General features: G+C 46.0%; 226 protein-coding genes, 2 tRNA genes and 7 pseudogenes (2 of these 235 only partly in view). 148 read left to right on the forward strand and 87 right to left on the reverse strand.

Annotation, left to right across the window (positions count from 1 at the left end; translation table 11 throughout):
• The 12 genes in view from AR383_RS16840 to AR383_RS16895 are tightly spaced (at most 30 nt apart) and all read left to right on the forward strand, a layout consistent with a single transcriptional unit that may run on beyond the window.
• Nucleotides 1–197 carry the 3' end of an HAL/PAL/TAL family ammonia-lyase gene (locus AR383_RS16840; RefSeq protein ID WP_055734178.1) on the forward strand. Its footprint begins 1,402 nt before the window's first position, so 197 of the gene's 1,599 nt are visible here — the last part of the coding sequence; its start codon lies off the left edge, out of view; the stop codon is at nt 195–197.
• The gene (locus AR383_RS16845) at nt 194–625 is read left to right on the forward strand and encodes an acyl-CoA thioesterase (protein WP_055734179.1); all 432 of its coding nucleotides are present in this window, start codon (nt 194–196) and stop codon (nt 623–625) included. Before AR383_RS16840 ends, AR383_RS16845 begins: the two co-directional genes overlap by 4 nt.
• On the forward strand, nt 610–1,254 hold the full coding sequence (locus AR383_RS16850; protein WP_055734180.1) for a LolA family protein: 645 nt from the start codon (nt 610–612) through the stop codon (nt 1,252–1,254). Before AR383_RS16845 ends, AR383_RS16850 begins: the two co-directional genes overlap by 16 nt.
• Nucleotides 1,247–3,529: an MMPL family transporter gene (locus AR383_RS16855; RefSeq protein WP_055734181.1), complete on the forward strand. Its 2,283-nt coding sequence runs from the start codon at nt 1,247–1,249 to the stop codon at nt 3,527–3,529. Before AR383_RS16850 ends, AR383_RS16855 begins: the two co-directional genes overlap by 8 nt.
• Entirely contained in the window at nt 3,522–4,094 is a 573-nt protein-coding gene (locus AR383_RS16860; protein ID WP_055734182.1) for a DUF3261 domain-containing protein, read from the forward strand. The genes AR383_RS16855 and AR383_RS16860 overlap by 8 nt, the downstream gene beginning before the upstream one ends.
• The gene (locus AR383_RS16865; protein WP_055734183.1) at nt 4,087–5,292 is read left to right on the forward strand and encodes a beta-ketoacyl-ACP synthase; all 1,206 of its coding nucleotides are present in this window, start codon (nt 4,087–4,089) and stop codon (nt 5,290–5,292) included. Before AR383_RS16860 ends, AR383_RS16865 begins: the two co-directional genes overlap by 8 nt.
• The gene (locus tag AR383_RS16870; protein ID WP_055734184.1) at nt 5,289–5,753 is read left to right on the forward strand and encodes an ApeP family dehydratase; all 465 of its coding nucleotides are present in this window, start codon (nt 5,289–5,291) and stop codon (nt 5,751–5,753) included. The genes AR383_RS16865 and AR383_RS16870 overlap by 4 nt, the downstream gene beginning before the upstream one ends.
• A gap of 7 nt (nt 5,754–5,760) precedes the next feature.
• Nucleotides 5,761–6,486, forward strand: coding sequence for a 3-ketoacyl-ACP reductase FabG2 (locus AR383_RS16875; protein ID WP_157051843.1), 726 nt, complete (start codon nt 5,761–5,763; stop codon nt 6,484–6,486).
• Nucleotides 6,483–7,724 (forward strand): beta-ketoacyl-ACP synthase, encoded by a 1,242-nt coding sequence (locus AR383_RS16880; RefSeq protein ID WP_055734186.1) that lies wholly within the window; start codon nt 6,483–6,485, stop codon nt 7,722–7,724. The genes AR383_RS16875 and AR383_RS16880 overlap by 4 nt, the downstream gene beginning before the upstream one ends.
• 10 nt (nt 7,725–7,734) lie before the next feature.
• The gene (locus AR383_RS16885) at nt 7,735–8,802 is read left to right on the forward strand and encodes a methyltransferase (RefSeq protein ID WP_055734187.1); all 1,068 of its coding nucleotides are present in this window, start codon (nt 7,735–7,737) and stop codon (nt 8,800–8,802) included.
• Between the two features lie 30 nt (nt 8,803–8,832).
• Nucleotides 8,833–9,237 (forward strand): hypothetical protein, encoded by a 405-nt coding sequence (locus AR383_RS16890; RefSeq protein ID WP_055734188.1) that lies wholly within the window; start codon nt 8,833–8,835, stop codon nt 9,235–9,237.
• 4 nt (nt 9,238–9,241) lie between these two features.
• Nucleotides 9,242–9,784 (forward strand): acyloxyacyl hydrolase, encoded by a 543-nt coding sequence (locus AR383_RS16895; protein WP_055734189.1) that lies wholly within the window; start codon nt 9,242–9,244, stop codon nt 9,782–9,784.
• Here the strand turns inward: AR383_RS16895 and AR383_RS16900 are convergent.
• The 4 genes from AR383_RS16900 to AR383_RS16915 form a co-directional block, all read right to left on the reverse strand.
• Nucleotides 9,755–10,630, reverse strand: coding sequence for an alpha/beta hydrolase (locus tag AR383_RS16900; RefSeq protein ID WP_055734190.1), 876 nt, complete (start codon nt 10,628–10,630; stop codon nt 9,755–9,757). The two genes, AR383_RS16895 and AR383_RS16900, sit on opposite strands and share 30 nt — an antisense overlap.
• Before the next feature lie 94 nt (nt 10,631–10,724).
• The gene (locus AR383_RS16905) at nt 10,725–11,909 is read right to left on the reverse strand and encodes an amino acid aminotransferase (protein WP_055734191.1); all 1,185 of its coding nucleotides are present in this window, start codon (nt 11,907–11,909) and stop codon (nt 10,725–10,727) included.
• A 198-nt stretch (nt 11,910–12,107) separates the two neighbouring features.
• Nucleotides 12,108–13,484, reverse strand: coding sequence for a (Fe-S)-binding protein (locus AR383_RS16910; RefSeq protein WP_055734192.1), 1,377 nt, complete (start codon nt 13,482–13,484; stop codon nt 12,108–12,110).
• Between the two features lie 169 nt (nt 13,485–13,653).
• Nucleotides 13,654–14,334, reverse strand: a complete 681-nt coding sequence (locus AR383_RS16915; protein WP_055734193.1) for a hypothetical protein — start codon at nt 14,332–14,334, stop codon at nt 13,654–13,656.
• Nucleotides 14,335–14,481: 147 nt separating this feature from the next.
• Here AR383_RS16915 and AR383_RS16920 point away from each other — a divergent pair, with 147 nt between their 5' ends.
• The 8 genes from AR383_RS16920 to AR383_RS16965 all read left to right on the forward strand — a co-directional run bounded on the left by AR383_RS16920 (nt 14,482) and on the right by AR383_RS16965 (nt 22,467).
• The gene (locus tag AR383_RS16920) at nt 14,482–15,636 is read left to right on the forward strand and encodes an IS110 family RNA-guided transposase (protein ID WP_055734194.1); all 1,155 of its coding nucleotides are present in this window, start codon (nt 14,482–14,484) and stop codon (nt 15,634–15,636) included.
• Between the two features lie 411 nt (nt 15,637–16,047).
• Complete coding sequence (locus AR383_RS16925) at nt 16,048–16,977, forward strand: hypothetical protein (RefSeq protein ID WP_055734195.1); 930 nt, start codon at nt 16,048–16,050, stop codon at nt 16,975–16,977.
• 128 nt (nt 16,978–17,105) lie between these two features.
• Nucleotides 17,106–17,456 (forward strand): hypothetical protein, encoded by a 351-nt coding sequence (locus AR383_RS16930; RefSeq protein WP_157051776.1) that lies wholly within the window; start codon nt 17,106–17,108, stop codon nt 17,454–17,456.
• Between the two features lie 692 nt (nt 17,457–18,148).
• Nucleotides 18,149–18,517: a hypothetical protein gene (locus AR383_RS16940; RefSeq protein WP_055734198.1), complete on the forward strand. Its 369-nt coding sequence runs from the start codon at nt 18,149–18,151 to the stop codon at nt 18,515–18,517.
• A gap of 120 nt (nt 18,518–18,637) precedes the next feature.
• Entirely contained in the window at nt 18,638–18,985 is a 348-nt protein-coding gene (locus tag AR383_RS16945; RefSeq protein WP_055734199.1) for a hypothetical protein, read from the forward strand.
• Between the two features lie 287 nt (nt 18,986–19,272).
• A complete protein-coding gene (locus AR383_RS16955; RefSeq protein ID WP_229711276.1) occupies nt 19,273–20,106 on the forward strand; it encodes a winged helix-turn-helix domain-containing protein in 834 nt (277 codons plus the stop codon).
• A gap of 12 nt (nt 20,107–20,118) precedes the next feature.
• Entirely contained in the window at nt 20,119–21,726 is a 1,608-nt protein-coding gene (locus tag AR383_RS16960) for an ATP-binding protein (protein WP_055734202.1), read from the forward strand.
• Nucleotides 21,727–21,891: 165 nt separating this feature from the next.
• Nucleotides 21,892–22,467, forward strand: a complete 576-nt coding sequence (locus AR383_RS16965; RefSeq protein WP_055734203.1) for a porin family protein — start codon at nt 21,892–21,894, stop codon at nt 22,465–22,467.
• A gap of 339 nt (nt 22,468–22,806) precedes the next feature.
• On the opposite strand, the gene AR383_RS16970 is transcribed toward AR383_RS16965, so the two are convergent.
• Complete coding sequence (locus AR383_RS16970; RefSeq protein ID WP_055734204.1) at nt 22,807–23,724, reverse strand: IS5 family transposase; 918 nt, start codon at nt 23,722–23,724, stop codon at nt 22,807–22,809.
• 120 nt (nt 23,725–23,844) lie between these two features.
• Between AR383_RS16970 and AR383_RS16975 the strand changes: the two genes are divergently transcribed.
• Together AR383_RS16975 and AR383_RS16980 are read left to right on the forward strand one after the other, a co-directional pair.
• A complete protein-coding gene (locus tag AR383_RS16975; RefSeq protein ID WP_055734205.1) occupies nt 23,845–24,192 on the forward strand; it encodes a hypothetical protein in 348 nt (115 codons plus the stop codon).
• Nucleotides 24,182–24,685 carry a hypothetical protein gene (locus AR383_RS16980; RefSeq protein WP_157051777.1) on the forward strand — a complete coding sequence of 168 codons (504 nt, stop codon included), beginning with the start codon at nt 24,182–24,184 and terminating at the stop codon, nt 24,683–24,685. Before AR383_RS16975 ends, AR383_RS16980 begins: the two co-directional genes overlap by 11 nt.
• Nucleotides 24,686–24,967: 282 nt before the next feature.
• Here AR383_RS16980 and AR383_RS16985 read toward each other — a convergent pair whose 3' ends face one another.
• Complete coding sequence (locus AR383_RS16985; protein ID WP_188407609.1) at nt 24,968–25,756, reverse strand: alpha/beta fold hydrolase; 789 nt, start codon at nt 25,754–25,756, stop codon at nt 24,968–24,970.
• 581 nt (nt 25,757–26,337) lie between these two features.
• Entirely contained in the window at nt 26,338–26,577 is a 240-nt protein-coding gene (locus AR383_RS16990; RefSeq protein ID WP_055734208.1) for a hypothetical protein, read from the reverse strand.
• Nucleotides 26,578–26,980: 403 nt separating this feature from the next.
• On the opposite strand from AR383_RS16990, the gene AR383_RS16995 reads away from it, so the two are divergent.
• From AR383_RS16995 to AR383_RS17005, 3 genes and pseudogenes are all read left to right on the forward strand, one after another.
• Complete coding sequence (locus AR383_RS16995; RefSeq protein ID WP_055734209.1) at nt 26,981–27,448, forward strand: hypothetical protein; 468 nt, start codon at nt 26,981–26,983, stop codon at nt 27,446–27,448.
• Between the two features lie 65 nt (nt 27,449–27,513).
• A pseudogene (locus AR383_RS21400) lies at nt 27,514–28,431 on the forward strand (IS5 family transposase).
• Between the two features lie 117 nt (nt 28,432–28,548).
• Complete coding sequence (locus AR383_RS17005) at nt 28,549–29,058, forward strand: hypothetical protein (protein ID WP_055734210.1); 510 nt, start codon at nt 28,549–28,551, stop codon at nt 29,056–29,058.
• 361 nt (nt 29,059–29,419) lie between these two features.
• Here AR383_RS17005 and AR383_RS17015 read toward each other — a convergent pair whose 3' ends face one another.
• Complete coding sequence (locus tag AR383_RS17015) at nt 29,420–30,337, reverse strand: IS5 family transposase (protein ID WP_055731577.1); 918 nt, start codon at nt 30,335–30,337, stop codon at nt 29,420–29,422.
• Between the two features lie 115 nt (nt 30,338–30,452).
• Between AR383_RS17015 and AR383_RS17020 the strand changes: the two genes are divergently transcribed.
• From AR383_RS17020 to AR383_RS17035, 4 genes are all read left to right on the forward strand, one after another.
• Nucleotides 30,453–30,665, forward strand: coding sequence for a tyrosine-type recombinase/integrase (locus tag AR383_RS17020; protein ID WP_083481667.1), 213 nt, complete (start codon nt 30,453–30,455; stop codon nt 30,663–30,665).
• A gap of 105 nt (nt 30,666–30,770) precedes the next feature.
• Nucleotides 30,771–31,496: a hypothetical protein gene (locus tag AR383_RS17025; protein WP_055734213.1), complete on the forward strand. Its 726-nt coding sequence runs from the start codon at nt 30,771–30,773 to the stop codon at nt 31,494–31,496.
• 8 nt (nt 31,497–31,504) lie between these two features.
• Nucleotides 31,505–31,930 (forward strand): hypothetical protein, encoded by a 426-nt coding sequence (locus AR383_RS17030; protein WP_055734214.1) that lies wholly within the window; start codon nt 31,505–31,507, stop codon nt 31,928–31,930.
• Nucleotides 31,931–32,385: 455 nt separating this feature from the next.
• Complete coding sequence (locus AR383_RS17035; protein ID WP_055734215.1) at nt 32,386–32,976, forward strand: NERD domain-containing protein; 591 nt, start codon at nt 32,386–32,388, stop codon at nt 32,974–32,976.
• Nucleotides 32,977–33,090: 114 nt separating this feature from the next.
• On the opposite strand, the gene AR383_RS17040 is transcribed toward AR383_RS17035, so the two are convergent.
• The 5 genes and pseudogenes from AR383_RS17040 to rpsU form a co-directional block, all read right to left on the reverse strand.
• Nucleotides 33,091–33,167: transfer RNA gene (locus AR383_RS17040), tRNA-Ile, on the reverse strand.
• 113 nt (nt 33,168–33,280) lie between these two features.
• Entirely contained in the window at nt 33,281–35,107 is a 1,827-nt protein-coding gene (gene rpoD / locus AR383_RS17045) for an RNA polymerase sigma factor RpoD (protein WP_055734216.1), read from the reverse strand.
• A gap of 147 nt (nt 35,108–35,254) precedes the next feature.
• Nucleotides 35,255–37,019: pseudogene (gene dnaG, locus AR383_RS17050) on the reverse strand (DNA primase).
• 87 nt (nt 37,020–37,106) lie between these two features.
• Entirely contained in the window at nt 37,107–37,550 is a 444-nt protein-coding gene (locus AR383_RS17055) for a GatB/YqeY domain-containing protein (RefSeq protein WP_055734217.1), read from the reverse strand.
• A 15-nt stretch (nt 37,551–37,565) separates the two neighbouring features.
• Nucleotides 37,566–37,781, reverse strand: a complete 216-nt coding sequence (gene rpsU, locus AR383_RS17060) for a 30S ribosomal protein S21 (RefSeq protein ID WP_016403353.1) — start codon at nt 37,779–37,781, stop codon at nt 37,566–37,568.
• A gap of 211 nt (nt 37,782–37,992) precedes the next feature.
• On the opposite strand from rpsU, the gene tsaD reads away from it, so the two are divergent.
• Nucleotides 37,993–39,015 carry a tRNA (adenosine(37)-N6)-threonylcarbamoyltransferase complex transferase subunit TsaD gene (tsaD, locus tag AR383_RS17065; protein ID WP_055734218.1) on the forward strand — a complete coding sequence of 341 codons (1,023 nt, stop codon included), beginning with the start codon at nt 37,993–37,995 and terminating at the stop codon, nt 39,013–39,015.
• A 38-nt stretch (nt 39,016–39,053) separates the two neighbouring features.
• Here tsaD and plsY read toward each other — a convergent pair whose 3' ends face one another.
• Nucleotides 39,054–39,650, reverse strand: a complete 597-nt coding sequence (gene plsY, locus AR383_RS17070; RefSeq protein ID WP_055734219.1) for a glycerol-3-phosphate 1-O-acyltransferase PlsY — start codon at nt 39,648–39,650, stop codon at nt 39,054–39,056.
• Between the two features lie 124 nt (nt 39,651–39,774).
• Between plsY and folB the strand changes: the two genes are divergently transcribed.
• Genes folB through AR383_RS17085 form a run of 3 tightly spaced genes read left to right on the forward strand, consistent with a single transcriptional unit; the run spans nt 39,775 to nt 41,451 of the window.
• Complete coding sequence (folB, locus tag AR383_RS17075) at nt 39,775–40,140, forward strand: dihydroneopterin aldolase (protein WP_055734220.1); 366 nt, start codon at nt 39,775–39,777, stop codon at nt 40,138–40,140.
• Nucleotides 40,140–40,628 (forward strand): 2-amino-4-hydroxy-6-hydroxymethyldihydropteridine diphosphokinase, encoded by a 489-nt coding sequence (folK, locus tag AR383_RS17080; protein ID WP_055734221.1) that lies wholly within the window; start codon nt 40,140–40,142, stop codon nt 40,626–40,628. The genes folB and folK overlap by 1 nt, the downstream gene beginning before the upstream one ends.
• Before the next feature lie 22 nt (nt 40,629–40,650).
• Nucleotides 40,651–41,451, forward strand: coding sequence for an undecaprenyl-diphosphate phosphatase (locus AR383_RS17085; protein WP_055734222.1), 801 nt, complete (start codon nt 40,651–40,653; stop codon nt 41,449–41,451).
• Nucleotides 41,452–41,494: 43 nt separating this feature from the next.
• Here AR383_RS17085 and AR383_RS22345 read toward each other — a convergent pair.
• Nucleotides 41,495–42,737 (reverse strand): annotated as a pseudogene (locus AR383_RS22345) (multifunctional CCA addition/repair protein).
• Nucleotides 42,738–42,872: 135 nt separating this feature from the next.
• On the opposite strand from AR383_RS22345, the gene AR383_RS17095 reads away from it, so the two are divergent.
• Together AR383_RS17095 and AR383_RS17100 are read left to right on the forward strand one after the other, a co-directional pair.
• The gene (locus tag AR383_RS17095) at nt 42,873–44,510 is read left to right on the forward strand and encodes an ExeA family protein (RefSeq protein ID WP_055734223.1); all 1,638 of its coding nucleotides are present in this window, start codon (nt 42,873–42,875) and stop codon (nt 44,508–44,510) included.
• The gene (locus AR383_RS17100; RefSeq protein WP_055734224.1) at nt 44,510–45,301 is read left to right on the forward strand and encodes a general secretion pathway protein GspB; all 792 of its coding nucleotides are present in this window, start codon (nt 44,510–44,512) and stop codon (nt 45,299–45,301) included. Before AR383_RS17095 ends, AR383_RS17100 begins: the two co-directional genes overlap by 1 nt.
• Nucleotides 45,302–45,345: 44 nt before the next feature.
• Here AR383_RS17100 and AR383_RS17105 read toward each other — a convergent pair whose 3' ends face one another.
• The 3 genes from AR383_RS17105 to AR383_RS17115 form a co-directional block, all read right to left on the reverse strand.
• Nucleotides 45,346–45,954 (reverse strand): TIGR04211 family SH3 domain-containing protein, encoded by a 609-nt coding sequence (locus tag AR383_RS17105; protein ID WP_055734225.1) that lies wholly within the window; start codon nt 45,952–45,954, stop codon nt 45,346–45,348.
• A gap of 113 nt (nt 45,955–46,067) precedes the next feature.
• Nucleotides 46,068–47,333, reverse strand: a complete 1,266-nt coding sequence (locus AR383_RS17110) for an inorganic phosphate transporter (protein ID WP_055734226.1) — start codon at nt 47,331–47,333, stop codon at nt 46,068–46,070.
• A gap of 27 nt (nt 47,334–47,360) precedes the next feature.
• A complete protein-coding gene (locus AR383_RS17115; protein WP_055734227.1) occupies nt 47,361–48,038 on the reverse strand; it encodes a TIGR00153 family protein in 678 nt (225 codons plus the stop codon).
• Between the two features lie 184 nt (nt 48,039–48,222).
• Here AR383_RS17115 and AR383_RS17120 point away from each other — a divergent pair, with 184 nt between their 5' ends.
• Nucleotides 48,223–49,710 (forward strand): CYTH domain-containing protein, encoded by a 1,488-nt coding sequence (locus AR383_RS17120; RefSeq protein ID WP_055734228.1) that lies wholly within the window; start codon nt 48,223–48,225, stop codon nt 49,708–49,710.
• Nucleotide 49,711: 1 nt separating this feature from the next.
• A complete protein-coding gene (locus AR383_RS17125) occupies nt 49,712–50,473 on the forward strand; it encodes an ElyC/SanA/YdcF family protein (protein WP_055734229.1) in 762 nt (253 codons plus the stop codon).
• 1 nt (nt 50,474) lies between these two features.
• On the opposite strand, the gene AR383_RS17130 is transcribed toward AR383_RS17125, so the two are convergent.
• Nucleotides 50,475–51,224 carry a potassium channel family protein gene (locus tag AR383_RS17130; RefSeq protein ID WP_055734230.1) on the reverse strand — a complete coding sequence of 250 codons (750 nt, stop codon included), beginning with the start codon at nt 51,222–51,224 and terminating at the stop codon, nt 50,475–50,477.
• Between the two features lie 214 nt (nt 51,225–51,438).
• Here AR383_RS17130 and glnE point away from each other — a divergent pair, with 214 nt between their 5' ends.
• On the forward strand, nt 51,439–54,303 hold the full coding sequence (gene glnE / locus AR383_RS17135) for a bifunctional [glutamate--ammonia ligase]-adenylyl-L-tyrosine phosphorylase/[glutamate--ammonia-ligase] adenylyltransferase (protein WP_055734231.1): 2,865 nt from the start codon (nt 51,439–51,441) through the stop codon (nt 54,301–54,303).
• Nucleotides 54,304–54,369: 66 nt separating this feature from the next.
• On the opposite strand, the gene lpxL is transcribed toward glnE, so the two are convergent.
• Nucleotides 54,370–55,296 carry an LpxL/LpxP family Kdo(2)-lipid IV(A) lauroyl/palmitoleoyl acyltransferase gene (gene lpxL / locus AR383_RS17140; RefSeq protein ID WP_055734232.1) on the reverse strand — a complete coding sequence of 309 codons (927 nt, stop codon included), beginning with the start codon at nt 55,294–55,296 and terminating at the stop codon, nt 54,370–54,372.
• Nucleotides 55,297–55,413: 117 nt separating this feature from the next.
• On the opposite strand from lpxL, the gene hldE reads away from it, so the two are divergent.
• The gene (gene hldE, locus AR383_RS17145; RefSeq protein ID WP_055734233.1) at nt 55,414–56,847 is read left to right on the forward strand and encodes a bifunctional D-glycero-beta-D-manno-heptose-7-phosphate kinase/D-glycero-beta-D-manno-heptose 1-phosphate adenylyltransferase HldE; all 1,434 of its coding nucleotides are present in this window, start codon (nt 55,414–55,416) and stop codon (nt 56,845–56,847) included.
• Between the two features lie 67 nt (nt 56,848–56,914).
• Here the strand turns inward: hldE and tolC are convergent, their stop codons facing one another.
• Complete coding sequence (tolC, locus tag AR383_RS17150; RefSeq protein WP_055734234.1) at nt 56,915–58,240, reverse strand: outer membrane channel protein TolC; 1,326 nt, start codon at nt 58,238–58,240, stop codon at nt 56,915–56,917.
• A 235-nt stretch (nt 58,241–58,475) separates the two neighbouring features.
• On the opposite strand from tolC, the gene nudF reads away from it, so the two are divergent.
• The 10 genes from nudF to AR383_RS17200 all read left to right on the forward strand — a co-directional run bounded on the left by nudF (nt 58,476) and on the right by AR383_RS17200 (nt 69,696).
• Nucleotides 58,476–59,126 (forward strand): ADP-ribose diphosphatase, encoded by a 651-nt coding sequence (gene nudF, locus AR383_RS17155; RefSeq protein ID WP_055734235.1) that lies wholly within the window; start codon nt 58,476–58,478, stop codon nt 59,124–59,126.
• On the forward strand, nt 59,116–59,556 hold the full coding sequence (locus AR383_RS17160) for a DUF1249 domain-containing protein (protein WP_055734236.1): 441 nt from the start codon (nt 59,116–59,118) through the stop codon (nt 59,554–59,556). The genes nudF and AR383_RS17160 overlap by 11 nt, the downstream gene beginning before the upstream one ends.
• A gap of 20 nt (nt 59,557–59,576) precedes the next feature.
• Nucleotides 59,577–60,401 carry a 3',5'-cyclic-AMP phosphodiesterase gene (gene cpdA / locus AR383_RS17165; RefSeq protein WP_055734237.1) on the forward strand — a complete coding sequence of 275 codons (825 nt, stop codon included), beginning with the start codon at nt 59,577–59,579 and terminating at the stop codon, nt 60,399–60,401.
• A complete protein-coding gene (locus AR383_RS17170; protein WP_055734238.1) occupies nt 60,402–60,986 on the forward strand; it encodes a YqiA/YcfP family alpha/beta fold hydrolase in 585 nt (194 codons plus the stop codon).
• An 11-nt stretch (nt 60,987–60,997) separates the two neighbouring features.
• Entirely contained in the window at nt 60,998–62,890 is a 1,893-nt protein-coding gene (gene parE, locus AR383_RS17175) for a DNA topoisomerase IV subunit B (protein WP_055734239.1), read from the forward strand.
• Nucleotides 62,891–62,898: 8 nt separating this feature from the next.
• Nucleotides 62,899–65,307, forward strand: a complete 2,409-nt coding sequence (locus AR383_RS17180) for a putative bifunctional diguanylate cyclase/phosphodiesterase (protein ID WP_055734240.1) — start codon at nt 62,899–62,901, stop codon at nt 65,305–65,307.
• Between the two features lie 14 nt (nt 65,308–65,321).
• Complete coding sequence (gene parC / locus AR383_RS17185; RefSeq protein ID WP_055734241.1) at nt 65,322–67,613, forward strand: DNA topoisomerase IV subunit A; 2,292 nt, start codon at nt 65,322–65,324, stop codon at nt 67,611–67,613.
• 74 nt (nt 67,614–67,687) lie between these two features.
• On the forward strand, nt 67,688–68,446 hold the full coding sequence (locus AR383_RS17190) for a 1-acylglycerol-3-phosphate O-acyltransferase (RefSeq protein WP_055734242.1): 759 nt from the start codon (nt 67,688–67,690) through the stop codon (nt 68,444–68,446).
• Between the two features lie 19 nt (nt 68,447–68,465).
• Entirely contained in the window at nt 68,466–68,837 is a 372-nt protein-coding gene (gene rraB, locus AR383_RS17195; RefSeq protein ID WP_055734243.1) for a ribonuclease E inhibitor RraB, read from the forward strand.
• A 112-nt stretch (nt 68,838–68,949) separates the two neighbouring features.
• Nucleotides 68,950–69,696 (forward strand): substrate-binding periplasmic protein, encoded by a 747-nt coding sequence (locus tag AR383_RS17200; protein WP_055734244.1) that lies wholly within the window; start codon nt 68,950–68,952, stop codon nt 69,694–69,696.
• Between the two features lie 16 nt (nt 69,697–69,712).
• Here AR383_RS17200 and AR383_RS17205 read toward each other — a convergent pair whose 3' ends face one another.
• The 4 genes and pseudogenes from AR383_RS17205 to pepA all read right to left on the reverse strand — a co-directional run bounded on the left by AR383_RS17205 (nt 69,713) and on the right by pepA (nt 75,423).
• Nucleotides 69,713–70,414, reverse strand: coding sequence for a DUF445 domain-containing protein (locus AR383_RS17205; RefSeq protein ID WP_055734245.1), 702 nt, complete (start codon nt 70,412–70,414; stop codon nt 69,713–69,715).
• A 57-nt stretch (nt 70,415–70,471) separates the two neighbouring features.
• Entirely contained in the window at nt 70,472–73,333 is a 2,862-nt protein-coding gene (locus AR383_RS17210) for a valine--tRNA ligase (RefSeq protein ID WP_055734246.1), read from the reverse strand.
• Nucleotides 73,334–73,347: 14 nt separating this feature from the next.
• A pseudogene (locus AR383_RS22600) lies at nt 73,348–73,793 on the reverse strand (DNA polymerase III subunit chi).
• Between the two features lie 121 nt (nt 73,794–73,914).
• Nucleotides 73,915–75,423, reverse strand: a complete 1,509-nt coding sequence (pepA, locus tag AR383_RS17220; RefSeq protein ID WP_055734247.1) for a leucyl aminopeptidase — start codon at nt 75,421–75,423, stop codon at nt 73,915–73,917.
• Between the two features lie 197 nt (nt 75,424–75,620).
• Between pepA and lptF the strand changes: the two genes are divergently transcribed.
• Together lptF and lptG are read left to right on the forward strand one after the other, a co-directional pair.
• Nucleotides 75,621–76,736: an LPS export ABC transporter permease LptF gene (gene lptF / locus AR383_RS17225; protein WP_055734248.1), complete on the forward strand. Its 1,116-nt coding sequence runs from the start codon at nt 75,621–75,623 to the stop codon at nt 76,734–76,736.
• Complete coding sequence (lptG, locus tag AR383_RS17230) at nt 76,720–77,787, forward strand: LPS export ABC transporter permease LptG (RefSeq protein WP_055734249.1); 1,068 nt, start codon at nt 76,720–76,722, stop codon at nt 77,785–77,787. The genes lptF and lptG overlap by 17 nt, the downstream gene beginning before the upstream one ends.
• A 61-nt stretch (nt 77,788–77,848) precedes the next feature.
• On the opposite strand, the gene AR383_RS17235 is transcribed toward lptG, so the two are convergent.
• A complete protein-coding gene (locus AR383_RS17235; RefSeq protein WP_055734250.1) occupies nt 77,849–78,319 on the reverse strand; it encodes an RDD family protein in 471 nt (156 codons plus the stop codon).
• Nucleotides 78,320–78,523: 204 nt separating this feature from the next.
• Between AR383_RS17235 and AR383_RS17240 the strand changes: the two genes are divergently transcribed.
• From AR383_RS17240 to AR383_RS17275, 8 genes are all read left to right on the forward strand, one after another.
• Nucleotides 78,524–78,610: transfer RNA gene (locus AR383_RS17240), tRNA-Leu, on the forward strand.
• A gap of 391 nt (nt 78,611–79,001) precedes the next feature.
• On the forward strand, nt 79,002–79,382 hold the full coding sequence (locus tag AR383_RS17250; RefSeq protein ID WP_055734252.1) for a hypothetical protein: 381 nt from the start codon (nt 79,002–79,004) through the stop codon (nt 79,380–79,382).
• Nucleotides 79,383–79,446: 64 nt separating this feature from the next.
• Nucleotides 79,447–79,815 (forward strand): 3'-5' exonuclease, encoded by a 369-nt coding sequence (locus AR383_RS21405; protein ID WP_083481668.1) that lies wholly within the window; start codon nt 79,447–79,449, stop codon nt 79,813–79,815.
• Nucleotides 79,816–79,888: 73 nt separating this feature from the next.
• Complete coding sequence (locus AR383_RS22480; protein ID WP_257720926.1) at nt 79,889–80,017, forward strand: hypothetical protein; 129 nt, start codon at nt 79,889–79,891, stop codon at nt 80,015–80,017.
• Between the two features lie 123 nt (nt 80,018–80,140).
• Entirely contained in the window at nt 80,141–80,689 is a 549-nt protein-coding gene (locus tag AR383_RS17260; protein WP_055734253.1) for a metallophosphoesterase, read from the forward strand.
• A 105-nt stretch (nt 80,690–80,794) separates the two neighbouring features.
• Nucleotides 80,795–81,220, forward strand: a complete 426-nt coding sequence (locus tag AR383_RS17265; RefSeq protein ID WP_055734254.1) for a hypothetical protein — start codon at nt 80,795–80,797, stop codon at nt 81,218–81,220.
• Nucleotides 81,221–81,245: 25 nt separating this feature from the next.
• The gene (locus AR383_RS17270) at nt 81,246–81,704 is read left to right on the forward strand and encodes a hypothetical protein (RefSeq protein WP_055734255.1); all 459 of its coding nucleotides are present in this window, start codon (nt 81,246–81,248) and stop codon (nt 81,702–81,704) included.
• Nucleotides 81,704–82,519 (forward strand): ADP-ribosylglycohydrolase family protein, encoded by an 816-nt coding sequence (locus AR383_RS17275; RefSeq protein WP_055734256.1) that lies wholly within the window; start codon nt 81,704–81,706, stop codon nt 82,517–82,519. Before AR383_RS17270 ends, AR383_RS17275 begins: the two co-directional genes overlap by 1 nt.
• A gap of 316 nt (nt 82,520–82,835) precedes the next feature.
• On the opposite strand, the gene AR383_RS17280 is transcribed toward AR383_RS17275, so the two are convergent.
• From AR383_RS17280 to AR383_RS17290, 3 genes are read right to left on the reverse strand one after another with little or no spacing between them, the layout of a single operon-like run.
• Nucleotides 82,836–83,666: a hypothetical protein gene (locus AR383_RS17280; protein ID WP_055734257.1), complete on the reverse strand. Its 831-nt coding sequence runs from the start codon at nt 83,664–83,666 to the stop codon at nt 82,836–82,838.
• Complete coding sequence (locus AR383_RS17285; protein WP_055734258.1) at nt 83,663–85,291, reverse strand: hypothetical protein; 1,629 nt, start codon at nt 85,289–85,291, stop codon at nt 83,663–83,665. The genes AR383_RS17280 and AR383_RS17285 overlap by 4 nt, the downstream gene beginning before the upstream one ends.
• A 13-nt stretch (nt 85,292–85,304) precedes the next feature.
• A complete protein-coding gene (locus tag AR383_RS17290; RefSeq protein ID WP_055734259.1) occupies nt 85,305–86,858 on the reverse strand; it encodes an OmpA family protein in 1,554 nt (517 codons plus the stop codon).
• Nucleotides 86,859–87,878: 1,020 nt separating this feature from the next.
• Here AR383_RS17290 and AR383_RS21620 point away from each other — a divergent pair.
• The 12 genes from AR383_RS21620 to AR383_RS17340 all read left to right on the forward strand — a co-directional run bounded on the left by AR383_RS21620 (nt 87,879) and on the right by AR383_RS17340 (nt 98,708).
• Nucleotides 87,879–88,031, forward strand: a complete 153-nt coding sequence (locus AR383_RS21620; RefSeq protein ID WP_157051779.1) for a hypothetical protein — start codon at nt 87,879–87,881, stop codon at nt 88,029–88,031.
• Nucleotides 88,032–88,189: 158 nt separating this feature from the next.
• Nucleotides 88,190–88,612, forward strand: coding sequence for a hypothetical protein (locus AR383_RS17295; protein ID WP_157051780.1), 423 nt, complete (start codon nt 88,190–88,192; stop codon nt 88,610–88,612).
• A gap of 57 nt (nt 88,613–88,669) precedes the next feature.
• Nucleotides 88,670–88,981, forward strand: coding sequence for a hypothetical protein (locus tag AR383_RS17300; protein WP_055734261.1), 312 nt, complete (start codon nt 88,670–88,672; stop codon nt 88,979–88,981).
• 24 nt (nt 88,982–89,005) lie between these two features.
• Entirely contained in the window at nt 89,006–89,533 is a 528-nt protein-coding gene (locus AR383_RS17305) for a hypothetical protein (RefSeq protein ID WP_055734262.1), read from the forward strand.
• Between the two features lie 148 nt (nt 89,534–89,681).
• Nucleotides 89,682–90,980, forward strand: coding sequence for a hypothetical protein (locus tag AR383_RS17310; protein ID WP_055734263.1), 1,299 nt, complete (start codon nt 89,682–89,684; stop codon nt 90,978–90,980).
• A 9-nt stretch (nt 90,981–90,989) separates the two neighbouring features.
• Nucleotides 90,990–91,694 (forward strand): metallophosphoesterase, encoded by a 705-nt coding sequence (locus AR383_RS17315; RefSeq protein WP_055734264.1) that lies wholly within the window; start codon nt 90,990–90,992, stop codon nt 91,692–91,694.
• Complete coding sequence (locus AR383_RS17320; RefSeq protein ID WP_055734265.1) at nt 91,684–93,261, forward strand: hypothetical protein; 1,578 nt, start codon at nt 91,684–91,686, stop codon at nt 93,259–93,261. Before AR383_RS17315 ends, AR383_RS17320 begins: the two co-directional genes overlap by 11 nt.
• An 11-nt stretch (nt 93,262–93,272) precedes the next feature.
• On the forward strand, nt 93,273–94,109 hold the full coding sequence (locus AR383_RS17325) for a serine/threonine-protein kinase (protein WP_055734266.1): 837 nt from the start codon (nt 93,273–93,275) through the stop codon (nt 94,107–94,109).
• A 62-nt stretch (nt 94,110–94,171) separates the two neighbouring features.
• Nucleotides 94,172–95,263 carry a hypothetical protein gene (locus AR383_RS17330; protein WP_055734267.1) on the forward strand — a complete coding sequence of 364 codons (1,092 nt, stop codon included), beginning with the start codon at nt 94,172–94,174 and terminating at the stop codon, nt 95,261–95,263.
• A 14-nt stretch (nt 95,264–95,277) separates the two neighbouring features.
• Nucleotides 95,278–95,694 carry a hypothetical protein gene (locus AR383_RS21625; protein ID WP_157051781.1) on the forward strand — a complete coding sequence of 139 codons (417 nt, stop codon included), beginning with the start codon at nt 95,278–95,280 and terminating at the stop codon, nt 95,692–95,694.
• 318 nt (nt 95,695–96,012) lie between these two features.
• Nucleotides 96,013–96,960 carry a hypothetical protein gene (locus AR383_RS17335; protein WP_055734268.1) on the forward strand — a complete coding sequence of 316 codons (948 nt, stop codon included), beginning with the start codon at nt 96,013–96,015 and terminating at the stop codon, nt 96,958–96,960.
• 11 nt (nt 96,961–96,971) lie between these two features.
• Complete coding sequence (locus AR383_RS17340) at nt 96,972–98,708, forward strand: S8 family serine peptidase (protein WP_055734269.1); 1,737 nt, start codon at nt 96,972–96,974, stop codon at nt 98,706–98,708.
• Nucleotides 98,709–98,847: 139 nt separating this feature from the next.
• Here AR383_RS17340 and AR383_RS17345 read toward each other — a convergent pair whose 3' ends face one another.
• Complete coding sequence (locus tag AR383_RS17345; protein ID WP_055734270.1) at nt 98,848–100,158, reverse strand: IS4 family transposase; 1,311 nt, start codon at nt 100,156–100,158, stop codon at nt 98,848–98,850.
• 101 nt (nt 100,159–100,259) lie between these two features.
• Between AR383_RS17345 and AR383_RS17350 the strand changes: the two genes are divergently transcribed.
• The 3 genes from AR383_RS17350 (at nt 100,260) to AR383_RS17360 (ending at nt 101,685) form a co-directional block, all read left to right on the forward strand.
• Complete coding sequence (locus tag AR383_RS17350; protein ID WP_198150164.1) at nt 100,260–100,451, forward strand: hypothetical protein; 192 nt, start codon at nt 100,260–100,262, stop codon at nt 100,449–100,451.
• A gap of 305 nt (nt 100,452–100,756) precedes the next feature.
• A complete protein-coding gene (locus tag AR383_RS17355; RefSeq protein ID WP_055734271.1) occupies nt 100,757–101,197 on the forward strand; it encodes a hypothetical protein in 441 nt (146 codons plus the stop codon).
• Entirely contained in the window at nt 101,197–101,685 is a 489-nt protein-coding gene (locus AR383_RS17360; RefSeq protein ID WP_055734272.1) for a hypothetical protein, read from the forward strand. The genes AR383_RS17355 and AR383_RS17360 overlap by 1 nt, the downstream gene beginning before the upstream one ends.
• Nucleotides 101,686–101,914: 229 nt before the next feature.
• Here AR383_RS17360 and eutC read toward each other — a convergent pair whose 3' ends face one another.
• The 5 genes and pseudogenes from eutC to AR383_RS17385 all read right to left on the reverse strand — a co-directional run bounded on the left by eutC (nt 101,915) and on the right by AR383_RS17385 (nt 107,219).
• Nucleotides 101,915–102,787 (reverse strand): ethanolamine ammonia-lyase subunit EutC, encoded by an 873-nt coding sequence (eutC, locus tag AR383_RS17365; RefSeq protein WP_055734273.1) that lies wholly within the window; start codon nt 102,785–102,787, stop codon nt 101,915–101,917.
• A gap of 4 nt (nt 102,788–102,791) precedes the next feature.
• Nucleotides 102,792–104,189: an ethanolamine ammonia-lyase subunit EutB gene (locus AR383_RS17370; protein ID WP_055734274.1), complete on the reverse strand. Its 1,398-nt coding sequence runs from the start codon at nt 104,187–104,189 to the stop codon at nt 102,792–102,794.
• Between the two features lie 69 nt (nt 104,190–104,258).
• Nucleotides 104,259–105,299, reverse strand: coding sequence for a TRAP transporter substrate-binding protein DctP (gene dctP / locus AR383_RS17375; protein ID WP_055734275.1), 1,041 nt, complete (start codon nt 105,297–105,299; stop codon nt 104,259–104,261).
• An 89-nt stretch (nt 105,300–105,388) separates the two neighbouring features.
• A pseudogene (locus AR383_RS22725) lies at nt 105,389–106,713 on the reverse strand (TRAP transporter large permease).
• Entirely contained in the window at nt 106,710–107,219 is a 510-nt protein-coding gene (locus AR383_RS17385) for a TRAP transporter small permease subunit (protein ID WP_055734276.1), read from the reverse strand. The pseudogene AR383_RS22725 and the gene AR383_RS17385 overlap by 4 nt, the downstream one beginning before the upstream one ends.
• 349 nt (nt 107,220–107,568) lie before the next feature.
• On the opposite strand from AR383_RS17385, the gene AR383_RS17390 reads away from it, so the two are divergent.
• From AR383_RS17390 to rimI, 9 genes are all read left to right on the forward strand, one after another.
• Complete coding sequence (locus AR383_RS17390) at nt 107,569–108,528, forward strand: helix-turn-helix domain-containing protein (protein ID WP_055734277.1); 960 nt, start codon at nt 107,569–107,571, stop codon at nt 108,526–108,528.
• Nucleotides 108,529–108,825: 297 nt separating this feature from the next.
• Nucleotides 108,826–109,620, forward strand: coding sequence for a substrate-binding periplasmic protein (locus AR383_RS17395; protein ID WP_198150165.1), 795 nt, complete (start codon nt 108,826–108,828; stop codon nt 109,618–109,620).
• 314 nt (nt 109,621–109,934) lie between these two features.
• Nucleotides 109,935–110,498: a sigma-70 family RNA polymerase sigma factor gene (locus AR383_RS17400; RefSeq protein ID WP_055734279.1), complete on the forward strand. Its 564-nt coding sequence runs from the start codon at nt 109,935–109,937 to the stop codon at nt 110,496–110,498.
• 123 nt (nt 110,499–110,621) lie between these two features.
• On the forward strand, nt 110,622–111,617 hold the full coding sequence (locus AR383_RS17405; protein ID WP_055734280.1) for a permease: 996 nt from the start codon (nt 110,622–110,624) through the stop codon (nt 111,615–111,617).
• A 9-nt stretch (nt 111,618–111,626) separates the two neighbouring features.
• Complete coding sequence (locus AR383_RS17410) at nt 111,627–111,863, forward strand: thioredoxin family protein (protein WP_055734281.1); 237 nt, start codon at nt 111,627–111,629, stop codon at nt 111,861–111,863.
• 212 nt (nt 111,864–112,075) lie between these two features.
• Nucleotides 112,076–112,903, forward strand: a complete 828-nt coding sequence (locus tag AR383_RS17415; RefSeq protein WP_083481669.1) for an HDOD domain-containing protein — start codon at nt 112,076–112,078, stop codon at nt 112,901–112,903.
• Between the two features lie 107 nt (nt 112,904–113,010).
• Complete coding sequence (gene rluF / locus AR383_RS17420; protein ID WP_373869470.1) at nt 113,011–113,886, forward strand: 23S rRNA pseudouridine(2604) synthase RluF; 876 nt, start codon at nt 113,011–113,013, stop codon at nt 113,884–113,886.
• Between the two features lie 20 nt (nt 113,887–113,906).
• Complete coding sequence (locus tag AR383_RS17425; RefSeq protein ID WP_055734282.1) at nt 113,907–114,293, forward strand: DNA polymerase III subunit psi; 387 nt, start codon at nt 113,907–113,909, stop codon at nt 114,291–114,293.
• Entirely contained in the window at nt 114,266–114,730 is a 465-nt protein-coding gene (gene rimI, locus AR383_RS17430; RefSeq protein WP_055734283.1) for a ribosomal protein S18-alanine N-acetyltransferase, read from the forward strand. Before AR383_RS17425 ends, rimI begins: the two co-directional genes overlap by 28 nt.
• A gap of 39 nt (nt 114,731–114,769) precedes the next feature.
• Here rimI and AR383_RS17435 read toward each other — a convergent pair whose 3' ends face one another.
• Together AR383_RS17435 and AR383_RS17440 are read right to left on the reverse strand one after the other, a co-directional pair.
• The gene (locus AR383_RS17435) at nt 114,770–115,336 is read right to left on the reverse strand and encodes a thioredoxin family protein (RefSeq protein WP_198150166.1); all 567 of its coding nucleotides are present in this window, start codon (nt 115,334–115,336) and stop codon (nt 114,770–114,772) included.
• A 172-nt stretch (nt 115,337–115,508) separates the two neighbouring features.
• On the reverse strand, nt 115,509–117,746 hold the full coding sequence (locus tag AR383_RS17440) for an endo-1,4-beta-xylanase (protein WP_055734285.1): 2,238 nt from the start codon (nt 117,744–117,746) through the stop codon (nt 115,509–115,511).
• 196 nt (nt 117,747–117,942) lie between these two features.
• Between AR383_RS17440 and AR383_RS21630 the strand changes: the two genes are divergently transcribed.
• Nucleotides 117,943–118,086, forward strand: a complete 144-nt coding sequence (locus tag AR383_RS21630; RefSeq protein ID WP_157051782.1) for an LbetaH domain-containing protein — start codon at nt 117,943–117,945, stop codon at nt 118,084–118,086.
• A gap of 66 nt (nt 118,087–118,152) precedes the next feature.
• Here AR383_RS21630 and fghA read toward each other — a convergent pair whose 3' ends face one another.
• Nucleotides 118,153–118,992 carry an S-formylglutathione hydrolase gene (fghA, locus tag AR383_RS17445; RefSeq protein ID WP_055734286.1) on the reverse strand — a complete coding sequence of 280 codons (840 nt, stop codon included), beginning with the start codon at nt 118,990–118,992 and terminating at the stop codon, nt 118,153–118,155.
• 71 nt (nt 118,993–119,063) lie between these two features.
• Nucleotides 119,064–120,212 (reverse strand): S-(hydroxymethyl)glutathione dehydrogenase/class III alcohol dehydrogenase, encoded by a 1,149-nt coding sequence (locus tag AR383_RS17450; protein ID WP_055734287.1) that lies wholly within the window; start codon nt 120,210–120,212, stop codon nt 119,064–119,066.
• A 146-nt stretch (nt 120,213–120,358) separates the two neighbouring features.
• Here AR383_RS17450 and AR383_RS17455 point away from each other — a divergent pair, with 146 nt between their 5' ends.
• A complete protein-coding gene (locus AR383_RS17455) occupies nt 120,359–121,246 on the forward strand; it encodes a LysR family transcriptional regulator (RefSeq protein ID WP_055734288.1) in 888 nt (295 codons plus the stop codon).
• 29 nt (nt 121,247–121,275) lie between these two features.
• Here AR383_RS17455 and AR383_RS17460 read toward each other — a convergent pair whose 3' ends face one another.
• The 3 genes from AR383_RS17460 to AR383_RS17470 all read right to left on the reverse strand — a co-directional run bounded on the left by AR383_RS17460 (nt 121,276) and on the right by AR383_RS17470 (nt 124,210).
• Nucleotides 121,276–121,812 (reverse strand): GNAT family N-acetyltransferase, encoded by a 537-nt coding sequence (locus AR383_RS17460; protein ID WP_055734289.1) that lies wholly within the window; start codon nt 121,810–121,812, stop codon nt 121,276–121,278.
• Between the two features lie 89 nt (nt 121,813–121,901).
• On the reverse strand, nt 121,902–123,473 hold the full coding sequence (locus tag AR383_RS17465) for a GGDEF domain-containing protein (protein WP_055734290.1): 1,572 nt from the start codon (nt 123,471–123,473) through the stop codon (nt 121,902–121,904).
• Entirely contained in the window at nt 123,470–124,210 is a 741-nt protein-coding gene (locus AR383_RS17470; RefSeq protein ID WP_157051783.1) for a YuxH family protein, read from the reverse strand. The genes AR383_RS17465 and AR383_RS17470 overlap by 4 nt, the downstream gene beginning before the upstream one ends.
• A 292-nt stretch (nt 124,211–124,502) precedes the next feature.
• Between AR383_RS17470 and AR383_RS17475 the strand changes: the two genes are divergently transcribed.
• The 3 genes from AR383_RS17475 (at nt 124,503) to AR383_RS17485 (ending at nt 128,609) form a co-directional block, all read left to right on the forward strand.
• Complete coding sequence (locus tag AR383_RS17475) at nt 124,503–125,435, forward strand: helix-turn-helix domain-containing protein (RefSeq protein ID WP_055734292.1); 933 nt, start codon at nt 124,503–124,505, stop codon at nt 125,433–125,435.
• Nucleotides 125,436–125,671: 236 nt separating this feature from the next.
• Entirely contained in the window at nt 125,672–127,318 is a 1,647-nt protein-coding gene (locus AR383_RS17480; RefSeq protein WP_198150167.1) for an arylsulfatase, read from the forward strand.
• A gap of 1 nt (nt 127,319) precedes the next feature.
• Entirely contained in the window at nt 127,320–128,609 is a 1,290-nt protein-coding gene (locus AR383_RS17485) for an anaerobic sulfatase maturase (RefSeq protein WP_055734293.1), read from the forward strand.
• Nucleotides 128,610–128,648: 39 nt separating this feature from the next.
• Here the strand turns inward: AR383_RS17485 and AR383_RS17490 are convergent, their stop codons facing one another.
• The gene (locus tag AR383_RS17490) at nt 128,649–128,828 is read right to left on the reverse strand and encodes a DUF2986 domain-containing protein (protein ID WP_055734294.1); all 180 of its coding nucleotides are present in this window, start codon (nt 128,826–128,828) and stop codon (nt 128,649–128,651) included.
• Between the two features lie 145 nt (nt 128,829–128,973).
• On the opposite strand from AR383_RS17490, the gene AR383_RS17495 reads away from it, so the two are divergent.
• The 11 genes from AR383_RS17495 (at nt 128,974) to AR383_RS17535 (ending at nt 140,524) form a co-directional block, all read left to right on the forward strand.
• On the forward strand, nt 128,974–130,845 hold the full coding sequence (locus AR383_RS17495) for a glycoside hydrolase family 31 protein (protein ID WP_055734295.1): 1,872 nt from the start codon (nt 128,974–128,976) through the stop codon (nt 130,843–130,845).
• Nucleotides 130,846–130,871: 26 nt separating this feature from the next.
• Complete coding sequence (locus tag AR383_RS17500) at nt 130,872–131,696, forward strand: DUF5110 domain-containing protein (RefSeq protein WP_055734296.1); 825 nt, start codon at nt 130,872–130,874, stop codon at nt 131,694–131,696.
• A 157-nt stretch (nt 131,697–131,853) separates the two neighbouring features.
• A complete protein-coding gene (locus AR383_RS17505) occupies nt 131,854–132,840 on the forward strand; it encodes an AI-2E family transporter (RefSeq protein ID WP_055734297.1) in 987 nt (328 codons plus the stop codon).
• A 395-nt stretch (nt 132,841–133,235) separates the two neighbouring features.
• On the forward strand, nt 133,236–133,715 hold the full coding sequence (locus AR383_RS17510) for an Hsp20 family protein (protein ID WP_055734298.1): 480 nt from the start codon (nt 133,236–133,238) through the stop codon (nt 133,713–133,715).
• A 325-nt stretch (nt 133,716–134,040) separates the two neighbouring features.
• Complete coding sequence (locus AR383_RS22230; protein WP_232304761.1) at nt 134,041–134,697, forward strand: trypsin-like peptidase domain-containing protein; 657 nt, start codon at nt 134,041–134,043, stop codon at nt 134,695–134,697.
• On the forward strand, nt 134,697–135,407 hold the full coding sequence (locus AR383_RS22235) for a PDZ domain-containing protein (RefSeq protein WP_232304762.1): 711 nt from the start codon (nt 134,697–134,699) through the stop codon (nt 135,405–135,407). The genes AR383_RS22230 and AR383_RS22235 overlap by 1 nt, the downstream gene beginning before the upstream one ends.
• 191 nt (nt 135,408–135,598) lie before the next feature.
• The gene (locus AR383_RS17520) at nt 135,599–136,186 is read left to right on the forward strand and encodes an SCO family protein (RefSeq protein ID WP_055734299.1); all 588 of its coding nucleotides are present in this window, start codon (nt 135,599–135,601) and stop codon (nt 136,184–136,186) included.
• A gap of 15 nt (nt 136,187–136,201) precedes the next feature.
• Nucleotides 136,202–137,710 (forward strand): methyl-accepting chemotaxis protein, encoded by a 1,509-nt coding sequence (locus AR383_RS17525; RefSeq protein ID WP_083481671.1) that lies wholly within the window; start codon nt 136,202–136,204, stop codon nt 137,708–137,710.
• Nucleotides 137,711–137,953: 243 nt separating this feature from the next.
• Nucleotides 137,954–139,543: a peptide chain release factor 3 gene (gene prfC / locus AR383_RS17530; protein WP_055734300.1), complete on the forward strand. Its 1,590-nt coding sequence runs from the start codon at nt 137,954–137,956 to the stop codon at nt 139,541–139,543.
• Between the two features lie 53 nt (nt 139,544–139,596).
• Nucleotides 139,597–139,728, forward strand: coding sequence for a hypothetical protein (locus tag AR383_RS22485; protein ID WP_257720927.1), 132 nt, complete (start codon nt 139,597–139,599; stop codon nt 139,726–139,728).
• Nucleotide 139,729: 1 nt separating this feature from the next.
• Nucleotides 139,730–140,524 (forward strand): TatD family hydrolase, encoded by a 795-nt coding sequence (locus tag AR383_RS17535; RefSeq protein WP_055734301.1) that lies wholly within the window; start codon nt 139,730–139,732, stop codon nt 140,522–140,524.
• On the opposite strand, the gene AR383_RS17540 is transcribed toward AR383_RS17535, so the two are convergent.
• On the reverse strand, nt 140,500–141,921 hold the full coding sequence (locus AR383_RS17540) for a hypothetical protein (protein WP_055734302.1): 1,422 nt from the start codon (nt 141,919–141,921) through the stop codon (nt 140,500–140,502). The two genes, AR383_RS17535 and AR383_RS17540, sit on opposite strands and share 25 nt — an antisense overlap.
• Nucleotides 141,922–142,101: 180 nt before the next feature.
• On the opposite strand from AR383_RS17540, the gene AR383_RS17545 reads away from it, so the two are divergent.
• From AR383_RS17545 to deoD, 6 genes are all read left to right on the forward strand, one after another.
• Nucleotides 142,102–142,272: a XapX domain-containing protein gene (locus AR383_RS17545; RefSeq protein ID WP_055735082.1), complete on the forward strand. Its 171-nt coding sequence runs from the start codon at nt 142,102–142,104 to the stop codon at nt 142,270–142,272.
• Nucleotides 142,273–142,645: 373 nt separating this feature from the next.
• Complete coding sequence (locus AR383_RS17550; RefSeq protein ID WP_055734303.1) at nt 142,646–143,884, forward strand: NupC/NupG family nucleoside CNT transporter; 1,239 nt, start codon at nt 142,646–142,648, stop codon at nt 143,882–143,884.
• A 100-nt stretch (nt 143,885–143,984) separates the two neighbouring features.
• Nucleotides 143,985–144,758, forward strand: a complete 774-nt coding sequence (gene deoC / locus AR383_RS17555) for a deoxyribose-phosphate aldolase (RefSeq protein WP_055734304.1) — start codon at nt 143,985–143,987, stop codon at nt 144,756–144,758.
• 33 nt (nt 144,759–144,791) lie between these two features.
• Nucleotides 144,792–146,123, forward strand: coding sequence for a thymidine phosphorylase (gene deoA / locus AR383_RS17560; protein ID WP_055734305.1), 1,332 nt, complete (start codon nt 144,792–144,794; stop codon nt 146,121–146,123).
• Nucleotides 146,124–146,132: 9 nt separating this feature from the next.
• Nucleotides 146,133–147,347, forward strand: a complete 1,215-nt coding sequence (locus tag AR383_RS17565) for a phosphopentomutase (RefSeq protein WP_055734306.1) — start codon at nt 146,133–146,135, stop codon at nt 147,345–147,347.
• Nucleotides 147,348–147,403: 56 nt separating this feature from the next.
• Entirely contained in the window at nt 147,404–148,108 is a 705-nt protein-coding gene (deoD, locus tag AR383_RS17570; RefSeq protein WP_055734307.1) for a purine-nucleoside phosphorylase, read from the forward strand.
• Here deoD and AR383_RS17575 read toward each other — a convergent pair.
• Nucleotides 148,105–148,788 (reverse strand): YtjB family periplasmic protein, encoded by a 684-nt coding sequence (locus AR383_RS17575; RefSeq protein WP_055734308.1) that lies wholly within the window; start codon nt 148,786–148,788, stop codon nt 148,105–148,107. The two genes, deoD and AR383_RS17575, sit on opposite strands and share 4 nt — an antisense overlap.
• Nucleotides 148,789–148,892: 104 nt before the next feature.
• On the opposite strand from AR383_RS17575, the gene serB reads away from it, so the two are divergent.
• Nucleotides 148,893–149,888, forward strand: coding sequence for a phosphoserine phosphatase SerB (gene serB, locus AR383_RS17580; RefSeq protein WP_229711160.1), 996 nt, complete (start codon nt 148,893–148,895; stop codon nt 149,886–149,888).
• A gap of 7 nt (nt 149,889–149,895) precedes the next feature.
• On the opposite strand, the gene AR383_RS17585 is transcribed toward serB, so the two are convergent.
• Nucleotides 149,896–152,283 (reverse strand): PilZ domain-containing protein, encoded by a 2,388-nt coding sequence (locus AR383_RS17585; protein WP_055734310.1) that lies wholly within the window; start codon nt 152,281–152,283, stop codon nt 149,896–149,898.
• A gap of 146 nt (nt 152,284–152,429) precedes the next feature.
• Between AR383_RS17585 and radA the strand changes: the two genes are divergently transcribed.
• Complete coding sequence (gene radA, locus AR383_RS17590) at nt 152,430–153,791, forward strand: DNA repair protein RadA (RefSeq protein ID WP_055734311.1); 1,362 nt, start codon at nt 152,430–152,432, stop codon at nt 153,789–153,791.
• On the opposite strand, the gene AR383_RS17595 is transcribed toward radA, so the two are convergent.
• Nucleotides 153,788–154,168, reverse strand: a complete 381-nt coding sequence (locus tag AR383_RS17595) for a PilZ domain-containing protein (protein ID WP_055734312.1) — start codon at nt 154,166–154,168, stop codon at nt 153,788–153,790. The genes radA and AR383_RS17595 overlap by 4 nt on opposite strands.
• A 68-nt stretch (nt 154,169–154,236) precedes the next feature.
• The gene (locus tag AR383_RS17600) at nt 154,237–154,974 is read right to left on the reverse strand and encodes a lysophospholipid acyltransferase family protein (RefSeq protein ID WP_055734313.1); all 738 of its coding nucleotides are present in this window, start codon (nt 154,972–154,974) and stop codon (nt 154,237–154,239) included.
• 272 nt (nt 154,975–155,246) lie between these two features.
• Between AR383_RS17600 and AR383_RS17605 the strand changes: the two genes are divergently transcribed.
• The 5 genes from AR383_RS17605 to rarD all read left to right on the forward strand — a co-directional run bounded on the left by AR383_RS17605 (nt 155,247) and on the right by rarD (nt 159,632).
• The gene (locus AR383_RS17605; protein WP_055734314.1) at nt 155,247–155,636 is read left to right on the forward strand and encodes a hypothetical protein; all 390 of its coding nucleotides are present in this window, start codon (nt 155,247–155,249) and stop codon (nt 155,634–155,636) included.
• Between the two features lie 262 nt (nt 155,637–155,898).
• Complete coding sequence (locus tag AR383_RS17610) at nt 155,899–157,287, forward strand: YjiH family protein (protein WP_055734315.1); 1,389 nt, start codon at nt 155,899–155,901, stop codon at nt 157,285–157,287.
• A gap of 22 nt (nt 157,288–157,309) precedes the next feature.
• Nucleotides 157,310–157,957, forward strand: a complete 648-nt coding sequence (locus AR383_RS17615; RefSeq protein WP_055734316.1) for an HAD family hydrolase — start codon at nt 157,310–157,312, stop codon at nt 157,955–157,957.
• Nucleotides 157,958–158,046: 89 nt separating this feature from the next.
• Complete coding sequence (locus AR383_RS17620; RefSeq protein WP_157051785.1) at nt 158,047–158,628, forward strand: hypothetical protein; 582 nt, start codon at nt 158,047–158,049, stop codon at nt 158,626–158,628.
• A gap of 62 nt (nt 158,629–158,690) precedes the next feature.
• Nucleotides 158,691–159,632 carry an EamA family transporter RarD gene (rarD, locus tag AR383_RS17625; RefSeq protein WP_055734318.1) on the forward strand — a complete coding sequence of 314 codons (942 nt, stop codon included), beginning with the start codon at nt 158,691–158,693 and terminating at the stop codon, nt 159,630–159,632.
• On the opposite strand, the gene AR383_RS17630 is transcribed toward rarD, so the two are convergent.
• Complete coding sequence (locus AR383_RS17630; RefSeq protein ID WP_055734319.1) at nt 159,613–160,572, reverse strand: endonuclease/exonuclease/phosphatase family protein; 960 nt, start codon at nt 160,570–160,572, stop codon at nt 159,613–159,615. The two genes, rarD and AR383_RS17630, sit on opposite strands and share 20 nt — an antisense overlap.
• Nucleotides 160,573–160,835: 263 nt before the next feature.
• On the opposite strand from AR383_RS17630, the gene AR383_RS17635 reads away from it, so the two are divergent.
• Nucleotides 160,836–161,132, forward strand: a complete 297-nt coding sequence (locus AR383_RS17635) for a hypothetical protein (RefSeq protein ID WP_055734320.1) — start codon at nt 160,836–160,838, stop codon at nt 161,130–161,132.
• Between the two features lie 24 nt (nt 161,133–161,156).
• Here AR383_RS17635 and AR383_RS17640 read toward each other — a convergent pair whose 3' ends face one another.
• Both AR383_RS17640 and AR383_RS17645 read right to left on the reverse strand, forming a co-directional pair.
• Complete coding sequence (locus AR383_RS17640; RefSeq protein WP_083481674.1) at nt 161,157–162,167, reverse strand: GGDEF domain-containing protein; 1,011 nt, start codon at nt 162,165–162,167, stop codon at nt 161,157–161,159.
• A 101-nt stretch (nt 162,168–162,268) separates the two neighbouring features.
• The gene (locus tag AR383_RS17645; protein ID WP_055734322.1) at nt 162,269–163,180 is read right to left on the reverse strand and encodes a LysR substrate-binding domain-containing protein; all 912 of its coding nucleotides are present in this window, start codon (nt 163,178–163,180) and stop codon (nt 162,269–162,271) included.
• A 252-nt stretch (nt 163,181–163,432) separates the two neighbouring features.
• Between AR383_RS17645 and metE the strand changes: the two genes are divergently transcribed.
• Both metE and AR383_RS17655 read left to right on the forward strand, forming a co-directional pair.
• A complete protein-coding gene (gene metE / locus AR383_RS17650; RefSeq protein WP_055734323.1) occupies nt 163,433–165,691 on the forward strand; it encodes a 5-methyltetrahydropteroyltriglutamate--homocysteine S-methyltransferase in 2,259 nt (752 codons plus the stop codon).
• 97 nt (nt 165,692–165,788) lie between these two features.
• On the forward strand, nt 165,789–167,246 hold the full coding sequence (locus AR383_RS17655) for an MATE family efflux transporter (RefSeq protein WP_055734324.1): 1,458 nt from the start codon (nt 165,789–165,791) through the stop codon (nt 167,244–167,246).
• 1 nt (nt 167,247) lies between these two features.
• Here AR383_RS17655 and AR383_RS17660 read toward each other — a convergent pair whose 3' ends face one another.
• Nucleotides 167,248–167,484, reverse strand: a complete 237-nt coding sequence (locus tag AR383_RS17660) for a DUF2375 family protein (RefSeq protein ID WP_055734325.1) — start codon at nt 167,482–167,484, stop codon at nt 167,248–167,250.
• Nucleotides 167,485–167,638: 154 nt separating this feature from the next.
• Between AR383_RS17660 and AR383_RS17665 the strand changes: the two genes are divergently transcribed.
• Together AR383_RS17665 and AR383_RS17670 are read left to right on the forward strand one after the other, a co-directional pair.
• Nucleotides 167,639–168,355 (forward strand): HAD family hydrolase, encoded by a 717-nt coding sequence (locus tag AR383_RS17665; protein ID WP_055734326.1) that lies wholly within the window; start codon nt 167,639–167,641, stop codon nt 168,353–168,355.
• A 37-nt stretch (nt 168,356–168,392) separates the two neighbouring features.
• The gene (locus AR383_RS17670) at nt 168,393–169,073 is read left to right on the forward strand and encodes a YciC family protein (RefSeq protein WP_055734327.1); all 681 of its coding nucleotides are present in this window, start codon (nt 168,393–168,395) and stop codon (nt 169,071–169,073) included.
• A 48-nt stretch (nt 169,074–169,121) separates the two neighbouring features.
• On the opposite strand, the gene AR383_RS17675 is transcribed toward AR383_RS17670, so the two are convergent.
• Together AR383_RS17675 and AR383_RS17680 are read right to left on the reverse strand one after the other, a co-directional pair.
• Nucleotides 169,122–169,316, reverse strand: a complete 195-nt coding sequence (locus AR383_RS17675) for a DUF4250 domain-containing protein (RefSeq protein WP_055734328.1) — start codon at nt 169,314–169,316, stop codon at nt 169,122–169,124.
• A gap of 16 nt (nt 169,317–169,332) precedes the next feature.
• Complete coding sequence (locus tag AR383_RS17680; protein ID WP_055734329.1) at nt 169,333–169,515, reverse strand: DUF2061 domain-containing protein; 183 nt, start codon at nt 169,513–169,515, stop codon at nt 169,333–169,335.
• Between the two features lie 180 nt (nt 169,516–169,695).
• Between AR383_RS17680 and AR383_RS17685 the strand changes: the two genes are divergently transcribed.
• From AR383_RS17685 to AR383_RS17705, 5 genes are all read left to right on the forward strand, one after another.
• Nucleotides 169,696–172,065: a fatty acid cis/trans isomerase gene (locus AR383_RS17685; RefSeq protein WP_055734330.1), complete on the forward strand. Its 2,370-nt coding sequence runs from the start codon at nt 169,696–169,698 to the stop codon at nt 172,063–172,065.
• Between the two features lie 49 nt (nt 172,066–172,114).
• Nucleotides 172,115–172,411, forward strand: a complete 297-nt coding sequence (locus AR383_RS17690; RefSeq protein ID WP_335338360.1) for a putative quinol monooxygenase — start codon at nt 172,115–172,117, stop codon at nt 172,409–172,411.
• Nucleotides 172,412–172,437: 26 nt separating this feature from the next.
• The gene (locus AR383_RS17695) at nt 172,438–173,217 is read left to right on the forward strand and encodes a carbon-nitrogen hydrolase family protein (RefSeq protein ID WP_055734331.1); all 780 of its coding nucleotides are present in this window, start codon (nt 172,438–172,440) and stop codon (nt 173,215–173,217) included.
• Between the two features lie 42 nt (nt 173,218–173,259).
• Nucleotides 173,260–173,766: a GNAT family N-acetyltransferase gene (locus AR383_RS17700; protein WP_055734332.1), complete on the forward strand. Its 507-nt coding sequence runs from the start codon at nt 173,260–173,262 to the stop codon at nt 173,764–173,766.
• A 102-nt stretch (nt 173,767–173,868) separates the two neighbouring features.
• Complete coding sequence (locus AR383_RS17705; protein ID WP_055734333.1) at nt 173,869–174,333, forward strand: hypothetical protein; 465 nt, start codon at nt 173,869–173,871, stop codon at nt 174,331–174,333.
• An 80-nt stretch (nt 174,334–174,413) separates the two neighbouring features.
• On the opposite strand, the gene AR383_RS17710 is transcribed toward AR383_RS17705, so the two are convergent.
• Together AR383_RS17710 and AR383_RS17715 are read right to left on the reverse strand one after the other, a co-directional pair.
• On the reverse strand, nt 174,414–176,363 hold the full coding sequence (locus AR383_RS17710) for a methyl-accepting chemotaxis protein (RefSeq protein ID WP_055734334.1): 1,950 nt from the start codon (nt 176,361–176,363) through the stop codon (nt 174,414–174,416).
• Between the two features lie 104 nt (nt 176,364–176,467).
• Nucleotides 176,468–177,343 carry an AEC family transporter gene (locus AR383_RS17715; RefSeq protein ID WP_232304763.1) on the reverse strand — a complete coding sequence of 292 codons (876 nt, stop codon included), beginning with the start codon at nt 177,341–177,343 and terminating at the stop codon, nt 176,468–176,470.
• 962 nt (nt 177,344–178,305) lie between these two features.
• Between AR383_RS17715 and AR383_RS17720 the strand changes: the two genes are divergently transcribed.
• Nucleotides 178,306–178,914, forward strand: coding sequence for a hypothetical protein (locus AR383_RS17720; RefSeq protein ID WP_055734336.1), 609 nt, complete (start codon nt 178,306–178,308; stop codon nt 178,912–178,914).
• Between the two features lie 440 nt (nt 178,915–179,354).
• Here AR383_RS17720 and AR383_RS17725 read toward each other — a convergent pair whose 3' ends face one another.
• The 4 genes from AR383_RS17725 to AR383_RS17740 form a co-directional block, all read right to left on the reverse strand.
• Nucleotides 179,355–179,627: an oxidative damage protection protein gene (locus AR383_RS17725; RefSeq protein WP_055734337.1), complete on the reverse strand. Its 273-nt coding sequence runs from the start codon at nt 179,625–179,627 to the stop codon at nt 179,355–179,357.
• 250 nt (nt 179,628–179,877) lie between these two features.
• Nucleotides 179,878–180,876, reverse strand: coding sequence for a glycoside hydrolase family 53 protein (locus tag AR383_RS17730; RefSeq protein ID WP_055734338.1), 999 nt, complete (start codon nt 180,874–180,876; stop codon nt 179,878–179,880).
• 241 nt (nt 180,877–181,117) lie between these two features.
• Nucleotides 181,118–182,134: a LacI family DNA-binding transcriptional regulator gene (locus tag AR383_RS17735; RefSeq protein ID WP_055734339.1), complete on the reverse strand. Its 1,017-nt coding sequence runs from the start codon at nt 182,132–182,134 to the stop codon at nt 181,118–181,120.
• Nucleotides 182,135–182,213: 79 nt separating this feature from the next.
• Complete coding sequence (locus tag AR383_RS17740; protein ID WP_055734340.1) at nt 182,214–183,317, reverse strand: ABC transporter ATP-binding protein; 1,104 nt, start codon at nt 183,315–183,317, stop codon at nt 182,214–182,216.
• 214 nt (nt 183,318–183,531) lie between these two features.
• Here AR383_RS17740 and AR383_RS17745 point away from each other — a divergent pair, with 214 nt between their 5' ends.
• The 9 genes and pseudogenes from AR383_RS17745 (at nt 183,532) to AR383_RS17775 (ending at nt 193,610) form a co-directional block, all read left to right on the forward strand.
• A complete protein-coding gene (locus AR383_RS17745; protein ID WP_198150168.1) occupies nt 183,532–184,671 on the forward strand; it encodes an extracellular solute-binding protein in 1,140 nt (379 codons plus the stop codon).
• A complete protein-coding gene (locus tag AR383_RS22490; protein WP_257720928.1) occupies nt 184,641–184,769 on the forward strand; it encodes a hypothetical protein in 129 nt (42 codons plus the stop codon). The genes AR383_RS17745 and AR383_RS22490 overlap by 31 nt, the downstream gene beginning before the upstream one ends.
• Before the next feature lie 85 nt (nt 184,770–184,854).
• A complete protein-coding gene (locus tag AR383_RS17750; RefSeq protein WP_269465141.1) occupies nt 184,855–186,159 on the forward strand; it encodes a sugar ABC transporter permease in 1,305 nt (434 codons plus the stop codon).
• Nucleotides 186,160–186,163: 4 nt separating this feature from the next.
• Nucleotides 186,164–187,006, forward strand: a complete 843-nt coding sequence (locus tag AR383_RS17755; RefSeq protein ID WP_055734341.1) for a sugar ABC transporter permease — start codon at nt 186,164–186,166, stop codon at nt 187,004–187,006.
• Nucleotides 187,007–187,023: 17 nt separating this feature from the next.
• Entirely contained in the window at nt 187,024–188,232 is a 1,209-nt protein-coding gene (locus AR383_RS17760) for a glycoside hydrolase family 53 protein (RefSeq protein WP_055734342.1), read from the forward strand.
• Nucleotides 188,232–190,021, forward strand: a pseudogene (locus AR383_RS17765) (beta-galactosidase); the annotation flags it as partial. The gene AR383_RS17760 and the pseudogene AR383_RS17765, both read left to right, overlap by 1 nt.
• A gap of 96 nt (nt 190,022–190,117) precedes the next feature.
• Nucleotides 190,118–190,294 (forward strand): Beta-galactosidase C-terminal domain, encoded by a 177-nt coding sequence (locus tag AR383_RS22240; protein WP_232304811.1) that lies wholly within the window; start codon nt 190,118–190,120, stop codon nt 190,292–190,294.
• A 146-nt stretch (nt 190,295–190,440) separates the two neighbouring features.
• Complete coding sequence (locus AR383_RS17770; protein WP_055734343.1) at nt 190,441–191,703, forward strand: maltoporin; 1,263 nt, start codon at nt 190,441–190,443, stop codon at nt 191,701–191,703.
• Nucleotides 191,704–191,876: 173 nt separating this feature from the next.
• Entirely contained in the window at nt 191,877–193,610 is a 1,734-nt protein-coding gene (locus AR383_RS17775) for a methyl-accepting chemotaxis protein (protein WP_083481675.1), read from the forward strand.
• 106 nt (nt 193,611–193,716) lie between these two features.
• On the opposite strand, the gene AR383_RS17780 is transcribed toward AR383_RS17775, so the two are convergent.
• The 6 genes from AR383_RS17780 to AR383_RS17805 form a co-directional block, all read right to left on the reverse strand.
• Entirely contained in the window at nt 193,717–194,982 is a 1,266-nt protein-coding gene (locus AR383_RS17780; protein ID WP_055734345.1) for a sensor histidine kinase, read from the reverse strand.
• A complete protein-coding gene (locus AR383_RS17785; RefSeq protein ID WP_055734346.1) occupies nt 194,982–195,656 on the reverse strand; it encodes a response regulator transcription factor in 675 nt (224 codons plus the stop codon). The genes AR383_RS17780 and AR383_RS17785 overlap by 1 nt, the downstream gene beginning before the upstream one ends.
• 150 nt (nt 195,657–195,806) lie before the next feature.
• Entirely contained in the window at nt 195,807–196,181 is a 375-nt protein-coding gene (locus tag AR383_RS17790; RefSeq protein WP_055734347.1) for a diacylglycerol kinase, read from the reverse strand.
• A gap of 22 nt (nt 196,182–196,203) precedes the next feature.
• Nucleotides 196,204–197,841: a phosphoethanolamine transferase gene (locus AR383_RS17795; RefSeq protein WP_229711155.1), complete on the reverse strand. Its 1,638-nt coding sequence runs from the start codon at nt 197,839–197,841 to the stop codon at nt 196,204–196,206.
• A 599-nt stretch (nt 197,842–198,440) separates the two neighbouring features.
• The gene (locus AR383_RS17800; RefSeq protein ID WP_055734349.1) at nt 198,441–198,719 is read right to left on the reverse strand and encodes a type II toxin-antitoxin system RelE/ParE family toxin; all 279 of its coding nucleotides are present in this window, start codon (nt 198,717–198,719) and stop codon (nt 198,441–198,443) included.
• Nucleotides 198,716–199,000 (reverse strand): type II toxin-antitoxin system RelB/DinJ family antitoxin, encoded by a 285-nt coding sequence (locus tag AR383_RS17805; protein ID WP_055734350.1) that lies wholly within the window; start codon nt 198,998–199,000, stop codon nt 198,716–198,718. The genes AR383_RS17800 and AR383_RS17805 overlap by 4 nt, the downstream gene beginning before the upstream one ends.
• Nucleotides 199,001–199,327: 327 nt before the next feature.
• Between AR383_RS17805 and AR383_RS17810 the strand changes: the two genes are divergently transcribed.
• A complete protein-coding gene (locus tag AR383_RS17810; RefSeq protein ID WP_055734351.1) occupies nt 199,328–200,092 on the forward strand; it encodes a hypothetical protein in 765 nt (254 codons plus the stop codon).
• 477 nt (nt 200,093–200,569) lie between these two features.
• On the opposite strand, the gene AR383_RS17815 is transcribed toward AR383_RS17810, so the two are convergent.
• The 8 genes from AR383_RS17815 to AR383_RS17845 form a co-directional block, all read right to left on the reverse strand.
• Entirely contained in the window at nt 200,570–201,307 is a 738-nt protein-coding gene (locus tag AR383_RS17815; RefSeq protein WP_055734352.1) for an NYN domain-containing protein, read from the reverse strand.
• A 227-nt stretch (nt 201,308–201,534) separates the two neighbouring features.
• Nucleotides 201,535–202,278 (reverse strand): metallophosphoesterase family protein, encoded by a 744-nt coding sequence (locus AR383_RS17820; protein WP_055734353.1) that lies wholly within the window; start codon nt 202,276–202,278, stop codon nt 201,535–201,537.
• A 129-nt stretch (nt 202,279–202,407) separates the two neighbouring features.
• A complete protein-coding gene (locus tag AR383_RS17825) occupies nt 202,408–202,746 on the reverse strand; it encodes a cupin domain-containing protein (RefSeq protein ID WP_470207129.1) in 339 nt (112 codons plus the stop codon).
• Nucleotides 202,747–202,748: 2 nt separating this feature from the next.
• Entirely contained in the window at nt 202,749–203,576 is an 828-nt protein-coding gene (locus AR383_RS17830; protein ID WP_055734354.1) for a PhzF family phenazine biosynthesis protein, read from the reverse strand.
• 463 nt (nt 203,577–204,039) lie between these two features.
• Nucleotides 204,040–204,330, reverse strand: a complete 291-nt coding sequence (locus tag AR383_RS17835; protein ID WP_055734355.1) for a YciI family protein — start codon at nt 204,328–204,330, stop codon at nt 204,040–204,042.
• 23 nt (nt 204,331–204,353) lie between these two features.
• Nucleotides 204,354–204,683, reverse strand: coding sequence for a hypothetical protein (locus AR383_RS17840; protein WP_157051786.1), 330 nt, complete (start codon nt 204,681–204,683; stop codon nt 204,354–204,356).
• A gap of 89 nt (nt 204,684–204,772) precedes the next feature.
• On the reverse strand, nt 204,773–205,006 hold the full coding sequence (locus tag AR383_RS21410) for a hypothetical protein (protein WP_083481676.1): 234 nt from the start codon (nt 205,004–205,006) through the stop codon (nt 204,773–204,775).
• Between the two features lie 524 nt (nt 205,007–205,530).
• Complete coding sequence (locus tag AR383_RS17845) at nt 205,531–205,845, reverse strand: NUDIX domain-containing protein (RefSeq protein WP_257720929.1); 315 nt, start codon at nt 205,843–205,845, stop codon at nt 205,531–205,533.
• A gap of 73 nt (nt 205,846–205,918) precedes the next feature.
• On the opposite strand from AR383_RS17845, the gene AR383_RS17850 reads away from it, so the two are divergent.
• The gene (locus AR383_RS17850; RefSeq protein WP_055734358.1) at nt 205,919–206,146 is read left to right on the forward strand and encodes a hypothetical protein; all 228 of its coding nucleotides are present in this window, start codon (nt 205,919–205,921) and stop codon (nt 206,144–206,146) included.
• A gap of 62 nt (nt 206,147–206,208) precedes the next feature.
• Here AR383_RS17850 and AR383_RS17855 read toward each other — a convergent pair.
• Nucleotides 206,209–207,385, reverse strand: a pseudogene (locus AR383_RS17855) (IS3 family transposase).
• Between the two features lie 524 nt (nt 207,386–207,909).
• Between AR383_RS17855 and AR383_RS17865 the strand changes: the two are divergent.
• The 6 genes from AR383_RS17865 (at nt 207,910) to AR383_RS17890 (ending at nt 214,349) form a co-directional block, all read left to right on the forward strand.
• Nucleotides 207,910–209,346, forward strand: a complete 1,437-nt coding sequence (locus tag AR383_RS17865; RefSeq protein WP_055734359.1) for a P-loop ATPase, Sll1717 family — start codon at nt 207,910–207,912, stop codon at nt 209,344–209,346.
• Between the two features lie 241 nt (nt 209,347–209,587).
• Nucleotides 209,588–210,355 carry a Hachiman antiphage defense system protein HamA gene (locus AR383_RS17870; RefSeq protein ID WP_229711144.1) on the forward strand — a complete coding sequence of 256 codons (768 nt, stop codon included), beginning with the start codon at nt 209,588–209,590 and terminating at the stop codon, nt 210,353–210,355.
• Complete coding sequence (locus AR383_RS17875; RefSeq protein WP_198150171.1) at nt 210,352–212,811, forward strand: DEAD/DEAH box helicase; 2,460 nt, start codon at nt 210,352–210,354, stop codon at nt 212,809–212,811. Before AR383_RS17870 ends, AR383_RS17875 begins: the two co-directional genes overlap by 4 nt.
• Nucleotides 212,812–212,941: 130 nt before the next feature.
• Entirely contained in the window at nt 212,942–213,409 is a 468-nt protein-coding gene (locus AR383_RS17880; RefSeq protein ID WP_055734360.1) for a GNAT family N-acetyltransferase, read from the forward strand.
• A gap of 62 nt (nt 213,410–213,471) precedes the next feature.
• The gene (locus AR383_RS17885; protein ID WP_055734361.1) at nt 213,472–213,876 is read left to right on the forward strand and encodes a DUF1801 domain-containing protein; all 405 of its coding nucleotides are present in this window, start codon (nt 213,472–213,474) and stop codon (nt 213,874–213,876) included.
• Between the two features lie 293 nt (nt 213,877–214,169).
• Nucleotides 214,170–214,349, forward strand: a complete 180-nt coding sequence (locus tag AR383_RS17890; protein ID WP_055734362.1) for a hypothetical protein — start codon at nt 214,170–214,172, stop codon at nt 214,347–214,349.
• A 240-nt stretch (nt 214,350–214,589) separates the two neighbouring features.
• On the opposite strand, the gene mutY is transcribed toward AR383_RS17890, so the two are convergent.
• The 4 genes from mutY to AR383_RS17910 all read right to left on the reverse strand — a co-directional run bounded on the left by mutY (nt 214,590) and on the right by AR383_RS17910 (nt 217,624).
• Nucleotides 214,590–215,648: an A/G-specific adenine glycosylase gene (gene mutY / locus AR383_RS17895; protein WP_055734363.1), complete on the reverse strand. Its 1,059-nt coding sequence runs from the start codon at nt 215,646–215,648 to the stop codon at nt 214,590–214,592.
• A gap of 9 nt (nt 215,649–215,657) precedes the next feature.
• Nucleotides 215,658–216,125, reverse strand: a complete 468-nt coding sequence (locus tag AR383_RS17900; protein ID WP_055734364.1) for an Lrp/AsnC family transcriptional regulator — start codon at nt 216,123–216,125, stop codon at nt 215,658–215,660.
• Nucleotides 216,126–216,193: 68 nt separating this feature from the next.
• Complete coding sequence (locus AR383_RS17905) at nt 216,194–217,123, reverse strand: Gfo/Idh/MocA family oxidoreductase (RefSeq protein WP_055734365.1); 930 nt, start codon at nt 217,121–217,123, stop codon at nt 216,194–216,196.
• 9 nt (nt 217,124–217,132) lie between these two features.
• A complete protein-coding gene (locus AR383_RS17910; protein WP_055734366.1) occupies nt 217,133–217,624 on the reverse strand; it encodes a cupin domain-containing protein in 492 nt (163 codons plus the stop codon).
• 229 nt (nt 217,625–217,853) lie between these two features.
• Here AR383_RS17910 and trmB point away from each other — a divergent pair, with 229 nt between their 5' ends.
• Entirely contained in the window at nt 217,854–218,588 is a 735-nt protein-coding gene (gene trmB, locus AR383_RS17915; protein WP_055734367.1) for a tRNA (guanosine(46)-N7)-methyltransferase TrmB, read from the forward strand.
• Nucleotides 218,589–218,590: 2 nt separating this feature from the next.
• Here trmB and hemW read toward each other — a convergent pair whose 3' ends face one another.
• The 7 genes from hemW to AR383_RS17950 all read right to left on the reverse strand — a co-directional run bounded on the left by hemW (nt 218,591) and on the right by AR383_RS17950 (nt 223,318).
• Nucleotides 218,591–219,745, reverse strand: coding sequence for a radical SAM family heme chaperone HemW (hemW, locus tag AR383_RS17920; RefSeq protein ID WP_055734368.1), 1,155 nt, complete (start codon nt 219,743–219,745; stop codon nt 218,591–218,593).
• Nucleotides 219,739–220,338 carry an RdgB/HAM1 family non-canonical purine NTP pyrophosphatase gene (gene rdgB, locus AR383_RS17925; RefSeq protein ID WP_055734369.1) on the reverse strand — a complete coding sequence of 200 codons (600 nt, stop codon included), beginning with the start codon at nt 220,336–220,338 and terminating at the stop codon, nt 219,739–219,741. Before rdgB ends, hemW begins: the two co-directional genes overlap by 7 nt.
• A gap of 87 nt (nt 220,339–220,425) precedes the next feature.
• Nucleotides 220,426–220,860 carry a DUF4426 domain-containing protein gene (locus AR383_RS17930; RefSeq protein WP_055734370.1) on the reverse strand — a complete coding sequence of 145 codons (435 nt, stop codon included), beginning with the start codon at nt 220,858–220,860 and terminating at the stop codon, nt 220,426–220,428.
• A 56-nt stretch (nt 220,861–220,916) separates the two neighbouring features.
• Nucleotides 220,917–221,207, reverse strand: coding sequence for a DUF167 family protein YggU (yggU, locus tag AR383_RS17935; RefSeq protein WP_055734371.1), 291 nt, complete (start codon nt 221,205–221,207; stop codon nt 220,917–220,919).
• Nucleotides 221,208–221,753, reverse strand: coding sequence for a YggT family protein (locus tag AR383_RS17940; protein WP_055734372.1), 546 nt, complete (start codon nt 221,751–221,753; stop codon nt 221,208–221,210). It lies immediately after the preceding gene.
• Between the two features lie 17 nt (nt 221,754–221,770).
• Complete coding sequence (proC, locus tag AR383_RS17945; RefSeq protein ID WP_055734373.1) at nt 221,771–222,592, reverse strand: pyrroline-5-carboxylate reductase; 822 nt, start codon at nt 222,590–222,592, stop codon at nt 221,771–221,773.
• A gap of 27 nt (nt 222,593–222,619) precedes the next feature.
• Nucleotides 222,620–223,318: a YggS family pyridoxal phosphate-dependent enzyme gene (locus AR383_RS17950; protein ID WP_055734374.1), complete on the reverse strand. Its 699-nt coding sequence runs from the start codon at nt 223,316–223,318 to the stop codon at nt 222,620–222,622.
• A 23-nt stretch (nt 223,319–223,341) separates the two neighbouring features.
• Here AR383_RS17950 and AR383_RS17955 point away from each other — a divergent pair, with 23 nt between their 5' ends.
• The 5 genes from AR383_RS17955 (at nt 223,342) to AR383_RS17975 (ending at nt 227,350) form a co-directional block, all read left to right on the forward strand.
• Nucleotides 223,342–224,376 (forward strand): type IV pilus twitching motility protein PilT, encoded by a 1,035-nt coding sequence (locus AR383_RS17955; RefSeq protein WP_055734375.1) that lies wholly within the window; start codon nt 223,342–223,344, stop codon nt 224,374–224,376.
• A gap of 8 nt (nt 224,377–224,384) precedes the next feature.
• On the forward strand, nt 224,385–225,503 hold the full coding sequence (locus AR383_RS17960) for a PilT/PilU family type 4a pilus ATPase (protein WP_055734376.1): 1,119 nt from the start codon (nt 224,385–224,387) through the stop codon (nt 225,501–225,503).
• A 17-nt stretch (nt 225,504–225,520) separates the two neighbouring features.
• Nucleotides 225,521–226,297, forward strand: coding sequence for a peroxide stress protein YaaA (gene yaaA / locus AR383_RS17965; RefSeq protein ID WP_055734377.1), 777 nt, complete (start codon nt 225,521–225,523; stop codon nt 226,295–226,297).
• A 328-nt stretch (nt 226,298–226,625) separates the two neighbouring features.
• Nucleotides 226,626–226,838, forward strand: a complete 213-nt coding sequence (locus AR383_RS17970; RefSeq protein ID WP_055734378.1) for a hypothetical protein — start codon at nt 226,626–226,628, stop codon at nt 226,836–226,838.
• Between the two features lie 11 nt (nt 226,839–226,849).
• Nucleotides 226,850–227,350 (forward strand): OmpA family protein, encoded by a 501-nt coding sequence (locus tag AR383_RS17975; RefSeq protein WP_055734379.1) that lies wholly within the window; start codon nt 226,850–226,852, stop codon nt 227,348–227,350.
• A gap of 68 nt (nt 227,351–227,418) precedes the next feature.
• Here the strand turns inward: AR383_RS17975 and srmB are convergent, their stop codons facing one another.
• On the reverse strand, nt 227,419–228,675 hold the full coding sequence (gene srmB / locus AR383_RS17980; RefSeq protein WP_055734380.1) for an ATP-dependent RNA helicase SrmB: 1,257 nt from the start codon (nt 228,673–228,675) through the stop codon (nt 227,419–227,421).
• A 97-nt stretch (nt 228,676–228,772) separates the two neighbouring features.
• On the opposite strand from srmB, the gene AR383_RS17985 reads away from it, so the two are divergent.
• Nucleotides 228,773–229,492 carry a tRNA1(Val) (adenine(37)-N6)-methyltransferase gene (locus AR383_RS17985; protein ID WP_055734381.1) on the forward strand — a complete coding sequence of 240 codons (720 nt, stop codon included), beginning with the start codon at nt 228,773–228,775 and terminating at the stop codon, nt 229,490–229,492.
• A gap of 129 nt (nt 229,493–229,621) precedes the next feature.
• Nucleotides 229,622–229,935, forward strand: partial view of a branched-chain amino acid transport system II carrier protein gene (gene brnQ, locus AR383_RS17990; RefSeq protein WP_083481678.1) — the 5' portion only. It continues 994 nt past the right edge of the window; the window shows 314 of its 1,308 coding nt (coding positions 1–314); the start codon lies at nt 229,622–229,624; the stop codon falls past the right edge of the window.

A 229,935-nucleotide genomic window follows, 5' to 3' on the forward strand; every position in this document is an offset into this window, starting at 1 on the left:
CGGTGCATCAAGCATTAACATTGCGCATTCAACAAGGTGAGTTAGCACTAGACAGTTTGAGTGAGGATTTGAAAGCGGGCTACCTAGAGATGATGGAACAGTTTCAGTTGGTGGAGGAAGATCGTCCTTTAGAGGCTGAATTACGTCAAGTGATGGCTGATTTACGCCAACGTAAATGGGAGTTGTACCGCGCGTGAAATCCTTATTGAGCGTTGAAGTGGAGCTAACGGTGCCATTTCATGACGCCGACCCTATGGGCGTGACTTGGCACGGCAATTATCTACGTTATTTTGAAGTGGCTCGTTGCGCCTTATTAGACAAGCTGCAATATAACTATCGGCAAATGGAACAATCTGGCTATGTATGGCCGATTGTAGATACCCGCCTGAAGTATGTGAAAACCAGTACTTTTGAGCAGGTCTTGCTGGTTGAAGCACATTTAACCGAGTATGAAAACCGCCTTAAAATTGAATATAGAATCTTGGATAAAGATACCAAGCTTGTGATTACCAAGGGCTACACCATACAAGTGGCCGTGGATAAACAGAATCAAGAAATGTGTTTTGTTTCACCAAAGGCCTTAACCGCACGAGTGGCTGAGCTGGGTATATGTTTAGAAGATTAATTCGCCATGGGGCGGCGGTGCTGATATATAGCCTTGTTGGTTTCACGGCAAGTGCTAACAATTGGCAGGCCTTCGATCAAAATAGTGCTTGGTTGCAACAGTTGTCGATGGGGCAAGAAGGTTTGTATCGAGCCCACTTTAATCAGGCTCGGCATCTACAAATTATGCAGCAGCCCTTATTGAGTAGTGGCGAAGTGATACTCAAGGCTGAGCAGGGCTTAATTTGGCAACAGCTTAAGCCCTTTCAACAAACCTTGGTGGTTAGTGCTTCTCAGGTGAGCCAATATGACCGTGATGCTCAGCCTATGCAATTGCCGGTGGCAGCTCAGCAGATGATTCAGGCTTGGGCACCGATGATGCAACAGGTGATATTGGGGCAGTGGAGCGCGCTTGAGCAACGTTTTGAAGTGCGATTGGCAGAGGGCTCTAATATTGAACACTGGCAAATGCAACTGACACCTCGCGACCAGCAAATGCAAGCAGCATTGGCCAATATTGAGTTAAGTGGCGGTCAGCAACTGCAAGATATTGCTATTTATCAGCAAAATGGTGATGTATTACGCATCGAGCTAGAACAACAAGCTTGGCAAGCTTTAAATCCTCAACAACAGAGTTGGCTAAATGATTAGTAGGCCCGTTGTTTTGTGGTTTTTGCTGGTATTGGCAGCTGGCCTCGTATTGTTTAAGCAAAGCCAAGAATTGCAGCTAAACAGCGATATTCGTGCGATGTTGCCAGAAAGCCTGGCCGACGACTTAGGCCTAGCTGCTCGAGAGCAGTTAAGCGCTAAATTAGAAGGTCTAAATTTTATCGCAGTGGGCCACGCTCAAAAGTCACTGGCGGTGGCGGGGGCCGAGCGCTTAGCCAATGATTTACGCCATTCTCAAGCCTTTGAGCAAGTATTATTAAAGCGACAAGGGCAGGGCGAAGCGATTGCGCGTGCCTTATATCCCTATCGTTATGTGCGTTTAACCCAGCAACAGCGCCAATGGTTGGCGGCGGATGACTACCAAGCCTTATTCGCCCGTGCGCAAGCTCAGTTATGGTCACCGGCGGGCATGGTTAGTTCTAGTGGCTTGGTGGATGACCCCTTATTTTTATTCATTGAGCAGCTAGATAGCCTAAGTAAATTGGCCAGTTCCCAAGTTGACGAGCAGGGCTACTTAAACGCCTATGCCGAGGGGAAGTATTGGATACTGTTAGAGTTACATACCAAGGAGAATGTGTTTGCACCGCAACAACAGCAGGGTTTAATACTCGCTATTAATGACGCAGAGCAAGCGCTAAAGGCGGAACAAGGCTCGTTGTCGTTGTTAAAAGCCGGCTTACTGTTTCATGCTCAAGCCGCAACAGCGCAGGCTAAATCGGAAATGACTACTATTGGTCTTACTTCGCTGGTGCTGGTGGTGGTGTTAATTTTGTTTTTCTTTGCTTCGGTACGTCCTTTGCTATTGGCCTTAGTGAGTTTATCTACCGGAATGCTATTGGCTCTGGCGGCGGTGAGCCTCTGTTTTAGTCAGCTACATTTACTCACTCTCGTCTTTGGTGCCAGTCTCATAGGTATCGCTATTGATTATTCTTTCCATTTTTGTGCGGAACATGCGGGGGGAAAGCTTAGCGCCAAGCAAAGCTTGCATAAGATTAAACCTGCCTTGTTACTGGGGGCGTTGAGTAGCGTATTGGCGTATTTGTCGATGTTGCTGGTGCCAATGCAAGGGATCCGCCAAATGGCCTTGTTTTGTGCCGTGGGACTATTTGGCGCGGCCTTGTCTTTGTATTGCTTGGCTCCGTTGTTGGCCGCCAGTATTCCGCCTGCGCGTTGGCCTAAACGCTGGCCACAATGGTCACTGAATAAATACAGCATGGGATTTTTGCTGCTTTTTATCGTGGGCGGCTTGCTACAGTTGCATAGTGAAGACGATATTCGCCAGTTGCGAGGGGAATTTCCAAGCATAGAGCAACAGCAACAGCGTTTACTCGACATGTTTCAAAATGGTCAGGCTAATCAGTTTTTCTTAGTGAGAGGCGACAGCGAACAGCAGCTACTTAGTAGAGAGCGGCAGTTGTTGGCCCAACTTGAGCAAGTCGCGGAGCAAGGGGCATTAGATAGAGCTTGGGGCTTGAGCGACTTAGCGCCACCTAAAAGTGAGCAAGCAAGTAACTATGGTTTGCTTAAATCTCTTTATCAACAGCGCCCTTTGTTAGCCGAGCAGCTGGCTTATACCCCCGCTTTACTTGAACAAGCTAACGCTAAGTTTGTCGCTAGCGAAGGCGATTATCTTGCCTTGCAAGACTTATTGGCACAACCGGCCTTTAGCGTATTTAAGGACTTTTGGTTGCATCAAGGGGCGCAACAAGCCTCCATTGTGAGCTTGTTTTCGATTCATGACCTAGCGGCTTTGCAACAAGTCGCGCAGCAGCTCGATGGGGTAGAGTTTGTCGATCCAGTTGGTGAGATTTCGCTGGCACTGAGTACTCTTCGCCAGCAAGCTTTGCAGTTGCTGGTGGGGGTTGTATTGGTGATTGCTGCGATATTGAGTTTGCGCTTGGGCTGGAAAACGGCATTGCGATGTTTATTTACACCGGTGATGGCGTTGTTGCTCAGTTTGGCGCTGGTGGCTTGGTTAGGGCAAGGTTTGAGTCTATTTCATGTATTAGCTTTGCTATTGGTATTTGGTGTGGGCTTAGATTATGCGCTGTTCTATCAGCTCAGTAGGCAACCCTCATATCGTTTGGTGATGGCGACCAGCTTAGCGGCATGTTCAACCTTGTTAGCATTTGGCTTGTTAGCCTTAAGCGCTACACCAGCTTTGGCTGGGTTTGGCGTGGTGGTACTCGGTGGCATTGCCAGCAGTTATTTCCTCGCGCCGCAAGCTTTTCTTATGCGAGGGCAAAACAATGATTAGAACAGTATGTTTTGTTAGTTTGTGTTATCTGCTTGCTGCCTGCTCTTCGTTGGGTCCAGCAGTAACTCAGCCGCGGACACTGTTAAGTCCAGAGGATTTGGGGTATTCCTTAAGCGCACAGCAGTTAATTCGGATCCATTTTGCTGATGACCTTCAGCAAATGTTAGTGCAGCTAACGGTTTCACCCCAGCGCTTAGAATTAGTCGCTTTAGATGGCTTTGCTACGCCGCTATTTAAGTTGGATTATGATGGTGAGACTCTTAAGCAACAGAGCTTTGTTCCGCAACTAGACAGTGCGATGGCTGAATTTATTTTGGCTGACATTCAGTTGGTTTATTGGCCCTTAGCGCGTTTGCAGCAGCTGCTGCAAACGCAGTCTTTTGAACTAAAAGAAACGGCTTGCCAGCAAGCAGAGCATTGCCGCAGTCTCTATCAAGAGCAGCAATTAGTGAGTCAGGTGGAATACCATGGTAGTGAGCTTTGGCAAGACGAGGTGAGTTTAAAAAACTTCCTAGCCAACTACCAGATTGAAATATCGACCTTAGAGGTGAAAGTAAATGAGTAAGCTGTATGGTTTACCTGCTATGGCCGTGATTTGTGCCTTGGGGAATGACAAACAAGGGCTTTGGCAGAATTGGTTAAGTGGCAAGCTTGATACCATGCAATTGCGTGATGATTTGATCCCCGAGACTACGGTTCGGGTTGGCGCGGTGCAGCAAACCCTGCCAGAGTGTGATCCTCGCTGGCCGCATTTAGCCAGCCGTAATATTCAATTATTAGAGGCGGCACTAGGGCAAATTGAGGATGAATTAAATCAGCTATTAGAACAACATCAAGCGTCACGGATTGCCATCGTTTTGGGCACCAGTACCTCGGGTATTTCAGCCGGTGAGCAGGCTTTGGCGGCGCGACAAGAGCAACAGTTTGCCGACGACTTCCATTATGCCCAACAAGAGATGGGCAGCCCCGCTGTTTATCTAAAGCAGCGACTAGGGCTTAGCGGGCCGGCTTATTGTATTTCTACTGCGTGTTCATCAAGTGCTAAAGTCTTTGCTAGTGGGCGTAACCTATTGGCTTCGGGAATGGCCGACGCCGTTATTCTAGGTGGGGTGGATAGCTTGTGTAAGCTAACGCTAAATGGTTTCAAAGCCTTAGAATCGGTGGCTGAAAATGATGCTCGCCCCTTCGGTAAAGGGCGTGATGGAATTAACATTGGTGAAGGGGCGGCGCTGTTTATCATGACTAAGCAGGCCAGTGAAGTGAATTTACTGGGGGTGGGAGAAAGTGCCGATGCCCATCACATGTCTGCACCGCACCCCGAAGGTAAAGGCGCAGAGCAAGCGATAAGAGCGGCACTTAGTGAGGCCAGCCTAAGCCCTGAGCAGATTGATTATATTAACTTGCATGGCACGGCTACGCCCTTAAATGATGCCATGGAAGCGCTAGCGGTTGAGCGGGTATTTGGCAGTGCCGTGGCGTGCTCCTCAAGCAAACATCAAACCGGTCATACTTTGGGGGCCGCCGGGGCTATAGAAAATGCGCTTTGTTGGCTGCTATTACATCCGCAATTTAATAGCGATGCCCAGTTACCGGGCATGTATGCGAGTTATCAGCGAGATGCCGCTACCAACAACATCAATTTGTTATTTGAAGATACGCAGAGCTTAAAACCGCGCAGTATTAAAGCTTGCCTGAGTCATTCTTTTGCCTTTGGTGGAAGTAATGCGGTGGTGTGTCTAGGCAACAAGGATGCAATTTTATGAACACAAAGCAATTTCCAGAGCTGGCTGAAGTGTTACCTCACAAGGCACCGATGATCTTGCTCGACAATATTGTGGATTGGCAGCCTGAAAAGATAGTTTGTAGTGTGGTGATTAACGAAAATAGTCACCTTTTCAACGATTTGGAACAAGCTGTGCCAGTTTATACTTGCTTAGAATATATGGCTCAAACAGTGGCCGCGCTAGCGGGCCTAGAAGCGCGAGCGCGCGAGCAAGATATTGAAGTGGGTTTTTTGATTGGTACGCGCAAGTGCCTTTTTGAACAGACTGCTTTTTCTATAGGTGCTCGCTTATTGATTTCTGCACAAAGAGTATATGCCGAAGAAGATGGTCTGGCGGTGTTCGCCTGTGAGGTAAATGACCAGCAAGGTGACTTAATTTGCAGTGCCCAATTAAATGTTTTTCAACCAAAGAATGCCGTTGAGTTTGTGAAGGGAAAGTAACATGACAATTCAACCACGAGTTTTAGTTACCGGTGCTAGCCGAGGCATTGGCCGCGCGATTGCCATTCGTTTGGCTAAAGAAGGTTATCAGGTGGTGATGAACTACCGAGGTAATCATCAGGCGGCTGAACAGGCGCTGCAATTAGTTCAAGAGTTTTCCGCCAGTAGCTATTTGTTGCCCTTTGATGTGAGTCAGCGTCAGTTAGTAAAAGATAGGCTTAATCAAGATATCGAACAACATGGCGCTTATTTTGGCGTGGTGTTAAATGCGGGCATTGCCCGCGATAACGCGTTTCCAGCGATGAGCGAAGAAGATTGGGATGGGGTTATTCACACTAATTTGGATGGCTTGTATAACGTATTACATCCCTTAGTAATGCCGATGATTCAGGCGCGCAAGGGCGGGCGCATTATTACGCTTTCTTCGCTTTCAGGAGAAGTGGGTAATCGTGGCCAAGTAAATTACAGCGCGGCCAAAGCGGGTATTATTGGTGCCACCAAGGCTTTGGCTTTAGAAGTGGCAAAACGAAAAATCACGGTTAACTGTGTGGCCCCTGGTTTAATCGATACAGAAATGATGGCCGAGTTGCCACTGGATGAGCTGAAGAAGCAGATCCCGCTACGCCGCTTGGGCCAAGTGGAAGAAGTGGCGGGCACGGTGGCCTTTTTAATGTCTAAAGACGCCGCCTATATTACTCGTCAGGTGATTTCAGTAAACGGAGGTCTTGCATGAGTCATCGAGTGGTGGTGACGGGAATGGCTGGTTTATGCGCTTTTGGTGACAATTGGCAGACTATTCAGGACAAATTACAACAAGGCGAAAACGCGGTGCGCTATATGCCAGAGTGGGAGCGTTTCCCTGATATGCATACCCGCTTGGCCGCGCCTATGGATGATTATGCTTTACCTAATTATCCGCGGAAAAAAATTCGCAGCATGGGGCGGGTGTCATTACTGGCAACCCGTGCTACCGAGCTGGCCTTAGAGCAAGCGGGCTTGTTAAACGACCCGTCTATTCAAGATGGCCGCATGGGGGTGGCTTATGGCTCGTCTATCGGCAGCACCGCTCCAATTGTGCATTTTGGTGAAATGCTCAAAAGTGGCGATAGTAAGGGCATTTCTTCTACCACTTATATTCAAATGATGAGTCATACCACGGCGGTAAACCTAGGGGTGTTTTTTGGCTTAAAAGGGCGGGTTATTACTAGCTCTAGTGCCTGCACTTCAGGAAGCCAAGGTATTGGTTATGCCTATGAGGCGATTAAGTCGGGGGCGCAGCAGTTAATGGTGGCTGGCGGCGCCGAAGAGCTTTGCCCTTCAGAGGCGGTGGTGTTTGATACCTTATTTGCCACCAGTACTCGTAATCAAGAGCCTAAGGCGAGCCCGCGTCCTTTTGAAAAAGACCGTGATGGTTTAGTCATTGGTGAAGGAGCCGGAACCTTGATTCTGGAAAGCCTTGAGCATGCTCAAGCGCGCGGAGCGAAGATTTACGCCGAGTTGGTGGGTTTTGGTACTAACTCAGACGGCACCCATGTCACTCAACCACAACGCGATACCATGCAAGTAGCAATGGAAATGGCGCTTAAAGATGCGCAGCTCAGCGGCGAACAGATTGGTTATGTGAGTGCTCATGGTACCGCCACCGATAAAGGCGATATTGCCGAAAGCCACGCCACCTATCAAGCCTTGCAAAGACCTGTGGCCATAAGCTCCATGAAAAGTTATTTGGGGCATACCTTAGGTGCTTGTGGGGCTCTGGAAGCTTGGTTTGCGATAGAAATGATGAATCATGGTTGGTTTGCTCCCACCCTGAATTTACAGCAGCTGGATCCCGAGTGTGCTGAGCTGGATTATATCAGTGGTGGTGGCCGAAATATCGATACCGATTATGTCATGAGTAATAACTTCGCCTTTGGCGGCATTAATACCTCGCTCATTTTTAAGCGTTGTTTAGATGAAATTAAATACTAGGAAGTAGTTCGTGGATTTTTATAAAGAAGACAAGCTAAAGGCAGTAGAGGCCATTGAACAGGCTCAGCGTTTAGCCTTTGCCCCAGTGGCTTTTCATACGGCACGAAGCCTACGTGATTTGGGGGTGCTTGCAGCCTTAGATGAAGCCGGCGAAGAAGGCTTAAATGCGGAACAAATTACGGCGAGCTCTGGGGTGAGTGATTACGGTGTTAAAGTGTTATTAGATATGGGCTTAAGTGCTGGTTTGGTTACTTGGAATCAAGCTAGGCAAGTCTATGTATTAACCCGTATGGGCTATTTTATTCAGCACGATGAAATGACCCGAGCCAACATGGATTTTACTGCTGACGTTTGTTACGCCGGACTGCAGCATCTAAGTGAAGCGATTAGTGAAGGTAAGCCCGCAGGTTTAAAAGAATTGGGCGCTTGGGACACTATTTATCAAGGCCTTTCTAGTTTACCTGAACCGGCTAAGCAAAGCTGGTTTAACTTTGATCACTTCTACTCAGATAAAGCGTTTCCTAAGTTATTGGAGCTAGTCTTTGCCAATCAGCCGAGTCACATTGTTGATATTGGTGGTAATACTGGGAAGTGGGCTCTTAAATGTTGCGAGCATAATCCAGATGTGGCGATAAGCATTGTTGATCTGCCTCAGCAATTGGCCATGGCCAAAGCAAATGCTGAAAAGGCTGGTTATAGCGAGCGCATTAATGGGGTGCCTTGTAACATGTTAGAGGCTAATCAAAACATTCCTAAAGGCGCCGATATTTATTGGATGAGTCAGTTTTTAGATTGTTTTTCGCCAAAAGAAATTACCGCTATTTTACGTCAAGTAAAAGCCGCTATGGGGCCTGATAGCCGTGTCTTTATTTTAGAACTGTTTCCAGATAGACAGCGCCACGAAGCTGGTGCGCATAGTCTGAATGCCACTTCACTGTATTTTACTTGTTTGGCCAACGGAAACAGTCGTTTCTATCGTTCCACTGACTTCATCGAATGTATTCAAGAAGCGGGCTTAACAATAGCCGAGCAAATTGATGATATTGGTTGGGGTCACAGTTTAATTGAATGTTGTTGAACTAGTAACTTGAAACTCAAAGGAAGAGTCATGAAAAAACTTATATTTTTAGTCGGCTTATTAGCCAGTGTATTGTTGTTACCACAAGCTGCTATGGCGGCCAAAATTAAGCCGGTAATCGATCAGCCTATTCCTAAAGAGCTAAGCTTGGAAGAAGCCAAGAAAGGCATAATTGAAGGTGGTTTGAAGCGTAATTGGATTATCGAAGAGCAAAGTGAAAATTTAATGAAAGCCGATATTTACGTGCGCAAACACTATGTTGCAGTAAATATTAAATTACATGATGGAAGCTATGATATTGAGTATTTAGATAGCGAAAACATGAAATATCAACCCGATGGTACTATTCACCGTAAGTACAATGGTTGGGTGAGTAATTTAAATAGCGATATTCAAAATGCTTTGCGTCGCGTGGCAAGATTAAAAGATCTATAAGCCTATGCTGAAGATTTCTTTTGGCTTGCTGATGCTGCTACTCAGCGGTAGTAGCTTAGCCGCCAGCTTAGAGCATGCCCTGATGGTTAATCTGGGGTACGGGCCGCAACCAAGCGGCCATGTATCTCAGCGTAACTTTACTAGCGGAGTTGATCTGGAGTTTTACCGCTTCCAAAGAAGCCCTAGGCAATGGCTGAGTTTAGGCTTGAGTTACAGCTATCTGGCTAGCGATACGGAGCAACATCGCTCTTTGCATGCGCTGTCGCTGTATCCTCAACTGACCTTGCTAGGTGAGCAATACCAGCAGTGGCAGCCGTGGTTTTTTGTACGAGCTCTGGGCCCGACTTATTTAAGCGAAAAACAACTGGGAAGCCGCCAACAGGCCAAGCACTTTGCCTTTCAGGCACAAGTGGGGATAGGGGCTACTCACCTTGCTAGCCAATGGCAAGTGGCGCTATCTTATAAACACTTCTCCAATGCCAATCTTGATAGCCCTAACGATGGTTTCGATATCCCCTTAGTTTTCAACTTTGGCAAGCGTTTCTAAGTCAGTCGAAGCCGCTTCTAGCTGACTTAGATAGCTTAATAGGCGAGGTCTATTTTCGCTTGATTCTGGGGTAAAGGTGCGTGCATGTTTACAGCCTTGAAGTAGCTCTAAATTACTGTTTTTGAGGCTCTGTTGATGCATCTTTTCACTAAACTGCCAAGGTATAAGGGCATCACTTTCACAGTGCACAAACAACAGAGGAGTATTGGCTAAATGCTGTAAGCGAGGTAGCGGGTTGTATTGTTCATCAACCACGAGGGGGATCAACCAGGCGCCTAAAAAGCCCAGTGGGTTTTGGCTTACCACATGTTGTGCTACCTCGGTAAAGCTATGGAAAGACGAATCCACCACCACTAAGTCGAACAGCTCTCGCTGTTGAGATTCGATTAATCCATCCAACATCACCGCCCCACCTAAAGAGGTTCCAATACTAATTAGCGAATAATTTTCACTGCTGGCAAATTGTTGTTCAACGAAACGGAACACGCTTTGCGCATCGGCGCGCAGGTTAGCAAAGTTAGCCCGCCCGCTAGAGTGGCCGTAACCAGAATAATCAAACAGCAACAAGTCATAACCGGCATCGCTCAGCCATAGATACTTTTCTACGGTTTCACTGATATTGCCCGAGTTTCCGTGAAAGTGAACGACCAAGCCTTTGCTATTTAAGTCTTTGGTTGCAATAAATACGCTGTGTAGCTGGTTGCCAGAATCAGAGGGGAGAAAGAAGCTATCGTAGGTGTAACCTTCAAGGGCCATATCACCGCCCGCTTTGGGTGAGTAATAAGGGGAATGACTACAGCCTGTAACGGCGATTAACACCAGTAGCAGTATGCCTAATTTTTTCATTATTCTATCCACACTGAACGATTATCTTGCCTTAATAACTCGGCAAATGGCTTGATCGATCAATGTGGCTAGAATTTATTGCGCACTATTGTGCTTAGGCTCCCACGGCGAGGCAGGCTTCGACAATACGCGGTATATCCTGTTGCGCCATACCGGCGATGTTGATGCGTCCGCCACCCACCACATAAATGGCGTGTTGCTCGCGCAGCTGCTCGGTTTGTTGTTGGCTGAAACCAGTTAAGGAGAACATGCCTTGATGCTGGACTAAGTAGTTAAAACGCTCGCTGGATGATTGCTGAGTAAATTCGTCGACTAAGGCTTGGCGTAGACTGCGCATGCGTTGGCTCATTTGGTTTAACTCATCCTGCCAAAGCTGAGTGAGCTGAGCATTCCCCAACACTTCTGCCACGATGGCGGCGCCCCAGTTAGGCGGCATGGTATAGCTGCGACGCGCCAACTCGAATAATTTAGCGCGGGCGTTATTAGCCTGCTTCAGGGTTTCACCTATTACTATGGCCGCTCCACAGCGCTCGCGGTACAAGCCAAAACTTTTGGAATTAGAGCAAGATAGCAGCAACTCTGGTAGTTTGTCGGCCATGTAGCGCAAGCCTGCGATATCTTCATCAATGCCCTGGCCAAAGCCTTGGTAGGCTAAATCGACAAAGGGCAAGAAGCCATTTTTTAGCGCCAGTTCGGTAATTTGTTGCCAAGCCTCTAGAGAGATATCGGCGCCGGTAGGGTTATGGCAGCAGCCGTGCAGTAGCACTACGTCATCCGGCCCTAGTTTGGCGATTTGCTCGAGCATGGCCGCTTCATCAACTTGTTTGGTTTCTGGGTTGAAGTAAGGGTAAAAATCAACGCTTAAGCCCGCCGCTTCCATAATCGGTTGATGGTTCACATAGCTAGGGGTAGATAGCCATACTTTGGCCTGAGGCTTGGCGCTGGCGATTAAGTCGGCGAGCAGGCGCAGCGCGCCACTGGCACCGGGCGTTTGCATAGCAATGGCGCGCGAGTAGCCAGCGGTGTTACTTAGCAATAAGTCCAGCATGGCTTGGTTAAATTCGGCGTTGCCGGCTAGGCCAATATAGGCCTGGGTGGTTTGTGATGCTAATAGATTCTGCTGTGCTTGAGTCACCGCTTGCATCACTGGCGTTTGCCCTTGTTCATTGCGATAAACGCCCACTCCCAAATCGATTTTGTGCTCTCGAGAGTCGGCATTAAACAACATGCCGATGGACAAAATGGGGTCATCTTTAGCTGCAGGGAGATTGGCAAACATGGTTATTCCTTCAATTGATGCTTCGGTAATGCGCTACGCTGCGCGGCATTACGATCGTGTTGCTATGATACCGATAATTGCTGCTAGGTCGAGGGTTTAGAGAAAGCTAAAACCAAACAATTTTACTTATTTGGTTTAAGCTGATGGAGAGGGCAGAGTTTGCTTGAGCAGAGCCGTTAAATAGGCCTGCCAAGCGACTTAATAATATCGGTGTTTTGCCTTGGGCGCGGGTAAGCAACCGGCGAGTACATTAGCTAAATGCATCGGCTGGCGACCGCTCAGTTGGCTAATTTGGTAGCTGCAGGCAAAGCCATTGCTGACAATCTCTGCATTTGGCTGGGCGCGTAAACTGGGCATTAAGCCTTGTTCGGCCATGGCGCGGGCTTGCTCAATATGTTCCGATTCCAAACCAAAGGTGCCGGCCATGCCACAGCAGCTAGACTCGATAAAATCGAATTTCAGCTCTGGCACTAAGCGCAGTACTCGACGCATCGACTTCATCGCGCCTACGGCTTTTTGATGGCAGTGGCCATGGATCAGTAAGGGCTGTTTGAACGGGCCGGGACGCAAGTCTAAGTGGAAGTCGCTCTTTTGGCTTTCGCGGGCTAAAAATTCTTCAAATAACAGCGCCTGCTGGGCGGTTTTTTCGGCCGCCTCACCCAAGCCTAGGCTGAGGAACTCTTCTCTAAGCATTAGTAGCGCAGAAGGCTCTAAGCCGATGATGGGGCGCTTAAAGTGAACATGCACCGCTAGCACCGTAAGCAGTTGCTGAGCTTGCTGGCGGGCGGGCTCAATAAGCCCTTTAGAAAACAAGCTTCTGCCACTGTCTAGTATTTGGTCGGGGCGAGACTGGGGATGGATCACCCACACGCTATAACCGGCGCTGCGCAGTACATGTAAGGCATCGCTGGCATGCTGCGGCTTAAACAGTGCGGTGAAGGGGTCTACCCACAATACCACCGACTGTGGTGGCTCAGGCTGAGCATGGCGATAAGGCGCAAAAACTTGGCGTTTGGGGGCGAAGGCTTTATTTGCTGGCACCGGCAATGTGAGTTGGGCGCTAATGCCTAGGTATTTATCTACCAAGCGAGCAAGCAGCGGCCAGCGATTACGTAAGCGGATTAACTTCGCTAGCCAAGGTAAGCGGTAGAGTAAGTAAGGTAGCTGGGCGAGTAGGCGATCACGGCGGCTCATCGCTGCTTGCTGAGCTAAATATTCGGCTTTGATTTGGGCTATGTCGAGGTTGCTTTCGCATTCGCGTTTACAGCCCTTACAGGCCACGCAACTGTCCATGCTCTGGGCTAAAGCCTGCTGCAATTGAGGATCGGGCTCGGCTTTGGGGTCACGGTTTAACCACTGTTTTAACAGTTTGACTCGGCCTCCGGGCGATTGTTGGGGATCTTGGCTTATTCGAAAGCTTGGGCACATCACGCCGCGCTGCTCGCGCTCACAATGGCCGCTATTGATGCACACCGCCACTGCCTTGGCAAAGTCGCCACCGTGTTTAGGTATGCCAGCATAGGCATCACCCATGCCTTGTTCAGAATAAGCCGACCAATCTAGCTTGGTGTCCATTGTGCGTTTACCTCTTCGCCACCGATAAAGAGATAAACTCTTCAAGAACCATGCCGTGGTTAATGTTAGATAACTATATGATTTATTTTGTTTATCTTGCTGGTGTTCAAACAATCTCTCAGCTAATTAGCGCGCTTGTCGTAATTGCGACAAAGCCGCTACACAGGCTTTAAAAGTAATGATGATCGGAATAATCATAGAGCCAGTAGGGGCGATAAATTACCATTAGGGTTATCGCCATACCGTTTAATAGCGCTTCGGGAAAGCCCAATAGCGGGATAAGTAACAGGTAGTTTTGTTGCAGGTAATCCCAGCTATAGCCTTCGCCCAGCGCCAACCAAAGTGACCAAGCGGAAATATGCAGCACGATAGACAAAAAGGCATTAAAAAAGGCGGCGCAAAAGATATACACGAATAAATGATGCGGCAGGTGTTTGAAGATCAAGCTATAGCAAATAAAGCAGCAAAATAGTGGCAGGGCGATGGCGATTAAGCCAAATACCGCAAAATAAAAGGGCTGCTTAAGAATGAAGGTGGAGAAAAATAGTACTGGTAGCATCGCTGCTAAGGTCGCCATGCGCCAGCCATACATCAACATCAGGCTGACCAAGGCTAAGAAGTGTAAATGGATCTGCTTATCGATACTGGCGTCCAGCAACCAAAGGGTGTTGATGGCGGTAAGTACGCACAGCAGCCGCCATTGCTGCTCTCTATCTTTAGCGATTTGCGCCAGCATGCGTTTGGGCCAAATTGCCCATAACCAAAGCCCCAGTAGGGCGATAAATAGCCCTTCTTTAAAGCCAAACTGCCAGTTGATGTTCGCCGCTAATGACAGCCAGTATTCGCTCATAACATCCCTGTATTGCTACTTTAAAACTATCCACATTGTAGCCTAGACATAATGACTCCCCAAGAAGGTGCTGATCTCCAACTTCGTGGGTTAGCTGAAAGCCAGAGCCATAATAGTTAATAACAATAAACTAGATTGGAGATCAGCATGAACAAACATAACATACTTTTTATTGGCCTAGATACTCACAAAGAGTTTGTTGAAGTCGCCTATATTGAAGGCCAACGAGGCACACAAGCTGTTCACTTCGGTAGAATATCTAGCGCTAAAACCGCTATTGTTAAACTGGCCAAGCAATTGCAATCTAAATACTCACAAGCCACCTTACACTTTGTCTATGAAACGGGGCCTTGCGGCTACTGGATATATCGCCTGCTCACCAGCCTTGGCCATTGTTGTTATGTAGTGGCACCTTCGCTTATCCCTAAAAAGCCAGGCGATAAGATTAAAACCGATAAGCGTGATGCACTCAAACTGGCCAAGCTACTAAAAACTGAAGACCTTACACCAATTTACGTCCCAGAGCCTGAAGATGAAGCAGTAAGGGATTTATCCCGTGCGCGTGAAACCGCCATGAAAGACCTAAAAGATGCCAAGTATCAGTTAAAAGCCCTGCTACTACGTAACAACATTAACTATGCGGGCACTGCCAATTGGTCGGCTAAACACCTGCGTTGGCTCACCGAGTTAGTACTGCCCCACCCAGCACAACAAATTGCGCTACAAGAGTATTTACACACCATTAATAAACGTGTTGCTCGCTTAAAGCGTCTTGATAATGAATTAACCCATCAGGTACAAGCATGGCGTTATTACCCCGTAGTGAAAGCCGTACAAGCCATGCGTGGGGTTCGGCTACTGGTGGCCACTGGCCTAATTGCAGAGCTGGGTGATATACGCCGCTTTGACCACCCGCGAAAATTGATGAGTTATTTAGGTTTAGTGCCTAGTGAACATTCAAGTGGGGGAAAACGACATATAGGCGCAATCACCAAATGTGGTAATGGCCGAGCTAGACGTTTACTTATTGAAGGAGCTCACAGCTACCGTTATCCCGCAAACATCTCTAGTGATTTACAGCTCAGGCAAGAAGGTTTACCCAAAGCGATTGTAGACAAAGCTTGGCAAGCTCAATTGCGATTGTGCCGCCGTTATCAACGCCTGATGCACAGAGGTAAACACTATAACGTGGTGGTAACCGCCATTGCCCGAGAGATGATTGCCTATATTTGGGCGATAGCTAAACAAGTGGTTTTAGTTGATGTTAACCCCAAACTGCGTTTAGCCAGAGTACCCGCATAATGACAAGAATAGAGTTAGTGCATGAGATTAAGCATCGGCTGTGGCACAACCACCGACGGCGTTAGGATGGCAGCTATCGAAAGATAAGTGACCCACGAGCATAGACTGAAGACAGGTGTCACGACGGAATAAGTAAGGTTAGCACTGCCCGTAATTTGGGTAATCTACGGATATCAGCATGAGAACCGACGAACTTACTTGCTTCAACCTTATGCATTAACTCGCCCTTTAGGCAAAGAGCAATGGTTCAACACGAGCTAGGGATTTAGGCGGCCAACTTGACAGGGGGAGTCATACCAGCGCACGAGTGTAGGGCACAAGCTCTATTCGTTAATAATCTTATTGATTGAATTGTTATTTTTGGTTACCGTATCTATAAGCCACTAACGTAACAGGGATGAGAAACTAACGGTGAGTGAACAAGCAGAAATTTTTTTGAGCACCCAAAGTCGTCGAATAAAATCTAGTGATTTTGCAAACGAAGCAGAGTTTCACGCATTTTTAAGTGACAATTCTTTGCAAGCAAACAGCTTTTTACATGCAGGAACACCATATATTGTTCGCTCGAACGGGGGGAGTAAAGCTAATGATTTAATGCAGCAATGCCGACAGCTGCAAAGTATCCCCTCATGCCACCGTCGTTCCTTGGCCAATGTCAATGCTCATCTAGGTAGCGACATGACACTAGGCTTAGCTGAGCTATTTGAACAACAAATTGCTCCTGCTGCCAGTCAACTCAATCAATGGGTGGCTGAAGAGAAGGTGAATCTATCTAGCGCTGCTGCTGGGATACTTCAAAGTCGTAGTGCGCAGTTTGGGGATAAAGTAAGTGCTTATGAAAAATCGTTAATGGAAGTGCGCAGAGGTTATAAAGCCAAGCTACCAAGATTACAAATGATGAAGCTGGAATCTGATTCTCGCGCGGCTTGGAAAAGTTTAAATGATTTATTCAAGGCTGAATTGGTTAAAGCTACAGCGAAAGTAAAAGCAAGAAAGGGTACTGTGTTTAATAATCCTCAAAGAGCCATAAACAAGGCAAAAGGTAATAAAACTGACGCGTCTATTAAGCTCAGTAGTGCAAAAGAACTGAAAAATCTTAAGTATATGGCCAAGGGTTTAAAGTTAGGTGGAAATATTCTTCTGGCTGTTGATGTGGCTGATAGAGGGCAAAAGGTTAAAGCTGATTTTGACCAAGGTAAGGATTGGGGGAAAACGGCTGTTGTACAGTCCTCGGGACTGGCTTTTTCTGTATTAGCTGGTGCAGCTGTGGCAAAAGGAACTATTACTGCGGTAAGTACAGCCGCCGTAGCCATTGGGTTAACTATGACTCCTGTTGGGTGAGGCATCGTTATATGTATTGGTATTGGGGCGGCATATGTAGCGGCGACAAAAGTTGATGAGTTGGCTCAAGACGTGACAAAAAACCTGTATGAACGCAATGGTATATTTAGCCGTATTCCAAGGACTTTATGATGGAGCATGCCCCTTTAACCTATGCAGATTGGATACAGTTTTTTTTTCTGATACTTGGAGTATCAGCAATGATAGCTTGGCTATTAAGTGCAAAGTTCACCATGCGACGAATAGAACCTGAATTAAAAAAGCAGGGCTTCAGTTGTGGAAGCTGGGATGGACCGGGTTTTCGGGTATTAAGTTATGCAACGATTATTTTGTTTCAAACAAAGTTGCTTAATGACAGTAACTATCCCTTCGTTCCAGTAGATGCCACCCGTAAGCTAGCGACGAAAAAAGATTGGTACATATCACTATGGCTTTGGTGCTCATTAGTAGGAATGGTAATCCTAGCATTCCTTTATTGAAACTTGTTGTTATGACTAAAAGGTTAATTTTGCGAGTGCAGGAGTTGGGTTACTAGAGAGCCGTGGCGGGGCTTTAGAAAACAGCTTAATGGCGGTGAGAGCTGGGCACCAAGCCAAACTACCTAAAATGCAGATGATGAAATTAGAATCTAATGCGCGTGCTGCATGGAAATCACTTAATCAATTGTTTAGTACTGAACTATCTAAGCGACTGCGGTGGTTAAGGCTCGCAAAGGAACGGTGCTAAATAATGCTAGCCGTGCGATTAATAAAGCCAAAGGTGCTCGCACGGATGCGCCAATTAGAGTGACAAATGTTAAAGAGTTACGAAGCCTTAAACGGATGTCATTAGGGCTAAAAGGCGGTGGGAATATTCTTCTCGGTTACGACATTTATACTCGCGGTAAAATGATCTAGGCTGATTTTGAACAGGGGAAAGACTGGCAGAAAACAGCGGTAGTGCAAACCGCGGGTTTATCGATGGGATTTTTAGCAGGAGCTGCCGCTGCTAAAGCTGTGACTGCTGCCGCTATCTCCCTCGGCCTAACTACTACGCCAGTGGGGTGGGTTATAGCTATAGGTATTGGTGCGACATATTTGGCGGCCTCGACAATGGACTCGTTTGGTCAAAAAGTGGCTGAAAGTATTTATGACAGAGATACATCACTCTTTAATAGGATCCCTGCTTCACTATGATGTATGTACTTGGTGTTTCGTCGTTTGTTGGTTGTGCTTTGTCTATGTTTTCAGCAATGATAGCGTGGTTATGCTTTGCGCGAATAAGTATGCCTAGAATAGAAAAGAGTTTAAAAGAGCAAGGCATTGAAAGAGTTGATTGGGATGGGCCGGGTTTTCGTGTTCTTAGCTACACCATAATTATTTTGTTTAAAACAAAGCGACTTAATGATGAAAATTATCAATTTGTTCCGGTTACTGCCTCTCGACAGTTAGCGACCCAAACTGATTGGTGGCTTTCTCTTTGGCTATGGGGATCGTTTGGTGTAGCGATGGTCTGTATGATTATTCTGTCGGTATTCTTTCCAGAGCTACTACAAGACTAGTTAGTGAGCCGTTGAGTTAACAATAACCGTTGTTGCAGCAGGTGATGATTTTGAGTGAATTTTAGCCAAAGACGTTTATTCGCGAAATGGAACCTTTAACCCTATGCCAAGGGCGTTGTAATGGAACATCCTCCTTTAAGTTATGACGATTGGCTCAAATTCTTTTTCCTGATTGCTTTCGTGTCGGCAATGGTTGCTTGGCTATTCAGTGCAAAGTTCACCATGAGAAGAATTGAGCCTGAACTAAAAAAACAGGGTTTCAATTGTGGAAGCTGGGATGGACCTGGTTTTAGGGTGTTGAGCTATGCAACGATTATTTTGTTTCAAACCAAGTTGCTTAATGACAGTAACTATCCTTTCGTTCCCGTGGATGCTACTCGTAAGCTAGCGACGAAAAAAGACTGGTACATATCGTTGTGGTTATGGTGTTCGCTATCGGGAATGTTGCTACTAGTATTTCTTTATTAAGGCGGTGGGAATATTCTTCTCGGTTACGACATTTATACTCGCGGTAAAATGATCTAGGCTGATTTTGAACAGGGGAAAGACTGGCAGAAAACAGCGGTAGTGCAAACCGCGGGTTTATCGATGGGATTTTTGGCAGGAGCTGCCGCTGCTAAAGCTGTGACTGCTGCCGCTATCACTCTCGGCCTAACTACTACGCCAGTGGGGTGGGTTATAGCTATAGGTATTGGTGCGACATATTTGGCTGTTCCTTATCTATTTCTTCGTTTCCTTATATTGGTAGTGTTAAGTTGGCCGGTTTTGTCACAATTGGTCACAGTCTTATTCTTTCTATCAAGTATGATAGCGGGCAGATTCATTTTCATCATAAGGCTAATACATTGGAACCTTCATGCGATAGCCATCCATCAAATAATTATTCAGCAGATAAAAAACACATCATGTTGATAGAAGATGATTTGGAACTTGCTCACCTGATGAAGGACTATTTCAATCGCCATCACTTCACTGTGTCTTTGATTCATAACGGCCTTGATGCCGTCCCTGCAATCTTGGAACAACAACCAGATTTAGTGATTCTTGATGTTATGCTACCTGGACAAAATGGGCTTGATGTTTGTAAGCAAGTACGCCTTCAATATCAAGGCATCATCTTAATACAGACAGCGCTTGATGACGATCTTGATCAAATCACAGGACTGGAATCGGGTGCAGATGACTATGTGGTGAAGCAGGTTAATCCACGTTTACTTTTATCTCGCATTCATTCTCTTTTCAGACGAGTAACGCGACAAACTCAGGAACTGGTAGATCAGAATTCCGAACATACACGTCAATGCGGTGCATTGACAATATCTTATTCAGATCGGACGGTTAAAATACATGATCAGCTTCTATCGCTCACAACTTCTGAATTTGAGCTTTTGGCACTATTGGCTGCTTCTCCAGGCAGGGTTGTAAGTAGGGAAGCGATCATGCAACAGCTCCGCGGTTATGAATATGATGGTCTTGATCGTTCTATTGATCGACGTATTTCTAGGTTGAGAAGAAAACTATCTGAAGACTCAGCCGGTCAAACGTTCATCAAGACGGTGCATGGTAAAGGTTACCAACTTTGTTTCTGAGGGAGCTGATTCATGTTTAGAGCGTTTCTTGGTCTGTGGCTACTAGTTTTCATTCCCTTGTGTTTTTTACTTTTCCCGTCACGTTACAGCCCCATTCAGTGGTTTAATCATCATATTGAGCAGGAGCGGTACATTCATCTCTATGGCGGGACGATGACCCTACTTGAAGAACAATTACTTATGCAGCCCAAGGTTGCATGGCCCAAAGAAATTGCTCAGACTTCACGTTATTTTGGCTATGAACTCTCGCTCCTGAAGCTATCAGAGCTATCGCTTTCTAAGTCACAGCGGACGGCTTTATTTGAAGGAGATATCTTGTTTATTAATGCTGAACCAGAGTACCTATTGAAGCTCTTGCCAAAAAGTGATTGGGTTATACGCCTTTATGTCGATATTACTCAGTCAGAAGATATCGATAGGTCGTCGTCTGGGACAATATATCTACTAAGGAAGGCTTTCGAGCAAACTCCCATACCACAATGGCAAGCCTTAGTTCAGCGGTTCTCCCCCCAATTTCAAATGCGGCTACAAAAAGAATCAGACATTGAGTTCACGACTTCAGAACAGGCTCAATGGGACAAAACGAACAGTTTTTGGCGGTTTGATGCTACACATCAGCTGATTTTTTATATTGCAACGCCTGAGAAGGGGACGACACTAGTTGTTTCATCACTACCTTATTCTTCGCGTACACCGATGGTGCTTTTAGCAATTATTTTGATGTTTGTTTTCTTGATATCTGCCGGAATGTTTTTTTGGAGTTACCCACTCTGGCGAGATCTGAAACGTTTGAGTAAGTCGACGATACTATTTGGTCAGGGAAATTTGTCTATACGAGCGCCAATTCCTAAGGTCACTGTCGTGGCAAATCTTAGCCAGCAGTTCAATCAAATGGCGCAACGTATTGAGCAAACTGTTCAGAGCCAACGCATACTGACTAATGCTATTGCCCATGATTTACGTCAACCCTTACATCGTATGAGATATGCTTTTGAGATACTCAATACGCCGTCACTCACAGAATCTGAACGAACTAGATACCAGCAAAGCATTGAACACAGTATTCAAGATTTGGATCATCTCATTGATCAAACACTTCAGCTTTCTCGCTATGATCATGACCGCGAGCAGATCCGGTTTTCTGAACAGGTTTTGTCGCACTTGCTGCAAAAGGAATGTGATCATGTTGCTCTCGCGAATCCGTCGCTGTTTGTGACATTTAATGTTGAGTCATTAGTACAGACACAAACAGCGTGGATTGATCCAACAGCCATTCGTCGCGCTGTCAATAATCTGTTGAGTAATGCGTGTCGTTACGCAGCAACTTCAATTGCCATTAATCTCAATCATGACACAGATAAGGAACAATGGGTTATTGATGTTCACGATGATGGACCAGGTATTCCACCGGAGTATCGTGAACAGATCTTCAATCCTTTCATTCAATTGAATAATGCTTCTAGAACGAAGGAAACAGGTCATGGCCTTGGTCTTGCGATTGTTCAACAGATTGCACGCTGGCATCATGGGCAGGTCGCGGTGAGAGACTCTCCTATGGGGGGCGCTTGCTTTACTTTACGCTGGCCGTGTCATCCTGAATCACTTCTTGTTTCTAACTAGCCACATTTTCAAAATACTCCGCAAAGTTTCGACCTTTGCTACCATCATGTACGTTTGTCTCAATTGGTCACAAATGGTCACGAAGGAGCAACAGACGCACCTAACAATTCACTTCTAGAATAGTCTCATTAAATATTTATCCATCAACAAATAGTGAATAATGTTATGAGAAACAAGAAAGTAAAAGCCATTAGAATTCTTTCAATGGTGATAACCAGTCTATTGGTTTCCGTGCATCAGCCTGTGTTTGCTCAATCAAATAATATTGGTATGTCTCTAGGTATTGGTTCAATGCATGTGGACGATGCAGCTAGTAATGACGAAACCAATACTTCTTGGACTGGAGCTATAGAGTATGAACGGCGTTTTTATCCATCTTTTGCCGTTAAAGTTAGTGGGCATATAGGGAATGCTTCAAGTGTTAAAACCAAAGAGATTGGTGAAGCAACAACTTCAGAACGAGATGTTGACTACAAAGCTATTTCCCTCAGCGCCGTAGGATATTATGTCCTATCCCAAAACCATGAATTTTATCTCTCAGCAGGAGTTAATGGCAATAATGTGAAAATGGATCCCAAATCAGGAACATCGACCGATAAAGATGGAGTTGGCTATACAGTGCAGGCTGGTTGGCAATATCATTTCAATAAAAGGACAGCATTGCAGGTTAGTATGCAGCGGTTGGGACTAGAGGATATTGATATCAATACAGCCAATATCGGTGTAACTGTGTCATTTTAAATCATCTCCCTAGTCTGACTTAAGCGTGTGCCTTTGGCCATAAATGTTACCTCTTATGGTTTAGTTACATTCTTACCATAAAAAGTGTCGGGTGCTCTAAGGCCTTGGCACTTGTCACTTTGAATGGCTGCTGGTTAGGGGCTCTAGCTCTTCAGCTTTACTTAGCGTTCTTTAAATAAGTCTACTGACTACATTTAAAAGTAGGTTTTGTTGCAACGTAACAACTTCAAGCAAAACTAAGTGTCTCAGGGTCTTATAAATTGATTGCGGTATACTCTAATGAGGCCTTGTTGATCAATTCAGTGCAACGAACGCAGTAACCTCAAGGCGTTTTCCTCTTTATTCAGCTAGCTGACGAGCAGGCATACCTAGCCTGCTCATTTTGTTCAACGCGCACACTCCGGCCATGATTTCGCCGACTTGGGCGTTGTAACAACGTAGACTCAACTTGTCGCTAAGCAGTTGTTTGAAACGATACATCGCCGTCTCCGATAGTGAACGAAGATGGTAAGCATTGTCCCGTTTCCAGTTTTCCAACTCACCTTGCTTCAAGGCTTTTACTGCAACGTTCCGTGGGTGACCCGCTTCCCACATACCTGCATTCTTGCGTGGAGGGATTAGTGCAACAGCCTTCTTACGTTGTACTTCTTGATAGCTCTGCCGTGTGTCATAGGCACCATCAGCGCTTACTGCTTTCACTTTGCGCCGCAGCGGTCTCAACAAGGTGGGTAACACTTCACTATCGTGAACCCAGTCCATCGAGACCTCAGCACTCACTATCTGATGGCTCTGGGCATCTACTGCCATATGCAGTTTTCGCCAGACTCGACGCTTTTCAGCGCCGTGTTTACGCACCTTCCACTCTCCTTCGCCAAACACCTTAAGACCTGTAGCATCGATAACGAGGTGAGCCGCTTGACCTTGGCTAGGTAGGCGATAGTTGACTTCAACAGTCTTTGCTCGCTTGCTTATACAACTGTAATCGGGAGATTTTAAGTCGACCTTGAGCAGGCGAAACAATGAGTTGATGAAGCTTTCAAGAGCACGCAGTGGTAACTTGAATACGCCTTTAATCATCAGCGCAGTTGCGATAGCGGTGTCACTGTAAGTTTGGCTGCGCCCTCGACGACCACTGCGCTCAGTGTTATTCCATAGTTCTATGGCTTTCTCATCCATCCAGAAGGTCAATGAGCCGCGTTGCTTCAGTGCACTGTTGTACAGCTTCCAGTTGGTGATGTTGCCTTTCGCTTTACCCATGTTTGGTGACCCGACAGATATAGATACAGATCAGATCCGCGACTGCTGAGTTAGTTCAATCTGATTTAGGAAACAACGCCATCTAATGATAGAGTTAATAATTAATTTTTTGGAGGCTTTATGAATAAGGGAAGTTTTTGCTATTTGCAAGGCTTTGAGCCAAGTAATAGAACGCTAAAATATATAGAGAAGATGAATAATACCGTTGAGATGGCGAGTCTGTTAGATAAGATTATTAGCATAGTGCCCTTTTTTCAGATCTTTGCTGGCCGAGGTTCCTACAAAACAGCAGAACTTATATCTACTGGTTATCAGATTACAACTTATAATTGGGAATTGTATGCCAATGCACTGAAAAGCATTCCGGAAATAAAGCGTAAAAAATTAGAAGATATAGCGGGTACAGCATCAATTTATACTCACGGTCGAGAAAGACGTTTTTGGGAGTGCGTATACAATGCACTATAGATTTAGATTATTAATCGCGTACCTAGTTCTTATTTTTTCAGCGACGGCTTCTTCAGCGTCTTTACTTAAGAGTGATGAAGATCTAGCAAAAGATTTGGAGCTTAAATACCAAGCGTTAAATGCTAAAACTCAGACTTGTAGAGAAGGCCGTAGTAGCCATATAGAAGTAGATAAATTAACCAATCAATGGTTTGCTGGTTTATCGTCCGAGCGTAAAAAAGTAGTACTTCTTATTGCCAACCACGAAGCTATGGAGCGTTGCACTCAAGTTCAAGCCGATGAATACTCTCTTTCTTTAGTTGAATATGCAGCTCAAACTGCAGATAAGAAACAACTTGAAGAATGGTTGCACATAAGACAGAACTTTAAGCCTCAAGAGTTAGTTAATGATATCAATGCGCTTAATAATGAAAAACTCATAGCCTTTTTGAAAAATCCCCAATTTAATAAGCCATTTGACTTAATTGCGGTTTTTAAACAGCTTGAGCTATAGAACGACATTAGCCGCTTTAGGTTTCGTCACTAGCTCAATGTTACAGCCTCTTAGGTGAGAGCATCACCTTTAATTAGGTGGCCAAATTTACTATGCAACTACACCCCAGCGCTTAGCTTTTACCCTAGGTCAGGAAGTGTTAGTGGGAGAAAGTGAGCAAGCTTCAGGTGTAGGATACCAAGTAAATCGATCCGATGAGCAAATAATTGCAGACTTATTAGATTGTAATAGCTTCAAGCTAAGGCGCGCTCGGTACTTTCTATTGCTTGTTCTCTTTGAGATTTATGGCGTGTAAAAAGCGACTTGAAAAGGGCTATGCTCCGCCTCGCGCGGGAGGTGGTGCACTAATCCACCGCTTTGGTCGCTCCATAGCTTGCGTAGGGTGCGGTAAGTGTGGCCGCCGCTGACCACCGTTGTGTGCCCACTGGGGAGAATTTCACTCAGAAGCTTCTGGCCCTGAGTAAAGAAGTCTATATCGCCGTAACCAAGATAGATCTCTGTTTCTTTTACGGTCTGTTGGTCGTATTCCCATAACCACGACCAAAGATGCATTTGCCAGTTGTCAGGCGAATAGGGGCTAAGCGTCCACGCTTTAAGCCCTCCGGCTTCCTCAATATCATCAAGTACACCGCCCCAGCCCAGGTAAGGGCTGAGTAGGATTACCCCCTCAATGTTACCGGGATACTCAGTGAGGTACATCAACGCGCCCAAACCTCCCATTGAAGTGCCCGCTATCCAGAACTCTTCATAGCCCTTTTCTCGGGCGGGTAAGATGATGTCGTTGTGTAGGCGCTCGCTTAGCGACTTAGCCCGGTAGTAACCAAAATGAGCGGCTGGAACTACCACATCAAAGGCGTAGCCGTTCGCAAAAATATTGTCGATAAGACCGTGTTCTTCAAAAATTTCATGACCACCGCCAAGGCCTCTGAGCATGATAAGAAGCTTTTTGTTGTCATTAGTTGCTTGAGGGCTTTTGTATTCAAGATAAGGAATAGGCGCTACCGGCTTACTGGTACAACCCATTAGCATTGAAGTGAGGAGCAATAAAGCAATGGCTAGGAGTCTGTTCATTGGCGCGACCATCCTAAATGAGTTTCTATAAAGCGCATGCTGTTCAGGGCTAATAATTTCTTCAGCCTTACTCATTGAAGGTCAACTTGCGCTAGTTTGCATATATAAACTCATTACGCGTGTGGCTGAAGAAAGGTTCAATAGGAAATGATAAATAGGCCACTGCGGACTGCTGGAGTAAAGTTTCTAGGAGGTAAGGATGCCTCTAGGTTATGTGCTATACCTCGCTTCTTGCTGAAAATAAGGTAGGCGCTCAACGATGCGGCGCTAGCCGTGATTGATGAACAAAGGAACAGCCGAGAGAAGGCTAATCCTTATGTCTTGCTGGCAAGGTTTAACAAAACATCCATAATAAAAACAAAATTAACAATAACACTTTTTTGCACTCGTTGAGCTAGGTCAAAGCCCAAAAATCATAAGTAATTCAATGGTATGGTGTGAATAGGCCGGATTAACTTAGTCCCAGCCAAAAAGCTATGCGAGACAAAACCTCAGCAAGCCTGATAATTAGCTAAAAAATAAATGAGGGAATTTAAGCGCTATTGAGCAAGCAACGGCATTGGCTTAAGCCGGTGGTGCGTTTATGACCTAGGTGTTGATGGTATTGGCGTAATTAGGCGTTCCTTACCTACCGCACCGGAAAAGTGTTGCTCAAACTCACAGCTAAGGCTTAACCATTGCTCTGCGGCTATGCCTAAGCGTTGCATTATTGGGTTAGCCTCTAGGCTTAAGTGGCCTCGTTTGTCTTCTCGAACAATACGGCCAGTGCTATCGACCAATTCCAAGTAATGATGTAGTTGAAAAGGTAGACCTTGGGGCATGTTGTTTCTGGGGTTACCTACAAAGGGAAATAAGGTTTGGGGTTGAGTTTCTTTTGTTGTACTGCCTTGGCTCTTAACTTAACACTGGTATGCTATTAAGTTCCAGACACAAACAGTCGTGCGCCGAAAAGAATTACGTTGGTGGCTTCCACTAGTTGCCTCGCTGATTGGTGTAGTTGTTGGGGTTGTAGGTAACAGATTACTTTAGCCGATACTATGTGAAGGCTTAGTTAGCTCAACTACTTTTATTACACTCTGATTTAGCGAATAAACACCTAGTATGCGTGCTGTTGGATATAGATATTAAATCTTTAGAATATTTAATATTCAATATGTTATTAGTGTTTTTTGTCATTAAGATTTGGGTTACTATATAGCTTTAAACTATCAAGTAGTTACAAGCATGAGCAAAGCAAGAGTTTTTAGAATACAGGTAATAAAGCCTGTTCTTTTGAAGATCGGTGGTGCCAACTTAGCAGCAGAAGAACTCCTTTTAGGTACTGCGGTGCAAGAAAGTCTCAACTTCATGTATCGAAGTCAGGTTGGAGGTGGCCCTGCTAAAGGTTATTTCCAAATGGAGCCGGCTACACATGATGATATTTGGGATAACTTTTTGAAGTACCGTAAAGGGCTCGCCAAAGACGTAATCTCATTTCTTAGTTCTCCCAACGCTAACAAAATCACTGAGCTAGAAAACAACGACAAATACGCTGCTGCTATGGCGAGAACTCACTATATGCGTGTTCCTGCCGCACTGCCAAAAGCTGGTGACATTAAAGCCCAAGCTAATTACTGGAAGCAATATTACAACACGCCTTTAGGCAAAGGGCTTCCACATGAGTACATAGATAAGTGGGGCGTTGTTTCCTAAATCAGATTGAACTAACTCAGCAGTCGCGGATCTGATCTGTATCTATATCTGTCGGGTCACCAAACATGGGTAAAGCGAAAGGCAACATCACCAACTGGAAGCAGTACAACAGTGCACTGAAGCAACACGGCTCATTGACCTTCTGGATGGATGAGAAAGCCATAGAACTATGGAATAACACTGAGCGCAGTGGTCGTCGAGGGCGCAGCCAAACTTACAGTGACACCGCTATCGCAACTGCGCTGATGATTAAAGGCGTATTCAAGTTACCACTGCGTGCTCTTGAAGGCTTCATCAACTCATTGTTTCGCCTGCTCAAGGTCGACTTAAAATCTCCCGATTACAGTTGTATAAGCAAGCGAGCAAAGACTGTTGAAGTCAACTATCGCCTACCTAGCCAAGGTCAAGCGGCTCACCTCGTTATCGATGCTACAGGTCTTAAGGTGTTTGGCGAAGGAGAGTGGAAGGTGCGTAAACACGGCGCTGAAAAGCGTCGAGTCTGGCGAAAACTGCATATGGCAGTAGATGCCCAGAGCCATCAGATAGTGAGTGCTGAGGTCTCGATGGACTGGGTTCACGATAGTGAAGTGTTACCCACCTTGTTGAGACCGCTGCGGCGCAAAGTGAAAGCAGTAAGCGCTGATGGTGCCTATGACACACGGCAGAGCTATCAAGAAGTACAACGTAAGAAGGCTGTTGCACTAATCCCTCCACGCAAGAATGCAGGTATGTGGGAAGCGGGTCACCCACGGAACGTTGCAGTAAAAGCCTTGAAGCAAGGTGAGTTGGAAAACTGGAAACGGGACAATGCTTACCATCTTCGTTCACTATAGGAGACGGCGATGTATCGTTTCAAACAACTGCTTAGCGACAAGTTGAGTCTACGTTGTTACAACGCCCAAGTCGGCGAAATCATGGCCGGAGTGTGCGCGTTGAACAAAATGAGCAGGCTAGGTATGCCTGCTCGTCAGCTAGCTGAATAAAGAGGAAAACGCCTTGAGGTTACTGCGTTCGTTGCACTGAATTGATCAACAAGGCCGATAAGTGGAATAAATACGTTGCTCCTGTAACTCCATAGAATGTAGAGCTGATAGATAATTATGAGTATAAAAAAAACGTTAGCCATAGCATACGTTAGTGCCGGTGTAATATTCAGTAATGTTAGCTGTGCGAGTAATGAAGATGTCGTTACTACAACGTCTAATGGCAAAAACTATTATCACATGAAGCTTTCATTGAATAATCAAAGCATTAGTTCAATAAAAGAGTTTAGAGAGGCTCAGTTCGTTATGAACGGTGGGCAATTCGAGGTGAGGGTTCAACAAAACTCTTTCCCGATAAAGGCTCCTAACTGTAAAGGTGATTTGATCCTTAGAATGCCTTGGACAAACTCAGACTTAAGTGCTGCTGATGTTTTCATTGATGAAAAATACAATGTGTACAAAGCGATTGTAGATGCGTCAAAAAGTGAGGGAAGTAATGTCGATGTTTACATCGAGCTAAACCCTTATGTGCAAATGACGGGCGATGGTTTTGAGCTAACAGAGTGCAATGTGTTTTTTAGACATGCTAATGGTCAGTACATTCCTAAAACTGGGAAACTAAATTAAGTTAGGTATGAAATTAAAGGCTGTCTTGACCTTTCTATTTACAAAAAGCGGTCGATGAAACCCAATAAAAGGAGTTGTTGGGCCATCTTGCATTTGCTTATGTAGGTGACATTAGGTGGGGGCTAGTCATTTTTAATAATACTGAACTGAACATATTTGAATTAAAAGATAAAATATATACGATCACTATACTATACTATACTTATCTATCATTTCAGGTGATAAGAATCTTTGGAGAATGGTTCGTCTCAATCGCTCTTGCAGTTGCGACCGTCTTCTATTGTAGTTTGGGTTGTATCCAAAGAGGCCTTGTTGATCAATTCAGTGCAACGAACGCAGTAACCTCAAGGCGTTTTCCTCTTTATTCAGCTAGCTGACGAGCAGGCATACCTAGCCTGCTCATTTTGTTCAACGCGCACACTCCGGCCATGATTTCACCGACTTGGGCGTTGTAACAACGTAGACTCAACTTGTCGCTAAGCAGTTGTTTGAAACGATACATCGCCGTCTCCGATAGTGAACGAAGATGGTAAGCATTGTCCCGTTTCCAGTTTTCCAACTCACCTTGCTTCAAGGCTTTTACTGCAACGTTCCGTGGGTGACCCGCTTCCCACATACCTGCATTCTTGCGTGGAGGGATTAGTGCAACAGCCTTCTTACGTTGTACTTCTTGATAGCTCTGCCGTGTGTCATAGGCACCATCAGCGCTTACTGCTTTCACTTTGCGCCGCAGCGGTCTCAACAAGGTGGGTAACACTTCACTATCGTGAACCCAGTCCATCGAGACCTCAGCACTCACTATCTGATGGCTCTGGGCATCTACTGCCATATGCAGTTTTCGCCAGACTCGACGCTTTTCAGCGCCGTGTTTACGCACCTTCCACTCTCCTTCGCCAAACACCTTAAGACCTGTAGCATCGATAACGAGGTGAGCCGCTTGACCTTGGCTAGGTAGGCGATAGTTGACTTCAACAGTCTTTGCTCGCTTGCTTATACAACTGTAATCGGGAGATTTTAAGTCGACCTTGAGCAGGCGAAACAATGAGTTGATGAAGCCTTCAAGAGCACGCAGTGGTAACTTGAATACGCCTTTAATCATCAGCGCAGTTGCGATAGCGGTGTCACTGTAAGTATGGCTGCGCCCTCGACGACCACTGCGCTCAGTGTTATTCCATAGTTCTATGGCTTTCTCATCCATCCAGAAGGTCAATGAGCCGCGTTGCTTCAGTGCACTGTTGTACAGCTTCCAGTTGGTGATGTTGCCTTTCGCTTTACCCATGTTTGGTGACCCGACAGATATAGATACAGATCAGATCCGCGACTGCTGAGTTAGTTCAATCTGATTTAGGAAACAACGCCTATTCGAGGGCGAAGAGGGCAAAGCGCTAACCGATATTAAAAAAGGCTGGGTTAAGGTGGTTGATTTGGCCGAATTAGAAGATTTTAATTTTCACGATTTACGCCACCACTTCGCCAGTAAGCTAGTGATGAAAAGTGTCGATTTAAATACAGTTCGTGAACTACTAGGCCATGCTGATATGAATATGACATTGCGTTATGCGCATTTGGCGCCAGAGCATAAAGCGGCAGCGGTTAATTTGCTTTAGGTTTAGTGAATATGTGTAACTTAATAATTAATTTATCATTTCTCTTTAAATTGTTATTGACCAATGAAATAATAGCGGTAATTTTAAGTCTCCCAAGGAACGTCAGTGACTTCTTTTTCTGGTATAGCTAAAGCCAAAACCATAAAACTCTACGAAAACCATTCTCACGAAGTGGGCTCGGTGCTTAAACAAAGTGACCCTAAAAAATATGAAAAATACGAGTCTACTGACTGTATTACATATGTACTAAATGTTTTGTCTCATGCGTATAAGGAAATGGGTAATGGCCAGATGGCAAAAGATGTCTGGACAATGGGAAGGGAGACTTCTCGTTCAGATTTCAGAGGTACAATTCTCGCCAAACGTTTAGTGACGCAAAAAAACTGGGCAGGTATTTATGTGTCTCCTGATAGCATTCATCCTTCAGATGGAGATCAAGAGCATACTTATGCCAGCGTAGTTGCCAGAAAGCAATGTATCTATAGTACGGATAATGTTCCACTCAAGCACAGGGTCGTTAATTACAACCCAACTAAAGAGGATAATTCTAACTTTCAGGCCCTATACCCTTATTTGGGTAAAACAAAACTTAATGATATTGATTATAAAGAGCTAGCAAAGATACCATTTGGTTTCGGCTTATCTAGGGGTGGCATGCATACATGGCTGTTTGTCGAAGGTTTTGTGTATGAGGTTCACTGGGACGCTATCGGAAAAGGGTTGTACGAGAAAACAGCATTAAGAAACTATCCTTGGTTGTCTAGTGCTATCTTTGTGCCTCAGGATACTGCAATAAAGCTCAACTTAGCCAAGTTAAAATGCGCTTCATAAGGACTCACATGAAACAAATCTTGCTCATTGTCATTACTAGCGTATTCCTTATTTCGGGATGCACCCAGTCATCTATAGAAGATAAGACTCTCGTTTTACCTTACAAGGCTTTTGGACCACCTTCTATGAGTGGCCACTTATTGGGTGTGGAGTGGTTTCAGTGGCAATCGCATGGTGACTCGAGACCTCGCGAATACCCTGTTAAGGTGGTTGTTTACAAGGATGCATCTTTAGAAGAGTTAGAAGCCGCTTATCCAATTGATGAGGCTTTAGAAAAAGATTTTAGGTATGTGGAATATACAGCTGCAATAAATTACTTCGATAAGAATGTTCACGAAGTCGAGGAAATGGCTAAAGAAGGTTTTCCAATGGGAGATCTTTCTAACGAATTAGAAGAAGCCAAATCTTTAATTGTGGAAGCTCTAGGTAAATAGATTTTGAATCATTTTCTAAAGTGAGTCGTATTGGGGAGTGGTTAAACATTAGTTATTAACAACAAGGTGTCTTCGTGGAAAATAGGGTTTATGATTTCTCCAAGTTTATCAGTACATTAAATTAAATGTATCTATTCTTACATTGCTATTTGCGGCTGGAGATAAACTAGCTTCATTCTCCGAGCCTAGTTGGTTGCTCTCTACTGTTACGCTTATGCTGACTTGCTGCTTAGCTTTGTCATTATATGGGGCTTATTTATTGGTGTTTCGAAGTGAGCGTCTTGGTCGGAAAGCTATCGAGCTATCATCTCTAGCTACATTTTCAGTTATTACCTCGACCGCATTGAAAGTTAGCCAGTTTTCCTGATTTTGGGCAGTGCTGAGTTGTACAACTAAACTTGCGCACTAGTTTAGTTGGTGTCCTAGTTGTTGGTTTTTACAATGGAGTTTTGTAAGTGTCAGTTCAGCTTGTGTCAATAATAATCTCGATTGCTATCTCAGGCATAACCATCCCACTTGAAACCAAGAACATGAAAGGGTGGATTTTTGGAAGTGAGCGCCAAAAGCAATGGACGCAGCAAATATACCGCCACCGTAGTAAGTTTCAAAACCCACTGCACCAAAACTACAAGCACCTAAAAGCTCTCGAATCTTCTCTTGATTTAAAACCTACTGATTTATTCTCTGTAGTGTGTTTTGTTGGCGACGCTTCCTTTAAAACCGCTATGCCCGAAAATGTAACGCATATACGTGGTTGCTTGCGCTTCATTCGTTCGAAGCAGGAGAGAGTGTTCACTGAATCAGAAGTTGAAGCGCTTGTTGTTAAGCTTGAGGAATTGAAACTTAAAAGAGGCCTTAGAACGTCACTTAAGCACAAGGCGAATGTTAGTGAGTTGGTGGCTGAAAAAAGCCGTCAGAGGCAATCTGGCGAGGCCTGTCCCAAATGTGGGGCAGAGTTAGTAGAGCGATTGGCAAAGCGTGCTAAGAATGCTGGGAATGCGTTTATTGGCTGTTCAGCCTATCCCCGTTGTAAATTCACTCAATAATCTTAAGAGTTAAGCGAGATAACAGTTTTTGTCTGAAATCTGCTACATATTTGCTACACAGGATTAAGAAATGATAAAGGCGTAGTGGTTACTAACCTACTACGCCTTTAAATATGGTGGCCCTTCACAGACTTGAACTGTGGACCTAACGATTATGAGTCGTGTGCTCTAACCAACTGAGCTAAAGGGCCTAAATTTGTTGTTGCGAGCTTAGCTCAATCAACGAGGCTGGATTATAAAAAAACATCTCAGCCTTGTCTATGCGTTTGAAACTAAGCGCTTATTTATTCGCCGTTTAGCTGTTCTACTCGTCTAAGAAGCTACGTAGCTGCTCTGAACGAGAAGGGTGACGCAGTTTGCGTAGGGCTTTGGCTTCGATTTGACGAATACGCTCACGGGTTACGTCAAACTGTTTGCCCACTTCCTCAAGGGTGTGGTCGGTATTCATACCAATACCAAAACGCATCCGTAGTACTTTGGCTTCACGCGGGGTGAGGCCTGCTAGTACTTCTTGAGTAGCAAACTTGAGGTTTTCCCCTGTAGCGGCGTCAACCGGCATAGATAGGGTTGTATCCTCAATAAAGTCACCTAGATGCGAATCTTCATCGTCACCAATGGGGGTTTCCATGGAGATAGGCTCTTTGGCAATTTTTAGCACCTTACGGATCTTGTCTTCAGGCATTAACATGCGCTCTGCCAATTCTTCTGGAGTGGGTTCGCGGCCCATTTCTTGAAGCATTTGACGGCTAATGCGGTTTAGCTTGTTAATGGTTTCGATCATGTGCACCGGAATACGAATAGTACGTGCCTGGTCTGCAATTGAGCGGGTAATCGCCTGACGGATCCACCAAGTGGCGTAGGTCGAGAATTTGTAACCACGACGGTATTCAAACTTATCTACCGCCTTCATCAAGCCGATGTTACCTTCCTGAATCAAATCGAGGAATTGTAAGCCACGGTTGGTGTATTTCTTGGCAATCGAAATCACCAAACGCAAGTTGGCTTCAACCATTTCTTTCTTGGCGCGGCGAGCTTTCGCTTCACCAATGCTCATGCGACGGTTGATGTCTTTAATGTTGTTAATACTAAGGCCGGTTTCTTCTTCAACGGTTTTCAGTTTGAAGATACAACGGCGCACTTCTTCGTCTACTTCCATTAGCGCTGGCGCGTAGTCTTTAGCCGAAGTTTTGTGCTCGTTAAACCAGTCTTCACTGGTTTCGTCTTTAGAGAAGGCTTTAACAAAAGCTTGTTTAGGCATTTTGCCCTGTTCAACACACAGCTTCATGATTAGGCGCTCTTGGGTACGCACCCGCTCCATCATGTTGCGCATGCTGGCAACTAACTTGTCGAATAACTTAGGCACTAGGCGGAAAGTGTGGAAAATTTCGCTTAGTTCAAAGATTTCTTTGGTTGCGCGAGCCGACATACGGCCATGCTCGGCAATCACCGCGTGGGTTTTGTCGTATTGAGCGCGAAGCGCATCGAAGCGCTCTTTAACCACTTCTGGATCTAGGCCTACGTCTTCTTCTTCTTCGTCTTCTTCGTCATCGTCTTCATCGTCGAGATCTTTTTCTTCAAGTTCTGAACCGATGTGAGTGGCGGTTGGCGCCGCTTCGGCTACTTCGTCTTCGTCGATGAAACTGTTTACGATGTCGCTAATTTTTAGTTCTTCTGCTTGGTACTGGTCGTACATATCAAGCAAGATAGAAATGGTTTCTGGGTACTCTGAAACACTGCGTTGAACTTCGTTGATCCCTTCTTCAATTCGTTTGGCGATGTCAATTTCGCCCTCACGGGTCAATAGTTCTACGGTGCCCATTTCGCGCATGTACATACGCACTGGGTCGGTGGTTCGGCCAAGTTCTGACTCTACTGTTGCAAGTGCTTGCGCCGCGGCTTCTGCTGCGTCTTCGTCAGTTGTATTCTCGGCCAACAATAAGTCATCGGTATCGGGTGCATTTTCATGTACCTGAATACCCATGTCGTTGATCATTTGAATGATATCTTCAACTTGATCGGAATCTACGATATCAGCAGGTAAATGGTCATTTACCTCTGCATAAGTTAAGTAGCCTTGCTCTTTACCTTTTGCGAGAAGGAGTTTGAGTTGAGACTGTGGGGTTTGTTCCATAGATGTCATCCGAAGTAGATTAAGCTAGCAAAACCATAAACGTTCGCGCTGTTGGCGCAAACGATGAATTATATCAAGTATGGGTTAAAATTTCTATATCAAGGTCAATTTAGTAAAAAGTTTTTGTTTATTACTTAAACAAACCATTTAAGGCTTTAATTCGGTAATTAATTGCAACATTTCACGTTTCTCCTCGATACTCAGTGTGCCGTTTAAGGACTTTACATTGAGCTGTTCGTAACGTTGTAACAGCAGTTGTTCGATGAAACTGGCAATAATATCTTGCAGTTCGTCGGGGTAGCCGGACTCGTCGATTTCCAAATTATAACTGGCCAGCGCACTTAAGTGTTTTTGCTCTGGTTGATCACGCCAACGCTCTAGTAATTGGGCGGTGGTGATATCCGGCTTGTTATGGATTTCGGCGATTAAGGCCAGCAGTAGCGGCATACCTTTGATGTTCACTTGCTTTAGCTCTTCTGAGGGGGCAAGTCCTTGGCAATGGCTGGGCGCTGTAAAATCATTGCGATAGCTTTACGCATCGGCGTTAGGCTCAGCTTTTTAACGCTACTTACTTGGTTACGTTGTTGGCGCTCTAGTTGCGCCAGTTCTTTTTCTAGTTGGCTGCGAATCATCCGGTTTTGGGTGGCTAATTCGGTCAACAAGGTTTCTTTATAAAAGGCGGCCTTCACTTGCGAAATGAGCTCGTAAGCGCGAGCGGCCATGTGGCTTTTACCGGCATCGGTACTAATGTCGATTTCCTGACTTAGGCGCTCAAATAAAAAGCGCGACAGGGGCATTGCCTGATGCATGCGCTGCTCAAAGCCGTCTCTACCTTCTTGGCGCACCAAGGTGTCTGGGTCTTCGCCGTCGGGTAAAAACATAAATTTTAGCTCTACTTCATCGCGCAAGTGCGGTAGGGCATTTTCTAGAGCGCGCCAAGCTGCGTCGCGTCCGGCGCGGTCACCATCATAACAACAGATAATTTTGTTGCTGGCGCGAAACAGCATTTGTAAATGCTCGGGCGTAGTAGAGGTGCCCAGCGAAGCCACCGCATAGTCCACCCCAAACTGGGCCAGCGAGACCACGTCCATATAGCCTTCTACCACTAAAATCTGTGGTACTTGCTTGTGGGCTTGGCGTACTTCATAAAGCCCGTATAACTCTCGACCCTTATGAAAGACGCTGGTTTCTGGCGAGTTTAAGTATTTAGGCGTGCCATCGCCGAGTACTCGACCACCAAAGCCAATGTAGCGACCGCGTTTATCGCGAATGGGGAACATCACTCGATCACGGAAACGGTCATAGCGGCGACCACTTTCGTTTTCAATCGATAAACCTGCATCCAGTAATTGCTGGCTGGTCTGCGCCGAATAGCCCAGAGCTTTACCTAACGAGTCCCATTCATCGGGGCATAACCAATTGAGAAGCGTTGTACCACCTCGCCACTAAGTCCACGACCTTTTAAATAGTCGATCACTTGCTGTTTCTTGGGATGGCTGCGCAATTGCTGCTGAAAGAAACGGCTGGCTTGAGCGATCAGCTCGTATAAATCTTTGGCGGCTTGGCGTTGTTGCTGGCTTTTGGCTTGATCAAACTTGCTGTTGTTGCTGTTTTCCCGTTCCACTTCCAGCCCCATTTGGCTGGCTAGATCTTCTACGGCATCAACAAACTCGAGTTTGTCGTATTCCATTAAAAAGCTAATGGCGTTGCCGTGGGCTCCACAACCAAAGCAGTGATAAAACTGTTTGTCTTGGCTTACAGTAAATGAGGGAGATTTTTCGTTATGAAAAGGGCAGCAGGCTGAGTAGTTTTTTCCGGCTTTTTTAAGGCGCACGCGCTGATCGATGAGGCTAACAATATCTGTTCTCGCCAATAGATCATCGATAAATTGTTGCGCTATTCTTCCGGCCATTCACTACCAACTTCAGCGTTTTTAAAAAACAAACAAGCCGTGAACTCAATGAGAACACGGCTTGTTCGAGTATTCTAAGGGATGGACTTAGGCTAGTTTACTGCGAACAGCAGCGCTAATTGCGCCCATGTCTGCACGGCCTTGTACCTGAGGTTTCAGGATGCCCATCACTTTACCCATATCTTGCATTCCTGCAGCACCAGATTGAGCAATTGCCGCTTCAATTAATGAAGCTACTTCTTGTTCACTGAGTGCTTTAGGAAGGAACGCTTCCAAGATTTCAATCTCGGCGAGTTCTTTGTCTGCTAAGTCTTGACGTTCAGCGGCAAGAAACTGCTCCGCAGCGTCTTTACGTTGTTTCACTTGCTTAACGATGATGCTTAGAATGCGCTCATCGTCTAGCGTAATGCGTTCATCAACTTCGACTTGCTTAACTGCCGCCAGCAACATGCGCAGAGTGCCAAGACGAAACTTGTCTTTGGCGCGCATTGCTGCTTTTTGTTCTTCTTGTAGCGTTGCTTTTAATGACATAGGGTCTATCAGCGCTTAGTACAAGCGAACGCGACGTGCGTTTTCACGAGCCAATTTCTTAGCGTGACGTTTAACAGCAGACGCTTTAGCGCGTTTACGAGCTGTAGTTGGTTTTTCGTAAAACTCGCGACGGCGAACTTCAGAAAGAATACCTGCTTTCTCGCAAGAGCGCTTGAAACGACGTAGAGCTACGTCAAATGGTTCGTTTTCACGTACTTTAACGATTGGCATATGCCTATCACCTTCCGGTTTATTGAGGGCCGAACAAAAATCAGCCTGAGTGTTTAAAAATGGTGCGGAATTTTAAGCCGAACTGGGGGCAATGTAAAGCCTATTTGTAATCCTCTGGTGAAATAAGCCACGAACAAGTAATATAGCTGCGATTTTTATAGGCTTGCAGCGGCGAATTTTCGCCATCCCCAGAGTAGGAAAAGTAAAAACTATGCGTGTACTCGGTATTGAAACTTCGTGTGATGAAACCGGTGTGGCCATTTACGATGACCAGCAGGGCTTATTGGCCGATGTTTTATACAGTCAAATTAAACTACATGCTGATTATGGTGGGGTAGTGCCAGAGCTGGCTTCACGTGACCATATTCGTAAAACCATTCCATTAATTAAAGAAGCAATGGAAAAGGCTAATTGTAGCCCCGAGCAAATTGATGCGGTGACCTATACCGCAGGTCCTGGCTTAGTGGGTGCCTTATTGGTGGGCTCGCTTACGGCCCGCAGTATTGCTATGGCTTGGGGCAAGCCAGCGGTGCCAGTGCATCATATGGAAGGCCATTTATTGGCACCAATGCTGGAAGATAATCCACCAGAGTTTCCGTTTTTAGCCTTGTTAGTGTCTGGTGGTCATACTTTATTGGTGGAAGTGGATGGCATTGGTGAATACCAAATTTTAGGTGAGTCGATTGATGATGCCGCCGGTGAAGCCTTTGATAAAACAGCTAAGTTATTGGGCCTCGATTATCCCGGTGGCCCTGCCTTGAGTCGCTTAGCCGAGAAAGGTCAAGCAGGGCGTTTTACTTTCCCGCGGCCAATGACCGATCGTCCCGGTTTAGATATGAGTTTTTCTGGGCTGAAAACTTTTGCCAAAAATACCATTGATAGCGAAGGAAAAGATGAGCAAACCAAAGCTGATATCGCGCTGGCTTTTCAGCAAGCCTTAGTGGATACCTTGATTATCAAATGCCGTCGCGCCCTTAAGCAAACGGGTTTAAAACGTTTGGTGATTGCTGGTGGGGTAAGTGCTAACAAAGCCTTGCGTGAGCAACTCGGTGAGTTATTAGCCTCGCGTGGTGGTCAGGTTTATTATCCGCGTCCGGCGTTTTGTACCGATAACGGCGCAATGATTGCCTATGCTGGTATGCAGCGTTTTAAAGCGGGGCAAACCGTGGGTTTGTCGGTGCAGGCTATGCCGCGCTGGCCACTGGATGAGTTACCGCCAGCTAAGCAAGCTTAACTCAAGTTGATAAAAACGCTCCTAACTGGGGCGTTTTTTTATGGCTTATTTTTATTTACCACTTTGCTTTCGGTGTGGTTGCGTAGCCGAGAAATATTGCCTTGATGGCGAATAATGATCAGGCACGACAGCATGGCTACCGGCAGGGTGTATTCCGGTTTGATCAGCCAAGTATACAGTGGTGCTAAACTCACGCTGACGATGGCGGCTAGCGAGGAATAGCCTCTTAGTTTTAGGGTGATCAGCCAAGTGACGATTAATAGGGCAGCTAAATCTAAGCCAATGGGCAGTACTCCGCCAAGTGCGGTAGCAACGCCTTTGCCACCTTCAAAATGAAAGAAAATAGGATACATGTGGCCAAGGCAGGCCGCGATGCCCACAAAGCCCAGAACTATTGGCGCTAAGTTGGCGTAGTAGCCCAACCAAACTGGAATAGTGCCTTTGAGCAGGTCGCAAACTAATACTAATACCGCTGGGGTTTTACCGCCGATGCGATACACATTGGTGGCGCCTGGATTATTCGAACCATGGCTTCGTGGGTCGGGTAGGCGGTAAATTCGGCAGATGAGTACGGCGCTGGAGATGGAACCCAGTAAATAAGCTGCCGTAATAAAAAATAAACCGAGTAAACCCATTAGTTTAGAAGCATTCCACCGATTGTTGAATTGCGGTATTATCGCGCTCTCTCAAAGGTCAAATCATACGCTGTTTTTTTAGCTAAGGCTAATTAGTGGATAGGCAGCACAGTAGCTGGGAATTATGGATAAAGTATTTATTAAAGAGCTCACCGTATTGGCGACGATTGGCGCTTACGAGTGGGAAAAACAGATCAAGCAAAAACTAGTGATTGATTTAGAGATGGCTTGGGATAATCGCCCTGCAGGCCTGAGTGATGATTTGTCGCTGGCCTTGGATTATGCCTCGGTGAGTCAGGCGGTGAGCGACTTAGTTAGTCAGCAGCCGCATGAGTTGGTGGAAACCGTGGCAGAGAAAGTGGCGGCCTTAATTCTCACACAATTCACTGTGCCTTGGGTTAAGGTGACCATTAATAAACCAGGCGCGGTTCCTTTTGCTGCCAACGTGGGCGTTCAAATAGAGCGTAGCCAAACGGAAGCCTCTTCATAATGGCTGATGTGTTTGTAGGTGTAGGCAGCAATATTGAGCGAGAACGCTATATTCGCCAAGGGATAGCGGCCTTAGAAAGCTGTTTTGGTGAATTGAGCCTAAGCCCCGTTTATGAATGTCCGGCTTTAGGCTTTGACGGCCCCGATTTTTATAATTTGGTGGCCAGATTTTCTACGCCCTTGTCTCTTGAAGCGGTATTTGCTGCCATTAAACGCATCGAGTTCGAACATGGGCGAGCAAAAGATGCCCAAAAGTACTCGTCACGCACACTGGATATCGATATTCTTTTATATAACCAGTTGGTGGTAGCTAAACCCTGCCAGCTACCTAGAGCCGAAATAATAAAAAGTGCCTTTGTTCTGAAACCTTTAAGTGATATTGCTGGGGACTTAGAGCATCCAACACTAGCAAAAACTTACACTCAGCTATGGAAGGAATTTGCTGATAGTGCTCAAGTTTTGCATCGGGTCGACAGTTTCACCTTTTAATTTTTTTAGCAAGGAACAGTGCATGAGTGTTTTCGAAACCATAATGTTGGCTTTGATTCAGGGCTTAACAGAGTTTCTCCCTATTTCGAGTTCTGCTCACCTGATTTTACCTTCGCAGGTATTGGGCTGGCAGGACCAAGGTATTACTTTTGATGTGGCAGTCCATGTGGGCAGCTTGCTAGCGGTATTAGGTTATTTCCGTAAAGAAGTATGGTCGATGTTAATCGCATGGTTGGCTTCGTTTACGGGCAAGCGCAGCCCTGATGCCCTGTTGGCTTGGTTGATTATTTTAGCCACCATTCCTGCGGTATTGTTTGGTGGTTTATTTAAGGATTTGATTGAACAATATTTGCGTTCGGCTTATGTGATTGCCGCTACCACCTTAATTTTTGGTGCGCTACTGTGGTGGGCCGATGCGCAGGCTAAGCTGCTGAATGACGAATATCAAATTGGCTGGAAACAGGCCTTGTTTATCGGTATTGCGCAGGCGGTGGCGATTATTCCTGGCACATCGCGCAGCGGTATCACCATTACCGCGGGTTTAATGTTGGGGTTAACCCGTGAAGCGGCAGCACGCTTTTCATTTTTAATGTCGATCCCGGTGATTGTGGGAGCTTGCGTACTGATGACTAAAGACATGGCAGAAAATCCGGTGGCGGTGGACTGGACCGCGATGGCTTTGGGAGTGGCGGTGTCTTTTGTTAGTGCCTATTCTTGTATCCACCTGTTTATTCGCTGGGTAAGCCGAGTAGGGATGAAGCCTTTTGTTATCTATCGCTTGTTGTTGGGCGCATTCTTATTGGGCTTTCTAGCCTTCAGTTAAAAGTAAAAAGCTCGCATTTTGGCGAGCTTTTTTTTGGGGTCACTTAGCTTGGCTGCTGTTGAGCTAAATAGCGCTGTTTTTCTTCACTAAGCAAGTGCAAGCGTTGCTGATGCAGTTGTTGTTTTATCTCTATGCCTTTAAATCCGGCTTTAACGATGGCTTGTACATCGACGCTATTGGCTACTTCTAGTTGGTGAAGCAAATAGTCGTAGGGAGGGTAGTCGTGGTCAGCAAAGCCAAGCCGCCCCTTGATGTCGGCTATACCCGCCTCCAGTATTTGTTGAAAACGCTGTGGTTTACGCCAAGCATCGCAGCGGTCAAATAGCTTTAATACGGTTTCAGGGCGCAGTTCTAAGGCGCTATGAATGGTGATGTGGTGTTCTGCCACCAGTAGCGCTAAATCGCGGTATTCGTTGGGCACTTTAATTCGCTGGCAAAAGGCTTTAATTGGGCTTACTCCAGCGGGCCATGGCCCGGATGAGAAGGCAGTTTTGCTTGGGGCGTTAAGGCCTTACCAAAGTCGTGACATAAGGCGGCAAAACGTACCACCGGGTGATAATCTAGCTTGGCGCTTTGCTCAATCACCATCAGAGTATGAATGCCGGTGTCGATTTCGGGGTGCCATTTAGGGCTAGCTGGCACACCAAACAACTGGTCTAGTTCAGGAATTAAGGCCGCCAAGGCATCGGTCTGTTTAAGAACCTCAAAAAATACCTGAGGGGCTGGGCTAGCTAAGGCTTTCTCTAGCTCTAACCAAATGCGCTCTGGAGTTAGGCTAGCTAGCTCGCCAGAGTGGGCAATCTGTTGCATCAACTTTAACGTGTCTGCGGCCACCTTAAAACCAAGTGGGTGAAAGCGGGCGGCAAAACGCGCGACGCGCAGTACTCTAAGTGGGTCTTCTACAAAAGCGGGAGAAACATGGCGCAGAATTCGCGCCTGTAGATCGGCTTGTCCGCCATAGGGGTCGATGAGCTGGCCTTGTTCTGATTGGGCTATCGCATTAATGGTGAGGTCGCGACGCAGCAAATCTTCTTCTAGGCTGACATCGTCGGCGAAGTAACAAGTAAAACCGGTGTAGCCTTTGCCTTGCTTACGCTCGGTGCGGGCGAGTGCATATTCTTCTTGATTGTGCGGATGTAAAAATACCGGAAAATCTTTACCGACCTGGCTGTAACCTAGTTTAAGCATTTGTTCGGGGTGGCGCCTACAACCACATGGTCACGGTCTTTTACTGGTAAACCCAGTAGTTGATCGCGTACCGCTCCGCCGACTAAATAGGTTTCCACTTAGCACTCCTCAATAATCACTGTCCACAAACGCCTTGCGCAAGGGTATTATACACCTATCAATGCTTAATAGGGCTAGGATTGCTACTTCTCGAATAAGTGGCAGAGCAGCTTCGGCGAAAGGACAGCGGTTTAATGTATTTGGATTACTTTGGCTTAAAGGAAAACCCTTTTTCAATTGCGCCAAACCCCGATTTTTTATTTATGAGCGAACGGCATAAAGAAGCCTTGGCTCACTTAAGTTTTGGTTTGGGGGAAACCGGGGGCTTTGTATTGCTTACTGGGGAAGTGGGGACCGGTAAAACCACCGTTTCGCGCGCCTTGTTAAAACAGTTGCCCGAGAATACTCAAGTAGCGATGGTGCTAAATCCTAGCCTGACTGAGTTGGAGCTTTTGGCCACGGTATGCGATGAACTCAAAATTGACTACGACAAAACCAGCTTCAGCGTGAAGGATTTTGGTGACGCTATCCGTCAGCGCCTATTAGAAAACCACTGGGCCGGTGGCAATACCATGTTGTTGATTGACGAGGCGCAGCACCTGTCGGTTGAAGTCTTGGAGCAGCTGCGTTTATTGACTAACTTTGAGACCGATACTCGTAAGCTGCTGCGGGTGGTATTAATTGGCCAACCTGAATTGCAACAAAAATTGAAGCAACCGATTTTGCGCCAATTAGCGCAGCGCATCACCGCTCGTTATCATCTATTACCGCTTACCGTAAATGAAGTGGAGGCTTATATTCGTCACCGCTTGCGAGTCGCAGGCTGCGAACGACCGTTGTTTTCAAGGGCCTTAGTAAAACAGCTACACAGCGCGGCAGAAGGGATCCCTAGGGTGATTAACCTGTTGTGTGACCGCGCCTTGTTAGCGGCTTATGGCCATGATCAAATGGTGGTGGATAAAAAAGCGCTAAAACAGGCGATTGCAGAGATTGCTTTGTCTGAGCCAAAAGCGACAGGTTTGAGTTTGGGTTATCTGGCTACTGGCGCATTGTTGGGGGGCTTATTATTAGCGGCCTTTTATTGGGGGCCTAGGCTGTTAACTCCCCTAGTTGAGCCTCAGCCTCAAGCATCTCCAGCTATTTCGGCTAGCGCTCTAGATAAGCAGCGTTTGCAGGCTCAACAGCTCGCCATGCAACAACAAGCTGCGCAGCGCGAGCAAGTCCAACAGCAACAACAGCAATGGCAGCGTCTTAAAGCCAGCAGTATTTTGCCAGATCGTTCATGGCAACTATTATTGCGCAGTTGGGGTTACGACGTACCAATAAGCCAAGCGAGTTGTAGTTTGGTCACCGCTATAGACTTACATTGTTTAAGTCTAAATGGCGGTGAAAAAGTGTTACGTGAGGTGAACTTGCCAGCGGTCGTCGCTTTAGAAGACCAAGGCGAGCGTTTTTATGCGGTGATTCGCCATTGGGGAGCCAAGGTGGAGCTATGGTTGGGCGAGCAGTCGATGTTGGTTAGCGAACAATGGTTAGGTCAGCGTTGGCAGGGCGAGTTTCAAGTATTGTGGCAGCCACCGCAGGGCTTCGATGGAGTATTAAAGCAAGGTAACCAAGGACAAGCGGTGTATTGGTTGGAGCAAAGCCTGTCGTTAATTCAAGGTCAAGCGCCGCGCCAAACCTTTAGTTTTGATCAGCAGCTTAGCCAACAAGTGCGGCAGTTTCAGCAGCAAAATAATCTCAATGCCGATGGTATTGCTGGGGTGTTTACCTTGTTGCGCTTAAACCAACAGATTTATGTCGATCAACCGCGCTTGCAGGAGATGAACTAATGTCGAGTATTTTAGACGCGCAGCGACGTAACGGTAACGATGCCGTAGCGCTAGTCGCTCCAGCTACTAGCAAGCCGATCCTAAGTGCGCTATTGGCCTCAGTTATAACCATGGCGATTGCTGGGAGTGGCTTTTGGTGGTGGCAAAAAAACCAGCAAGTGGTGGTAGCTCACCAGCCCCAGCAGGAGCAGCCAAGCGAGCTGCCAGTATCGCAGGTCAAGCAAACTGCGCCAGAGCCCGTTAACTTAGATTTTGAGTTAGGCCCTTTGCCTCGCTTCGATGAGCTCGAAAAAGTGGATCTGTTAGCTTTACGCCAGCAGCAGTTTGAAGATTTGCTGGCGCAAGCGCCCAGTCCTGCGCCACAAACTGAAGCGCCGCGGCAACCGTCACCAGTGACAACACCGGCAGACAATAATTCAGTAACTAACTCCCCTTCAGCCAATAAGTCGGCGTCTCAGCAAGGCAACTTAGAGCAGCGTTTTGCCGCGGCGGTACAAGCCACGGAAACATTAAGTTGGGAAGAGCAAAATGACGTCACTCGCTACGATGACGCGCCATTAATAGGTGCTCTAGATCCTTCTATCCAGGCTCTAGTGCCTGCGATTACTTTTAATTCGCATGTCTTTTCATCGGATCCCAGTCGTCGCTATGTCACTTTAAATAACCAAGAGTTCGCTGAAGGGGATTTTGTGAATGCCAATATCGAGTTGGTAGCGATCCGTATGGATGACATTGTATTGCGGGTGGCGGGTAGTTTATGCCGCTTAAATGCCTTGTCGGATTGGGGTTAACAAAAAAGGCGCAGTAAGCGCCTTTTATCATTCTTTAAAAAACACTACATCCACTGGTTGTCTCGTTTTTTACGACGAGGGATCAGCGGTAAAATTAACCCCAAGATTAATCCGCCTGCTGCCACCCCTGCACCATTGATAAACCATTGCATTTGTACGCTTTCGTCTTTGGTGTCTAGCTCGCGCTGAATTTGCACGTTCTGTTCTGTAACTTGTTGAAGTCGCTCATTGAGCTGGTCATTACTGGCTTGTAATTGCTCGATTTGTTGTTGCTGGACTTCGATTTGTTGTACCCGATCAGCCGAGGCTGTTTCAATCTGTTCACGTTGCTGCTTAAGCGCCGTTTCACTTTTCTCTAATTGGCTTTTCACTTGCTCAAGCTGAGCTGCTAAACCGGGAGAACGATTTAAAAATTTCGCTTCAACCCAGCCTTCGCGGCCATTATCTAAGGTGATTTTGGCGTATTCGGTTTCTTGGTTGTAATCAACTTGGTTGATTTGGGTGCCTGCGTTAACGGTGCCAACAATGCGGTATTGGTTACTAGGGCCAGAGTGCATGAACACATACAGGTCATCGGAAATATAACGGGTTTGGGCTAAAGCGGGGAAAGCGAGGACAAGTGATACCAACGCTGCAGATAGGGTTCTGACCATCACGGCTAATCTCTTTTATTTAGATAATATTCGCCGTTAGTGTACGAAACAACGTTGCCAGTCTCAACCGACAACGCTGTTAATCTTGCTTAACTGAGTAGGTTTTTAATTACTTAGTTAAATATTGCTAACAAGATGTAGTAGAACACGATAGAAAGTGCCGCACCGGCAGGAAGAGTAACGACCCAAGATACTACAATACTACGAACAACCCCGAGATTAAGCGCCGCAATACCACGTGCCATACCTACACCTAATACCGCGCCCACTAAAGTTTGGGTGGTGGAAATAGGTAAGCCAGTACCCGATGCCACAACAACCGTGGTTGCCGCTGCAAGTTCCGCTGCAAAACCACGGCTAGGGGTGAGGTGAGTAATACCTTTACCGATGGTGGCGATAACTCGATGACCAAAAATAGCCAGACCCGCGACAATACCTAGACCACCTAACGGTAAGATCCACCAAGCCAGTTCGGCTTTAGCACTGATTTCACCATGGTTATGAACCACGCTGACTACTGCAGCCAAAGGTCCAATGGCGTTGGCTACATCGTTTGAGCCGTGAGCAAAAGCCATACAACAAGCGGTAATCACCATTAGTACTGCAAATACTTTCTCTACGTTGGTGTAGTGCATTTGGCGGTCGGCTTTGGGATCGGTTTTTAGGCGACTAATAATAATCTTACCGACAATAGCAACCACTAAGCCGATAGATACCGCCCAAACGTAGCCTTCAACACTGCTCATTTCTAAGCCGATGTGCTTCAACCCTTTTTTAATAGTCACTAGCGCCATCATGAAACCTGCTAGGAACATGTAGCCAGGCACGTAACGTTTGGCTGCTTCCAGAGGGTTTTCGTTTTCAAAAATTAGTTTTTGGGCGCTAACGAAGATGAAGTAGGCAAAGACCCCGGAGATGGCGGGTGTAATAATCCAGCTACCAATGATTCCAGAAACTTTTCCCCAAGCCACGGCTTCGGTACCAACACCTACTGCCGCGAAACCAATAATGGCACCGATAATGGAGTGAGTAGTCGATACAGGCCAACCGTTGTAAGACGCAATGAGGAGCCAGGTTCCGGCTGCCAATAGCGCTGCGATCATGCCAAATACCAGCAATTCAGGAGTATTGGTAAATGCTCCTGAATCAATAATACCCTTACGCACGGTATTGGTTACCGCACCACCAGCCAAATAAGCGCCGGCAAATTCGAAGATCATAGCGATAATAATCGCTTGTTTAATTGTAATTGCGTTAGAGCCAACTGATGTACCCATAGCATTTGCTACATCGTTAGCACCAATGCCCCACGCCATCACGAAGCCAAAGACGGCCGCGATAATAATCAGCGTAGAGCCGTAAGTTGCAAGTATTTCCATTGGAGTTACCTAAGTGTTTTCTTTATCTTAGCGGTAGATCATTAGCTCTAAGCGAGCGCCTACGCGCAAGGCTTGATCGGCCAGTTCGCCGATTGCTTCAATGATGTAATAAAGGAACATCGCATCAACTGGGTCTATTTTTTTCTCCAGTTTTTGTAGTTTGCGACGAATTTTGATTTGTTGCAGGTCAGTCTCGTCCTCGATGAGATCGAGTTCGTGAACCATTTTTTTCACTAAGTCTACTTCGCGGCCTTTAAAACCGGTTTCGAGCAGATCTTCTAATTCGTTAATGGCTTCTTTTGCTTTGGTGGTGGCATCTAAACAGCGCGCCAAATAAGCCATAAACATTTCGGCGAGCTTTGGGGGTAACTCCATTTTGCGACCCAACATTCGACCTGATATATCTTTTGCTTTGTTAGCAATGCGATCTTGGTGGGTTAGCAGTTCTAATACGTCAGAACGCTCTACCGGCATGAAAATACCACCATGCAGGTTTAAGCGAATATCGCGTTTCATGCGATCAGCTTCTTTTTCTAGATTCGAGATGTCACGACGACGTTTGGCCGCACGTTTCCAGTCTTTCTCTAGTACCGCTTCAAAAAACGGTACTAAACCTTCACAACATTCGCTGACGACGTTGATATGGTCTTCTAGTGGTTTAATTGGCGACTTAGCAAACAAACCTAGAATTGTATTTCCGGACATAATCTGTATTCCAATTAGCTATGCAAAGGATATATTTTTTGCGAGGCGCATGGTAACGTAGCAGAGCTTAGTTGCAAGCATTTATCTAACAAAATCTTGCCTTTTACTTGAGCTATATCAAAGGTTTTGTTTGAAAACTGAACAGAGGGAGCCGGTCGCTGCATCAGCCTAACATGGATAAACCATGAACAATGAAATAGAAATCAAGCTCTTAGCTACACCCCAATGCACTTCAGAATTACTGGCTCGACTCAACAAGTATAGAGTGTTGCAAACCGAAGTGAAAACTCTCACCAGTGTTTATTTCGATACTACTGACCGTCAATTGATGCGTTGGGGAATGGGTTTACGCATTCGCAGCGGCGATGGTGATAACGTGCAAACCATTAAAACCGACGGCATTAGCCTTGGTGGTTTGCATCAGCGACCCGAATATAATTGTGTTATTCAAGCCAATCAGCCCGACCTTAGCTTATTTGATTCCGCCATTTGGCCAGACGGTACCAATCTAGAACTATTGAATAATCAACTGTTTTCTTTATTTACCACCTCCTTTGAACGGCAAACTTGGTTAGTGGATTTGGCCAATGATACCTTGGTTGAGGTGGCCTTTGATCAGGGGGCTCTGACCGCTAATGCTAGCGAAGAAGCTATTTGTGAGGTGGAGCTGGAGTTAGTTAAAGGTGATTTAAGTCAGCTGTTTGAGCTTGCTTCAGATATTGCTGAGATCGACGGTTTACGGCATGCCAACATCAGTAAAGCTCAGCGTGGTTACATGCTGGTGGCAGAGGAAATCCCCCAACTTAAGTCACTAAAAGCAGTGAAGTTAAGTGATGCTAGCAATAGTGCAGAATGCTTAAGCCGGATTTTTGCCGACGCGCTGTCGCATTGGCAATATCACGAGCAGTTATTTATTGAGCAGCATAGTTTTGCGGCACTAGAGCAAGTTTCTTTAGCGGTGCAAACGCTTTACCAAGCTGGAAAAATGTTTAGTGAATTAGGCCTTGTTGAGTGTGACTATTTACCCGAGCTGCGTTGGTTACGTCAGCAATTTGTTTGGCTTAATCAAGCGTCCAGTTTGTATCAACTTACCGCCGAACGCGGTGCCTTAATTAAGAAGTTACCGCAACAGCGCTGGTTATATAAGGGCTTGCAACAGCAACTACAGGCATTGCCTCAGCCTGAAGATGTTTATGACTTGATGCACAGCGCCCGTTATTGCGGCTTGATGTTAAAAATTACCCGTTGGTTGTATCAAGCTAAATGGCAGCAAAACAAAGCGCTGCTAGAGCAACCCTTCATCCAGATTGCCAAGCAAGTGCTGCAAACCAGTTGGGACTATTTGCGCCAATCTCCCTTGGCTCAAGCACAAACTAGCGCCGATACCTATATAAAGCAGGCCACGAAGTTAAGACGAAATTTATTGGTGGGCATTTGCGTAGGTGAGTTGTTTGACGAGGAGTTGCGCCAAGAATTTCGCCTGCCTTGGATAGACATCTTGTCAGGTATCGATGAGCTTAGCTTATTTGAGCCACTACATCCTTTGGCGGCTGAAATGGAACAAGAGCAGCAACAACAGGTAGAGAAGTGGATCCAGCGCAAACAGCAATCTCTATTAGAAGCGCTGGAGTTTTCTCGCCAGCAGGCCTTCCAACAAACCGTGTATTGGTAGCGTGAGTCTGTTTACCTTAAAAAAACTGCTTATTTCGCTAGCCATGCCTAGCACGGCTTTGTGCTTGCTATTGGTTCTTGCTTTATTGTTATTACTGTTTAAATGGCGACGCTTAGCCCTGTTGCTGGGCAGCAGCAGTTTATTGCTGATTTTTGGCTTAAGCCTCTATCCGGTGAGCGGCGCGATGCTACAGCATTGGGAAAAGCAGTATGCAGGCTTGCAACAGCTGCCTGAAGATACCGAGCTTATCGTGGTGCTTGGTTGCTTACATTATGTGGATCCCAAGCAGCCGATTACCAGCCAGCTGCTGCCTTGTGCCACCATTAAAGTGGCTGAAGCGGTGCGTTTATGGCGTCAACAACCGCAAGCCAAAATCCTGCTCTCGGGTGGCGATATTCAACATAGCGGAATCCAGCATGCCGACATGTTGGCGCAGTTAGCGCTAGATTTAGGGGTGCCAGAGACGCAGCTTATTCGCAGTTACCAACTAAAAAATACCGCCGATGAAGCGGCTAATATTGCCCGTCACTACGCTGATAAGAAACTGGTATTGGTGACTCAGGCCGCACATATGCCAAGAGCGATGCGTTTATTTGAAATGCAGGGCTTACAGCCGGTGGCTGCGCCCACTGATTACTTAATCAAGAATTGGCAAGCCGACTTTACTTGGCGGAATTTTATTCCTAGTTTGAGGCATATTGCCAAGGCAGATCGGGCCGTCTATGAAGGCTTGGCGATGTTTTGGTTACGCCTTGCCAGCTAGCTTATTTTTGTTTTTGTTGTAGCTCGGTGAGTTGCTGTTGAATTTCGTTAAGCTGCTTCTTCAAAGCATGCTGCTCTTTTCTTTGCTCACGAATAAAGTGCTCAAGCGGGGCATTTTTCACCGAACGGCCATGTAGCAGTATTGCCGACATCAAACCCGATACCGCACCAAAAAAGCCAACACCGGTTAAAATCATTAAGCCCGCAATCACTCGCCCGGCATCTGAAACTGGCACGAAATCACCATAACCCACAGTTGAAATGGTGACGATGGCCCACCACAGCGCTTCCCCCGCACTATGAATTTGTCCATTAGCTTGGTCTTGTTCTACTAACAAAATACTGATGGAGCCGAGCAAGATGATCATCAGTAGAGTAAACAGGATACTGGCAATGGTGGATTCAACCTGCTGATCTTTTAAACTCCGCATGATGTTGCGTTGGCGGCGCACCGCTCGAAGTAATTTGTAGGCGTGAAAGAAGCGTAAGAAGCGCAGTCCTTCCACCATAGGAATACTGGCCACTAGGTCTATCCAGTTTTGTTTAATGTAATTAATAATTGAAGGGCTTCTAATGGCACTCACCACAAAGTGCAAAATAAAAATGCTACAGATAAGGGTATCGAGGTTGACCAACAGGGCGCGTAATTGTGAATCAGCCGGGTAAAAAAACAGGCTGCTGACAATGGCTATGGCAATCACAGATAACAACAGCGTGGCAATGTCGAAGGCGGTGATGTTGTTTGATTTCATGAAAGAATCCCAAATTCATCTAGAGCCTTAACTATACCTAAGTTTTATTTTTTCAGCAGTGATTTAAGCATAGGCTGGCTAGGTTTTAGCTGGCGGCTTGTCAGCGTTTAGCTGCAATGCTTTGACCGCTGCAACACTGTTGGCTTTCTGGCTTGTACTAGGGTGTTTTTCGTGATGATATTAAAACAAATTTTGTATGTGAGTTATCTCAAATATGGCCATTACCCAGCCTCTACCTAGTGAACTTTTAAGCGTTGCCAATCATGCATGGGAACGACTCGTCGAGTTAAATCCTCAGCTGCTAGAGCAGCTTAGCCCAAGCCAGCAGCAACAAACTCAGCAGGCCTTTGCTCTGAGTGATTTTATCGCCAATAGCTGCATTAGCCAGCCGCAGCTGTTGTTAGAACTATGGCAACAGGATTTGCTGAATAGCGCACTGGATGAAACGGCGATGCGTGCCCAGTTGAGTGAGCAGCTAGCGCCGCAGCTTAGTGACGATGGCGCAAAGAAGGTGCTGCGTCAGTTCCGTCGTCAGCAAATGGTACTGATTGCTTGGCGAGACTTACTATTACAGCAGCCCGTTACTGACAGTTTTGCCCAGGTGTCGGCGGTGGCAGATAGCTGTGTAGATAGTGCCAATCAATGGTTATATCAACGTTGTTGCGCTGAGTCTGGAACACCTATGGACGCTGAAGGTAATGCTCAGCCCTTGGTGGTGATTGGCATGGGTAAGTTAGGTGGGCGTGAGCTTAACTTTTCCTCAGATATTGATTTGATTTTTTGCTATCCAGAAAACGGCGAAACCCAAGGCGGCCGCCGTAGTATTGCTAATCAGCAGTTTTTCATTCGTATGGGGCAGCGGCTGATTCAATTGATAGACCAACCCACCATCGATGGTTTTGTCTTTCGAGTAGACATGCGCCTGCGCCCCTTTGGCGAATCTGGGCCTCTGGCGATAAGTTATGCCGCCTTTGAAGATTACTATCAACACCATGGGCGAGACTGGGAGCGTTATGCCATGGTTAAGGCGCGAGTGATTAATCAGGATTTGCGTTTCGACCAAGATATTCAAGCCATGCTTAAGCCTTATGTGTATCGTCGTTATATCGACTTTAGTGCGATTCAAGCGCTGCGCTCGATGAAGGCGATGATCAATTCTGAAATCCGCCGTAAGGGGTTGCGCGATAACATCAAATTGGGCTCTGGCGGGATCCGCGAAATCGAGTTTATTGTGCAAACCTTTCAGTTGATCCGCGGTGGACGAGAGCCGGTATTGCAAACCCGTTCCTTGCTGAATGCACTGAAGCAGTTGAGCGAATATGGCGAATTAAGCCTCGAGCAAACCGCGATGTTGCGCCAGCATTATTTATACCTGCGTCAGGTAGAGAACATACTACAGCAGATTGATGATCAGCAAACTCAAACTTTGCCTGATAAAAGCATCGATCAGCAGCGGGTAGCTTGGGTTGTGGGGGAGGCTGATTGGGCGGCTTTCTACCAGCAGTTGCAACTGCGTTTGGCCGAAGTGAATGCTTGCTTTCAAAGTGCCATTGGCGAAGAAGAGCCAGAAGAGCATGCGGCCAGCCAAATCTATATGGATTTATGGCATTGTGGCGCCGACCGAGAGGCTTTGGCCAATTTGCTCAGCCAACATGTTTGTTGTGAGCAAGAGCAGCAGACCCGAGTGGATAGTTTGTACCACTTCATGCATGCCGTTGAGCACCGCCATATTGGTCAGCGCGGGCGACAAACCCTTGAGCGAATGATGCCCAGCTTATTGCAACAGCTGTTTGAACATCCACAAACCACTTTGGTATTGCCTCGAGTGATGGTACTGCTGGAAAGCATTTTATCGCGTACTGCCTATCTAGAGTTGTTGGCGGAAAACCCCGGTTCTTTACAACAGTTACTGCGTTTGTGTGCAGGCAGTGCCATGTTGGCCGAGAAGTTGGCCAACTTCCCCATTTTGTTAGACGAGCTACTCGATCCTAGTTTGTTGTATAACCCGGTCAGCCCCGACTCTTATGCTCAGCAACTACGCGAATTTATGTTGCGTATTCCGCCCGATGATATGGAACAACAAATGGAGGCGCTACGTCAGTTTAAGCAAATTCAGCAATTGCGCATTACTGCCGCCGATATCGCTGGCGCACTTCCCTTAATGAAAGTAAGCGATCACTTAACCGCAGTGGCTGAGGTCATCGTTAATGCGGTGGTTGAGCAAGCGTGGACACAAGTGGTGGAGCGGCACGGTTATCCCGAACATTTGAGCGAGCAGCAACGCGGCTTTGCTGTAGTGGGCTACGGAAAAATCGGCGGTATTGAAACCGGTTATAGCTCAGACTTAGATTTGGTATTTTTGCATAACAGCGATAGCAGCACTTATACCAATGGCGCCAAGCAAATTGACAGTAAGCAGTTCTATTTGAAGTTAGCGCAGCGCATTATGCATTTATTTAATACTCGCACCGCTTCCGGGGTATTGTATGAATTGGATATGCGCTTACGCCCATCTGGCGCTTCGGGCTTGTTAGTATCGGCCATTCAAGCCTTTGAAAACTACCAGTTGAATGAGGCTTGGACCTGGGAGCATCAAGCCTTGGTGCGAGCGCGAGTGGTGTATGGTGATGCAGATTTAGCAGAAGGTTTTGCTCGAGTGCGTCATCAAATTTTATCGCTACCACGCGAGGCCAAAGAACTCGCCGAACAAGTGCAGCAGATGCGCAGCAAGATGCAGCAGCACCTTAGCCGAGAAACCGATGAGCTGCTAGACCTTAAACAGTCTCCCGGTGGCATGGTAGATATTGAGTTTATTGCTCAATACTTGGTGTTATTACATACCCAGCACTTCCCTGAGTTAAGTAAATGGACTGACAATGTGCGCATATTTGAAACTTGCGCCAAGCTGGGTTTGTTAGCACCCGAGCAGGCTAAAGGTTTAACTCAAAGTTATTTAGATATTCGCGACGAGTGCCATCGCTGTGGCTTGCAAGGCATCTCTCGTATGGCTAAAAAAGCCGAGTTTACTCAGGATTTAAGTGTGGTGACTAAGACTTGGCAGCAGTTATTTGCTAGATAAAAAAAGGCCCATCACTTTAGTGAAATGGGCCTTTACTATGCACAGTGGGACGCAATATCGCTCGCCTTAATAAACGCTGGCTTCTCCTTCGGGGCGGGATTTAAAGCGGCGATGGATCCACATGTATTGCTCAGGGGCGCGTAAAATGGCTTTCTCAATGACTTGGTTAATGCGCTGGGCATCTTGCTTGTCATCACCCTGTGGGTAGTTTTCTAATGCTGGCTCAATCACTAAGGTAAAACCTGAGCCATCTTGATTACGCAGCGCGTAAGTGGGCAATACCTGCACATTTTTTACTTTGGCTAAAGTGGCGGTACCGGTAATGGTGGCGGCTTTATCTTGAGCGAAGAAAGGCACAAATACCGCGGCGTGAGTGCCATAGTCATGGTCTGGCGCATACCATACTGCATTTTCATTTCTTAGCGCTTTAATCATGCCGCGAACATCGGTTCGGTCAACCAAGTATTTATTGGCTTTAACACGCCCATGATATTGAAAGTATTCATATACTGAATTTTTGTTAGGGCGGTAGATGCCTACACCTGGGTCTAAGCTGCCGTAAGCGCGGGCATGGCTTTCTAAGGTCCAGAAATGGGCACTCACCAGTAAAATTCCACCGGGTTGTTGTCTGGCCTTTTTTAAGTGTTCTAAGCCTTCTACTTTAAAATGTTTGGCAAAGCGCCATTGTGGCCAAAACCAAGCATTGGCGGTATCCACCACCGAATGTCCAAGGTGGCTAAAACATCCTTCAAGAATGTCTTGGCGTTGCGTATCACTTTTCTCTGGAAAACAAATCTCCAGATTGCGCCGCGCAATACCTACCCGCGATTTAAGAATGGTTTTAGCTAAGCGGCCAATGGCTAGCCCTAAATAATGTTGTACTGAATAGGGCAGCAAACTAATGCTAAACATAAATGCAATAAGCAGCCATGCTCCCCAGTTTTTGGGGTGAAATGAAGCTGCATTAAGTTGGGGTGCTGAATTTTTCGACATTTTTGTTTTATCACTGAAATAATGTGCAAAGTCTACCGTATATCCAACGATTATGCCGCAGACCATTAGTTTAACTATGATAAACTGTTACTAATTAATTTTCGATGAGAGTGAACAATGAGAATAACCCTCCCTGAGTTTGCCCAAGCTAAAGTGCTGGTAGTTGGCGATGTAATGTTAGACCGCTATTGGCATGGACCCACCGGCCGAATTTCACCAGAAGCGCCGGTTCCAGTGGTTAAAGTTGAACAGATTGAGGAACGCCCCGGCGGTGCCGCTAACGTAGCCTTGAACGCGGTGGCATTAGGTGCCGGCTCAACCTTGTTAGGCATGAGCGGTGAAGATGAAGCGGGTGTGGCATTAGAGAATAAATTGGCGGCGGTAGGTGTTGATTGCCAATTCAGTAAATATGCAGATTTCCCCACCATTACTAAGTTGCGGGTATTAAGCCGCCATCAGCAGTTAATTCGGCTCGACTTTGAGGAAAACTTCCACGAAGTGGATAGCCAAGATCTTTGCACTAATTTCGCCCAGCAAGTTAAGTCGCACCAAGTGGTGATTTTATCGGATTACAACAAAGGTGCCTTAAACCAAGTGGGTGAGTTAATTCGTCTAGCTCGTGAGGCTGGCGTACCGGTATTGGTTGATCCGAAAGGCAGCGCCTTTGATAAGTATCGCGGTGCCACCTTGCTCACCCCCAACTTCTCAGAATTTGAAGCGGTTGTGGGTAAGTGTAAAGACGAAGATGACATCATCGCTAAAGGCGAGGCCTTAATTGAACAGCTAGATTTACAAGCCTTATTGGTCACCCGCAGCGAGCATGGCATGACCCTCATTCGTAAAGGTCAGCCAGAATTACATTTAGCGGCCCTAGCGCAAGAAGTGTATGACGTAACCGGTGCTGGTGATACGGTAATTTCTACCTTAGCCAGCGCCTTGGCGGCAGGGGCTTCCTTAGATGATGCTTGTGCGCTTGCTAATGCGGCTGCCGGTATTGTGGTGGGTAAACTGGGTACGTCTACAGTATCAACTATTGAGTTGGCCAATGCGGTATACGGCTCTCAAGAAACCGGTTTTGGTGTGCTTAGTGAGCAGCAACTGAAACTTGCCTTGGAAGCCGCAAAACGTCGTGGCGAGAAAGTGGTTATGACTAACGGTTGTTTCGACATTCTACATGCTGGCCATGTTTCTTATCTAAATCATGCGCGTACTCTAGGCGATCGACTAATCGTTGCCGTGAATAGCGATGCGTCAGTGAAGCGCTTAAAAGGTGAAGGCCGCCCAGTAAACAGTGTTGATCGCCGCATGGCGGTTTTGGCTGGTTTAGGTGCCGTTGATTGGGTGGTGGACTTTAGTGAAGATACTCCACAGCGCCTCATTGCTAACTTATTACCAGACTTACTGGTGAAAGGTGGCGACTATAAGCCCGAAGAGATAGCTGGTGGCGAAGAAGTGATCGCCAACGGCGGTGAAGTAAGAGTGCTTAACTTTGAAGACGGTTGTTCTACTTCGGAAATCATTAAGTCAATACGACAAAATCAAATTGACTAAGTGATTGAATAATAAGTAGCAAAGGCGCCATCAGGCGCCTTTTTTATAGGGTTTGTTCGCTGTTAGCTTATTGAGGAGGCATTAGGCCAGAGTTAACCAGTACCACATCTTCTTCACTCAGCGTTCCCGCCGCTTGTTTTAGCGCTAGCATATTAAGAATGTAATCATAACGAGCGTTAGCTAAATCACTTTTGGCTGAATAAAGGTTACGCGTCGCATCTTGTACGTCAACGATGGTACGGGTGCCCACTTCAAAGCCCGCTTCAGTCGCTTCTAAAGCACTTTGTGATGAAATCACCGTTTGCTCGAAGGCTTTAACCGAGCCAATGCTCGCACTTACGTTATTCACTACCGAGTTTACTGTGCTTTGTACGCTACGGAAGGTTTGCTCTAGTGCTTCAGAAGAGGCAATGTAGCTGAATTGAGCTTGTTTCACTCGAGAATTAATGCTGCCACCGAGGTAGATGGGCCAGTTAAACTCGAGGCCAATGTTACCCGCTGTATAGCCGCCGCCTTGGGCCGCGTCGGTAAAGTCGTTACCGTAGCTATTGTTGTCGTAACCAATACCTGCGGTTAAATCTAAAGTAGGTAGGTGACCGCTTTGGGCTAAGTCTATTTGCTCTTTGGCGATTTCTTTACCGATGCGCTGAGCATTTAGCTGCAGGTTGCGGTCGATAGCAGTATCTAACCAGTAATTGGCACCTTGGCTCAGTGGGCTAGGCTCGAAACGCTCGGTATTAAGAACGTTCAGTTCACGGTGTTCTAAACCGGTTAATTGGCGAAGTCCTTCATAACTGTTTGATAGATTGTTACGTGCTTGAATTTCTTGGGCCAAGGTTCGGTCGTATTCAGCTTGGGCTTCATGTACATCGGTGATTGCAGTTAAACCAACATTAAAACGTTGTTTGGTTTGTTCTAACTGACGGCCAACCGCTGTTTTGTTTGCTTCAACAAAACGTACATTATCGATGGCGCGTAATACATTGAAGTAGGCTTCGCTCACCCGAATGATCAGGCTTTGCACGTCGTTACCGTAAATCGCTTCAACACGAGTGGCGTTTTTTTCGCTAATGCTTAGGCTAGTCCAATTGCTCTGTGAATAAATTGATTGGCTTAAGCCCACCGAGGCATTGGTATTGGTAAGGCTATCGACACTATCATTGTTGGTGGTAGTGTATTTTGCGCCAGCCGAAAAGCCGATTTGCGGCAGCAACGAAGCGCGACTTTCTGTTATTTGCTCAAAAGCTACATCTCTTTGAGCTTTACTTTGTAAAATAACAGGATCTTTTTCCTGAGCGAGTTGATAAATTTGCAAGAGATCATCAGCTTGAGCTTGGAAAGCCAAAGGGCTAATACCACAAGCTAAGATTAACGATTTTATTTTCAGCTTCATTACGCCTTTCCTTTGGTCGCTTCTGTGTCGCGAGGTGATTCGGTATAAGTCATTAATTTTATGTAGACTGGGTATTAAATTTAACACGGCCTAATTAATGCTAGTCTATACCAGCTTGATTTCTAGAGTAAGACCTAGATTGTAAAGAACATTCATTAATTTATGTTTATTAGGTCTTTGATCAATAAGAATAGCGTAATTATACCTTCAGCCGGGGTCAGGGAGAGGCAATTAAATGTCAAAAACAACCACTTACAGTCAGTTTTCACACAAAGATCTTGAAATTAAAAACGTAGAAGATCTGTACCGAGGCTTTTTTAAGCTACAACGCTATACCTTACGTCATCGCTTATATCGAGGCGGCTGGAGCGATTGGATCCAACGCGAAATGATGGACAGAGGCCATGCCGCAGGAATTTTGTTGTTTGATCCAAAGCTTGATAGTGTGGTGTTAGTTGAGCAGTTTCGCATTGGTGCGGTGGAAACCGGAGACAGTCCTTGGCTGTTGGAAATTGTTGCTGGCATGCTGGATAGTAATCAGTCTGCCCTGGATGTGGCGGTGCGTGAAGCCGAGGAAGAAGCTGGCCTGCAAGTGAAACGAGTGATGGCTTGTAATAGCTTCTTGCCGGGAGCCGGGGGCTTGAGCGAGCGAGTGCATTTATACCTTGGTGAAGTGGATGCCAGTGAAGCGGGTGGCGTATTCGGTTTAGATAAGGAGAATGAAGATATTTTGGTGAAAGTGATTAAGCGAGAACAAGCCTTTGAGTGGGTACAAAATGGCTTAATCGATAACGCAGCTGCGGTGATCGCGATTCAATGGTTGCAGCTTAATTTGCAGAAAGTGATGCAGCAATGGCAAAATGGCGGCGAGGGCGATGGCCAGTAGCGTTGGGCCAAGCTCTTATCGAGTCAATTTAGACAAGCTGATGCAGCTTTATGCGGCGAATTATAGCTTGATGACTCGGCTGTTCCCGGCTGATTTGGAGGTCGGCGAAAAGCTCATCCTGCGGCCACACTTGGGAGAAAACTATCTCCTAGAAAGTAAAGAGCGTACTCGATACACCTCGTTGTACGAGATCAGGCAAGCGAACAGTCAAGCTTTTCACTATCTGCAACCGCAGCTATTAGTGCGTTTATACCACGATGCACGGTTGGCGGAAGTGTGTGCTAGTCAGCAGATTTATAAGCTAAAACCACGCTATGATTACCCGAATAAAAAGATGCATCACCAAGATGAAAAGCATCAAACAAATCAGTTCCTTAACGACTGGTTAGTATTTTGTTTAAAACAGCGGATGAAAGTTGAGTTTGCCTGAGCGAACAACTAGATAAGATTGTGGCACTAACTAAATTAAACATAACAACAGCCGAAGACGGATGCGTGCATTTACTGCAAGTGACAGACACCCACTTGTTTGCCGATGAGCAAACCGGTTTATTAGGGGTCAATACTAACGCGAGTTTCCAGGCTGTATTAAACGACATTAAAAACGATAATATTCGTTTTGACTACATCCTTGCGACCGGCGATCTGTCTCAGGATCATAGTAAGGCGTCGTATCAACGCTTTGCTGAAAACATTGCTCAATTGCAGCGCCCCTGTGTTTGGTTACCGGGTAACCACGACATGCAGGCTAATATGCAAACACTTGAGCAGCATGGCGTATTGGGTGCGAAGCAACTGATTAGTGAACATTGGCAAGTATTGATGCTGGATACTCAAGTTGAAGGTTCTCCCCACGGGATGATGAGCCAGCAACAAATCGATGAGCTAAAACAGGCTTTAAGTGAATACCCCGATAAACATGTATTAATTGCCATGCATCATCAGGCGATTCCGGTGGGCAGCAAATGGCTAGATCAGCATAATTTGAAAAATGCCTCGCAGTTTTTTGAGGTAATTGCTGATTTCCCCAATGTGCGTGGGGTGGTGTTTGGTCATGTTCATCAAAATTATGAATTTCAGTTTGATGGTGTGGCGTTTATCGCTACTCCTAGTACCTGTATTCAGTTTTTACCGCTTTCCGCCAATTTTGCCTTGGACCATCAGCAACCGGGCTGGCGTTATTTACAGCTCACTCCTGAAGGTCGAATCGCTACGCGTTTACGTCGCCTATCGGAGCGTAGCTTCCTTCCAGATCCCAAGTCGAAAGGTTATTGAGTGGAGTCCCGGTCGGTATTATTGTATTTACACGGATTTAATAGTTCGCCCAATTCAGCCAAAGCCCAAGCCATGGCGGATTACCTGCAGGCTTTTGAGCCGAAGATTCAGTTTGTTTGTCCGCAACTTGCATGCCATCCCCTAGCCGCATGGCAACAAATTGAAAAGCTGTTACAACAACATCAACAGCAAAAACTGGCCGTTGTGGGCAGTTCTTTAGGCGGCTTTTTGGCGACTCGCGTTGCTCAACTCACCGGCGCTAGAGCCGTGTTAGTTAACCCTGCTGTTAAACCCTATCGCTTGCTCAAAGATTTTTTGGGTGAGCAGGTTAACCCTTATACCCAGCAGCGCTATTTTTTAGAAGAGCAACATATTCAGCAATTAAAAGATTTAGAAGTCACCGAATTAAGTTGCCAGCAGCAGCTTTGGGTGATGTTACAAACCGCCGATGAAGTGCTGGACTTTAGCTTGGCTGTCGCAGAGTATAAGGGAGCAAATTTCACCATAGAAGAAGGCGGTGACCACAGTTTTCAAGGTTTTGAACGACACTGTGCCGCCATTCTCGACTTTTTGGCACTTAGGTAACAATTTCTATCATGGCTGAGCAATATAATTCAGACTCTATTGAAGTATTAAGTGGTTTAGACCCGGTGAAACGCCGCCCGGGCATGTATACCGATACCACTCGTCCCAATCACCTCGCCCAAGAGGTTATCGATAACAGTGTTGATGAGGCTCTAGCAGGCTACGCACGAGCCATCACGGTTACCTTATTTGAAGATCAATCTATAGAAGTGATTGATGATGGCCGTGGCATGCCTACTGATATTCACCCCGAAGAGAAAGTCAGCGGGGTAGAGCTGATTTTTACCCGCCTACATGCCGGGGGTAAGTTTAGTAACGACAATTATCAGTTTTCTGGTGGTTTGCACGGGGTGGGGATCTCGGTAGTAAACGCCTTGTCGTCTCGAGTTGAAGTGCAGGTTAAGCGTGATAGCCAAGTCTTTGAGATGGCCTTTGAACACGGTGATAAGGTGCAAGAGCTTAGCGTTACCGGTACTGTGGGCAAGCGCAATACCGGTACCCGGGTGCGTTTTTGGCCCACCGCAAGCTATTTTGATAGCCCCAAGTTTTCGGTGAGCCGCTTACGCCATTTGCTGCGTGCCAAAGCAGTATTGTGCCCCGGCTTAAGCATCAAGTTTGTCGATAAAGTTAATAAAAGTACTGACGAATGGTACTTCGAAGATGGATTAAAAGATTATCTAAGTCAGTCATTTAAAGATTACATTAGCTTGCCAGAAGACCCGTTTACCGGCACTTTCTCTAGTAAAGATGAAGCAGTAGATTGGGCAGTCAGCTGGTTACCTGAAGGTGGTGAGAGCATCACCGAAAGCTACGTGAACTTAATTCCTACCGCGCAAGGCGGTACTCATGTGAATGGTTTACGCCAAGGTTTGCTGGATGCAATGCGCGAATTTTGTGAGTTTCGCAATATTCTCCCCAGAGGTTTAAAGCTAAGCCCCGACGATGTTTGGGAGCGTTGCTGTTATGTTCTATCGGTAAAAATGCAAGACCCGCAATTTGCCGGACAAACCAAAGAGCGTTTATCGTCTCGCCAGTCGGCAGCCTTTGTCTCTGGTATTGTAAAAGATGCTTTTAGCCTGTGGCTTAATACTCATACCGATCAAGCCGAGTTGCTAGCAGAACTGTTTATTAGTAATGCCCAGCGTCGGCTGCGTTCGAGTAAAAAAATTGCCCGTAAGAAAGTGACTTCTGGTCCTGCGCTGCCGGGCAAGCTCACCGATTGTACTAGCCAAGATCCCATGGCCGGAGAGTTATTTTTAGTGGAAGGGGACTCTGCGGGCGGCAGTGCTAAACAAGCCCGTGAACGAGAGTTTCAAGCGGTGATGCCGCTGCGCGGTAAAATTTTGAATACTTGGGAAGTGGATGCCAGCGAAGTGCTGGGTTCACAAGAAGTACACGATATTTCGGTAGCGATTGGTATTGACCCTGATAGCAAGGACTTAAGTGGCTTACGTTACGGCAAAATTTGTATTTTGGCCGATGCCGACTCCGATGGCTTGCACATTGCCACCTTGTTGTGTGCTCTGTTTATGATGCACTTCAGAACGCTGGTGGAAAATGGTCACATCTATGTGGCGATGCCTCCTTTATACCGTATCGATGTGGGTAAAGAGGTTTATTACGCCCTCGATGAGGATGAAAAACAGGGTATTTTGGATCGCATTGAAGCCGAGAAGAAACGCGGTAAGGTCAATGTCCAACGCTTTAAAGGTTTGGGTGAAATGAACCCGCTACAGCTGCGTGAGACCACCATGGATCCGAATACTCGTCGCTTAGTGCAATTAACCGTGGATGAAGAACAAGCGACCCTACAGTTAATGGATATGTTACTGGCTAAGAAACGCGCCTCTGATCGTAAGCAGTGGTTGGAAGCGAAGGGTGATATGGCTTCTGACTTAGTATAAGGAATGGCATGAGTATACGTGATTTTCGATTGGGGCTAACCAGTAAGGCGCTAATACTGTTGTGCGGCGTTTTGCTGATCACTTTGGTGGGCTTAATCGGCTTTAATCACGATAATCTCAAAAGCTTTTTCATGCTCGGGCGCACCCAAGTTATTGAGAACCAACAATATCAACTGCAACGTTATTATCGAGATGTGCGCAATCGCCTGCAGGGGGTGACGCAGAGTCAAGCCTACCGTTTCGAAGAACTTGAAGCAGAGCAATTAGACGCAATTTTCGATGCTTACTGGCAAGATTTACGCTCTAACAGTGAATTGCCTATTCGTAGCATTAGCGTAATTGATGGTCAGCAAGGCTTGAAGTACGAGTTTGGTTACATCGCCCACAGTGAGAAAGCGGTGGAATGGATGTTGACCGGTGCTGATAGCCCCGAGAACAAATGGTTATTAGATTGCCCCTTAACCTGCCGTTTGATCATGGCAACAGACTTACAGTTGGCCGAGGGCAATGAACATTATCGGGTCTTTTATAGTCTGGACTCCTTGCGTTTATTGGAGCTGTTTCCTGCCAGTCAAAGCAGTCATCACTTTCTGGTTGAGCTAAATAGTGATCAAAGCGTTAGTTTACTTTATGCCGAGTCGGCTTTTAAAACCGCTATTCAAGCCATTGTTAAACAGCTGGTTGCTGAAGATATTGAGAATGGTGTGGAGCAAATGAGTGGTCAACTCGGTTTGTTTGAGCTGCATGCCTTTCGAGTTAACAATACTAGCCATAGTCGGCCAGTCTATTATGCAGTGGTTAATGACATTAGCACTCAGGTATCGCAGTTAAAACGAGCCGATTACAATAATTTTTTATTTGGTATAGCGGCTTTGTTTTTTGCCGGAGCAATTGTGGTGTTTGCCTTAAGCCCACCATTTCGCCGAGTACGTCGAACCATCGACAATCTGCCGCTGTTAGCCCGTTCATCACACAATTTATTCCGGCGTAATTTAAAACCCAACAAACGTCGTTTGGTGCAAGATGAGTCTGATGAACTGAACCATGCCTTGGTGCGGCTTTCCTATCAACTTGAAGCCTTAGAACAGCAGCTTAAGAGCCGTGCTGAAGAGCTAGAGTGGGTGGCCAATTATGATAGTCTCACCGATTTACCCAACCGCCGTAAGTTTGAAAGAATGGTCAACCAAATGGTTGAACATAAACGCCATGGCTGTTTGTTGATGGTGGATCTCGATAACTTTAAATACGTTAATGACATCAGTGGTCACGGTGCCGGTGATGAAATGCTGCGCCAGGTGTCGTCGAGTTTGGAGAAACTGCTACCGAGTAATACTTTGTTGGCGCGTATCAGTGGTGATGAGTTTGCCATCTATTTAGAAGGCACTAGCTTGATTTATGCTGAGGTAGTAGCGCAACGCATTATCAGTATGTTGGCACAGGTCAGTGTGCCGGGGCATAACATTATTCATACTGCTGCCGCTTGTGTGGGCATTGTGGCGTTTCCCGAACATGGCAACAGCTTTGAAGACTTAATGGCCAAAGCTGATATTTGTAATAACCAAGCTAAAGAGCAAGGTAAAAACTGTGTGGTGAGCTTTCAAGCTGAGAATGCCGACAGCGAATTGGCCAAGCAACACTATTGGTTGGATTTGGCGCAGAATGCGATTGAGCGTGATAGCTTGGAATTAGTCTACCAGCCTATTATGAACAACAGCCAAAGCAAGGTTGAACATTACGAGGTATTGCTGCGAGTTAGAGACGAGCAAGGCCAGCTACATTCTCCTTATCAATTGATCTTGGCGGCCGAGAAGAATGGCCAGATAGATAAAATTGATTTATGGGTAGTGCAACAAGCGCTGCAGCAAATGGAAACTAACCTGCGCAATGGCTATAGAGATCGCTTAGCAATTAACTTATCGGCGCGCTCTTTCTGTAGTGAAAAAGTGATTTCGCGAATTGCCCGAGAGTTTGTTAGTCGCAATATTGCCGGTGAGATGATCATCTTTGAAATTACCGAAACTGCCGCCCTGCCAAATATGAAACAGGCCGAGGAGCACATCTTGCGGCTTAAGTCCTTGGGTTGTGCGATTGCCCTCGACGACTTCGGTGTGGGTTATTCATCCTTTCACTCGCTTAAACAGTTACCCTTTGATTTTCTTAAAATCGACGGTTCGTTTGTGCGAGAAATTCTTAACCAGAATCAAGACCGAGTGTTTATTCAGGCGCTGGTGGGCATAGCCAATAAACTCGGACACAAAACCATCGCAGAGTTTGTTGAGTCAGAAGCTCTTAACAACGAATTGATCAGCTTGGGAGTGGATTACTCACAAGGCTACTACATAGGTAAACCAGCTAGTGCTCGCTACTTCTGGCAATTTGACAAAGCCTCAGCAGTGCTGGCTTTGCAAGGAACATAAAAGGTTATTCAAGCATGAGTGATACGAATGAGCTCAGTCTAGAAGGCGTAGAACGCCTCTCTATGAGTCAATTTACTGAGCAAGCGTATTTAAACTATTCCATGTACGTGATCATGGATCGCGCTTTGCCACACATCGGCGATGGCTTAAAACCGGTGCAGCGCCGCATCATTTACGCCATGTCAGAGCTAGGCTTATCGGCTAATGCCAAGTATAAGAAATCGGCACGTACCGTGGGTGATGTACTAGGTAAGTACCACCCGCATGGTGATTCTGCCTGTTATGAAGCCATGGTACTAATGGCTCAGCCCTTTTCTTATCGTTATCCCTTAGTGGATGGACAAGGTAACTGGGGGGCGCCGGACGATCCTAAGTCTTTTGCGGCGATGCGTTATACCGAAGCTAAGTTATCCAAGTTTTCCGAAATCTTATTAAGTGAATTGGGCCAGGGAACTTGTGATTGGGTGCCCAACTTCGATGGTACCATGAGCGAGCCCAAGGTATTGCCGGCGCGTTTACCGCATATTTTACTAAATGGGGTTACCGGCATCGCAGTGGGTATGGCCACCGATATTCCACCGCACAATGTCAGAGAAGTGGCTAACGCTTGTGTGCATTTATTGGATTCGCCCAAGGCTAGCCTTGAAGACTTGTTAACTTACGTTAAGGCGCCAGACTACCCTACAGAGGCGGAGATCATCACACCCGCTAAAGATATTCGTAAAATTTACGAAACAGGGCGCGGTTCCATCAAAATGCGTGCGGTTTTCCACAGTGAAGAGGGTGAAGTGGTGATTACCGCTCTGCCTCATCAGGTATCTGGAGCAAAGGTTTTAGAACAAATTGCCGCCCAGATGCAGGCTAAAAAATTGCCGATGGTGGTGGATCTTCGCGACGAATCCGACCATGAAAACCCCACCCGTATCGTGGTAGTACCACGCTCTAATCGGGTTGATATCGACCAGCTAATGAATCACTTGTTTGCCTCTACCGATTTAGAGCGCAATTACCGTGTGAATTTAAATATGCTGGGCTTGGATGGTCGTCCTCAGGTGAAGGGCTTGCTGCAAATTCTTGGTGAGTGGCTGCGCTACCGCCGCGACGTGGTGCGCCGTCGCTTGCAATACCGTTTAGATAAGGTATTAGCCCGTTTGCATATTTTGGATGGTTTATTGATTGCCTTCCTTAATATTGACGAAGTGATTGAAATCATCCGCAGCGAAGATGAGCCTAAAGCCGCGCTAATGGAGCGTTTTGGTTTATCGGATAAACAGGCTGAAGCGATTCTTGAAATCAAGTTACGCCAATTAGCCAAGCTGGAAGAAATTAAGATCCGTGGTGAGCAAGCCGAATTAGCCGAAGAGAGAGATAAACTCGAGAAGCTACTAGGTAGCGAGCGACGCATGAATACCTTGCTTAAGAAAGAGTTGCTAGCCGATGCTGAAAAGTATGGTGATGAGCGCCGTTCACCGTTGGTTGAACGCTCAGAAGCGAAAGCCTTAAGCGAAAAAGAGTTGATGCCCAATGAAGCCATCACCGTGGTGTTATCGGAAAAAGGCTGGGCGCGTGCCGCTAAGGGCCATGATGTGGATGCTCATGGTTTAAGCTACAAAGCGGGGGATAAATTCTTAGCCAGCGCCAATGGCCGCAGTAATCAGCAGGCGGTATTTATTGATACCGCAGGGCGCAGCTACTCGCTAGACTCGCATACTCTGCCTTCTGCGCGCAGTCAGGGTGAGCCCTTGACTGGCCGCTTTAACCCTGCGCCAGGTGAGATGTTTGCCCATGTGGTGATGAATGACGATGAACAGCGTTACTTAATTGCTTCAGATGCGGGTTATGGTTTCATCGGTAAGTATGCCGACATGCTCAGCAAGAACAAAAACGGTAAGGCCTATTTGAACTTGCCCGCTGGCAGTAAGGTATTGGCACCAATTAAGGTGAACGATTACCAAAGCGATAGTTGTTTGGCAATATCCAACGAAGGGCGAATGCTGGTCTTTCCTCTTACTAGCTTGCCAGAGTTGGCTAAGGGTAAAGGGAATAAGTTGATTAGTATTCCTAGCGCACGAGTGAAAAATCGTGAGGAGTACGTGACGCTATTAAATGTGGTGCCAGCCGATGCTGCCGTTACCCTGTATGCGGGTAAACGTAAACTCACCTTGAAGCCGAGTGACTTAGATCATTATCGTGGTGAGCGAGGACGGCGCGGCAATAAATTACCTCGCGGCTTGCAAAGAGTCGATGGGGTTGAAGTGGAAACGCTTAGTGAAGCCAATGATGATATTCAGCCAGATGAAGCTTAGTTTAAGTTTTTCGGCTTACACTTGTTCACCTAATTGACAGCGCGTATACTGCGGGCTCATTTATTGGGGGTGACATGTTAGCCGTAATTCGAATTGTGTTTATCACTGTGTTGATGCTGAGCGCATTTCCATTTGTGATCCTATATTGTTTGACTAGACCACGTCATCCAGACTTGGTACATCAAATTGGTGTGCTGATTGCTAAATGTGGTTACTTTGTGGGTATCGATGTCGAAGTTCGTCATCAAACTCAAAACTTGCCGGATAAAGCGGTGTGGATTGCTAATCACCAAAATAGCTACGATATGTTTACCTTACCCTTTGCTTTGCGCAAAGGGGTGGTGTCTATCGGCAAGAAAAGTTTGGCTAAAATTCCTTTTTTTGGGCAAATTTATTGGATTACCGGCAATATTCTGATTGACCGGGATCGCCGCAGTAAGGCCGCCGATACCATTAAACAAGCTGCTTCAGCGATAGACCAACGCCACTTGTCGGTGTGGATGTTCCCCGAAGGGACGCGTAGTTACGGTCGTGGCCTACAGGCTTTTAAAACCGGGGCTTTTCACTTAGCCATGCAAGCTAAGGTGCCGGTACTTCCTATTTGCTGCTCTTCTACACATGGGCAAATTAGGCTGAATCGTTGGAAAAACGGTAAGGTAATTGTGGAAGTAGGAAAACCAATTGACGTTGGTTTGTGGAAAGATAATTTACGAGCTGAAATTAGCCATTTGCACGATACTATGGAACAACGCATTTATGAGCTAACCATGGAAGCGCGCGGCGAAGCCGCAGATTACCAAAGTGTGCATCAGCAACAAGCCAATAAACATTAACTGAATCTTGGAAAAGACTATGAGCCTTCAACAAGTCATTGCCGATTGGCAGGAAGAAACAGATTTTATTATTCAAGAGTTACTAGCCGACGGTAGCGATCCGGATGCGGAATATACCATTGAGCATCATCTGGCGAGCCAAGACTTCAAAGTATTAGAAAAGGCAGCAGTGGATGTATTTAAGGCTGGTTTTGAAGTGAGTGATGCCGAAGAAGCTGAATTAGAAGATGGAACTCAGTTGTGGTGTTTCGATGTCATCGTTGAAGCGCCTTTAGCTGCCGAAGGTATCAAACGAGACATTGAAACCTTAGCTAAAATTGCCGATAAACATCAGGTTATTTACGATGGCTGGGGAACTTATTTTGAGTCAGGCGAAGAGCCTAACGATTAGTGATCAACTCGTTATAAATTAGGCATCAATGGCTTGTGAAATAACAAATTAAACGACGCGTTAGCGTCGTTTTTACTACAATGACGAGAGAATAATCGCTATAGGAGTGGCGGTGAAAACAGCCTTATTTTTTTTGCTTAGTGTTTGCTGTGGTAGCGTGCTAGCGCAAACCAGTTTGAAAACCGCCAATGCCCATTGGCCGCCTTGGCGTATGGAACGGGCCGATGGTAGTTTATACGGCTTAGAGATAGATTTGCTGGAGCAATTGAGTGCGCGGCTAAATTTGCCGCTGGAAACTAAAAATTGCGGTTGGAAGCGCTGTCTTAAACACATGCAACTTGGTGAAAGCGACATCATGAGCGGCTTATACCGTACTGCCGAGCGTGAACGTTACATGCTTTTTGTTGAGCCGCCATATCGAACCCAACAACACCACTGTTTTTATATAAATAAAAACCATCCTGTTAAGTTGACCGATTATCAGGACCTTTATGCCCTTAAGGTAGGGGTACAGAGTGATGTGGTGTATTTTAGCCCGTTTGATGACGACCTGCGAGTGGATAAGCACTATGCGATTGATGACCAAGCGTTATTTCGCTTATTGCGTGGCAGTCGGGTTGATACGGTGCTGATGTCCTGCGCTGAAGGAGATGCCTATTTACAGCGGGCTGGTCTATTCCTGTATTTTAACCATGCCGAGTATGTGCATAGTACCGAGCGTCCAGTCTACCTTGCTGTATCTAAACAATCCCCCTTAGCTGAACGCTTAGAAGAGCTGTCTAAGGTGCTACGGGCGTTTATAGAGGCGGGGGAACTAGACGCTTTATTTACTAAATATCAAATCAAGAAGCGTGATTAACACGCTTCTTTGGGTTTTATAGCAAGCCATTGACCAGGCCAAATAGGCCGCCAAATACGCCACCCCAAATGACTAACCAACCTAGGTGCTGGCGGATCATTTCCTGAATTATTTGCTTCACCAGTTGTGGGGTTAATTCAGCCAGGCGCTGCTCGATAATCACGGTGATTATTTGCTGCACATCGCCCAGATGCTCAGGTTGTTCTAACTCTTCGCGTAGCGCTTCACTAAACTGTTCATCTTGGCTAATTTCAATCACTGCGTTTTTTAGCTTTTCAACAAAGGGCTGCTCTAAAGGGGTAAGCGCTTCCTTACCGCCAAACATGGCCAACATGCCGCCAAAAGACGAGTTTTCGATGGTCTCAACCAGAGCGTGATAGGCCGGGCTGAAGTCGGTTTTGTCGATGACAGGGCGTAAATCTAGTTGTACTGCTTTACCACTGGCATCGGAAAGAAAACGGTCGATGTTTTCGGCGGTGAAAAACTGGGTCAACATCAGTTGTTTAATCCCCTGCCTAAAATCATCGAAACGCGCTGCAATCACCCCAGAGCCATAAAAACCTGGTACCTTTTCAAATAACATGTGAATGGCTATCCAATTGGTGGCCGCGCCGGAGAGAGCGAACAAGCCGATTGAAAATACCAAGCTTTGCTCTGCAAAGTAGCCATAGCCTACGAGGGCTAGGGCGATGAGGTTAGTGACTAAACTTTTATTCATATTTTCATTTCCACAAACAAAAAAGTCCCCAGTGGAGGACTTAATGTGTAGCACTAATTACAGTGCTGCAATGGTCGCTTGTTGCTCAAGTAGCTTAGCTTTAGTGGCTTCCATTTCTTGCTGCTTGGCTTGCTCTTTGGCAATCACTTGCTCTGGCGCATTGGCAACAAATTTTTGGTTGGACAGCTTACCCGTTACTTTACTTAGCTCTTTCTCAAGCTTTTCTAGCTGTTTGGCAATACGGCTCAACTCGGCTTCTTTGTCGATGAGGCCCGCCATAGGGATAAGAATTTCCATTCCACCTAAAATCGCTGTGGCAGAGGCTGGTGCTTGTTCACCGTCTGCTAGCGGCTGAGTGCTTTCCAGTTTAGCTAAAGAGGCTAAGAAAGGCGCGTTGTCGTTTAAGCGGCGCAAATCTTCACTTGAAGCATTCTTCAGTAAGACATTCAGTGGTTTATTTGGACTAATGTCCATTTCACCACGAATATTACGGATCGCGATAATAAAGTGTTTGAGCCATTCCAAGTCAGCCACGGCAGCTTGGTCGATACGGCTGGCGTCGTACTCAGGGAAGCTTTGCAACATGATGCTATCTGTGGCGCTTGCCTTACCGGTTAACGGAGCCACTTGACGCCAGATAGTTTCGGTGATGTAGGGCGTGATTGGGTGCATTAAGCGCAGCAAGCTTTCCAATACTTTTAATAAGGTAAAGCGTGTACCGCGTTGTTGTGCTTCAGTGCCTTTGAACAATACCGGTTTAGTTAACTCTAAGTACCAGCCGCAGAATTGGTTCCAAGTGAAATCGTAAATATGCTGGGCGGCAATATCAAAGCGGAAGCTGTCTAAGGCTTCACGGTAAGCTTTAATGGTTTGTTGGTATTGGCCTTCAATCCAGCGATCGGCTAGCGAGAATTCCATTTCGCCACCGTCTTTACCGCAGTCTTGCTCTTGGGTGTTCATTAATACGTAACGGCTGGCATTCCACAGCTTGTTACAGAAGTTACGGTAACCTTCTAAACGATTCATATCCCAGTTGATGTCACGGCCGGTAGTGGCCATGGCTGCAAGGGTGAAACGCAAGGCATCGGTACCGTGGGCTTCGATGCCATTTTCAAAGGTTTTACGGGTATCTTTCTCAATTTTCTTCGCCAATTGCGGCTGCATCATGTTGCCACAGCGCTTGGCTACTAGGCTTTCTAAATCAATGCCGTCGATCATGTCTAAAGGATCCAACACATTACCTTTAGATTTAGACATTTTATCGCCGTTTTCATCACGAATAAGGCCGGTCACATACACCGTTTTAAATGGCACTTGTGGCTGGTTATTTTCATCTTTGATGAAGTACATGGTCATCATGATCATTCTGGCTACCCAGAAGAAAATGATATCGAAACCGGTAACCAATACATCACTTGGGTGGAAGGTGGCTAAGTTTTCAGTTTTCTCTGGCCAACCTTGAGTGGCGAAGGTCCATAAACCTGAAGAGAACCAGGTGTCTAGCACGTCTTCGTCTCGAGTTAAGCTAATTTCCTCGCCCAAGTTGTGTTTGGCGCGCACTTCAGCTTCGTTACGGCCAACGTAAACCTTACCTGCTGCGTCATACCAAGCGGGAATACGATGGCCCCACCATAATTGGCGTGAAATACACCAGTCTTGAATATCACGCATCCAAGAGAAATACATGTTCTCGTATTGCTGAGGGACAAATTTTATATCGCCGTTTTCAACCGCTTCGGTGGCCGTTTTAGCCAAAGGTGCAGCGCGAACATACCATTGGTCGGTTAGCATGGGCTCAATCACCACGCCGCCACGATCCCCGTAAGGCACGGTATTATTGTGCTCGGCGACTTCTTCAAGTAGGCCTAGCTCATCAAATTTAGCCACAATCGCTTTACGCGCTTCAAAGCGCTCTAAGCCTTGATACTCTTCGGGTATTTCTGTTGAATAAACATCAGATGGCTCACCATTGCTGGTAAACACCTCTGCGGCCTCACGAATGTCAGCATTCAGGGTAAGAATGTTGATCATCGGTAGCTGGTGGCGTTTACCTACTTCGCTGTCGTTAAAGTCGTGAGCGGGCGTGATTTTCACACAGCCAGTGCCTTTTTCCATGTCGGCGTGCTCGTCGCCAACAATGGGAATACGGCGACCCACTAAAGGCAGCTCAATAAATTTGCCAATCAGGTTGTTGTAGCGAGGATCTTCAGGGTTAACTGCTACCCCAGTATCCCCTAACATGGTTTCTGGGCGAGTCGTGGCTACCACTAAGTAATCTTTACCTTCGCTGGTGGTTTCACCATCGGCTAGTGGGTAGCGCAGGTGCCACATGAAGCCTTTTTGCTCACGGTTTTCCACTTCTAGATCGGAAATCGCGGTGTGCAGTTTAGGATCCCAGTTCACCAAGCGTTTACCACGGTAGATAAGGTCGTCTTCGTAGAGGCGAACAAAGGCTTCTTCGACTGCCTTTGACATGCCTTCATCCATGGTGAAACGTTCACGTTCCCAGTCTACCGAGGCTCCCAAACGACGTAACTGCTTGGTAATTGTGCCGCCAGATTCTGCCTTCCAATCCCAGATTTTGTCGATGAAGGCCTCACGCCCGTAGTCGTGTTTGGTTTTACCTTCTTCGGCTGCAATTTTACGCTCAACCACCATTTGGGTAGCAATCCCCGCGTGGTCGGTACCGACTTGCCAGAGGGTGTTCTTACCCTGCATCCGTTGGTAACGAATTAAGGTATCCATAATGGTGTCTTGGAATGCATGTCCCATATGCAAGCTGCCAGTCACGTTTGGCGGCGGGATCATGATGCTATAAGCCGATTTTGCGGCATCGCCATTGGGCTTAAAGTGGCCTTGTTGTTCCCATTCTTGATAGAGCGACTGTTCGATAGCGCTTGGGTTGTAGGTCTTTTCCATTGGATGTTTTGACTCTATATAATTTCTGGGTTTGTGTATGCTGCGGTGTCTAAGCTTAGACCCTGTTGGCGATACACTCGATAACGTTCTCTTGCCGCAGCCTTACCGGTTTCATCTGCAGGCACAAAATCAATAATATGCTGAAAATTTCTGGCAAAATCGGGCACGCTATTGGTGAGATTCACCAAGCACTGGCGGCGTTGCCTCGGCGCTTGCCAAGTTATTTCTACTGGTGCCCCCCTTGAGGGCCTTCACCACTGAGATTGTGCGGCACAAACTGCTCTGGCTCAAATTGCCACAACACCTCGTCAAGCCGCTCGGCGTGCTGCTTTGATGAGGTATATACCAATATGCGCTCACCTGCTTGATAGTATTGCGCCAAGATTTGGCAGGCGATGCTATCGAGCGCTTCGCTGTCGGTGGTGACCGAATCGGGCATGATATAAAATTTCGCTTTCATACGCTAGAGAGTACTCGTTTGAAAAAAGCTCGGCAACGCAAACTTAGCGCGCTAAAAGGGTGGCTCGAAACGCAAAATAGGGAGCGTTTGCTCCCTATTTTAGGCCGCCTTGTAGCAACGGCTATTCTTCGACTTCTTGACCGGTCTTAGTGATTAAGAACTGAGTCAGCAGTGGCACTGGGCGACCAGTAGCGCCTTTCTCGCTTCCGGTTTTCCATGCGGTACCGGCAATATCGAGGTGAGCCCATGTATATTTCTTGGTGAAGCGCGATAAGAAACAGGCGGCAGTAATCGAGCCTGCGGTTTTACCACCAATATTAGCCATGTCGGCAAAATTGCTGGCGAGTTGCTCCTGATACTCATCACCTAATGGCAAGCGCCAAGTTTTATCACCGCTTTGTTCTGCACAATTTATAATATCGTGAGCGAGTGGATTGTGTGGGGTCATTAAACCCGTAGTATGGTGGCCAAGCGCAACCACACAAGCACCTGTTAGGGTGGCTACATCAATCACTAATTCTGGATCGTAGCGCTCTACATAAGTGAGTACGTCACATAAGACCATGCGCCCTTCGGCGTCGGTATTAAGCACTTCTACGGTTAGACCCGACATGGTGGTAATCACGTCACCGGGGCGATAGGCATTGCCACCAGGCATGTTTTCACAGCCGGCTAGTATACCGGTTACCTTCAGTGGAAGCTGTAACTCGGCCAGTGCCTTCATGGTGCCATAAACGCCTGCAGCGCCGCCCATGTCGTATTTCATTTCGTCCATGCCAGCACCGGGTTTTAATGAGATGCCGCCGGAATCAAAGGTGAGGCCTTTACCCACTAATACAATCGGTTTTTGATCTTCACAGCCAGGGGCGCAGTACTCAATGATACTCATAATTGATTCATTTTCTGAGCCGCGGCCTACTGCCAAGTAAGAGTTCATATTCAGCTCTGCCATTTCGGCTTCGCCAAGGGTGCTTACGGTGACGTTGTCATAGTTGTTTTGTAACTCTTTGGCTTGCTCCGCCAAATAAGCAGGGTTACAGATATTCGGTGGCAGATTAGCCAAGTCTTTTGCGTGTTTAACACCGTGTGAAACGGCTAAACCGTGTTGTACCGCATTTTCACCAATTGCCAATTCTCGGCGGGTCGGTACATTGAAGACAATTTTGCGTAGCGGGCGACGAGTTTCTTCACGATTACTTTTTAATTGGTCGAAGCTGTAGAGGGTTTCTTGGGTAGTTTCTACCGCTTGGCGAACTTTCCAATAAGTATTACGTGATTTAACGTGTAATTCAGGTAGGAAGCAAACCGCCTCCATAGAGCCAGTTTCGTTAAGCGTATTAATGGTTTTGGTAATAATTTGCCGGTACTGGCGTTCGTTAAGTTCGCGCTCTTTGCCACAGCCTACTAATAATACCCTTTCACTCAGTACGTTGGGTACATGATGTAATAGTAAGACTTGGCCAGCTTTGCCTTCTAAGTCCCCGCGACGCAGTAGTGCGCTAATGTAACCGTCACTAATTTTATCTAGTTGTTCGGCAACAGGGGACAAACGACGTGGTTCGTACACACCTACGACTATACACGCACTACGTTGCTTCTCCGGACTACCGCTTTTTACGCTAAACTCCATGAATACTCCTACAATCACCAAAACTGGGTTAAGATAGATAGCTTACCAGTTTGAACGGAATCGCCGTTTCTGGCTACTGTTTAAATAAATATGAGCTATACAGGCTCATATTGCTATGTGAAACTGTTAAAAATAGAAAGTTTATCTGAATTATTTGCTATTACCAGCAAAGTTCTACGTTTGAAGTGAATGACTGAGTGCTAATATTCCGTTACTTGTTTAAAGAAACAGCAAAAACACAACTCGCAGTGTTGGCCGTTTTGCTGTTGATCTTTACCTCGCAAAAATTTGTCCGAGTGCTGGCTCAGGCTGCTGAAGGCAACATTGCAGGTGAGATTATTGCGAAAGTCATGTTGTTAAACATGCCTGCCTTCATGATCCTAATTCTACCAATTAGCATGTTTATTGGTGTTTTAGTGGCTCATGGCCGTTTATATGCCGATAGTGAGATGGTGGTATTGCAAGCTTGTGGCTACAGTACCGCTCAATTGTTAAGAGATACCATGATTTTGGGGTTGATTTCGACCCTTGCGGCCGGATTTAATACCTTATATCTGAGCCCTTATACCAATGATTTAGAGCAAAAATTATTTGACCAAATGGATGCCGAAGCGGGTATTTCGGTGTTGGTGCAGGGGCGTTTTGAATCTTTAGGTGGTGGAGTGGTGACCTTTGTTGAACAAATTGAGAACAAAGGCCAGCACTTAGAGAAGGTATTTGTTGCGCATACGCCGCATGGTGACGACGATACACGTCCTTCGGTGGTGATGGCTAAAGAAGGTGGGATAGAGAGCCGCGCCGATGGTTCGCAGTGGATGGTGCTAAAAGACGGTAAACGTTATGAGCAAGCACCGGATAATCTCGATTTTAATATTTTGCATTTTGAACGTTATAAGGTGTATTTGCGCGAACAGCAAAGTAACCCCTCGCAGCAGCGTTTATATTCTATGCCGACTGCGCAGTTATGGGACTCTCAAGAGTTAAACCAGATTGCCGAGTTACAATGGCGCTTGTCTTTGCCACTGACGATTCCCGTTTTAACTTTTATGGTGGTGCCATTAGCAGCGGTTAATCCAAGGCAAGGACGTTACGCGAAGTTGTTGCCAGCGATTTTACTCTATTTAAGTTATTACCTGATGCTAAGCGCTGCTCGAAGCGCGCTTGAAGATGGCAAATTAGCACCAGAGATCGGACTTTGGTCGGTGCATGCACTGATGCTGTTGATTGCCATGAGCTACTTGTTTATACGAAGTGAATACTACTTAAAGCTGCGCGGAAAAATTAAAGGACAGGCCTGTGTTTCGAATTCTTGATTGGTATGTTGGCCGTACCATTATTATGTCTAGCATGCTGGTATTAGTCACCCTGCAAAGCTTGAGTATGATTGTTAAGTTCGTTGAACAGCTGGGCAGCGTAGGGCAGGGGGATTATCAAATTGCCGATGCGCTTTGGTATGTTTTGCTGAGTGTGCCGCGCGAGCTGGAAATGTTCTTCCCCATGGCTGCCTTGTTAGGCTCTTTGATTGGCCTAGGCTCGTTAGCCAGCACTAGTGAGCTGGTGGTAATGCAAAGTTCGGGGCTTTCTCGTTTTAATATTGCCGTGGCAGTGCTTAAAACCGCGGTGCCCATGATGCTAGCGATGATGTTGCTGGGCGAATATGTTGCGCCGCAATCGGATTTGGCGGCTAAGCAATTGCGTTCTAGCAAAATGTCGGGTGGTGCTATGGTGGCGGTACAGCGCGGTGTTTGGGCTAAAGATGGTGAAAGCTTCGTGAATATTGGCGAAGTGCAGGAAAGCCAAACGCTGTTTAATATTACTATTTATCGCTTCAATGTCTTGGGAGAGTTATACCAGCAAATCGAGGGGGTGAAGGCTAATTATCAACAGGATCACTGGTTAATCGAAACCGGTCGAGTATTGGAATTTAGTGATAAGCAAGTGAAGGAAACCTCGATTCGAGACTACCCTTGGGTCAGCACCTTGACTCCCGATAAACTAGGGGTAGTTACGGTTAAGCCACATGATTTGTCGATTTCAGGAATGTTCTCTTACATTTCTTATTTACAGCAAAATAACCAAGACCCTTCGCGTTATCAGCTAGCTTTGGCGCGTAAACTAATGATGCCAATACTGACTGGCATCATGATGCTGCTGGCTCTGTCATTTGTATTTGGCCCCTTACGCAGTTCCAGCATGGGGGCGAAAATTATGATGGGTGTGGTCGCGGGCTTTAGTTACTACATTCTTGATCAAGTCTTGGGTTCGATGAGTTTGGTATATGGGGTGCCCCCTTACTTGAGTGCAGCCATTCCTAGCATTTTGGTTCTAGGTATCGCCTTCTACTTGATTAACCGTCGGGTGTAATCACTCTGCTTTATTGGGGCAAGCTAGTTTGCCGACACTTGCCCTAAATTGAAGGTTGTTGTTATTTTTTAGCTAAGGTCACCACTTGGCATTTGCCCCAAATGTCTTGAAAGGCTGTATTATCTTTGGTCAGCAGTACCATTAAGTTACCCAAACCTAAGGCTGCGGTGAATAAGCGGATTAGCGCCTGAGTGTAACTAATGTTAGAACCGTCGTAGTTTTGTACGCGTAAGCGCCAAGCCCGCATGCCAATGGTTTGGCCATGGTTATGCCAAAACCAAACGTAGAACAAAATGATGCTGCCCCATACTAAGCCCTGAAACCAAATTTGTGCCACTAAGTAACTAGAATGCTCCATGCCTTCGGGAAGTTTGAGTAAGCCTATGCTATTGCTTACTGCGACTAACGCGAGGCATAACATACTGACTACCATCGCAATGGCAACGGTCATTAGGCTATCGTAAATAAAAGCGCCAAGACGACGAAAAAAACCAGCGCCACGTTGTGGGCTGACTGCGGTGGTTTGACTCATTAGTGCTTGTCTCCAATAAATTTGTTATATGGTAACAAAATGGATTTGTTTGAGCTTAATCTAGGTTTGATTTTGCAGCAAAATATTGGATTAATTGCCCGCTCGCGCAATTCTTAAACACTTAGTCTGCTTTAGCAAAAAAAGCACTTGCCAATCTAAAAACGCGCCTTATAATGCCAATCACTCGCTAAGGCGAGGCACAAAGCCAGAGTGATGAAATTGGTAGACATAGGGGATTCAAAATCCCCCGCTAGCGATAGCGTGCCGGTTCAAGTCCGGCCTCTGGTACCATATTTAGAAAAAAGGATGTCCTAGGGCATCCTTTTTTCGTTTTTGCAGAGCTGTTGCTTCTTTCGTTTACGCTTCCTCAGTACAGTTTCGAACAACGGGCCGTGATGTTTGAACAGGCGCTTATGGCTGAAATCGCACTTAAGTTGAATAAGGCCTTGAGGTTAGCATTAGAGGTGGCAATTAACCTGAGGTTGTAAACCCAATACTTAAGTAAAATAGAAGTTTTAGAGCAGCAGTCAGAAACCTTGTCTAAGCTAGTTGAAAAGCCCTGTGGAGAATAGTGTTTGAATAAATGTTGTAAGCGTTCTTGCATAGGAAAAATGTTGGTGCCAGCCCAGTAAGATTACCTCATCGCAATCGAGGTCCGGTTGCAGTCATTGAGGGAATCGTTATGAACAAGAAGCTTATCGCACTTTCTACCGTTCTTATGCTCAGCAGCTTAGTGGGTTGTAAGTCTACTGTTGATGGAGTATCAAAAAGTCTTGCTTACGAGACAGGGGTCGAAGTTAGCCAAGAGCAGATGCTCCAGTATGTGGATGGAGAAACCACCAAGCAGCAACTTATTGCCGACCTTGGCCACCCTTCCCGCAAACAAGTGATCAATGAAGTGGAAACCTGGTTTTATGACTATGTATACATTCCTCCATTTCCTGGTCAGAGGAACATTAGCGAAGCAAGCGCATTCGACTTTAACCCTCAGGGCGTGTTGATTAGTCACTATAAAACCCAAGGGAAGTCAGGCAATCCTCTGATTGAGGCTGCTAAGCTATAAACCCTAGTTGGCGCGAAGCGACGCGCTTCGCGCCAACCAAGATTCTGATGCAAGGAAGAACCTTATGGCACTGCTGGTTGTAGATTTAGAAACGACCTGTGATGAAGGCGAAAAGCTGGCTAGGACGCTGATGGAGACTATCGAAATTGGCGCTGTAGTGGTGGATGAGCAGCTGCAAATTCTTGGCTCATTTCAGTCCTTTATCAAGCCGCTACGTACTCCTCAGCTCACCGCCTTCTGCTCCGATTTAACTGGAATAAGCCAGGCTGAGGTCGATAGCGCAGCTACTGTCTATGAGGTATTTCCAGAGTTTGCAGATTGGCTGTCTGGTTTTGCTGGGCTGAAGCACTGGGCCTCCTGGCATAAGCGGCGACTTTGCGCTGAACTCAAGCGTTGCTGGGCTGAAGCACTGGGCCTCCTGGGGGGCTTATGACCGTGGTCAATTTGAACAAGATGCAGAGCACTTTAAGCTAATAAACCCGGTGGGTGAACTTCAGCACCTCAACTTGAAACCAATGTTTGGCAAAGCAGTGGAGCAGCGCCGGATGGGCTTGGGACGAGAAATAGAGTACTTAGGTCTAGGCTTTGCCGGCAATCACCATCGTTGTATCGATGATGCGAAGAACATTGTCTGATTGATTCAGACTGAATCTCGCTTTACTGCGGTGTAAGGAGGGAGATAAACGCGACAACCTAGTTGAAATGGGCTGTCTCTCTGCTCGCACCAAATCCTAGCATCACCGAATGGAGTTTAATTTATGCCTTCGAGTTATATTATCTCTGACTTACATTTTGGACATGCCAATGTGTTTAAGTTCTCTGCTGGTTACCGACAGGGAAGAACAATTGAGGAGCATGATGCTTGGTTGCTGGACGCGATCAACTCCACCTGTAATGAAAAAGACCAATTATGGGTGCTAGGTGATGTTGCTTTCAGTGAGGTCGGATTAGCCAGCTTTCGCAAAATTAGAGCTCAAGTCAGGTTGCTCTTGGGCAATCATGACCAGAAGTTCGCTCGCGAGCTAATCGAGTCCGCTCGCACTCTGGAACCCTCGGGAAGGAACTGGGCAGGTTGTTTGTTATCACACCATCCGCTGCACCCATTATGTTTGGCGCAGCACCGCCGAATTAATCTACACGGTCACTTGCACCAGCAAGCGGTATTACTGGAATCTGGCCGCGTGGACCCTCGATATATCAACCTTAGCGTGGAGCAATTAGATGCGGGGAAGCCAATCAATGTTGAAGTGCTTCGCGATATGGTGAAAGTGCGCAAGGCACAAGCAGAGGCTCTTCAGCTCTGGTGAGCCTCAATAATAACCCGCTTAAAAAGACATCGCCGTTCGCGTAGGAAAAAACCTCTCTCAGTCAGGTCACAATAGGGTCATTGACAAGCCATTGCAGAGAGACAAATGGAAACGAAATTTCCCAGGCTATCGACCTATCTTCGAGTGATTAGCCTACAGCCAAATATGTTGGAAAAACTCGAAGAGCACAAGGCTTTTACCATCAATTTGGCGATGAGTGTGCAGCGATTTATGGAAGAGCAAGACGCAACCATGGGACATTTCATCACTGCTATCAGTCATGCATATGTCGGCCGAGGCCAAAAAGGCTACTTCAAGCTAACAGATGGTCATAAACACTATCAGTTTATTTTTTGTGTCTACCAACAAGAGCTTGAGGACTGTGCTGAGAAAATGCTCTCGGTGTATATCACTTTCGAATCAGAGGATCAGGAGTTTGGTACTCTCGATATGATTCTGCAGCTAAATGGCGACCAACTGCCACTGTACGATGACGCTGACTCAGTGGAGTTAGCACAGACTCAGTTGTAGCTAGGTAGAAGGGAGGGAGACAAGTATGAGCTTTTTGTTGGACAGCCTTGATGAGTTGGGCCTCGAGCCTAGAACAATGAATCAGCAACAGCGCGAACAAGTGTTTCTCCATTCGGTGCGCAAGCTGAACTTAAAAATTATCAAGTCTCTAGCGGAGGGGCGAGATGGAGAGACCTTAGCAAGCCTATATGGAGGCAGCGTGCGCCTGTGTTGCTGCAGTGAGCTACGTCGCTACATGTGGTTTAGAGAGAAAGATCTGCGTGGAATGCTCGCCAACTTGGCTGGGCAACTCCAGCCCCATTATGAAACCGATACTTTTCAAGTCGGGTGTATTCACTATTACCACTTTGCTTGTTATTGGCATATCAACTACTTCCGCTATGGTCGGCAGATTAGTGCGCGGAAACTGCCGGCACTTGATTGCCAAGGCTTGGAGTTTGGTGTGTTTTTGAAAGTTGAACCTGTTTCGTTAAGGAGTTACTGATGCTTGGAGGAATTATCGGTGATGTGGCGGGATCGCTGCTGGAAGGTGGCAAGCTGCGTAGTTACAACTTTAGCAGTGCCACGCTTTTCTCTGCTAAAGCAAAACCCACAGATGATAGTGTGCTGCTTGCGGCAACGGCCGCGGCCATGCTTGATGATAGTGATGACTTCGCTGAATACTACCGAAACTTTGCCGAAGCTCATCCCAATGCTGGTTACGGGCCGGGTTTCTCAGCCTGGCTTAAGGGAGAATCAAAAGAGTACCAGAGTTTTGGTAACGGCGCGGCCGCACGAGCTGGAGTACTCGGCTACCTAGAAGATGAGAACGAAGTATTGGCATTGGCCAGAAGGTCGGCCGAGGTTTCTCATCTACATGAAGAAGGAGTGAATGGAGCTCTGGCTATGGCATGGTGTGTTTGGGCGTTGCGCCAACAACTCTCAGAGCAAGAAATCTGTCAGGAGCTTTACCGTCGCTGGAATTACTATGTTGATCGAGAGCACTCCCATAACTTAGTAGCTCTAAGTAAAGGCTGGAACTTTGATTGCTCAGCTATCAATACCGTGCCTTTATCAATCTATATTGCCCTGTTCCACGGCAACAATTTTGAAGCAGGTCTGCGAGCGGTTCACTACCTCGGTGGCGACACCGATACCATTGGTTGCATGGTGGGCTTGCTGAAGGCGCAGATTCAGGCCGTTAGCCAAGAGTGGGCCAAGCTGACCAAGCAAAATCTATGGCGTAATGCTTATCAACTACTCTTGGTACTGCAGCGATTTGAACAGCGGTTTGAAGTACAGGGCTGCTTGCCTTTCTAAGCTTGCACTAACACTAGGCGCAAGCACAGTCATGCAGGTATATTTGAGCTTGAAAAAGAACTGAAGCGTATTACGGCTGAAGAAAGCTTTTCGCTTTCAGACATTCGACTTTTGCGATTATGTTTACGCTTTCCAGTTGCAATTTGCAGTTTTTGCCACTGAGGTAGAAAGTCTTACAAAAGTCGTCGACATGACAAAATAGCTCAGTTAACTATTTTCATAGCTGGTTCCTTTACGATGATTTCCTTTTTAGTCAAAAGAGCTGATCGCGGAACCAGCTTTAGTTCCCGTTATTTTTATCCTGAGTTCAGGTTAGTTACATAATGTTACGTAACAAGTTGGGTTTTCCAAATTGCTTTAGCTCCACATTAGCGCTATTGAAAACTTGCCTCCAGAACTTCTCAAGCTCAATCATGGATTTCTGGCTGTTATAGTTTTTACCGCCATGAATATAGCCCGCGCCAATAACATATATTTCTGCACCCGCAAAATCACCGACAAATCCTTGTTCACTTATCCGCTGAAAAGACTCTGTTGCATCGGGTACTTTGACAGAACCTCGAGAGTAGAAAGTCAGGCTTTCAGAGTTTTCAAGCATGTCTGAAACCAGCAAAACAATCTTTCTTTTCGCACTGGACTGGGATACTAAATCGTTGCCAATGCTTAGAACTGTTCCTACTAACTCGGTTTTGGGATAGGACTCATCTGCGTCGTTAAATGACTCTTTTAGTGCTCTGTGTGCAGCATTTAAAGCATGAGATTGTTTTTTTAAGCAGGACTTCAAGGAGCGAAGGCCTAAGGCGTTCATATCATCTTGAGTGGCTTGCGAGGGGCTTTTTTCAAAGTAACCACTGAAAGGGATGCTTGTATATTCACCTTTTGCCATGGCGCTAAAGGTCACTAACGAAATTTTATCTCCTTCCTTACCAAAATTAGCTAATTGCGCATGTACCCGCTTTTTCATGTTGGTATCTAGGTGTACTGTTTGGTCTACTAGAATGAAAAACTCCCGCTCAATGGTCTTATCATTGAGTTCAGAGACTTTTGCGTAGTCATAGCATGAAGGAACATCATTTCTCTGATCAGCATAAGCGGGAGACGTGATTAAGGCTCCCCCTAGCATTAGTGAGATTATTGGCTTAATCATGCAAAGGCTCCATCTTTGATGCTTTGCAGCATTTGTTTGCGTTCTTCATCCGTCAATTTGTGACCAGTTTCATTTTCAAACTCGCTAATAAGCCGGTTGTTTTGCTGCTCTTCAGTTTCAATAGTCTCTTTTGCCGCAGTTAGTTTGGCAAATTGTGCTTTAATCGCCGCTTTTTTAGCCTCCTCAGCCGATTCTATTTCTGCTAAATTATCAGTAAGAATTGCTGAGGTTTTTGCGGCTTCTACCTTGCTACTTGCTTCAAGCTTTTGATTGAAATGTTGTGATTCGAGTTCGTCTTGTTTTAATTTTATGGTTGTAGTTAGACGTTTTCGATGTTCTTCCTCTAGAAAGGCATAGAAATTTCGCTCTCCTGCTGTTTCTGCCAGTTTAGTTACTGTCGCATTGCTAGCTACTTTCTGAATCCGAATCGCCATAAGAGACTGCAACTTAACTAGGGACTTTTGCGCTAAATCGACTATTTCACGCTTCTTATTGTCATAGTAAGTGGCGAATTCATCAACAGTGCTGTGGCCTTTAATTGTTTCGTGGGCTTCATGGCTAAGTGCCCCTGCAAAACCTCGTGCTGTAGAAGCCCAAGTTGCAAAGGTTTGTAGTGCACAGAACAAAATAGCAAGCAAGCAAAAAGTTGCCCATGAGCCAGCTTCTGTGGCAGCGCAACGATCACTCCGGCCTTCATTTACCACAGAGTTGTTGTGTTCAATAACTACGTTAGGAACCACTTCGTTACTAGGAGATGATCCTGGATATAAATCATCAAAATTTGGCTCGCCAGCAGAACTAGATGGCTCAGTGACACTAGAAACATTACACATAGAATCTTGAGTTTGGGCTTGCTCAAAAGCTTTAACTCGGATAAAGGTCAGAATGCTAGCAATAACAATAATTACAGCAACAGATGAGATCGTCCAAAAGTAGGTGGGATGACTTTTACCAAGCTCTAAGCGGTTTAGACGTTTAACATAGGGTTTTTCGTTTTCATCACTAGGATTTTCAATAGCCCCAACTCTTGCTCCAGCTTGTTGAGTTAGTGCTTTAGCTGGTTCAGGATCTGCCGCCCATAAGTCTCGGACATTGCTAATGATCTTGTTGCGATGAATTTCGTGCCCCATCTTATGAGTTACCGTTGCCAGAGTGACAGCAAAAGTTAAAGATAAGATCCAAGCCATTATTTTGCGGGTATTTTCGCTAGCGGAGATATCTAGAAAACCTGACATAGTGTAGGAGAACCCCCAAGCTTCAAGCACTAGTACTGTAAACAAGATGGCAATCAAAGGAATCGTTAAAGGTTTTCGACCTGCTTCACCAACAATCTCTAAGTATTCCTTACATTTAACATAGTATGCAGGTGATTTATTTATGTTTTGGTAGTAAGGCTTATAGTCTTGGCAAACCACTGTTTCAGAATGGAACCAGTGGTTGTTGTGTTCTGTGTTTTTGGCAAGTCTTCTTAGTTTTCCAAACAAAAAGAAACGGTGTCTTATACCTAACCAGAACAAGCCTATAGCCTCTCGGTTTTTATGCCAGAACATCGCCAGCCCCGCAAAAAGCAAGGCGGCTAAAACAAGCTTTTGCCAATAAAATATTAAAAAATCAATAACGTCCATTACCGTCCCTTACTTATAGTATTGTTTTGATTTGCATGATGCGCGAGCGTTGTGCACCACTGGATGTGTATAAAATTTCTGCGTGTTTGCTGGTTAAGCTTCCATCGACAGCAAAGATAAAGTCAGCACAATCTACGACTGCTTTTGAAGAGCTAGGATAAACTCTATATAACACGGAGTTATCTCCTCGATAGGTTTCCACTATGGTGTTATAGGTGTAATCCGGCTTCTGGTCTGCATTAGTGACATTTTTAGTAAAATATAACTTCGGTTCTAATTCAGCCTCATAAGTATCTTTACTTACAAATACGGGACCAAGTGTCACCATGGTTTGGTTTATGCCGTTATCTGTTTTAGCTGTTCCATACCAATAATTTCCAATCATTGAAGGCAAGCCATCTTTAACTTTGGGCTTGACCCCTGAATCTCCCAATGTCTTCATATGTGATTGAACTTTAGGTTCACTCAAAGCGCATGATTGAATTACTGGCGGTGTAGATGCGTGAGCCTTAGGAATCAGTGACCAGCTCTCGTCATGATAAACACCCAGTTTTATAGTAAGCGAATCACTGGATGAAGCCTGATCAAAAGGAGAACCTTGCAGATTGAGTGGGCTAGTGTCTTTTGGAGCCTTAGCGGTAACAGTAGATTTGGGATTACTCGGTTTAGCTTTTGGCGCTGAGCTGACCTTGGGCTTTGAAGAGTCTTTTTGTTTACTCGCGATACGTTCTGCTTTAGCTTTTGCGACTTGTCCAAGGCCCTTATCGGTCATGATATTCGTTATTCTCTGTTTTTTGGCTGAAGAAACCGCAAATAGATTTTTCATGGATTCGTTTTGCTCAACGCCTTTGTCATTTAGGACGTCAATGATCTCAAAACGGCGATTTTTAGCTCGGCCTTCTGCAGTAGCGTTAGAAGCGATGGGCTGATTTTCTCCAACGCCTTCAAAAAATATACGGTTTTTGTTTAGGCCCACAGCAGCAAGTCTCTTAGCTATATATAGTGCTCGTTGTTCAGACAATTTCTGGTTGTATTGAGCGGAACCTTGGCTGTCAGTATGGCCAACAATATAGACATTTGAATTGCTATCTAGAGACTTTACATATTGAGCTAAAAATAAATCCAGTTGTTTGCTCATCGTGGAATTTGATATTTCACTTTTCCCAGAACCAAAAATGGGCTTTTCGGCATTAACAGACATTTGCGAAGCAATCACATTATCTTCCGCAATAGGGTCAAAATTCAGCCCGGATTCATCACTAGTTCTCACGCGATCAAATTCAGCGACTAAGCCTGCCTCCCTTGCTTTGTTGGCCAATTCTACTTCGCGTTTTTCGACGTAGTATCCTATGCCGCAGCCCGCAACGAGACCTACAATTGCGCCTGTAGCAATATGGGTGGAATTTCCTTTACCTGCTATAGCTCCAACAGCCGCACCACTAATAGCTCCTATGGTACAGCCAATTATGGTTTTTGAGTGTTCTTGAATTGTTGAGCAACTGGAAGTTGATAAGGCCAAAGCAACACTGATCGCAGCTGTAATTGCCGTTTTATTTGAGTTATTCATTACTCTGAAACATCCTTATTGATCATTATAACGAGTTAGAACAAGTTAATTTTTACCCATCCTTAGGCTTAACTAGATTGGTGGGACTGGTATAGGCTAGACCATCTTTTAGAACTTAAATTCCCCGTAATTTGATTTACCTTAATCAAGTTGGCTGTATGGTGCGCGAGATCAATAAATTAATCACTTAGGCTAAAAAGTGGACAATTTATTGAGGAGATATTTATCAAACGCTTTGCTCACTATCGGTTCACAGCAAATGAGGAAGCCATAATTTTTATGCTGCTTTACAATAACAAAGATTTTTAACAATTTTTCCTATCAAGGCGGTTAAGCAGTTAGTCGACTATGAAGCGCTAGCTTTCAGCTTGTTTCCCAGTGGCTAGTTACTCTAGTGAGCGACCAAACATTTATGGTGTTACAAAAAGCTAGAGCCTATTTTTAAGGACAATGTAGCAGAGTGTTAACGGGCTTCCTTCCTTTTGGCTTAGGATGATACTCAGCGCTGCTGAAAGAGCTTAAGGATAACTGAGTAAGAAGTAAATAGTAATAACTTAAAAAGCACTATAGAAAGCGCTTGTGAAAGTGTTTTCCGTCAAACTTTCTACTTATTTACTTTAATTATATTGATTATTGTTGCTCAGCTGGTTAAGTTCGAGATGCTCTAATTGTAATGGCCGCTTTACAGTGCCGCCAAAATGGATATGTTATGACATGGAAAGTTGAGCGGTTATTTAACCTACTTTTGCTGGCTTGTAGAACTATAAAACCTGTAACCGCACCAAATCTATATTACCTGCTTTATGATCTTGAGTGTTTTTCTTTCAACCCCTCCTCTCGAAGTTTGGGGGGCTCGCTTGGATATCTAAGGTCTTTTGTTTAGCCTTGGTAGGAAAAATGCGGCTACTTGGTCAGTATCCTATGCAACAAGATCTTTGTCGCACACCGCAAATCCTGGAACATTTCAGTAATTTGAGATGAAGGAATCTATGAAAGCGGTATTACAAATTGAAAAACTCAATGAGCAATCAGAAGGCGAAGAACCCGCGGATCCGCATTATGAATATTAAACCGGTCTACCCAGCAGGTATGGCTTTGGCGGTAGCGAGCTATGACGTGGAAGTCAGCGCGCCCGGTTATCAGACACGAAGAGAATGGGGGGAGCTCCCCTAGGCTCAACAAAGGCATTATTTGAAGCTGACCAAAAAAGGAAATGTAAATGAGTAAAGATCTTTATGAAATCGTCGTCAAAGGGCAGTTAACAGAACACAGTACCTCTTCTTCTAGAAGGTGCGCTCTATGAGTTTATCAAGGTGGATGGTAAGCGTTTTGTGAATGTTGTTGTCGCTGATGATTACCTAAACTCTGCCCTGCGCTTGGCAATTAAAGATAAGTCTGACGTAGAGTTAGCGCTGGCGAAAAACCATAATGGTTATTGGTTCATTGCCTCGATTAAACGAATCGATAGCAATGAACTCTATCGGGCTAAAAGTACTTTCCCAGCTGCAACGGCGATCTTACTCAGCTCATTTTGGATAATCTTGCTTGGCTTGGCCATTGTTGGCGCGATTGGTGGCGTGACGGTGGCTTTTTCTGGGGGCGGAACTTCAGCAGGTTGGTTGGTGTTCCTGCTGTGTGTGGGATTTGGTTGTTACCTCTTGGGCAATTATATCAAGAAGGTTCTTAACTGTGCTTCGTTATTCAATAAACAGCGAGACGTCTTAGGCAGCGCTGACGCAGAAGAAATCTACTAGTTAGCGAACGAGGCATGCAGGCATTGCATGCCTTTGTGCTTAATAAAAAGGAAAGTCATGAAAGCTCAAATTATTTTTGGTTTGGCGGCGGCACTTGTTTCAGGTTCGGTTCTGGCTGGTCCAGACGCATGTATCTATACATCGGAAAAGGAAGGTCCAAGTAGACACGCAATGGATAAATTTGCGCGCAATTTTGAACGCCACAGTGCTGAATTCGAAGTTAAGCACAATATGAAAAAGTGCGACTCCGACACTTTGATTTTCGACTTTAAACATAATGAGAAAGCGATGCATGCGGTGGTGCGTGAGTACTGCGATGCTGAAACTTTGTTTCAAGTAGGCGGTATTGTCAGCTGCGAAGCAAAATAGCTAATTGGTATTAAGGAAATAGACATGGAAACATTAAAAGTTGATTGGCATGAACTAGAAGTAAATCAATATCGCGGTACTGTTCTTAGCCAGATTAAACGTTCTCAGGGGGCAACCAAGCATGAGTTCTGGTTGAAGCTTGAAGATGGGCTAGAGCGTTCCTTTCAGGTTTATGGTTTTGACATTGCGCTCAGAGAAGGTCAAGACATTACAGTTTGCTATGCTGGCAGCCCCGGAAAGTCGAACTACCAGCCCATGCTGGTAGTTAATCATAGCGCCGGTGAAACCTGGCAACTGGTCAACACTAATACCACAGGGAAGATGGGGCTATCGGGACTTCAGTCTCCACTTGGATTGCTTCTAGGTATGTCTGGAGTTGCAATACTAGGTATCTATTCCGGAATCCAAGCTAGTTCCGTGGGCGTATTTTTTGCTTTTGGTTTTTTGGGTATCCCGGCTTTTTTACTTGTTGCGGGAATACATGAGTATCGACGCTTCAAAACAATCAAGAACTACTTTTCTGAAAAAGCAAAAAGTCTCATAAAAACATAGATTGGCCTTCTTAATCCCCTTCCAACTTTCTTGGTACGTCAGAAGAGCCTGAGCCGGGCTCTTCCTTTCCATAGGAAAAACACTGCTCTTCTCTGGTCATACTGGCCCTAGCAATCGCGAATAAGTATGAAATAAAAAGGCATTTATTATGAAAACGGTAAAAACGCTTCTTGCTTTAAGTCTTAGTGGCATTCTTTGCGCCTGTGGTGATGGTGACGGTGGTAGCGCTGGCGGAAGCACCAGTATTAGCTCTAGTAGCTATCTGGCCGGCGAATTTCGCAGCATCAGCGCAGATTCCTGGCACTTTACTGACAACAGCCGAGCAGGTTTTGGCGAGTATGAATACTGTCATGAAGGTAATGCAAGCGACCGCTACTACAAGACAATCGGCTCGCCAGATGGCTTTGATGTGATTGTAGTTGGTGCAGCCCACTTGCCAGAGGATGATTTTCAATGGGCGGCGACACTCGGTCACCAATCGCTTAAACGCGCTCTGGCCGCAATGAACATGACTGTGTCAGATTATGAAGAACTGAAACCGCAGATCTTACCGAACATCCTGAGAAACATCCTCATTGAAGTCGCTAACGCTTTGAACCACGGAGAATCTGCTGATCTCGTACAATTAGCTGCGGATTTCTATGGCTCTGAGTGGGCCGCGCTGAGCGCTGTGCCCTATGAATTTAGCCAGACGGAAGTAGCAATGAAGGTCGCGACCAAAATTAACGATGAATCCCCCGGCGAGCTTAAAACCTTTCTCCTAGATGCGCATCAGTGGCTAATGGATAATGATGAGTTCTATGCGCTCAATGCTGACGTGTATGGCTTTGCCGATCTGGCTTCACACATTGATTATCCTGAAGAAATGGTCATCTGTCTGAAAGATGAAGGCTCAATGATTGGCTGGGGCGAAGGCAAGCATTACGGCTTTAACGTGGATGCTAAATCATCCATGCAGCGCGGTGACGACTCAACCATTGGCTTCCACGAAGCAATCCATCACCTACAAATGATCACTGGCTCGCCATACAGCAAGGTTCATGGGATGGAACGCTGGTTTGCTGAAGGTGAAGCGACGGCGCTTTCCGGTATGGGCGTAACTTCCGATACCAACCATCAGCGCCCGGTACTTAACGCCACTCACTTCTATACCGCTGAAGACATTTATGGTTGGGGTAACACTGGCGAATACTCAGATTATGCACAAGCTTACTACTGGCTAATCAAGAAGTTTGGCGCGGATACGCCGCACAACATTCACATGCACTTACGCTACACAACCACCGACTATTGGGATGATATAAATGCAAATGACCCGCAACTACTCGGCTTCGAAGAGTTCTTCGAGACTGCAGTGCCATTGGCTGAGCAATGTACCTACGATTGTAGCTTCGATACGCTCGATCAATGGCGCGATGATTATCCCAATCAAGATAAGTCCCGCTAGTACTTACTGATGAATACCATCAATGATTTCCAACTACATAGGCATTTTCAACAGAACACCATTGGCAAAGACTATGTAGTTGGAGATATTCATGGTTATTATCGTCCACTTATGCAAGCTTTGGAGCTTGTTAGTTTTGACAAAAGTCGTGATCGCTTATTCGCTTTGGGAGATTTAGTTGACCGTGGGCCGGACTCTTTGAAGTGCTTGGGCTTGCTTGCTCAGCCATGGTTTTTCTCAGTACTTGGCAACCACGAGTATGAGTTAGTGACTCGCTTTGGCGACGGCTCCGCCTGGTTAGAGTGGCTGCGCACCCAAGCTACATGGTTGGCCGAGTTGCCAAGCCAAGCACCAGTGGTTAAAGCCCTTGAGCTAATTCTGCAGCGGATGCCCTTGAGCATAAGTGTGGCCTTCGACGAGGTAGTTTTAGGGCTGGTGCATGCTCAGAGCCCCGCCCATTGGCCGCCAACTAAGGCATTGACCGAACAAGGCTTACACAAGCTGCTTTGGGGACGCCGCGAGTTCAATGCTGAGGATGAGGGCTTGTGCGAAATTGAAGGCGTCGATATGGTCGTGATGGGACACAACTCAAGTCTGGTGCCAGTTATAAAGCCGCAGCGCTTGTGGATAGATACCTTCGCTAGTGCAGAAAAGTTTTTGTTGTTTGAAGTTAATGCAATTGCCAGTTTGGCGGGAGAAAACAATGTTGAGTAGCTTTTATTCGTTTGCCAAGGGCAAGAACAAGGCTGAAACAAAGCAATGGTTTGAATTACTCAGTCGTTTTTCTGGGACCAATAAGAGCAAGGGCCTGCTGATTTGTGCTGAAAAGCTCTGGGACGGAGAGAAAAAAACAGAGTCACTAAGTGCCCAGGAACGTGAAGACGCTAAGCTTTTCGTTGCCTTGGTGGATAAAACAGCTAAGTCGGTTGGGCTAAATGACAGTCAAGCTCTAATCAGCGAAGTGGAAACGCGGGTTAAGTTTGTCAATAGAATGGCGACTTACAAGAAAAAGCCTGCCAAGGTACTCAACCGTAAAGTAGCGATCTTATTTGAGATTCTGAGTAAGCAACTGTACGCAGGTTTCAAGCCCTTGAGTCGAGAGGACTTCGATCTGATGTTGATTAAAGTGGGTCATATTGCTGGTAACCCCACTGAATTGGCGATAAATGCCTACCGAAACGGCTCAGAAGCGCCAACCCAATACCAAAAAAGTCGGCGAAGACTAAACCGGGAGTTTGCCTTTTATGATCCCTTGGTGCTTTCGACCCTAAAGCGTCGACTCGCTCCTACTTTTGACAAGCTCAGTGCTGATGCCAACACTTGCACCACAGAAGAATTGCTTAGCTATTTAGATGAGAAGCTTGGAGGTGAAAAGGCCGGTATTAGTAGTGAGTCACGCCACTGCTTTGACGCGCTGTTAGACTTTGTGCTCACTAGCAAATTGACTGACGCCACTTTGCAGCAGCTGCAGCAGAGTATTCAAGGCCAGATCAGCGAGTTTCAAATAGAGTTTCTCTACCACAGAAAAGAGCAGGAGCTTCCTGCGCTAGTGACTCGGTCGATAAAACGTTTATTGCTTAAGCTAATCCTTGAGACCAGCGATCGTATTTCTTTGCAGAGTGATGAATTTCAGACACTAAAAGCCGACAGTGTGCTTAAAGAACGGGCTGTGCAGCATCATGATTACTGTGAAGAGTTGCTAGAAGATGATGGCAATGGCTACAAAGAAAAATGCCGCCTCAAGCTCTCTTCATATTTTGAAGCGCAAATCGCTTGTACTATGACCATGGTTCATTACCGCTTAGCGCGCAAGCACTTTCAAGGTGCCGAGAGCTTGCTGGCCTTGGTCGAGCAAGTGAGGGCCGACATTATCCGCCAGCCATCAGTGACTTACTCATTGACCCATTATTTGGATGATATGAGTGCCTGCCATCCAGAGTTGTATCGTTTTCGTTGGCTGCCTAGTGAGAAGGAGCTTTGTTCAGCTTACGATTTAAGGGATGCCGCCAAGCATTTTGGCTATCCTGATCAAGCCTCTATGCTCCGTGTATTGGATTCGATTTTTAGCTATCAGGATAAGGAAATCTGGCAGCAGCACAATACCAGCTTTGAAGAGTTTTATGAGGAGGTTCGTCATCGCCTGGTGAAGAGTATCACTGTTACTAAATCAAAAGAGGATGGCAACTACACTCCACTGGATCAAACCCGTCTCGATAACAACCTTGATCGTATTACCCGCAATGTTTTCCTGGTGATACACAGTTTGGATGAGCATGGGTGAGGCGAGGGATTATGGCTGCCAACTACACGGGCTTATTTAGTGACTATGAACTCGATCAAGCGCTTAAGCGTGCAGATGCAAAGCTTCTGGGGTTAGTAGAGTTAGCAAAGTCAGAAGAGAACGAAGTTTACAAGCAAGTTGACAAGCAAACTATCCTTGAAGAACTCATCGGTGAAGGCGGAAGCTCAGTTGTATATAGAGGGAAGGATACAGCCCTTAATAGGCCTGTCGCGGTAAAGCTTATTAAACCTAGCCTGTCCGCCTTATTTGGGGTTAAAGCATCTCCGGAAGAAGGGCAATTACAAGCCAAGTTTGACCACCCTAACATCGCGACAATTCACCGCTATGTGAATTGGCGATGCCCGGCACTTGATGGAATCATTGCCGAGCTCGGTTATGACAACATTTCCGTCTACGTGATGGAATTCGTTAGTAACGCTGAGCCCATTATAAAATCCGCTAGTCGTTTGTCGCTCAGAAGCAAACTAGATTTGATGTGCCAAACCATTTCCGCGGTTGCCGAAGCTAATCACCAAGGGGTGATTCACGCCGATATCAAGCCAGACAACATTCTTTATTCTGCTGACAACGGTAAGCTTAAAGTGATTGATATGGGGATCTCTGGTAGAGATGAGTTGAAGCAATTGAGCTCTTCACAACGCATTAAAATGGGTTCTGGCACTCCTTTTTATGCGGCTCCCGAGCAACTTGCGGGCACATTTTCGCGGATACCCGCTTGGGATGTATATAGCTGTTGTGCTGTGCTGCTAGAGTTGATTTTGGGTGAGTACAGCGAGCAAAATCTAACGCTAAAAGATGCTTTAGAAGAGCGGGGGCTGAAGCCTTAAGTGAAGCTCGGTATTTCGCCATCAACGCTCTGTCATTAGAGAGCAATAAGCTTAAAGACAGAATGCTGGAGCGGGATCTAAAGGCCATTTTGTACCGTGGTTTAAACAGTGATTTACAGGTGCGTTATCAGAATGCCGGTGAATTATTGGTCGACCTGCAAAACGCCCTCGATTGTAAACCCCTAATCAGAGAGCAGAACAAAGAAGCAAATGTTAAACGCTGGGTGCTACGAAATCCCGTAATTGCTGGCTTAGTTGTGCTGATGTGTTTGCTAGCTGTATTCAGCTCCCATAGAATTTGGCATCAGTATCAGTCCTTGGCGCTGGAGCAGCAGAGTAGTGAAGCAACGCTGAAAGAGTTATCGAGATTGATGGGAGAGAAGCGCCGCTCCGGGGCTCAAATTACTGCCGATCAGTTAGCTGTAGAGGCGAGCTCAAGAATCATGTCCTCACTGCCTTCTAACTCATCATTGAAGTTCGAACTCGCGATGATACTTGGCCAATCGATGATAGAACGGGGGCAGTGTACTCAAGCGCTGGAGCCGGCTCAATATGCCCATCAGCATGGGCAAAGCCAATTAGTTTATGATGCACCTGAGCGTATAGCAGCGACCCTACTTTACGTCGAAGCCTTGCAATGTCAGCAGAGCTTCGAGAACCGTCAGCAATCCTTTGCAATCTTGAAGTCTGTGCAATCAGTGCTAGATAACAGCCTGTTGCATAAGACACCGGCTAACCTAGCTGAGCTGAAAAGCCACTTAGTTAGTCTATCGCTAGTTGCAGAAGAAAGCATATATACCGGTATGTCGGACTATAGAGCTAGCTATTGGCAGGCTTGGGATTTGCTGTTGACTGCTTATGAGTCCCCCTTATGGCAAGACTTGAAGCTGAAACAGAAAGGCGAACTAGTTCATTACTTAAGTGTTGAGTTACCAGAACGCCTAAACAAGCTTGTTGTTAATTGGGCGGACACAGGAGCAAGCCATCAAGCTGCGAGTCACGCTTCTGCTCGTTTCAAGCGTTCCGGTTTGCAGCTTTCTGAAGAGTTGGCACTACAAGCTCAGGGAAGTGAAGGTGAGCAGTTGGATCAAGCCGACATTATTAAATTGCAGCAAGGCTTGCAGGCGCTCTTAGGCCTGCTTAACGCTAACTAATAGAGAAATAAACAATGACAAAGCCTTTAAGTATCAAGATTGCACTGTGGTTAATGCTGCTATCGTTGTCCCTTTCATTAATTGGGGCTTTCGTTACTGGCTTAGTCGGATTACTAAGTACCTATCAAGTTTTGTCGACGCTTCCTTTTTATGGCCTAACGGCTGTGCTGATTTACTTTATTCATCGGCGCAGCAAGCTGTCGCGCGTACTGTATTCAGCAATGCTGTTGATTAGCATCTTTATGGTGTTCAAAGCTTCTCCAAGTCGGATGTCGCAGCCTGATTACTTATATACCTCACTGCTTCTGATTCCAGAAGCCTTGGCAGTTATACTAATGCATCTAGAGAGCTCCCGTGCGTGGTTTTTGGGAAAGAACTTGGTGAAATTAGAAAGCACCACAAGACGGCCAAATAGCCAGACAAGCAAATAAGCGAAGTAATTCTTCTCACTCTTTTAGCAAATGAATAGCAGCCAACAAAATCACTTTTGCGCTTGGTGCATAGGAAAAATTTAGCTCTTTCCTACGCATAATTTTTCTAGAAAGACTTTGACTGTCGGCCTTATTAGAGCACGTTATTGTCATATAAAACGTACTGTTTGTTGGTTATTTAATCAATGGCTGTTTTATTTTGTTCTTGGTCAATTTTACGATTAAGGCATTGATATATTAAACACTTTCGTAGTTATTAGTCGGTGGCTAGAAGATTATTATGCTGACTAAAGTTAATCTCTTACAAGGAATGTATTTATGTTGTTGCGCTTGTTTTGCATCTTAGTTGTTGCTTGCTCTATCTCTGCATGTGGTGGTGGGGGCGATAGCAGCGGAGGCTCTACTCCCCCCAGCGAACCCATGGTTTTTAATCTATTTACTGATCAAAGTAGCTATTATCTCGAAGAGGAAAGTGAAACCTTGTTGCAGGTAACAAGCTCTCGTAGTGATGATGATTTAGGCTTCTCTATTAGCAATGATGCTTATGTCAGTTTTGAGATAGTGACTCAAAGCGATAACTCAATCACTTTGCGTATTAAAAGCCAGCAAGTTGATCGGCCTCGCCTAGCTAATTTGCGGGTTACCGCTAGTCTCGGTGATGAACAAACGTATCTAGACTTATATTTTTCAATTAATAATACCAGCGCAACAGCTTTAGTGGCTGATGTTACAACCCTTATTACTTCAGAAGGAGGGAAAGCAGCTTTTGAAGAACTTGCTGATGTGGCTGATTACTACCTGAAAATGGCTTACTACAGTAAGCAAATTACGGCCTCTGAACGTGAAAACATTACTGGTCAACTAAGTGCGACTTCTGTCTTATCAGTAAATCAAATTGAGGAAGATTATGCTAGCTATCTTGAGGGAGATATTTCTGATGTTGAGTTGAATAATCTCTATCTGTCAGCCTTGGAGCATTTTAATGTTAGCGCTGCTGGTTTTTGGAACCTTCTTGAAGCGGTACAAGCTGAGTTAGCCGGGGCACTTCCTGAGATCGATGCGTTTTCTTTACAGGTGGACTCAACACTGCAGCAAGTGTCATTTTTTATTGGTAACCCATCCTTTGGTAGCTCACACGATGCGCAATGGGTCTTCCTCGAGCAGTACGATTTTCTAGGAGCTTTGCTGCCTAACGTTCCTGGCTTTGGCGGACAGTGTCTTGCTGATAGTTCTTCCTTTTCTGCCAACTCATCTCAAGCCCTCTAGGAGCATAACCAATGTATAAAGCATTTTTATCTGTTGTATTGGCTGTAATTGTTGGCCTTTCGAGTAGCTCTGTACTGGCTATAGCTTCTCAAGATCTTCCTGTCCGAGTAGTGGTAAAGCCAAAGCTTAAGGCGCAGAGCTCTATCGGAAGTGGTTATCGTACGCTTAGATTCAGTGGTGACCCTGAAGAGGTTATTAAGTCACTGCAGGAGACTGGCCTATATTCGTTAGTTGAATTAGATGTTGTTGTTTCAAACAACCCACCAGTTAAAAGTCAAAGTGGATTCAAAGAATTCTTTTTCGATAATGTTCCTTACAATCTGATTTCAGAAGAAGGTTTTGCTGGCCTAACAGTGTTGAATGATGAGCACTTTGCAGGTCAGTATAGCTGGATGCATTATAATACTGATTTTACTGGCGCGTCTCGTGAGTTTAAATCTGGTAGTAATATTCTGAAAGCGTATAGCGCCGTAGAACCAAATAACACAGTAGATGTCGTTGTGCTTGACGGTGGCTTCCCAGCTCCAGGTTATACAACTGACATCGCTTTTGCGGCTGATAGTTACGACTTCACCACTTTGAACTCAAAGCGTGATGCTGTTTACTACGAAGATGATCTGAACGGTTGTGATCACGGCTATGGTGTGGCTTCAATCCTTGGCGCGGTAGCGAACAATGGTGTTGGTGGTGCTGGTATGGGTGAGTTCTCAATCACTGCTGGTAAAGTGTTGTCATGTGATGTTGGTTATCTTTCAGATTCAGCAGATGCACTACGCTGGGCTGCTGGTGGCGAAACTGAATACTATGCTTACGATGAAGCAAATGACACTTGGTATTGGGAAGTTGTCCCAGCCCGTGAAAAAGTGGCTGATGTGGTCAACATGAGCTTGGGTGGCGAAAGCTATGAGTGTCCTGACTACATGCAAGAAGCGGTAGACTTCGCTATTTCACAAGGTACTACTGTGGTAGTAGCAGCGGGTAACGATAACCTAGATGCTTCGCAGTTTGCTCCTGCTAACTGTCGTGGCGTTATCACTGTAGGTGCGCTTGAACTAGGCGGTGCAAAGGCTGATTTCTCTAACTTTGGTGAAAATGTTGATGTAGCAGCTCTTGGTGTAGAAGTTAGTGCGGCATGTGCTTACGGTGAAGGCTGCTGGTGGTCTGGTACTTCATTCGCTTCACCTCTAGTAGCGGGTCAGCTTGCGATGATTAAGTCTGAGGTGCCAGAGCTGTCACCTGCGGAAGTAGAATACCTGTTGAAGCAAACGGCTAACCCATTCAACATGGACTTGGCAGACAACATCGACAACAGCTGTGCAGCTGGTCGCTGTGGCGCAGGTGTGACCGATGCCTTTGCTTTCTTGGAAGCTGCTCGTGAGTTCGATGCCGGTTCGTTATTCTCTATCCGTCATGTACTGCAAGATGAAGAGTGCCCCGAGGCGTTGTTCCTGAATGCGACAGGACAGAGCTTGCGTTTGTGTGAAATGTACGAAGCGACACTTGGCTTGCCTGATGACACTGTTTCACACTATGAGCTTTATCGAGTACCAGTTTCAGAAAGTATTCTTAGTACCGAATTCGGAGAACTTATCGCTAGTAGTAATAGTGTTAAGCTAGTCTTAGGTGATATAGACAGTAGTGAATATCGTTACGGGGTTAAGGCATGTATGGACGACGTTTGTGCAGCAGAGTTGGTAGAGCTTAATACGAACTCGATATCTAAACCTGCATCTTGTACTGGAATATAGTCCATCAATAATGAGTCATAGCTAAACGAGGTATCTTGGGTTAAGGATTAGGAAGCACTATTGTTGCTTCCATTTTATAAATTCAAGTCCGCCGACTTTACCATATTTAGAAAAAAGGCGAGCTAAGCTTCAATGCCGTTCACTTAAGGTGAACGGTATTTTTATTTCTAGCGTATCGCTGCGGTCTGGGCTTAACGCATCTGGGAAAGGTTCGTTCTCGCCTTGGTGGAAGAATGAGGCTCTCTGCCATCCCATAAAAATGCTTGAGCTGCCGAGGAATTGCCCCTGGGCTGGAATAAGGCAGTCCTACCAATAACCTCATGACATGCGCTAACGCGCCATTGAAACTCAGCTGGTAAGGCAAGTAGCTCCCTTTCAACGCAAAGCACATTTCAACCATTTGATACCGTATCAAGTTATAGCTCAGCAAAATGCCCCATAGCTCTTGGCGCACCAGCTCCGGTTTACGGCTTCTGGGTGTCAAACGCTCCCCCAACATAAACTGCTTTTGCTCTCGGTATCCCAGTTCGATTTCCCAACGGTGTCCATACAGTGAACCAATATCTGCTGCTGGAAAGCGCATCGGGTCAATCATGGAAGTGAGTACCTCAAATGTCTTGCCATTGATGTTGCGAGTCACGAGACGAGCAGTCATCGTTTCGGATAGTTCTGGCCATAACTTACGCGCTCTAGGATTACTGGTAAGGGTGACAAGTTTATCGTTACGCCCAAGGCTTCTCAGCACGGTATATTGGGTGTTTTTCTTTAATGGCAGAAGCCAGTGGCGCTCAGTACCTGCACTCTGCCAAGCATGCAGTAGCCCCATGGAATAAAAGCCACGGTCGAACATCGTTAGGCTATGGTCTGGTGTATCTTTAATCAGCTTTTCGGCTAACACCATTTCGTTGACGTTGTAGTCGTCGAAGGCGCTGGCGGTGATGAGATGTGTGCTTAACTCCATCTGACACACCATGCGCACTTGTGGGTATTGCGTGCCTTTAGGTCGAGAAAATGCATCGCTATTCTCTTTAGAATCATCAGTACGCCAAGTGACACCATCAACACCGAGTAGTGTTAAACCATTCCAGTGAGCAAAGTTGGCTTGTTCGCACCAGCGCTTTGACATGAGTTGAAAGACATCGTGTATCGCTTGTTCGCCTAGCTGTTTACGCCGTTGCGTGAGTGCACTTGGCGCAACGAAAGGCTTACCTTCACGGTCAACAATATCGAGCTGATTCACAATATCAGCTATCGACTTGTCATTATAAAGCTCCATTCCAACAAGCAACCAGACCAGTGACTCAAGCGACAGCTTGCGCTTTCTCAGCGTAACCGTATCGGACAAAGCATAGGCATCATTGATGAGCTCAACGGGTAACAAATCAGCCAGTGTTTCAATTTGATTGGGCTTCCAGTCATTGATGATGTTGAGTGCTTGTGAGACGTCCATAAACGAAAAAATCCGATGCCATTAATGACATCGGATTTTGCTATACCTAGAAAGATCGTCAATGGACCTGTCTTAACTGATCGGCATTAGAGGTGCAAAGTATGCTATTTGAAGACCACTACTCGAATATCATCAAAACCTTCTGGTGGGGCCTCGGTCTTTCAATTGTTGGTATGATGTTAGCGGTGGTGGTTGTTGGCTATTTTGTATTGTTAGCCGTTTGGGTCTGGTCAATTTTCAAGATTATAAAAGGTCTTGCAAAAATCACTTCAAACAAAGCCTATAATTCTTAATCAAGACTGTCAGAAAGGCGCTTAACTAGCGTTTTTCTGACTATTTGGCTTTGTTTACGTATATGCTTTACCGCTGTCACCCGGTTTGGGATATGAAGAACTTAGCTGCTCAGCAAAAAATTAGAACTCCCACTAGCGCTTAACGCAGGATCGGTATCTTCGGTTTCGGTTCTGTCTTTCAACCCTATGCCAGCATAATCATGGGTATCTCATATAATTGCTACCAATTAATTGATAGTATTGACAATTATGGCTGCTTGGATAATTATTGATCTCATTAATAATAAAGGTTGGTTTAACTATCAATGCGTAAATGTCCCTCCATTATCAATCTCACTTTCGACAATCAAAGTCTTGAAGCAATCGAAGAAATTAAAAGTATGCACGAGCTAGAGAAACACGCGCGTATCTGGCTAACAATTGGAAATCTATTCAATATATTTGGCGGTAGTGCCTTGAGGAGCACAACATCAGGAGGTGCTAAAGAGCTTTTTAATTTGATACCAAATGATGCTATTAGAAATACAGCTAAAGGGGTGGCTAAAGGCGGCAGTGCTGAAGTAAGCCAAACTAGTTATGCAATATCTCAGGCAAACTGGGAGTATTACTTTAAATCTTATGTTGGTATAAGTGCAATAAAAAGAAAGAAAATTGAAGAGTTGGCGCATAGGCAAGCTGTAAGTCACCAAGCCAATCCTAAAGAATACGCGTTTTGGAAAGCTATTTATTTAGGGTGCCAACAATAATGAAATTTTTAACCTACCACTTACTATCACTTTCGTTTTTGTTGGCTTCCGCCAGTGTACTAGCGGACGGCTTTTACTTTACCCATCTTAATGACAAAATTGTTGAGTATTCCGATAAAATTGAAGTGTGTGATAGTAAAAAAGTGATCCCCGATTTAAACGATGAAGAATTGAGCGTATTAAGACGGATCATTACAAAAGAACCTTTGGTTTGGGCTTACTTGACTGAAAAATCTTATAATCAATGCCTGCAGCCTGAGCGCGGTGAATTAGCAGAGCTTTTACTAATATATGAACACTTAGATTTACCTGTTGCCACAAGTAAACTTGTTTCTGTAACGGGTGAGCTAACTTATAAACAAAGCCTTGACGCTTTGAAAGCTTATGAGTCGATCGATTCATCGGATAAAGAATTTATTGAAGATATGGAAGCTTTGCGCAAGCCGATTAAAGCACTTGAGACGTTTGAAAAAATAATGGGCATGTAGTGTTTAGCGTTCGCTCAAACAGACTTCAACTTCTCCCTTTGCTCACTTGCGCTACTCGGCGAAGATGAGGGGATAAATTCTGCTAGTAATTTAGCCTACTTAGGCATCTCGAGGCTCGTTGAAGCTTAATGACATCGCCGCAGGCGAAAGCTTTAAAGTTGTTAAGATGCAAAGCTTATTAAACCCGATAGGACGAAATCACCCTTAACAGCTCAATACAAAAGAACCCCTAATCCCCCAGCAAAAAATTAGAACTCCCACTAGCGTTTAACGCAGGGTCGGTATCTTCGGTTTCGGTTCTGTCTTTTAGCCCAATGCCCGAGAGCTTCAACTTAAGCGCTTCGCTTAATAGGAAAAAAGCCTTGTGGCTGGCTTGTGGGTAGTTCAAACCTTCGGGGCGAATGTTAGAAATACAGTTTCTGCTGGAGTCTTTGGCGCCCCGTTTGGGGTTCCAGGTTAAATAAATGCCCATGCTATCGGGTGAGCTTAAGCCTGGCCGTTCGCCAATCAATATCATGGTGATTTTGGCTTTTAAACATTCCCCCACATCGTCGGCCACCGCAACCCGGCCTTGAGTCACTACGCTAATTGGCGCTAGCGACCAGCTGTGCTTAGCGTCTTGCTGCAATTCGCCTAGTAGTTGCTCTAACATGGGTAGGGCGTGGCGCTGAATCGCGGTAGATGACAGCCCATCGGCGATCACTATCGACAAATCGTAAGCCTGCTCGCTACTGGCGCGAAACGCTTCTAGCTGTTGCCAGCTAGTATCGCTGAGCTGGCGGCCAAAGTCGGGGCGCTGTAAATACACCATGCGATCGGCGGCTTTAGTATTCAGCACTATCGGCTGCTCGCTAACCAGCTGTTGGATAATGCCGGACTGTTGCAGCTGCGCCACTAGGCTGGTTAAATCCAGTGCTTTATGCACCGCGTCGATGGCGCGGGCATGATCGAGCTGAAAATCTAAAAGCTGCTTGGTGGGCACGCTGTTGCCACTGCGCCCCAAGGCGATACGCGCCGAGGTAAATTTTTTCAAAGATTGCCACGGGCTTTCGGTGACTAGCTCTGAGTGCTGAGCCATAGCTTGTTTCGGGGCTTTAGTCATAAGGCTAGTGCTCCAGTTTGGCCAGTGAGGCACTAAAGGCTTTAGCGATGCTAGGGTTGAGTTTTACTTGATCTAAGTCGGAGAAGATTTCCATTTTGCTTAGCCAAGCTTCAAATTCAGGCGCGGGTTTCAAACCCAATGCCTGACGCGCATAGAGAGCATCGTGAAAGGAAGTGGTTTGATAATTAAGCATGATGTCGTCGGAGCCGGGAATGCCCATAATGAAGGTGCAGCCTGCTACGCCTAATAGGGTCAGCAAGTTGTCCATGTCGTTTTGATCGGCGTAGGCATGGTTGGTATAACAAATATCGCAGCCCATGGGCACGCCAAGTAGTTTGCCACAAAAATGGTCTTCTAAACCGGCGCGAATAATTTGTTTGCCGTCGAACAAATATTCGGGGCCAATAAAGCCCACCACGGTATTTACCAGTAAGGGCGAAAATTGCCGCGCTACCGCATAGGCGCGAGCCTCACAGGTCTGTTGGTCAACCCCCCCATGAGCATCGGCTGACAGCGCCGAGCCTTGGCCTGTTTCAAAATACATCACGTTGTTGCCCACGGTGCCGCGCTTCAACGACAGCGCGGCTTGCTGGGCTTGGCCTAAAATATCCAGATTGATGCCAAAGGTTTCGTTGGTGCCTTGAGTGCCGCCAATCGACTGAAATACTAAATCCACCGGCGCACCCTGCTCGATGGCCTCGATGGTATTGGTGACGTGGGTGAGTACGCAGGACTGGGTAGGGATTTGATAACGCTGAATCACTTCGTCCATTAAGTTCAGCAATTTAGTCGCTTGGCCCACATTGTCGGCAGCAGGGTTAATACCAATCACCGCGTCGCCGTTTCCATACATTAAGCCATCAAAAATACTGGCGGCGATGCCATTTACCGAGTCGGTGGGGTGGTTGGGTTGTAAGCGTGTAGAGAGCCGCCCCTTCAAGCCAATGGTATCGCGAAAGGCGCTAATCACTTCACATTTTTGAGCCACTAGAATGAGATCTTGGTTGCGCATGATTTTACTCACCGCCGCCACCATTTCAGGGGTGAGTCCGGGGCGCAGCTGGCGCAGGGTTTCGCTGTCGGCCTGATAACTAAGTAGCCAGTTGCGTAGGTCGCCCACTGTCATATGTGAGATGGGAGCAAAGGCTTGGCTATCGTGAGTATCGATGATCAGTCGAGTAATCTCATCACTCTCGTAGGGAATGAGTGCTTCGTTTAAGAAGGTTTTTAGGGGGACTTCGGCTAAGGTCATTTGGGCGATAACGCGCTGCTCGGCAGTTTCGGCACAAATGCCAGCGAGGGCATCACCAGAGCGAGCGGGGGTGGCCTTGGCCATTAATTCCGCTAGAGAGGCAAATTGGTAAACCTTGTCTCCTTGTTGCCAGCGGTAGGGTGCACTCATAGCTTTCCTTGTTTAGTGTTCTGGTAAGTCACAACAGCGGCCGTAGCCGCTGTTGTTGCTAAGGCCTTGTTAGCTATAGCGGTAAGGGCGACCCGCTTTCACCATGTCAGCATTGTATTTCTTGAAGATTTCCACCACCTTCGCCTTGGTGGGCGACTCTTTGGCGATTTCATCCCAGAATTTTTCTGCTTCTGCTTCCACAGTAGCCCATTCTGCATCTGGAATAGTCGTGAGCTTCATGTCACTGCCTTCTACACGAAGTTTAGCTTCACCACCCCAGTACCACCATTGACGGTAGTAATGTGAGGTATCTAAACATAGTGACAATAGCTCTTTTAGGTGATCTGGCAGGGCATTCCAACGATCCATGTTGGCAAAGAAAGAGCCGATCCATGCACCCGAGATATTGTTGGTAAGGAAGTAATCGGTCACCTTAGACCAACCCACGGTGTAGTCCTCGGTAATGCCTGACCAAGCGATGCCGTCTAGCTCACCGGTTTGCAGTGCTACTTCCACGTCTTCCCATGGAATAGACACCGGTACTACGCCAAATTTAGCTAAGAAGCGACCCGCAGTAGGGAAGGTAAATACCCGTAAACCTTTTAGATCTTCTAAGCTGGTAATCGGCTTTTTGGTGGCGAAGTGACAAGGGTCCCAAGAGCCGGCAGAAATGTGTTTCACACCCACTTTGGCGTATTCTTCCTTCCAGATTTTGTCTAAACCATATTGGTTGAACAGTACTGGAACGTCTAAAGAATAACGGCAACCAAAAGGGAAGTAGCCGCCAAAGGTGGTCACTTCGGTGGGAGAGGCCATGGAGTCATCATCTGATTGCACTGCATCGATAATGCCTTTTTGCATGGCGCGAAATAGTTCTCCGGTAGGGACTAGCTGATCGGCAAAATAAAGCTCAATCTGCATTTCTTCGCCAGCGATGCGGTTAAAGGCTTCAATGGCTGGTTTTACCACGTGCTCGGCCAAGGCTGGACCCGCATAGGTTTGCATACGCCATTTGATTTTAGGGCTAGCAGCAAAGGTTTTGGCGGGAGCCAGCAAAGTACCTGCGGTTAATGCGGCTGCGCCTGTTAGAAACTTACGTCTTGAGTTCATAGTTATCCCTCCAATGGATATGGTTTGACGGAGCTCATTGCCCGCCGCGTTTTTTGCATTTCAAAATCGTTGAACAAATCCTTCATCACTTACTTCCCGTACACGTAGTCAGGTAACCAGAGCGCTAACTCGGGGAAAATCATAATCAGTACCAAGGCGGCGATCATAATGGCCACAAAGGGGCCGATAGAGCCGTAAATATCACGCAGGCTGATTTCCGGCGGAGCCATGGCGCGCATTAAAAATAGGTTGTAACCAAAGGGTGGGGTTAAGTAGGCAATTTGGCAGGTCACGGTGTACAGCACGCCGTACCAAATTAGGTCAAAGCCTAGGGCGTTAACCAAGGGCACGTACAGTGGTGCCACAATCACTAACATGGCCGTGTCGTCGAGGAAGGTGCCCAGCAGGACAAACGATAGCTGCATTAGAATGATGATCATCCAAGGGCTTAAACCTAATTGCTCGGTAAATAGTTGCTCAATGGCTTTCACTGCACCAAGGCCGTCAAAGACCGAGCCAAAACCCAAGGCAGCAAGAATGATCCACATAAACATGCAGGAGATGGCTAGGGTTTTACGCACTGAGTTTTCGAAGACGGTTTTAGTCAGGCGTTTTTTGAAAATGGCGGCTAAAAAGGCGGCCATTGCGCCAATGGCCGAGCTTTCCACTAAGCTGGTCCAACCGTTTACAAAGGGCACCATCATCACCGCGAAGATCCCCAAGGGCAGTAGCCCGGCACCTAATAAACGCATTTTTTCGGCTTTGCTGACTTGTTGAAGCTCTTGTTTACTCAGGGTTGGCCCGAGGCTGGGATTGAGCTTACAGCGAATTGCAATGTAGATGATAAACATCGCCGCCATAATTAAGCCTGGCACCACCCCGGCTAGCCAAAGTTGGCCTACCGGTTGGCGCGCAATCATCGCGTACAACACTAATACCACCGAGGGGGGACTAAGATCCCCAGCGAAGAGCCCGCTTGAATCACCCCGGTGACCATTTTTTTGTCGTAATCGCGTTTTAATAATTCGGGTAAGGCAATGGTGGCACCAATGGCCATGCCAGCAACCGACAGGCCGTTCATCGCCGATACCAATACCATTAAACCAATGGTGCCGATGGCCAAGCCGCCGGGCATCGGCCCCATCCAAACATGGAACATGCGATACAGGTCGTCGGCAATTTTAGACTCAGACAAGATGTAACCCATGAAGATAAACATCGGTAGGGTTAGCATGGGATACCAAGTCATTAACTTGGTAGCAGCGGTGAAGGGGATTTCGACTCCGCCGGTGCCCCACAGCATCATAACGGCGATGGAAGCCACCGCACCAATAGCCGCAAATACCCGTTGACCAGTTGCCATTAGCAACATCATCAACGAGAACATCGTAATTGCGATCATACCGTAACTCATTTGATTTCTACTCCGCGAATAGTGGCAATATCTTTAATAAATTCTGAAATGGATTGGAGGATCATCAGGATGAATCCGGTACACATCACCGCCTTAATCGGCCAAATCAGTGGCCGCCATGCGCTACGAGTGCGTTGGCCGTACTCCAGTGAATAAAATAGGCTTTCTAGGCCGCCATACAGCAGCACTGCTAAGTAGAAAATAAGAAAGAATACGGTGAAGGCGTCGACCCAAGCGCGCTTTTTCACCGACCACTCACCGTAGAAGAGATCCATGCGCACGTTGGCTTTGAGTTGAATGGCGTAAGCGCCGCCAATAATGTAGTAGGCCACCATCATGAACTGGGCAGACTCTAAGGTCCAAAGTGAGGGCATGAAAAAGGTTTTAGAGATGGAAGACCACATCAAGATCCCCACCATCACAAAGATTCCGTACATCATAAAGCGGCCTATTACGCGATTAAACTTATCGACGTATTTGACGTAGGCAACGATAAAACCGGGCATTAGCGTTCCTTAACTTGCATATTCAATGACAGCGGGTGCTACTAAGGGGCACTGCTGTGTTGGCTAATCCTTTAGCACAGGCCTTGATGTTCTTGCATGTGAGCCAGCGAGCTGGGCGTAACATGCTTCATCGAAACCTGCTTTACTGTTTGCTTGTGTTGCTCTTTCGCGGGCAAGTTCTATTGGTTCATTTCTTGCTCAGCTTTAAAGCAAACTGGCATTAGTAGGGGCAGCAAGGCTTGTTCCTTAGCACTATCAAAAAACTGCAATGCCAAAAAGTATTTGTAAAACAATAATATAGTTAAGCTTTGCCCTGAGTTGGTTCAATCAAGAGCCAAGGATGAAAGAGATGGAGAAAACGTGTTTGCACGATAATGAGTCATTGTTGTGCACAATTCACTCAAATGATGCAAATCACCAAGCAGAAAACCTGATTAACTGGCAGCAGCAGTTTGATCAGCTCAGCCGAGGGCGTTTTGTTGGCGTAATTAACGAGATCCATTTTCCTGATATCCATGTATTTCGCGAAGAAACCAGTCAACAATTGCGTCAGCAGTGCCAAATAGAAGAAGGGGGCTTGTGGTTGGGGTTTAGTGCCGACAACAAAAGCTGCCGAATTAACAACCAAGCTACCCGTAGCGAGCAGTTTCTATGCCGGCCGGGAGGCCATGAGTTTGAATTACTCACTCCTGAAAACTTTTCTATTTTTGGTTTGGTATTACATCGTAGCTGGCTAAAGCAATGGTTGGAGCAGAATGATGAACTGGCCGACAATGCTTTTGATTGCTTGTATTTAGAAGGGGTAGCGCCGCAACTCATTTTTTCTTTCCGCCAATATTTGTCGTTGCTACTGCAGGCCGATGGCCACCGCTGGAGCAGCTTAACCCAGCAACTGATCCTTAAAGACGCGGTATTTGAGCTATTGAGTTTGGCGCAAAACGCACCTGCAACAACAATGGTTTCTGCGCAACGCCAGCGTTTGATGCAGCGGGTGAAAAGTTATCTGCATGAGGTCGACTTGAGCGCGCCACTGACCATTGATGAAATCTGTGCGGCGGTGCATGTGAGCCGCAGAACTTTGCAATATGCCTTTAGCGAGTGCTTAGGCATGTCACCCAAACACTATATTAAGGTGATTCGCCTAAACCAAATTCGGCGGGCTTTGCTGCAAAGTGAGCAACAACAGACTATTGCCGAAATTGCCTTAGAGCACGGTTTCTTCCATTTAGGCCAGTTTGGCCAAGACTATAAAAATTTGTTTGGCGAAAATCCGCAGCAAACCCGTCATCGCCATTTTAGTCATAGCTAGTACTTTTTCATTTCGTTATAGCGGCCAAAATCCGGCATTCATTCTATAGATCTACTGTTTAGCTGCTTGCAAACAGTGAGTCTGGCTATGCTGCGCTGATCGTTTCCTTTTACATTGGCGTTCTATCTTTAATTTAAAGATGGTATTTGCGATCCATGATGTCCAGCCTAAGCGAGTGCTTCCTATACTATCAGTACTTACAGAGGTGAAATGGCAAATAGTTGATTGAGGAGTGAGCAGTAGATGAGGCGAGTTGCTTGTTGGGTGGTTACTGTTTTCTCTTTGATAATTGTGCCCATGTATAACCTTGCTTGGGCTGAGCAAACCGCCGAGCCAGCTCGTCGCCAGATTGAATTAGCTACCATTGATTACCCTCCATTATTAGGGGACGGTTCACGCCAAGATTTAATGAATGAGGTGAGCGACGCGGTGTTTAATCTTTTGAATATCGAGGTTAGTTATAAAGTTTATCCTATGGCAAGAATTGCTCGCTCTGTGGCCTCTAACACTATCGATGGGGCTTTGGGTAGTAGTGATTGGTTCTACCAGCATGATTTACAACACGCGATTTATTTCATTACCTTTCATGATCTGCAGATGAATTTATTCTATTTGCGGCAGCGTTTCCCCCAAGGGCTAAAGTTTAGTCGCTTAGAAGACTTGAGTGATTACAGCATTGGTTATTTACGCGGAGGCTCGCTGCTGCCGCTGTTTGCTCGGGCCAAACTTCAGCCTGATTTGGTGCGAAATCTCAGTCAAAATGTGCAAAAGGTCTATGCTGGGCGTAACGATATGTTCGCTGCTGTGGATATTGGTGGTTGGGCGACCATTCGCCAGCTTTATCCCTCTGAAGTGACTAAGTTTGCCATTTCCCAGCAGGGCATCTTAACCATTAGCAGTAACCTGATTTTGTCCCAGCGTAACGCCGATCTAGTACCTCTAGTGGAGCAGGCCTTACAAGCTTTAATTGATAGTGGTGAATATCGCCGCATTGTTGAAAAGTACTATCCCAGCCCCTTACCTCCTTATATTGATAATTTCATCCAGCGTCCAGTGCACAGTTTTGGTTCTGAAAACCTCTCTTGGGAGTGAGCTAAATCAGCTTGATGAATAAGGCTGACGAGTCGTAGCTAGCTTGGACGCCTCGGTAACGTCCGAGACGAGCCGTTTGCTGCAAGCCAAGCCAGTGATTAACCTTTCGACAGATCTTTTTTGTTGCTTTAGCTTTGCTGGTTGTTTGATTGCCTCATTTAGCCAGTAAGCAACAGCCGTTGAATGAGTGTTTATCGCGCTAAAGCTAGGTTAGTTTTGACAGAGCGCAGATTTTACCAGTGAGCTGAATGGTGTATCTTAAGTAACCAGCCCTGTGAAGTTGGTCGTTGCAACTAGGAATAACTATATCGTTTATGCCTCAAACTACTAAACAAACCGCCGTGCCTTGTTTGTTGCAAAGTTGGCACTTATCTGAGTCTGAGATTTACCATTGGTTAGTTAAACAAAGTGGTGACCCACAATTGAGTTTCGACCTGTTGCAAGATACGTTTTTGCGAGCGCTGCAACAGCAAAAACGCTTCTGTGACATTCAAAATCAGCGAGCTTGGTTATTTCGAGTTGCGCATAATTTATTGTTGGACGCTCTGCGTCTTCAGCCTAAGAGCGTTGATATAGACAGCTATCATCAGCTGGAAAGTCCCAAGAGTGAGGGCCGTGCTGCCGTGGAAAGCCTTGCCCAATGTTTGCCCAAAGCGCTGACTAAATTGAGTTCTGCCGAGCAGGACATTATTCGCCAGTGTGATTTGCAAGGGCTATCCCAGCAAGCTTTTGCTGACGCGCATCAGCTTAGTTTAAGTGCGACAAAATCTCGAATTCAACGAGCTAGAAAAAAGCTTAAACAGATCTTGCAGCAACAATGCCAAATTCGCTTTGACGAGCAGCAGCGGGTGTGTTGTTTCATTACTAGTGACACTTAATTAAGTTCTCTTCGGCTAAGTTTTCCTCTAGGCCAAAAAAATTTGCATCCATTTGTCCCTTGTTGCGTCTTATTTATAGAGGCTGGCATTGCTAGCGGGTTAAAGCATGTCAAGGGGTTGTAAATGTTACAGATTTTTACCGAACTAGCCGATTACTTGAGTTACCAGCTGCTGGGCTTGCAGCAAGGCACCAAGTGGGCCGATGCGGTGCATTTTTTCATTGAAGATACCAGTAAGATCATGGCCTTATTGGTAGTGATGATTTATCTAGTGGCTTTAGTTCGGGCTTCCTTAAACGTAGAAAAGGTGCGTTATTACTTAGCCGGTAAGCGACGTATCTTTGGTTATGTTTCTGCTAGCTTCTTTGGTGCGGTTACTCCTTTTTGTTCTTGTTCTAGCATTCCGGTGTTTTTGGGGTTTACCTCGGCAGGTATTCCCTTGGGCATCACCATGGCCTTTCTCATCACGTCTCCACTGATCAACGAAGTGGCGGTGTTATTGCTGTTTAGCTTGTTGGGCTGGAAGTTCACTTTGATCTACCTGTTATTGGGTAGCTTGATTGGAGTGCTTAGCGGCTGGTTTCTGGATCTTATTGGAGCCGAGCGCTGGTTGCAGCCGCTGGCTTCTAAGGCCCTAGCTCGCAGTAAACAGCAGCCTGGGGAGCAAGTAAGCGATGTCGAAAATAGTAAATTGACCATGACTATGCGCCATCAATTTGCCAAACAAGAAATGCAAGAGATTGTGGGCCGAGTGTGGAAGTGGGTATTTATTGGTGTCGGCGTGGGGGCGGGTCTACATGGTTTTGTGCCCGATGGTTGGATAGAAACCTACTTAGGAGCTGGGCAATGGTGGTCGGTGCCCGCCTCAGTATTACTTGGGATCCCTTTATATTCCAATGCCACTGGGGTAATTCCGATTATGGAAAGTTTGCTTACTAAAGGTTTACCGGTGGGGACCACTTTGGCTTTTTGTATGAGCACGGTGGCTGCCAGTGTGCCGGAGTTTGTGATGCTAAAGCAGGTGATGCAATGGCGTTTATTGGGCTTATTATTTGCCATGTTGTTACTGTCGTTTACGGTAATGGGCTGGGTACTTAATTTGCCTATTTGGTATTTTTAGGAGAACAGAATGAAAACATTCAAAGTATTAGGTTCGGGTTGTCGTAACTGCGTGAAAACCGCTGAACTGATTGAACAAGTAGCCCAGCAGCAAGGCGTAGAGATTAAGGTTGAAAAGGTGACCGACCTAGAGCGGATTATGGATTATCAAGTAATGTCGACACCCGGAGTGGTGATGGATGAGCAAGTAGTACACAGTGGCGGTATTCCTAAAGTAGAGCAGGTGCAGGCTTGGTTAAGCAGTTAATGGCCTAGTTTTATTTTGTGCGATTGCATCAGTTTAGCTCTAGCGAGGCTTAATAAATCCTTACTTATTGTAACGATATGCTTGTTATTTTCTCAGCTTAGCTTGAACTCTTATCTAAGCTTGACTTAACTAAGTATGTGATTTTGCAAATGGCATGGGTGAGTTCACCTTAATAAGCGCTGTGGTTAGCGGCTGTTTGGCCGGAGGTTAGGATGACCGAACAAGAGTTATTATCTCGGGTGAATGAGTTACCCAAAGTTCCTCGAGTGGTTCAGGAGCTGGTGGGAATGTTGAGCGACCCTGATTGTGATTTTTCTAAATTGGCTCAAAAAATATCTATGGATCAGGTGATTAGCGCCAAGGTTTTGCGTTTGTCTAATTCCGCTCACTTTGGTCGCAGTCGTACCATTGCTTCTATTCATGAAGCGGTGATCCGCCTTGGGCTCGCCCCGCTAAAGACCATGATTGTGGTGTCCTGGTTAACCTCTGCCTTTCCTCGGATTAAGCATTTAGATATGAGCCAGTTTTGGTGTGATACCTTTGAAATTGCTAGCATCGCCAGCAAAATAGCTGAAAAAGTGCGTATCGATGCCAATGAAATGTTTACCGCGGGGATCCTCCATAATATTGGTGATTTAATGGTTTATACCTTGGCTCCTGAGGTTGCTTGTGAAATTACTCGCCGAGTTGAAGAAGGGGAAGATCGTCAAGCGGTGCAGATGGAGTTGTTAGGCACAACTACTGCCAAACTAGGTAGTCAATTGGCGCGTTTGTGGAAGTTTCCGGCCCGCTTAGTCGATACCATTGAGTATCATGCTAATCCCAAAGACGCCAAGGTAGAGCCATTACGTGCCTTGGTGATTAATTTTGCCTGTCAGTTACACCGAGACTGGGACCAGCTCGAAAGCAAGGCCGCTAAAATAGACTACTTTGTTAGCCATACTAATTCTGGAGCGTTAATCCTGCCTTCTTCGTTTTATATTGCGATTGATGAAATTCGTGGTCAAGGACGTGAAATGGCCAAGCAAATGGTCGGCTAGGGCTAAAAGCACTTATTGAGGGGCCTATTCTATGCTTTAATAGGCGCCGAAATATGTGAGTGGAAGCGCTTGTGAGTGAATCAAACGAAAAACGCCTAAATAAATACATTAGTGACTCTGGATTTTGTTCGCGTCGTGAAGCCGATAAGCTGATCGAGCAACAGCGCGTAACCATTAATGGGCGCAAGCCGGAGCTAGGCACTAAAGTGCAAGTGGGTGATCGGGTCGCGGTGGATGGTAAAGTCATTAACGCGGTGGCCAAAAATAAATCCGATCGGGTGTATATCGCATACAACAAGCCGGTGGGCATCACTAGTACCACCGAGCGTCACGTTAAGGGCAATATCATTGATGCTATTGGCCATAAGCAGCGTATTTTCCCTATTGGTCGTTTAGATAAGCCTTCTGAAGGACTTATTTTTCTTACCAGCGATGGTGACATCGTGAATAAAATTCTGCGGGCCGAAAATGCTCACGACAAAGAATACGTGGTGACGGTAGATAAGCCGCTTAGCGAGCGTTTTGTTGAGCGGATGTCTAAAGGTGTACCGATCCTCGGTACTGTGACTAAACCCTGTAAGGTGAAAATCAACAGCAAGTTTGTTTTTACCATTATTTTAACCCAAGGTTTAAATCGGCAAATTCGTCGTATGTGTGAGTACTTGGGTTATGAAGTGCTGAAATTGAAACGTACCCGCATTATGAATGTGAGCTTGGATAAACTGCGCCCCGGTCAATGGCGTAACTTAACCGAAGCCGAAATGGCGGAGATTAATAAAGCAGTGGCTCACTCTAGTAAAACTGCGCCAGAGCAAGCTAAGCGAGTCGAGCCAAAAATTCAGCAACATGGCGAGTTGGCAGCCAATACCAAAGCTAAGCCACGCTTCGATAACCCCAAGGCGAAACCCAGGGCCAAGCATCAGCTAGCCAAAGGGACAAGCGCGAGCAAACGCACCTTAAAACTCAATAAAACGGCGCGTTAAACGTGTAGTGACTAGTCAAGATGATTGATAAGCAAGCGCGACAATACTTACAGGAAATGGGCATCGATGTATGGATGCCTCGACAGAATTCGCTTCGCCAGCCGTTGCAGGCTAAGCCTAGCTGGCCTTTAGTGCTGGTGATAGACGAGGCCGTGCTCAAGCAGCATCTTGCCTTATTTAAAGGCATAGTGGCGGCGATGCAGTTAGATTGGGCCGATATTCATCACTGCGTTGCGGCGCATTTCCCCGAAGACTTTCACGGTTGGGTTTTGTGGGCCGACCCTACACAAAACGCGCCTGAACATGCTCGTTTATTGGTTTGTGACCCCCAGCTTTTAGCCAGCGACCGCTCGGCTAAAAAGGCCTTATGGCAACAAATATGCACTCAGATCCTAACATCCTCTTAAGTCCTTTATCGCTGCTAGACGTGCCTTTAATGTTGGAGATAGAGCAGCAGGCTCATACTCATCCTTGGAGCCGTCAATTACTAGCCAGTAATTTTGGTGGTTTATACCGTAACTTGGGGTTGTGGCGGGGCCAGCAGCTACTGGGCTATATTATTTTACGGGTGGTGGCGGGTGAGGCTGAGCTGATCAATATTGCGGTGGCTCCCCCGCTGCAAGGTCAAGGCCTTGGTAAACGCTTAATGCTGGCGATGTTTGAATTAGCCCAAGAGCAGCAGTGGCAACAAGTATTGTTGGAAGTACGAGAAAGCAATCTTAAGGCTCAGCAGCTTTATCGGCAGCTTGGATTTTCTGAAATTGACCGACGCAAAGGTTATTACCCCTGTCAGCAAAATGGCCGAGAAGATGCGCTGATCATGCAGTGTATCTGTAGCGAATAAGCCTCAGCTCTTATTGCACAAGCACCATTATCACTACGGCTAGTTTTGCTCTGGTTCGCTCATGTCTAGCGCCGCCTGCTTGGCTAAACGACTGGCACTTAATAAAGATAAGCGAAAGCTGGCCGGTGACAAGGGCATAAAATTACCCTGTTGTAAGGTTTCTTGGGCCACCCAAATTTGCTGCATCTCTAATACCAAATAAGTCGAGACAGGATGCTCACCATCAAACATCACAAATAGCGAAGGGTAGGTTTTGAGCTTAAACTGAGCAGCGAACAGTTCGTGGTCACGATCAACATCGGCATTAACCTGCACTTTAACGTAGCGGCTGAGTAGTAGTTTCAGTTCCGGATTATTTAAGAAGTCTTCTTCAAAGGCGATACAACGTTGGCAAGCTTGGCGGCGTAAATAAAGCAGTACTGGTTTATCGGTGAGTTTTGATTCGCGAATTGCTTGATGATAACCGGCAATATCGAATAACCAGCCATCTTCGGCGTGCACGCCACGCCCTTTTACGTGATAGATGAACATATAGCCAAGAGCCGCGCCACCCAAGGCGATAAGCACTAAAGTAAAAAAAACTTTCTTGATTAAATCAAAGCGCATTCGGGCTCTCTTGGTAGATTCTTTCATTAGCTAATGCTCTGAGCTTGCTTAATTATCGGCCAATTAATCCTAAGCTTTAGTTTAGCTATAAATCAATGGTTTGGGCAGAAGAGGGGGGATTGTAGGTAACTGCGGGGAGAAATCGGCCCTCGTTAGAGGGGCTAGAAGTGACTTACTGAGAGAAATCCAAACGGGTTAATTGCTCACCTAAGTAGGCTGTGTTGTTACCTGGCACAGGGTAGAGCTGTGAGCTGCGGCTTTCGCCATCATCGTTATCCGCTAGGGCAATATTCCAATCGATGGTTTTGCCCTTTAAGTTGTCTACAGGCAGTTCGATGGCAAACTGCATGATGGTGCCGTCTTCATTCCATTTAGCCATATGCTTACCAGGGAAGGTGTTTTTCTGGAAGTCTTGACCCACTATGCTTCTAAATTGCACAAATTCCTCGCCGATTTTTATGAAAATTTCCACATTGTCGGTTTGCCAATCATCACCAGTGGTTACTGTTTTGTTATCGTGACGGTGCACCACACCATACAAAGTATTACCGGAGTAGGCTACACGCCAGCTTCCACTAATGATGTCTTGGCTTGGTGGCGTTTGGTCTGCAGGATTTAGCTGGTTAAATGCAAACGGGTAGTGGTAAGCATTGGCCCATAGAGATGCATCAAATGCAGTATTGGCGTCTAAACCTTCTACTGGCTCAGCTTTAAAGCTCACTACCTGACCTTTTAGCTTGTCACTAATCTCAGTGTTTTGAGCGGTAAAGAATACTTCACCAAAGTCATGGCCTTGCCAACCGTTGTTAGTACCCGGTACCGGATACAATTGAGCATCGCGAGTCGCGTCTGGGCCTGTGTCGTTATCGGCTAACGCAATGTTAAAGCCTAATGTTGTGCCCGATAAAGTCTCGGTTTTCTTCGGTGTGATTGAGAATTCTAGAACCGTTCCGTCTTCACTCCAGTAGTTTTCAATATCTGCTTGGAAGGCGGTTGGAGCAAACTCTTCGCCCACTAAGGCGCGAATTTGCGCAAACTCCTCACCAAAGCCGAGAAATACTTCAACCGAGTCGTTTTCCCATACTTGTGCTTTGTTAGAGGTTACCGTTTTGTCATCTCTGCGCTCAACGCGCCCATATAGCGTGTTGTCATCGTACAACAGTGCAAAGCGACCAGAAACATCGCTTTCAGCGGGTAGGGTTAAGTCTTTACCGCCTAACTGGTTGTATGCAAATGGGTAGAATACAGCATTAGTCCATTTTGCTGCGTCACCGTCTAGCGGCATAGGGTGTTTGGCTTGGTGACTAATAAAGGCTTCAAAACGACGGCCTGCATCAGCTAATGGTGCTGGTGGCTCCCAATCAAACTTACCTTGGGCTTTATCGGTGAATACTTCGTTTACCGCTAGATAAGCGGGTTTAGGTTGGTATTGCTTGTCAAACATTAAGCCATGGTCGTAACCTTTAAACCAAGATGGGATCCAACTGTACTTGTCAGTAATACCCCAAGTCGTTAAAAAGTTTACGTTGTCATAATAAGCGCTGAGCCGAGCTAGTTCTTGATACATGTTAGCTTGTTGCTGCAACGCGCGGTCTGTTGCTTCACCTTGAATGCGCATGTCTACTTCAGTGAAGTGAAACTCTAGGCCTAGCTCTTTGATCCGCTCAATGTTGGCCGCAATGTCAGCCACGCGAGGCTGAACTCCTACAACTAAGTGAGCCTGAGTTCCTATGCCGTGAATAGGTACACCTTGCTCTTTAAGTTTTTTCACTAGGCGGTAGGCGGCATTCGCTTTAGGGCTTTTACCCTCGGTTGAGTAATCGTTGTAAACCAAAATGGCATCAGGGTCTGCTTTATGGGCGAACTCAAAGGCTTTTGCTATGTAGTCTTCACCTAAGGCTTGGTACCACAGGGTTGGGCGGAAACCTCCGTTATCATCTAAAGCTTCGTTTACCACATCCCAGTATTTCACCTTACCTTTGTAGTGGCTTACTACTGTAGTGATATGTTCTTCCATGATTTTTAGCATTTCTTGTTTAGAGAAGTCGCCATTTTCTAACCAATCAGGGTTTTGAATATGCCAAACCAAGGCGTGACCTCGAACGGTCATGTTATTGTTTTGCGCAAATTCAACCAGCTGATCGGCTTTGTCAAAGGTAAACTGGCCGCGTTCAGGTTGCAGGTAGCCCCATTTCATTTCGTTTTCGGGGGTGAGTTGGTTAAATTCTCGCGCCAGCGTTTCGCTAAACTGCTTATCTTGTAGGTGGCGAGTTTCTAAGGCCGCGCCAAAATATTGCTGTTGCGGCTTAACCAGCTCACGTAAGGGGGCGGCCGACAGTACGGTGCTGGCTAGCATTGTGCTTAATATAACTGCCTGTAACAGTCCGGTTTTCCTTAGCTGCATGCGCATTAGGCATACTCCTTTTAATGGTTGTTAATGTCTTGTAACAATACTTAGTTGCGGTGAAATCTAGCACTGTGATAAATGGGAAAATGATTACGAAAAAACACCCTTGTGAGCGGGCTCATATTGCTATGGCAGAAAATGCATATTGTTGAGCTGAATCAGTGTGGTTTTTGTTAAGTAGAACAGCAGGCTATGGAGTTTGATTGGTGCTGGTGCGGTCACCCTGCTAGGAATAAGTATCGAAGAAGGCGCAGTGGCAGCAGGCGCTGTGGTTAATAGAGATGTGATGAAAAATACCATAGTGGCTGGTATTCCTGCTCGCTACATCAAAGATGTGAGTTAATAACTCTGCTTGTGGATGAAAGAGCGCCGTACTGGCGCTCTTGGTATGGCTTAAGCCTAGTGAGGTTTAAGCGTTGAGGAATTGGCTGTGAAAGGCTAGGTGCTCTTCAATAAAGCTTGAGATGAAGAAATAGCTGTGGTCGTAGCCTGCTTGCATGCGAATGTTGATTTCACCGGGGTAGTTTTTGGCGGCTTCAACTAGGGTGTCGGTATGCAATTGCTCCAGCAAGAAGTTATCGGCATCGCCTTGATCCACCAAAATGGGCAGCTGGCAGTCAGTTTGTTTGATTAACTCGCAGCTGTCGTAGGGCTTCCACGTTTCTATATCATGACCTAAGTAAGCACTAAAGGCCTTTTGTCCCCAAGGGCACTGCATAGGATTTACAATCGGGCTAAAGGCCGAAATAGAGCAGTATTGCTGAGGATTTTTCAATCCTATGGTCAAAGCGCCGTGGCCGCCCATGCTATGACCGGCAATGGCTTTGCGGTTAGACACCGGAAAGTTCGCTTCGATCAATTTGGGCAGCTCTTGGGTCACATAGTCATACATGCGGTAATGCTCAGCCCAAGGTGCTTGAGTGGCATTGAGGTAAAAACCGGCGCCTTGGCCTAAGTCGTAGTTATCGTCGTCGGCCACTTGCTCACCGCGCGGGCTGGTATCCATTGCCACTATGGCAATGCCCAGCTCTGCCGCCTTACGAAAAGCCCCCGCTTTTTGCATAAAGTTTTGGTCGCTACAGGTAAGACCCGATAACCAATAGAGTACCGGTACCGGTTCGCCTTGGCGGGCATTGGGCGGCAAGAAAATCGCAAACTGCATGTCACACTGTAGGCTGCTGGAGTGATGCGAATACTGCTTGTGCCAACCTTGATAAACCTTATTCTGACTAATATTTTCAAGTGTCATAATTTACCTTTATCGAATTACCATGCTGCCAGCAAAAGCTAGCAGCACTATTCATTGATTGAGCTGAGAGCTTAGCGGTCCATGTGAATTACGCTACGAATACTCTTACCTTCGTGCATTAAATCAAAGGCGTGGTTCACTTCTTCTAAGCTCATGGTATGGGTGATAAATTCCTGCAAACCAAATTCACCAGCTAGGTAGCGTTCTACAATTTCAGGCAGCTCTGAGCGACCTTTTACGCCGCCAAAAGCACTGCCGCGCCATACTCGGCCTGTTACCAATTGGAAAGGACGAGTGGAGATTTCTTGTCCGGCACCGGCAACGCCGATAATCACTGATTCGCCCCAGCCTTTATGACAACACTCTAGGGCTTGGCGCATGACATTTACGTTACCGATACACTCAAAAGAGTAATCCACACCACCGTCGGTCATTTCCACAATCGCTTCTTGAATCGGCTTATCTAGCTTTTGTGGGTTAACCAAGTCGGTAGCGCCCAATTGCTTAGCTAACTCAAATTTGCTCTCGTTAATATCAATACCGATGATGCGGCTAGCGCCGGCCATACGTGCGCCGATAATCGCCGACAAACCAATCCCACCTAAGCCAAAAATCGCCACGGTATCGCCTGCTTGTACTTTGGCGGTATTAAGCACCGCGCCCATGCCGGTGGTGACGCCACAACCTAACAAACAGACTTCTTCTAGCGGCGCTTGCTTGTTCACCTTGGCTAGAGAGATCTCTGGCAATACGGTGTATTCAGAGAAAGTAGAACAGCCCATGTAGTGGTAAATTGGCTCACCATTAATCGAGAAGCGGGTGGTGCCATCGGGCATTAAACCCTTACCTTGGGTTTCGCGCACTGCCTGACATAGGTTGGTTTTGCCTGATTTACAGAACTTACACTCGCCACATTCGGCGGTGTAGAGCGGGATCACATGGTCGCCCACGGCAACACTGGTGACGCCTTCACCTACCATTTCTACGATGCCGCCGCCTTCGTGGCCAAGAATAGAAGGGAAAATGCCTTCAGGATCATCACCGGATAGGGTGAATGCGTCGGTATGACAAACGCCGGTGGCGACAATACGTACCAATACTTCGCCTTTTTTTGGCAGTTCTACATCAACTTCTTCCATTTTTAATGGTTCACCGGCCGCCCACGCTACCGCTGCTTTAGATTTGATTGAGTTTTGCCCTGGTTGAATATTCAGTGCCATGTTTAATTCCTTAAGTCATCGTGTCTTGATTCAGCTTTAGTATAGTGGCTTCTCGGTGAATGATAATCTGCCAAATATGGAAAGGATTATTACTTATATGTAATAATTGGTGGCTCTACTGGCTTGCTATTACACAGGATTAGAGCATGGCGCATTGGGAAGGAGTAGCCGAATTTGTTGAGGTGGCGCAAAGCCATAGCTTTACCAGTGCCGCGAAAAAGCTGAAAACCTCGGTGGCTCAAGTGAGTCGTAGAGTGTCAGCTTTAGAAGAGCACTTAGCGGTAAAGTTACTTAATCGTACCACCCGTAAAGTCAGCTTGACCGAAGCTGGGCAAGTTTATTTTCAGCAATGTAAGCACTTAGTTGAAGGTTTAGAGTTGGCCAATTTGGCGGTGACACAGATGCAGTCTCAGCCCAAGGGCCTGCTAAAAATCACCGCTCCAGTCACTTATGGCGAGCAAAAACTATCACCTTTGTTTAATCAGTTTTTACAGCTTTATCCGCAGATTGATTTGGAGCTGATCCTGAGCAACCAAAAGTTGGACCTTGTGGAAGCGGGGATCGATTTGGCGATCCGCCTAGGGCGGCTGGAAAATTCCACCATGATCGCCAGACAACTGGCCAGCCGGCAGATCTACGTTTGTGCTAGCCAAGATTATTTAGAGCGGTTTGGCGAGCCACATGCCTTGTCGGAGCTCAGTCAGCACCAGTGTTTATTGGGCTCTTTAGATCACTGGCATTTTCAGCAGGCGGCTAAGCCCTTGTCCATTCGGGTGCACGGGCGCATAAAATGTAACAGTGGTTTTGCTCTACGAGATGCGGCGCTGCGTGGTTTAGGCTTGGTGCAGTTACCGGATTTTTATGTAGAAAAGGATCTTGCCAGCGGCGCCTTGGTTGAGGTATTAGCTCAGTTTAGAGACCAGCGCGAAGGGATTTGGGCGCTGTATCCACAAAACCGCAACCTCTCTCCCAAAGTGCGGCTGTTGATTGATTTTTTAGTGGAAAAACTGGCAGAGACGACGGCAGCCGAGTGAAGCTTTTTACTTGGGTTATACTGCGCGCTTTACCAATATTGAGGGTCATTAAATGGCGCCACACAGCTAGGGCGCTGCGCGATAGCCGCTATTGGCGTATCGTTTAGCGATAAGCCCTGCCAGCCAAAGGGCATGGATAGCGGCAGTGGTGCTTGAATGACTTGCTCTGAGAGCGGTGCAAAGCCAAGTTTTGAATAGTAGGCCGGGTCACCATAGGTAACGATGCTACTCACTTGGCGCTGCTGCATTTGCTCAAGGCCATACTTAATTAACGCTTGGCCAATGCCTCGGCCTTGATACTCGCTGCTCACCGCTACTGGCGCTAACATGAAAATCTGGCTGGGCTGTTGAAACTGTAATTGAGTAAAAAATATGCTGGCGACTAACTGCCCATCTTGAACCGTAGCAAAGCAAAGCACTTGCTGTTGGTCAATGATGGCTGCCAACTGCTCCGCTAATTGGCCAAGCATTTTCCCCTCTGCTTCGCCTTCGGCGGCGGCAAAGGTGGTGGCAAATAGTTGGCTAATCTCGGCGTGTTGAGTATGGTCGAGTTGTTGATGTTTCATTGTGAGTTATCTTCGGCGTTTGTTTTTGAATTATCTAAGCAGCGCTTGTTCATGCTGTTACTTGGACAAGCGCTGTATTTAGCCTAAGACTATAACGAGCTAAGTGTTACGCATCGAGGTTCGCTATCTAGCCCTGCTTCTCGGTTTATTTGTTTACGGCCTTTAGACTTACTGTAGTATAACAACTCGTCGGCACGTTTGTAGGCGGTATCAAAGCTTTCATTGGCGCATTGCCATAGGGCGATCCCTCCTGACAGTGAAATAGCTTGTTGATTAAAACCAAGCAGACGGGTTTGTAGCTTTTCACTTAGGCTAACTGCATCGGTAGTACTGGTATTAACATTGAGTAGTACCAAAAATTCTTCCCCACCCACACGAAGCAATAAGTCGTCTCGATTATGCTTGAAGTTGCGTTTTAAATAATTGGCGGTATGTACTAGCAAAGTATCACCAAACTCGTGGCCATAGGTATCGTTGAAGTTCTTAAAGTGGTCTAAGTCCACCAAGGCCATTAAAAACTGGGTATCGCTGTTGGCGTACTGCTTAATAAACGTATTTAAGGCCGCGCGGTTATGTAAACCGGTGAGACTATCACGGGTATAGTTCCCTTCGTAAAAGCAAATTAACTCAAACTGTTTTTCATCACGAATGCCAATCCGGATGTTGCCATAGGCTGCACTACGTTGCTCGCCTAATAAGCGGTAGACCGCTTCATATCCGGGTAGGTTGACTTTTACATAACGAACCTCATCGGAGGCCTTATCACATATTTTTCCACGTTCGTTATAACAGCGAAGTGTGGTTTGTTTGGTATTGGCAAAATCAGAGCTAAATAGCACGTGTAAGTGCTGGTGATTTTGTTTAAAACTGGCAAAGCCAGTATGCCTTAGGTGCTTCAGTGATTTACGATTCCAAACATGGCGTTGCAGTAAGGATATATTGGAGCGCCATAACAGCAACAACATGCCTAATATGGGCAGCCAATACCAGCGCAAGCGTTGCGGCGCGTAACTGAGGGCGGTTGTTTTTACGTCCTCAAGATAAGAGCTTATATACTGGCTCCCAGTAACTGAAGGCAGCTGCAAGTAATAAGGGTTAAGTTTATTTTGAAGGTAGTAATCAGGCAGCAAGCTATTTTTAACATAGAGCTTGCGAATGATGCCGTCTTTATGAAAATACAGATCGTTATCTTCCATTAAAAATTCTTGGTACGCCGCTTTATTCGCATAATCAAGCGGAAAGCTGCCGCTGGTCATGAGGTAGTCATGGCCGTCTACCGAGTCCATAAATTGATAAGCAATGTAAACTCCGTCTAAGACTCCTGAGCTGCGCAAAGTTTGCATGGCTAACAGGTTATGACACAAGGGTTCCGCCACCTGCTTGTATTGGATTTTTTCGGCAAAGTCGAGCACCCGCAAGCGAGTTCCATTTTCCACCAAAGAACAGGAACCTTGCATGTTTATATGCACTACCACGCCAGCCGAATCTCTAAATTGCAATGCTTCGAGGGTATCAATCACTCGCAGTTGGCTATTGAGTTGTTTAAGCTTGCTATTTATCTGATGCTTGGCCATAAAGTAGGCTCCCAGATGCAGGCTAAGCAAGATACTGATTAGCATAGCTATCATTAGGTAGTGCTTTTTAAACAGCAGATGTCTCATTGCAGTTCTCCCAAAAGTGCTTGCTTAGAGTTGAGTTGGATTGCTTGTGGGCGGTAAAACCAATAGCCTTGAAAATAGTGTTTAGACGGCAAGCCTTGGATATTTTTTAGGGTAGTTAAGTCGCTGGCGTGCTCGATGTTTTCTATCACCAAGATTTGGCCATCGTGTAATGGTTTGCGGTGCAAAAATGCTTGAAGTTGCAATCTTTGATGAGCACTGACGGGGCGAATGATTTTTATATAGTTAAATATATTCAGTGCAAAGCTTCGTTTATCGCCGCAGTGGTTGTAAATATCATAATCATCAATAGCCAGACCAATGCCTTCGGCTTTGAGTGCCAATAAACCTGCTTCACTGGCTAAACAAGGGCCGCAGTAGAGGCGTTCGGTGACTTCAATGTTTAGTTCACATTGATGTTGTTTTAGCTGCTGATGCAAGTGGATCAATTTGGCTAGCGCGCTAGAGTCACACAGAGTGTTAGGTTCAATATTGACGAATAACTTGCTGATGAGTGTTTGCTGGGCTCTTAACTCGGTATAGCATAGCAGTGCATCAATAAAGACTTGGCTAGAGAAGAACTCGGTTGGTTTAATCGCAGTAGAATACTGACCGTTGTAGAGTATTTCTTCAGCAACTGGTTGGTGCCATTGATTAACAATTTTTTGAGTTTTAAAGCCCATTGTTAGTTGCGGGAATGAAGCTATCTTCCAACTGTCTGCACGTTTACACGATAACACTGTTATGTCCTCTGGTTTAGTTTCGTACTCCTTTACGATTGATTTGCCGCGGCTACCTGCTGCTGGTGAACACTGAATTAATGCATCAAGGCACTTGTCTATGGTGTTGCCATAAACAAGGGTGAGCTCGACGCGAGGGCAATTTAGTCCTAACCGCTACTCCCTAACAGGGCATTGTGTTTTTTTTAGTCAAGCGCCTTGCCTAGTTGGGCAGCTTTAACTTCGAGATTTGACAAAAACAAATAGCTTTCATTGTGTTAAGTTATTCTTAGAAAGGTATAGGAGTTGGAGGATGAAGATGGATTTTGCGATGCTGATAAGAGGCTATCGCGAGCAAGCTGGCTTAAGTCAAGACGCTCTTGCTCAACAATTGTCCGAGTTAATGCCTCACAAGCCAAGTATCGATGTGGGCACGATTAGCCGCTGGGAGCGTCAAGCGAGTGTGCCCAGTTTGCGTAATCAGCTGTATATTTTACGTAAACTGGCTATTCCTGTTGTTACTAGTCGCTTTCAGCCTGAAGGTGCTAGCGAAGTGGCCAAACAATTATTGCGGAAGCGTTTTAACCGCTTTTGCGGCTTAGGTGATGTGCCTTATCGACAGGCTAAACCTCAATTTCAACTGCAAGAGTCTGCTTGCATTGATGATTTTCTGAATGATACCACGATGTTGCAAGCCAGCCATCTGATGCGCCCTAGTGGTATAGCCGTTGATGAATTACGGGGCCTGCTAAAACAACTGAACGATTTAAAAGTATATCTTTTACGCTTTTATCAAGGCTCTCAGCTGGTAAGCCACCTAGCCTACGCCGTAGCCAATACGGAGGAAATTCAAAGGCTGTTGGAAGCCTATCACCAGATTAAACTTGATGACTTTTTTGCCGCTGAACCCAAGGGGCGGAGCCTAGTCAACTTTAGTGCTTACCTAAGTGATTTGGCTCTTTACATGTTTTGTGCCCAGCGTTTAGTTAGTACCATCGAGGCTGACCATAGCATTGACTGGTGTTTATCATATTCGTCCATCAACGAGGACTGGCAGGTTTATAAGCAGTTGGGGGCTAAAGTACTATTACGCGGTAATCCCAAAGATAGTGGTGGTATTCGGATTGGTAAGGGGCGCTTTAGCGCCGTTCTTTGTGGTGTAGACAGTAATAGCATCTTAGCCTCGCCTATAACGGCGATTGCCGAACAGAGCATTGCTAGTTTGGCCGATATTGAAGTGATTTGATTGACTCGATGCTTGAGCAGACATCGAGAGTAGGGCTTATTGGACCAGTGGTAGCAATATTTTTATCTTTATTGTTTTCTTTTTGCCTGTTTTCTGTTGTTTTTGTTAATTGGCTATTACTCTTGTAACGGCTATCTGTACATATTACGTACGTTTATTTCTGAGAAATAAGTGCTCCTTAGCCATAATCTGTTAAACCCTTTTTAAGGGTTGGTGCTTTACGCGAGGATTTTGTCATGGAAAAACAGGTCAAGCGACTCTTCACTTACACTTCATTGATGTGCTCACTGTTTCCCCTGATGGCTGCCGCCAGAACGGAAAAACCCAATATTGTTGTGATATTTGGCGATGATATTGGTTGGGAAAACCTCAGTGCCTACGGCATGGGGGTAATGGGCTACACCACGCCGAATATCGATCGAATTGCTCAAGAAGGTATTAAATTTACCGATCATTATGCACAGCCCAGTTCAACAGCGGGTCGGGCAGCGTTTCTAACCGGCCAGTATCCGATCCGTTCAGGCATGACCACGGTGGCGATGCCTGGAGGTACACTTGGGTTTAAAGCGGAATCTCCTTCGCTTGCTGAGGTTCTCAAAGAGGTAGGTTATGCCACCGGACAATTTGGTAAAAACCATTTGGGGGATCATAACTTTGCGCTTCCCACGGTGCATGGTTTCGATGAGTTTTTTGGTAACTTGTATCACTTAAATACTCAAGAAGAACACGAACAGCGGGACTATATTAATTTCGCGAAGGCCTATTCTGGTTCGGTCGATGCCTATCAGGAGAAATTTGGTACTCGCGGAGTATTACATTGTTTTGCCACAGATAAGCCGGATAAGACGGTTGATCCGCGCTTTGGTGTTGTGGGTAAGCAGCGCTGTGAAGATACTGGTCCTTTAGGTAATGAACGGATGAAGGATTTCGACCGTGCTGAAATGCTACCCACAGCCTTAACTTTTATTGATAAGGCTGTGGAGCAAGATAAGCCTTTCTTTGCTTGGATTAATACCAGCCGAATGCACCTTTACACTCGTTTAAACGATAAATGGCGCTACGCTGCTGAGAACTACACAAGCGAGTATGATATGCATGGTAGTGGCATGTTGCAGCATGATTCTGATATTGGTTACTTGTTGGATGAACTTAAAAAACGCGGTTTAAAAGACAACACTATCGTTATTTACACTACTGATAATGGTCCGGAGCATTCATCTTGGCCGCATGGTGCTACTACACCATTTCGTGGTGAAAAAATGACCACCTATGAAGGTGGGGTCAGGGTACCGATGATGGTGCGTTGGCCAAATAAGATCCCAGCAGGGCGCACTTTAAATGGGATCCAAGGACATCAGGATCTATTTGTCACCTTAGCTGATGCAGCAGGTGTTAAAGATGTAAAAGCGCAGATGATGCAGCAGAAGAAGCAGTATATAGACGGTGTTGATAATCTAGATTACTGGGAAGGTAAATCAGATGAATCGGCCAGAAATAGCATCTTATATTACTTCGAAAGTCAGTTATCAGCGGTGCGGGTGGGGCCTTGGAAGTTTCATTTTGCGGTTGCCGAGCATTACTACGACAACCTAGTGCCACTGACCAAACCGAAAGTTTATAATCTACGTGCTGATCCTTTTGAAAGCTACGATAGTGTTGATGCTAATGGTCACTTAGTGCAAAAAATGTCATGGTTATTGGCTCCGGTGAGCGAAATGGTTCAACAGCATGTTCAATCATTAGTTGACTATCCACCTGTTCAGGGGGGACCAGCTTTGACATGGCGAAGACCATTGAAAAGGCAATGCAAAAAACTCAACAATAGCCTCAGCAAGAAAATCTCCTGTCGTCATTGGCAGGAGGTTTTTACTTTAAGGATTTAGGATGAAACGAGTCTACACTTCCGATACCACTAAATTGGCAGTCGTTCCCTTAAAAACCGCAAATAAAGATAACAGCGCAACCCCCGCCTATGTTCGTGACTTTCATGTGATGGCGAAGCCCGGCGGCTCTAAATGCAATATTGATTGTCAATATTGTTTTTATCTTCATAAAGAAGAGCTGTTAGCTCAGCCACACCAAGCAAAAATGGATGATGATACGCTCGAAGAGTATATTCGCTCCTACATCGAAAGCCACGATGGCAAAGAGATTGTATTTTCTTGGCAAGGGGGAGAGCCAACCCTACTGGGTTTGGACTACTTTCGAAAAATTGTAGCCTTGCAGCAGCGCTACCAGCCCGCTGGGGTTACCATTCAAAATGACTTGCAAACCAACGGCTTGTTACTGAATGATGAGTGGTGTGAGTTTCTTAAAAAACATGGATTTTTGGTGGGGCTATCGATTGATGGGCCTCGCAAATTGCATGATAAGTATCGCGTAACCCGAAGTGGTAAACCCACCTTTGAGCGGGTCATGAAAGCAGTGGAGCTGCTTCGCCGCTATGCCGTGCCCTTTAATGCTTTAACCGTTATCAATCGCCACAATGCTAAATATCCCTTAGAAGTCTATCGCTTTTTAGTTGATGAGCTCGGAGTCAATTATATTCAGTTTACTCCCTGCGTAGAGCCCAAATCGTATCAAAAGAATGCACCGCAGTTTTGGAATGTTAATGACATACCAATGTTGAATAGTGTTGAGAGTAGACCAGGTCACCCTCAGTCGGTGGTGATGGACTGGTCGGTGGATCCCGAAGACTGGGGGCAGTTTCTGATTACAGTGTTCGAAGAATGGGTCAATAATGATTTTGGGAAAGTGTTGGTGAACTTGTTTGAAACTGCGGTGGCTCAAACGATGGGTTATCCGGCACAAATATGTGTGATGGCTGAGTTCTGTGGTAAGGCCTTAGCCATAGAACACGACGGCAGTGTATTTTCCTGTGACCATTTTGTTTATCCAGAGTATAAGCTGGGAAATATTCGAGATATTCCGCTTAACCACATGGTGTTTTCTGTTCGGCAAGAGGCCTTTGGTATGTCAAAGCGCGACAGCCTACCGGACTACTGCCGACGCTGCCCCCACCTTAAGTTATGTTGGGGAGAATGCCCCAAAAACCGTTTACTTAAGACACCGGAAGGTGAGTTGGGACTAAATTACCTTTGTTCTGGGTTTCGCCAGTTTTTTGATTACGCTTCTCCAATTTTAGTGGGGATCAGTCGCATCTTACAGCCATAGACTGGAGCAGACTATGGCAACTTACTAGCGTACAGCGGTTCAGCTAATTGATTCGCTATCCATTTCGCTACTGCTAGATGCTTGCTCTTGTTCTGCAAGTAGTTGAGCGGCACGCTCTGCCTTGGATATGTAACGAGGTTTATTACTTTTATTGTTTTTGGCGTTAGCTTTTTTTGCTTTTTTCTTCAGCGTTTCGTTTATTTTCTTTTTGCGATTCACTGGCGCTTCCTAATCGGTGGGACAGGCTTTATTGTAGCAAACTGCGGTGACAACATCTTTGGTTTTTATAGAGCATATTGGGTGACAGCTTCGGCCTAGCTAGGTTTTATGCTCTGAGCTTACTCTGCTGTTAATGAGGTAAATTATGGCGACTAAATATATTCCTTTCGAGCTTTATTGCGATGGTCAACTCAGTCCCGGAGTGGCCGAACTCAGTTATATTGCTGAGGGGATTCTGAAGTGTAGAATTGCTCCCCACGCCGAGCAATTGCAGCCTCGCTCAGAGCGTAGTGAATGGGTAGTATTGCCGCATACCAGCATTCAACCAACAGTTCACTCGGATAAGCAATTTGACAGTCAAGAGCTGCGTGTGGAGATCGCCGAACAGGGCTTGAATTTGTTTAATCAAGCGGGTGAATTATTACTGCATATCGAGCGTCCAGAGTTTACTAGTCAAGATGCTCAAGATGGTTTTCGCCAAGGTTTTAGTAGCCCTGAGCCGCAGGCCTTTTATGGCTTAGGGCAATATCCCGACGGGGTGGTAAATTATCATGGCCAGCGCCAAGCGCTTTGCCAATCTAACAAGGGCATCGCTGCGCCCCTGTTGTTGTCCACCAAGGGTTACGGCATTTTATGGAATCAGCTGGCCTTTAGTGAGTTTGTTAGTCAAGAACAGCAGTTTAGTTTTAGCAGTGAGGCTGGAGAGTGCATAGAGTTTTACGTTATCTACGGTCCCGAGTTTGACCAAATCATTCAGCATTATCGCCAGCTTACTGGCGCTGCGCCGCTATTTGGCCGTTGGGCCTACGGTTATTGGCAAAGCAAAGAGCGTTATGTTGATGCTGCCGAGCTGCTAGCCACCGCTAAAACCTATCGGCAGAAGCAGATCCCCATCGACAACATCGTGCAAGATTGGAAGTACTGGGGCGATTTGGGCTGGAGTGCCATGCAGTTTGATACTGCTGTATTTGGCGACGCTGCCACTACCATTGCGCAACTTCATGATATGCATTTCAAACTTATGGTGTCGATTTGGCCGGTTGTTGGCAAGGGCAGTCCGGTGTTTAACGCCTTGTTAGAAAATGGCTATTTATTTGAAACCGAGCATTGGGCCGATGGCCATATTTACGATGCTTATAGCCAAGGCGCTCGCGATATTTATTGGCAACACGTAAAAGCTGGCTTAATGGATCTAGGAGTAGATGCGCTGTGGATGGACGGCACCGAGCCTGAGTTTATTTCCACGCAAAATCCGCAAGACGGGGTGCAGTTTTGTTACCAGCAACGCGATACCGAATTAGGGCCGTGGAAGCAGGTGCTTAACGGTTATTCCTTAATGACTACCGCTGGTGTGTATCAAGGACAGCGTCAACAAATAGCCCAAGGCGCTGAGGATAAGCGGGTCTTTACCCTAAGCCGCTCTAGCTTCTTAGGGCAACAGCGTTACGCTGCCGCCTGTTGGTCGGGCGATATTAGCGCCACTTGGCAGGTACTACATCAGCAAATTGCTGCTGGCTTAAACCTATCGGCCGCGGGCTTGCCCTATTGGACCACCGATATAGGCGGTTTCTTTACCAGTGGTTTCGGTGCGCACTTCCCCGAAGGGGTGGATGACGATGCCTACAAAGAGCTGTATGTGCGCTGGTTCCAGTTTGGCGCTTTCTGTCCCTTATTCCGCTCTCATGGGGCGAATACCCCGCGCGAAATTTATCAGTTTGGCGAGCCCGGTGATTGGGCTTTTGATGCCTTACTTAAGTTTGACCACTTACGTTATCGCTTATTGCCCTACATTTACTCGCTGGCCTGGCAAGTTACTCAGCATGGTGGCAGCATCATGCGCCTGCTGGCCTTTGAGTTTAGGCAGCAAACCCAGTTACATAACATTGGCGACCAATATTTGTTTGGCCCTAGCTTGATGGTCTGTCCGGTGACGCAGCCGATGTTCTATCAACAACATTTGCAGCAGCAGTTAATTGGCGCTGCCGATTTATCTACCGAGGACGGCTTAGCGGGGTAGTAGAGCAGCATTTTTCTGATGATGCCTTGCAACAATTAGTGTCGACTCAGCGAGTGGATAACATTGATGGCAACTGGGCTGGTGGGCCGCCAGCCGGTTTACCCTTAAACGCTTACAGTGTGTCGTGGCAGGCGCGTTTGCAAGCGCCGGTGAGTGGAGAATACCACTGGTTGTTACATGCTAATGACGGGGTTCGTCTTTATTTAAATGACCAAGTGCTTATCGATAGTTGGCAAAAGCAAGCCCAAACCAATCATAAGGTCAGTTGCCAGCTAGAGGCCGGCCAGCAATACAGTTTGCGAGTGGAATATGCTCACTGGCAAGGCTCTTCTAAATGCAGTTTAAGCTGGCAGCACCCAGCAATGAGCTTACAACAAACTAAGCTCTTCTCCCCTGAGCGCCAAGTGGTGTTGCCTGCAGGTTTTGCTTGGTATAACTATTGGGATAAATGCTGTTATCAAGGGGGCCAAACCATTGCCTTGGCTACGCCCATCGACAGCATGCCGATATTGGTCAAGGCGGGGGCGATTATTCCGCATGGCCCGCAGCTACAGTATCACGACCAAGTCCCTGCCGATCCGCTCACCATTGAGGTGTATGCCGGAGCCGATGGTGAGTTTTGTCTATATGAAGACGAAGGCGACAGCTATCGCTATGAGCAGGGGGCCTACAGTGAGATCCAGTTTGTTTGGAACGAGCAGCAGCGCTGCTTAAGTATTAGTGCTCGGCAAGGGCAGTTTAGCGGCATGTTAGCCCAGCGGCGTTTTGATGTAGTGCTGATAGAGGCTCTGCAGCAGCAACAGCAAACTGTTCATTATGTCGGCGATGCGCTTTGCTTGTATTGGAAGTGAGTTGGGGAGTTTGAGTTTTGTTGAGGTGGCGTTTGGCTAAGTTTACGGATTGATAGTATTCTCAACTAATACCCTGATTGAATTAAATTCAGTCATATAAATGCAGTATCAAGAGCCTAGGCTTAACTTTGCTCTTAGTCATCGAGAGAATAGGGATATGTTTGATCAAAAGAACTTTGAACGTGGCGCGGTGGAAGCGGCAATTAAAATTGGCGCGTTATTTTTATTAGCGGCCTGGTGTATTGATATTGTACGACCGTTTATCTCTCCCGTGGTGTGGGCGATGATTTTAGCGGTGGCACTGAATCCGCTGTATGTAAAACTTAAGCAAGTGGTTCGCCACGGTGGCTTGGCGGCGGTTATTATCGTGCTTGTTTTACTGACGATTATTTTATTGCCTGGGGTAAAAGTGGCGACCTCCGCGGTGGACAGCTTAACCGTGTTGGGGCATAAGATTCAGCAGGGTAGCTTTGATCTTCCTCCGCCTTCAGACTCGATTAAAGAGTGGCCTTTTGTCGGTGAAAAACTCCACCATCAATGGGCTTTGGCTGCCGCCGATTTAGAGCGTTATTTGAGTTCACTGGCTAGCCATGTCAGTGATGTGGCCGGCAAGGTGATTGCTATGGCTGCCGGATTAGTGGGCGGGCTATTGGTATTTTGCTTTTCGGTGATTATTGCCGGAGTATTTCTGGCCAATGGCGAAAAAGCCGTGAAGGGCGCTACTTTAATGGCCAGTGCGCTAGCCGGTAGCAACGGCCCTTACTTGACCCGTTTGGCTAGCAATACCATTCAAAGTGTTGCCAAGGGGGTGCTGGGGGTTGCGGTAATTCAAGCGGCTTTATTGTCGATTGGCTTTTTTGCGGTAGGAGTGCCGGGAGCCGCGTTATGGTCGGTATTGGTACTGGTATTGGCGATAGCCCAACTTCCCCCTTTGTTAGTGGTATTGCCCATCGTGATTTATATTTTCAATCATGAATCTCCAGTGGTGGCCACGCTGTTTACGGTGTGGAGTGTGCTGGCAGGCTTTAGTGAAAATCTACTCAAACCCTTGTTATTAGGGCGCGGTGTCGACGTACCCATGTTAGTGATTTTAGTTGGTTCCTTGGGGGAATGCTGTTATCAGGGTTTGTTGGCTTGTTCTTAGGGGCGGTGGTACTGGCGGTAAGTTACCGCATCCTGATGGCTTGGCTTGAGCTAAGCGTTGAAGCTGAACAACACACTCCCGACTAGTCGCTTGGTGTTGTTTCGTGGCTAAGAGATGGCGGCTAAGCCCGCCATCTTGTTTGAATCATCTTAAAAGCCAAGATTTGCTGGTTAAACGTTAGCTTGTTTGGCTATCAAGCCTTTATCTTTTTTCAAATTATTCCCTCAAGCTATAACTTCCCTTATTTTTATGAAAAATAGCAATAAAAAATTCTGTTTTGAGCCTTGAATCCATTTCTGTTGACCTTATTTTGATCTTACAGGCTGGCGTCTCACAGGAGAGTCAGCCTGGGATTAATAGCTTTATTTTATGTTGCTTCTTTTGGAGGATGTATTATGAACACTGTTGATTTATCACCACTTTATCGTAGCAGTATTGGTTTCGATCGTTTCGCATCGCTAATTAATCATGCCTTGGCTAGCGAGCATTCCAACGCGGCTTACCCCCCTTACAACATTGAGTCTAAAGCAGACAATCAATATGCCATTAGTTTGGCTGTGGCGGGGTTTAGCCAAGCAGAGCTCGATATTCAGGTTGAAAAAGGGGTGCTAACGATACGGGGCAATAAAACATCTAAAGATACGGCCAATTATCTCTATCAAGGCATTGCCAACCGCTCTTTTGAACGAAAATTCAATTTGGCGGACTATGTCGAGGTAAGAGAGGCTGAACTAAGCAACGGTTTGTTGACCATTCACCTTGTTAAAGAGCTGCCCGAAGCGATGAAACCGCAAACTATCGCGATTAATCAATCGACCAGTGCGATTGAGCACAAAGCTGAGCAGCTTGATAGCAATGATGACAAGGCCGCTTAGAATCTCGGTGGGGGGCTTAGCCCCTCTAAATGCTTTATTAACTGTATTTTTTTACTTCACTTCGCTAGCAAAGGAGGTTTTGTATGAAATGTTGTGGCTCAGTTAAGCAAGATAAACACTCTATCCAAAGTAGTGCAGCAAAGGGGCGTGCTGCTCAAAAGAAAGGAACTCATGTGAACTACAACGCTAAAGATAGTTTTGTCGCGCCTTTCCGAACCCGAGTTAGGACAGCATTTGGATATACCACTGTGGTTTAAACCGGCTAGAGGCACGCTGTGCCTCTAGCCTTTATGTTAGAGTTTAACCATAACAGGAAGATCAGTTTATGCGCCATAAGATCAGCTTTTTTAGCTTACTTCTTTGCCTACTATGGGTAAGTCCAAGCTTTGCTGCATTACCCAATGTTACCGCGGAAGGTAAGGCCTTCCCCTCATTATCGCCGATGATCAAACGGGTCCACCCGGCGGTGGTCAATATATCGACTTACTCCACCAAAGCTGCGCGACAGAATCCCTTATTAAACGACCCTTTCTTTAGACACTTTTTTAATGTGCCTGAACAACAACAGCAACCCCAGCAACCGCAGAAGCGCCAGCAAAGCGCTGGTTCAGGAGTGATTGTTGACGCCGATGAAGGCGTAGTGATGACTAATTACCATGTGATTAAAGGCGCCGATGAAGTACAAGTTTCGCTAGCCGATGGTCGCAGTTTCAAAGCTGAAGTACTTGGTTCCGATCCCGACTTAGATATCGCCATTTTGTCGATTCCTGCTGAAGACCTAGTTGAGGTGAAGATCGCCGACTCTAGCCAGCTAGAGGTAGGTGACTTCGTGGTGGCCATTGGTAATCCCTTTGGTTTGGGCCAAACCGTCACCACGGGTGTGGTGAGTGCCCTAGGGCGCACTGGCCTGGGTATTGAGGGGTATGAAAACTACATTCAAACCGATGCCTCAATTAACCCTGGCAACTCAGGGGGGCTTTAGTGAACTTAGCCGGTGATTTGGTGGGCATTAATACGGCCATTATCGCGCCTTCTGGCGGTAACGTGGGCATTGGTTTTGCCATTCCTAGTAATATGGCCAAGGTCAGCATGCAACAAATTATTAAGCATGGTGAGGTAAAACGTGGTCAAATTGGTGTTGGTATTCAAGATATTACCCCCGATCTTCGCCAAGCCTTTGAGTTAGAAAACGGTGTTGGTGGCGTGTTGGTGACCAATGTACTAGACGATTCTCCAGCCGATGATGCGGGCTTAAAAGCCGGCGATATCATTATTAGCGTGGATGGACAGAGCACTAAGTCTACCGGTCAATTACGTAGTCAAATTTCAGTAAAAGCGATTGGGGAAAGCATCGATTTAACGGTGATCCGTGATGGCAAGCAACGTGATTTTGAAGTTAAGGTGGGTGAACCCAGCGGAATTAGTCAAGTGGATAGCAATATTCACCAGCTTCTAGAAGGGGTGCAACTAGAAAACGCCGAACAAGCTGAAGGGGTGAGGGTGACCCAGCTTGCACCTAATTCAGCGGCCGCTTACAGTGGTTTACGCCGTAACGATTTAATTGTTGCGGTGAATAAACGACGCGTGAAAAACCTTGACGATATGCAGCAAGCCTTGCAATTGAGTGATTCGGCTGTGCTATTGCAAGTGCAGCGCCGCGGTGGTTCTTTATTCATCGTGATCCGCCAATAACTTGCTAGTTTATTATTTTTATAAAGGCGCCTAAGGGCGCCTTTTCTGTATGGATTTCTGTATTACACGCAAATCTTCGGTTTTATCTTCTGAATAACGCACGCGCTGGTCTGAGCTGTTCAACCGGGCATTTAGGGTAGGCTCTACTACACTTGAATAAGGATGTACGGTTTCGATGAGCCGATTTGATAATGAAAAAAAAGTTAGTTTTATCAATGGTTTTAATCTTTGCTTGCTTTTTTCTCGTGCCTGGAGCAGCTTGGCTAAATCAACACATTAGCGGTGGGTATGGTGTAAAGCTGAATCAGCCCTCTCTGGACTTTGACTGGCAAGATGTTGCTGGACAATGGCATCGCTTTAGCGATTGGCAGCAAGGGCCAAGTTATGTGTTTTTAGGCTTTCTCAATTGCTCGCAAATATGCCCAGTGCGTTTAGGGCAGATGTTTCGTTTCGAGCAGCACTTAAGTAAAGAGTGGCGGGGGGAAGCCTTGCCTGTGCGCTTTTTATTTATCACTGTTGACCCACAAAACGATAGTCCCGCGTTACGCAACAAGATTATCGATTCTCAATCTTCGGCTTTTTACAGCGCGCAATTGCCTCAACAGCAATTACGCCAATTACAACAACGTTTGGTGGAGCAAGTGAGCACTCAGCAGGGGACGATTAAGCACGCTGGAAACCTCTATTTGTTTTCTGCTGATGCCCGTTTGCAACGGGTTTATGGGCAATGGCAGTTATCGCTAGAGCAAATGCAAAACGACTTAAATCTACTGTTGTAGTTCAGGGGAATGTTTATGACTAAGTTGCAGCTTAATCCAGAGCTAGAGCAGCGTAATGACCAATATGTATTTTGGATTTTGTTGGCGCAAGCCCCCATTTTATTACTGAGTGGTTTTGTCGGGGCTAAACTCACCGCTTTTGCCGTGGTGAGCGCCGTGGCTGTGCTGCTGTTGGCTACCTTGAGCTACCGCCTACTCAAGGGCTGTGGATTGTTTTCGGTGGTGGCGGCGGTGTTAATGATGAGCGTATCGGCGCTGCTTATTCAAAGCCAGTTGGGCATGATTGAAATGCATTTCCATATCTTTGCAGCTATGGCCGTATTCTTGGTGTATCAGCGTTGGCAACCCTTGCTGGCAGCCTTACTTACCGTGGCCGTACATCATGTGCTCTTTACCTTTATTCAGTTATCTTCGGCTAGCCTTATGGGCCTGCCAATCGTTATTTTTGCTGGGGATTGTAATTGGATGATTACCCTGGTCCATGCGATTTTTGCGGCGGCTGAAACTGGTATTCTCATTTTACTGGCTGGGTTTATGCGTCGTGAGTCTGGCGCTAACCAGCGGATTGCCAGCGCTATTGAATACATATCTGAAAACAAAGATTTGTCACTGCGCTTAAGTGGCGGTAGCTCAAATGCCGAACGGGCATTTAATTCCATGCTTGAGCAGTTGGCGGAATTATTTGCTGATTATCACCAAATCGCTGAAAACATGTCGGCTACCACCGAGCAATTAAGCAAAATTAGTGAACAAACCAGACATGAGGTGGCCGATTACAATCAACAGGCCTTGGAAATTGCCGACATTACCGAGCACTTAGCATCGCAAATTAAGCAGGTAGCAGACAATAGTCAGTTATCGGCCGAGCAAGCCCAACAGGCCACCAAAGCCAGTCAACAAGATCGCCAACAAGCCTTAAACGTGATGGAAGATATGCGTATCTTGGAAAGCAGTACCAATCAAGTGAAGGGTTCTTTAAGCGAGTTAACCGATGATGTGACTGCTATTACCGGTCTTTTGGATGCGATTCGTAGCATTTCTGAGCAAACCAATTTGTTGGCACTTAACGCGGCGATTGAAGCAGCCCGGGCTGGAGAATCGGGACGGGGCTTTGCGGTGGTGGCGGATGAAGTGCGGGCCTTGGCCGGACGAGCCAATGACTCTACCGAAGAAATTGCCAAAGTATTGCAGCGGCTAAATAGTAGCATGGAAAAAACCGTTGAGGCGATGGACTTGGGGCAGCAACGCACTCAGCAAAATGTGCAGCACGCCAACGATATTGCACAGGGCTTACAACAACGTTCGGTGCAAATTAGTGAGGTGGCTCGCTTGAGTCACGATGTGGCCGAACAAACCGTTGAGCAATCGTCGGTACTACAGGGCGTTGGAGGAAATATTAGCTCTAGCACCGAACGGGTAGGGCATTTAGCCGAAAACGTTCGGGTCTTGGCCGAAGTGGCGCAGCAGATCCAAGCTTTGACTCAGGCTTATGAGCAAAAAGCCGCTAGTTACAAGGTGCAGTAAACCAGCGTTTAGGGCTGAGTATCACTATAAATAGTCAATCACATTTGAGCGGGTTAGCAGGCCAGTAAGGCCTGTCATCACTGGGTGGCAACAACAGAAAAGCCAAGCTTTGATTGTTTATAAAGCCCAGATCGGTGAAAATACCCGCCAATTACGATTAACTTAACGCTGGGTGATTGTGCTAGCAGGCCAATGGCCAACTTTGCTGCATCCTCGCGTATACAAACAAGAAGAATTGATTCGATGTCTAACGCTTCACTGTTGCATGATATATCTTTTAGAAGAACCTTTGCGATTATCTCTCACCCCGATGCGGGTAAAACCACCATTACCGAAAAAGTATTGTTGTTTGGTAATGCGATTCAAAAAGCCGGCACGGTAAAGGGCCGCGGCAACGCCACCCATGCTAAATCTGACTGGATGGAAATGGAAAAAGAGCGGGGCATTTCGGTGACCACCTCGGTGATGCAATTTCCGTTTAACAATTGCGTAGTGAACCTACTCGATACTCCCGGACACGAAGACTTCTCGGAAGATACTTACCGTACCCTTACTGCGGTTGATTCTTGCTTGATGGTGATTGACGCGGCTAAAGGTGTGGAAGACCGGACTCGTAAATTGATGGAAGTGACCCGTTTGCGTGATACGCCCATCGTGACGTTTATGAACAAGTTAGACCGCGATATCCGTGACCCGATGGAAGTGATGGATGAAGTAGAAAGTGAGCTAAACATTCTCTGCGCGCCGATCACTTGGCCAATAGGCTGTGGTAAACAATTTAAAGGGGTTTACCACCTGCTAAAAGATGAAGTGATTCTTTACCAAACCGGTAAAGGCCACACCATTCAAGACTCTAAAGTCATCAAGGGCTTAGATAATCCTGAGATTGATGCCGAAGTGGGTGAGGAGCTAGCCGAAACATTGCGCGAAGAGCTGGAATTAGTGCTTGGTGCTTCTAATGAATTCGACCACGAATTGTTTTTGAAGGGCGAGTTAACGCCAGTGTATTTTGGTACTGCCTTGGGTAACTTCGGCGTAGACCATATGCTAGAAGGCTTGACCGATTGGGCTCCTGCGCCTAAGCCTCGTGCCACCGATGTGGGTGAAGTGCAAGCTACAGATGCGGCATTCTCGGGCTTTGTTTTTAAAATTCAAGCCAATATGGATCCCAAGCACCGTGACCGCATTGCTTTTATGCGGATTGTGTCTGGTGAATACAACAAGGGCATGAAAATGCGCCATGTTCGTCTCGGCAAAGACGTGAGTATTTCTGATGCGGTGACCTTTATGGCGGGCGATCGTTCGGCTGCTGAAAGCGCCATTGCTGGTGATATCATTGGTTTACACAATCACGGTACCATACAAATTGGTGATACCTTTACTCAAGGTGAAGCCATGAAGTTTACCGGCATTCCTAACTTTGCGCCGGAGCTGTTCCGCCGAATTCGCTTAAAAGATCCTCTCAAGCAAAAGCAATTGTTAAAAGGTTTGATTCAACTTTCGGAAGAGGGCGCGGTGCAGTTGTTCCGTCCGCTACGCAATAATGATTTAATCGTGGGTGCGGTCGGGGTATTGCAGTTTGATGTGGTAGTGCATCGCTTGCGTACCGAATACAAAGTGGAAGCGGTTTACGAAGGCATTAGCGTGGCTACCGCTCGTTGGTGTGCTTGTGATGATCCGAAGAAGTTAGAAGAATTTAAGAAGAAAGCTCACGATAATTTGGCCTTAGATGGTGGTGATAACCTTAGTTATTTAGCCCCTACCATGGTGAATTTAAACTTAGCAACCGAGCGTCACCCGGATGTGAAGTTTATGCAAACTCGCGAGCATTAAGCGTGTGAGCAGCGAGGCTTAAGCTTCGCTGCTGTAGCTCTTGGAGGTGAACGATGTTAAGGCAAGTTTGGCGTAAATTTTCTCGCTTAGTGGCGCGCTATGATCGCTGGCTGGCAGCCAACAGTTTAGATAAGCCTTGTCGCAGTTGTATTCCCCGTGAGCACGACAAGCCCGAGCAAAAGTAATATGGCTTGGTTTGATACTCACTGTCACCTCGATTTTCCTCCCTTTAATGATGACTTAAGTGGCCACTTGGCCAGCTTTGGCAAAGCCAATGTCGCGCATTGTGTGGTGCCGGCCGTATCGCCTGATAACTGGCAAACGGTATTGGATTTGGCCAAGTTGCCAAGTATTAGTGTGGCGCTGGGTTATCATCCTTGCTTTCTCAATAGCCAGGCCTTAGGCCAAGCAGTACAAGCCTTAGAACCAGAACTTGAGCACTTATACGAGTTGTTGAAACAAGCGCGTGGCCAAGTGTGTGCGTGGGGGGAGTGTGGTCTTGATGGGCGCTTTCCAGAGACCATGGCGCGCCAACAGTTTGCTTTTAGTTGGCAAATCGCGGCGGCGCAACAACTGTCTTTACCTTTGCTTATCCATTCGGTTCGAGTACACGACCAGCTGGCACAGTTGTTAAAACAGCAGCAGTTTACTCAAGGCGGGATTATTCATGGTTTTAGCGGTAGTTACGTGCAAGCCAGTCGCTTTGTGGATTTGGGCTTTAAGATTGGGGTTGGTGGCACCATTACTTGGCCGCGTTCAGAAAAGACCCGTAAGGCCTTAAAACGCCTACCCTTAGATGCCTTAGTATTAGAAACCGATGCGCCGGACATGCCGCTCTACCAAATGACTCAGCCGTACAATACGCCATTAAATTTAGCCATTATTTTTCAGCAGCTGGTGGCTCTGCGCAGCGAGTCCAGCGAACAGCTTGAGTCGGCACTGTGGCAAAACAGTGTTCAGGCGCTAAATTTATCGATGTGATCGGCGTTCACCGCCGCCACCGCCGCACTCACTAATTGGCTACCGCTTAAAGGCTTATCACTGCAGCCTAGGCGCATCGCTGGGGTTTGCCCTTGCTCATCGCTCAACACATAGTTAAACAGGGCTCGATTGATTTCAAACAGGGCATTCACCGAGCTGGCACTTTTAAGCTGCTTCGACATGCTTTGCTCTAGATGTTCAAAAAAGGCTTGGCAGGCCATTGGCCGAGGCAAGTTAACCGGCGTTGCTGAGGCCTGCGCCGAGGTAATACTGCAATAAGCGCCAAAGTCTGCCGGATACCAGCGATCGTTCCACCAACCTACTTTGTTACCTCCTTCGCCCATGTCGGTTTCGGTGCGCGGGTGATGATAGATGTAATACACCTCGGCTTGTTTGTGGCGAATCGCCTCCACACAAGACATTAGCGCCGCGCCGCGAATACTGCTTTCATGTTCAATATAGTGATGAAAGCGCTCTGCTTCGTGGGTAAAACCAGACAACAACTGAAAATGTGCATAAGCACATACCGAAGGCTGAATAATATGAGTGCCACGCAGGTGAGAGGTGGGCCCATAATGCAAGTCTTCAAAATGGTAGCGGTTCAGGGTGAGCTGATAGCGGCGCTTTAAGGCTTCCACTATGGGGTTATCTTGCAGTGCCGGTAAGGTGGTGGAAGGGCGCTGCTGATAATAAACCGCTTGGCTTAATTCAACCTGAGTTTGGTTGTGGGTGTGCAGCAAGACATAACCCGATTGCACCTCGTTAGAACATAAGGCCCAAATGCGTTTTTGCTCAGAAAACTCGTGCACCTTGCTCTCGGTATGCAGGGCAATAAAGTCATGTGGCAGGGCGCGTTGTTCCTGTAAGCGGCTATAAAAGCGCAAGCAATGGTAAAGCCTTTGTAATAGTTGGTAGTAAATTTTGGGGGCAATGCTTAATTGCTGCATGATTTGCTGTGGATTGTGTCCTTGGCTTAAGAAGTTAAACAACTGACACAATTGCTCGGTATTTTTAATGTGCGGTTGAGTAAATACACTTTGGCACTGTCGGCATTGATAACGCTGGCTATTGGCGCCAGTTTTGCCATAGCGTTTGACCCCCACGGTGGGCCCCAAAAAGAAGCCCGGTTCGCACTGACTACAGCCACAGGGCGCTTTGCTTAAGTGTTGCTGGGCGCGTTCTGCTACCACCAAATTTACGCTATGGCTGTCCACTAAAGGGGGGTAACTGCCACAGGCCTTGCAGTGCAGGGCGGGGTAACCTAATTGCTGGCTTTTGGCTAAATAGTCAGAGCTTTCGGTGAAGCCGAAATTAGGGCAACGACAGTTTTTGCAGCAGTTAAACTCTTGTCTAAAGGCAAATTCTTGCGGTTGGGCGGCATCTGGGTTGCTATTCACTTTAAAACTCTTTTCAACATATTTAGTAACTAGGCCTAGTGTGACTAATCTTCGACAAATATCCCGTGATTTGGCTCACGAAATAAGTGCCCCCTCCGCCTAGACTGCACGCATCAACTTAGGGGAACAGTGGCGATTTACTTGTTTAATATGATTGCCACCATCAACAGGAAGGTGCTTATGAACGAAGTCATTATTGCCTTAGTAACAGGCGCAATCGTAGGGGTGCTATTTAGTGCAATAAAATTGCCCTTACCTGCGCCACCGGTGTTATCTGGTATTGTAGGTATTGTTGGTATTTATTTAGGCGGCATGGCCTACCAACAAGTGATACAACATTTTTTCTCTTAGGTTTTTTAGCATAAGTTAACATCCAGAGAAAAGCCGTCGAAAGTTACCTATAGTTTGCACTGTATGTTTTAGATAAGTCAGTCAGCTTAATGGTAATGAGAAACTTTATCAACACATGCGGTTAACATAGTGCTAAATGGAGCTTATTAGTCGATTAGATTTGATCCAATTAGCATTTAGCCTTAGAAGCCAAGGTATGATCATGATCCGTAGAAGTCATTACACCTTGGTAAAGACGAGGCTAGACCTAAACGGATGCTGTAAGTGTAATGGAATACCAACTCTGGCTCGTTGTAGTGGTTTCTTGCTTAGTACTAAACCACTAGAGCGTTGTCGGTTTTATAAAAATATAATTAGTTAATTAGGGACACGTATGAATAATACATTAATGAGCTTGGTAGGCGTGGTTGCGCTGCTAGGGATAGCATTCTTGCTCTCCGATAAGAAAAAATCAATTAACAAACGTACCGTATTTGGCGCTTTTGCTATTCAAGCTGGCTTCGGTGCATTTGTTCTTTACATTCCGTTTGGTCAAGACGTTTTGGCAGCGGTATCTGGTGGGGTTCAGTCAGTTATCGACAGTGCTCAAGCTGGTATTGCCTTCCTATTTGGCGGCTTAGGCAGCGATGCCATGTTTGGTAATGGAGTAGGCTTTGTATTTGCCGTTCGCGTATTACCTATCATTATCTTCTTCTCTGCTTTAATCGCGGTGCTTTATTACTTAGGCATTATGCAGAAGATTATTTTGGTGATTGGTGGTGCCTTACAAAAAGTCTTAGGTACTAGCCGTCCTGAGTCTATGTCAGCTACGGCTAATATCTTTGTTGGTCAAACCGAAGCGCCTATCGTGGTGAAGCCTTTTATTCCTAAAATGAGTGAATCAGAGCTATTTGCCATTATGGTGGGTGGTTTAGCTTCAGTTGCGGGTTCTGTTCTTGCAGGCTACGCCGGCCTAGGTGTAGAGCTTAAGTATCTTATTGCAGCTTCTTTCATGGCGGCCCCTGGTGGTTTGTTAATGGCGAAAATTATTAAGCCAGAGACTAACCCTTCTCATCAAGATATGGATGCCACGCTAGCCGAAGAAGAGCGCCCATCAAATGTGATTGATGCCGCGGCTGCCGGTGCTTCAACTGGTATGCATTTAGCACTTAATGTGGGTGCAATGCTATTGGCTTTCATCGGTCTTATCGCGCTATTAAATAGCATGGTGGGTGGTATTGGTGGTTGGTTTGGTGTTGAAGGCCTAACCATTCAATTAATTCTTGGTTACATTTTTGCGCCCGTGGCGTGGATTATTGGTGTGCCTTGGGCTGAAGCGGTACAAGCGGGTAGCTTCATCGGTCAAAAACTGATTGTGAACGAGTTTGTTGCTTACATCGATTTTGTTGGCGCTCGCGAAACGCTTTCTCAACATACTCAAGTGGTGATTACTTTTGCACTATGTGGTTTTGCTAACTTGTCTTCAATTGCAATTCTACTGGGTGGTTTAGGTAGCATGGCGCCAAGTCGCCGTGGTGATATTGCCCGTTTAGGTCTTAAGGCCGTAGCCGCAGCCTCGTTAGCTAACTTAATGAGCGCCGCACTTGCTGGTTTCTTTGTCAGTCTGCTATAGCTAGTAAGGCTTCCCGCTTAAGTGCCGGGAAGCCTTAATACAGCACTATCTATTGCTGCCCTGGCAGTAGGTTTAATCTTAAAATAATTGAGGAATAGTTATGTCTCAGTCTCTTACTGCTGTGGCCCGTACAGCCCTTTCTTTAATGGACCTCACCACCTTAAATGACGACGATACGCGTGAAACGGTGGCGGCCCTTTGCAGCCAGGCTAAATCAGTTGATGGTCAAGTTGCTGCGATTTGTATTTATCCTCGTTTCATTCCTTTCGCCCGTAAGGTCTTAGCCGAGCTTGACGCCAGCGAAGTGAAAATTGCAACGGTAACTAATTTCCCGCTAGGTGAAGATGATGTAGCCCTAGCCGTTGCCGAAACCAAAGCGGCAGTGGCTTACGGTGCAGACGAAGTAGACGTAGTGTTCCCGTGGCGCGCCTTGATGGCCGGCGAAGAGCAAGTTGGTTTTGACTTGGTGCAACAATGTAAAGCGGCTTGTGGCGAGATTAAATTAAAAGTGATTATTGAAAGTGGCGAATTAAAAAGCCCTGAGCTAATCGCTAAAGCCAGTGAAATTGCGATTAAAGCTGGCGCGGACTTTATTAAAACCTCTACCGGTAAAGTGCCGGTAAATGCTACCCCAGAAGCGGCAGAAATCATGCTTAAGGCGATTGCCGAGTTTAACCCTGACTGTGGCTTTAAAGCAGCGGGTGGGGTGAAAAGTGCTGAACAAGCAAAAATTTACTTAGATCTTGCTAGCAATATTCTGGGTGATGATTGGTTAAGCCAAGTCCATTTCCGCTTTGGTGCCTCTAGCTTATTAGCGGCTTTGCAAGCCACCATTGCGGGTGACGACAAGGCCCAAGCGGGCGCCGGTTACTAAGCTTTTTTGTTGACTCATTGTTAAGGAATACTGATGTTTTTTCCTCAAGAAATCATTCGACGTAAACGTGATGGCCATGCGCTATCGGTGGCTGAAGTCCAGTTTATGGTTGATGGCATCACCACCGGCCAACTCAGTGATAGTCAGGTAGGGGCCTTTGCTATGGCGGTCTACTTTAATGGCATGACCGCCGAAGAAGCTACTGCGCTCACCTGCGCTATGCGTGATTCTGGTCAAGTACTTAGTTGGCAGCATCTTGATTTACCCGGTCCAGTAGTCGACAAGCATTCCACTGGCGGCGTAGGTGATTTAACGTCGTTGATTCTGGGGCCAATGGTGGCTGCCTGTGGCGCTCATGTACCGATGATTTCGGGGCGTGGTTTAGGTCATACCGGTGGGACTTTAGATAAGCTAGAGTCCATTCCCGGTTATTCCATTACCCCTAGCACTCAGCAATTTGAAAACATAGTAAAACAAGTGGGCATTGCTATCATCGGCCAAACCGGTGAATTGGCGCCCGCCGATAAACGCTTATATAGCATTCGAGATGTGACCGCTACGGTGGAATCGATTCCGCTGATCACCGGCTCTATTCTCAGTAAGAAACTCGCTTCTGGCCTAGGCGCTCTGGTTATGGATGTCAAAGTGGGCAGCGGTGCCTTCATGCCTGACTTCGCCCAATCAAAGGCCTTGGCGGAAAGCATTGTTACCGTGGCTAATGCCGCCGGAGTGAGATGCAGTGCGCTGCTCACTGATATGAATCAGCCGCTGGCACCGAGTGCCGGTAATGCTGTAGAAATCGCCGAAACGCTGCGTTATCTAAAAGGGGATACCTCGGCACAGCGCTTACATCACGTGACTACCGCGCTAGCCAGTGAGATGTTGTTATCTAGTGGCCTAGCCGAAAACCAACAGCAGGCCGAGCAAAAGCTGGCTGACAGCATTAGCTCTGGCGCGGCTTTAGAGCGCTTTGCCAAAATGGTCAGTGCCCTAGGTGGGCCTAGCGATTTTGTTGAGCGTAGCGAACATTACCTAGCAAAAGCCAAGGTGGTGAAGCCTGTATTGGCAAGGCACAGTGGCATGGTGAGCCAATTAGACTGTCGTGCCCTAGGCATGGCTGTAGTGGGCTTAGGTGGCGGACGAAGTGTTCCCGGAGCTGCCATTGACCACAGTGTGGGGATTAATGGACTAGTCGAAATAGGTGATCTTGTTGATAAAGGACAAGCCCTATTAACTTTGCATGCCAATGACGAAGCCTCGTGGCAGGCGGCTGCAAAACAAATTCAACAAGCGATTACTTTGGTTGAAGCCGGAGCTGATTTTATACAGCCACAGTCGGTTTATCAGCGCATTGCTGCTTGTTAAGGAGATCCTATGAAACGTGCAATTATTTTAATGCTTGATTCCTTTGGCATTGGAGCCTCTGAAGATGCCGACAAATTTGGCGATCAAGGTGCTAATACTCTGTTACATATTGCCGAGCAATGTGCCCAAGGTAAGGCCGAGCAAGGTAGAACTGGCCCGCTTAACATTCCTAATTTAAATCGCTTAGGCTTAGGGCAGGCCTGTGCTGACAGTGGCGGGGTGTTCCCGCCGGGATTGGATGCCAGCATCAAGCCCACTGGCCAATATGGCTATGCAGCGGAACTGTCTAGTGGTAAAGATACTCCTAGTGGACACTGGGAAATCGCTGGTGTACCGGTCTTATTTGACTGGGGCTACTTCAGTGAAACGGAGAATAGCTTTCCCCAAAGCCTACTAGATGAATTAGTGAAACGTGCCGACTTGCCTGGTTATTTAGGCAACTGTCATGCCTCGGGCACGGAAGTGTTAGAGCGCCTTGGCGAAAAGCACATGGCCACTGGTAAACCGATTTTTTATACCTCTGCCGACAGTGTTTTTCAGATCGCCGCACATGAAGAAAGCTTTGGTTTAGAGCGCTTACTAAAACTGTGTGAGATAGCCCGTGAATTGGTCGACCCTTACAACATTGGCCGAGTGATTGCCCGTCCGTTTGTGGGTAACAGCGCTAAGGATTTTGCCCGCACCGGTAACCGCCGCGATCTATCGGTCTTGCCGCCTGCGCCAACCCTACTTGACCGCATGGCCGAGGCTGGTGGCGAAGTAGTGAGTATCGGTAAAATTGCTGATATTTATGCGCAGCAAGGGATTACTCGTAAGGTGAAAGCAACCGGCTTGGAAGGTTTGTTTGATTTAACCTTGAGCGAAATGGATCGCCAAGTGGACAATAGCATCATCTTCACCAACTTCGTTGATTTTGACTCATCTTATGGGCATCGACGTGATGTGTCGGGTTACGCGGCAGCGCTTGAGTACTTTGACCAACGCCTGCCTGAATTACTGGCCAAGCTTAGTGATGATGACATCGTTATTCTTACTGCCGATCATGGTTGTGATCCTACTTGGCCTGGGACTGATCATACCCGCGAACATATTCCGGTGATTTTCTACGGTAAAAAACTGGCGGCTAAAAACGTGGGTAAGCGCGATACCTTTGCCGATATTGGCCAAACCATTGCCGATTACCTGAAGTTGCCAGCGCTAGAATACGGCAGCAGCTTTTTATAACAACTTAGATTAGTCGCACAGGGAGTGCGACTGCAAATTATTGATTAGGAGAATTTATGGCTACCCCTCATATTAATGCTAAACTGGGTGATTTTGCGGAAACCGTGTTATTTCCTGGCGACCCACTACGTGCCAAGTACATTGCAGAAACCTTTTTAGAAGACGTTGTAGAAGTGACCAGTGTACGTAATATGCTTGGTTTTACTGGTACATATAAAGGTAAACGCGTTTCGGTAATGGGTTCTGGTATGGGCATCCCCAGCTGCTCTATTTATGCCCACGAGTTGTATACTCAGTATGGCGTTGAGAATATTATTCGTGTTGGTAGTGCCGGTGCTGTAAGTAACGATATTAAGCTACGTGATGTAGTGATTGGTATGGGTGCTTGTACTGATTCAAAAGTGAACCGAGTTCGTTTTAAAGGCCATGACTTTGCCGCGATTGCTAACTATGACTTATTACGTGCTGCAGTGGATAGCGCCAAAGCGCAGGGCATCGACGCTAAAGTGGGTAACATTTTCTCGGCCGATCTGTTTTATTCGCCTGAACCAGATATGTTTGATGTAATGGAAAAACACAACGTTTATGCGGTAGAAATGGAAGCTGCTGGCCTTTATGGGGTGGCGGCTGAGTGTGGTAAAGCCGCTTTATGTGTGGTGACCATTTCTGACCATATTCGCACTGGAGAAAAAACCACTGCTGAAGAGCGTCAAACCACCTTCAACGATATGATTACTCTCACTCTTGAGTCACTGCTTTAGTCTTTGGCTTGCTCACTTCTGGCGGCAATGTCTGCCAGAAGCTGTTTCGCTTGTTTAGCCTTCTTACGCTGCGCCCGTGCATTAATATTAAATAACGCCGCTAAATGACGTTTGCGCGATAAGACTCGGGTGAATAGAAAACCAATACAGATCGACACCAAGAACATCATCATCATTTTTGATTGGCTGTGGCTAATGTAGGTATTGGCTTCGGCGAGTAAAGTGGTGTGCTCTAGGGTGATCCGTAAAAAGCCCAAGGTTTCGCCTTGTTCCCCTCGGATTTCAGCCACGTAGGGGCGTCTTCCTAGCCCCTCGATTGGCGTGTGGCTGGCTCCTGCCAGAGGCAGCAATCGAGTGAGCGGTAGCGCCAGTTGCGAGCTTGCAATACGCAAGCCTTGGTTGTCGTAAATCGAGGCGTCTCTCACGAAATGCTCTTTAACTAGTGCATTAACCAGTTGCCCTAACTCTTGGGCGTCGTCTTGGTCCATGTAAGAAGCAGCATTTAAAGCCGCTAGCGAGCTGAGTGAGCGGGCCAGCTTCTCGGTTTGGTTTTCAATTAACTGCTCACCACTGTGCTTTAAATCTAGATAATAGAAAAACACCCAAATACAGCACAAAATGGCGAGTATAAACTGGCTGAATTGAATGATTCGATAGCGTCTAACAGCGGATTTGGCCACACACACACCTCTTTTTTCTTTGCAAAGCCATTGTAGGTGCTTGCCAAACCAAAAAGCAATACGCTATCTTGATGCGCCGCAACTTTCTAGAACAAGGATTTAGTTTGGATTCTCCACATCACCTCGACAGCCTACCGCAATCTCTTAGTCAGTGGTCTTTAGCTTTAAAGACTTATCCCTATCAGCTATGTGCTGAGCAGGGTTTAGTGGCTGGCCAAGCCGCCTTAACCGGTGCTTATGTGCTAGCTTGGGCTAAGGATTTATTACTCGAAGATTTCATTAAGCTGACTCAAGCCATCCAGCAACAGCCAATACAATTGTGTGGGGTGCTTCCGGCGGCGGGAAATATCTGTGTTTTATTGCAAAGTGCTGGCGATAGCGCTTGGTGCAAACAGCAGCTAGAGCAGGCTCAGTTGAGCTTTGACGCTGTAGCCTTGGCAAGCTTGCCAGATTTAAGCCAAGCGGGCGTGGTATTGATGGACATGGATTCCACCACGATTCAAATCGAATGTATTGATGAAATTGCCGCTTTAGCCAATGTGGGAGAAGAAGTCAGCGCCGTTACTGCCGCGGCGATGCGTGGTGAACTGGACTTTGAGCAAAGCTTACGCACCCGCGTGAGTAAGCTAAAAGGAGCGCCAGAAAGTATTTTGCAACAAGTGGCCGACAACATGCCCTTAATGCCCGGTTTAGCTTGTTTAATATCGACCATTCATGATGCAGGTTGGAAGGTGGCGATTGCTTCCGGTGGTTTTACTTATTTTGCCGAGCGCCTGCAACAGGACTTAGGTTTTGATTATGTGCAAGCCAATGTATTAGAGATTGAGCAGCAGAGCTTAACCGGCCAAGTATTGGGCGGGGTGGTGGATGCACAGGTTAAAGCAGACATCTTGGCGCAGTTAAAGCAACGTTATGGTGCCACTCAAACCATGGCGATTGGCGATGGGGCCAATGACTTAAAAATGCTGGCTGCCGCCGATTTTGGTGTGGCTATTCACGCCAAACCCTTAGTGCAACAGCAAGCTCAACTGGCGATTAAGCACAGCGACTTAGATGGCGTCGTGTGTATTTTGCTAGCCGCTAGAATGATTGCGGCGTAAGCCTTTGTTATGCAGCGCTAAGGTTAAAGCGCTGCATAAGCTCTTCGGTGACGTCGGTTACCTCTATCACACCGGCCACACTCCATAACTCATCTTCTAGCTGCTTAGCGCGGTGAATCGCGTAATGGCTGATGTAGTCCAATTCGCGTTGAATGTATTCGGTATCGGGACGGCCGACTCGAGACAGTTGCAAATTAAAGGCGTTAACTTGGCCGCGCCCAGCGCTTAATTGGACAAAGTTTCGCAGCTGTTGAATCGATTCAAAGTTGCCACTGCAACGCACTGCTAGCAGTTTATCGCTATCTTTGGCAGTGACCGTAATTACTTCGATGTTTTCTGGATTATCACTGGGTTTGTGGCTGCGTAATTGAGTGGCCAAAAAGCTGGCTAGGTTTTCACTGGACAAGAATTGGCTTAAGTCTGCAGAGTGTTTGCTGCTATCAATGTTTAGCCATTTATCACTATCTTGCGCAAATGCGCCGTAGGTGACGCATTTCACCTCTAGCGAGCCAGGTACTTTGTGAATGAACATGGCGCGACAAAACAGTGGGGCACACAAGATTTGCCGTAGCGCATCCGATAAACCGGCTATCGCCTTGCCTTCTGGTAGCGCTGGCAGTTTGTCTAAATTGTTGCTAATTAACTGTTGGAAGAAGCGACTGCCTTCGTGAGCATTGCCCTTGCTTTCTACCACTTTGAGGTTGTATACCGTTTTACTGTTATTGCAGTTGGTCACCTGATAGGGCAGGTGGGACAAACTGAAGTTTTTAACCAGCTTTTGTAACTGGGGTAGCGCCAAATAAAGGGTATCGCCAATCTCGTAGCTAAGCGGCGTTTCTAGCTCTATCTTCATCCCCGATACCGAGAAGTCGGCTGTCCAGCCCGTTTCCACTCCAGCGTCATTGGGGGCGGCGTTTTCTACCTCAACCAAGGAGCGGTGCTGATAACGGTTTTCTTTTCTTAGTTGCAAGTACTTATAGTTTACTTGCTCAAACTGGCCCTGCTTTTGTTTGCTTTGATTAAACAAAGACAGCTTGTTGGGGTTGCCCTGTAAGGGGTAACTATGCTGATAAGTTTGCTCTACTTGTTGGTTGGTAACATCGCTAAGTAGCCCAACCATGCTTAGGCCGTTTAAAGCCTTGGCGACGCGCTCGCGCTCGATGGGCGAATCTTTCTTGGGCAGCGGTGAGCTTACTTCTGCATCGCCCGCTGTGGCTGGGAAAAATTGAAATTTAAATACCTTCCAACTGGGTTTGCGACAGCCGTAAGCGAGGTAAAGCTCACGCAGCTCGGGGTGTTCTGCTAATTCTTCACTGCTGGCCGAATAGAAAAACAACTTATTATTGGCAGTATGGGTAAAGCAGTAGATCAAGCTTTCGCCCTGTTCCCGTTGCATGTAGCGTAGCATTCGTGGCGAATGAAATAGTTGAGAAAGGTGACTTTGATTACTTTCATCGCGCCAATAAGAAAAAATATCGCCGTTATTTTGGGTGGCTAGGGCATAACGCAGGCTTGGCGAGTTAGTGCCCGAAAAATACAGTGGCACGCTACTTAAGCGCGGCATTAGGTATTGCTCATAACCTTTAGTTATCACTGCCGCGGTGATGTTGTCTACATCCACTCGGTAGCGGCCTCGATAGGAGCGAAGAAAGTTTTTGAAAAATTGATTAAATTCTTCGCCTGGATCCACTACCACGAGCCGTACCCATTGTTGCTGCTTTTTCCGGTCGATACCGACTACACGGTATTCGGTCCCCGCACTTAGTACGCGGTTAACGAATTCTTTTTCTAGCCCGGTAAAGTAGATAAAGTAGTGCTCGCCCACTTCAAATGTGCGCTTCTCATCCACCTTGATGCGGATCCCCGATACCGACATATTGGAGGTTCTGGCATCAAACAGCTTGCCATTCACATCGGCAATTCTTAGTGGGGCGGTGAGGTGCATGCGTTCTTCGCTACGGCCTATATAGTGGCCTAAGCGAACAGCTCGGGCGATCACCTTTTTGGGTCTACGGGCGGCCGCCTCTTGCGGGCTGATATTCTTTTTCTGCATCACCTTGAAGTTGTTTTCAGTGTGTTGCAGTTTTTCAAAAATACCAAGAGTGTATTGCTGGTTGTAAAGCTTTAACTGTTGCTTGAAGACCTTGATGGCGATGTCATCTAAGAAATGGGTTTTACCTTGGTAGTGGAACTCCTTGCATTCACCGTCCACCTTGCCGCGTAAATCAACCAGCCGTTGGCAAGGCGTCGCCAAACGCTTCATTTCCATTTTTAGTAGGAAGCGTTCATTGTTACTTAGCCCTTCGGTAGCGCGCTTAAAGACTTGATTGAAGTCACTACTCTCCATCACCGGTAGTAGTCGCTCGATTAAGGCGTGGTGCTTCGTTTCTGGCATGGGGCTAGGTATCATTCCTTCAAGCTATGTTTTGATGTCAAATTTCTGTCTTAGTCTATACACTAAGCAAAGTTTGTTCCCTTAGCTAGATGAAAGATAACAAGTTTAAGGAAAATTTTAGCGTTTTGTGAGCGTTTGGAGGAAAAATGGCCAAAGTGAAAACGGCTTATGTGTGTAATGATTGTGGTGCCGACTTCCCACGTTGGCAGGGGCAGTGCAGTGAATGCAAAGCTTGGAACACCATTAGTGAAGTTCGCTTAAGTGCCGCTCCGTCTCGCAATGATCGTTTCACCGGTTACGCAGGCAGCACTGCCGGAAAGGTGCAGACCTTAGAAAACATTGATTTAGCTGAGTTACCGCGTTTCTCTACCGGCTTTAAAGAATTTGACCGAGTGCTGGGCGGCGGTGTAGTACCCGGCAGTGCCATTTTGATTGGTGGTAGCCCCGGTGCCGGTAAGAGTACCTTGTTGTTGCAAACCATGTGTGGCCTAGCACAGAGCATGGATACTCTGTATGTCACCGGTGAAGAATCTTTGCAGCAAATTGCTCTGCGTGCCCAGCGTTTGGGTTTACCGAAAGATAAATTAAAGTTGCTTGCGGAAACCAGTGTTGAGCAAATTGGCCAGATTGCCTTAGAAATCAAACCCAAAATGATGGTGATTGATTCGATTCAGGTAATGCACATGGCGGATATTCAGTCGGCGCCGGGTGGGGTGAGTCAGGTGAGAGAAAGTGCTGCTTGGTTAACCCGTTTCGCTAAGCAGCATAATATTGCCATGTTTATGGTGGGCCATGTGACCAAAGATGGCACCTTAGCCGGGCCTAAGGTGCTGGAGCATTGTATCGACTGCTCGATTATGCTGGAAGGCGATGCCGACGGACGTTTTCGTACTCTACGTGGTAATAAAAATCGCTTTGGTGCGATTAACGAGTTGGGGGTATTTGCCATGACCGAACAGGGCATGCGTGAAGTCTCCAACCCTTCTGCTATTTTCCTGTCTCGAGGTCAAGAAGCCGCACCGGGCTCGGTGGTGATGGTGGTATGGGAAGGGACTCGGCCTTTGTTGGTAGAGATCCAAGCCTTGGTGGACTATAGCCAGCTAGCAAACCCACGGCGAGTGGCGGTGGGCTTAGAGCAAAACCGTTTGGCCATGTTGTTAGCGGTAATGCATCGCCATGCCGGGGTGCAAATGTCTGACCAAGACGTGTTTACCAATGTGGTTGGCGGAGTTCGAGTGGCCGAAACCGGCGCCGACTTGGCACTGCTGGTGGCCATGGTATCAAGCTTTAGAAACCACACGCTGGCGCAAGATTTAGTGGTGTTTGGTGAAGTGGGGCTGTCTGGGGAAATTCGACCGGTGAGTAATGGTCAGGAACGACTCAATGAGGCGGCTAAACATGGCTTCAAACGTGCTATTGTGCCCTTAGGCAACCGGCCTAAGCAGCCGATTGCTGGTCTAGAAGTGATTGCTGTAAGCAAACTTGCCGAGGCATTAGAAGCGGTTTAATCCGCTTCTTTATTTTGGTCTACTAAGTGCTCTAGTTCGCGATGCAGTAGGGCGTCGTCACCCAGGTTTAACTCAATTAAGCGTTTTAAATGGCTGGCACTTTCTAGATCGAGGTGTAGGCACTTAAGCCCGATTTGTTGGTCACGTAGATGTTTCACTTCTACGTCCATGGTTATGCTCAACTCTTCAATCGCCACATCGCTTAAACTGAAGCTTAGGGTGAGTTGGGTCAACTCCTCATCCCAGTCATTCGGTAGGGTGACTAAGGCTCCTTGCAGGGATAAATCCAACAATTGGCATGACCAAGATTGCTCACCGTGATTTAAGTAGGCGGGGCGGTTGAACAGGACTCGCAAAAATTGACGGCGCTCGTGCATGCTTTATTTCCTATAGTTTCAATATTTCAATTCACTTTAAGCCTAGCGTAAATAAGATATTTTTACAGCTAAGCGGGTGGCTTTTGGGACAATGCCTGAGCAATTATTTGTTGAGTGTGTGAGGCCAATTCCGCTTCGCTCATGCTTGCGACCTGTTGGCTATCGATGGGTGGCAGTACCTCGATGCAAATCGGGTGATGACCGGTTAGTTTTAGGCTTTTTTTGGGCAGCGCTTGTGCCGTGCCATGAATAGCTATTGGTAGAATGGGTACATGGGCTTGTTTGGCTAAGGCAAAGGCGCCTAGTTTAAAGGGCTTTAATTTGCCGTCGGCGGAGCGACTGCCCTCAGGAAATAGATAAATGGAACTGCCGTTTTTAAGATGTTGCTCGGCCTGACGCAGCATTTTTTTGATGCTGTTTTTGTCACCTCGCTTGAGTGCCACATAGCGGTTTAGCCACATATTCCAGCCAATTAAGGGAACCTTAAATACTTCAATTTTAGATACCCATTTAAAGGGAATGAATAAGGCGAAGGACAGTAAAATATCTAAACCTGATTGGTGATTCGACACAATGACATAGGACTGTTGTTTGTCGACTAACTGTAGGCCTCGGCGTCTGACCTGCCAGTGCGGCACTATCACTAGGTACAAGCTGGCCCATGCACAGGTAAAGTAGTGCAATAAACGGAGCCGTTTATCAAAGCCGACTGTGAGCATAAATATGAGGCAGGCGCAGACAAAAAATATTACCGAGCTGAGGGCGATAAAGCTGAGAATAGCAAGTGATAGCAGTTGTAATAGCACTTTGGCCCCTTAAACAAAGTCCGGCTGTAATAAGCAATAAATTTTATTAATCAGTATATTAAGTGTTAACTAACAAGCTGTCACGTGAGCTATTTTGGATTTTGTTGGTTTTATTTATATCTTTAATGGCGACTGAGCGTAGTGGCTTATCGGTGCTTTTTTCACCTGATGGGCTGCTTAAGTGGCTGGCCGCTGGTTAAGAGAAGGCGCTTGTTGCTTGCCAAAATTTGCCGCATAGTGAGTCAAACACAACTTGTCTTGTGGGAGAAGAAATGTTGAAACGAGCGCTAAGCTGCACGCTTTATGTTCTTGTTGCCGCTTGTTTAGTGGCGGCTAAGCCGAATTTGGGTGGTTTTCGCCCACAGCAAATCTGTCAGGCGGCGCTAGCTAGTTTACAAGGCAGCGCCTTGAAAAATATTGATTTTTACCGCAGTCGGCAGCAACAGATGGAATTTCGACTTAGTCAAAGTGGGCAAACCCACAGCTATGTTTGTCAGTTAGATGGGGAGCGAGTGCTGTGGCGGCGTGCTCAAGATAGTCGTTGGCAGCTCAACCCTGAGCTACGCTTCCATTTTAATGCCAGTGCCAAGCAACTCTTTATTGGCCATTATCTTGGTCAGGCTAAACTGGCCGAATACTCTTATCGAGTTGGCGATTTTTAATTAGCACTAAGCAACCCAAGGACTTGATAACGGCGATTCGCATCAGCCGTTTATCCGCCTAACCTTGGATGCTTATCGTTGTTTATTCATTTGGTTTTTTCCTCCAGAGCAACTCACTGCTATCTAGTTGAAGATTTTGATATTGGTCTTTTTCTTGGTCAATAAATCTTGATTGAGGCGACTCTTCCTTGTATTCTTGCGCGAAATTCTATTCACGCTTAGTGAATATAACCACAAATTGTTGAAGAAAGAGTGATTTAATATGCGCGACACGAAGTCGGTAGCGGTGCCTTCCTCATCGGCGACCAAGGCCCCAAAATCTGTTCCAGCTTGGAAATTCATTATTCCCTCTATGTTGGGCATTTTCTTATTTATGCTGCCTTTACCCTACGACGGTTCTTATACTATTCCGGTAGCTATTTTGGCCAAATCCTTGGTGGCCATATTAGGTGATAGCGCCCTTTGGTTGATCGTGGCTTTAATTAGCGTGAGTGCTCTTATGTCGAGTTATGCCATGTTTGCCAAACCAAGCTGGCTGGGGAAAAATGCTTTATTAACTGCCTTATTCCAAGTCTCTAAAGTGTGGTACGGCGTGCGTATGCTGGGTTGGGTTTTGGTCTTAATTTGTGCCTTTAAAGTGGGCCCAGAAGCGCTATGGTCGGGAGACACCGGCGGCCTTATTTTGGCTGATTTGCTACCGACCTTATTAAGCGTATTCATCTTTGCCGGTTTGTTATTACCCTTGTTGCTAAATTTTGGTCTACTGGAGTTTGTCGGCACTTTATTAAGTAAAGTGATGCGGCCAATCTTTGGTTTGCCAGGGCGCAGCGCCGTGGATTGTATTGCCTCTTGGTTGGGGGATGGTAGCGTAGGTATTTTGCTAACCAATAAACAATATGAAGACAAACATTATACCCAGCGTGAAGGGGTGGTGATTGCTACTACTTTCTCTGCGGTTTCTATTACCTTCAGTCTAGTGGTATTGGCCCAAGTTAATTTAGAGCATATGTTTGCCCCGTTCTACCTTACTGTTTGTGTAGCGGGCTTGGCTGCGGCGATCATTGTGCCTCGCTTACCCCCGCTTTCTGGTTTTAAAGATTACTTTGTTGATGGCTCTTCGCGCCAGCAAGACGACGAAGTGATCCCCGCTGAATACACCACTACCGGCTGGGCCTATAATTTAGCTATCCAACAAGCTGGGCGAGCCAGTCATCCTAAGCAGCTATTAAAGCAAGGCCTACACAATGTATTAGATATGTTGTTGGGGGTACTGCCGGTGATTATGGCGGTGGGTACGGTGGCGCTAGTGGTGGCGGAATATACACCTATCTTTAGTATTTTGGGTAAGCCCTTTATTCCTGTATTAGAACTGTTACAGTTACCAGAAGCTGCCAAAGCGTCGGAAACCTTAGTAGTAGGTTTTGCCGATATGTTTATTCCGTCGATCTTGGCCGCGTCAATTGAAGCCGACATCACCCGTTTTGTTATTGCTGCGGTGTCGGTGACTCAGTTGATTTATCTATCGGAAGTGGGCGCCTTGATTTTAGGCAGCCAATTACCGGTTAAACTGTGGCAGCTATTTGCGATATTTTTGATTCGTACCATTGTAACCTTGCCGATTATTGCTGCTATGGCCCATTTATTCTTTTAAGTATCAGTTTTCTGGAGAACACATGAGCTATCAAGCTGCGGTATTTGATATGGATGGATTATTACTCGATAGTGAGCGGGTATCTTACGATACCTTTGCCGCCGCCTGTCACGACTTAGGGATTGAGTTTAAAGAACAGGTGTATTTAAAAATTATTGGTACTAATGCTCAGCAAATCAAACGCATCATAGTGGATGGTTATGGCCCAGAACTTCCCTACGATGAGCTTCGTGCGCTGTGGTTAGATAAGTACCACGCAATTACTATGCATCAGGCATTGCCGGTAAAAGAAGGTGTGGTAGAGCTATTAGAGTGGCTGAAGAGTAAAGCCATTCCTATGGCGGTGGCCACTTCTTCTAATCGCCAAGTGGCTCAGGTTAAGTTAACTAATGCTAAGTTGATTGATTATTTTGATAGTCTTTCCACTGGCTGTCAGGTCACTCATAGTAAGCCTCACCCTGAAATCTTTTTGACGGCAGCCAGCACATTATCGGTGGCACCAGAGCGTTGTTTGGCCTTTGAAGATTCGGATAACGGAGTGAGAGCTGCGGTGTCTGCGGGCATGCACGTTTATCAAATCCCCGATTTAATCGAACCTAGCGAGCAGCTTAAATCCTTGGGCCATCGGATCTGTGGTTCGCTTAGCGAAGCCTTAAGCGAACTACGTTAAGCGAGACTAACAGCCAGTAGTGTTTTTTTGACGCTGCTGGCTGGCATTGTTTTTGCTCTTATCGAATTATCGTAATTCGACTTGAGCAAATGATGATAGAAATTCAAATCAGTAACAATGTACAAGCTAGCCTTCCTCGAGAACTTCCTTGTTTACAACACGCGGCCTTAGCCCATAGCTGGAGCGCCCATGCCTTTGCGGTGGCCCAGCATGAGTGTTTAGCCGTGATTGAGCGAAACAGTGGTTATGTCATGTTGTTCTTCGATTTATGCCAAGAAGATTACCGCCACTTCTCGCGAGTTTGCCAGTTGCGCTTATTAACCGAAGCCATCGCTGTGGCTGATTTAGCCGAGGATGAAGCGCAGGCCTTAAAGCAAAACATGTTGGCTGATTTTCAAACGGTATTGGTTACCGATGGGGTGAACCATGCTATTACGCCGCAGCTGAAAAAGATCCAAGCTTTAGTATTAGGCTTGGCTAAGCGAGAAGGTAAAGTGCCTAAGCAACAATTAGATGAGTTTCGTTGGGGAGTGATCTTAAATGATTTCGCTCAACGCGATAATGGTGCTAGCCCTTATGCCAAGATGCAACAGCAATGGCAGGCCATCGCTGCTCGTAGTTATTCTGGACCAACCTGCGCATCAGGCAGCGCTGAGCGAGTGCTTCACTAGCTAAAAATGGCTTGCCATAGATCGTTATATACTGCTTAATCAGTTTTTTAGCGAATGTTTAAGTGGCGAGTTTGTCTTTTATTGGTGTTTCATCATCCCGATTCTATTTGGGTCTAGCTTCTTCTTTGGCGGCATCTTGTATGTTCGCCTTTTTGCCTTGGTATACCCATCAGTTCCCGATAAATGAAAGCAGTGGCAACTGGCTAGGCGCGCAGCGAATTCTCTGGAGTAGTGCACTGATGCTGCTAGGAATGTTTGCCTGCAAGCAGCTGCCTTTGGTGGTACAACAGCTTAGGGCTTGGCGAGCTTGGCCAAGACTATATTTGGCCGCTTTGTTGGTGGGCTTACAATTGTGGTTATTCATCTGGGCCCCAGTTAATGGATATACCCTGTCGGTGGCCTTAGGCTACTTTGCTCTGCCCTTGGTGCTGGTCCTGATTGGGCGCTTTGTTTACCAAGAGCGCTTGAGCCGCTTGCAATGGTTGGCGGTAGTGCTGGCGGCACTGGGTGTGGCTTATGCCTATTTGTTGGCTGACGGTTTGTCGTGGGTGGTATTGGTCATCGCTTTAGGCTACCCCTTATATTTCATGTTGCGCCGTAAATACCCCTTACCGAGTCAGGTTTCTTTCACCTTGGATAACTTATTGTTACTGCCGATTGCGCTGGCTTATTTGTGCTTGAATGACAGCGGAGTGACGACTGAGGGCTTAAGTGATAGCTGGTATGCACTTGCTCCCAACTTATATTACTTAGGTTTAGGCATTGCTGGTACGGTGCCGATGTTATTGTTTTTATTTGCCTCAAATTATCTACCGATGACCCTATTTGGTTTGCTGGTTTATCTAGAGCCGATGCTGGTATTTGGCGTAGGCTGGCTATTAGGAGAACGTTTAGCCGAAGGCCAATGGCCAACCTATGCATTTATAGTACTGGCCTTAGCGGTATTAGCGCTTGATGGTGTGCTCAGCTTCGTTCGGCAAAAGGCTAGGGGATATGTAAGTTAACGAGTAGTGGGCGGTGATCGCCGCCTACCGAATTAACCACCTGAGCGGTGCTAAAGCTAAGATTGGCCGAACTCAATACATGGTCAATGCGTATGCCGTGCCAAGAGGTATATTTGGTGTAGTTTATGCCGCTACCTACCTGATTGATAGCATTGCGCTCGGTTGATAAATAGCGTTGATAAATATTCTCTTGAACGCTCATATTAAAGTCGCCGGCGGCAATGTAGTAGTCTTGCTGTTTCGCCCAAGAGGCCAGTAAAGAAGTTTGCATATTACGGGTAAAGTGCAGGTCTTGAAACTCTTGTTCATCCACCAAACCATGGATTAACGCCGCTAGAGTAGAGCGTGGCGTTGGCAAATGAACATTGGCTAAGCTGATGGTCTTCCCTTGAATTTGGCTATGATAAAACACTGCAAAATTCCCCCTGCCGCCAAAACCGGTTCTGGATAAACTACCAATGTGTTCAAGCGGTGTTCTGCTTACCGTGCATAAGGTATCGCAATGGCTATACCAACTGGAGTCAAAAATTTGTTTTATAATTTCGGCTTTGGTTTCTTGCATAAAGATAATATCAGGCTGGTGAAACGCCACTAAGCGGCGAATTTGCTCAATATTGGCACCTCCACCACTATTTAGCGTCATAACTCTTAGTTCGCCTCCTTGCTGTTGCGGCAGGTTTAGTTGAATGTCTTGAAAACGAACGAATACCAGCGCACACAGCGCCCAAACTAGCCACTGCCATTTTTTGGTCAAAGGAAACAGTAACAGCGGTAATGCTAGCAGCAGCAATGCCCACCAACGAGGGGAAAATAGCAGTAAATAGCTGATGGTAATAGCTAGGGTGTTATCAGGAAAGTAGCCCAGTGAAGCCACTAGACCAGCCATTAACAGGCTAAACAGTGTTACTAGAATCGAGCTGAACTGCAGCAGTTTTCGCATAATCGGCCTATCCTTGGCGGACTTATTTATTGCAAGGGTGAGTAAGCAGAAACCACGGTGATGGACGTCGCTTACTTAAATAAGCATATTATCTTAGCCAAACTAATCGTAAACTTTTTGTCACGCTTAGCGCTTTGCTTACCCGCTAAAACAGGTACTGTTTTTTGACATTATTGTTGCTTTGTTTATTCAATTAAGCAAGAGTTTAGCTTCTGTATTGAAGCTGGATTGAGTTTTCAAACAGATTTAACAAGGTGAGTCTAATGTTACCGTTGTTACCGTTGTTGCCGTTATTGCTAGTGTTTCTGGTGGTTATGTTGTTGGTATTGTATCGACGTGAAGGGCATGAGAAGCTTTGGTTGCGACTGCCCACTTTAGATGAGTATCGCCAAGCCAGCTCGCAGCCCGCCGAACAGCCACTTAACTGTAAATATTGTCATAGCGAACAAACCTGGGAATATGGCTTGGAGAGTGTAATGGACTATCGTCGCGAATGCGCTTGCCTAGCCTGTGGTAAGCGCTTATGGCGAACTGAACAAGCCAGTATGCCAGTTAGCTAGGCTATACTGGTTTAGCGCTGTTGCTTAGCTTTGTTTGAGCGTGGTGATTTGCTTGGGCCAAGTTTGTTGGCGACCAGCTTGTTTAGCCTGATACAAGGCTTGGTCGGCACGCTCTAGCCAGTCATCGATACTTTCTTTGCCATTAAAACTGGCAATGCCCGCCGAAAAACTCACCTTTAATTCTTTGGGAGCGGGTTGATTGATTAATTCCGCTAGCAGTTTTTCGCTGGTTTGATAGGCCATATCGAATTCTGCGTCGTGTAGTAAAATAATAAATTCTTCTCCGCCATAACGAAATACCCGATCGTTAACTCGGGTATGCTGCTGCAGAAAGCCGCTAAACCACAGCAAAATTTGGTCACCAAGTGGATGGCCATGTTGATCGTTGATTTGCTTGAAGTGATCCAAATCCAACATGATCAGGCTACAGTGAATTTTACTGCGTTTATATTGCTGCTGGGCCTTTTGTAGTTCGTCAAACAAGGCCCGCCGGTTGTAGCAGCGGGTTAGCGAGTCCATAAAGGCCAGCTCTTTTAATTCAATGTTTTGTTTTACCAATACTCTGGCTAGCCCCCAGGCAAAAATATGGGAGGCAATCACGCCAAGAGTAAAACGTAAACCTTGATGTAAACCAAGGTGTTGCATACCCAAGATGATTGCCGCAAGGCTTACGGCAAACACTAAGCGCTCGGCGACATACAGTGGCAGGTGAATAAAACAAGCCAAAATTAATGCCGGAACAAAGTATTGGCCATGCATTTGCGATTGGGTAAGCGCCACCAATACCGGGGGAATAGCCAATAATAAAAACCACATGTCGGCGGTTTTATAGCGCTGAGACTCGGGTTGGTTAAACAGCAGAAATAATGAGATTAAAACAGCCAAGGTACAGGGTAAAACAATCAAGCCAAACCAGGTTATGCCAAACAGCAAATGAAAGATGGTGAAGTACGCACTAGGAATGAAGCCTGCTAGGTGCATCACCAGACTCATCTTGCGTTCTGTGTATTCGACAGGAGACCATCCCGCTACCATATTGCCAACCTTAGTGGGGTTACTAAAATGCAATTAACTGATTGCTATGTATTTAAAAATAAGATGATTTTAGCTATTCAGTCAACTTTAAGTTAGCTGGTTTACGGCTCTTTAGGGAGTTTTCTACAGCCTGCTAGGTGGCTTAAGGCATACTGCTTAATCAATTGTACAAAACGTTCTAATAGTTGTGGGTTGTCGGCATCGTTACGGTATACCGCATACATGGGTCGCCAAATGGCAGGCTCGAAGGAGTGTTGTTGAATCAGTTGTTGTTGTAGGTAGTTTTCTACGGCCCAATAAGGCATGGCGGCGACGCCCATGTTGGCGGCGACCATTTGCACCAAGGTGGCTGGATTGTCGGCGTATTTCCATTGTGCCGGCTCTAGCGCCTGCGGCTTGAGCAAGTAGTTATAAACATCTAGCCGCTGTTTGGCCACCGGATAACTAATGAGAGTATGTTGCTGCAGATCGGCGGCTACGATTGGCTGGTTGGGGCTAAATGGTTGCTGCGGTGAGGCAATTAATACCATTTCATATTCAAATAGCGCTTGATAACAAAGCTGGGCTTGCGGAATAAATTCTGAACTCAGTAGCAAGTCCGCCTCGCCAGCCAACAGCAAGGGCAGACCTTGGTAATCCCGGTCATGGCAAAAATGACTATTCACACTGGGCCATTGCTGCTGAAATTGGCGCAAGCTGGGTACTAGCCACTGAAAACAAGCATGGCAATCAAGGGCTAAGTTAAGTCGTTGCTGCGGACTGTTTAACTGTTGCTCGGTATGTTTGATGAGCGGCAATACCTGTTGCGCGAGTTGTAGTAGGGTTTGACCACTCGCAGTGAGACGAGGCGGTTGTTGTTTTCTGATCACCAATGACTCGCCGATGCGTTGCTCTAAATCTTTGAGTTGATGAGATAGCGCCGAGTCGGTAATAAACAGTTTTTCGGCGGCACTTTTTAAGGAGGAACTAGTGGCAATGGCTTGAATACAGCGCAGGTGCTTTAGTTCTAACATTGCTTCTCCTTCTCTTGGTAACGGTCACTGCCCAGATTAAGTGGCCCCTCCTCGCTTGTACAGTGAATGGCTGGACGACTTGTTTTAAAGTGAAAATATTTCATTTTTTTATAATTTATCTGCCGATTAATACGGCGGCTTGGTCAGCCACTTGAGTCAATTTCAAGTTCACTTGTTTTTTTATCAATTGTGTTTGCGGCATGTCTTGCTCAATATGGCCTTTTAAACATCTAGACGGCTAAAGGATAAGAGATGACGACCACACATGTATTGGGTTACCCACGAATTGGTAAGCAGCGCCAGTTAAAATTTGCTTTGGAAGCCTATTGGCGAGGCGAGCTCTCCCAAGCGGAATTATTTGCACTAGGCAAGCAGTTACGTGAAGAAAATTGGCAACTACAGCAAAAAGCGGGTCAGGCTTGGGTCACGGTGGGCGACTTTGCTTGGTACGACCAAGTACTAACTACCTCAATGATGCTGGGCAACCTGCCGCGGCGCCATCAATCGGCAGAGCTGAGTTTAGATAGCATGTTTGCCATCGCTCGTGGTCAGCAAGGCAGTGGTTGCTGCAATGCTGCTTCCGATATGAGCAAATGGTTTAATACCAACTACCACTACATTGTGCCGGAGTTTTCCGAACAAACGCAGTTCAGCCTGCAATGGCGCCAGTTGTTAGAAGAAGTCGATGAAGCGCTGGCACTTGGGCACAAGGTTAAACCGGTAATTTTGGGGCCGGTGTCATATTTGTACTTGGGTAAAAACGAATTGGGCGCGGCCAAGGATTTTGACCGTTTGTCTTTACTTAAGCAGTTACTGCCGGTTTACGCAGAAATTTATCAGGCCTTGGCTGAACGCGGTATCGAGTGGGTTCAAGTGGATGAGCCGATCCTTGGTTTGGAAATTGATATCGCCTGGAAAGGCGCCTTGCTGGAAGCCTATAAGCAGCCTTTGAGTGATTGCAAAATTCTTTTAACCAGTTACTTCTCTGATGTACTAGATAATACCTCGGTGATTAAAGCCTTAGCGGTGGATGGTTTACACCTTGACTTAAGTGCCGCGCCGGAGCAATTAGATGCGGTACTGAGTTGGTTACCTGAGCACTGGGTATTGTCTGCGGGAGTGATCAACGGGCGTAATGTTTGGCGGGCGAATCTGCCTGCGCTTATCGAGGCTTATTGCGCATTAAAGGCGCAATTAGGTGAGCGTCTATGGTTGGCTAGCTCCTGTTCGTTATTACATTGTCCTTTAGATTTAGCGGCCGAAAGTAACCTAGGTGATGCAGAGTACCGACTTGCCTTTGCCGAACAAAAACTCACCGAATTACAGCTGTTGGCTGAGGCGATTAATGGTGATAAACAAGCGCTGCGGGTCGCCCGCCAATACAGCGCAGCCTTAAGCCGCGTGGCTAGACCGCTCACTCAGGAAGAACAGGCGCAAGCCGCTTCAATACCGCGTCAACGCAGCCTTAGCTTTGCCGAGCGCCAAGCGATACAGCAACAACAGTTGGCATTGCCGTTATTACCTACCACTACCATTGGTTCTTTCCCGCAAACCCAAGAGATTCGTCGTCAACGTCGAGAATACAAGGCTGGGCTCTTGAGTGAGGCCGATTATAAAGCAGCCTTAGCCGAGCATATTAAACAGGCGATAGAGTGTCAGGAGCGTTTGGGTTTAGATGTCTTGGTACACGGCGAAGCCGAGCGTAATGACATGGTGGAATACTTTGCCGAACAGCTTGATGGCTTCATCGTTAGCCGCTTTGGTTGGGTACAAAGTTACGGTTCTCGTTGCGTTAAACCCGCCATCATTGTTGATGATATTAGTCGCAACCAAGCGCTAACCCTTGAGTGGGCTGAATATGCCCAGTCTTTAAGTACTAAGCCGGTTAAAGGCATGTTGACGGGGCCGGTAACCATACTGAGTTGGAGCTTCCCGCGTGAGGACATCAGCCGCCAGCAGATTGCTGAACAAATCGCCTTAGCCTTGCGTGATGAGGTGAATGACTTGCAGCAGGCAGGCATTCAAATTATTCAAATCGACGAACCGGCGATTCGAGAAGGTATGCCCTTAAAACGTAGTCAGTGGCAGGCCTATTTAGACTGGGCGGTGGCTGCATTTAAGTTGGCGGCCTCCAGTGCCGAACCCTCGACCCAGATCCACACTCATATGTGTTATAGCGAGTTTAATGAGATTTTACCGGCGGTGGCGGCTTTGGATGCCGACGTGCTCACCATAGAAACCTCACGCTCGGCAATGAGCTTATTACAAGCCTTTGAAGAGTTTGAATACCCGAATCAAATTGGCCCTGGTGTGTATGATATTCACTCACCCAATATTCCGAGTGTGGATGAGATCAAAGCCTTGATCACCAAGGCTGCGCAGCTGATTCCCTTAGCGCGGTTGTGGGTGAACCCCGATTGCGGTTTAAAAACCCGTGACTGGCAACAAACCGAAGCTGCATTAACTAACATGGTACTTGCGAGTCAGCAATTGCGGACGAGTTTGGCTTAAGCGGTTTAAAGCCGCTGGTCTATACGGGTCAGCGGCTTCATGACTTTGCTGGTAAATACACTTACACTAAGGCTAAGTTCCGGTTTGGTTAGCCCTTATGCCTAAGGCCAAGTTTGTTAGTGGCAATATCTTTCGCCACATCATTTTGATGTCATCGACCAATGCAATTGGTCTCACCGCCTTGTTTCTGGTGGATTTAGCCGACCTATTTTTCATCAGTTTATTAGGCGAAGCAGAGTTGGCCGCAGCGGTCGGCTATGCTGGTACTATCGCTTTTTTCACTACTTCTATTTCCATCGGCTTAGCCATAGCGATGACTGCTTTAGTCTCTAAAGCGATAGGTCAACGAGACATCGCTCGGGCACGTCGTTTAGTTACCCATGTACTGGCCACTGGCTTATTGATTAGCGCTAGCATTGCCGCTTTGGCTTGGTGGTTTGCCCCCGAATTGTTGTCTTTGATTGGTGCCAAGGGCACCACCCATGATTTGGCGGTCAATTATTTACGCATATTACTGCCGTCGTTACCTGTGCTCGGTTTGGCAATGAGCGCTGGGGCTGCGCTGCGCTCGGTGGGTGATGCTAAGCGCGCCATGTGGTCGACTTTAGCTGGTGGCGGGGTAAATGCATTGTTAGACCCGCTGTTTATTTTTGCTTTTGGTCTTGGCCTGCCTGGGGCGGCGATTGCCTCGGTGCTGGCGCGTTTTGTCGTGGCGGGTGTCGCTTTATACGGAGTATCGTCGAAACACCATTTGCTAACGGCCTTTGACTGGCGTTTATGGTTGGCTGACAACCGAGTGATATTAAAGGTAGCGGGGCCCGCGATGATGACCAATGTGGCCACGCCGATAGGCAACGCCTATGTGACCGCGGCCATTGCCGTATTTGGCGATGCCTATGTGGCGGGGTGGGCTGTAGTTGGTCGTATGATGCCAGTAGCCTTTGCTATGATTTTCTCTCTCTCTGGTGCCATAGGCCCGATCATCGGGCAAAACTTTGGTGCCCACGATTACCCCAGAGTACGCGATGCTTTAATTAAAGCACTGTATTTTAATACTGGCTTTGTGCTGCTGGTGAGCCTGCTGCTGTACTGGGCGCAAGGGCTAGTGATTTTGGGCTTTGGCGTGGCCGGAGAAGCTGCCAGCCTGATTAGCTTTTTCTGCACATGGATTAGTTTCAGCTTTATTTTTAATGGTGCGATGTTTGTGGGTAATGCAGCTTTCAATAATTTGGGCTATCCCAGTACCTCCACCTTGATTAATTTTGGTAAGGCGACCTTGGGCACTATTCCTTTTGTTTATTTGGGTGGTCAATGGTTTGGCCCCTTAGGGGTGGTGGCCGGACAAGCGGTGGGCACGGTGCTGTTTGGGCTATTAGCTTTAAGATTGGCCTTTTATACGGTGAATAGGGTGACCGAGAAACATCAACGCAGTTTGGAGGAGCAAGTGGCTTTATCACCAGACATGCCACTCACGCCTTTTTGTTCGAGTCGGGCTTATATGTGCGCCGAAGCTGAAATAGATGAAAGCACCAATGGAGATAGCATCAAACTGTAATTTAGGCAGCAGAAAGCGGCGTGAGTTGGCAGCGTTCGCCTAGTAAATTAAGCAGTTTTGCTTCGCCATCAATCAAGGCCACGATAATTTTGTCGTGCTTTAGTTGCGGGCTTAATACCACTCGTCCATGTTGGTTTCTGAATTGTTTTTTTACCAGCATCGAGCGCAGCTGCAAGGGATTATCCAGCGAATAATAGAGCACTGTCACATCATCAGCGGCTTGGGATTTGGCCTTCATAACGGTCTCTTTAGTTAGTCATACCCTTAGTAAACGCTAGCACGACTTATAGCGATCACCGCATTTTTCACTGAACTACCAAAGGCTTTCTGTAAACAAGCGTTGACTTCTCTAAGTGGCTCGCTAATCTGGCAAAAAAATAGCAGGAATTAGCATGACTGAAGTTTGTAGTGCACGTGTCTTAATGTTTGATCTTGATGATACTTTGGTTGACGACGGCCAAGCCACGGCGAGTGCTGCCAAGGCCTTATTTCAACACTACCAACCGCAACAGGAAGCCGCCGCTTTAACCCATTGGCAAAGAGCCTTGAAAAAGTATTACCCAGACTTTTTACAAGCAAAAATCAGCGCTTCTGAGATGCGTCAAGCCAGAGCCAGAGAAGCTTTGCAAATGCCGCAGCTGAGTGATGCAGAGGCCGAGCAAGCTTTTGAATACTTCATGCAACAATATATTGCAGCCACTCAGCTCTACGCCGAAAGCCTGGCTTGCTTAGCGCAATTGCGCCAACAGGGCTGGCGCTTAGCCTTGGTGTCGAATGGCCCAGAAGATATGCAACAACGCAAGGTGACCGCGGCAGGGCTAAATCCCTATTTTGAATTTGTTTTAACTGCCGAAGCTGCCGGCGCGGCTAAACCCAAGGCGGCCATCTTTCAGCAGGCAGCGCAACGGGCGCAGGTGTCGCTCAGTCAATGCTGTTATATTGGTGACAATTTAGCTAACGATGCGCAAGGCGCTGCTGCTGCCGGTATGCAAAGTATTTGGCTGAAGCGTGATGGTTTAGCTGCTCAGGTTCAGCCTTATCAGGGCGTGGCTTGGCAAATTTCTTCGTTAACGCAATTAATCCATTGTATCGAACTGGATAAGGGGTAAGTTCTGGTGAACATAGATAGAGCACAAGAGGGCCGTCATGGATTTTAGTCGCCTGTGGGATTGGTTGGCCGACAGTTGGCATTTTTATCGCCGGCATTTTTTTAGCTTAGCGGCGATGGTGGTGCCTTTTGCCATTCCCTTTGCTTTAGTTCAGAGCAGTTATTTCCAGCAGCCTGAACAATCGTCCCCCTATAGTTATTGGTTATATGTGGGCTTGGGCTTGCTGATGCAGCCGATTTATCAAGGAGCGATTATTCTCTATATGCGAGCGGTGTTTATGCAGCAACGCTGGTCTATTGCTCAATGTTTTCAGGCTTCTTTAAGCATTTGGCCCAATTTATTTTTGTTAATTGCCATGAGTTTTTGCTTAGTGATGCTGGGCTTAAGCTTTTTCATTTTCCCCGGTCTGGTGATTGCCAGCCGCTTGCTGGTAGCAGACATTGATTGTGTAATGAATAAAACACCGCCGATTCAGGCCATTAGTAATAGTTGGCGACAAACCGAGCCTTTAAAATGGCAGCTTTTGGCGGGGGTGATTGTGGTGGCGGGGCTAACCATGGTGCCAGTATGGGGCATTCATCGTTTTCTCTTAGCTCATCAGGCGGCAGAGTTTTGGCTATTTATTAATCGGGTAGCGGGGCAATTGCTAGAGGTTTATTTTTTGGTATTTGCTTATCGCGTATATAGCGTCATTCACTCTGATAAGCAAAGCGTTTAAAGCTTAACTAACAAGTCTTTGGCCGTGGCTTAGCGGCTGTTTAAGCACTTAAGCTGCGGTAAATTGTTGTTGGTCTTGTAGTTGGTAACCCGCTGCGGCCATGCGTTGTAGCAGCTGTTGTTGGTCTAACTCGTAAAACTGGCAAAGCTCTGTTAGCGTGGAAAAATCATTACGGATCTGCATGTTAACAATGCTTACCAGCATATGAATGTCCATGGTATTAACGCGTTGTTGGTCTAGCATTTCCCCTCTCCTTAAATTAATGAGTAGCGTGCAAACCCCACTTCAACCAGGCTTTTTCGTGGAAGAAGTAGGCAATGCTGTTTATTGTGGGTTCAACAATGGCGACTAAGCCACCAATCATAATGTCGCCAGTTAATATCCAAGTCACCAAAAAGGCAATGCTAAAATGCATACTGGCAAATGTGATGGTTTTAATCATGAGTTTTCCTCTGGTTAAACTCTACATGCAAATGATAATTGTTATCATTTGAGTGTCAAGTTGTTTGTGGTTTTTTAGCGTTTATTTTTGGTTTAACGGTGATTGGCTGGTGAGTGTTCGGTTATACTTGCGCAGAAATAGGCCGGCCTAGCCTGTGCTGTAAATATTCAAGGAAGAGATATGTTTAGACGCTTTGCTGTATTTTGGGTTTTACTGTTTGTGGCTGGCTGTTCCACCATTTTACTCAATCAATTTGACCAGCGTTTTGGTGAAGCCAGTGTGCAAACCCGTATCTATTCTGAAGACTATCCTCCCGCTGCCGAATTTATCGATGAAGTAAAACCGATCCTCGATCAACGTTGTGTGATGTGTCATGCCTGTTATGACGCGCCTTGCCAACTGAAGTTAACTTCGGCTGCGGGGATTGATCGAGGCGTCACCACCGCGCGGGTCTATAATGCTACTCGTTTGACCGCCGACCCCACCACCCGTTTATATGCTGATGCAAAATCGACCCAGATGTGGCGGCAGAAGGGCTTTGAGCCGGTGTTGAATGAGCGTATCCAAACCGAACAGGCCAACCAAGAAGCCGGCCTAATGTACCAAGCCCTGCAACAAAAACGCACTCATGGTGAAACCGGTGAAGCGATTCTTGACCCGAATGCTTACGACTTTTCTTTAGATCGAGCCCAGCAATGTGTGGGCATAGAAGGGTATGCCAAAGTACAGGCTTCGCATCCAGAATGGGGCATGCCCTATGGTTTGCCTCCCTTAAGTGATGAAGAGTTTGATACGCTCACCGCTTGGCTGGCCAAAGGTGCGCCGATGGCTGATAGCTTGAAATTACACCAACAAATGCAAGCTCAGGTGGAGCAATGGGAAGCCTTCCTAAATGGTGATAGCTTGAAGCAGCAATTGATGGCGCGTTATATCTATGAGCATTTGTATATTACTCACTTGTACTTTGCCGAAGACAGCCACACTCGACCTGCTTTTTTCAAGTTGGTTCGCTCGCGTACCCCTCCAGGAGAGCCAATTGATGAAATTGCCACGCGTAGGCCTTACGACGATCCAGGCGTCGCGCGGGTGTATTACCGTTTAGCGCCAGAGCGCGAGAGTGTGGTGGTTAAAACCCATATTCCTTACCTCTTAGACGAAGCACGAGCAGAGCGTTGGACTCGCTGGTTCTTAGCCGATGACATTCAGGTCGACAGTCTGCCTAGCTATGAGCCTAAGGTGGCGGGTAACCCTTTTGTTGCCTACCAAGAGCTACCTTTAAACGGGCGTTACCGTTTTTTATTGGATGATGCCGAAACCTTTATTATGGGCTTTATGAAAGGCCCGGTATGTAGAGGGCAGGTTGCGCTGAATGTGATTCAAGATCATTTCTGGGTATTTTTCACCAACCCCGACAATGGCTATGATGAAATACAAGCTCAGTTTTTAGCCGAACAAAGCGAACACATGAGAATGCCCTCGGTTGAAGCAAGCAATGTATTGCCCATCAGTACTTGGTTAGATTACTCGAAACGTTATCATAAATACCTTTACTCGAGGATTGATCTGGTTAGAAACTGGATAGATAAGGATGATGGCAAGCTTAATTTAGATTTGCTGTGGGACGGTGATGGGGAAAATAATAACGCTGCCTTAACTATTTTCCGTCACTTTGACAGTGCCAGCGTGGTTAAAGGCTTGGTGGGACGCCAACCTAAAACCGCTTGGATTATTGATTACCCCTTGTTTGAGCGGATCCATTATTTGTTGGTGGCAGGTTTTGACCCCTACGGTAACTTAGGTCATCAACTAGTGACCCGCATGTATATGGACTTTCTGCGTATGGAGGGTGAGTTTAGTTTTGCCGCCTTCTTACCAGCAAAAGAACGCTACGATGAATTACGTAGTTGGTACGTGGGCGCAGACAAAAACATTGTGGAATATGTTGAGTCACAACCGCAAGAAGCCTTCTTTAAAAGCGCGGTTAAGTTTGACTCGGGTCGTCCAGCCAAAGCGCAGTTTTATACGATGCTGCATGACAAAGTGGCACCGGTACTGAGTCACAAATACGAATTAGATGCTCTGCAAGATCCCGCTGAAGTAATGAGTTTTGCTCAACATATTGAGGCCTGGCAAGGTGGGGCGGTGAAATTATTACCTCAGGTGACCTTCATACAAGTAGACCAGCCAGAGACGGCTACATCGCGCTATTACACTTTGCTTCGACACAATGCTCACAGCAATATATCGAGCTTGTTTTTAGAGAAAAATAACCGTTTACCGGATCAAGACTATGTATCGCTACTGCCCGGTTTAGTGGGGGCTTACCCCGGCGCATTCTGGCAAGTCAAACAAGCCGATTTGCCTCAGTTGGAGCAACAGTTGCTACACGCGAAGAATGAAGGTGACTACCGAGACTTTATGCAAAACTATGGGGTTAGACGCACCAATGCGGCTTTCTGGCCGTATAGTGACCGCTTACATCAGCGCTATTTACAAGCCGAGCCAATTAGTTCAGGGATCCTTGACTATAGCCGTTTTGAAAACCGCTAGGCTAAGCTTAATCAATATAATATGGCGCCCTTGAGCGCCTAGGGTGGACATGAGCAAAGTGATCCTAAAGGGATTTATCCTAGTGCCTGAAGAGGACTTGCCAAGGGTGAAAGCAGCTTTGCCAAGTCATGCTCAGTTAACTCGCGCCGAGCCCGGTTGTTTGTGTTTTTTGGTTACGCCAAATCCTAGTAATCCGCTGCGCTTCGATGTGTATGAAGAGTTTGTGGATAAGGCGGCTTTTGAGCAACATCAGCAGCGAGTGCAGGCTTCACCTTGGGGGCAATTAGCCAAAATGTCACTCGCCATTATCAAATTGTTGAATAGGCGCTTAAGCCTTTGGCCTTAGCGACTTTTGCGAAATAAGGAACATACTTGAATAAGCCACTCACCATTAGCTTGGCTCAGCTCCCTGTTGTGAAAGGCGATCTGAGCGCAAACTTAGCCATTCACCTTAATGCCATTGCTCAAGCTGCATCACAGGGTGCCGATCTGGTGGTTTTTCCAGAGCTTTCTTTGAGCGGTTATGAGCTGGAAATGGCAGAACAATTGGCAGTGGCTGCGCAGGCCGATAATTTTGCGGCGCTATCCGCCGCCGCGGTACAGCATAAGATCATGCTGATAGTAGGTTGTCCGCTGCGTAGCAAAGCTGGGGCTAAACCGATGATTGGTGCGGTGATTTGTTTTGCCGATGGCAGGGTCGAGTTCTATGCCAAACAATATCTGCATCCGGGTGAGCAACAGTATTGTTCGCCGGGCCATCAAGATTACTTGTTTAGCTTAAAAGGACGGCGCATTGCGCTGGCTATTTGCGCCGACTTTGCCGCTTCTGAACACTCACTTAGGGCTCGTCAAAAGGGGGCCGATATCTACTTAGTGAGTGCCTTAATATCTAAGGCTGGATTTGCCGATGATGCTAAGATATTGGCCGAAATAGCAGCCAAACAGCAGTTTTCCGTACTGCTAAGTAACCACATTTCAACGACTGGTGGTTGGGCAACCTGCGGCAATAACAGTATTTGGAACCATGCTGGAGAGTTAATCGGATGCTCTGAGTCAAGCCGCCCTTGCCTACTATTTGTCACCTTTACTGGCGAGCAGCCTGAGAATCGAGTGGAAGCCTTGCTTGGGATCAACCAAGACATTGTGGCATAAAGCACCAGCTTGCAAAATAAGCCTATGTTAATGGAGAACTCAATGGAAATTAAACCATGTCAGTCCATTGCGAGCATGACCCAGCAACTAGATGCGCTGTTGGCCGATGCCATTGACAGCGGCGCTTCCTTAGGTTTTTTAAGCCCAGCCAATCTGCAAGAGGTGGCAGCTTATTGGCAAAGTGTCGAAGCCGAGCTTCAGGCCGGAACCCGAAAGTTGTTTATTGCTCTTGAGCAAGACCAAGTGGTGGGTTGCGTGCAGTTGTCTTTATCGACCAAAGCCAATGCCAGCCACCGCGGCGAAGTAGAAAAGCTGATGGTAAACACTCGCCAGCGTGGCAAGGGCTTGAGTAAACTACTTATGGCGAGTATGGAGCGCTGCGCCGCCGAGATGGGTTTGTCCCTATTAGTACTAGATACACGTGTTGGAGATGTTGCTTCATTCTTATATCAGGCTATTGGCTATCAACAAGCGGGGCAAATTCCGCAGTTTGCCCGTAGCTCAAATGGCCAGCTAGACGCCACGGCTTACTTTTATAAATTGCTGTAGATGAAGGCTTAGCCGCCGAAGCTGAGTCAAAAATCTACGGTTAATTAATGCCGAGCGTCACGATAATCTGGGTGTATCTATCGTTAAAATTAAGAGTATTTAATGGAAAAAATATCTGGTGTAGTCAGTCACTTGCAAGCGATCTCTCGAACCGAAGTGACTATTGAACTAAACAGCGAGAAGCAAAATAAAGTAGTTCGTTTAGTCGTGGGGGAGCCGTGGGTAATTAGCCAAGGTGACTCTCTAGAGCTAAGTGGTGAGGCCGATCTTAAAAGCGGCGTTTTTGTTGCTTATGCTTACACTAACCAAACCAAGGGCGTGCGCTATTACCCTGAATACACTATAGGCATGCGGGCCGTGGCGGCATTTTGGTATTTGCTTAGCGGCTTTTTTGTGGTGGCTACAGCCAGCTTGCTGTACATAAATTTATTAGATTCTCGTCCTCGTTATTTGACTGCCGCCATCGTTTTCCTTCCCTTCTTATTCAGCTGTTCTTGTTTGCTGTTGGGTTATAAAAGGTTTGCTAAATTGAAGCGAATTACTCGCTCTGTGGCAGCGTCTGAATAGTCCTTAGTGGATGCGGAAGCGTCACTATTGAGCAAGTAATCCAGTCCGCTTGACTGACTGGACTACTTGCTTACTGTGACTTAGTTAGTTTTGAAACGAGAAACCATCGCTTGTAACCCAGAGGCTAAGTCATTTAATTGGCTGGCGCTGAGTTCTAATTGTTGTGATACCTCATTAGCTTGGCTAGAGCCATCGTGTATATCGGTAATATTGCGGTTAATCTCCTCAGCCACTAGATGCTGCTCTTCGGCCGAAGCGGCAATTTGGGTGGTCATATCACGAATGGTTAATACCGATTGCAAGATAGCTTGAAACACCGTGCTGGTTTGCTGGGTTGCGTTAACCGTAGTGCTTGAATGCTCGATGCTGCTAGAGAGTTTTTGTGCCACATTGCCAGTTTGTTGGCGTAGGTTAGTCAGTAACTTGTCGATTTCTTCGGTGGATTCAGCGGTGCGCCCCGCTAGAGTTCTCACTTCATCAGCCACTACTGCAAAGCCACGGCCCTGTTCACCCGCGCGAGCCGCTTCTATCGCCGCATTTAAGGCAAGTAGATTGGTTTGTTCGGCGATGCCACGAATGGTATCGAGAATCACCGTAATATTGGCCGACTGTTGCGACAACGCGTCCATGGCTTGATTCGAGTCATTCAAAGTGGCTTCTAGTTGGCTAACCGCCTGTACGGTATCTTGAATTAACTGGTGGCCTTCTTCTACTTGGTGTTGGCTGTCATCGGCACTGGAAGCCGCCTGACTACAGTTAGACGCCACTTCGTTAGAGGTGGCCACCATTTCGTGGAAGGCTGTTGAGACTTGTTCAACCGCTGCCAGTTGACTCTCGGCAATTTGCTTCATTTTGCTAGATAAGTCATTGGCGTGTATCGAGGACTTGTCTACTTGCTGGCTATTGTCTTTGATGCGCCCCACTAACACATTGATGGACTCAACAAAACGGTTAAAGGCGCTGGCCATTTGCCCCGATTCGTCTTTAGCTTGAATATTGAGCCGCTGGGTGAGGTCGCCCTCTCCAGAGGCGATACTCTCTAAACCTTCGGTGATGGTAAGCATCGGTTTGGTAATCACATTCATTAAGGTGTAGCCGATGGCCAAGAATAGCAAGACCATTACTACAGCAACACCCAAGATCAATGTTATTAAAGAGTTGGCCTCTTGATACACTTCGCCGGTGGGCATAAAGCCGATAAAGCGCCAATTAAGCTCGGGAGAGACATACACATTGGCTAACCAAGTTTGGCCATTCATTTCAATTTGATGGAGTCCGGTGGACGCATTGTTCACCTCTTGATAAGAGCCTACATCGCTCAAGGCCTTAAATAGATTATCTTCATTAGAGGGGTCGGCCAGAATATTGCCGGTATCCTCAATCATGATGACGTAGCCCTGCTGACCAAATTTTACCTTCTTAATCAGCTCGGTCAGCTTGCTTAGGGTCACGTCTACACCAACGGTACCATAGGCACCATTTTGTCCTTCAAAACGCATTAAGTAATCGAGGAGCGGAGCCTTGGTATTAATGTCTTGATAAGCGGCGATCCGCACTGGCGAGCGAGCATCGATGGACTGCGGATACCAAGGGCGTTTGCGCGGATCATAGTTGGCTGCGTTGTTACTCAGCGGCCACTGAATGTAGCCGCCATGGTCCATGCCCAAGTACACATAGGCTAGATCTGGCCGAGCTTCGCCAAATTGGCTCATTAATTCAAAGGCCTGCTGTTCAACTCCGCCAATGCTGTCGGTACGCATCATTTGGCTGGGTTTATCTATATAGGTTGTTACAGAGTGATCGAGCTGTTTGATAGCCGATGCATTAGCCAAGAAACGGGCATCTTCGGCTAAGCCATTTAAATATATCGAGAAGGTGGTGTCGATGTGGCCCAACTCTGCATGACTGCGATGTTCAAAGTTTAGTTTGGCGTTTTCTCTCACATTTAAGATGGTAATAATTGAAACGATCAGTACCGGTAAGATGACCCCGGCGAGTAGTAACAATAGAAATTTTGTTCTTATTTTCATTTTCTAATCCATCAGTCTGTTTACTATAGGTAAATATAGTGGACTTCGCGTGGTTTACTATAAAAGCGCAGTATTATTAGTAGTAATTGCTGTGCTTTCGTTATTTAACTTGAAGGTAAAACCCAAACTAAAGCTAAGGGAATGAATAGCAGGCTAGCTATATTTCCCAGCATCACGATTGAGGCAACGCGCTGGGGTTCGAGTTGATATTGTTCGGCAATAATAAAATTTAAAACGGCGGGTGGCAGAGCCGCAAATAAGATCAAACAGGCTTGCTGAGTGGGGGGGAGCGGTAACAACCAAATTGCCATGGCGGCACAAACTAAGCCGCTAAGCGGGCAGGCTATTGCGCCAATTAAGCCCACTTTCCAATCTTTTAGGTTAACATCGATTAAGCGTACCCCAAGTGTAAATAGCATCAGCGGCACTGAAATTTGTCCCAGCATGTCGATGGGCGTAGCCAGTAGTTGTGGTAAGGGTAGTGTCAAGCCTCCCCATAAGAGCCCCAAAATTGCGGCGACAATAACCGGAATACGCAGACTAGTGTGAATTTTGGCTTTGGGGTCGATGAAGTATAAACCCACGGAAAAGTGCAGCACCATTTCCACCATAAATAGGATCACCGCAATCGGCATCGCGCTTTCACCAAAGGCCAGAATAATCAAAGGTAAACCAAGGTTTCCCGCATTATTAAACATCATTGGCGGCAAAAAAGTGCGGGCGTTAAGCCGATAAAGTTTCACTAAGGGCAGTAGCAGTAAACCCGAGCCTAGTACCACCCAAATGGCAGCGATAAACAGTTGGCTATAGTGGGTAAATTCGAGGTGGTTATTAGCCAGTACGGAAAAGATCAACGCGGGACAAAAAATATCCATGTTCATGCGATTGGCCGCGCTAATATCAGGCCGATGTTTGCGGCCATAAAGCAGCCCCAGCATTACAATCAATACCAAGGGGCAATAATACTGAGGATTGTCCAAGCCACCGATAAGTCGTCCATAAATTGCTCAACAACCTAGCATAACAGAAAGCGTTTAAGGTGATCAGGCTTTAACAGTGGAAGGTAATAAAGTCTCTTACTGAGTGTTAGTAACGGGATAAAAGCTTTCGCCTATGGCGACGTCATTTTTCTTTGACGAGCAAAGAAAAACGAAGCAAAAAGAAAGCTCGCCCTGCATCTTCTTAGATCCTGCGTTGCGCACTCACAAGGGCGTTGAAGTAACTCGCTGCGCTCAAACAGACTTCAACTTTAATTCCTTGTTCATTTGCGCTACTCGGCGAAGATGATGGGATTGAAAGCGCAACCTAGGCTTTCGAGGGTGTGAAACGTTTTTGCCCCAAAGTGTGTTTGCATTTTTAGTTTAGGAGGGCTGTTAGTCTCGTTTTATCATTTTGTTTTGTATCGAGTTGTTAGTAAGGGTTTCGCCCTGACGGCGATATACTTTTCTTTGCTGGCCAAAGAAAAGTATACAAAAGAAAGGCCACCCTGCATCTTCTTAGATCCTGCGTTGCGCATTCCCAAGGGCGTTGAAGTAACTCGCTACGCTCAAACAGACTTCAACTTAATCCCTTGTCCACTTGCGCTACTCGGCGAAGATGATGGGATTTAAAAGCACAATCTTGGCTAGCGAGGGTGAAACGTTTTTTCACTTAATTTGTTACAGCTCCCTCAAAGCTACTCTTATTAAGCCTATGTACCCTTAATATTTCTACTTTTGTGGATATGGTACTGTTTTTATATACAGTTTTCTTGCGTTTCCTACTTTCCACAAAGGCTTGCATACTTTTATGCTGATTTTTTTGTCACTTTTGGTGCTAGGTGGCTGATATACTCAGAAAAGGTGATAATCTGGGTTTTATTAAATGTATGATAAGAGGAAAGTTTCCTTGTTTAAACAAGGAATTTTTCCTCTTAATAAACTGTTAGCTTCTAGGAGTAAAATTGAACAATTCAGAAAATAAAATTAATACTGTATTTTTATTATGGATAAAGTTGGTTCGAGAAGAATTATGTAGATTCGAAATGTATCGAGATTTTATGCACACTGAATTTTCTAAAGCTCGTATTAATGATGCATCACAAAAATTTTTAGAGGACACTTTCATGCCGATTGAGAATGCATCACTATTCCTTATCGTTCATTCTCATTTTGAAAAATCTCTAAATTTACTTTGTTTTTCACTACAGGGGCAGGTTGAAAACTTAAAAAAACTAAACGACTTTAATGGTTTTGGCATAGGAAGAGCAAAAGATTTTTTGAGTCAAGATCAATTAAAAATAAAGCCCGTATTTAGTAAACCAGAATGGCAAACTTTAACTCAGATATCTTTCGTCAGAAACGTTATCGCTCATTGTGGAGGAGAGATTGATGAGTCTCAACAGAAGCATTTATCAGCTAAACATTTCGCTGAAAAAAATGGAGCAAAAATTACCGAATTAGACGATGTAGCATGTATTGAGTTAACAGCTAATTATTTAAACATGTCATTTGAAAAATATAGAGACTTTTTAGCTGTTCTTGAAAATGAATTGCAGCATCACACTGTATAAGCTAACAAGTCGCTCAAGTGGACTGCCAACGCGTGGCATTTTTAGTTTCAGTGGGTTATGTGGTTAAGGTGCAATGCATTGAGTAATCTAGGCGTTGGCAGCCACTTAGCTCAGCGTTACCTCTACAGATCTTAATTCGAACGTTACCAAATAGTGCTTTTGCCACTAACACACTTTTGTCCAAAGACGTTTTAGCCAGCTAAGTAAAGGTGTGTGCTAGTTTAAGAGTTAGTATGACACACTATTACTCTGTTTTAGCACGTTGTCAGATTTGGCAGTGATAATAGGTATGAACTTTGTTAACTGTTTGATATCAAGTGGTATTTGTTAGGTATAGCCATCTTTAGGAGCTAAATAAGGCTAATGAGCTAGGCGAGTAATACCGCAACTGGCAAAAAAGGGTTAACAGAGCGAGGGCCCTGTTAACTCGATGCGCGGGCTTACTTGGAAGGAGGTGTGTAACCTTCGATATCAACCTCGCCGTCTTCAAATAGGTATTTCACCATTTCGGCTTGCAGTAGTTCTCGGTCTTCTTGGTTCATCAGGTTTAATTTCTTTTCATTGATGAACATGGTTTGTTTTTTCTGCCATTCCGCCCAAGCTTCTTTACTGATGTTGTCAAAAACGCGTTTGCCAACTTCTCCTGGTATCAGCTGGAAATCCAACCCTTCGGCTTCTTTTTTCAAACGCTGGCAAAATACTGTTCTAGCCATATTGATCCCTTATTGCGTGCTCACTCATAGCGTGCAGTGACGGTAAGTAAAGGTAGAGGCAAAGCTATTTTCATTGATTTTTAACGATGACAGCCAAACCCACCTTAGGTGCGTGTTGCTTGTTATACCAAAGTTGTTGTTTGGGTTCCACGACTTGTCAATCTGGCGCCAGCTTTTATCCTTCAGTTGTCACTCTTAAGTGACTGCAGAAGTCATGGTAAAGATGGCGCTCAGTGACTTAATTCAGCGTTTATTCTAAGAAAGCATCAAGGGTTGTTGTGGGTTGCATAGTGTATGGGTTCCAAGCTCCTAGGGTGTAGCCTTGCCAGCTATATGCTTGTGGTTCCCAATAAAATATACCTAGTCCTTTATTTTGGTTTACTTGGCGTAGTTTAGAGATCATGTCGGCAACAATCGTTTTGGCTTCTGGATGGTCCCAAGGCACCCCAATTTCACTGATCATTACTTCGCTACCGTAGCGGTCAACCATGTCATTTAAATTGGCTAAACACTGACTGTTGGCTTGTTGCCAGCTCAGTCCAGCCGCATTGGTGGGGTAGGATGAAGCGCCTATCACATCCCACCAAGCGTCGTTCGCTTGCAGGCCGTCGAAAATCCAGCGGAAATTGGCGTTGTCATGGCAATTGGCTAAGTGAACAATCACTTTGGCATCGGGAAAGACTTCTTTTGCGGCATTACGCCCGCTATTAAATAACCATGCATAATTACGCATATTATTGGATGCCATGCCCTCATACCATAACATTCCGTTATTGGTTTCATTACCCACTTGGATCCATTTAGGCGTGATGCCTGCATTACGTAGCGCCTCGAGCGAGGTTTTAGTATAAGACCATACTTCCCCCATCAATTGTTCGAAGCTGAGTGAGGACCAAGCGCTAGGTTTCCACTGATTCCCCGGATCTGCCCAAGTATCGCTGTAATGAAAGTCAATCATCACATCCATGTTGGCCGCTTTAGCCCACTGAGCTTTAATGATCACGTCATCAATGGAGCTGTAGTAGCCATCGCTGGGGTTTACCCATACTCTTAAGCGTACCGCACTCATGCCGTGGTCACGTAGTATCGACAGTACGTCTTGGCGGTAACCCCAATCGTTATAAAACTCATAACCACTGTCTTCCATCTGGGTTATCCAACTGATATCTGCTCCCTTAACCAAGGCCATTGAGTGATAGCTAAAAGTCAAGCTGAGCAGTAGCAGCAAGCTATTGATTATTTTTTTCATGTATTTATCCCTTAATAATGTGTTAACAACATTCCCATGTTGCCTGCAAGAACATATAACAGCGGGTTTTGGTGTCGCAGGGGAGTATCAAAAATAATCGAGTTGATATGTTTAAATTTTGTGATTTGTGATGCTTTAAAGTTTTGGCTTGGTAAATTTACTGTTAAAGCGTTGGGCTGATCGCGCTTATTATTCAAGCTGAATTACTATTATCAGGGGACGTCAGTGGCTCGGGGCCACGTTAGTTTTTCTTGAAACTATCTCGCCAAATAAATTCATGCCCAAAATAAGTGGTTTTAGTGTGTTTTCTGCCTTCCAGTTTTTCAATAAACATATCGATGGCCGCTTCACCCATTTCAAAAGGAAATAAACGCATGGTGGTGAGGCTAGGGCTCATGTGGCGAGCCGAGGCGATATCGTTGGTACCTATCACTTGAATGTCGTCTGGTATCGATAAACCATGCTCATAAATGGCACGATAAACACCGATCGCCACCATGTCTGTGGCGGCATAAACCACGTCGGGTAAAGTCGGTAGCTGTAGCATCTCTTTAGTGGCAAGATAGCCCGATTCAATACAATACTCTTTGCTCACTTTACACAACTCGTCATGATATAAACCATGGGCTTTGGTGACCTGTTGAAAGGCATGCAAGCGGGCTTCATTGTTGCCGATAAAGGCTGGTCGTTGGCAACCGCTGGCCACGACATGCTGCATTAAGTCGTAGGCTAGGGCGAAGCGGTCAATTAATACCGCATCGGTTTTGGCCCCAAGTGGGTTGGTATCTACAAAAATCAGTTTGGGGTTGGTGTTGTAAAGGGTATGGGTGGCCTTGGCACTGAAGTGGCCTACCGCTACCACTGCGGGTGATTGTCGAATTAACTCTAAATTGCTGTCTATTTGGTCGAGGTGAAGCACCTGTAAGTTGATGTTTTTCTGTAAACTGCGGTTTTGGATGCCAGCGCGAATCGAGGTGAAATAGGGGTCGTCAATCTCTTGAGTGGGGGTTAAAAAGTTAACGATGACTAGCTCTTGGCGCTCTAGTGAGGTTTCGTTTGGCCTTGGCTCGGCTACTTTCGCCTGAGTAAATTGCTTTTTGCTACGTTTCGGCGATTGATAAGCCAGTGCTTCCACGGCTTCAAGAATGGCCTTCTTTTTGTGCTCACTGATGCTTAAAGTCGGATCTTCATTAAGAAACCTCGAAATGGTCGAAGTCGAAATGTTCGCGTGTCGTGCTATATCTTTAAGTGTGGCCAAGGTGTACCTACTGTTAAGTCATCGTTAAGAAGTGATTGACGATGGCTAAAGAGGGTTATTTCTCTTTAGCCCTGCTATTTTAATGGCTTAAGTTTACCGAAGTAAATGAAAGCGCATCTCCTTTGGGATCAAATATCTGCAATTGCTCGGCACTGGTGTATAGAGAAATTGACTGCCCCGGTTGTACTTCGGTATCGCCGTGATTGAGGTACTTAAAATTGTCAATGCTATGGCACTGACCAAAAACATAAGTCATTCCGCCGAGACGTTCTACTACTTCACATTGGAAATCCAACACTAAACTATTGGTCTCGGTAGCGAGATGTTCAGGGCGCACACCCAGCGTGAGCTGCTCACCTACCGCCTGTTGGCGAACTTGAATTGGCAGCGTCATTTGGTGGCCCGATTCCAGCTTGACCGTTAGGCTCACTTCATCCCAAGCACTTACGCTACATGGCAAGAAGTTCATTTTAGGGGAGCCGATAAAGCCCGCCACAAACTTGTTTTTAGGTTGATGGTATAGCTCCATCGGAGAACCCACTTGCTCAATCCGTCCATCTCTTAGTACCACAATTTTATCGGCCAGCGTCATCGCTTCTACTTGGTCGTGAGTCACGTAAATCATGGTTGATTTAAGTTCTTGGTGCAGCTTGGCGATATGCAAACGCATGTCTACACGCAGCTCTGCATCAAGGTTAGAAAGCGGTTCATCAAATAAGAATACTTTAGGGTCGCGCACAATCGCGCGGCCAATGGCGACCCGCTGACGTTGCCCGCCTGACAATTGCGCCGGTTTACGGTCAAGCAAGTGCTCTAATTGCAGGGCTTTACCCACTAAGGCTATTTTCTTTTCGCGTTCTTCTTGCGGGACTTTGTTCACTTTAAGTGAATAGCTCATGTTTTCTGCCACAGTCATGTGCGGGTAAAGGGCATAGGATTGAAATACCATGGCAACGCCACGCTCTGAAGGTGGGGTATCGTTAACCACTTTGCCAGCGATAGAAATATCTCCACCGCTGATTTCCTCAAGGCCGGCAATCATTCTTAGCAGAGTGGATTTGCCACAACCAGACGGGCCAACAAACACCACAAACTCACCTTCTTCAATAGACAAGTTAACGTCATGAATGGTTTGGGTATCGTCAAAGCGCTTGACGATATTAGCTAGCTGAATAGAAGACATCGAATTTCCTTATGATAAAAAAGTAAAAATAGTGTGACATGTCTCATTTATATTTAGTAAATTTTATTTACCGTATGTTTCTTCTGTCACAGTGCTAATCGTTTTTAGTGATGTAAATCACATCAATGATTAAGTTCTATGGAAAAAATAACATATCAGCGCATATTTGCACCACAAATTTTATTTTTACCAAAAACACAAGGCGTGAAATTTTATGGGAATCAATAAATTTAGTAAAAATATCAGTGCAATTTCTGCAGCGATGGCATTAGTGTGTTCACCAATGGCATTGGCACAACAATCTTTGCTGGTTTGGGAAGATATTCAGAAGTCTTTCGGGAATGAAGAAGCGGTTGCCGCGTTTGAAAAACAGCATGATGTGAAAGTAGAAGTATTAGAAATGCCTTATGGCGGGCAAGTTGAATCGTTACGCATGGATGGCCCTGCTGGCACCGGACCTGATGTTATTTTGATTCCACACGATCAAATTGGCGGTGCGGTGATTCAAGGTTTGCTGGCCCCCATTCATTCAGAAGCGGCGGTTGTGGATAGTTTCAGCCAATCGTCAATTGATGCCTTAACCTACAATGGCACCTTATACGGTTTACCTAAATCCGTTGAAACGGTGTTTATGGTTTACAACAAAGACCTTATTGATGAATTGCCAGAAACCTTAGATGAAATTTATGACTTGTCTTTGAAATTCCGTGAGCAAGATAAATATGGCCTGCTCGCTAAGTGGGATGAAATTTACTACAGCTACGGCATCTTAAAAGGCATGGGCGGCGACGTATTTGCGAAAAACGACGACGGCTCTTACAACCCAAACAAGGTGTTATTGAACACCGATGGCGCGGTTGAAGGCGCTAAGTTCATTCAAAAGTTTTACACATCGGGCGCTTTCCCCACCGGTATTATTGGTAACAACGGCTTAAACGCTATTGATTCATTATTTACCGCCAACAAAGCAGCGATTGTACAAACTGGGCCTTGGGCCTTACAGCCTTATAAAGAAGCTGGCGTGAACTATGGCGTGGCTCCTCTGCCTAAGTTGCCTTCGGGTGAGCCAATGGGCTCGTTCATGGGGGTGAAAAGTTACAGTATCTCTACCTTCTCTAAAAACAAAGAGCTAGCACAGCAGTTTATCGAGTTTATTAACAACTTCGATAACGCTAAGCGTCGCTTTGAATTGACTGGTGAAGTACCTGCGGTAGCTGCTTTGGTGAATGACCCTGTGATTAAGAATGACCCTGGTGCACGCGCCGTTGCTTTGCAATCGGTACACGCTACCTCTATGCCTTCGATCCCAGAAATGAACGAAGTATGGGCCCTGCCAACAGTGCGCTGCAGTTAATTGCTACCGATAAGCAAGACGCTAAAGGTGCCTTAGATGCAGCAGTAGAAAGCATCAACATGCAAATTGAAGCAAACCACGCAATGATGGGTTTATAGGCGTGTAGCAGTAAGTTCGGTGAGTGATACTAGCATTAAGTGGCTGGTATCCCACTGAATGTTTTCCAAAATGGAGTTTTAAAAGATGTCTGACATGACTAAACGCCTAGAGCAAGATAGCGGCTTATATCGTTCACACCGTGTGACCGCCAGTGTGCTTGCGTTTATCCCCGGCTTTGGCCAGTTTTATAACCGGCAGTTTGTCAAAGGCGTGATTTTTCTGGTTTTGCTTGTCAGTTTCTACGGAGTGAGCCGTGATTTTATTGCTCACGGTATGTGGGGGCTCACTACTTTAGGCGAGACTCTTCCTGAAGATAATTCGGTGTTCCTATTAGCTGAAGGCATTATTGCAGGGCTAGTAATGCTGTTTGGCTTGGTTATTTATGCATTAAGCATTAACGACGCCTATAAAAACGGCAAATTGTTGGATGAAGGCCGAGAGCTTAATTCCTTACGGGTACAGTATCGCAACGTGATTAATGCCGGCTTCCCCTATTTAATGATTAGCCCCGGATTCATTTTGCTAGTGTTTGTGGTGGTATTTCCCATCATCTTTGGTTTTGCCATTGGCTTTACCAATTACAACTTATATAACTCTCCGCCAGCCAAATTGGTGGACTGGGTGGGTCTTAAAAACTTCTTCAATATTTTCCAAGTTAACCTATGGCGTAATACCTTCTTTGATGTATTGCAGTGGACCGTGGTATGGACTTTATTGGCCTCAACCTTGCAATGTACTGTGGGCGTATTGTTAGCGATTTTAGTTAACCAGAAAGACTTAAAAGGCAAGTCTCTGATCCGCACCATCTTTATTTTACCTTGGGCGGTACCTGGCTTCGTGACCATTCTGATCTTTACCGGCATGTTTAACGACAGCTTCGGGGTGATTAACAATGTCATTTTGGACTTCTTTGGTATCGAGCCCAAAGCTTGGTTAACCGATCCCTTCTGGACCAAAGTCGCCTTAATTATGATTCAGACTTGGTTGGGCTTTCCCTTTGTGTTTGCCATGACCACCGGGGTGCTGCAAGCCATTCCCAACGATCTTTACGAAGCGGCCACCATGGATGGCGCCAGTAAGTTCCAGCAGCTTAAAACCATTACGCTGCCTTTGGTATTGTATTCCATCGCTCCGATTTTGATTACCCAATACACCTTCAACTTTAATAACTTCAACATCATTTATCTGTTTAACAATGGTGGGCCAGCGGTGATCGGTAGCAATGCCGGCGGTACCGATATTTTGGTGTCGTGGATCTACAAACTCACCATGTCGTCATCACAGTACGGTATTGCTTCGGCCATCACCTTGCTGTTGTCCATTGTGGTAGTGGGCATCGCTCTATGGCAGTTCCGTATGACTAAGTCATTTAAAGAAGAGGCGCGCTAAGAATATGAGTATTAAACGCAGTAATCGTATTCGCCTAAGCCTAAGTTATGCGCTAATTGCGCTGGTAGCGGTGATTATTATTTACCCCTTGGTATGGACGGTAGGCGCGTCTTTTTACCCAGGCAATAGCATTATGGGGGAGTCTATTTTCCCCGAGAATCCGACCTTGAGCCATTACGCGACGCTGTTTGCCAATGACCGAGTGGCTTATCTAACTTGGTTTTGGAATAGCCTAAAAATTAGCTTTCTCACCATGGTGTTAACGCTAATCAGTGTGTCTTGTACCTCGTATGCCTTTTCACGGTTTCGTTTTAAAGGCAGAAAAAATGGTTTGATGCTGTTTTTGTTATTGCAGATGATCCCGCAGTTTTCGGCCTTGATTGCGATCTTTGTCTTGGCGCAGATGCTGGGCTTAATTAATAGTCACTTGGCTTTAGTCTTGGTGTACGTGGGCGGCATGATCCCAATGAATACCTATCTGATGAAGGGTTATTTAGATGCCATTCCAAAAGATTTAGACGAATCAGCAAAAATGGACGGTGCCAGCAATATTCGGATCTTTTTAGAGATTATTTTACCTATCTCTAAACCCATTATTGCGGTGGTGGCCTTGTTCTCTTTCACCGGACCACTGGGCGATTTCATTCTTGCTACCACTATTTTACGTAGCCCCGAAAACTACACACTACCAATCGGATTGTACAACTTGGTAGTGGAAAAAATGGGCGCGAGTTACACCACCTACGCGGCAGGCGCGGTACTGATTTCGATCCCGGTTGCGCTGCTTTATTTATCACTACAGAAATACTTTGTCTCCGGCTTAACCGCGGGTAGTACCAAAGGCTAATCAAAGGAAGGAACAACATGAAAACAACATTTAAGCTTGCAGTGATTGCTGCGGCTGTGGCTCTTACTGGCTGTCAGTCTGCTACTACCTTAAATAACAACGAAGACTACACCATTGTTGCCCCCAGCTTACGCGCTGACTTTATTCGCGGCATGGATATCTCAATGTTGCCGGTTATTGAAGACCTTGGCGGCAAGTACTACCAAGCAGGTAGTGAGCAAGACCTATTAAAAATTCTAAAAGATAACGGCGTTAACTCGGTTCGTGCTCGTTTATGGGTGGATCCAGCCGCAGCCAACGGCGATGCATTTGGTGGCGGTAACAGCGATTTAGCCAAGTCAATTGAGCTGGGTAAACGTGCTCAAGAAAATGGCATGAGCTTCCTATTAGATATCCATTACAGTGACTTTTGGGCCGATCCTAAGAAGCAGCAAAAACCGAAAGAGTGGGATCTACTTACCTTTGAGAACCTCACTCAAAAGGTTTACGACTATACCGCTGAAGTGATGCAAGCGCATAAGGCCGCTGGAGTCGTACCAGACATGGTGCAAGTGGGTAACGAGCTAAATGGCGGCATGTTATGGCCAGATGGAAAAAGCTGGGGCCAAGACGGTAAAGAGTTTGACCGCCTCGGTTTGCTGCTAAAAGCCGGTATCCAAGCGGTTCACGATAACGACAGCGGTAAAGATATTCAGATTATGCTGCACTTGGCCGAAGCCGGTGACAACGGTTTGTTCCGCTGGTGGTTTGATGAAATCACTAAACAGAATGTCGATTACGATGTAATTGGCATGTCTTACTACCCATGGTGGCACGGCCCCATGGATAAAGTAAAAGCCAACATGGAAGATGTTATAGCGCGCTATAACAAGCCAATTGTCTTGGTGGAAACCTCTTTCCCTTTCACCAATGAAAATGGTGATGCTTTAGGTAATGCCTACTCTGAAACCACGCCCATCGAGGGTTATGAAATTTCGGTCAACGGCCAAGCCCAATACCTCGCCGATATCATGACCTTACTTAACGAACTACCTAATCAACAAGGTTTAGGCATTTACTACTGGGAGCCAGCATGGTTACCCATTGATGGCGCTACTTGGTCCACCGAAGCGGGTATGGAATACAGCGGTGATAAGTGGGATATGGGCAACTCTTGGGAGAACCAAGCGCTATTTGATTTTGAAGGCAATGCCTTACCCTCACTAGAAGTATTTAAGGGACAGTAATGAGCAGTAAACAAGGCATTTTGCCTAAGGTAAATGGACTATTGCACGGGGCTGACTATAACCCTGAACAATGGTTGGATAGACCCGATATTCTTGAAAAAGACATCGAACTAATGAAGCAAACCCACAGCAATGTGATGTCGGTGGGGATCTTCAGCTGGGCCATGTTAGAGCCTAGCGAGGGCGAGTTTCAGTTTGACTGGTTGGACAGTGTATTAGACCGATTAGCCAACAATAACATTAATGTATTCTTGGCTACCCCAAGTGGGGCTCGCCCTGCTTGGTTATCGCAGCGCTATCCTGATGTATTGCGGGTCAATAGCGAGCGAGTTAAGCAGTTCCATGGTGAGCGCCATAATCATTGTTATAGCTCGCCTAACTACCGAGAGAAAGTTGCCATTATCAATCGCAAGCTGGCCGAGCGTTATAGCCAGCATCCCGCGGTGATTGGCTGGCATATCTCTAACGAATATGGTGGTGACTGCCACTGTGACTACTGCCAAGACGCTTTTCGCGGCTGGCTAAAAGAGAAATACGGCTCTTTAGAGGCCTTAAATAAACAGTGGTGGACTACCTTCTGGAGCCACAACTACAGCGATTGGGCACAAATTGAGTCGCCTTCGCCGATTGGGGAGAACTCAGTGCACGGGCTTAAGTTAGATTGGAAGCGTTTCTGCACCGAGCGAGTCAGTGACTTCTGTCGCCATGAAATTGCTCCGCTGAAAGAGCTTAATCCAGCGCTGCCCACCACCGCTAACTTTATGGAGTATTTTTACGACTACAACTACTGGGAGTTAGCCAAGGCGATAGACGTGATCTCCTGGGACAGCTATCCGCTGTGGCATGGTGAAGATGATGTGGCCACCGCTTGTTACATTGCGATGTACCACGACTTAATGAGAACGTTGAAGCAGCAGCCTTTCTTATTGATGGAGTCGACGCCTAGCCAAACTAATTGGCAGCCGATTACCAAGTTGAAGAAAGATGGTATGCATGTGTTGTCATCCTTGCAAGCGGTGGCACATGGTTCCGATTCGGTACAGTACTTCCAGTGGCGCAAAAGCCGCGGCTCGGTAGAGAAGTTTCATGGCGCGGTGGTGGATCACGTTGGCCATGTGAATACGCGTGTTGGTCGTGAAGTCAGCGCCGTAGGTAAGTATTTGCAACAAATTAACCAATTAGCCGGTACTCACACCCAGTCTGAAGTGGCGATTATTTTTGATTGGGAAAGTCGCTGGGCCATGGATGATGCATCTGGCCCACGTAATGAAGGGCTGCAATACGAACAAACCGTGTGTGACCATTACCGCGGCTTTTGGCAGCAGGGCATTAACTGCGACATTATCGAACAGCTATGCGACTTTAGCCCCTACAAGGTGCTGGTTGCACCCATGCTTTATCTGATTAAACCCGGCGTAGCCGAGCGTTTAGCTGCCTTTGTTGAACAAGGCGGCACACTAGTGGTGAGCTATTGGAGCGGCATTGTTGATGAGTCAGATCTGTGCTTCTTGGGGGCTTCCCTGGGGGCGAAGGCAGTCCGCTGCGCCGCACCTTGGGTATTTGGGCAGAAGAAATCGACTCACTGTATGAACACGAACGGGTGTCTTTTGTGATGGACCAAAACTCGCCCTTAGCCATTAGCGGCGAGTTTCAGGCGAAACACCTGATGGAGCATATCCATTTAGAGGGCGCCGAAGCCTTGGCGCATTACAGCTCTGATATGTTCAGCGGCCAGCCAATGCTTACTAAAAACCGCGTAGGCAAAGGTTGCGCTTATTACATAGCAGCTCGCACCGAGCTTGATTTTAACCAGCAGTTCTACCAGCAAATCGTTGAACAGCATGGCGTTAGCCGCTGGGTAGATGACTTGCCTGCTGGCCTATCAGTGACCGTACGCGAAGATGAGGCTTACCGTTATCTGTTTGCGATGAATTTCAGCCAACAGCCACAGCAAATGATTTGCCCTGCTGGAACATGGTTGAAGCTCGACAGTAGCGAGACGGTAGAGCCCTTAATTCAACTGCAAGCCTATCAGGTGAGTGTGATGCGACAAGCTAAGTAATACGGCCAAGCTAAACACTTAGCTTGGCCCCCGAAATAAATTAAGAAATGAGGCGATTTCGCTTCACGGGTAAGTGTTGCCAAAAATAACTGAGCGGTGACGCTTGCCCACAACAATAACTAGGAAAAAAACAAAAGGGATAAAACATGAAGAAGACAATACTCTCTGTAGCTATTTTAGGTTCTTTGCTATCAGCCCAAGCCTTTGCGCTTGATTTCTCAGGCTATGTTCGCTCTGGTTTGGGAGCTAGTGCGGACGGTGGTGGTACTCAAGGCGGTGATGAGTTTAATAAAACTAAGCTAGGTCGCCTGGGTAACGAGTTTGACACTTATTCAGAGATTGGCTTAGGCCAAGAATTATTTAATCAAGATGGGCGTTCAATGTACTTTGACAGTATGTTTGAAATGTCTTCTTCAGGTAATCTTGAGTCTGAAGGCACCTCTAACGACAGCGCTAACTTCGGCATTAAACAAGCGAATATACAGGCCAAAGGTTACATTACTGCACTGCCTGATGCGGTGGTATGGGCGGGTAAGCGTTTCTATCAACGTCATGACTTACATATCATCGATACCAAATACTGGAACATCTCCGGTTACGGTGTGGGCATCGAAAACATGAAGTTAAAAACCGGGGCTATTTCTGCCGCGGTGATCCGTGCGGATAATGCCTTATCGACTTGGGATGATGAAGGCAACGAAACCAGCTTTGGTGATTTAAATACTTACTACCTCGATTTACGTTACGCGGGATTTAGCCCATGGGAAGGTGCTTGGACCGAATTTGGCCTTGATTACGCCATGGTTAATCCTACCGATGATCAAGAAGCTCTGACTGAGGACTTCAAAAACGGCCTAATGCTAACCGCTGAATTAAGCCAAAGCTTTGCCATTGGCTGGAACAAAACCGCCTTACAATTCATGGACAAAGGCCTAGCGCAAAACGCCATTTCCCAAGGTGGTGGTTGGTACGACATTTGGAGTGGTGATGTAAGCGATGCCAAAGGCTACCGTTTAATCAACACCGGTGAAGTGAAGTTTGCTGATAACTTCATCTTCCACCATGTATTAACTTATGGTCGCGCTGAAGACCACGGTGATTGGTTAGACAGCGAAGAACTGTTGTCGTTTGTCGCTCGACCAACCTACCTATGGTCTGAGTTTAACAAAACCATGTTAGAGCTTGGTTACTTTAGCCAAGAGAAAACTTGGGATGGTGGCTCAGTAGAAAAATCTGGTGGCACTAAAGTGACTTTGGCACATGCCTTGGCGACTGGCGAATCGTTCTACGCTCGCCCAGAGATCCGTTTTTTTGTTACTTACGTCAAAGATAACGAGCAAGACAATACCTTCAACGGTGATAGCAACGACACCATTAACTATGGCGTACAAGTTGAAGCCTGGTGGTAAGCCAAAACACCAGAGTTTGGCCGTACTAGCTACGGCCAGTGTAATCAGCCAATGACTCTGCATTGGCTTTCCCCAGATGCCCAGTCTGGGGACTTTCCTTCTTGCTCTTAAAGCGAACTATAGTCACAGCGCAAGTTGTGGGGGCTTTAAGAGCCTTTTTATCAGGGGAACTCATGACATCACTTTCGTTAAAGAGCAAGATTATTGGTCTGTTTGTACTGTCCTTGTTGATGACGATAGTCACAGCCTACTTCAGCGTAAAAACGGTAATTGGCGACTACATCAACAGCGCCTATGAACAGCGTATGCTGAACAATGTCAGCCTCATTAGTAGTGAAATTCAGCAATCTTTGGCTCGTGATATTTCGGTTATCGAAAGCTTGGATTTTGGCATTATTGGTATTCGAGCTACCAAGCAAAAGCTGGGTTACGAGCAAGTGGTGAAGCTGATAAATAAAAAGGCCCTTAGCGACAAGGGCAGCATGAAGCCCGAGCAAGCCCAATATTACATTGACCTAGCTAAAGACCATCCTGAAGGGATTAAAGTCACCCAAACCCGTTCGGCTGAAGGGGGCGCTCAAGTGATTATATCTAAATACAAAAGCGGGGTGGTGGACTTCTTCACTATAGATTTAAGTTTGATTGGCGAACTAATAGAGCGCTACAGTATTCCTGGGGTGTACTTTGAGGTGCTGGATCAGCAAGGTCAGCCGATTTATTCCACGCTAAAGGCTAATTTAGAAGCCAAGCAAACCGACGCGATTACCGTGGCCAATTCCAGCTGGTATTTACATTCTTATATTGATCGCGCCTATACCGATGGGATTATCTCCGGTATTAACCAAGACATAACCAAATATTTAGCGCTGTGTGCCTTGGTGATGCTGTTATTTAGTTTATTTAGTTTAAAGGCGCAATTTGCTCCCTTACTTAAATTGCAGCAGTTAATGGAAAGCCTCTCAGGCAAGAACGCCGACTTAACCCAGCGCATCGTACTCAATCGTCGTGATGAAGTTGGCCAGATCTCCTATTCTATTAACCAGTTTATCGACAATCTACAAAGCCTATTTCGTAATATCTCCAGCTCTAGTCTCAGCCTTAATCAACAACGTGATGAGCTGGACAATCAAAATGCCAGCAACCTGGCGGTGGTGTCGCAATATGAAGGTCAGAGTCAAATTCTTACCGAGGCGATACAGGCGATCCGCAAATCCTCTTTAGCGATCCAAAGTCAAACCAGCGAAGCCAACCACTTAGCCGAGCAAATCGTCGCAACGGTAAGCCACGCAGTCGATAAGGGGGAGTCTGCTGAACTTAGTGTGAATCAGCTGGTGGACAAGACTCAGCAAATATCTTCTTCTATGGAAGTGATGGAGACAGTCACTCAGGGGATTAGCGGCATTTTAGATACCATTCAAAATATTGCCGACCAAACCAACTTGCTGGCCTTGAATGCCTCAATCGAAGCTGCGCGCGCCGGAGAATCAGGGCGTGGCTTTGCAGTGGTGGCCGACGAGGTGCGCAGCCTAGCCTCGAAAACCCATAGCTGCACCACCCAAATTGACCAACTATTACAGCAGTTTTCTGGCTCCTCAAAACAGATAGATAATTTAATGCAAGACACCTTGCAGAGCAGCGAGTTAAGCAAGCAAACCACCCAAGAGGTGATGTCGCAAATCCAGTTAATTAAAGGCTCGGTGGAGCAAATTGAGCAGATTAACCATCAGGTGGCGCATTCATCAGACGAGCAATGCGCCATGATGCAGGCTTTGGATGAAGAACTCCGTCAAGCCAATCAGATGACCCAGCAAATTACTGCTTGTGCGGCGGTGATTTCCAGCATTAATAGCAAGATGCAAGTGGCCTCAGAAGAGCTTAGCTCGCGGGTATTGGAGTTTAAGGTGTAATGGGGAGGCGTGGCTCTTGGCTGCGCCTCTGCTATTGCTAACCGTTGATGATTTAGCCTTTTATTGGGTGGCGGCCAGAAGTATTCAAGAATGGAGCGCCGCCAATTTATGACAGTGCAAAGCTGATAGTGGCTTCACAGCCTACGGTGGCTCGATTTTTAATTGAAAAGTGCCAATCATAGCGACGGCATAGGTCTTCTACTATCAACAAGCCTAAACCGTGACCAGCGTGATTGCTCGAGTTATTAAGGCCGGCGCCATTGTCTGTCATGGAGATGGCCTTAGCTGAAACTTCTAGGGTAATTTTACCTTGCTGCGAAGCCGCGATAGCATTTCTCAGTAAGTTTCCTAAAACCATGTTTAGTACCGCAGGCGCGGCCTTCAATTGCGGTGTTTGGTGGCAAATGAGCTCTATTTCAATGTCTTTATCTTTTGCTTGAGCGTTATTGTTGTTGATTATTGCTTCAAATTCGCTCTTCGTCACTTCTCTGAGACTGGTGTCATCTTCACTACGCTCGTAGCGTACTAGCGCTAACAGTGCATCAACCATCGTGCTCATTTGGCCGGTGGCTTCATTGATTCTCAGAATTTGACGTTGCTGAAAATCACTGGGAGTGTGGCGTTCTAAGAGTTTACTCGCGCCTTTTACTATGGTGAGCGGGGTTCTTAACTCATGGCTAGCATAGCGAGCAAAAGCTTGTTCACGTTTTAATAAACTATGAATGTCAAGTCGATCCTGATTAAGCTTATTGGCTAGTATTTGAAATTCTGCAGCGCCTCCTGTGGGTATTCTAAATATGTGCGCAGAGTTGCCGCTTTGTTCTGTTAACTGCTCGGTAAGCTGATTTAACGGTGCGATTAAGCGTTGAGATAAACGGGATAATAGCGCCCCAAAAATAATCAGCAGTCCTGCGATACTGGTAATCACGACGAGACTTGAAAACAAGATTTCATGGGGGCCAAATTCTATTTGGTTAATATCAGACACTAATATGACGGGGTGTCTATTTCCCTCTTTCTGGTAATGGCCGAAGTAGATCATGCGTGATTCAGTGTCACTGCCTACTTCACCAACAAACTCGTCTCTGCCTTTAAAGTAGCGATGATAAGCAGAAGGCACTAAGCTAATGTCGTTATAGGCTCGAGTGAGCACATCGATAGTAATTTCACCCGTTTCCCCATTAGTAAAACGCTGTATGGCTTCATTTTTATCTATTTCAATACGTCGCTCTCCTACCTTGTCTTCAGACCAATGCAGAGCCGCATAAAAGATGGTGTAGCTTGCTAAGCCCATGATGAGTGCGACGAAAGTAAAGAATATGGCCAGTTGGCTAGTGAGTGTACGAGTACTGGAAAAACCAATTTTATTCATTATTGCTTCTCTAGGCGGAAACCTATCTTGGGTACGGTAATTAACATGGATGAGGAGAATGGTTTGTCTAACTGGTTACGCAGGTTATAAATATGGCTACGTAGAATATCTGTATCAGGTTGGTTTTCTTGCCATAGCATGCTGATAATTTCGTCTCGAGTGACAACATTAGGCGCTCTACGGCAAAGCAGTTCCAAAATGGCGTAGGTAGTTGGGTTTAAGTTTAGCTTGAGTCCGTTACGGTAGGCTTGGCGGGTTTTTTGGTCTATATGTAAGTTAGCAAAATCCAGCGATGTTTCGGTTACCGTTCTTCGGTAGCGTTTAATCAGAGCGTGCAAACGGGCTTCCAATATCTCCAGATCAAAAGGCTTAGTGATATAGTCGTCGGCACCGTATTTAAAACCACTGAGCATGTCCTCGCGGTTATCAAGAGCGGTAAGCATCAGTACCGGTGTCACATTCCCTGCTTCTCTTAGTTTTTCACACACCGCTAAGCCGCTCATACGCGGTAGCATTAGGTCAAGAATAATAACGTCGAAGCTATTTTCTAAGGCGAGTTTCAAGCCTAACTCCCCGTTATCGGCGTAATCGATAACGACACCTTCGGCTTCAAAATAATCGAATAAGATCCCAACTATTTCTCTATTATCTTCAATTAATAATATTTTTTTCATAGTAACGCTCAATGACTATCGCTTACGAAGCCGATTAACTAGGTGTTTTTGGAGAGCGGCCATTCCTAATGCTTAAAAATTGGCTAGATAAATTCCCTCGATATTTCGATGCTATTTCAAGAAAGATGCTATTTCCATAAATAAGATGACTTATCGCAACCACAACACCGTGCCCCAAACGACTAACGAGCACAGCATGCTAAGTAGCACCAAGGCTGAGCCAATGTTTTTAGCTACGCCAGATAAAACATGATAGTCCATGCTGACTCGGTCAACGACCGCTTCTATCGCGGTATTAACCATTTCGGCAAATAGTACAAATACCATACTGAGTAAAATTAACAGAGTATGCATTGTTGGCAGCTCTAGCCAGAAGGCGAAAGCGGTGAGAGGAATAAACAGCATTAATTCTTGCTGAAATGCCGCTTCGTTTTTACAAATCCACTTTAAGCCATTAAAACTGTGTACAAAGGTGTGAACGATACGCGCAATACCGGTACGCCTAATGATGATTTGTTGTTGCATAATAATGAGTCCTGTAATGCTATTAGGAGATGGATTGACAGCTTTGCACAATGTCTAGTGTTGCATCGTGTACTTGCGAACTCACGCCATATAAGCCCAATAAGCTATGGAATAAGTTATCGTGTGACAGGGCACTGTTTTGAGCTTTGTTCTCTAGGCATTTCTTGTTAATGCCTTTTTGTGTCGCATATTGCTCTGGCATCCACACGAGCCAAGGCACGTGGGTTTGTTGTTTAGGGGCAATTAAGTAAGGTGTTCCGTGAAGATACATGCCACTTTCCCCAAGCGATTCACCGTGGTCTGATATGTAGGTCAACATTACGTTGTATTTTGTTGAGACACGTTGCAGCTGTTGGATAACTTGAGCGAGTACGTAGTCGGTATAAACCAATGTATTGTCGTAAACATTTACGATTTGCTCATCGCTACAGTTTTCAATGTCATTACGATTACAGGCCGGTTGAAAGGGGGCTTGGGCATCGGGGTATCGTTGCCAGTAGGTGGGGCCGTGACTACCAATGGTGTGCAAAACCAGCAATTTATCGTGTGTGCCTTGGTCTATAAATGTGTTGGCATCGTTTAACATCGCTACATCAAAGCAAGTTGAGCCATTACAGTCATCATTTTTCAACGATGAATTGATTGAGATATAGGCTAGGTTTTTAGCTACGCCTTTATCGCCTCCATCATTGTCTATCCACAATACATCTACCCCAGCGTGTTGTAGCACGTTTAACACATTATCCTGCGAGTTGGCACGACGTTTATCATAGGAGCCTCGAGTCATATTAGAGAACATGCATGGAACCGATAGCGCGGTATAGGTGCCACATGAAGACACTTGCTGAAACGCGATTAAGCCCATGTTTTTTGTATAGGGATTGGTGTCTCGTTTATAGCCGTTGTAGGCAAAGTTCATAGCTCGTGCGGTTTCACCCAGCACTACCACCATCAGGGTTGGCTTACCATTAGCAACTGCTGCTAGGTGTGCATCAGAGCCTAAAGTTTGGTATTCCAATTGGCTTTCGAAGTAGGTTCTATTCAGGTATTTTGCGCCATTAAATATGTGGGCGGGAATAATCATTTGGTTTAAATAGTGGTTGTTGCGTCCCACTGACGCATAATCTTTGTAGCAGGTTTCAGCAATTAAACCGATCCCCACCACTGCAACTAATACTAAAGCGATTCGGGAAATTAGCGCTCGTCTCCATGTGGAGTGCGGTGTGATGCGAATCCATGCTAAGAAAACACATGGTAGTAAGCCAAAGCCAAGTAGGAAAATGAGTAAGCGGACATTGAAGTAAAATGAAATTTCAGACGAGTTGGTTTCAAAAACACTTTCCATCATCGTGGTATCCAACAAAGCCTGAAAGTTCACTTCGGCGTACAGGGCTGCGGCCGAGCTAAGTATCACGAAAAACATAAATGGCTTAAAAAAGTACGGCCAAGCAAACAGAGAAAAGATAATGATGAATGCACAGGTGAGCAAGATAGGAGCCGTATAAGCAAATAAGGGGTTAGAAACATCGGCGCTCAACTGAAAAATCGTTTTGAGTATTGGATAGTTCATCACCGTACCGAAGTACACAGCACAGAATAGGATGAGTGTTGTCATATTCATTGGGATACGACGAAAAGCGAGTATTTTTGAATTCATCATCAACAGCAAATTTAATAAATAGATGGTAGAAGTTGGTTGATGCTGAGTATCGCAAGCGGCATGTAAAAAAAATGTCGATAAAAATAGGCCAAAATGGATAGCTCTATTTTTTTAATGCCTTGAATGTGAAAAACAAACCTAGTGTGAATGAAGAGCGTAGCTCACGGGAATGGGCGTGTTAGGTTTAGTGGGATGCGTGTTGGCTGCCTAGCCTCAGCGTTTATGTCATTGCTAGCCGCTGATGATTTCGTCTTGACGGCGACGTCATTAAGCTTCAACGAGTAAAGCTTAGCTAAGCAAAAAGAAAGCTCGCCCTGCATTATCTTCATCCAGTGTTCAAGCTTACCAAGCGATGCTTTGTTTCAAGCCAAGCTTTCACCTAGTTTCCAAGCGCGCCTGCGCAAACACTGCTCGGCGATAATGAAGGGATTGAAAAGCACAATCTTTGTTATCGAGAGTATGAAAGGTATTTGGCCTATTGTTTGTTGGGCTGTTTGGTATTATCAGGCCTTACCAAGTGATAAATTTGTATAACAAGCAAAAGCATCCGACGCGCACCGCGCAGTTACTTTGAGCGTTAGTTTGCCCACCGACTGTAATCATTCGGTAGGGAATTTCTGCTTCTGGTGTAGAACTCGCATTACACGAATTGCTGAGCCGTCAACCCAGTAGGAAACGATCATTGAGATTTCGGGGATAATGAGTAATCGCCCTCGAATGCCATCACGTTGAACACCCATCAGTGGTTGTTCAAGTAAATTTTCTACTTTAGCTTCAATAATATCGTCAGTTTTTTCTGCCGCGTCAGGGTTGAAGTCATAAAGAAACTCGAAGATCTTCTCACGATCATTTATCGATTCTTCTTCCCATAAAATCATTGTTGACCTCGGCTACGAATCTTGGCCTTTCGTTCAGCCATTCGTGCCTTTGCTGAGTCATGATCAATAAATGAAGCTTTTCCTGAGTCAAGCTTTTCAAATGCTAGGTTTACTTGTTCAGTTAACCAAGCGTCATGAGATAATGCTTTTCGTTGTTGCTCAGCCATTTGCTCGGTAAGCTCACGGCAAGCATCGCTAAGTGTGCGACCTTGGCTCTCTGCTAGTTGCTGAGCTAAGCGCTTAACTTCGTCATCAACACGAAATTGAATTCTAGTGTCCATGAGTAACTCCTAAATTGACGTGTGCACAAACGTTAGCACCGATGTGAGGCAAGGGCAACTAACAATGCATTTACGACGGATTCGCTGCGCTTGGCGGCTTTAGTGTAAATTCAGTTTTTCTGTTTTAAGTGGTTTGTTGAGGCATTGCTGTTTTGCTTTGAATGTTAGGCTACAAAGCTCTCACCGCGATTAAAACGCTTTTATCTCGAACAAAAATTAACTGCGAAGGGTAAACTGGCTCTAGCTCTTAAGGCCGATTTACTTGAATTTAATTCCTCTATATCATCAAGTTAAATACGCTACATGGTTAAAAATTAAGGATTTCTAGTGTCTTATAATGCCAAGCGGCCCTTAGAGGTGGCGCCGTCGATAACAGCACATTGTGAATCCGTTTTTAAGCAACTATTTATCGATGGTAGCAAGGCTGTAGACATTCAAGCGGAATACTCTAATATCGTTTTACAAGAGCTAAAGCACAATACCTATCAGTTGGATGCTGCTTTTGACATAACCAACCCTGATAACGCTTATGTTCCCTTCGCGGCCAAACTTGAGCCTTTCATCGATTCATATCAATCGGTTTTTATTCATCAAACTCAGCCAGATAAAATCCTAGACCTATTCAAACAATGTATTGGCGACCAGTATTTCAATACGGGAGTTATGCATTACTTATTGGTCGAACAATCTGATAAATCGAAAATCGACACCATAAAAATGTTGTTTGAGAGTGATAAGCCACAGGCCTTAACCAGCCCAGAATTTGCCCTAAAACCTTTTATCGATGGAAATAAACTCGAAGCATTAAACACGGCGCTCACCCACTATTTTAATCGTGTGATCGAGCAATACCGTAACGGCTACTACCTATTTAAAAGAGCGAGAACTCTTCTCGAAGCCTACCCAGAAGTTAAACCACTCTTCCAGCAACTGGGCATCAATCAAGTGAGTGTCGAGCTTATGACTTACTATCTGGCTCGCTACTATTACGATAGAAGTGAATATGATAGCGCTAATCGATTACTCGACTACTTTATGCATGTCGAGATAATTGAGACCATAGCCAGCCCTAAGCGGTGGATAAAATTTTGATTTGGATGGATAGAGTTAATATCCCCTTTATTACAGATTCAAACCAGTAAGGATGTGGTGCTTTTTGAGCTCACAAACCCCAAACTGGTATTTGATTTTATCATTTAGTTTTGTATGCGCTGTTAGTGAGGTTTTCGCCCTGACGGCTACGTCATTTTTCTTTTGCGAGAAAAGAAAAACGAAGCAAAAAGAAAGCTCGCCCTACATTATCTTCATCCTGTGTTCAAGCTTACAAAGCAATGCTTTGTTTAAAGCTAAGCTTTCACCCCACTAACAAGGGCGTTGAAGTAACTCGCTTTGCTCAAACAGACTTCAACTCTGATCCCTTGTTCACTTGCGCTACTCGGCGAAGATGAGGGGATTAAAAAGCGCAATCTTGACTATTGAGAGTGAGAAACGTTTTTACCATAAAAAGTATCGGGTGTTCTCAGGCCTTACCATTCGAAGACTTTTCTGTTCAGAAACGTATCGGATAATTTAATGCGCTTTTTCCCGTGACTTGTTAAGTTGCTTTGCTTTCTTTTTATCCCTAACCCATAAAACAGAGCCATTTGTTTTTTTCATTTCAAATAAATCAATAGCTTGAAATAGGTCACTTAATTTTTTGAAACCGTAATTTCTTTGATCAAAGGATGCATGATTAGAAATATGGGTGCCTATTGGTCCTAACATAGCCCAGCCATCATCTTCCTCTACGGCTTCAATTGCTTGTCGTAGTAAGTTGATTAGCTTGGTATCACTTTTTATAGTCTTTGTTTGCTTTTGAATTGGTACTTCTATTTCGTCGCCTTCGTCTAGATAAAGGAAGCGAGAACAACTATTTACGAAAGCCAAAGGTGCTTTGCGTTCACCAAAACCAATCACAAACTTACCATCGGCTAATGAACGAGTGACTAATGGAGTAAAATCGCAATCAGATGACACCAGACAAATAACGTCAATGCTTTTCGTATACAGTATATCCATTACATCTATTACCAATGCCATATCAGTGGCATTTTTCCCCTTAGTAAGATCAAATTGTTGGATCGGCTGTATTGCAAATTCATGAAGTACGTCTTCCCAAGGCTTTAAGTTTTGGCTTTTCCAGTTTCCATATGCCTTGCGAATATTAACTACACCATAACGAGCTAACTCGGAGAGTACTTTATCTATCTTTTTGGCAGGGGCGTTATCGGCATCAATGAATAGTGCAATTTTCTCTTTGTCTCTCACAGGGGCATCCTTGCAATTTCACAACGTATTACTTGGCTTCTCATTAAACTGAGCCTAGTTAGTTGCATAATGAGTTGCTGTGTCAATTTTTATTGAATTATGACAATAACTTACCAGTAAGGTTGGGCCATTTACAGTACTTATTGATAATAAACAAAGTGAGTTGTATTGCTGTGTTTGAGGCGCGCCTTGCCGTGCGGTTTTCAGGGAGCAGCTCGATGAGTTCGTTATAAACCCCTTCCGGTAGTTAAAAAATGAAACCAGTCTGGGCGCTTTCTTTGTTGGGCTGCTGCGGCGGCTTTTTGATAAGCGTATGGCACCTTAACATGTTGAACACTCCAAGCTCCGTTTGTCCTTTCAACAATTGCATAGTTAGCATGAGGGCTATAGGTCTCCATAGAATGAATGACGGGGTCTTCATCTGTGTAGGCGGGCAAGCTAACACTACCAGGGTTAACAATGAGCTGCCCTGTGCTGGTGAATACTGTTCTCGGTGTATGTGTGTGACCGCAAATAACCACTTCCGATGATTGGCCATCAAGCAGCTGCAATATCTCTGCATCAGTTCTCACGCTTGCTCTGCCACTGACAACATTTTCGAGTAAATAAACCAAGTCATCGCGAGGAGAGCCATGGCATAAAAAAACATCCTTAGTGAGTTGATAACTGAAAGGCAAAGCTTTCATCCATTGAAGAGGGGCATTTCCTAGATCTTCTACAATGAATTGCATGGTTGGATTTGATGCTATTTCTTGCGAGGAGGCTTCATAAATTTGTCGGTCTTGATTGCCTCTGAGCGTAACTATCGAGTGTTCTCTTAACAGCTCGTAAGTCGCCTTAGGCGCAATAGGGCCATATAGAATATCTCCAAGGTTAACTATTACATCAAGCTTACGTTTATGAATGTCTTCTAGAACCGCTTCAAGCGCATACACATTGCTGTGGATGTCTGAGATTGCCGCTATTTGCACAAATCCTCCTTGGATGTATCTAGCTAGCAGCAGGGGCGACTAAATAGTGTATGTTTAGTCGCCTGCCACCAAGGCGGGTAGTGGTGGTGATGTTTCGCAGAACTTACACCCAAACATCATTTTCGGCAGTTAGCTCACCACCCGACTTACCTGTATTAACCACCCCTTGGGTTCGACAAGCATAATTTTACATTCACTGGTAGCGACGGGTTTATGTTCAACTCCTTTAGGAATGACAAACATTTCGCCCGCATTGAGAGTCACCACACCGTCACGAAATTCGATATTAAGAGTGCCTTCAATAACGATGAACACCTCATCTGTATCGGGGTGGTCATGCCAAACAAACTCACCTTCAACTTTTGCTAGCTTAAATTGATAGTTATTCATCTCCGCAATCACTCGTGGAGACCAGTGTTCAGTAAATTTGGAGAACTTATCTTTAAAATTTATAGCTTTATACTTCATTTTTACTCCATAGATTGAGCTGAGCTGGTGGGCAGCTGCATTGTTCCTGTAATAACCGTTACTGCCGACCCGATTAGTTTGGTACGTCCATTGGCTAAGAGTTTGGTAGTGATATAGCCACCACGGGCCGACGCTTGAAACCCCTTTAGTTGAGTTTTGGCTAACTTTTTCGACCAATAAACGCTTAAAGCACAATGCGCAGAACCTGTCACAGGGTCTTCATTTACACCAACCCAAGGGGCAAAGTACCTCGAAATAAAGTCTAAATCATCACTTGGCGAACGCGTTGTAAGCACAACGCCACGACCATTAAGTTGTTTTAAAGCCTCAAAGTTTGGTTGAAGATTAAGTAAGGTTTTTTCGCTATTCAATTCGATTAACACTTTCGAGTCGAAGTGAGCATAAGAAATGACTTCACTCTTCTGAATGCCCAGATACTCCAATAACTGAGGTGACGGAGTTGGGTTTAAGTCGATTACTGGTGATGGGAAGTCAAGCTCGATGGTGTTTGTATTTACGAGGGCGGTTAAGGTTCCAGAGAGGGTTTCAAAATTAACTTTATCGCCTTTGTTAAGCTGTCCTCTTTCTTTGAGCACATGCGCCACGGCAAGCGTGCCATGGCCACACAAACTTACTTCGGTGGTTGGTGTGAACCATCTTAATCTCATATCTGAAAGCGATAAAAAGGCCGTTTCAGATAGCGCCATTTCTTCAGCAATTGCCAGCATTAAGTTTTCACTGAGGCCATGTTTGCTTATACACACCCCAGCAGGATTTCCTTTGAATGCCTCAGTGGTAAATGAATCAACTTGATAAATATCTAAGTGCATTGAAATTCTCTAATGAACGACGTTGGATCACTTTACCTTAGGGGATGAACAACACAACCGCCTTAGCTAAGTAATTGTGCGAAATACTAAAGCCAATTCAAACCGAAAAATCTAGGCCTTGATTAAGCCTCTTAGGTGCTTTGTGGCTTTTGTTCTAAGCACTGCTAACCTAACACACTTATTTGACCCAATTATTATATTGGCCATTGTTGTAAGGTGCCCTTCTTAACCCAGCCTATTGCTGAAATTGTCGCTTAACGGTTAATGGCATCGTGCGGGGTTTATCTGACCAGCTAGTTAAGCCAAGCCTTGCTATGTTGTTATTGTCCAATCAAAACAAAACCCATAAAGGGATGGCTAACGCAGCAATTGCTTTAGCTCAGCATTCTTTATCGCAGCTAGTTGTTGTTCTCGCGGCTGGGTAGGCTTTGCGCTTAATTTCCTACCATATACTGATAAGCTGTTAGGTTTCGATTAAAAAAGCCAAAGCATCAGAAGATTTTGTAGGCAGAAATTCAGTCACTTCGTAGCTGGCCAGCTTTTCGCGCTGAAAGGGATCTTGGGCCAGTATTTGCTCTAATTTCACTCTGTCTTTTACGCTTGCCAAAATGACCCCGCCGCTACGTGGTTGTTTGCGGCCAGAAAGTAGAAAATGACCTAAGCGGTATTGCTCATCAAGGAATGCAACATGCTCAGAGATAAAGCCATCAACTTCTTCTAGTGGCTTAATGTAGTTTAGAGAAACAATAAACAAAATAGCTCCTTAACTTGGCTATGTTATAGGTTTTCAACTTTTTCAAACTGACCAAAGAAGTAAGCGCCGCTAAAACCTGCAGCAAAAAGAGCCCACCCCACCCAACGCAGGTTTTCACCATCGAGAAGGGCGTGGCCAGTAATGAGTTCGCTAAGTAGCGAAATGAACGAGGGTAATAGCAGCAATAAAAACCACTTGGATTGACCACCCAGCTTAACTGCGCCTGCACAATAGGGGCAAACGAGAACGTTTCGCGAAAATTGAAACCATTTAGGTTTGGGAAGAGCGGGTCGACGACCAAGTTGGTTCAAGCCTATAGCTTCACTGCACCAGGGGCATTGCTTACGCATCACATATTTATCCTAGATGTATTACCTGCTACTAATTAGCAATATTGGTAAGGCTTGAGCATACCTGCCACTTTTTTATGCTAAAAGGCTCACTAATCTTCAATTGTTTTCGTTCCGCATTTTTCACATATAAGGTGCCTAGAAAACTCATCTGCTGAGGCGATAAATGGGCCAAGAAACCATCCTTTAATAATACCGGCAATAAATTCCTTTCTTTTACGGTGCTTAGTGTTTTCAAAAGGACTTGGTTTTCTGACTAATACTAAAATATGAGAAGTTCTTTCCTTGCAGGATTTGCAAAAACAGATTTCTGTCTGATTTGACATTAAATTTCCTTTTTGAATGCTAACGCCTGGATGTGTGGTGGCTTTGTTGCGAGGCATGAGCGGAAAAACCGTCCAAGCGATGCAGTAGCAGAGGCAAGATGCGCTTTAAGAACATGATACCCAACGAATACATTGGGCAGATCCATGGGTAAATCGTCCCTGAAGAATGCTACAGCCTTACCACTATTGAAGGATGACTCAGCTGCTGGAAGTGTTAAATATCTACAACTCATATTCGACCTAGAGCATATAAGCGCATATTCCTGTGCTTTTCATTAAGCCCAGTCTTGCAAGCGTTAATATGAGTTAGCACGTGGGTTTTATTCAATACTGGCAATAACTTACCAGTAAATGCAGAAGTGGTATAGCGCTTATTAATAAAAAACAAATCTAGAGCGGATTTAGCGCGCTAAGGCTTGGTGCAGTTTTTTCAAATAAATAAAAAAGTCAATTTTTTTATTGGCTTAGGTTAGGTGTGGTGAAGCTGTTCTGCGTTTTCGGCTAGCGTTGCCGCTAGCCTCCACTTAAGGCGCTGTCTGGGCGACTTTCAGCAACTTCTCGGTGACTGCGGCTAGTCCGACTTTGGGGGCATTTTGCAGGCTGTACCACAGCTCTTGCTCGTTCTCTCTTACTGCCGAATTAGGTGCCTCGCTTAATTCAATCAACGAGGGTTGAATATCTAAATGATAGTGGCTAAAGGTATGGCGCAGTGGTGCTAGCTCGTAAATAGCATCGTAACTCAGCTGCTGCTGTTCTAACCATTGGCTAATGCTGTCTTCTGGGGTGATTTCTGGAAAACAATATAGGCCGCCCCATAGCCCTTGCATTGGCCGTTGCACCAATAACTGTGGTCAAGATGTAAGTAGCCTCGAAAGAACTTAGTTCGCGGGTATTGGAGCTTAAGGTGTAGTGGTGGAGGGGCGTGGTGTTCGGCTGCGCCTGATAGCTATTTATTTGATTTTTAAATATTTAGTTTTGTATTGCGCTGTTGGTCAAGGTTTCGCCTTGACGGCGACGTCATTAAGCTTTGACGAGCAAAGAATAACGAAGCAAAAAGAAAGCTCGCCCTGCATTATCTTTATCCTGTGTTCAAGCTTACAAAGCGATGCTTTGTTTAAAGCTAAGCTTTCACCCCATTAACAAGGGCGTTGAAGTAACTCGCTTCGCTTAAACAGACTTCAACTTTGCTCCCTTTGTAGTGGTCAAGTAAAACTGGCCACGGTTTTATAGTTTTTCCAGTACAACTCTTCAGCCTGATTCGGTGGCAACATCTTGTTGTGCTGATGTGGCCTGACTTGGCTGAAATACCCTACGATATAATCCGTTATGGCGTGCTTGGCTTCTAAAAAAGTTCGGTAGCCTAGCTCTGGCATCCATTCTGTCTTCAAACTTCTAAAGAAACGCTCCATCGGCGCATTATCCCAACAATTACCACGGCGACTCATGCTCTGTTTGATTTGATATCGCCATAGCAACTGTCGATATTTAACACTCGTATATTGGCTGCCTTGGTCTGAGTGAAACATTAGTCCTTGAGGCTTACTCTCAGTTCATAAGCCATCATCAGCGCCTTGCTAATAAGTTTACTGTCAGGGCTCAAAGACATTGCCCAACCAACAGGTTTCCTTGCATATAAATCCAGTACAACCGCTAAATAAGCCCAACGATTCCCAGTCCAGACATACGTGATATCACCACACCAAACTTGGTTAGGCGCATCCACCGTAAACTGGCGAGCAAGAACATTGGGTGCAACAGGATGCTCGTGTGTCGCTCGTTTATAGCGATGCTTTGGTTGTTGGCAGCTAAACAACGCAAGTTCACGCATCAAGTTGCTAGCGACATAACGGCTTAAGGGTGTACCTGTTTGCGTAACCATTGCTGCAATAGTGCGAGCTCCCGCAGAACCTTCACTCACTTCAAATGCTTCTCGAACTTTCTCTTTAAGCACAATGCGATTCGGTGTTTCGCCGACCGCTTCATCACGCCAATATTTGTAACTACTTCGATGAACACTGAATAGCTGACATAAATGATTAGCGGGAAAGCTCTCTTGAAGCCGATGAATTAACGCAAACCTTTCAGCTCGTCCGACATCAAGAGAGCGGAAGCCTTTTTTAAAATGTCTTTTTCCATTTCAAGGCGTTTGACCTGCTTTTCTAGCTCACGAATACGGCGTTGCTCATCCGTCATGGGTGTCGCCTTAGGTGATTCACCACGGCGCTCTGAGCGAAGTTGTCGCACCCATTTATCCATCGTTGAGTTACCCACGCCCATGGCTTCAGCGGCCTCACGAACGCTGTAATTTTGGTCTACAACAAGCTGGGCAGCTTCTAGGCGAAATTCGGGGCTAAAGTTAGGTCTTCTTGGTTTTGTCATTAGTTCACCTGTTTTGTCTCTGAGGTGAGTCTATCACCTCTAATCAGGTGGCCAAATTCACTATGCCACTACACTTGTTCATTTGCGCTACTCGGCGAAGATGATGGGATTAAAAAGCGCAATCTGAGTATCGAGAGTGTTATAGGTATTTGCTCCATTGTTTGTTAGGCAGTTAGTCCAATAACACCTTAAACATCCGCCTTCACCCTTCACAAAACTGAACTTTTAGGGCTTGCGCACTTTTTCACTGTGATTATACACAGCCCCAAAATTTCTCAAGCTGCTTTTCTCAAAATGGTCTATAAAATTTGAACACTGTCTATTGATAAAATTAAAAGAAAACATCAAAGTAGACAATAAGTTAAAGATAGAGCATGAACAGCCTAGCGACCTGCCGCTAGGTCACACTTTCTGTGATAGGAAGCCTGCTCATTGAATGGGATAGGAAGCACGTGCTTCCTACTTAGCGTTAGCACCCTCACAATAACCAGGCTACGCAAAAACAATAAGAGAAAGGAAATACAATGGGTAAACAACTACTAGAAGAGATCGAAAACTGGAAGTTGGAAGCTAAACTAGAAGATAGCAAGAGATATTTTTATCATACTCGTGTGGTTGGTCGACTTCTTAAGGGAAATAAGTCCTATGTCATAGGCCGAAAAGGGACTGGCAAAACTGCTATAAGCGAGCATTTGGTTTCAATAGGCGAAGAGAACTACTTTGCTCAAAAGTTAACCTTCAAAAATTTCCCATTTAATATTCTTTATGAGCTTACAGATTCTGGTTACACCGAGCCGAATCAATATATTACTTTATGGAAGTATTTAATTTATTCCACTATAGGTCAAATGCTTTCTAAAAATCCGAAGGTAGACCTTGAATCAAGGCAAACTCTGGGTAAATTATTCGACCAAGATATAACAAATGCTCTACCGGGCGCAGTTGAACAGTGGACTGGATTTAAGTTTGATATAAAGGTACTCGGTACAGGAGTTGGTGTTGGTACGGATAAAAAGTCTGTAGACAATGCTGATCCCAATATTGGGAAAAGAGTAGAGATCTTAGAAAAATATATCGAAGGTAAACTAGGAGATGGAGCTTATGTCATCTTATTTGATGAACTAGATGAAGACTATAAAGATATTATTGATAGAGAAAAATATAGGAAGTACACAGACCTTTTAACTAGTTTGTTTAAAGCTGTTCAGGATGTGCGAGCGAGATTTTCAAAACATAAACTATATCCTATCGTATTTTTGCGTGATGATATTTATGACATCCTACAAGACCCGGATAAAACAAAGTGGACTGATTTCAAATACGAATTAGACTGGAATAGACAAAATCTTCAGAATCTCTTGGCATTCCGCATATGCAGAGCCATGCCTAACAATGATCGTGATGACCGCCCTTTCAATCAAGTCTGGGGTGGGGTTTTTGAAGGTGGAGAGGTTAAATATGGCCACAAAGACTCTAGACGAATTTCAGTTTTCGATTACATAACAAAAAATACTCAAAACCGTCCAAGGGATTATGTGCGCTATATGCAGATATGCGCTGATAGCGCATTAGAGAAAGGGTTGCATAAGGTCAATCCCAGAATTGTGAAATCTGAAGCAAAAGCTTTTTCCAACTATCTAAAGAGCGAGATGGAAGATGAGATACACGGTGTATTTCCTGAGATAAAGCAAATACTAAACCTGTTCACAAAACTCAGAAAACAAGAGATGAAGGTGCAGGAGTTTAGGGCTTTGTACGAGTCTGAAGTTAAAGAGGGAAATCTACCAAAAAGAGATTATCAATTTGTTCTTGAAATGCTGTTTATGTTTAGTGTTATTGGAAATGTTACCAAACAAAAGAATCATTTCATATTCAAATATCAAAATAAAGAAGCAAGGCTGAACATGAAGGAAAACATATGCGTACATCGAGGTCTCTTCAAGGCTCTTCAGATATTGTAGTGCTAACAAGCGCCTGCAATCGGACAGCCAAAACTGTCACTCAAATTGCTTTCGCAATATTAATTGCCTGTTTTAACTGCCGTTGAGGCGGGCGTTGTGAATCCAGCAAACTTTGGTTATAGATAGAATATCTAGATATGCAGAGTAAGAAATATATAAGCTTACTTAAAACGGAATCGATTTGAATAAATTAGCTCTCAGAGCAAATTATGCGTTGAAGGTTGTTAAATAAGGATATATTTTGATACTACCCGAAATAAAGCACATTTCTGAAACGGTTGAACTTCATGTTTTCGATTTGGTCGAATTAACGCCGGAAATTGTTAAGCAAATAGATCAAAATTTGGTCCAAATTTGTGAAGGCGATAGTGAGTCTCCTTTGCAATTAGTTAAATCAAATTTTCTTCGTTTTTTAGAATCAAAAGACTACCGGACCCGAATGGGTGCTGTTGCTGAGTTTTTTGTTCATCTTTATTTGAGGCAGACCAACCTAAAGCAAGAATTCTTATTCTTTAATTTGGAAGAAGGATCTATTAAGAAAGGCTTTGATGGCTTTTTTTCGAATGGTACTGAGGAATATTTAGTTGAAAGTAAATCAGGCTTGGATTCAACCACAGGAATAAGTCATAGGAACAAATTAAAGGAAGCTTTTGATGATATTTCTTCAGTAATTGCTGGAGATAGCAGAAAAAGCAAAAATAACCCTTGGAAAAATGCTTACAACCATGCAAGTCATATTGATGTTGGGGCAAGTAGGTCAATTCGAAAAAAGATTAAAGAACTTTCGAATCTGTTTGATAATAATCAGTTCAAGAGTGCAAGTGAATTTAATATAATTCCCTGCTCAAGCATATTTATTACAGATGAATGGAATCCAGATATATCGAGTGCTATTTTAAGGGCGGAGGAGCGTTTTTTTACAGGTTTGAAAGCGAAGTCACTAAAGGCAATTTGTCTTACAAAAGCGAGCTATGACTCATTTTTAAATTATTTAGGAGATGAGTTGTGAGTAGAATAAATAATTTAACATGGTTGAAAGACAATGAGCGGTTTCTGCAAATAAACTCTAAATTAGCCATGGATGTTTCACTGAGTGAAGATGAGTCCACTTTCTGTTTGTCTGTCGCTATTCTGCTCATTAAAGAATATGAAAAAGATAAAAGGAGAACATCTTATTTAGAGTTTGGGTATTACCTGATTTTGAATTATGCCTTGCAAAGTGATAATTATGAGCCGTTATTTGATCTGAGTACGAATTTAGGGTTTTACCCAATTTCAAAGTTTGTTCTTGAAAATGGTATGGTTGATGAAAAAAGGCTACACCATTATTTTGTCAATAACGGATTAAGTAAATTTAAGTATCAAGAAATAACTGAGACTCTAGAGCAGAGAAAGTTCAGAAATCAGCTGGTTGAAAGTGAAGCAAGAGATAACTGCTACATAGCCCCTACATCATTTGGAAAAAGTTCAATGATGGTCGAGCTAATCTCAGAGTTAGAATTAGATAAGATATTCATTATTGTTCCCACTAAATCATTACTCACTCAAACATATAAGCTAATTAACTCTACATTTACAGATAGGAAAGTCATATTTCATGATGAAATGTATGGTGGAGAGAGCAATTTTATAGCAATTTTCACTCAAGAGCGTGCACTTAGGCTTTTAAAGAGTGAAGATAAGATGAAAGTCGATGCTTTACTTTTGGACGAGGCGCACAATTTATTTGAGTCATCCTCCAGGAGTATTTTACTTAGTAGGCTCATTCGCAAAATAAGAGCAAGAAAACCGAACTCCAGAATCTTCTATTTTTCACCTTTAATTAGCGATAGCGATAATCTTAAGTTTGAAGAGCAGCAAAAAATAGACACCAAGCGCATCCAGTTTAACATTAAAGAAGCAGATATAAATGAATATCGGCTCAATGGAAGGGTGTACAAATACAACAGGTTTTTAAACGTTTTCTTCGACATTAAATCTGATCGAGATATGTTGACTTATATAGATGAAAATAAAAGGTCAAATAACTTCCTATATCTCAGAGCTCCACGAAAAGTAGAAAAGTTTGCTGGAATCTTAGCTGAAAAATTACCTTTTACTGAAAATAAAGAACTAGAGCAGTTAGCTATAACAATATCCAAAAATGTACACGAAGATTTTTATTGTGTTGAACTTGTCAAAAAGGGGGTTTTGTACATTCACGGAAAACTACCTGATCTTATCAAAGAGTATCTGGAGTTTAACTTTCGAAAAATAGGTGCGCTAAATTTTATTGTCGCAAACTCAGTAATTCTCGAAGGTGTTAATTTACCGATTGACAACTTATATATTTTGAATACTTATTCATTGGGCGCAAAGGAACTGACAAATTTAATCGGAAGGGTAAATAGGCTCAATGAAGTGTTTGGTGGAGAGAATCCCAGCTTAACTAAGTTAAGACCTTCTGTTCACTTTGTAAACTCAGAAGAATTCAATAGAGCCGGCAGTAACATGGCTACCAAAATCGGAACTTTAAAATCTGGCAAGTTTAGTGATGAAATTAAGAATCCGACTTTGCTTAATTTTGATATATCAAAATATGACCACATTATTGAAAATTCAAGTAGTCTCGAAGCTATTGACTCTGCTAGGAGGGGAAAAAGCAATGCCTTATCTATTATAGAAAGGGAGAATTTTCTTACCGAATCTCCACAGACTGAAGTTGACAGGATGAAAGTTCAGTTTTTGGAGTCAGGATTGCACTCTACATATTATGACTCTGGAAGTGCTTTTGACACTATTTTAGATAAGGTCGAAATTGTGCAAACAGATCCAGACAGCGATGAACTTGATCCAATTGAAAAGGTATACTTAATCTTCATATCTGGACTTGAGAATGAAATCATAGATTTATCCTTCGCTCGACTTCAGAACGAAAAAGCTCGAAATTACTATCGCTCGTTCGTGAAGAACATCCATGCTTTAACATTAAAAGAACATATAAACTCAACGGTTAAGTACTTTTACACAAATGCGTCTGAAACTGGAAATAATATATTCTATATTGGAAGTTCTTATGGAGAGCTTGCGAAGGATGGCTCAGTTATTGGAACCAAAACGTATATTGACTTGTCGACCAAAAGCCATAAGGAACTGGTAAACCTAGCATTAGTGAAGATAAAAATGGAAAGCGATTTTCTTTCATATAAGCTAAATGAGTTTGTTTCCCTCTTAAAAGATTACGGAGTTATATCAGAACAAGATTACGATATTTTCATTTATGGTACAGCAAAGAAAAGAAATACTGATTTAACAAAACTTGGCTTGAGCGGAGCAATAATTAAAAAGTTTGAATTAGACGGCCAGATTAAAAATATTGAAATAGATAATCTAGGGCATATTTTTGTTAATGGTGAATTCAAACAGTACTTGGAAATGCAAGATGATTTGGTGCAATTTGAAGTAAGGAAATACATCACTATCTAAGTGTTCTTTGTGATGGCAGAGAAATAAGCACTGTTGAAATATCACATAACAAGCCACTGTACTCGGAAATTTTACTCGCTCCGCTCCTAAAATTCCGGTGAGTGGGACGTTGACATTAATAGGTCCAGCAATGAACAATATCGAATATGTAAGCCTTCAAGACCTGGACAAAAATGAACTACAAAAAATCCTCAATAAAGGAAAAGTTCGAGAGCACCTAGTTTCACATGACGAGTTCGATCAAGCCTCATTGGAAGACTGGATTGCCGGCAAAGTTAAGGTAGATTCATCTAAGGGATGCAAAGTCAAAGGGATAAAAGTGAATGGCTCCGTAGCCGGTTGGTGCGGAATCCAATTCGAAGATGAAGCTTATGAGCTTGCTGTTGTGCTGGATGAAGAATACTGGGGTATTGGCATCAGAGTATTCAAAGAGGCTTTAGGTTGGGCATCCGAGCTAGGCCATAGCCACGTGGTTTTGCATTTGTTCAACACTCGCCCCGAGTACAGGTTCCTCAGGAAAATGGCATCGCGGGTTTATGAAAGCACTATATTCGGTCAAAAATACACGAGTTATGAGATAAAAGTCCCGTATGCGTAACAAGTAGGTCAAGTTCACTCCGCCCCTTACCATGGGCGTTGGTATGTGAATAGGAGGTTCCAGTGAATAAGGTAGTCAAAGAACGCTTCGATGAATATCCGGAAAATGCTCGTATTAGGCTAGAGGAGCTACGAAATTTAGTCTTTCAAATCGCATCTGATTTGGAGCTGGGTGAAGTCGATGAAACTCTAAAGTGGGGTGAACCCAGTTATAGTGTAAAAACAGGCAGCCCGCTAAGAATGGACTGGAAGCTAAAATCTCCTGACAATTATTACCTGTTCTTTAATTGCCAAACTAAGTTAGTCGATACATTTCGAGAATTGTATGGTGAAGAACTGGTGTTTCAGGGAAACAGAGCAATCGTTCTGTCCATATCGCAGGTGTTGCCAGAAACAGCAATCAAGTCCTGTTTAGAGTTGGCTTTAACCTATCAGCAGCGTAAAAATTTGCCTTTTTTGGGCGCGTGAAAAAATTCACATAAGCATTTACGACGGATTCGCTGCGCTTGGCGGCTTGAGTGTAAATTCAGTTTTTCCGTTTTAAGTGGTTTGTTGAGGTATTGCTGTTTTGCTTAGAATGCTAGGCTACAAAGCTATCGCCGCGATTAAAACGCTTTTATCTTGAACAAAAATTAACTGCGAAAGGTCAATAGGCCCTAGGTCTTAAGGACGATTTACTTGAATTTAAATCCACATCGAAAATGAATTCTAGAGACCCGCAGCGCTCGCGTTTTCCGCTGTTTAAAGCATAAGGTGATTGAATGGACGATCGACTATTACTGAAAAAAGGAATTGAAAATGGATCGATACACTGCGTTATCGGGTATCACTTCTGCTTGGTTGGAAACGCCGATTGCTTAGATGCATTTGAGCGCCTAGTGGGGCACAAGGTAGAGCTCGAAAGATCAATTGGTGATGATTTCAAACAGGAAAAAGTATAGTTTAAGAATAGAACTGATGAGAAAACTATCCATGAAGTTCATAGGATAGTGGGTTTTGATATTTGGCAAGGTGATTGGGCCATTGCCTTAGGTAGGAGTTGAATCACCTAACAAGTGTATTTTGTGCGCAGCTAAATGCGCGGCGGTACGGCTCCGCTGTCGCTCCTCCGCCTAAAATACTAGCCTTGATGAAATAAAAACTACGCCGCATTTTCGGCCAGCGTTGCCGCTAGCCTCCACTTAAGGCGCTTTCTGGGCGACTTTCAGCAACTTCTCGGTGACTGCGGCTAGGCCGACTTTGGGGGCGTTTTGCAGGCTGTACCACAGCTCTTGCTCGTTCTCTCTCACTGCCGAATTAGGCGCCTCGCTGAGTTCAATCAACGAGGGTTGAATATCTAAATGATAGTGGCTAAAGGTATGGCGCAGCGGCGCTAGCTCGTAAATAGCATCGTAACTTAGCTGCTGCTGTTCTAACCATTGGCTAATGCTGTCTTCTGGGGTGATCTCTGGAAAACAATATAGGCCGCCCCATAGCCCTTGCATCGGCCGTTGCACCAATAAATATTGTTGTTGCCAGCGTAAGATAAGCATTTGCACCGGCTTGGCTGGCAGCACTTTTTTCGGTTTTTTACCGGGAAAGTCGGCTTGGCGCTGGTATTTAAATGCTAAGCAATCCTCGGCCACTGGGCAGGCTTGGCACTTAGGTTTGCTGCGAGTACAAATCATCGAACCTAGGTCCATCATCGCTTGGTTATAGGCCGCGGTTTGCTCGCTGGGGGTATTGGTTTCGGCCAGTTGCCATAGCTGTTGTTCTACGGCTTTTTTGCCCGGCCAGCCGCTAATCGCCTGATGGCGCGCCAATACCCGTTTTACATTACCATCTAAAATCGGCTGCGCTTGGCCTAAGGCTAAAGACAAAATCGCCCCAGCGGTGGAGCGGCCAATGCCCGGTAAGTCAACCAGTGCATCTAGCTGCTCGGGAAATTGCCCCTGATGACGGCTTACCACTAATTGGGCGGCCTTATGTAGGTTGCGGGCTCGGGCGTAATAGCCTAGGCCCGTCCAAAGGTGCAGCACTTCATCGGTATCGGCTTCGGCCAAGCTGCTTACCGTGGGGAAGCGTGCCATAAACCGTTCAAAGTAGGGGATCACCGTAGCCACTTGGGTTTGCTGGAGCATGATTTCTGAGAGCCACACTTTGTAGGGGCTTTTATTTTGTTGCCAAGGTAGGTGTTTGCGCCCAGCTTGGTGGTACCAAGCCACTACGCGGCTGGCAAAATCATTTTGTGGTGTTGTCATGCGTTGTGTTTAACTTAAGTAATGGGTGGGCAGTGAGGTAGTGGATTTCATCATTTCCATGGAAAAGGCCGAACTCACATCGGTAAAGGCCAGTCGCTCAATCAGTTGTTTATAGACTTTGTCGTAATCTTCGATGCTGGGCACAACTACCTGTAATAAGTAGTCGACACTGCCGCTCATGCGGTGGGCTTCGATGATTTCTGGGATTTCTTGAATGGTTTGTTTGAATTGATCTAACCATTGCTGGTTGTGCTGCGAGGTGCGAACACTAACAAATACCGTGACCCCAAGATTGAGTTTGTTGCGATCGAGCAATGCTACCTTATGGCGAATAAATCCGGCTTGCTCTAGCTTTTGAATGCGCCGCCAGCAAGGCGTGGCAGACAGACCAACCCGTTCGGCGATGTCATTTAGTGGCATGCTCACATCGCGCTGTAGCAAATCGAGTATTAACTTATCTTTACTATCGAGTTTCATTTTTTAGTTTTAGCTCAATCTTGAGTGAGATTTACTATTTTCTAGTGCTTAGGCCGAAGAAACAAGCTTTAACTCGCCGAGTTAAACTTTTCACCTAACAGACTTTGTTCTAGCCAGAGTGCCTTGGTGGGGTTAAAGCCGCCCTGGGCCAACAATTCGGCTTCACTAAGCTGGCCTTGCAAGTGTTTAATGATCAGGCTAGTGGAACGTTGATTAGCCAGTAACCAGCAATCACTCTCATGGTATTCACCTTGGTTTTGCGGTTCGTCATTGAGTAATACCGGCATAAAACGCCAGGCTTGTCCGGGAATGTAGTGGCCCTGTAGCTGCAACTGTTGTGACCCTTGCTGAACTCGCACTTGATGGTAGATCCCTGCTGCGCCACCTAGCGTAAAATCGATGTTAATACGGTGTTCACCACAGGCCAATTCCAGCTTCAGCTCTTGTTCGTTGGTTTGTTTACTTAGTTGCCGAGGTTCGCCCAACAAGTGCAGTAACCAAGACAGCGGGTGGCTGGCGGTTTCTAAAAACCATTGCTCTAAATTAAACTTAAGTGGCAAGTTTACTTGCGAGCTAAGTTGCACCCTTACTGGCCCCTGTGTTGGCTGAATCAGCCGATTTATTAATTGGGCGCTTTCCAGCTGGTTAAAGGCGTAGTTCACCCACAAACGCTTCGGCCAGTTTGCCGGTAGCTGGTTGGCCGATAGGCCTAACAACGGTTTTTCGCAGATAATCGCCTGCTGGGAAAAATGCTCAATTACCTGCATATGGCTTATTGCAGGCGTGGCAATAATCACCAAGTCGACTTCTGGAACCTGCGTTAAAGACTGGCAAGCATGAGCAATATTAAGCTGTTGGGCTAAGCTTTGGGCGCGTGGTAGATCAACATCCACCAATGCACTTAGCTCTAGGCCACTTTGCTGCAGTGCAGCTAGGTGCACCATGCCCCAATTACAGCCAACAATGGCAGCTTTTGTGATTGGTTTAGTTTGCGACAACACCAACTCCTAAGGATTAACTTTGGCAGCCACTACAATGAAGCGAGCGCCTTCATCGCCGGCTTTTACAAAGTGGCTTTGTCCGGGGTGGATGCAATGCGAATCACCCACTTGCAGTACTTGGGTGCATTGTTGCTGGTCGTGTATCACGGTAACGTGTAGCTCGCCACTGAGTAGGTAATACACTTCTTCGGTAGAGGTGTGCTGGTGTAGGCCAATACTGGCATTGGGCTCTAGGTGAGAATCCATCACCAGCTCTAGGCCGCTGCTGAGTATGTTCTCCGCCTTGTCTGGTTCTTCACTGTAAATCCAAGTGCCATCGAGACGCCCTTCACCTTGCATGCCCTGTGGGGCGCTGGGGTTGGGGTGGGCAGGTTGGTAAACCACCGTGGCCATCTTCTCGCCATGCTTAAAACTGTAACCTTCACCGAGGTAGAGCGGTGCTTCGCCTTGGTGAAAATCACTATCTTTGAATATTCTTGAAGAGGGCTTATACGACATATTATGAAGCTCCTAGCAGTTTGTACCAGTGTAAAATATTTGCCGCCGAGAAGCAGCCATTCAGCCAACAAAATTGAGGCTCTTGGTTCAGCTTAAGTTTTTTCGTTGAAAAAGCATCTGATACCGCCTGCTTCGCGCCTTGAAAGCTTGCACAAACCCAAGAACTTTGGATAATGCCAGCCCTGTTCTACATTTAGAATGTCCCTGCAACGTCGAGTCTGGAAATATCATGAGCGAGCAAGAGCAAAACCAAGCGCCTGAGGCTTCATCAGAGCAAGCAGAAGATAAGCGTCTTCGTAAGATCCGTAGCTTTGTTAAACGCGAAGGTCGGCTAACTAAACGCCAAGAAAAGGCGCTGAGTGAATTTTGGCCACAAATGGGCTTAGATTATCAAAGCGAAAACTACTCGTTGGCGACAGTATTTGGACGCGAAGCTAAAACCGTATTAGAAATTGGTTTTGGTATGGGGGCTTCTTTGGTAGAAATGGCTAGCAAGGCACCCGAGACTAACTTCATTGGTATTGAAGTGCATCGCCCGGGTGTGGGTGCGTGTATGGCCGACGCAGTGGAAGCAGGCATTAGCAACTTACGGGTATTTGAGCACGATGCGGTAGAAGTGCTTAACGACAGCATTCCCGACAATAGCCTAGACACCGTGCAGCTGTTTTTCCCCGACCCATGGCATAAGTCGCGCCACCATAAGCGCCGTATTGTTCAGCCTGAGTTTGTTGAATTACTGCGTAAGAAGCTCAAGGTGGGTGGGGTTTTCCACATGGCTACCGACTGGGAAAACTATGCCGAACACATGTTAGAAGTGATGCAGGCGGCGCCGGGTTACCAAAATACCTCTAGCACTAACGACTATGTGCCGCGCCCTGATTGGCGTCCGCTGACTAAGTTTGAAAATCGTGGCCATCGTTTAGGCCACGGAGTGTGGGATTTGATATTTGAGCGTATCGACTAAGCTCAGTCGGTAAAGCAAGTGAGAAGGTCGTTTAGAAATAAACGGCCTTTTTTTGTGACTTGCCAATGCTGCTCGCTTTCTTCTAGCAGGCCTTGTCGCTTAGCCTGTTTAATCGGCTGTTCAATGGTCGATAAGGGCAGGCCGCTTAATTCACAAAAGTCAGCCTTGGGAATGTCTTCAAACAGCCGTAGGCGGTTAAGGAAGAACTCAAAGGCCAGATCTTGTTGTTCTACCGTCCATTGCTTGAATAAGAAGGGACGCTCTGGTTCTAGGTAGCCCTTGGGATGTTTAACCTTTTCGGTGCGATACAGCTGTTGGCTATTTAAGTCGGTAATTTTGCCGTGGGCGCCACAGCCAATGCCGAGGTAGTCACCAAAACGCCAATAATTAAGGTTATGTACTGCGCGATCCCCATCACGACAGTAGGCTGAAACTTCATACTGCTGATAACCCGCTTGCTGTAGCTGTAGCTGCCCCTGTTGGTAGATGTCCCAGAGTAAGTCTTCGTTGGGTAATTTAGGTGGGCGCGAGGCAAAGGCAGTATTGGCCTCAATGGTCAGCTGATACCACGACAGGTGGCTAGGCCCCAAAGCAAAGGCTTGTTCCAGATCGGCCATGGCTTGCGCTAGGCTTTGTTGTGGCAGGCCATGCATTAGGTCGAGGTTGATGCGTTTGAAGCCCGCTTGCTGGGCAAATTCAAAGGCGCGGATCGCCTCGTCACCGCTATGAATACGTCCTAGTTTGCTCAGGTGTTGGCTTTGAAAGCTTTGCACGCCAATCGAGAGTCGATTCACTCCCGCTTGATAATAGCCGGCAAAGCGCTCGGCCTCGGCGGTGCCGGGGTTGGCTTCCATGGTGATTTCAATGTCTAGGCTAAAGCGCAGGCGCTCGGCCACACCCGTTAGTAAGTTGGCGATGGCTTCTGCCGACAACAGGCTTGGGGTGCCACCACCAATGAAGATGCTCAGCAGTGGCTGTTGGCGCAAATGCGGAAAACGCGCTAAATCATCATCTAGATCATCGAGCAGAGCCTTAATATAGGGCTGTTCCGGCAGCGCTTGTTTTAAGCCGTGTGAGTTGAAATCACAATAGGGACACTTTTGTACACACCAAGGGATGTGCACATACAAGCTGAGTGCCGGAGCGCGACTTAGCATGCTTCATTTTCCATTTGGGTTAATAGCTGGCGCAGCGCCATACCACGATGGCTAAGAGCATTTTTCTCGGCCTTAGTGAGTTGTGCCGAAGTGGCTTGCTGCAGTTCTACCCAGAAAATCGGATCATAACCAAAACCGCCTTCACCGTGGACTTGGGTGGTGATACGACCGCGCCATTTGCCATGGCAGATTAATGGTGCTGGGTCGTCGGCGTGGCGCAAATACACCAAGACACAGTGGAACTCGGCGCCGCGTTGCGCTTCTGGCACACCTTCTAGTGCGGCCAATAGTTTAACTAGGTTGTCGTGGTCGCTAGCTTGTTCACCGGCGTAACGAGAAGAATATAAGCCCGGCGCGCCATTGAGGTAGTCAACCGCTAAACCTGAATCATCGGCAATAGCGGCTAAGCCGGTAATGCGCGCGGCGTGGCGCGCCTTGATAATGGCATTTTCTACGAAGGTAGTACCGGTTTCTGCGGCGTCCTCTATATTAAATTCACTTTGGGCAATAATCTGTTTATTCAGAGGTTTAAGTAAGTCCGATAGCTCGGCCACCTTACCCGGATTGCCAGTGGCGAGAACAACTTTTTGCATGATATTTCCTAGAACATAACAAGCCAGCTACTAGTGTAAACCAGAGGCTGGCGGGGAAGAAGCCTTAATCGGCGGGACGTGGCTAGCTTAATCTACGTAGAGCTTTTGCTGGAACTTTAACAACTGCTGGCTTTTGCCATCATCTACGGTGATTTCAAAACGAAAGGTTTCTTCGTTACTGAAGCGTAATTGGGCGAGATAGTAAACGGCCTCACCTTCGCGCACTTCTTTAAACTCTAAATTAGTTTGGTTGCCGATTAAGTTACGCGCGGTGCCACTGAGTTTTACCGCCACCGCGGGTTTGTTTTTATTGCGGCTGTCTAATACCGAAATGTTAATTAGGGCGTTATAGCGACTGCGCTGAATATCGTACAACTTGGCGATTTCTGGGGTAACAAAGGTAGAGTTAAACGCGATGTAGTGCACTTCGTAGGGGCCTAATTGGCTTTTTTGTTCGGCAAAACTGGGCGCGCTTAACAAGGCGAGGCTGAAAATTAGGCTCAGTAGTAAAGACTTACTCATCGATTTGACCCTTTTGTCATGGCTGTTTCTAGTATAGATAAGATTTAGGGCGAAGCTTACAGCAGTGCTGCAATAGCTTGAGGAATAATGTTGGGTTGATTAATGCTGATGCATTTATGGCGGCCAAGTTCACCACGCAGAATGCTCACCTGAGACTTCGCCACCTTGCATTGCTTGGCTAGGTATTTACTCAGGTGTTGATTAGCCTTGCCGTCGATGGGTGGGGCGGTGATGGCTATTTTTAGCTCATCACCATGTACACCCACGATGGCATCGCGGCTGGCTTTAGGTTGCACGTAAACCTGCAGTAGCAGGTTTTCGCCATCCAGTTGCGCGGGGCTCGCCACTTACAGCGAGCTCCAGAAAGGCACCCAGCCAGCAATCAGTATGTTTAAGAAGTTAAGTGCGATGAATAGCACTAATACTGAAAGGTCTAAACCACCGATGGCCGGAATAATACGGCGAATTGGTGCTAGTAGTGGCTCGGTGAGTTGCCCAAGCACGTATTCTACCGGGCTGCGGCCTTGGCTCACCCAGCTTAGAATGGCGCGTAGCAATAATACCCAGAATAACAACATGCCGGCTTCTTTTAGGGTGCTGAAAAAGGCCAGTATGGCCACGGCGGTTAAATCAAAACCGCCACGCAATTGCATTAAGATGCCCCACTTGGCAAAGGACACTAGCAGCGCTAGCAACACTGCCGCCCAGTCGATGCCAGCAAAGCCCGGAATAATACGGCGCAGGGGCACCACTACCGGATTAGTAGCCTTTACCACAAACTGGCTTAAAGGGTTGTAGAAATCAGCACGAGCCATTTGTAGCCAAACTCGCAGTAATACCACCATCAAATAGAGGTTGAATACTACCTCGATTAAGTAACTAAACGCTTGCATAAGGTCCTCGAATAAAATTAAAACAAACTTTCCATTTCTCTACCGCGCGCTATCGCGGCGTCCATGGCATTGGCCACTATTTTACGTACACCTTGTTCTTCAAATACGCGAATAGCCTCTGCGGTGGTCCCTCCCTTAGAGGTAACATTGGCCCGAAGGGTGGCTAATTCAAGGTCTGGATTAGCAGCAACTAGCTCGGCGCTGCCTAAAGCCGCTTGTTGCACTAACTTACGTGCTTGCTCTGGGCTAAAGCCTAGCTGCTCGGCATGCTGTTGCATGGCTTCCATAAACAGGAAGAAATAGGCCGGCGCGCTACCTGCTGCTGCAATAATATGATTAATTTCGTCTTCTTGCTCAACCCAGCAGGTTTCGCCCACCGCTTGCATTAATTGCTCGGCACTGGCGGCTTGTTCGCTACTCACGTCTGCTGCGGCATACAGGCCGGTCATTCCGCGGCCAACTAGGGCTGGGGTATTAGGCATGGTGCGAACAATGGCAACATGCTCACCCAACAGGCCCTTAAGGCGTTTTACACTGATGCCGGCGGCGATGGAAATAAACAGCTTGGCGCCTAAATCCAAGCCCAAATCTTTAATCGCTTGGCACACCTCAGCCATTAACTGTGGTTTGACTGCCAGTACTACAATGTCGCTGTTGGCAATGGCTTGGCCATTATCGGCGGTGACATTAATAGCAAATTGTTGCTGTAGCTTTTGCTGTTGTTCAAGGTTGGGATCGCTAGCGGTGATGTTACTGGCATCGGCACCGTTGGCGATGATGCCGCCAATTAAACTGCTGGCCATATTACCGCCACCGATGAATGCGATTCGAGCTGTCATGTTGCTTAATCCTTCTTTGTTATCTTATTAGCCACGTTGGCCAAAAATGGCGCTGCCTACCCGTACCATGGTGCTGCCGTGATTGATCGCCAATTGCATGTCGCCACTCATTCCCATGGAAAGGGTATCGACACTAGCATATTGTTGCTGTAATTCAGCAAATTTTTCGCCCATGGCTTTAAACTGCTCTGCCAGCGCTTGCCCTTGCCCAAGGTTTTGGGGAATCGCCATTAAACCACGTAAGTTGAGTTGTGGCTGTTGCGCAATATGTGCAGCTAGGGCATCAACTTCTGCAAGGCTGACTCCCGATTTAGCCTGCTCTTGGCTAATATTAACTTGAATACACACTTGCAGGGGAGCCATCTGCTCAGGACGCTGAGCGGCAAGGCGGTCGGCAATTTTGGCGCGATCTAAGGTTTGCATCCAGTCGAAATGCTCGGCAACAAGGCGAGTTTTATTGGATTGCAGCGGGCCGATGAAGTGCCATTCGATGGGCTCGTTTAGCCAAGCTTGTTGCCGGCTTTCGAGGATCTTATCGACGCCTTCCTGTACATAGTTTTCACCAAAACGACGTTGGCCTGCCTGATAGGCTTGGGCAATATCACTCAGCGGTTTAGTCTTACTAACGGCTAATAAATCAACGCTATTAGCCGGGCGATGTGCTTGAGCTAACGCTTGCTGAATTTGGTGGTTAACAAATTGAAGTGCTTGGGTAATACTGCTCATAGACTCACATTGAGGAAAATTAAATGGATGTTACTGAATTACTGGCCTTTAGTGTAAAACATAATGCCTCGGATCTACACCTATCTGCAGAATTACCACCAATGATTCGGGTGGATGGTGAGGTGCGTAAAATCAATGTGCCTGCCTTAGAGCATAAGCAAGTGCATAGCTTGATCTACGATATTATGAATGACAAGCAGCGCAAAGAGTACGAAGAAAATTTAGAAATCGACTTTTCTTTTGAAGTGCCTGGCGTGGCGCGCTTCAGGGTTAACGCCTTTCAGCAAAGCCGAGGTGCCGCCGCAGTATTTCGTACCATTCCTTCTGAAGTATTAAGCCTAGACCAGCTTGGCGCGCCAGCGATTTTCCGCCAAATTGCCGAGCATCCTCGTGGTCTGGTACTGGTTACCGGCCCAACTGGCTCGGGTAAATCTACCACCTTGGCAGCTATGATTGATTACATCAACGAGCAACGCCATGAGCACATTCTGACCATTGAAGACCCCATCGAATTTGTTCACAAAAATAAAAACTGTTTGATTAACCAACGTGAAGTGCACCGCGATACTCACAGCTTTAACAATGCGCTGCGCTCAGCTTTGCGTGAAGACCCCGATATTATTCTGGTGGGGGAGCTACGTGACTTAGAAACGATTCGTTTAGCACTCACTGCCGCCGAAACCGGTCACTTAGTTTTTGGTACTTTGCATACCACCTCTGCGGCTAAAACCATTGACCGTGTTATCGATGTATTCCCTGCGGCTGAAAAAGACATGGTGCGTTCGATGTTGTCGGAATCTCTGCGAGCGGTAATTGCCCAAACCCTATTGAAAAAACTGGGTGGGGGGCGTGTCGCGGCTCACGAGATTATGACCGGTATTCCGGCGATCCGTAACTTGATCCGTGAAGATAAAGTGGCGCAAATGTACTCGGTGATTCAAACCGGTATGGCCCACGGCATGCAAACCCTTGATCAAAATCTTAAGGATTTGGTTAACCAAGGCATGGTGTCTTATGAAGACGCTAAACTTAAAGCAGCCGATCCCAACAATTTTTAGGAGGGTCTATGTTACTGGATGATTTATTACGTGACATGTCTGAGCGTAAGGCCTCAGATTTATACTTGTCGGTGGGTGTACCTCCTAGTGCCAAGGTGAGTGGGCGTTTAACCCCTTTGACTGACCAGAAATTGTTGCCAGAACACGTGCTGTCGATGCTGTCGACCATTCGCAACGAAGCACAAATGAAGGCCTTTGAAGTGGAGCGCGAAGCCAACTTTGCGATTGCTCGCCAGGGCTTAGGCCGTTACCGGGTGAGCGCCTTTTACCAGCGCGAGCAGCCGAGCATGGTAATCCGTCGTATCGAGACGGAAATTCCTAGTTTTGAAGAGTTGCAATTACCACAAATATTAAAAGAAGTCGGCCTGTCTAAGCGCGGCTTAATTCTGTTTGTGGGGGCAACCGGTGCGGGTAAGTCTACCACCCAGGCTAGTATGATTGATTATCGCAATCACAACTCCAGTGGGCATATTCTTACCATTGAAGATCCGGTGGAATTCATGCACAAACACGCCGGTTGTATTGTTAACCAGCGTGAAGTGGGCATTGATACGCCATCCTTTGACGAGGCCTTGAAGAACTCCTTGCGCCAAGCGCCGGATGTAATTTTAATTGGTGAGATCCGTACTCGTGAAACCATGGAGTTTGCTTTGCAATTCTCCGAAACGGGTCACCTTTGTATGGCCACGCTGCACGCCAACAACGCCAACCAAGCATTGGATCGGATTATGCACTTAGTGCCAGAAGAGCGGCATCGTCAATTGTGTTTCGATTTGTCATTTAACCTGCGAGCGATTGTGGCTCAGCAATTGGTGCCCACCAAAGATGGCAACGGCCGTCGCGGGGTGTTTGAGATTTTGCTGAATACGCCTTTGGCGGCAGATTTAATCCGTAAGGGAGAGATGCACAAACTCAAAGAGTTGATGAACAAGTCGCGTGAACAGGGCATGCTCACCTTCGACCAAAGTTTGTTTGATCTCTACGAAAATGGCGTGATTGGTTACGCCGAAGCCATTGCCCATGCCGATTCACCTAACGATTTACGTCTGATGATTAAATTGCAAGGCTCAGACAAATCGAATAACTTAGACAGCGGCATGTTAGATGGTGTGACCATCGATTATTAAGCATTGAAAGGAGTATTATGTTAGCGGTTATTTCACCAGCTAAAACCTTGGATTTTAGTTCGGAACTACCCAGTCATTCGTCGACTCGACCTGAGTTATTAGAACATAGTGCAGAGTTGATAGAAGTGGCCCGGCAGTTAACTCCGGCTGATATCGCCAGTTTAATGAAAATTAGCGATAAGTTAGCCGGTTTAAATGCGGCCCGCTTTGCCGAATGGAGCAGTGATTTACCGCCATCTTTGTCTCGGCCGGCGATTTTTGCCTTTAAGGGGGATGTCTATACTGGCTTAGAGGCAAATACCCTTAGTAGCCAGCAGCTGGACTATGCCCAGCAACATCTGCGGATCCTTTCCGGCTTATATGGTTTGTTGCGCCCCTTGGATTTAATGATGGCTTATCGTTTAGAAATGGGGATTAAGTTGGCTAATCCTCGTGGTAGCAATCTGTACCAGTTTTGGGGCGAGATCATTACTGATAAGCTTAATCAGGCGATTGCCGAGCAGGGTGATAATATTTTGCTTAATTTGGCATCTAACGAGTATTTTAAGGCGGTTAAACCTAAGCAGCTAGATGCCACGGTGATTACCCCAGTATTTAAAGACCAAAAAAATGGTCAGTACAAAATCATTAGTTTTTATGCGAAAAAAGCCCGTGGCTTAATGGCGCGCTATTTATTTGATAAACAAATTAGCAGTGTTGACCAGCTGTGTGAGTTTGATAGCCAAGGTTATTATTTTGACGAAGCGAGTTCTAAGGGTAATGAATTGATATTTTTACGCGACCGGCAAGATTAAGCCGATATTATCTTCTAAAGCCTATGATGACTAGCCTCGCCAATGCGGGGCTTTTTATTGTAAAAAAATTGTTTATTTTTTCTCATCTTAAGTGTATTTGGTCTATTCTTTTTTTGTGATGAATGACGTTGATATTATTAATAAGTGTTAGCGTTTTTGTCCTTGTTCTTAACAATTCATTTATTTGAGCGTTAATTTTGGGAAGGACAATACTAACAAGAACCTCCTGTAAGAGTGGTCTGTAATTGATAGCTTGGTAAATGGATAGCTTATTGTTTTATTCAAGAGATTAGAGAATATTCGCCGACTGAGGCTAGATGGAGATAATATGAAAAATAAGATTGCAGTTCTTGTAACGCTAGTAGGTGCAGTAAGTTTGGCTGGTTGTTCAAGTGCACCGAAAAGGGAGGCGGGGATTTTGTGTCCTGCTGTTGGCGCTGCTTTTGGTGGCATTCTAGGCGGCGGCGGCGGTGCCGTGGGAGGGGTATTGTTGGTGCGATTGTCTGTGCCAACCCAGACCAAGATAAAGATGGCGTCGTAAATGATAGTGATATGTGTCCAGATACCCCAGTGGGTACAGAAGTGGATGAATCAGGTTGTGCCGTTGTTGAAGAAGTGATGGTTGAAGAAACCGTAGTTGAAGAGGTGGTAGAAGAACCAATGGTGGTTCTGCCAATTATACCTCAGGGCTGTGAACAGTATGTTACGGTTGACGGCGATAAAATCACTGGTTTCGCTACTATTCTGTTTGGCTTTGATAAAGACCAATACGCGGATACTGAACAAGGCAAAATTGACTGTATTGCCGATGTAGTCATTGCTAATGATCTTACCGTTGATGCGGTAGGATATACCGATAGTACAGGCCCTAGCGATTATAATATGGACTTGAGTAAGCGCCGTGCGGATAACGTTGTTAAAGCCTTGATGGCCGCGGGTGTTCCTGCTAGTGAGACATTGGAAGAAGCTAAAGGTGAAATGGCTCCTGCTACGACCAATGAAACCGAGCAAGGTCGTGCTCATAACCGTCGAGTAGAAGTACGAGTTTACTAATACTATTGATGAGTCTATATAAGTGAAAAAGCCACGTTAATCACGTGGCTTTGGTTGTTTTGAGCGGTTTATTTCTTGGCTTTTTTAGCCAGCTTTTTAGCGCGCCCTTTGGCCTTTTTCTTAGCGGCCTTTTTGTCTTCAACGGTTTTTGGCTTTTTCTTCTTCGCTGGAGGTGCAGAAATGCGATGAGTAGGGCGTAAGCCTTCAATTACCCGGCGACGAATGGGCTCTTCGGTATAGCGCTCGATCTTGGCTAATACTCCCATGTCATGAGCTTCAACTAGATTAATCGCAATGCCTTTGCGCCCTGCACGCGCTGTTCTACCGATGCGGTGTACATAAACATCGGGGCTGCGTGGCATATCGTAGTTAAATACATGGCTAATTTCTGGTACATCTAAACCGCGCGCTGCAACATCGGTAGCAATTAGGATCTTAACTTGGCCCTCGCGGAACGATTGCATGGCTTGGTTGCGTTTATCTTGGGCCATTTCGCCGCGTAGATAAGATGCTTTAATCTCATCACTCTGTAACTGCTCGGCTAAGGCATAGAGGCGCTCGCGGGTTTTAACAAATACCACACAGCGCTCAATTTCTTCATTTAATAAATAGTGACGCAACAATTGATACTTGTGTTGGGCATCATCGCAGTAATGCAAAATTTGATGAATTTTGGCACGCTCACGGCGAGGTGGTTCCACTTCAATTTGTACTGGGTCTTGCATGACTTTTTCAGCAAAACGCAATAAGCCTGCGCCTTCCAGCGTGGCCGAAAATAGTGCGGTTTGGCTTCGTTCACTGGTTGCGTCGCTGATGGTTTCCATGTCTTTAATGAAGCCCATGTCTAACATACGGTCTGCTTCATCAAGGATCAATAACTCAATAGCCTGAGTATCAAACACCTTGTAGGTGATGTACTCCATTAAGCGGCCAGGGGTGGCGATAACAATATCGATATTGCCTTTGAGTTGCTCGGCGTGAACGTCGTATTTAACCCCACCCGTAATATCGATGGTACTTAACTTAGTACCGGCGGTGGCGAGGCGAGCTTGCTCGGCTACCTGCATGGCCAACTCTCGGGTTGGCGTGAGAATGAGTACACGGCCGGGGCCGGCTTTACGCCGCGGATGGTCAAGTAGATGCTGAATCGCCGGTAGCAAAAAGCCCAAGGTTTTGCCGGTGCCGGTGGGGGCAGAGGCAAGTACGTCTCGACCATCAAGCATTGCCGGAATGGTTTGCTGTTGAATTGTTGTGGCTTTTTGCAAGCCCATAGCACTCACTGCAGATAATATTTGTGAGTCTAGGTCGAGATCTTCAAAGGTCATAAATCTACCAGATTGTCAGGCGCCATCGACTTGAATCAGTAGCGCGGGTCATTTACATTCGCGGCATAGTATAGCGCCAAACTAAGGCAAGCAAGAAATGATCGAACATTATCAGCGTCCAGGTTTTACTTTTAAGCAGTTTCATGTGGCTCATGAGCAAACCGCAATGAAGGTTGGTACCGATGGCATCTTGCTTGGCGCTTGGCTCGATCTGGAAGGGGCCAAGCAAATCTTAGATGTGGGCACGGGTACGGGTTTAATTAGTTTGATTCTAGCGCAACGTAGTGCTGGTAAGGCTAAGATTGATGCCATTGATTTAGAGCCCGATGCTTGCCAGCAGGCCCGTGACAATGTGTTTCATAGTCCTTGGCCACAAGCCATTCAAGTTCACCAGTGCAGTATGCAGCGATACTCAAGCTCTCAGCCTTATGACTTAATTGTGTCTAACCCGCCGTATTTTCCTGCTGGGCAAAGCTTTGAACAGAAACGCCAGCAGGCTAGACATAGTGGCTCTTTAAGTGCTACCGAGTTTTTTCTGGCGTTGCAGCAACTTAGCCATCAGGAGTCTTCGGTGGCGCTGATTTTACCTTGTGATGTGGCTTTGCAATGGATTAATCAAGCAGAGCAACAACAGTGGCATTTAGTTCATCAAGTGCAGGTTTACTCTGTGCCAGCTAAACCGGCAATTCGTTGTTTGCTGCGTTTTTCTCGCCATCCCCAGCAATGTGTTGAGGAACAGCTTTTTATCTATCAACAAGATAGGTCTTATTCATTAGAGTACATAAATCTATGTAAAGACTTATATCTAAAAATGTAGTTTATTTTGGAGATGTTTTAGATCAAAGTTATAATTCTTGGTCACATATACTGGTTTTATGTTTTATGGCCATGCTATATACTGCTGCCCTTTATTTTCTCTCGATAGCAATTCATAGCAGGAGCATGCATGACCAAACAGCTTGGCGCATGGAATACCCTTAGTTTAGGTTTAATGGTATTTGCCTTCTTTTTAGGTGCCGGTAACTTAATATTTCCGCCAATGGCGGGTCTTTTGGCTGGCGATAATTTACTTGCTTCCATGTTTGGATTCTTAATGACCGCTGTGGGGTTGCCGTTATTGGGTTTGTTGGCCATTGCCAAGGCTGGCGGAGGTATCGCTCACCTAGGTCGTTACTTGCCGAGCAAAGTGGCTAACCTAATTGCTTTGGCTGTTTATTTGGTGCTGGTACCCATGTTTGGTATTCCGCGAACTTGCTTAGT

The organism is Agarivorans gilvus (genome assembly GCF_001420915.1).
GTDB lineage: Bacteria > Pseudomonadota > Gammaproteobacteria > Enterobacterales > Celerinatantimonadaceae > Agarivorans > Agarivorans gilvus.

Bases quoted from the DNA above. Each gene is read 5' to 3' on its own strand.
- AR383_RS17410 (WP_055734281.1), top strand. From the start codon at position 111,627: ATGAAAACATTCAAAGTATTAGGTTCGGGTTGTCGTAACTGCGTGAAA.
- AR383_RS17265 (WP_055734254.1), top strand. From the start codon at position 80,795: ATGGAAACGAAATTTCCCAGGCTATCGACCTATCTTCGAGTGATTAGC.
- plsY (WP_055734219.1), bottom strand. From the start codon at position 39,650: ATGGGTTTACTCGGTTTATTTTTTATTACGGCAGCTTATTTACTGGGT.
- AR383_RS16975 (WP_055734205.1), top strand. From the start codon at position 23,845: ATGAATAAGGGAAGTTTTTGCTATTTGCAAGGCTTTGAGCCAAGTAAT.
- AR383_RS17395 (WP_198150165.1), top strand. From the start codon at position 108,826: ATGTATAACCTTGCTTGGGCTGAGCAAACCGCCGAGCCAGCTCGTCGC.
- AR383_RS17545 (WP_055735082.1), top strand. From the start codon at position 142,102: ATGAACGAAGTCATTATTGCCTTAGTAACAGGCGCAATCGTAGGGGTG.
- parC (WP_055734241.1), top strand. From the start codon at position 65,322: ATGAGTGATACGAATGAGCTCAGTCTAGAAGGCGTAGAACGCCTCTCT.
- proC (WP_055734373.1), bottom strand. From the start codon at position 222,592: ATGACAGCTCGAATCGCATTCATCGGTGGCGGTAATATGGCCAGCAGT.
- AR383_RS17740 (WP_055734340.1), bottom strand. From the start codon at position 183,317: ATGTCTTCTATTCAGCTAGCTAATATCGTCAAGCGCTTTGACGATACC.
- AR383_RS17110 (WP_055734226.1), bottom strand. From the start codon at position 47,333: ATGGAAATACTTGCAACTTACGGCTCTACGCTGATTATTATCGCGGCC.
- deoA (WP_055734305.1), top strand. From the start codon at position 144,792: ATGTTTTTTCCTCAAGAAATCATTCGACGTAAACGTGATGGCCATGCG.
- AR383_RS17210 (WP_055734246.1), bottom strand. From the start codon at position 73,333: ATGGAAAAGACCTACAACCCAAGCGCTATCGAACAGTCGCTCTATCAA.
- AR383_RS17955 (WP_055734375.1), top strand. From the start codon at position 223,342: ATGGATGTTACTGAATTACTGGCCTTTAGTGTAAAACATAATGCCTCG.
- AR383_RS17495 (WP_055734295.1), top strand. From the start codon at position 128,974: ATGGCGACTAAATATATTCCTTTCGAGCTTTATTGCGATGGTCAACTC.
- AR383_RS17330 (WP_055734267.1), top strand. From the start codon at position 94,172: ATGCTGGAGCGGGATCTAAAGGCCATTTTGTACCGTGGTTTAAACAGT.
- nudF (WP_055734235.1), top strand. From the start codon at position 58,476: ATGTCAAAAACAACCACTTACAGTCAGTTTTCACACAAAGATCTTGAA.
- AR383_RS17725 (WP_055734337.1), bottom strand. From the start codon at position 179,627: ATGGCTAGAACAGTATTTTGCCAGCGTTTGAAAAAAGAAGCCGAAGGG.
- AR383_RS16905 (WP_055734191.1), bottom strand. From the start codon at position 11,909: ATGTTTGCCAATCTCCCTGCAGCTAAAGATGACCCCATTTTGTCCATC.
- AR383_RS17190 (WP_055734242.1), top strand. From the start codon at position 67,688: ATGTTAGCCGTAATTCGAATTGTGTTTATCACTGTGTTGATGCTGAGC.
- AR383_RS17615 (WP_055734316.1), top strand. From the start codon at position 157,310: ATGAGCTATCAAGCTGCGGTATTTGATATGGATGGATTATTACTCGAT.
- AR383_RS17690 (WP_335338360.1), top strand. From the start codon at position 172,115: ATGAGCAAAGTGATCCTAAAGGGATTTATCCTAGTGCCTGAAGAGGAC.
- AR383_RS17510 (WP_055734298.1), top strand. From the start codon at position 133,236: ATGAACACTGTTGATTTATCACCACTTTATCGTAGCAGTATTGGTTTC.
- AR383_RS17865 (WP_055734359.1), top strand. From the start codon at position 207,910: ATGGGTAAACAACTACTAGAAGAGATCGAAAACTGGAAGTTGGAAGCT.
- AR383_RS17030 (WP_055734214.1), top strand. From the start codon at position 31,505: ATGAAACAAATCTTGCTCATTGTCATTACTAGCGTATTCCTTATTTCG.
- AR383_RS17605 (WP_055734314.1), top strand. From the start codon at position 155,247: ATGTTGAAACGAGCGCTAAGCTGCACGCTTTATGTTCTTGTTGCCGCT.
- AR383_RS17440 (WP_055734285.1), bottom strand. From the start codon at position 117,746: ATGCGCATGCAGCTAAGGAAAACCGGACTGTTACAGGCAGTTATATTA.
- AR383_RS17825 (WP_470207129.1), bottom strand. From the start codon at position 202,746: ATGAAGTATAAAGCTATAAATTTTAAAGATAAGTTCTCCAAATTTACT.
- metE (WP_055734323.1), top strand. From the start codon at position 163,433: ATGACGACCACACATGTATTGGGTTACCCACGAATTGGTAAGCAGCGC.
- AR383_RS17960 (WP_055734376.1), top strand. From the start codon at position 224,385: ATGTTACTGGATGATTTATTACGTGACATGTCTGAGCGTAAGGCCTCA.
- tolC (WP_055734234.1), bottom strand. From the start codon at position 58,240: ATGAAGCTGAAAATAAAATCGTTAATCTTAGCTTGTGGTATTAGCCCT.
- AR383_RS17105 (WP_055734225.1), bottom strand. From the start codon at position 45,954: ATGGTCAGAACCCTATCTGCAGCGTTGGTATCACTTGTCCTCGCTTTC.
- AR383_RS17750 (WP_269465141.1), top strand. From the start codon at position 184,855: ATGTCTGACATGACTAAACGCCTAGAGCAAGATAGCGGCTTATATCGT.
- AR383_RS17085 (WP_055734222.1), top strand. From the start codon at position 40,651: ATGAGTGTTTTCGAAACCATAATGTTGGCTTTGATTCAGGGCTTAACA.
- AR383_RS17370 (WP_055734274.1), bottom strand. From the start codon at position 104,189: ATGAGTGCACCCTACCGCTGGCAACAAGGAGACAAGGTTTACCAATTT.
- AR383_RS17525 (WP_083481671.1), top strand. From the start codon at position 136,202: ATGACTAAGTTGCAGCTTAATCCAGAGCTAGAGCAGCGTAATGACCAA.
- AR383_RS17505 (WP_055734297.1), top strand. From the start codon at position 131,854: ATGTTTGATCAAAAGAACTTTGAACGTGGCGCGGTGGAAGCGGCAATT.
- AR383_RS21620 (WP_157051779.1), top strand. From the start codon at position 87,879: ATGAGCAATCAGAAGGCGAAGAACCCGCGGATCCGCATTATGAATATT.
- AR383_RS16960 (WP_055734202.1), top strand. From the start codon at position 20,119: ATGTTTAGAGCGTTTCTTGGTCTGTGGCTACTAGTTTTCATTCCCTTG.
- AR383_RS17760 (WP_055734342.1), top strand. From the start codon at position 187,024: ATGAAAACAACATTTAAGCTTGCAGTGATTGCTGCGGCTGTGGCTCTT.
- AR383_RS17705 (WP_055734333.1), top strand. From the start codon at position 173,869: ATGGAAAAAATATCTGGTGTAGTCAGTCACTTGCAAGCGATCTCTCGA.
- AR383_RS22230 (WP_232304761.1), top strand. From the start codon at position 134,041: ATGCGCCATAAGATCAGCTTTTTTAGCTTACTTCTTTGCCTACTATGG.
- srmB (WP_055734380.1), bottom strand. From the start codon at position 228,675: ATGACCTTTGAAGATCTCGACCTAGACTCACAAATATTATCTGCAGTG.
- AR383_RS17950 (WP_055734374.1), bottom strand. From the start codon at position 223,318: ATGAGCAGTATTACCCAAGCACTTCAATTTGTTAACCACCAAATTCAG.
- AR383_RS17630 (WP_055734319.1), bottom strand. From the start codon at position 160,572: ATGCGAAAACTGCTGCAGTTCAGCTCGATTCTAGTAACACTGTTTAGC.
- prfC (WP_055734300.1), top strand. From the start codon at position 137,954: ATGTCTAACGCTTCACTGTTGCATGATATATCTTTTAGAAGAACCTTT.
- radA (WP_055734311.1), top strand. From the start codon at position 152,430: ATGGCCAAAGTGAAAACGGCTTATGTGTGTAATGATTGTGGTGCCGAC.
- AR383_RS17930 (WP_055734370.1), bottom strand. From the start codon at position 220,860: ATGAGTAAGTCTTTACTACTGAGCCTAATTTTCAGCCTCGCCTTGTTA.
- rpoD (WP_055734216.1), bottom strand. From the start codon at position 35,107: ATGGAACAAACCCCACAGTCTCAACTCAAACTCCTTCTCGCAAAAGGT.
- AR383_RS17005 (WP_055734210.1), top strand. From the start codon at position 28,549: ATGAGTATAAAAAAAACGTTAGCCATAGCATACGTTAGTGCCGGTGTA.
- AR383_RS17660 (WP_055734325.1), bottom strand. From the start codon at position 167,484: ATGAAGGCCAAATCCCAAGCCGCTGATGATGTGACAGTGCTCTATTAT.
- AR383_RS17535 (WP_055734301.1), top strand. From the start codon at position 139,730: ATGGCTTGGTTTGATACTCACTGTCACCTCGATTTTCCTCCCTTTAAT.
- AR383_RS17620 (WP_157051785.1), top strand. From the start codon at position 158,047: ATGATGATAGAAATTCAAATCAGTAACAATGTACAAGCTAGCCTTCCT.
- AR383_RS17450 (WP_055734287.1), bottom strand. From the start codon at position 120,212: ATGGCACTGAATATTCAACCAGGGCAAAACTCAATCAAATCTAAAGCA.
- AR383_RS17785 (WP_055734346.1), bottom strand. From the start codon at position 195,656: ATGAAAAAAATATTATTAATTGAAGATAATAGAGAAATAGTTGGGATC.
- AR383_RS17520 (WP_055734299.1), top strand. From the start codon at position 135,599: ATGAAAAAAAAGTTAGTTTTATCAATGGTTTTAATCTTTGCTTGCTTT.
- AR383_RS17465 (WP_055734290.1), bottom strand. From the start codon at position 123,473: ATGAGACATCTGCTGTTTAAAAAGCACTACCTAATGATAGCTATGCTA.
- AR383_RS17745 (WP_198150168.1), top strand. From the start codon at position 183,532: ATGGGAATCAATAAATTTAGTAAAAATATCAGTGCAATTTCTGCAGCG.
- AR383_RS17910 (WP_055734366.1), bottom strand. From the start codon at position 217,624: ATGTCGTATAAGCCCTCTTCAAGAATATTCAAAGATAGTGATTTTCAC.
- AR383_RS16980 (WP_157051777.1), top strand. From the start codon at position 24,182: ATGCACTATAGATTTAGATTATTAATCGCGTACCTAGTTCTTATTTTT.
- AR383_RS17325 (WP_055734266.1), top strand. From the start codon at position 93,273: ATGGCTGCCAACTACACGGGCTTATTTAGTGACTATGAACTCGATCAA.
- AR383_RS17345 (WP_055734270.1), bottom strand. From the start codon at position 100,158: ATGGACGTCTCACAAGCACTCAACATCATCAATGACTGGAAGCCCAAT.
- dctP (WP_055734275.1), bottom strand. From the start codon at position 105,299: ATGAACTCAAGACGTAAGTTTCTAACAGGCGCAGCCGCATTAACCGCA.
- AR383_RS17180 (WP_055734240.1), top strand. From the start codon at position 62,899: ATGAGTATACGTGATTTTCGATTGGGGCTAACCAGTAAGGCGCTAATA.
- AR383_RS17685 (WP_055734330.1), top strand. From the start codon at position 169,696: ATGTTTAGACGCTTTGCTGTATTTTGGGTTTTACTGTTTGTGGCTGGC.
- AR383_RS16890 (WP_055734188.1), top strand. From the start codon at position 8,833: ATGAAAAAACTTATATTTTTAGTCGGCTTATTAGCCAGTGTATTGTTG.
- AR383_RS17055 (WP_055734217.1), bottom strand. From the start codon at position 37,550: ATGTCATTAAAAGCAACGCTACAAGAAGAACAAAAAGCAGCAATGCGC.
- AR383_RS17900 (WP_055734364.1), bottom strand. From the start codon at position 216,125: ATGAAACTCGATAGTAAAGATAAGTTAATACTCGATTTGCTACAGCGC.
- AR383_RS16965 (WP_055734203.1), top strand. From the start codon at position 21,892: ATGAGAAACAAGAAAGTAAAAGCCATTAGAATTCTTTCAATGGTGATA.
- AR383_RS17250 (WP_055734252.1), top strand. From the start codon at position 79,002: ATGAACAAGAAGCTTATCGCACTTTCTACCGTTCTTATGCTCAGCAGC.
- AR383_RS17300 (WP_055734261.1), top strand. From the start codon at position 88,670: ATGAAAGCTCAAATTATTTTTGGTTTGGCGGCGGCACTTGTTTCAGGT.
- AR383_RS17425 (WP_055734282.1), top strand. From the start codon at position 113,907: ATGATTGATAAGCAAGCGCGACAATACTTACAGGAAATGGGCATCGAT.
- AR383_RS17260 (WP_055734253.1), top strand. From the start codon at position 80,141: ATGCCTTCGAGTTATATTATCTCTGACTTACATTTTGGACATGCCAAT.
- AR383_RS17480 (WP_198150167.1), top strand. From the start codon at position 125,672: ATGGAAAAACAGGTCAAGCGACTCTTCACTTACACTTCATTGATGTGC.
- fghA (WP_055734286.1), bottom strand. From the start codon at position 118,992: ATGACACTTGAAAATATTAGTCAGAATAAGGTTTATCAAGGTTGGCAC.
- AR383_RS16880 (WP_055734186.1), top strand. From the start codon at position 6,483: ATGAGTCATCGAGTGGTGGTGACGGGAATGGCTGGTTTATGCGCTTTT.
- AR383_RS16850 (WP_055734180.1), top strand. From the start codon at position 610: ATGTTTAGAAGATTAATTCGCCATGGGGCGGCGGTGCTGATATATAGC.
- AR383_RS17940 (WP_055734372.1), bottom strand. From the start codon at position 221,753: ATGCAAGCGTTTAGTTACTTAATCGAGGTAGTATTCAACCTCTATTTG.
- AR383_RS17700 (WP_055734332.1), top strand. From the start codon at position 173,260: ATGGAAATTAAACCATGTCAGTCCATTGCGAGCATGACCCAGCAACTA.
- AR383_RS16900 (WP_055734190.1), bottom strand. From the start codon at position 10,630: ATGAAAAAATTAGGCATACTGCTACTGGTGTTAATCGCCGTTACAGGC.
- AR383_RS17595 (WP_055734312.1), bottom strand. From the start codon at position 154,168: ATGCACGAGCGCCGTCAATTTTTGCGAGTCCTGTTCAACCGCCCCGCC.
- AR383_RS17640 (WP_083481674.1), bottom strand. From the start codon at position 162,167: ATGGTAGCGGGATGGTCTCCTGTCGAATACACAGAACGCAAGATGAGT.
- AR383_RS16860 (WP_055734182.1), top strand. From the start codon at position 3,522: ATGATTAGAACAGTATGTTTTGTTAGTTTGTGTTATCTGCTTGCTGCC.
- AR383_RS17160 (WP_055734236.1), top strand. From the start codon at position 59,116: ATGGCCAGTAGCGTTGGGCCAAGCTCTTATCGAGTCAATTTAGACAAG.
- AR383_RS17890 (WP_055734362.1), top strand. From the start codon at position 214,170: ATGGACGATCGACTATTACTGAAAAAAGGAATTGAAAATGGATCGATA.
- AR383_RS16865 (WP_055734183.1), top strand. From the start codon at position 4,087: ATGAGTAAGCTGTATGGTTTACCTGCTATGGCCGTGATTTGTGCCTTG.
- AR383_RS17550 (WP_055734303.1), top strand. From the start codon at position 142,646: ATGAATAATACATTAATGAGCTTGGTAGGCGTGGTTGCGCTGCTAGGG.
- AR383_RS16920 (WP_055734194.1), top strand. From the start codon at position 14,482: ATGAACAAACATAACATACTTTTTATTGGCCTAGATACTCACAAAGAG.
- AR383_RS17635 (WP_055734320.1), top strand. From the start codon at position 160,836: ATGTTACCGTTGTTACCGTTGTTGCCGTTATTGCTAGTGTTTCTGGTG.
- mutY (WP_055734363.1), bottom strand. From the start codon at position 215,648: ATGACAACACCACAAAATGATTTTGCCAGCCGCGTAGTGGCTTGGTAC.
- rpsU (WP_016403353.1), bottom strand. From the start codon at position 37,781: ATGCCAATCGTTAAAGTACGTGAAAACGAACCATTTGACGTAGCTCTA.
- AR383_RS17435 (WP_198150166.1), bottom strand. From the start codon at position 115,336: ATGCGCTTTGATTTAATCAAGAAAGTTTTTTTTACTTTAGTGCTTATC.
- AR383_RS17770 (WP_055734343.1), top strand. From the start codon at position 190,441: ATGAAGAAGACAATACTCTCTGTAGCTATTTTAGGTTCTTTGCTATCA.
- hemW (WP_055734368.1), bottom strand. From the start codon at position 219,745: ATGCTAAGTCGCGCTCCGGCACTCAGCTTGTATGTGCACATCCCTTGG.
- AR383_RS17970 (WP_055734378.1), top strand. From the start codon at position 226,626: ATGAAAAATAAGATTGCAGTTCTTGTAACGCTAGTAGGTGCAGTAAGT.
- AR383_RS17355 (WP_055734271.1), top strand. From the start codon at position 100,757: ATGCGTAAATGTCCCTCCATTATCAATCTCACTTTCGACAATCAAAGT.
- AR383_RS17755 (WP_055734341.1), top strand. From the start codon at position 186,164: ATGAGTATTAAACGCAGTAATCGTATTCGCCTAAGCCTAAGTTATGCG.
- AR383_RS17360 (WP_055734272.1), top strand. From the start codon at position 101,197: ATGAAATTTTTAACCTACCACTTACTATCACTTTCGTTTTTGTTGGCT.
- AR383_RS17400 (WP_055734279.1), top strand. From the start codon at position 109,935: ATGCCTCAAACTACTAAACAAACCGCCGTGCCTTGTTTGTTGCAAAGT.
- trmB (WP_055734367.1), top strand. From the start codon at position 217,854: ATGAGCGAGCAAGAGCAAAACCAAGCGCCTGAGGCTTCATCAGAGCAA.
- AR383_RS17460 (WP_055734289.1), bottom strand. From the start codon at position 121,812: ATGAAACATCAACAACTCGACCATACTCAACACGCCGAGATTAGCCAA.
- hldE (WP_055734233.1), top strand. From the start codon at position 55,414: ATGAGAATAACCCTCCCTGAGTTTGCCCAAGCTAAAGTGCTGGTAGTT.
- AR383_RS17385 (WP_055734276.1), bottom strand. From the start codon at position 107,219: ATGCCCGGTTTTATCGTTGCCTACGTCAAATACGTCGATAAGTTTAAT.
- AR383_RS17610 (WP_055734315.1), top strand. From the start codon at position 155,899: ATGCGCGACACGAAGTCGGTAGCGGTGCCTTCCTCATCGGCGACCAAG.
- AR383_RS17120 (WP_055734228.1), top strand. From the start codon at position 48,223: ATGAACAATGAAATAGAAATCAAGCTCTTAGCTACACCCCAATGCACT.
- AR383_RS17305 (WP_055734262.1), top strand. From the start codon at position 89,006: ATGGAAACATTAAAAGTTGATTGGCATGAACTAGAAGTAAATCAATAT.
- AR383_RS17455 (WP_055734288.1), top strand. From the start codon at position 120,359: ATGGCGCATTGGGAAGGAGTAGCCGAATTTGTTGAGGTGGCGCAAAGC.
- AR383_RS16970 (WP_055734204.1), bottom strand. From the start codon at position 23,724: ATGGGTAAAGCGAAAGGCAACATCACCAACTGGAAGCTGTACAACAGT.
- AR383_RS17335 (WP_055734268.1), top strand. From the start codon at position 96,013: ATGTTGTTGCGCTTGTTTTGCATCTTAGTTGTTGCTTGCTCTATCTCT.
- AR383_RS17100 (WP_055734224.1), top strand. From the start codon at position 44,510: ATGTCGAGTATTTTAGACGCGCAGCGACGTAACGGTAACGATGCCGTA.
- AR383_RS17350 (WP_198150164.1), top strand. From the start codon at position 100,260: ATGCTATTTGAAGACCACTACTCGAATATCATCAAAACCTTCTGGTGG.
- rraB (WP_055734243.1), top strand. From the start codon at position 68,466: ATGAGCCTTCAACAAGTCATTGCCGATTGGCAGGAAGAAACAGATTTT.
- AR383_RS17880 (WP_055734360.1), top strand. From the start codon at position 212,942: ATGAACAATATCGAATATGTAAGCCTTCAAGACCTGGACAAAAATGAA.
- AR383_RS17485 (WP_055734293.1), top strand. From the start codon at position 127,320: ATGAAACGAGTCTACACTTCCGATACCACTAAATTGGCAGTCGTTCCC.
- AR383_RS16855 (WP_055734181.1), top strand. From the start codon at position 1,247: ATGATTAGTAGGCCCGTTGTTTTGTGGTTTTTGCTGGTATTGGCAGCT.
- AR383_RS21625 (WP_157051781.1), top strand. From the start codon at position 95,278: ATGACAAAGCCTTTAAGTATCAAGATTGCACTGTGGTTAATGCTGCTA.
- AR383_RS16915 (WP_055734193.1), bottom strand. From the start codon at position 14,334: ATGAGCGAATACTGGCTGTCATTAGCGGCGAACATCAACTGGCAGTTT.
- deoD (WP_055734307.1), top strand. From the start codon at position 147,404: ATGGCTACCCCTCATATTAATGCTAAACTGGGTGATTTTGCGGAAACC.
- AR383_RS17095 (WP_055734223.1), top strand. From the start codon at position 42,873: ATGTATTTGGATTACTTTGGCTTAAAGGAAAACCCTTTTTCAATTGCG.
- AR383_RS16995 (WP_055734209.1), top strand. From the start codon at position 26,981: ATGAGCAAAGCAAGAGTTTTTAGAATACAGGTAATAAAGCCTGTTCTT.
- AR383_RS17415 (WP_083481669.1), top strand. From the start codon at position 112,076: ATGACCGAACAAGAGTTATTATCTCGGGTGAATGAGTTACCCAAAGTT.
- AR383_RS17805 (WP_055734350.1), bottom strand. From the start codon at position 199,000: ATGGACACTAGAATTCAATTTCGTGTTGATGACGAAGTTAAGCGCTTA.
- AR383_RS17290 (WP_055734259.1), bottom strand. From the start codon at position 86,858: ATGAATAACTCAAATAAAACGGCAATTACAGCTGCGATCAGTGTTGCT.
- AR383_RS17800 (WP_055734349.1), bottom strand. From the start codon at position 198,719: ATGATTTTATGGGAAGAAGAATCGATAAATGATCGTGAGAAGATCTTC.
- AR383_RS17565 (WP_055734306.1), top strand. From the start codon at position 146,133: ATGAAACGTGCAATTATTTTAATGCTTGATTCCTTTGGCATTGGAGCC.
- AR383_RS17275 (WP_055734256.1), top strand. From the start codon at position 81,704: ATGCTTGGAGGAATTATCGGTGATGTGGCGGGATCGCTGCTGGAAGGT.
- AR383_RS16870 (WP_055734184.1), top strand. From the start codon at position 5,289: ATGAACACAAAGCAATTTCCAGAGCTGGCTGAAGTGTTACCTCACAAG.
- AR383_RS17790 (WP_055734347.1), bottom strand. From the start codon at position 196,181: ATGCAACAACAAATCATCATTAGGCGTACCGGTATTGCGCGTATCGTT.
- AR383_RS17645 (WP_055734322.1), bottom strand. From the start codon at position 163,180: ATGTTAGAACTAAAGCACCTGCGCTGTATTCAAGCCATTGCCACTAGT.
- AR383_RS17585 (WP_055734310.1), bottom strand. From the start codon at position 152,283: ATGCCAGAAACGAAGCACCACGCCTTAATCGAGCGACTACTACCGGTG.
- AR383_RS16990 (WP_055734208.1), bottom strand. From the start codon at position 26,577: ATGCCCCAAGGTCTACCTTTTCAACTACATCATTACTTGGAATTGGTC.
- AR383_RS17340 (WP_055734269.1), top strand. From the start codon at position 96,972: ATGTATAAAGCATTTTTATCTGTTGTATTGGCTGTAATTGTTGGCCTT.
- AR383_RS16930 (WP_157051776.1), top strand. From the start codon at position 17,106: ATGATGGAGCATGCCCCTTTAACCTATGCAGATTGGATACAGTTTTTT.
- AR383_RS17130 (WP_055734230.1), bottom strand. From the start codon at position 51,224: ATGAAATCAAACAACATCACCGCCTTCGACATTGCCACGCTGTTGTTA.
- AR383_RS17280 (WP_055734257.1), bottom strand. From the start codon at position 83,666: ATGATTAAGCCAATAATCTCACTAATGCTAGGGGGAGCCTTAATCACG.
- AR383_RS16985 (WP_188407609.1), bottom strand. From the start codon at position 25,756: ATGAACAGACTCCTAGCCATTGCTTTATTGCTCCTCACTTCAATGCTA.
- AR383_RS17320 (WP_055734265.1), top strand. From the start codon at position 91,684: ATGTTGAGTAGCTTTTATTCGTTTGCCAAGGGCAAGAACAAGGCTGAA.
- folK (WP_055734221.1), top strand. From the start codon at position 40,140: ATGGCTGATGTGTTTGTAGGTGTAGGCAGCAATATTGAGCGAGAACGC.
- AR383_RS17655 (WP_055734324.1), top strand. From the start codon at position 165,789: ATGCCTAAGGCCAAGTTTGTTAGTGGCAATATCTTTCGCCACATCATT.
- AR383_RS17680 (WP_055734329.1), bottom strand. From the start codon at position 169,515: ATGATTAAAACCATCACATTTGCCAGTATGCATTTTAGCATTGCCTTT.
- AR383_RS17795 (WP_229711155.1), bottom strand. From the start codon at position 197,841: ATGATGAATTCAAAAATACTCGCTTTTCGTCGTATCCCAATGAATATG.
- AR383_RS17775 (WP_083481675.1), top strand. From the start codon at position 191,877: ATGACATCACTTTCGTTAAAGAGCAAGATTATTGGTCTGTTTGTACTG.
- AR383_RS17310 (WP_055734263.1), top strand. From the start codon at position 89,682: ATGAAAACGGTAAAAACGCTTCTTGCTTTAAGTCTTAGTGGCATTCTT.
- AR383_RS17665 (WP_055734326.1), top strand. From the start codon at position 167,639: ATGACTGAAGTTTGTAGTGCACGTGTCTTAATGTTTGATCTTGATGAT.
- deoC (WP_055734304.1), top strand. From the start codon at position 143,985: ATGTCTCAGTCTCTTACTGCTGTGGCCCGTACAGCCCTTTCTTTAATG.
- AR383_RS17830 (WP_055734354.1), bottom strand. From the start codon at position 203,576: ATGCACTTAGATATTTATCAAGTTGATTCATTTACCACTGAGGCATTC.
- AR383_RS16945 (WP_055734199.1), top strand. From the start codon at position 18,638: ATGGAACATCCTCCTTTAAGTTATGACGATTGGCTCAAATTCTTTTTC.
- lpxL (WP_055734232.1), bottom strand. From the start codon at position 55,296: ATGTCGAAAAATTCAGCACCCCAACTTAATGCAGCTTCATTTCACCCC.
- AR383_RS17315 (WP_055734264.1), top strand. From the start codon at position 90,990: ATGAATACCATCAATGATTTCCAACTACATAGGCATTTTCAACAGAAC.
- folB (WP_055734220.1), top strand. From the start codon at position 39,775: ATGGATAAAGTATTTATTAAAGAGCTCACCGTATTGGCGACGATTGGC.
- AR383_RS16940 (WP_055734198.1), top strand. From the start codon at position 18,149: ATGATGTATGTACTTGGTGTTTCGTCGTTTGTTGGTTGTGCTTTGTCT.
- pepA (WP_055734247.1), bottom strand. From the start codon at position 75,423: ATGGAGTTTAGCGTAAAAAGCGGTAGTCCGGAGAAGCAACGTAGTGCG.
- AR383_RS17390 (WP_055734277.1), top strand. From the start codon at position 107,569: ATGGAGAAAACGTGTTTGCACGATAATGAGTCATTGTTGTGCACAATT.
- parE (WP_055734239.1), top strand. From the start codon at position 60,998: ATGGCTGAGCAATATAATTCAGACTCTATTGAAGTATTAAGTGGTTTA.
- AR383_RS17015 (WP_055731577.1), bottom strand. From the start codon at position 30,337: ATGGGTAAAGCGAAAGGCAACATCACCAACTGGAAGCTGTACAACAGT.
- AR383_RS17675 (WP_055734328.1), bottom strand. From the start codon at position 169,316: ATGCTAGACCAACAACGCGTTAATACCATGGACATTCATATGCTGGTA.
- AR383_RS22490 (WP_257720928.1), top strand. From the start codon at position 184,641: ATGGGCCCTGCCAACAGTGCGCTGCAGTTAATTGCTACCGATAAGCAA.
- AR383_RS17730 (WP_055734338.1), bottom strand. From the start codon at position 180,876: ATGAAAAAAATAATCAATAGCTTGCTGCTACTGCTCAGCTTGACTTTT.
- AR383_RS21405 (WP_083481668.1), top strand. From the start codon at position 79,447: ATGGCACTGCTGGTTGTAGATTTAGAAACGACCTGTGATGAAGGCGAA.
- glnE (WP_055734231.1), top strand. From the start codon at position 51,439: ATGGCCATTACCCAGCCTCTACCTAGTGAACTTTTAAGCGTTGCCAAT.
- yaaA (WP_055734377.1), top strand. From the start codon at position 225,521: ATGTTAGCGGTTATTTCACCAGCTAAAACCTTGGATTTTAGTTCGGAA.
- AR383_RS17270 (WP_055734255.1), top strand. From the start codon at position 81,246: ATGAGCTTTTTGTTGGACAGCCTTGATGAGTTGGGCCTCGAGCCTAGA.
- AR383_RS17780 (WP_055734345.1), bottom strand. From the start codon at position 194,982: ATGAATAAAATTGGTTTTTCCAGTACTCGTACACTCACTAGCCAACTG.
- eutC (WP_055734273.1), bottom strand. From the start codon at position 102,787: ATGACTAAAGCCCCGAAACAAGCTATGGCTCAGCACTCAGAGCTAGTC.
- AR383_RS16895 (WP_055734189.1), top strand. From the start codon at position 9,242: ATGCTGAAGATTTCTTTTGGCTTGCTGATGCTGCTACTCAGCGGTAGT.
- tsaD (WP_055734218.1), top strand. From the start codon at position 37,993: ATGCGTGTACTCGGTATTGAAACTTCGTGTGATGAAACCGGTGTGGCC.
- AR383_RS17475 (WP_055734292.1), top strand. From the start codon at position 124,503: ATGAAGATGGATTTTGCGATGCTGATAAGAGGCTATCGCGAGCAAGCT.
- AR383_RS17235 (WP_055734250.1), bottom strand. From the start codon at position 78,319: ATGAGTCAAACCACCGCAGTCAGCCCACAACGTGGCGCTGGTTTTTTT.
- rimI (WP_055734283.1), top strand. From the start codon at position 114,266: ATGCACTCAGATCCTAACATCCTCTTAAGTCCTTTATCGCTGCTAGAC.
- rdgB (WP_055734369.1), bottom strand. From the start codon at position 220,338: ATGCAAAAAGTTGTTCTCGCCACTGGCAATCCGGGTAAGGTGGCCGAG.
- AR383_RS17710 (WP_055734334.1), bottom strand. From the start codon at position 176,363: ATGAAAATAAGAACAAAATTTCTATTGTTACTACTCGCCGGGGTCATC.
- AR383_RS17115 (WP_055734227.1), bottom strand. From the start codon at position 48,038: ATGTCCGGAAATACAATTCTAGGTTTGTTTGCTAAGTCGCCAATTAAA.
- AR383_RS17985 (WP_055734381.1), top strand. From the start codon at position 228,773: ATGATCGAACATTATCAGCGTCCAGGTTTTACTTTTAAGCAGTTTCAT.
- AR383_RS22485 (WP_257720927.1), top strand. From the start codon at position 139,597: ATGTTAAGGCAAGTTTGGCGTAAATTTTCTCGCTTAGTGGCGCGCTAT.
- AR383_RS17285 (WP_055734258.1), bottom strand. From the start codon at position 85,291: ATGGACGTTATTGATTTTTTAATATTTTATTGGCAAAAGCTTGTTTTA.
- AR383_RS17670 (WP_055734327.1), top strand. From the start codon at position 168,393: ATGGATTTTAGTCGCCTGTGGGATTGGTTGGCCGACAGTTGGCATTTT.
- AR383_RS21410 (WP_083481676.1), bottom strand. From the start codon at position 205,006: ATGTCAAATCAGACAGAAATCTGTTTTTGCAAATCCTGCAAGGAAAGA.
- AR383_RS17405 (WP_055734280.1), top strand. From the start codon at position 110,622: ATGTTACAGATTTTTACCGAACTAGCCGATTACTTGAGTTACCAGCTG.
- AR383_RS17975 (WP_055734379.1), top strand. From the start codon at position 226,850: ATGTGTCCAGATACCCCAGTGGGTACAGAAGTGGATGAATCAGGTTGT.
- AR383_RS16910 (WP_055734192.1), bottom strand. From the start codon at position 13,484: ATGGACACCAAGCTAGATTGGTCGGCTTATTCTGAACAAGGCATGGGT.
- AR383_RS17205 (WP_055734245.1), bottom strand. From the start codon at position 70,414: ATGAATAAAAGTTTAGTCACTAACCTCATCGCCCTAGCCCTCGTAGGC.